A 230,686-nucleotide genomic window follows, 5' to 3' on the forward strand; every position below is an offset into this window, starting at 1 on the left:
GACCCGCCCTCCGCCTTGCAGGCCAGCCATCTGGCCCGCAACTGCGCCCGCCATCAGATCGCGCTGTTTGACACCCAGGACCGGCTCCAGGGCATCGAACATGTGGTGGCGCCCGAGCACGGCATGATCCGCCCCGGCATGGTGGTGATCTGCGGCGACAGCCACACCACCACCTACGGCGCGCTTGGTGCGCTGGGATTTGGCATCGGCACGTCGGAGGTGGAGCATGTGCTGGCCACCCAGACGCTGGTCTACCGGCTGGCGCGGGACATGCGGGTGCGGGTTGATGGCGTGCTGCCGCCGGGCATCTCCGCCAAGGACCTGATCCTGCACATCATCGGGCGCATCGGTGCCCAGGGAGCGCGGGGTTTTGTGGTGGAGTTCTGTGGCAGCGCCATCGATGCGCTGTCGATTGAAGCGCGCTTCACCCTGTGCAACATGGCGGTGGAAGCCGGCGCCCGCGGCGCCCTGATTGCCCCGGATGACAAGGCCATCCGCTATGTGCTGGCCCGCGCCACCGATATCGATGCCGATCAACAGGTGCAGGCGCTGGCGCAGTGGGCCGGCCTCCACTCGGATGCCGCCGCCGCCTTCGACGTCGAGCATGGTTTTGATGCGTCGAACGTGGCCCCCCAGGTCACCTGGGGCACCAGCCCGGACCAGGTCATGGCCATCCACGAGCGCATTCCGGTGCCGGAGCTGCAACCGGAAGGGCCGGAGCGCCGCAGCACCGAGCAGGCCCTGCGCTATACCGCCTTGCCGGCCGGCGCGACGCTGGAGGGCACGCCGGTGCAGCATGTGTTCATCGGCTCCTGCACCAATGGGCGTATCGAAGACCTGCGTGCGGTGGCCGCCGTGGTGAAGGGTCGGCGTGTGGCGGCGGGTGTCCGGGCGATGGTGGTGCCCGGTTCAGGCGCGGTGAAGCGCCAGGCGGAAGCCGAAGGCATTGCTGCGCTGCTGCAGGACGCCGGTTTTGAGTGGCGCCAGCCCGGCTGCTCGATGTGCCTGGCCATGAATGACGATGTGCTGGCCGCCGGCCAGCGCTGCGCCTCCACCACCAACCGCAACTTCGAGGGTCGACAGGGGCGGGGCGCCATCACTCACCTGATGAGTCCGGCGATGGCCGCTGCTGCAGCGGTCACCGGCACCCTCACCGATGTCCGACGCCTGGAGATGCTGAATGGCTGAACAGACCCACCAGACCCACCTGACCCAGCGGACCGCCATTCAGGGCCGCGCGGCGGCGCTGCGCATCGAAAACCTGGACACCGATCAGATCATGCCCAAGCAGTTCCTGCGCGGCATCAACAAGGCCGGCCTGGCGCAGGGCCTGCTGTATGACCTGCGCTTTGACGCGCAAGGCCTGCCCCGGCCCGGGTTCGTGCTCAATCAACCGGCCGCTCAGGGCGTCAGCCTGCTGTTGGGCGGCGCCAATTTCGGCTGCGGCTCCAGCCGGGAGCATGCGGTCTGGGGGCTCCAGCAATATGGCATTCGTGCGGTGATTGCGCCCAGCTTTGGCGAGATCTTCTATTCCAACGCGATGAACAACGGACTGCTGGCGCTGATGCTGCCCGCCGACGTGGTGGCCACGTTGATGGCGGCGGTGGACACCGATCCCACCCTGGACATCTCCATCGCGCTGGACACCTGTGAGCTGCGTGCGGGTGCGCAGGTGTGGCCGTTTGAGCTGTCGGCCCGCCATCGCCGCATGCTGATGGAGGGCCTGGACGTGATCGGCTTGTCGCTGACCTATGCGGCCGACATCCAGGCCTTTGCGGCGCGGCAGGCGCAGCAGTCGCCCTGGCTGGTGGATGTGGCCGCACGGACCCGTGCCCGCGTGGCTTGACCCTCAGTGCCCGCACGCGGCTCTTTCCTGGTTCTCACCCCGCCGACCACCCCGCTGCTCACCCCGCCGTTCACCCGGACGTCCACTCCGCCGTTCGCTCGGCCGCTCACCCCGCTGTTTGCCCCGTTCATCCCGCCTGCCGCAGGGTCTGCACCAGCATCCGGTGCAGATGGTCCACCGCCTTGGACTGTTTGGACGTCGCGCTCCGATAGACCGCCACCTCCATCGGCGCCAGTGGCCCCAGCCCATGCTCGGCGCCGAGCACCTGCAGATGGGCGGGTGCGCTGCATTGCGTCAGCACCGCGACCGCCAGGCCGCTTTCCACCGCAGCAATCTGCCCGGCCAGGCTGGAGCTGTTGTAGACCACCTTGTACGGGCGACCCTGCACCGCCAGCGACTGCAGCGCGCTGCGTCGCCCCAGGCTTTCGGCTTCGTAGACCGCAATCGGCAGCGGCGTGCGCTTCCATACGTCGAACTGTGGCGAGCCCACCCACACCATCGGCTCATGGAACAGCAGCGTGCCGCGCCGCGCGTGGTCCCGGGAGATCAACGCCAGGTCCAGGTCCCCGCTGGCCACGCGAGGGATGAGTGAGGTGGACTGTTCGCAGTCCAGCTGGATTTCCACACCGCCATGGCGTGGCGCAAAACGCTTGAGCACCGGGGTCATGTAGCGGCTGGCATAGTCGTCCGGCACACCCAGGCGCACCAGGCCGGAAAGCGGCTCCCCTTGCAAGGCGGCCTGGGCCTCCGCCTGCAGGTCCAGCAGGCGGCGGGCGTATCCGAGCAGGGTCCGGCCCTCGTCAGTCAGCTGCAGCTGGCGGGCGTCGCGCTCCAGCAGCCGGCAGCCCACGGCCGCCTCCAGCTTCTTGAGCTGCATGCTCACCGCAGATTGGGACCGATGGACCTCAGCGCCGGCGGCGGTCAGGGAGCCGGCGTCCACCACCGCCACAAAGCATTTGAGCCAATCGGTCTGCAGGTCTTTCATGCATTCGAGGATCGAATGGGAACGCGATGAATTATGCGCTTGTCACAGCGATGGGACTGCCGCACAGTCCGCCTCACCATGAGTTCTCAGATGCCCACTCCGGCCGTTCCATCCGCACTGGCGGCGGCTCCGCCTGTGTCGACCGCACCTGCTGCATCCTGTGGGCACACCCCCAACACCCCCAACACCACAAACACCACGAACACGTCGCAAGAGCTGCATTCGACGCAGTGGCAGACAAGTGCCCTGCCCGGCGCCCTGGATGTGCGGGCCATCGTGGTGATGACCCTGTTGTGCTTCACCTGGGCCCTGCAACAGATCTCGCTCAAGGCTGTGTCAGACCAGATCAGCCCGATGCTGATGGTGGCGCTGCGCTCCCTGGTTGCCGCGGTGCTGCTGGGTGGGCTGATGGCGTGGCGACGGGAGCGGCTGGATCGGAGCCGGTGGGGTGCAGGGGCGGCCGTTGGCAGCCTGTTTGCATTGGAATTCCTGCTGGTGGCGGAAGCGCTGCGGCTGACGGCAGCGGCCCATGTGGTGGTGTTTCTCTATACGGCGCCCTTGTTTGCGGTGCTGGGGCTGCATCTGCTGCGGCCGGAGGAGCGGCTGGCCCGAAGGCAGTGGATCGGAGTGGCGCTTGCCTTCGGTGGTACGGCACTGGCCTTTCTGGGTGGGCACGAGGGGCAGATGGTCCACGAGGGCCAGGGGGCGCCTGCAGGGCAGACCCCCGCAAGCGCGGCCTGGCTGGGAGATGCCCTGGCCCTGTTGGCCGGTATGGCATGGGGCGCCACCACCATCACCATTCGCACCACGCGGCTGACGCAAGCGCCTGCGACCGAAACCCTTCTCTATCAATTGGTGGGCGCGGTCGTCTGGCTGCTGCCGGTGGTCGGGCTCACCGGCCAATGGCAGTTTGAACCGACGCCGCGGGTGTGGGTGCATCTGGGCTTCCACAGCGTGGTGGTGTCCTTTGTCAGCTTTCTGACCTGGTTCTGGCTGATGCGCCGCTATCTGGCGTCGCGCCTGGGCGTGTTCTCATTCCTCACACCGCTGCTGGGCGTGGTGCTGGGCATCTGGCTGCTGGGGGAATCCTTGGCGCCGACCTTCGTGATGGGCAGCGTGCTGGTGCTGGCAGGCATTGTTCTGGCGTCACGGCCGGGCGGGAGGAGCCGTAGCTGAGCCTGCCTCCAGACGCACCTGCCTGGCTGGCGGGCGGGCGCTGACTGCCATGTTCCACCCTGGCGCGTTCCGCCCGAAGCGCCCAGCCGGATGCACCCTGCGGATGTGCCCAGGTGGATGTGCCCTACCTCACGCAGACTCCCTGACGCACCCTCCCTGGCGCGCTCCCCCTGACGCGCTCTCCTTAACGCGCTCTCCTTAACGCGCCCGATCCAGGAACGCCGCCAGCGCGTCGATCCGGTGCCACCAGAACAGATACACGCCCTGCTCCTGGGCTTCCCGCACCTTGCCCGGCTTGAACACCCCGCGCAGGGCGGCGGCCACCAGGTTGGACCGCCCGAACTGGGCATACCAGTCACCGGCATCGGCCACCACTTCCTTGTTCAGCCGCTTCTCGCCGTTGACCGTGCTGTTGGACGCCTTGCATTCAATCGCCAGCAGGCGGCCATCCCACAGCATCACCACCAGGTCGGCGTTGTGCTTGCCAAGCTTGCACTGGCGCATGAACACGCCGCGCGGCGGCAGCATGCCCACGTCGGCAATGCCACCACGAGGCGCGGGCGCCCGGCTGTAGCCCTTGTTGATCAGCAATTGCTCCAGCCGGCCCTCCAACTGGTCCCGCTCATCACTGCGGCGCCGGGTGTAGACCGTGTTCATGCTGATCAGCACGGCGGTGGACGTGATGGCGGTATGCCGCTCGAAATCGGTTGGTGCTCGGCCGTCCAGCACCCAGGGGAATCGATGCGGGTCCAGCGCGGCCAGCAGCAGCCGGCCGATGTCGTCCGCCAGGAGCGGCTGCTTGCGAACCGCCGTCTTGTTGACGCTGGCGTCCAGCAAGGTGTCCAGATCGTCTTCCGAGATGGGCGGGGCCGCCAGCGCCCGTAGCGCCTGGAACTGCAGCTTGTGGCCGACGATGCCCGACAGCAGCTCGGCATCCGCGCCCGGCCCGGCCGGTATGACGAGCAACCGGTCCAGCGCATCGATGACCAGCGTCGCCGCTTCGATGGCTTCGGGATAGACGCTGTTGTAATCCTTGAGCGGGTCCAGCAGACGGCGGCTGCGGAATTCGGCGCGGGCCTGCCGGCAGTCGTCCTGGATCTGCTCCAGTGGCGCCAGTACCGGCAGCGCGCGTGACAGGGGGGGATGCGTAGCCATCGTTGCTCAGTCCAGCAGGTCACGCGGCAGCAGAATGCGCATCGCCTCGGAGGGCTCGAACTTGGTCAGCCCACCGGCATACACCCGTCCCGCTTCAGTGCTCACATTCACATTGAGCCATTGCACCAGCCGGCGCAGCTGGGTGTCGGTCAGCGGCCGACGGGGGTAGAGCCCGTGGGCCACATTGATCAGGCGGGCGCCGCCGGCATTGAGGGCAAAAGCCGGCGGGCGGCGCCCCATGTAGGTCATGACGATGGGCGCGGGGTCGCGCAGGTGCACGTGCCACCACGGCTTGCGATGCCGGGCGATATAGCCCTCATGCGCGCCTTGCTGGCGCGCCCATTCGAGGAAGGTGTCGATGGCCCGGCGCTGTGCGGCCGGCAGGCCGGAGAGGTCTCGAGGCAGGCTGACCACGCGGCGCAAGCGCTCCAGCGTCCGAATCTCCTGGCCGGGCGCGGAGGAAATGTCGGCGGCGTCGGTGATGGCCGGGATGAGGCAGAACTCCGGGAGAGGGGGCGCCTTGTCCGAATGCACCCACACCCGGTTCAGCCCGGTGACCTGCCCGCGCGACACCTGGAACAGGTCCCCCAGCTCGATCTGATCGGCCCGACGTGGCGGGCGCCCCCCACGGACCAGAATGGACCATTTGCTTTCGTGCCGTGCCGTGTCGCGCGCAACGTCGCGGCCGGCCGGCAGGGCCCTCAACTGGTCGGGGTTCTGGATGGAGCGAAAGCGCAGGTGCGCCTGGGCATGGCCGGGTTCAAAGCAGGTGATCGCCGCCGACACCATGGCGTCTTCAAACACTTGCAACTCGGGCGCCACCACAAACACATCGGTGCCGCCCAGGCCATCGGCCAGCATGTCCCGCAGCGCCTGGCCGTAGTTCACATCCATCCATTCGGCGGCGGTGACAAACACGCCGAAGTCGCCGGGCACCGCCAACTGGCGGGTCTTGAGGAAGAAGTGCAGGTGCAGACCGGCCAGTTGGCTGCCCTTGAGGCCGGCATGGGCCAGACAGTAGGAGTACCAGGTCTTCCAGCCGGGGCTGATGTCGTGATGCCGCACATACGGCGGGTTGCCGATGAAGAGCGTCGGCCCGTCCACCGGCGCGAGTGACAGTTCCCGGTAGTCGCCCACCAGCACGGTGGCCCGATGGGTGAGCCCGGCGGCGGCCAGGTTGGCGCGCAGCAGCAGGGCCACCAGCGGGTCTTTCTCGACGGCCACGGCTTCGGCGTCCGGGAATGCACGCAGCCCCGCCAGGGTGTAGCGGCCGGAGCCCGCCCCCGGGTCCACCAGCCGGGCAACGGGCCGGCCCTGGCGGTGCGCCCAGCCCACCATGCCCTGCACCACCGGCTCCGGCGTGAAGGTCTGGCCTTCCGGACGACGGGTCGTGGCATGGAACAGCGTGCAGAACAGCGCGCCCAGCGGATCTTCGCCGGCGCGGATGTCGGTGAGGGTGGCCTGGACGAGGGCCGCGTCAGCGCAGGCAGGGACGGTCTGCAGGAGTTGCTGTTCCGCTTCGCTGACCGGGGCTTCGCCGATCAGCGCCTTGGCCAGGCCGAGCAGCGTCTGGGTGGTGGCCACCGGCTGGCGCTCCGGCGCCTCCGGAGGTGTCCAGGCGGTCTGATCTTTCACTGCGCTTTCACTGCGGCCCATCCAGGCAATCCATGTTGGGGGAAGGTCCACACTGCGGTGGACGCGGAGCGCCCGGCGGCCCTGTGTGCGGCGACCGATTGTAGCTGGCACCTACTGGTGATTCAGCCAGTAGACCGCACCGCCGCACCCCCTGCGGTCCCCCAGACCCGCCCGTGGTGTCCGCCCCGATCTCCTCCATGCCCACGCGGGTCATGATGGACACATCGGTGGCTGGCTCGCGATGGCTGGTGCGGCCATGGCTCTTTGGCCGGATTGGCGATGAGCGATGCCCTGCTGCGACAAGGTGGGGTGAAACAATCGTGCTCTACCGCTGAGCTACGGTCCCCCTGATTTGGAACCGACGGGATTCGAACCCGCGACCACGAGCGTGGAAGGCTGTAGTTTCACCTGCATTCGCAGCAGGGCATCTCAACTCAAAAAAAGTGCACGACAAGATCGGCAGGACATTTGCCTGACTGGTTTCCCAGCGGAGGGTTCGAACCTCCCGGCCCACCGATGTAGTCCTGCCTGCATTCGTGCAACAAAAAAAACGACCCTCCCCGCGTGGCGACCAACAGTCGGTGAGACACATTGACATGGAGTCCCACCTGCATTCGCCACGCGACGATATGCAATGAAAAAAGGCGGCGCCTGTGGCGCAGCATCGGGCCGCCGTTATTGCGCCACCAGTGCCACCTTGTCGATCTCACCCATCCAGTGATCGGCGTTCATCTCCCCGGCGGCGAAGTTGGCCACCATGGTGAAGACCGCATCCGAGAAGCCGCCGACATTCAGGATGTCTTGCCGCTCCGCCGCCTGTGTGGTGGCACCGGGCTGCAGGTCGATACACACCAGGCGCGCCTGGGGGTTGCGCTGCTTCAGCGCTTCCCATTCACGCAGGGTCTGCGTCGCCCCCTGACGACGGGCGTCCATCCAGGACTCGTTGTCCGAGACCATGATCACCACATCCACCTGGGCCCCCTCGCGATTCAACAAGGCCAACGGCGCACTGCAATTGGTGCCACCGCCGCCGATGGCGGCCAATGCCTGCGCATTGGTCATCACCGAATCCCGTGGATTCAAGCGCAGCGGCACCACGCATTGCTCGAAGGGCATCACGCGAGCCTGCGGGTTCTGGCGCAGCACGGCGGCTGCCACCAGCGCTGCCACGTCGATGCAGCGGACACTCGTTGTGGCCGAACCCTTGTAGCCGGTCACCGGAGAACGCATCGAACCCGACACGTCCGGACACACCACCACCCGACCCGCCAGCGTGGGCACCTGAGCCAGTGACACTTCCATGGCGTCCTGCAGCGCCTCCCGCACTTCGTGGGGAATGGCGCCGCTGGCGGCCTTGAAAGCGGCCATCAGCTGAAACGGCATCACTCGGGCACGGGCCACGGCCTGCGGATCGCGCAGCTGATCGGCAATCGCCTGCGTCATGCCGGGTTGTTCAAACACGCCGTGCCGGGCAAAGGTGTTCAGGTTCTGACGCACCATCTGCCACGAACCCTGGCGGGCCACCTGCGCCCACTGGGCGGCGGTCAAGGGCAAGGCCGTCAGCATCTGGAAGGGCACATCCGGCACTTCGGCTTCCGCACCCTCCGCCGCCGCACGCTTGAAGCGCTCAAAGGCCTGGGTGATGGGTGGCAGCGCGGCCTCGTCAAACGGGCGACCGATCAACCAGGCCAACCACGCGGCACGCCAGGCTTCGGCAGGCTTGGGGTGCACCATCTTGACCACATCGGCCAGTGACGGCGCCGTGCCCACGGCCGCATTCAGCAACTGCTTCTCCGAGGCATTCAGCAGCCATTGCTGCACCAGCTTCTTGGGACGAGTACCCAGCGACTTCCGGCCGACCGCACCGCTACGCAGGATCTGCACAAAGTTGCGCAGCATCTTGCCGTTGTCCACCACGCGGGAGAACACCTGGCTCAGCAGGGCCACGTCGCTCACCGCCAGGCTGGCGGCCAGCAATGCCGGCATGTCCTTCATGTAGCCCTTCTGGCGAGCATACACGGCCGTCTTGGCCACTTCGGCGGGTGCCAGGCCTTGCGCCAGGCTCAGCACACGGTCGAGCTGATCTTGCGGATTCGCGTGGAAGGTCTGGCTCAGGCAACCGGTTGCGGCCAACTGGGCCAGCTGATGGCGAGGGCTCAGCGCATAGGCCGGCGCCTGGGAGGCATTGCGGGCCGTCGCGGCGGGCAGCAAGGCGCCCTTGCTGGTGTGGAAGAGTTGCGTGTTGACCATGAGGTGGCTCCCTGTTTCATTCAACGTCTTGTTTGTGCCCTTCTTATCGCAACAGGTGTGCCAGGTCTTGCCAGCTTGGCAGGTGTTTGTTGTTAAGTCATTGAATTGATTGGGATATTTCCGGTTTAAATTCGATTGGTGGCATTCAGGAGCCCGGCCGTGGCTGGGAAAAGCTAGACTTCTGGCTAGCTCAATCGCCAAAGTGCTATGTCCAAGAAAACGGTCGTGATTGGATTTCTCGGCTCCCAGCTCGATTCCGGGATGGGCGCCGGCCGCTGGTCCAAGTGGCGCCCCACGGTGTCACTGGGTCAATATGAAGACACGGTGGTCGACCGCATTGAGCTGCTGCACGACAAAAAGCATGTGGAACTGGCGCGGCAACTGGTGAACGACCTGGCCAATGTGTCTCCCGACACCGTGGTGAACCTGGTGCCCATGACGGTCTCCAACCCCTGGGACTTCGGGGAGATGTATGCGGCGCTGTATGACTGGGCCCGCGCCTATCGCTTTGATCCGGCGCATGAGCAGTACTGGGCGCACATCACCACCGGCACCCATGTCGCCCAGATCTGCATGTTTCTGATGGTGGAGTCGCGGTTCATTCCGGGCGTGCTGCTGCAAACCTCGCCCCCGCGCAAACAGCGTCCTGGCGACCCCGGCAGCTATACGCTGATCGACCTGGACCTTTCCCGTTATGACGTGCTGGCGCAGCGCTTCAGCCAGGCCCATGACGAGGCGCTGGACTTCCTGAAAAGCGGCGTGGCCACCCGCAACAAGCGCTTCAATGCGCTGATTGAAGAGATCGAGCGGGTGGCCGTTCGCTCCCAGGCCCCCGTGTTGCTCACTGGCCCCACCGGCGCGGGCAAGTCGCACCTGGCAAGACGGATGTTCGAGCTGAAGCGCTCCCGGCACCAGGTGGAAGGGGACTTTGTGGAGGTGAACTGCGCCACGCTGCGTGGCGACAGTGCGGCGTCCACGCTGTTTGGTCACAAGAAGGGCGCCTTTACCGGCGCGGCAGCGGACCGGGCCGGGCTGTTGCGCACGGCGCATCAAGGCGTGCTTTTCCTCGACGAGATCGGTGAACTGGGTCTGGACGAGCAGGCCATGCTGCTGAAGGCGGTGGAAGAAAAGCGCTTCTTCCCGATGGGCAGTGACCGCGAGGTCAGCAGCGACTTCCAGCTGATTGCGGGCACCAACCGGGACCTGCGGCTGGACGTGGCCCAGGGGCGCTTCCGCGAGGACCTGTTTGCCCGGATCAACCTCTGGGCCTACACCCTGCCCGGGCTCGCGCAGCGCACCGAAGACATCGAACCCAACATGGACCAGTTGCTGGCCCGATTCGGGGCCGAAGCTGGACGGGCGGTGCGGTTCAGCGCGGAAGCCAAGACGAAATACCTGCAATTTGCCCGTTCCGCCGAAGCCCTGTGGAGCGGCAATTTCCGTGATTTGCTCTCCAGCGTGACCCGCATGGCGACGCTGGCCGACGGCGGGCGCATCTCCACCGCGCTGGTGGATGCAGAGATCCAGCGTCTGCGTTGGTTGTGGCAGCCGGCTGGCGAGGCCACGGCCGACACACTGGCGCTGAGCACCCTGCTCGCGCCCGATGTGTGGGACGGCCTGGATCTGTTCGACCGGGTGCAGCTCGAGGCGGTGGTGCGGGTGTGCCGAGAGTCCGGCACCTTGTCGGAGGCGGGGCGCCGGCTGTTCGACCGCTCCCGCACGCAGCGCACGGTCGTGAATGACGCGGATCGCTTGCGCAAGTACCTGATGAAGTTTGGCCTGTCCTGGGCGGCGATTCGCGAGTAGTCAGGCGGCGCTGCGTGCTGAGCGGGCAGTGGCACCCGCACTCGCAGTCGCAGTCGCAGTCGCAGTCGCCGCTGAGGTGCGGTCACGGTATTTCAGCCCCGGGCGTTCCACCAGATAGTGAAGGGCCGCACCGCCCGCCAGGATGGCCACCCCATGGGCCACGAAGCGCCAGCCACCGTTCACGGACGTTGGCAGCGCCTGGTCCACCGCATGCATCACCAGCTTGTGGCTGAGGTAGAGGCTGTACGAGAGGGTGGCCACCCAGCCCACGCTAGGCAACGACCAGCGTCCGATCCCGCTGCGAGGGCTGGCAGCCGCCACCAGCAGACCGGCCATGCCGGCCGACAACAGCGGCCACCCGACGGCATTGGCGGGCAAGCCGGTGCGGTCCCGGAAAAGCCAGAGTGCAGCGGTAATCAAGGTCACGCCCAGCAGCAACGCCGCAGCGGGCCTGGCCATCAGACGTGCCCAGTGCTGGGGCCGATAGACCTTGATCAGCGCCAGAACCACCCCGGCCAGCAGTCCGTCCAGTCGGGTCCAGGTGGGGTAATACAAATCCTCCACATACCAGGCGCGGTCGGGTGAGGTGGCATCGTCATGCAGCCAGATGCCGGTGCGCAAGGCCACACCGGCCATGGCCAGCCCCGCACAGAGGCTGACCGTCAGCACCACGGAGCGCCGCCGGGCGAGCCCCCATGCCAGCAGCGGGAACAGCAGATAGAAATGTTCCTCGACGCACAGCGACCAGGCGTGCGAGAAGGCGGGATGCCTGGCGTAGTCGATGAGCAGGTTCACGGTGAAGGTGGCGAACTGCCACCAGGGCTGCAGGCCGGGCGCCTCGCGCCAGGCGGGAAACGCGACATACACCGCCAGCACCACCAGAAACGCCGGCAGCACCCGCCATGCCCGGCGAGCGTAGAAGGCGCGGAAACGGGGCGCTTCGCCCGCAGCCAAAGGCTTGAGCCATTGCGTGCCGATCAGAAAACCGCTGAGCACAAAGAACATGTCCACCCCGGCCCAGCCGAAGCGCGACAACCACGCGAAATCATCGCCCAGCCCGCCGACGAGGAAGGAATGAAACAGCATCACCCAGGTGACGGCCAGGGCGCGCAGCAGGTCAAGACCAGGGAGGCGATTCATCAGAGGTCCGAGGCTCAAAGGCGTCGGATTGTGCCGGGCGCCTGCGCCGGGCTGGGGTGATCCGTCGTTACGGGCGTGACGCTGGTCGGCGTTCTGACCATGCCGAACTCGCATATCAGCTAGCGCCATTCTGAGCTTGGTGGGGCGAACCACGCTGCGCAGAATCGCCGCGAGCGCGGGCTGACCTTGGGGTCAGCCGCTGTTGCTTGCCGGAAGCCGATCCTGGCTTTCGCCTTCCCTGACGGATTCAACGACCGAAAGCTTCAATGCACAAGCGATTCTTCCTGCTCGCCGGCGCGGCACTGACCCTCGGCGCCACTCTGGCGCATGCGCAAAGTTTCCCGACCGGACCGGTCAAGGTGGTGGTGGGGTACTCGGCCGGTGGCGCCGTGGATGTGGTGGCACGGGCCGTGAGCCAGAAGCTGCAGGCCGAGCTGGGCCAACCGGTCATCGTCGACAACAGGCCGGGCGGTGGCAGCAACATCGCTGCCAAGTCGGTCATCACCTCGCCGGCCGACGGCTACACGCTGCTGATGGCCGCCAATGCGGTGGCCGCCAACATGGCGCTGTATCAACCAGCGCCCTATGACGTCGAGAAGGATCTGGTCCCACTGGTGCTGATCGGGCGGGTGCCGGTGGTCATCGGCGTCAGCGCGGATTCCCCTTACAAGACACTCGCGCAGCTGATCGCCGCCGCCAAGGCCAAGCCGGATGACGTGCCCTACGCCACACCGGGCAATGGCTCCACCCCTCACCTTGCTGTGGAGCTGTTTGCCAGCAAGGCCGGCATCAACCTCATGCATGTGCCCTACAAGGGCGGCTCCCAGGCGCTGACGGACGTGATTGGCGGCCAGGTGCCGGTGGTGGCCCTGAATGCGCTGGAGGTGCTGCCGCATGTGAAGAGCGGCAAGCTGCGCCCGCTGGCCGTGCTGAGCGCCAAGCGCTCGAACCTGCTGCCGGACGTGCCGACGATTGCGGAGTCCGGCTACCCCGGCTTCGAGGCTTCCGTCTGGTATGGGTTGATGGCCCCCGCCGGCACGCCCAAGCCGGTGCTGGACAAGCTGGGGGCGGCAGCGCTCAAGGCCGCCGGATCGCCGGAGGTGAAGGAGCGGCTGGCGGCTGCGGGCGGCGAGGCCACGCCCGGCAATGCGGCTGCATTTGCAAGCTTCCTGCATGCCGAGCGTGAGCGCTACGCCAAGCTGATCACTGCGGCGAAGATCAAGCCGGATTGAATCTCGAGCCTTCGGCTCTGGGGCAGGGAACACTGCTTCTGAGCGGTATCTCGGTCACTCTTGCCGGACGGCCCGCGCCCGTCCGGCGTTGTTCCGGCGCCCGCTGCGCTGGCACCACTACGGACGGGCCAGGCGGTAGATCTCTCAGCTCAATGCCTTGGCCAGAATCGGCAGGCTGATGTCCATGCGGTAGTCGACGGCGGTGTGGTCGTCGTCGAACTCTTCGTAGGTGTGACGAATGCCCAATGCGTTCAAACGCTGGTGCATGCGGCGCGCACCATAGACCAGGTTGTACTGATCCACATCCCCGCAGTCGATGTACAGCGCCTTGAGCGCTTTGAGCCCTGGTCCGTGCGATTCGACCAGCGTCAGCGGGTCCCAGGCCAGCCAGTGAGCCCAGCGGTCCGGAATGAGCTCGCAGGTGTCCAGGGTGACTGGCAGGCGGACGCCGTAGGGGGCGGAAGGGTCGGGGTCGAAGCTCGCGGCCTGGGCCAGCATCATGATGATGTGGATATCGCTGTCCTTGGGCTTGCGGGCCGCCCAGAAGGCGTCCACCCATTGGCCGATGTCGGGCTGCTTGGCCAGCGCCCGCAGCACGGGGACAAACTCGTGGCGGTAGAGCAGTTCAAAGCCCATGTCGCCGGAATGCACGGCGGCCGCGCTCCAGAAGTCCGGATGCAGCAGGGCGTGGACCATGGCGCCGTAGCCGCCGCTGGACTTCCCGAACAGGCCGCGCCGGCCGCTGCCGCCGCAGCTGAAGCGGTCTTCCACGAAGGGCACCACCTCATCACGAAGGAAATCGTCCCAGCGCCCCATGGCTACCGAGTTGACGTATTGGTTGCCGCCGAGTTTGGTGAAGCAGTCCGGGAAGGCGACCACCACCGGAGGCATGGCGCCGGAGGCAATCAGGCGGTCCAGCCGCTCGGGCAGGTTCTCGCCAAAGCTCTTCCAGTTGGTGTGTGCCGGGCCACCGGCGGTGAAGCCCACGATGTCCACCAGCAGCGGCAGGTCCCGGCCGTCGTGGCCGTGAGGGATGTAGACATCAATGATGCGCCGGGTGGGGGCCTGCACGAGGTTGCCAGCCAGGACCTGGCTGTCGAGGGTCAGGCGATGGACGGTACCGGCGAGGGTGGCGGGGTCTTTGTGCATGGGGACCGATCTCAGGTGGAAGTGGATATCTCCAAGAGTGGGACCATCATCGCGCAAGCGGCGAGCAAGCGCACGCCATCATGAAAAACGCCCGAACCTTGCGGTCGGGCGTTGGAGGGGGCAAGTGATGGGCAGCGGCGGCCCCGCCGCAGGCTGGCGGCGGCTCACAGGGCGGCCACCTGGAGGGTGTTGGCCTCGCTGTTGTTGCGGCGGCCGGTCACGTAGACGGTCGGCAGCGTCTGCACGTCCTGCTGGGCGACGACGCGCTTGCCGGTGACATAGACGGTCTCCAGGGTGATGACCGACGCGGCACGATCGCGCTGAACTTCTGCATGCACGACGCCGGCAGCCAGAGCGGCGGTGGCCAGGAAGCCGAAAACAAGGGCCTTGATGCTGGTGGTGTTCATGGTGATTTCTCCTTGGGTGGGGGTGTTGGTGTGTCGATGGAATGCAGTGTCTGCGTCTGCGGCGGGTGCCGCCACGCCGTCGCGACCAATCCGCTGCGCGGTGGCGCGAAATGCATCCAGGCGCGACAAACGGACAGTGGTGGGTGACCCTGGAGCCGCCCTCCCCGTCCCTGAAGGGGCTCAGGCGCCAATGACGCTCACCATGGGCCGGATTGGGCTGCGCTGGCTTGCTGGTGTGCCGGGGGGGCGGTGAAATGGGCCATCCTCTGCATCCTCGCTGCGGCTTCTGGCAGCGGTCTCTGACAGCGGTCTCAGGCAGCGAAGGGCCCAACATTCTCAATGGGATGCAACCCAGACCTGCCTGCCTGGTGGACGAGGCATCGTGAAGCTCGATTTGAGGTGAGCCACCTCCTCCCCGGGGCTGCGCCCAAAGAGGCGCTTGAACTCCCGGCTGAACTGCGACGCGCTTTCGTATCCCACCTCGAGGCATGCCGCAGCTGCGGTTGTGCCTTCGCGCAGCATGATCAGGCGTGCCTGGTGAAGGCGAACCGACTTCAGGTATTGAATCGGCGACGAGTGCGTCACCAGGCGGAAGTGGGCATGGAAGGTCGGGACGCTCATGCCTGCTTCCGCCGCGAGACGCTCCACGGTCAGCCGATCGCGGAAGTTCTTGTGGATACGCTGGATTGCCTTGGTGATCTTGGCGAATTGCCCCTGTCTGGAGAGCGTGCTGCGCATCGATGCGCCCTGTGCGCCACTCAAGACGCGGTAGTAAATCTCGCGCACGATGGCCGGTGCAAGAAGCCGAGCCTCCACGGGGTGGGCCATGGCCTGAAGCAAGCGCAGCACCGTCTCGGACATCGCTTCATCCATCGGTGTCGAGATCATGCCGGCCGGCTCGGCCTGCGCTGGGGAGGTCAACGCGTCGAGGTCGAGCGCGAGCTTTGCCAGGACAGCCAGGTCGATGGTCAGGTAGATGGCCAGCAAGGGCTCGTCCGCGCTGGCGTCCGTCTCCATCGTGAACGGGACGGGGACTGACACGGCCAAATAGTGCTGCGCGTCGTAGAGGTACACCTTGTCGGCCCAATAACCGCGCTTGCGGCCCTGGCACACGATCACGATCCCTGGCTCATAAAGCACAGGGGTGGAGGGAAGGGGGCGATCCGAGCGTAAGAAGCGCACAGCCGCCAAAGGCTCACCTTGGGGCCTCCGGGAGCAGGCGCTCGATATGGGGCCTCGTCAGGGCGTTTCGAGCGGAGGGCGAGACCTGCAATAGCTGCCGGAGGTCCGCGGGGAAGCGTGCCTCGTCGCCATCGACCTGCACCCAGGCACCGCGGCAGTCCACAGGACGACCGGCGTCGATGGCACCGTCACTGTCGAAGAGCAGCTCATCCTTGAATCTGACGGATGCGGCCGCGTCCTTCGACGGACGCGTGCGACCAGCACGGGCGCCGCGCTCGAAGGGGCCGCACGCACATTGAGCCCCGCCGGATCGGTCTCTTCGACGAAGGCGGAAAGGCGACAGCTCGTCGGCGCGGGCGGGCCGCCAGACGCGTGGGCAGCGTCGGCGAAGACGGCGCAGCCTGCCACCACCGTCAGGAGCGCGGCGGCGGTGCGGCGCAGTCCGACAAGGAGCAGCCGCCCCTGCCGCAGCGCGTTGGCCGCCTGGCGGGAACCGCGCTGCTGAACCAGACCGCCGCAGTACTGAAGAGCAAGAGCAAGAGCAAGAGCACGCGCCGCCCTCGCTCTGCGGGCGAGGACTGGTGGGGCCAGATCCCGGAGATGGTTAGCATCCATGTGCGCCCCCCTGAGGTGGACGACCGGGTCATGCCTGGGCACTGGGAGGGCGACCTGATCAAGGGAGCCAACAACCGCTCAGCCGTGGGCGTGTTGGTCGAGCGCAGCACGCGCTTGGTGCTGCTGGCCAAGATGCCCGATGCCACGGCCGAATCTGCGCTCGCAGCCTTTACCGCCACGCTCAGCCGTTGCGCCAGACGCTGACCTACGACCAAGGCCGGGAGATGGCTCGGCACCGCGAACTGGCCCGCGCCACCAACATCCGCATGTACTTCTGCGACCCCCACAGTCCTTGGCAGCGAGGGTCCTGTGAGAACACCAACGGACTGTTGCGCCAAATGCTGCCCAAGGGCACCGACTTGTCCGTGCACGACCAAAATGCGCTCGATGCCATGGCTGATTTACTCAACAACCGGCCTCGTCAAACCTTGAACTGGCGGAGCCCCATTCAGGTCTTTGCAGAACTTATGCGGGGTATCGCCGAATCGCATCAGGCTACCGTCCACTGATCAGGCAATAACTCGCGGGTGTTGCACTTCAGACTTGAGACTGCCGTGGCTCAAGTCTGCTATAAACAAATAGTTGATCGCAACTATAAGTCAGGGAGGCTGCATTGAATAGCAAGAAGGCGCGAAAAGCAAAAGTACGGAATGCCATATTGAATACACTGACTCTTCCATTTGAAGGGATCAAGATGGCGAGTCATCCAATGGAGCGGTGGCACCGCGTTTTCATGGCAATCGATACGGCGTGGGAAGGTCCTGACCCTACCGCCAAGGGGTTCGCGGAATTCGAGCTAGATTTCGAGCACGCCTTGATGAGGCAGCTCGGGCCGTATTTTGATTTGCTTGCCCCGCTGGAGTTGACGCCCGAGAATATCGAATCGGCGGTCGAAGCAAAGGCGAGGGGAGCCTATTATCTTCTGCTGGGCGATCGTATTGTCTATATTGGTAAATCGGATGCCAAGGCTGGATTGCAGCAGCGACTGTTACGTCACTACAAGACACTTAAGCGAAGGAAGGGTATTGACTGGTCAGAAATGAAATTCAAGGCCGTCAAAGTTGCGTCATTGGCTGCCCTTGATACCGAGTCACTATTGCTTCAGCTTTTCCAGAAGATGGGCGAGATCGAAGGATCCAGCACCCGGCCTGAATGGAATCAATCAGGGTTCGGTTCGAACGATCCCGGTGTTGAACGCGATACTCAGCGCGTTTCAATTTTTGATCAAAAGTATCCCTTGGATCTTGATGCGATCATAGACCTGCCGGATATAGATCTCGAAGATACCCTATCGCTAGCAAAATATCTGGATTGGTTAAAGAAGCAGCTGAAGTTCACTTTCCGGATCCAGAAACGCAACATTCCGGGCGCTTCGAAGCTGGAGAAAGTCCAAGTGTCTTTTCCTCAGATGACCCAATCTGCGAGATTGAAAGACCTGCTACTTAAAATTCATCAGGCCCTTCCAGAGGGGTGGATTTTGACAGTTCTGCGAGGTAAAGTCGTTTTGTATGTGAACGATGAGCGTCCTTACAAAAGCCCTTTATGGCGACTGATAGCGTGTTCCCCAGTGAGCGGGGGGCCTAATTACGATCTGGGTGATGTCGGAAATCCAGAGGCCACGAAGGAAGATGTAGACGAGGAGAACGACGACTAAGCGACACCGGCTCATGGTGTCGGGATCATCGACGCAGGTTTGTGACGGTTTAAAGGTTTTTTAAACCAGAACTTCGACCAAACGTGAGGCAACTGCCCGGCCCAGATCAACGGGGACTGCATTCCCGAGTTGCCGCATTACCTCTCCCCATGAGCCCGAAAAATGGTAATCATCCGGAAAGGTCTGGATGCGGGCACTCTCGCGTACAGTGAAATAGCGCACAGTCCCATCTAACTGCCGCATCATATTTTCCCCGCCAGGCACGCCATGGTCGCCCGCTTTTAGCGCCTTGGAAGGTTCATCTAAGGGGCTGCCTGTGTGGCCCGGGTAAGAACGTGCACCGGGCTGAAAACGATGCGCCTGAATTTTGTTGTTCGGATACTTTTCCGGATCGGGAAGATCGCAGATGGCGTCACGGACAGTCTGCCATGGTTGGCCCATCGTCGGTCTCAACGCATCTCGTAGGTGAAGAATTCGTTTCTGCAGACTCGGAGGCGGGTTGGGTCTGGCCTTCTTGGCCACTTTATGTCTCTCCCAGTAGTCTCCTGAAACGTACTGATCAAACAACAACGCCTCTTGAGTATGGGTGGGCCACGGGAAGGAGAACTCTTTCTTGAGATCCTCGCGAATACCGACGAAAACGACCCTATGGCGTCTCTGAGGTACACCAAAATCGGCCGCATCGAGAACCCGGAAGATGACCCGATACTCTGGCTTTGCACCCCTTGTTTTATGTCGCTCAAGCCGCGAAAGATGTTCTGACCATTGTTCAGACGGCTTTGCAATCAAGTTAGGGTATTCAAGCTGAAGAAGGATGTACGCAAAATAGTTCGCGAAGGATGGACGTGTTAATCCCCTGACGTTCTCAAACATGAAGGCGCGGGGACGGATGTCCCTGACAGCTCGAATCGCCTGCGGGAACATATCGCGCGTATCCAGGAAGGCTTGATGCTTGCCACCTGCCGAGAATGGTTGGCATGGTGGGCCACCACTGAGGATGTCGATGCCCTGAAACGGCGAAAAATCAACACCGCGCACGTCAGCCTCGGTTGGCTCCGGCCAATGTTGTACGAGGCTGTGCCCTGCAGTCCGATTTTGACGAATCGTTTCGCAAGCGTCGGTGTTCCACTCGATAACGCCGTGATGCTGAATGCCGGCCTTGGTCATGCCAAGAGCCAATCCTCCTGCGCCCGCGAATAGCTCGAGTGATTGCAAGGACCCTTGGTGCGGGGAAACGGAGTTCGTCATAAACACGTGGGGCGACTAAGCTTTTGTGGATCAGGTTAGGGATGTCAGAAGAACTTACGAACCCGCACGATTAAATGACTGTACGAATGGACAGTATCTTAAGGCCGGAGCCAAGGTCGTGTCATCGCAGAATTTAGTCAGTGTGCACAGGTCTCTTGCAATCCAACTGGCGGCAAAGAGTGTCATCGTCGGTTGCCCTAACGACAACGCAAGACGTTGTCCGGGTTGTCAAGGAGGCCACCGCAGGTCAGGAGCAAGGGGGGGCGGAGAAAGCTATACCCCCTTGTTGACCCGGGAATAAGGTGCGACATCGCCCTCTTGCAGTCTCTCTGTGCGCGCCGATTTTATGCCTCTCAACATGCTCCGCTTGGAGGCAAGCGTGGAGGTGTTGTTGTCATCACCGCGCGCCCAACGAGCCGTACACCGCATCGCGCAGCTCCGTGACGAAGCGGCCGGACATGCCTTCGTACAGCGTGTTGGTGAGGGCAACGACGCTGAGCCCTTGCGCCCGATCCACGAACCAGGCGTGCCCGTAGGCACCGCCCCAACGCCAGGTGCCTTCCGACTCAGGCGTCGCGGCAAGTCCTGGGTCACGCAAGACCGAGAACCCCAGCCCGAAGCCGAAGCCCGGCGCATTGGGGAGTTCGTCGCCGCCCGTCTGGTCCCGCCCCATCTCTGCGATCAGGTCACTGGGAAGCAGCGCGCTGCCCCCTCTGCGCAAGGATTCCAGCAGGCGCAGGAAGTCCTCGGCCGTGCCCGCCATGCCCGCGCCACCCGATGGAAAAGCCTCTGGATCGAAGATGCGGGCCGGGCTGTAGGCGATGCCGATCGCGCCCTCGAAGGCCGAGACGGTTTCGCCTTCGGCTAAGCGGTGCGGCAGCGGCATGTCGTTCACATAGGCGGTGGCGACGCGCTGCGGATTGCGGGCGAAGAAATCGGTGTCTGCCATGCCCAGCGGGCCGGTCACCAATTGGCGCACCACGTCGCTCAACGGCGCGCCCTGCACTCGCTGGATCAGGGCGCCCAGCACGTCTGTCGCCAGCGAGTACCCCCAGGCCGTGCCCGGCTCGTACAACAGCGGAACGCTGGCGATGCGCCGAAGGTTCTCCTCCAGGCTGATGCCGGACGCATCCATACCGTCCGACACGCCGGCCCGTGCATAGGCGCCATCCGTGTCCGCTTCGAAGAAGCGGTAGCCCAACCCAGCGGTATGGCTGAGCAGTTGCCGCGCCGTGATCCGCGCAGGCCGTCCATCGGGCAAGCGCGGCTGGAACTCGGGCAACCAGCGCTCGATGTCCTCGTCCAGGTCGAGCCGTCCCTGCGCCACCAGCACCAGGGCCGCGCTGGAGACGATGGGTTTGCTGACTGACGCCAGACGGAAGACCGTGTCGAGTTTCATCGGCCTCGCGATTTCCCGGTCCGCCAGACCGGCGGCCTGGCTGTGGATCAGTTCGCCGTCGCGGGCCACCAGTACCACCGCGCCCACCAAGCGCTGCGCGTCCAGAGCCGCTTGAACAGCAGCCTGGACGCGGGTGAGCACGCGATCGGGAAGAGGGGCAGGCGCGAGCGTGGCACACGCCGGAGAGATGGTGAGGGCCATGAGGAATTTCCTTCGGTCAATGGGCATGGCCATCACGATAGAAATCCTGCGATTAAAGATAAAGTGGGGTGCAGTTCCTTGTTGTGTGGAACTGAATGTCCGCAATGAAGTTTCAAGATATGGACAGCCTGAACGGTTTTGTGGTGTTCGTGCAGGTCGCTGAAACCCGCAGCTTCGTGGCCGCTGGTCGGCTGCTGGGTGTGTCGGCCTCCGCGGTCGGCAAGAGCGTGGTGCGGCTGGAAGAGAAATTGGGCGTGCGCCTGTTCCACCGCAGCACGCGCAGCGTCACGCTGACGGCCGAAGGCACGCTGTTCCTGGAGCGCAGCCGGCGCATCCTGGCCGAGATCGAGGCGGCAGAGCTGGAACTGTCGGAGGCGAGCGCTTCGCCGCGTGGCCGCCTTCGGGTGAGCCTGCCGCTGGTCAGTTCGCTGGTGCTGCCGGTGCTCGGAGACTTCATGCGGCAATACCCGGAGATCGAACTGGACCTGGACTTCACCGACCGGATGGTCGATGTGATCGAGGAAGGCTTCGATGCCGTGGTGCGGACCGGAGAGCCGAGCGATTCGCGCCTCTCGGCCAGGCGTCTCGGCACCTTTCGTTCGATGCTGGTCGCGTCGCCGGACTACCTCGCGAAAAGAGGGACGCCGAAAGCGCCGACCGATCTGCTGAGCCACACCTGCTTGCACTACCGGTTTCCCAACAGCGGCAAGTTGGAGACGTGGGCCTTGCGCCGACCTGCGGGCGAAACCGAACTTCAGTTGCCCCCGTCGATGATCTGCAACAACATCGAGACGCGCGTGTGCTTTGCCTTGCAGGGCTTGGGCATCGCCTATTTGCCTGATTTCTCGATCAGGCAGCCGCTGGCCGATGGGCGACTGCTCCAAGTGTTGGCCGACCACGTGGAGCGGACGGGTGTATTTCACGTACTTTGGCCCGCAAGCAAGCACCCCTCTCCGAAGGTCCGGGCCTTGGTCGATTTTCTGTGCGCCCAGGTGTTCCCGGTGCCTGACGGCCAGCGGCGCCGAGGCAACCGATAAGTGCTTGACGCGCATAAGACCAGACGGCACCTGCACATCAACCGACTTGATTTGCGACCAACCTCAACCCCACGAATGATGTGCGCCGGTGCCGGAGTTGAAAGGAAAGCAGCGGGTAGCAGGCGAGGCAAGATGGAGCGCCGATGGAAGCGGCGGTTGAATCGACACTGGGCCTCAGCGAGGTTGGTCCGGAGCAGATCGTCGATCACCTGAGCGAGCGGCTGCGGTCAAACAAACCACTCTTGGACCTGGTTGCCCCTATGGGTCAGCTGTCTCGGTAATCCGCTTCGCCAGCCTTCCAATAGCCCGTGGCGCTCACGCGATGCTGCTCCAGCTCGCGCTCCTGCAAGCCATGCGAGGGCAGTGTGCGGACGGCGCCTGACTCACCTGCAATCCACAGATAGCCCGGGCCTGGCGGCAGCGGCCTGTGCATCAGGCTCTTACGCAACGCGACGCCCGGTGCGTCCTGCACATCCAGCTACACCACGCCACGCGCAGTGCCGTCGCGCTGACGATCGGCTGCCCGCTGCATTGAGCACGCGGGCACGCATCGTTCTGAGCAGCGTAGACGGCGAACTCAAGGTGTCGGTCCGGTCTACCCCGTCTCTTGACCAGCCGTGCCGGAACGCTCACAGGTCCAGCACATGCCGGAGTTGGCCATAGGGCACGCTCCAGGCCGCCTCGCCGGTGTCGACGCTGGCGGTTTTGGGGTTGCAGCGTGTGATGACCCCGATGTGGGTCCGCAGGTGGCGGTCGGTAAAGGAGACTTTCTCGCCGCGCGCGAAGTCGTCACGTGTGGGCTTGGGGGGAGCCGCAGGTGGCGGTGACGCGTGGGTTTGAGGCTGAGGGGGCGCTCCGGGTATGGGCGGTTCAATGGCGGCGTAGGGCAGTTTCCATTGCACCAGCTGCTGGGTGTCATGCAGCGTCAGTTGCGCATCGCGCATTTCAACGATGCGCCCCTCGCGCATGATGTCTCGCCGTTGGTCGTAGAACTTCACCACCTGACCCAGGTGCAGGTCCTTGCGGATGGCGACGATGCGACGCGGGTCGCTCATCAGCCGTTCAAGCAGCGCGCTGAGCTGGTAGAGATCCAGCGTCGTCGCTTGGTTCAGGGCGTCAATCAGCGCCGTATCTTGCATTGGCGGCGTTCGGGTATTCATGCCGGCTTCCAGTTCATGGGGAGCAGTTCTTCCAGGCGATCCTGGCGATCCTGGCGATGGTAATTGATGCGCTGCAGAACGTCGCGAAGGCAGGCCGCCATCACGTGGGAGAGCTGGACGGGGCCGGCGTTGCTTCGTGCCAGGGGGGATGGTTGGGCCCAGGCGTTGCGGATGGTGGAGCGTCCGGCTTCGTCCTTGCAGCGGTACTTCAGGCGTGCATGCTGCAGCACCTCCAGCCGGGCCGGGGTGTACTCCAGCATCTCGCTGAGTTCCTCGCTGATGCGAACGACCCTTGTAAAGCTGGCCTTGTCCTCGTCGCTGAGGTCGTGCTCGATACGTCGGCGCGGCAAGCTGGGGTCAATGGCCGGGCGGCCCGGCGGCGGTGGTGGCTCTTGACCTCGTGGCGTTGTTCGGGCGGCACCGGGATCTGGACACGGTCTTGCCAGAGCTCGAGTTGCAGCACCGTGAGGACTTCGCTGCGCCCGCCAAAGACCCGGCGCTTGAACTCCGCCAGTCGCGCGGACCGCGAGGCCATCTGCTGGTGGACCTGTGCCTGCTGGGCGTGGAAGGACTGCACCAGCAGATCCCTGAGGACCTCGGGGGCGTTGGGAAGACTTGCGCGATCGACGGAAGCGGCCAGCAGTTGCATGGCCTGCATGATTGCAGCGCGGGCCGGGAGGGGGGGCGGAGAATTGCGAATTGCGAATGGCGAACGGTGGTTCGCGAATGCCCGACGCCCCCAGCCCAGCTCACGCAGAGGTCAAATGACGGCGCTGGCCTGCGGCGGCGACCGATGAAGACGAACACCTGGCCCGATAGCAGACTCCCCTCGCCAGCAAAAACGCCCGGGCGAACCGGGCGTTTCCATGTCCCGAACATGTCGGAGCCTTTCACTATCTGTGCGGACCCCCAAGCAGCGCTGGTCCAACACCTGTGCGGTACGCATGAGCTACCTCCTCAGCGAGTCAGGCGTCCACATCCCGCGCATGCCGGGCAAGACTGTGACCGGTGGCGACAAGCGGCAGTATTTTTTCCGGGTTAGGGATCTCATTGCCTTCCTGCAGCAGCATTGGGGCAGACCTGAAATTGTCACTTTCCCGCCGTCTGGTGGTGGCCCTCTCAGGGGGAAAAAGGGCGTGATCCTCTTCGAGGTCACTGGTTGGTCGGACGCGGCAGGCCATGCGACTGTGTTCAACGGGACCCACTGCTACGACCACTGCTACTTCAATGAACCCGGCGGCACGTATCGTACGGACCGGGCAAAAAATAGCCCGGCAATGCCGGGCTCTTGAAGCGACATGTTTGTCGATGGCTGAACGCTCGGCACGAGCCTCAGATCGCCACGACTATCGGCAGAGCGTTGCGTTCACAACAGCAAAACTTTGCTCGCGCCTACCCCCCCATCACACATCAATATTCGCCGCCCTCAACGCATTCGCCTCAATGAACTCCCGACGCGGCTCCACCTCGTCGCCCATCAGCATGGTGAACACGCGGTCGGCTTCAATCGCGTCCTCGATCTGCACGCGCAGCAGGCGGCGCACCGTCGGGTCCATCGTGGTCTCCCACAGCTGCTCGGGGTTCATCTCCCCCAGACCCTTATAGCGCTGGCGCCCGACGCTGGATTCCGCCTGCGTCATCAGCCAGGCCATGGCAGCACGGAAGTCACCCACCTTGGATTCCTTGGCCTTCTCGCCCTCACCCTTCTTGATCACCGCATCCTCGCTCACCAGGCCCTTGAAGGTCTTGCCGGCTTCGGCCAGCACTTCATAGTCAGCCCCATGCACGAAGTCCGCGCTGATGATGCTGGAGCGCACATTGCCGTGATGGCGACGGCTGATGCGCAGCAGCAGCTTGTCGGTGCGCGGGTCGGTTTCCGCCGTCACCACCGCATCATGCAGTTGGGTTTGCAGCGCCGTCGCAGCGATGTCTGCGGCTTCCTTGGTGTCCAGGTTCACCGCCAGGCCGGAGGCCAGCAGATGCAGCGCCTCGCCGTCCATCCAGGCCGACAGACGCTGGATCACGTTCTGCGCAGCAATGTATTGCCGCGCCTTCTGCTCCAGCTCTTCACCCTTGATCGACGGCCCACCCACACCCTGCAGGTGCAACTCCGCATCCTGCAGCGCCACGCGCAGCAGGAAGCCGTCCAGCTCGTGGCCGTCCTTCAGATACTGCTCGTGCTTGCCCACCTTCACCTTGTACAGCGGCGGCTGCGCAATGTAGATGTGGCCACGCTCCACCAGCTCCGGCATCTGACGGTAGAAGAAGGTCAGCAGCAGCGTACGGATGTGCGCACCGTCCACGTCCGCGTCGGTCATGATGATGATGCGGTGGTAGCGCAGCTTGTCCGGATTGAAGTCATCACCGCCCGCACCCCGCCCGATGCCGGTACCCAGCGCCGTGATCAGCGTCAGGATTTCGTTGCTGGTCAGCAGCTTCTCGTAGCGCGCCTTCTCCACGTTCAGGATCTTGCCGCGCAGCGGCAGAATCGCCTGGAACTTGCGGTCACGGCCCTGCTTGGCGGAGCCACCGGCGGAGTCACCCTCCACGATGTAGATCTCGCACAGGGCAGGATCCTTTTCCTGGCAGTCGGCCAGCTTGCCCGGCAGGCCCAGACCGTCCAGCACGCCCTTGCGCCGCGTCATTTCACGGGCCTTGCGGGCCGCTTCACGCGCACGTGCGGCATCCACGATCTTGCCGCAGATGATCTTGGCGTCGATCGGGTTCTCCAGCAGCCAGTCGTTCAGCTTGGCCGCCACGATTTCTTCCACCGGGCCGCGCACTTCGCTGGACACCAACTTGTCCTTGGTCTGCGAGCTGAACTTGGGCTCCGGCACCTTCACGCTCACCACGCAGGCCAGACCTTCACGCATGTCGTCACCGCTGACGTCAACCTTGGCCTTCTTGGCCAGTTCGTTGTCTTCGATGTACTTGTTGATCACGCGCGTCATCGCTGCACGCAGACCCGTCAAGTGGGTGCCGCCGTCACGCTGCGGAATGTTGTTGGTGAAGCAGAGGACGTTTTCATTAAAGCCGTCGTTCCACTGCATCGACACTTCCACGCCGATGTTGGTGCCCTGGTCCGACAGCTTGTCACCCTGGGCATGGAAGATGTTGGGGTGCAGGGTCGTCTTGCCCTTGTTGATGAACTCAACAAAGCCCCGCACGCCGCCCGAGTAGGCGAAGTTGTCTTCCTTGTTGTTGCGCTCATCCGCCAGGCGGATCTTCACGCCGTTGTTCAGGAACGAGAGCTCACGCAGCCGCTTGGCCAGGATGTCGTAATGGAACTCGTGGTTCTGCGTGAAGATCTCGGTGTCCGGCAGGAAGTGCACTTCGGTGCCGCGCTTGTCGGTCTCGCCGACGATCTTCATCGGGCTGGTCTCAAAACCATCCCGCACTTCAATCACGCGGTCCTGCGGCACACCTTTGCGGAACTCCAGCTGGTGCACCTTGCCTTCACGGCGCACCGTCAGGCGCAGCCACTTGGACAGCGCGTTCACGCACGACACCCCCACCCCGTGCAGACCGCCCGAGACCTTGTAGCTGTTCTGGTTGAACTTGCCACCCGCATGCAGCTCGGTCAGGGCGATTTCGGCCGCACTGCGCTTGGGCTCATGCTTGTCATCCATCTTCACGCCGGTGGGGATGCCGCGGCCGTTGTCGATGACCGACATGGAGTTGTCGGTGTGGATGGTGACGACGATGTCGTCGCAATAACCCGCCAGGGCTTCGTCGATGGAGTTGTCCACCACTTCAAAGACCAGGTGATGCAGGCCGGTGCCGTCGGAGGTGTCCCCGATGTACATGCCGGGGCGCTTGCGAACCGCCTCCAGGCCTTCCAGGATCTGGATCGAATCCGCGCCGTAGCCGCCGTTGTTGCTGGCAGAGTCCGGAGTGTTCTCAGGGGAGGTGTTATCGCTCATCAGAGAGTGTTCCAGGCCGCCGTGGCGGCCGTTTGTCTATCTAGCTAGAGCCCCCGCCGCGCGGGAGCTGAGGGCGCGCAACCTCCGCTCAAGATCAAAGCGGAGGCCGCGCAGCGGTGTTTAGATCCTCATCGGCATCACGACATACTTGAAGCCGGTCTGGTCAGGAATGCTGATCAGCGCGCTCGACGAGCTGTCGTTCAGGTCCACCCGCACCATGTCCTGGCTCATGTTGGCCAGCACATCCATGAGGTAGGTGACGTTGAAGCCGGTTTCGATCTGGTCGCCGCCGTAGTCGATCTCGATTTCTTCCTTCGCCTCTTCCTGCTCGGCATTGCTGGACGCGATGGAGAGCAGGCCCGGATCGAAGGCCAGGCGCACCGCCTTGAACTTCTCGCTGGTCAGGATGGCCGCACGCTGCAGCGCCGCCAGCAGCTGCTGACGGCCCAGGATCACGTGGAAGCGGTGGTTCTTGGGGATGACGCGGTTGTAGTCCGGGAACTTGCCTTCCACCAGCTTGGTCACGAACTCCATGCCGCTGAAGCTGAACTTGGCCTGGTTGCCGGCAAAGCGCATTTCAATCGGCTGCTCTTCTTCCTCGCCCTTGCCGCCGTCCTTCAGCAGACGCATCAGTTCCAGCACCGTCTTGCGGGGCAAGATCACCTCCTGCTTGGGCATTTCGGTGTCCAGCTCAGCCTGCGCCAGCGCCAGGCGGTGACCGTCGGTGGCCACCAGCGTCAGGGTCTTGCCTTCGGCCACGAACAGGATGCCGTTGAGGTAGTAGCGGATGTCATGCACCGCCATGGCGAAGTGCACCTGATTGATCAGGCCCTTCAAGGTCTTCTGGGGAACGCTGAACGCCGGGCCAAAGTCCGCCGCTTCCTGCACCAGCGGGAAATCTTCCGCCGGCAGGGTCTGCAGCGTGAAGCGGCTCTTGCCGCCCTGCAGCGTCATCTTGTTCTGGTTGGAGGTCAGGCTGACCGTCTGCTCCGACGGCATCGACCGCAGGATGTCGATCAGCTTGCGAGCCCCGATGGTGGAGGTGAAATCACCTTCGTCCCCATCGAATTCAACCGTGGTGCGCACCTGGATTTCCAGGTCGCTAGTGGTCAGCTCCACCTGTGAGCCCTGCTTGCGAAGCAGCACATTGGCCAGGATGGGCAAGGTATGGCGCCGCTCCACGATGCCGGACACCGCCTGCAACGCGGCAAGCACTTTGTCCTGGCTGGCTTTCAACACGATCATGTCAACCTCTCTCCACTGTTGGCTGTTCGCTTTTCAGGCGTTCCCGACATTCCAGGGGGTCCAACTCTGGCCCGCCGCCACTCTGGCAAACGCGCTATTTTCGCTGATGACGGAGTGTTTTTTCGTCATCCCTTGAGCGTCTGCTCCAGCACATGCAACTGCTGGTTCAACTCGGTGTTCTTCTGCCGCTCGCCGCCGATCTTGCGAACGGCGTGCAGGACAGTGGTGTGGTCCCGCCCGCCAAAGAGCTCACCGATCTCCGGCAGGCTCTTCTGGGTGAGTTCCTTGGCCAGATACATCGCGATCTGCCGGGGGCGGGCGATGCTGGCCGGCCGTTTCTTGGAATACATGTCCGCGACCTTGATCTTGTAGAAGTCGGCCACGGTTTTCTGGATGTTTTCCACCGAAATCTGGCGGTTCTGGATGGAGAGCAGGTCTTTCAGTGCCTCGCGGGCCAGCTGAATGTTGATCTCCTTGTGCGAAAAGCGGCTGTAAGCCAGCACTTTCCGCAGCGCCCCTTCGAGCTCCCGCACGTTGGCGCGCACATTCTTGGCGATGAAGAAGGCCACATCCTCCGGCATGGGGGCACTTTCAGCCTCCGCCTTCTTGATCAGGATGGCCACCCGCATTTCCAGCTCCGGCGGCTCGATGGCCACCGTCAGGCCGGCGTCAAAGCGGCTGGTGAGGCGCTCATCGATGTCCACCAGACCCTTGGGATAGGTGTCGCTGGTCATGATGATGTGGGCGCGCTTGGCCAGCAGGGCCTCGAAGGCGTTGAAGAACTCTTCCTGCGTGCGGTCCTTGCCGGCAAAGAACTGCACATCGTCGATGAGCAGCAGGTCCAGCGAGTGGTACTTGGCTTTCAGCTCGTCGAAGGTCTTGCGCTGGTAGTTCTTCACCACGTCCGAGATGAACTGCTCGGCATGCAGGTACAGCACGCGGGCATCCGGACGGTCCTTGAGCAGGGCATTGCCCACGGCATGGATCAGGTGAGTTTTGCCCAGGCCCACGCCGCCGTAGATGAACAGCGGGTTGTACATCTGGCCCGGCGCGCCGGCCACATGCAGGGCGGCAGTGCGGGCCATCTGGTTCGCACGGCCTGGCACCAGCGTGTCAAACGTGAGGCTGGTGTTGATGCGGTGGCGGGTGGCGCTGGGCGGCAGCGTCTGGGCCGCTCCGGGCGGCGGCGCATTGGCGATCAGGCTGGCGGCGGTGACCGGTTGGGCCGCCTTGGAGGCTGCGGCAGAAGCAGCGGCCGCACGGGCGGCGGGTGTGGCGGAAGCGCCCGATGCGGCCGGCGTGTCGCCCGTAGCACCAGATGCACCCCGAAGGCCGTGCTGCTGCAGCACCTGGCCCATGGATGCCACCGGCGCACTGTTGCGCGGCAGCGGGGCGATGGTCTCGCGCGGTGCCAGCGACAGCTCCAGCCGGGCCGGCTTGCCGGCCAGCTCGCCCAGGATGATCTCGATGCGGTTGGCGTACTGGCTGCGAATCCAGTCCAGCTTGAAGCGGTTGGGCACGCGCAGAGACACCAGAACGGCGTCCTCGCCATTCCCTTCCTGGAGGTGGATCACTTCGGCGGCGGGCAGCGGCCGGATCCAGGTATTGAATTGCTGTTCAGGCAACTCGGTGGCAAGGCGTTCACAGACGCGCTGCCACAAAGTCACCTCAGACACGTCTGCGCTCATTGTGGAAAACTTATTCTTCGAGCGGCCAGATTGTACCGATGAGGGGCCGCGAAGTCTGGGTTATCCACAGAATTTTTGGCAGGGTCAAGATCAGGTAATCCCCCGCACGCGCATACCCGCAGATTGACCGTGCTCCGATTCTTTGCTGTAATCGCGGGTTTTCCGGACGCCTGGACGTATGTCCGTGGGCCTCCAGAATGAGCTTTCAGGCATGCATTCTTGCGGCCAGGTTGTGGCTAGATTGTGGTCAGGTGCTGGTCAGGGGTCGCTCGAAGCACGGCGGCGGGTCCCCCTGACACACTGGGCACACTGGGCACAGTGATCACATCGGTCGTTGTGTCTGGCCAATGTGGCTGGCCAATAGTTCTGACCCATGGGTCTGACCTGCATGAAGTGTTCTACATGAACTGCGCTGCCTGAAGTGCCTGATACCACTGTCGGTGTCCGACAGTACCCACCGTCTAGTCCGACATTTCCGACATTTCGTTAGAGGTTCACCATGAAACGCACCTACCAAGGCTCCAAGACCCGTCGCGCCCGTACCCACGGCTTCCTGGTTCGCATGAAGACCCGCGGTGGCCGCGCCGTCATCGCCGCACGTCGCGCCAAGGGCCGTAAGCGCCTGGCCGTCTGAGGCTGGTCGGGCACCGCCTGATCGTCTCGACACGTCGCGTCTTCTTCAGTCCGACCAAGCCGTGACCGGCCGCATCGTTCGATCGGCCGATTTCGAGCGCGTGCTGGGGACCCCCAGCCGCGCCCGCAGCCCTCACTTCGCCGTTCATCACCTGGCCGCCAGCCCATCGCTGCCGGCACGCCGCCTTCCCAAAGATCCTTCCACAGGTTCATCCACAGGAATGGCGGACTTGTCCACAGGTGATGCGCAGATTCATCCACAGCTTGTGGATGACGCGGTTCCCGACCGACCCGCAGCCGCCTGGCTGGGGTATGTCGTGCCCAAACGCCATGCGCGCAGGGCCGTGACCCGCACCCTGCTGAAGCGGCAAATCCGTCAGGTCTTCGGCACCCTTCCCACCCTGCCTCCGGGCCTTTGGGTGGTGCGCTTGCGCCTGCCGTTTGACCGCAAGCAGTTTCCCAGCGCCTCTTCCGACGCCCTGCGCAGCGCAGCGCGGGCCGAATTGCTGGAGCTGATCCGCAAAATCTCGGCGGCCCAGGCGCGTGCCGGCTGATGCACGGACCCACCCATGACAACACGACCCAGTCTGCCGACCCGTGTGCTCATGGGGCTGGTGCGTGCTTACCAGCTGCTGTTCAGCCCCTGGCTGCGTGCCGGATGCCGGTATTCGCCCAGCTGTTCCAACTACGGTATGCAGGCACTGCGCCAGCATGGGGCTGCCGCCGGCACCTATCTCGCCGCAGCGCGTATCCTGCGCTGCAATCCGTTCTGTCCGGGCGGGCATGATCCCGTGCCTGACAATCCGCCCCGTCTCTTCACCTACCTTGCTCGGCGCAAGGCGGGTCGAGCCTCTTCAACCGCCAATTCAAAAGCTTCCCCATGACTGATATACGCCGCACCATCTTGTGGGTGGTGTTCACCATGTCGCTGGTCCTTCTGTGGGACGGCTGGCAACGGCACAACGGCCATCCTTCGATGTTCGGTCCCGCGCCGGCCAAGACGGCCAGCGCCCCGGGCACCCCCGCGTCCGCCGTTCCTGGCGCGACCCTGCCGGCTTCCGGCGCTTCGGCCCCGGCCGCTGTGGCCGCGGCAGATGCCGCTTCAGCACCGGCACCGGTGAAGAGTGAGCTCGTGACCGTCACCACCGATGTGGTCAAGGCCACGCTGGACACCCGTGGCGGTGCGCTGGTGCGGGTGGAACTGCTCAAGCATGCCGACGACAAGGACCCGAGCGGCCACGTGGTGGTGCTGGACCCGTTGCGGAGTTACAGCGCCCAGACGGCCCTGCGCAATGTGCCGGGGGCGCCCACCCATCAGACGGTCCTGACCCTGGTGGACGGGCCGCGTGAACTCAAGGACGGTGCCGACACCCTGACGGTGCGCCTGGAGTCGCCGCCCATGGGGGGCGTGAAGCTGGCAAAGGTCTACACCTTCAAGCGGGGCGACTACGCCATCGACGTGAAGCATGAGGTGACCAACGTCGGCACGGCCCCGCTGGTGCCGGAGCTGTCGGTGTGGCTGGTGCGTGACGACCATGTGGATCACACCGGCCCGTCGATGGCCCCCAGCTCCTTCACCGGCCCAACGGTCTACACCGATCAGGGCAAGATGCAGAAGGTGCCCTTCGACAAACTCAAGGACAACAAGGCCGACTACGAGCGTCGTGCGGATGATGGCTGGATCGCCATGGTCCAGCACTATTTCGTGAGTGCGTGGCTGCGCAATGAACCGGGTGCCCGGGCCTTTGACGTGAGCGAGTCCCCCAGCAAGCTGGTGACACTGTCCATGGTCACCGCCTTCCCGACCATCGCCCCGGGCGCGACAGGCAAGCTCGAGAACCTGCTCTACGTCGGTCCGCAGGAAGAAAAGCGCCTGGAGCAACTGGCCCCCGGCCTTGAACGCGTCAAGGACTACGGGATGTTCACCATCCTGGCCAAGCCGCTGTTCTGGCTGATGGATCTGCTGCACAAAATCCTGGGCAACTGGGGCTGGGCGATTGTGGGCGTGGTGGTCCTGCTGAAGATTGCCTTCTACGGCCTGAACGCCAAGGCCTACCGCAGCATGGCCAAGATGAAGGCCATCAACCCCCGCATCCAGGAACTGCGCGAGCGTTACAAGGACAAGCCGCAACAGCAGCAGCAGGAAATGATGCGGCTGTATCGCGAAGAGAAGATCAACCCGCTGGGCTCCTGCCTGCCCATCCTGCTGCAGATGCCGGTCTTCCTGGCGCTGTACTGGGTGCTGCTGTCCAGCGTGGAAATGCGCGGTGCGCCGTGGGTCCTTTGGGTGCACGACCTGTCCCGCCCGGATGCCTTTTTCACGGAGCTTTGGCCGACCTGGCTGGGCTGGATGCACGTGCCGCTGGGCCCGCTGCCGCTGCTGATGACGGCCACCAGCCTGCTGCAGGTGTGGCTGAACCCACAGCCCACCGACCCGGTGCAGGCCAAGATGATGTGGATCATGCCGCTGGCCTTCAGCGTGATGTTCTTCTTCTTCCCGGCCGGTCTGACGCTCTACTACTTCGTCAACAACCTGCTGTCCATCGCCCAGCAGTGGATGATCAACAAGCAGCACGGCGTGACGAATTAACGCCAATCGCGACCCACAACGAAGCCTCCGCATGACGGGGGCTTTTTTTCGTCCGCGCGCGGGTGCTTAATTGTTCTGCGGGGTTCGCTTCCCTCGGTCGGGTATCCAGGGAACCGGAGGTGCGTGGTGATGGGGCACGAGCGCCATCACCCGCCCTACCCCGCGCCACTGACGCTGCAGTGGGGTCGGGTCATGCGCCTCGGTGCGCCGCAAAAGCCACCCGTGCGAGACAATCCGCGCATGCTGTCCCGTCACCAGGATCCCATCGCCGCCATCGCCACCGCACCCGGACGCGGCGCTGTGGGCATCGTTCGTGTGTCCTCGCCGCAGGACCTCACCGGCCTGGTCACCGCGATCTGCGGCCGTGCGCTCAAGCCGCGCGAGGCCACCTATCTCCCGTTTCGCAGTGCCCAGGGCGAGGCCATCGACCATGGCCTGGCGCTGCTGTTCCCGGCGCCGCACAGCTACACCGGCGAACATGTGCTGGAGTTGCAGGCGCACGGCGGCCCGGTGGTGTTGCAACTGCTGCTCGCGCGTTGCCTGGAGGCCGATCCGAGCCTGCGCATCCGCCTGGCCGAACCAGGTGAATTCACACGGCGCGCCTTCCTGAACGGCAAGCTGGACCTGGCCCAGGCCGAAGCGGTGGCCGACCTCATCGATGCCAGCACGGAGGCCGCTGCTCGCAGTGCCGGACGTGCCCTGGCCGGTGCCCTCAGTGGCGAGGTGGGCCAGTTGCGGGACGCGCTAATCCAGTTACGCATGCTGGTGGAAGCCACGCTGGACTTCCCGGAAGAGGAGATCGATTTCCTGCAGCAGGCGGATGCCCTGGGCAAACTCGAACGCCTGCTGGCGAGGCTGGATGCGCTGCTGGAGCGCAGCCGCCAGGGCGCCATCCTTCGCGAGGGCATCAAGGTGGTGCTGGCGGGTCAGCCGAATGTGGGCAAGAGTTCGCTGCTGAATGCGCTGGCAGGCGCGGAACTGGCCATCGTCACGCCGATCTCGGGGACGACACGCGACAAGCTCAGCCAGACCATCCAGATCGAAGGGGTGCCGCTGCACATCAGTGACACCGCCGGCCTGCGCGATACCGACGATGAGGTGGAACGCATCGGCGTGGCCCGCAGCTGGGACGCCATCCATGATGCGGATGTGGTGCTGTTCCTGCATGACCTGACCCGTGTCGGTCAGCCGGGCTATGAAAGCGAGGATGCCGAGATCCGCAGCCGTCTGTCGGCCGTGGACCCCGCGCGGATTCTGCAGATCTACAACAAGGCCGATGCCCCTGAGGGTGAAGGCACCGTGGCGGCGGAAGGCGCGTTGCGCCTGTCCGCCAAGACTGGCGCGGGCCTGGATGCGCTGCGGCAGCGACTGTTGCAGCAGGTGGGCTGGCATGCGGTGCCGGAGGGCCTGTTCATTGCCCGCGAGCGTCATGTGCAGGCCCTGCGCCGCACGCGTGAGCATGTGGACCTGGCCCTGCAGCAGGCCGCCCAGGTGCCGGCGGCCGCCCTGGACCTGATGGCCGAAGAGCTCCGGCTGGCGCATGATGCGCTGGGCGAGATCACGGGCGCCTTCACGGCCGACGATCTGCTGGGGGAGATCTTCAGCCGGTTCTGTATCGGGAAGTAGGCCGGGTCCAAGGCGTCCGGGCCATCATCCCCACTTCATCTCCCCCTTCACCACTTTGGCGCCGATCTGCAGCGCGGCCCCCAACCCGGCCGTCGGATAGCGGCGCGTCATGGCGGCAATGAGTGCAGCGCTGTTGGCAGCCTTGGCCTGTTCTTCCTCGAAGGCCAGCAGGTAGTTGCGGGTCTCGTTCACCGCAGCCACATCCAGGCTGCCCGTGGCGGCCATGTGCCCCGGCACCACGACCTTCGGCTTGCGCGCCGCGATGGCTTCCAGCGTCTTGACCCACGCCGCGCGAGCCGCCGCCGTCGGCGTGTCTGCGGTCCAGACGTGCAGGCCCGAGAACACCAGCACGCCACCAAACACCGCTTGCAGTGTGGGCACCCACAGATACCGGCGGTTCTCCAGCCCCTGCGCGCTGACGATCTCGATCGTGTGTCCCTCCAGAGTCAACGATGGCCCGTCGAACGCCTCTGGCAGCACCACATCCGCCAGGGTCTGAGGGCCGTTCTCCTTGAGCTGCGGCCCCCAGACCGCCAGCTTCTTCTCGACATTGCCCTTGATCGCCGCGATCGTGGCCGACGCGGCGATGACCTTGGCCGAGGGGAATGCCGCTTTGATCGGACCCAGACTGAAGTAGTAGTCCGGGTCGCTCTGGCTCACATAGATCGTGGTCAGCGTCTTGCCCGAGGCCTTGATCGCCTCGGCCACCGCGCGTCCATCCGGCAGCGAGAAACCGCCGTCGATGAGGATGGCGTCCTTCGCGCCTGAGAGCAGCACCGGAGCCCGGAAGAAGCCGTTGTCACCGGCCGGGAAGTGCCGCCATTGCAACGGGGCGGCGGCGACAGCCGTGGTGCTGAGCGCCGGAAGAGTCACGGCGGAAGCTGCAGCAGTGACCGCTGCAGTTTGAAGGAAGTCGCGTCGCTTGATCATGACGAGGTGTTGCCTGTTGGGTAGGGAACGCTCATCGTAGGAAGATGTGATTGACAGATAAATGACGATGAAATAGACACGCTGTATGCAAAAAGCAAACAGTCTCGATGACGCCAGCCTGCACAACCTGGCCAATCTGAAGCGCTTGGCCTACTTTGCGGCGGTGGTGGAAACCGGCACGTTCACGGCGGCTGCAGAGCGCCTGGGCATCACCAAAGCGGTGGTGAGCCAGCAGGTCGCACGGCTGGAGAAAGACTTCCACACCACCCTGCTGACGCGGACCACCCGCCGGGTCGTGCCTACGGACGCGGGCAAAGCCTTCTACCAGCGCTGCGCGCTGATCCTGAAGGAGGCCGGTGAAGCCTTTGATGAGTTGGGAGAGGTCGCGGCCGAGCCAGCGGGCACGCTTCGCCTGACGGCGCCGCTGGATTACGGGCTGAGCGCGGTGGTTCCGGCCGTGGTCGAGTTCAGCAAGCGATTCCCCCAGTGCAAGGTGGACGCCGCGCTGAGTGATCAATCCATGGACTTGCTCTCAGGTCAGGTGGAGCTGGCCATCCGCGTTGGATGGTTGACGGAGCAACATCTTCAGGCTCGCCAGATCGGAACGTTCAGGCAGCTGTTGGTGGCCGCACCGGGCTGGGCACGGCAGGTCCGCGCATTGAAGCGTCCGGCGGAGATCGGCGCCTTGCCCTTCGTCGCCAATGCAGCCTTGCGTGACCCCTTGCACTGGCGCTTCTCCCGCAGTGGCAGCGGGCGGGACCTTCAACCAGACGAAGTGACGGTCCACCCGTCCATCTTCCTGAACGCGACCCTGGCTGTGCGCGAGGCCGTCTGCATGGGCGCAGGCTTGTCGGTCCTGCCGGATTACGCGGTCCGGTCTGATCTCGCCGAGGGGCGGCTGATCCCGGTGTTGCCCGAATGGCATCTGCCTTCCGGTGGCATTCACGCCGTGTTCCCGACCGCGCGCTTTCGCCCTGCCAAGGTCAGGACCTTCGTCGAAGTATTGACGGAATTTCACGGCGGACTGGCACCGCCGCAGACGACTCAGTGACCCTGAAAATCGACCAGCGCAAACACCGGCAGGCCCTGCTCGCGGATCTTTGCCGAGCCCCCCAGCTCCGGCAGGTCCACAATCACCGCCCCTTCGATCACCGTGGCGCCGAGCCGCTCCAGCAAGCGCTTGCCGGCGAGCATCGTGCCGCCGGTGGCGATCAGGTCGTCAATGAGCAGCACCCGGTCCCCGGGCTTCACCGCATCGGTGTGCATCTCCACCGTCGCGCTGCCATATTCCAGCTCGTAGGTTTCCTGCACGGTGGTGAACGGCAGCTTGCCTTTTTTGCGGATTGGCACAAAACCGATGTTGAGTTCATAGGCCAGCACCGAGCCAATGATGAACCCGCGCGCATCCAGGCCGGCGACGACGTCGGGACGACTGTCGAAGTAGCGGTGTACGAACTGGTCGATCAACACGCGGAACGCACGTGGGTTGGCGAGCAGCGGGGTGATGTCCCGAAACTGCACCCCTGGTTCCGGCCAGTCAGGCACGGTTCGGATCTGCTGCTTGAGGAAGGCGATGGCGTCTTGCATGGCGGGATTGTCGCGCCTAGGCCAACTGCTGGCAGATCAACCGCGCACGACCGCCCTGCTTGGCGTCATACAGCGCACGGTCTGCGGCTTCGATCAGCCGCTGCGGCGGCGTGCCGGTGTCGGGCACACAGGCGGCCACGCCGATCGACAGGCTGACCGAGCGCCGCACCGGTGAGCCCTCATGCTCGATGGCGGCAAGCCGCACGCTGTCCAGGCACCGCTGGGCCACCACCTGCGCGCCCGCCAGGTCGGTGTCCACCAGCAGCATCGCAAATTCTTCCCCGCCATAGCGGCACACCGCCTCGCTGCCCCGCCCGACACAGCTGCGCAGCAGCGTGGCCACCCGGCGCAGGCAGTCATCCCCGGTCACGTGACCATAGCGGTCGTTGTATTGCTTGAAGTGGTCAATGTCCACCATCACCAGAGCGAGCGGCCGGCCGGACCGGGTGCCCCGCTGCCATTCCTGCTGCAGCAACTGGTCAAAGAGCCGGCGATTGCCCACGCCGGTCAGGCCATCGGTGGTGGATTGCCTCGCCAGCAACTCATTGGCGCGTTTGAGGCGCTCCTCCTGGCGATGGCGCTCAGTGAAGTCGGTGACGATGCAGACATAGAGGTGGATGGTGTCGGTACGCACTTCCGCCACGGTGAGCTGCAGCGCCAGCCGTTCACCGCTGCGGTGACGCGCGCTGAATTCCCGCGGCGTGCCCAGCAGATCCTGCGGATGCATCAGATCTCCCGTGCTGCCAAACAGCATGCCGATGTGCACCCCCTGCAGCTCGGAAGCGCTGAAGCCGAACAGCTGCTCGGTGCTGGGGTTGACCTCCAGCACATGGCCGCCAGAGTCCAGTGTGAGGATGCCGTTGCCGGCCGCCTCGATGGTGGCCTTGAGCTGGGCACGGCTGGCCGCCAGGCTTTGCTGTTCATGGATCAGGTCGGTGACTTCCATGCGCACACCGACGATCCCGCCCGACGGAGTGCGGCATTCGAAGATGCGCAGCCACATGTCGTCATGCACCCTTTGCAGCAACGGTGCGGTCTGGCGGCCGCGTGCGTCCTTGCGCTCTTGCAGCCACTCGTCTTCCCGGCCCCGGGCCTCCGGGATGCCCCCGCGCTCCAGCGATTCCCGCACCAGGTCTTCGAAGCTCGCCTTGCGCTGGAAGGCCCGCAGCATGTGCGGGTAGATTTCCACCAGACGGCGGTTGTAGGCGACCAGCCGGTCGTCCTGATCAAAGATCTCCACGCTGGCGGGCAGGGCGTCGATGGCCTCTTCCAGCGTGCGCTGGGCCTTGCGCGCCCGCGCCTGCGCCCGGGACAGCCCCCCCATCACGCTCACCGCCAGCAGCACAGTGAAGGCCAGCGCGGCAAAGCCCAGCCACGGCACCACAGGAGCCCAGCCCGGCGAGTCCGGCAGCCCGCCCAGTGACACCATGAGAATCGCCGCCTGCAGCCCCACCAGCAGCGCAAATGCGAGCAGGGGCCAGAGGCGGGCTTCAGCGAGTCGGGTCATCACGAGCTGGGGGCGGCGGAAGGGTGCGGGCATCCTATCCACCCCGCGAACAGGCCGATACGCCCCCGACGGGGGACTTCTGCAACGGGGTGTTGCATCACCCCCACCAGCGTCCCCGATTCAGCGGACGTCTCGTTCAGCTACCTCGTGTGATCGGCATGTCCACGCCGCTGCTGGGCAGCTTCATGTGGCGCGCCAGTTCCAGTTTGGCCAGCGAATTGCGGTGCACCTCATCCGGGCCATCGGCGAAGCGCAGCGTCCGTTGGCCGGCCCACATGTAGGCCAGCGGCGTGTCCTGGCTGACACCCATGCCGCCGTAGACCTGCATGGCCCAGTCGATGACCTTCAGCGCCATGCTGGGGGCGACGATCTTGATCATCGCAATCTCGGCCTTGGCCACCTTGTTGCCCACCGTGTCCATCATGTAGGCCGCCTTGAGCGTCAGCAGGCGGGCCTGCTCGATGCTGCAGCGGGCCTCGGCGATGCGCTCCTGGGTGACCGTCTGCTGGGCGATGGTCTTGCCGAAGGCGGTGCGCGCAATCGCCCGCTGGCACATCAGCTCCAGCGCCCGCTCGGCTGCGCCAATGGACCGCATGCAGTGGTGGATGCGGCCCGGCCCCAGGCGGCCCTGCGCGATCTCGAAACCTCGGCCTTCGCCCAACAGGATGTTGTCCACCGGGACACGCACATTCCGAAGTTCGATCTCCATGTGCCCATGCGGCGCATCGTCATAACCGAACACGCTCAGATGGCGCTTCACCGTGATCCCCGGGGTGTCTGCCGGCACCAGCACCATCGACTGCTGTTCATGCCGACCCGCTTCCGGGTTGGTCTTGCCCATGACGATGTAGAGCGCACAGCGCGGATCACCCGCTCCGGACGACCACCACTTGGTGCCATTGATGACGTAGTGGTCCCCATCGCGGTCGATGCGGCACTGGATGTTGGTGGCGTCGGACGAGGCCACGTCCGGCTCCGTCATCAGGAAGGCGGAACGGATCTCGCCCCGCAGCAGCGGTTCCAGCCAGCGGTCCTTCAGCCCTTCGGTCGCGTAACGCTCCAGGGTTTCCATGTTGCCGGTGTCCGGCGCCGAGCAGTTGAACACCTCCGGCGCCCAATACACCCGCCCCATGATCTCGCACAGCGGCGCATATTCCAGGTTGGACAGGCCCTCCGGGGCCCGGGCCGACCGGGGCAGGAACAGGTTCCACAAGCCGGCCGCGCGGGCCTTGGGTTTGAGTTCCTCGATCACGCGGGTGGGCACCCAGGCATTGCCGGCCCGGCGGTTGGTGTCCACTTCCTCGTGATAACGCTTTTCGCTCGGGTAGATGTGCTGGTCAAAAAACGCCAGCAGGCGTTCCCGCAACTGCTCAACTTTGGGGCTGTAGTCGAAATTCATGGATCCTCCCGAAGGCAGGGCGCTCAGGCGCGCTGTTGACGGTAGCGCAGGTACTGGGCAAACAGCGCTTCCATGGTGGTGGACCGCTCATCCGCATGCAGCGGATGCAACGGAGCGAAATTGCTGACACGCAGCAGCCAGTCCGCCGGGCCTTCGCCCATGTCCAGGACATTGATGCAGGCGGGTGACTGCACCCAACTGCCCAGCATCAACCGCTGGCCGCCGCTGACGGCATGAGAGAGCAGCGCGGCATTCACCACGCCATGCAGCACCAGCAGCGCACAGTCCCAATCCGGATCGGCGCGCAGGCGGGCGACCCCACCCAGCACCCGGTCCAGCAGTTCGCCGACGCTTTCGCCGTTGAGAAAACGCTGCTGCTCGGCCACCGGGCTGCGTTGCAGGCCGGTGAAGGCCGCGATCAGGTCGGCATCGGCAATCTCACCCAGGCGCCCGCCGCGGATCTCCTGCCATTCCGGCCAGACCTGGGCTTGAAGTTGGGAAAGACCGGCGTGCTTCAGCACCAGGTCCGCCGTCTGGACCGTGCGGGGCAGGCCGGACACGATGACGCGATCAAAACGGACATTGGCCGAAGCAAAGGCCTGCCCGGCCGCACACGCCTGCGCCACACCTTCGGCATTGAGCTGCACCTGTTCCGGCAGGACCGGGCGTCCGGTGGCGCCATCGAAATACGTGACCGCCCCGTGGCGCATCAGGTAGATGCGGCGGCGGTTCGGGCTGCGGGGCAACATGTCCAACATAGTTGGGGCAGTGTGGCGCATTGCCGGGCCCGTTTCTGTCGCGCAGGCGGCAACCCGGAGCGCTGAACGGGGATTCCGCCGTGGGACACGTCACGGACGCACGGTGCTGCCGCGCCGCGCCACCGTGGGCAGTGACGCCTGCGTGACAGACGCCCAAGTGCCGAACGCCGCTCAGCCCACCAGCAGCCCGTGTTCCGCGCGGGCGAGGGCTTCGGGCGTCCCGGAGATCACCAGAGTGTCCCCGCTGCGCAGCACCAGGTTGTTGTCGGCATTGAGCACCGAGCCATTGCTGCGTTTCACTGAAATGACGGTCACGCCCCAGCCCGCCGTGGCAATCTCGCCCAGCGGACGCCCATGCAGCGCACTGGCGGAGGGCAGCGAGATGGACTGCAGCCGGGCCTGGTCCCGGTCTTCGCCCGTGTCGTCGTCCAGCCCGTGGAAGTAGCCGCGCAGCAGGCCATAGCGTCGGTCCCGTGCGTCGCGGGCAATGCGCAGCACCCGCCGCATCGGCACGCCCACCAGCGCCAGCGCATGGCTGGCCAGCATCAGCGAGCCTTCAATCGCCTCCGGCACCACCTCGGTGGCTCCGGCGGCGCGCAGCTTTTCCAGGTCGGTGTCGTCGATGGTGCGTACCACCACCGGTACCTGCGGCGCATGGCTGCGCACTTCATGCAGCACCTTCAAGGCGGACGGGGTGTCGTGATAGCTGATGACCAACGCGCTGGCCCGCGAGAGGCCGGCCGCGATGAGGCTGGGCAAGCGCGCCGCATCGCCGAACACCACGCTCTGACCCGCGGCGGCGGCCTGCCGCACCCGGTCCGGGTCCAGGTCCAGCGCCATGTAGGGAATGTTTTCAGCTTCCAGCAATCGGGCCAGGTTCTGGCCGCTGCGCCCGTAGCCGCAGATGATGACGTGGGCGTCGGTCTTGATGGCTTTTTTGGCAATGCTGGTCAGTTGCACCGACTGCAGCAGCCAGTCGCTGGCCGACAGCTTCATGACGATACGGTCGCTGTATTCGATCAGCAGCGGCGTCATCAGCATGGACATCACCATGGCCGCCAGCACCGGGCTGACCCACTGCGCGGCAATCAGGTTGTGCTGGGCGCCCAGCGTCAGCAGCACAAAGCCGAATTCACCCGCCTGCGCCAGATACAAGCCGGTGCGCAGCGCGGCGCCGGTGGGGGCGCGGAACAGCTTGGCCAGGCCGGCCACCAGCACGAATTTGGCCAAGGTGGGCACCAGCGTCAGCACGATCACCAGCGGCCATTGATAGACCAGCGTCTGCCAGTCCAGCCGCATGCCGATGGTGATGAAGAACAGGCCCAGCAGCACATCGTGGAAGGGGCGTATGTCGGTTTCCACCTGATGGCGGTATTCGGTTTCCGCGATCAGCATGCCCGCCACAAACGCGCCCAGCGCCAGCGACAGGCCGGCACGCTCGGTCAGCCAGGCCAGGCCCAGCGTGACGAGCAGCAGGTTGAGCATGAAGAGCTCCTGGCTCTTGCGCCGCGCCACCAGGGTGAGCCAGCGCCGCATCACATGCTGCCCGCCCGTGAGCAACAGGGCCAGCAGGGCCACCGCCTTGAGGCCCGCCCAGCCGAGTGACTGGGCCATGGCGGTGCCGCTGCCGCCCAGGGCCGGGATCAGCACCAGCAGCGGCACGACCGCCAGGTCCTGGAAGAGCAGCACGCCGATCACGCGTCGCCCATGTTCACTTTCCAGTTCCAGCCGTTCCGCCATCAGCTTCACCACAATGGCGGTGGAACTCATGGCCATGGCGGCCCCCAGCACCAGCGCGCCCTGCCAGCTCAGGTCCCAGTGGTGGCCCGCCACAGCGAAGGCCCAGACCAGGAACCAGTGACCCAGCATGGTGCCGCCCACGGTGATGACCACCTGCAGCAAGCCCAGCCCGAACACCAGCGAGCGCATGCTGTGCAGCTTGGGCAGGTTGAATTCCAGCCCGATGGCAAACATCAGGAAGACCACGCCGAACTCGGCCAGGTGCTGCACGCCAGTCACATCACTGGCCAGCGACAGCGCATTGGGGCCGATCACCACCCCCACCACGAGATAACCGAGGATGGGGGGCAGCTTGAGCGAACGGCAGACCACCACGCCCAGGACAGCGGCGATGAGGTAGACGAGGGTCAGATCCAGGGCGGTGAACATGCACCCGATGGTACTGGGCGCCTTGGCAAGCTCGTCCGCAAATCGGCAAGGTTTCACGCTGGATCGCCCTCTGTGGGCGCGCGGGTGTGGCGCACGTCGCCTCCAGCCGACACCATGACGGAGGTTCTGCCTGCGCGTCCCCCCTTCCGGATGCCTGGTTCACCCCCCGCTGGAGACTGGCGTTCGTCACGTCGCAGCGGCAAACTTGTGGGCTTATGCATCGGGCGCATGCCCGCATGTGCAAGCGGCTTTGCCGGACGTGGCGAACCGGTGAGGCTTCAGGGTACCGTTCGCGCCACCGAAAAGTTACGGAGCATTTCATGCCCAATCTGTCTTTCGTTTCTCCCACGCGCAACAGTCCCTGGGGTACGTATCTGTCCCAGATCGACGCCGTCGAGCCCTACCTGGGCAAGCTGGCCCGCTGGGTGGAAACGCTGCGTCGCCCCAAGCGCGCGCTGATCGTGGACATCCCCATCGAACTGGACAACGGCACCATCACCCACTTCGAGGGCTACCGTGTGCAGCACAGCCTCACCCGCGGTCCCGGCAAGGGCGGCGTGCGTTACCACCCGGATGTCACGCTGGAAGAAGTGATGGCCCTGTCGGCCTGGATGACGGTCAAGAACGCTGCGGTGAACCTGCCCTATGGCGGCGCCAAGGGCGGTATTCGCCTGGATCCCAAGCTGCTGTCGCTCAAGGAACTGGAGAAGGTGACCCGCCGCTACACCAGCGAGATCGGCATCATCATCGGCCCGACGCAGGACATCCCGGCCCCTGACGTGAACACCAACGGCCAGATCATGGCCTGGATGATGGACACGTATTCGATGAACGTCGGCGCCACCGCGACCGGCGTGGTCACCGGCAAGCCGATCCCGCTGGGCGGTTCGTTGGGCCGCGTGGCCGCGACCGGCCGCGGCGTGTTCGTGGTGGGGCGTGAAGCCATGCGCCGCCTGGGCGTGGAGATGGACGGCGCCCGCGTGGCCGTGCAGGGCTTCGGCAATGTGGGCTCGGTGGCCGCCAAGATGTTTGCCGCCAATGGCGCCAAGGTCGTGGCCGTGCAAGACCACACGGGCACCATCCTGAACGAGCAGGGCCTGGACATGACCAGCCTGCTGGACCACGTGGCCCAGACCGGCGGCGTGGGCGGCTTCAAGGGCGCGGACCGTATCGAGAACGAGCAGTTCTGGGATGTGAAGTCCGACGTGCTGATTCCGGCTGCGCTGGAAGGTCAGATCACCGCCGAGCGCGCCAAGCGCGTCCAGACCCGTGTGGTGCTGGAAGGCGCCAACGGCCCGACGACGCCGGATGGCGACGCCGTGCTGGCGGACCGCGGCATCATCGTGGTGCCGGACGTGATTGCCAATGCCGGTGGCGTGACGGTGTCCTACTTCGAATGGGTGCAGGACTTCTCGTCCTTCTTCTGGACGGAAGACGAGATCAATGTGCGTCTGGACAAGATCCTGATCGGTGCCTTCAAGGGCATCTGGGAGACGTCCGAACAGCACAAGATCCCGCTGCGGACGGCCGCCTTCACGGTGGCCTGCACACGCGTGCTGCAAGCCCGCGAAGAGCGGGGACTGTATCCTTGACTCTCCCCCCTACCGCCTGACGGCGGCCCCCCCACCGGGGGGCGAGCCCGATGGACCGGCGGAGCCGGATCCATGGGCTCCGCTGGAGGGGCCCGGCCCGTGGGGCGGGCTGGCTGGGGCCTGGGTGGATGAGAAAGAAGGGCTTCCTTGGGGAGCCCTTTTTGATTTATGAGAGGTGGATGGGGTGGGGGGGACGGGTCCAGGTGGCGGGCAGGCCGTCGAGGACCTTGGCAGGGTCGAGGCTGCGCAGGGGAACGGTTGGGTCGGCAGGGATGCGGTTTTGCGCCATCAGGGCCATGTAGCGAAGGGCGGAGACACGCAAAAATGATGAGAAGTTGCCGACCGCGCCCCGCGCTTGCACCAGTTCGTCGTACAGCCGCGTGATGAGCTGCGTGACCGACAGACCATCACGGGCCGCAATCTCTTCCAGCACCTCCCAATGAAGGTTCTCAAGACGGATGCTGGTGACCACACCATGCAGACGAACAGAACGGGTGCGGGATTCGTAACTCTGCGGATCCGCGCTGATGAAGACCTGACACATGGGAACCCCCGTGGCTGCATGGCGGCCCAGCTGCCGCTGCAGCCATTGTGCGCGCCACCCGGAATCAGGTCGAGATGCGGGTGCCCAGCACCACCAGGAACTGGGCGATCCAGGCCGGGTGCGCCGGCCAGGCGGGTGCCGTCACCAGCGTGCCGTCCGTGACCGCCTGGTCCACCGGAATGTCGGCGTAACTGGCACCGGCCAGTTCCACCTCCGCCGCACAGGCCGGATAGGCCGACACCCGCTTGCCGCGGATCACACCCGCCGCCGCCAGCAGCTGGGCACCGTGGCAGATGGCTGCGATCGGCTTGCCCGCCTGCGAGAAGTGCTGCACCAGGGGCAGCACGCCCGGCAGCGTCCGCAGGTATTCCGGCGCACGGCCCCCGGGAATCACCAGACCGTCGTAGCTCTTGGCATCGACGTCGTCAAAGGTGGCATTCAGAGTGAATCGGTGCCCCGGCTTTTCCGAGTAGGTCTGCGCACCCTCGAAGTCGTGGATCGCCGTCAGGACATGGTCCCCAGCCTTTTTGCCAGGGCACACCGCATGCACCTGGTGGCCGACCGCCAGCAAGGCCTGGAACGGCACCATGATCTCGTAGTCCTCGACATAGTCGCCAGCCAGCAATAGAAGCTTCTTGCCCATGGGATGTCTCCAGAATCGAAAGGGAAGTCCGATTCTGGGAAGCAAGCGACCACGGTGGGTAGTAGCGGGTTACGTCGGGTCCGGCGATGTCGGGGCCGTGAAGGTCCGATCCGCTTGCTGCCGCTGCACGCTTATCGACCAGGCCCGGCGGCCCAGGCCGACCCATCCACCGTTCGCCAACCCCACCGTCACCGCCCAGCAGATCCAGGCCGTCCACAGGGTGTGGCTGGGGTAGTGCGCGCCGCGCGCCATCTGGGCCATCCCATAGCAGAAGCCCAGGATCAGCACCCCCATCAGCGCCATGCCCGCCTGGCGCGGATAGGCCCGGCGCAGCATGAAGAACAGGCTGAAGAAGGCAAAGGCCGAGCTGGCATGGCCCGACGGGAAGCAGTGCCCCGGGCCGCCGTCCGCAACGCCCAGCCGCCAGTGGGAGATGTAGCGGGCCGTGCCGCCGAATTCGGCCAGGTCCCAGGGGCAACTGGTGGTGCTGCCCTGCTTGATCAAGGGAATGAGGATGAGGCAGACCGCCGTGGTGGCAACCGCGAGCCACCGCTCCCGGCGGCTCAGCCCCGGCCACAGCGGACGCACCGCATTGACCAGCAGCATCACCACCAGCCCGGTGGCCAGCCACCGGCCGCCCTGGTGCATCACGCCGGACGTCAACCAATGGTTGCGCCAGGTAAAGCCCTGGGCATCTCCAAACCATCGCACCACCGCCAGGTCCAGCCCCAGCCCGTCCCAGGCCAGCACCGCCAGCAGCCCCAGCAGCACCGTCCAGGTGCCGCCCGAGAGTCGCGGGAGCCACCGGGGGCCCGCCAGCGTGGTGGTGGCCGCATGCAGGGAGGGGGAGGTCGCGGTTGGGTCCGACAATTCGGTCAGGAGGATCGGCTTCATGGCGACATGAGTGGGCGCGTCCCCGCTGAAGCGTTCCTGAAGTGAACCTGAAGTCTTGCTGAAGCTGGCCCCCGTTCCGGGGGAAGCGGCCATTGCCGTGACATCCGCATGGGGCCGATTCGCCGGTCGGACAGGACGGTGGCGCCAGCCTGTTATCGTTTCACCCGAACCGACCGAATCCGATCCGCCCGCGCCCATACCTGCCACGATGCGACTGCTCCTGCTCGAAGATGACGAACTGCTGGGCAGTGGCCTGCGTGATTTCCTGGTCTCCGAAGGCCATGAGGTCACCTGGGCCACCCGGCTCTCGGACCTGCTGCCCCGTCAGTACGAGGATGCGGAGGCGCTCTTGGTGGACTGGCAACTGCCGGACGGCTCGGGCCTGGACTGGTTGCGGTCGCTTCGCCAGCGCGGCGTCGCCACCCCGGCCCTGATGCTCACGGCCCGGGACCTGCTCGCCGACCGGCTGCAGGGCCTGGACAGCGGCGCCGATGACTATCTGGTCAAGCCCTTTGCGCCGGAGGAACTGGCGGCCCGCTTGCGGGCGGTCAGCCGCCGCCACATGGGGGCCAGCAGTTCCCAGCGCCAATATGGTGACGTCTGGCTGGACCTGGCCGCCAAGCGGGCACGGCGCGACGGCCTGCCGGTGGAACTCACCGCCCGCGAATGGGCCGTACTGGAAGCCCTGGCCCAGCGGGCCGGGCGGCTCTACCCCAAACATGAGCTGGAACTGCGCGTGCTCGGCAACGACGCGGAAGTGCAGAGCAATGCCCTGGAAGTGCATGTGTCCAGCCTGCGTCGCAAGCTGGGCCGCAACCTGATCGAAACGGTACGCGGCATGGGCTACCGGTTGGGCGCATGAGCACCGCGCCGGCCCGCAAACCGTCGATCGCCGGCCGTCTGGCGCGCCAGCTGCTGCTGATTTCCGTCTTCTGGGCGCTGGTGGCCGGGGTGTCGGTCTGGGTGGTGGTGCAGGAGGAGGTGGACGAGCTGCTGGACGAAACGCTGCAGGCCTCGTCCCAGGTGCTGGGCCAGTTGCTGCGCCAGAGCAATGCGCTGCTGACTTCGGAGGTGGCCGACTCTGATGACCTGAGTACCCACTTCGCCTGGCAGCTTGTGTCCGCCGAGGGTGAACTGCTGCATCGCTCGCCACTGGCCCCCACCAAGGCCTGGCAGTTGCCCCCCGGTTTCAGCGACTGGAAGGACGACGGCAGTGATGGGGATGACTGGCGTGTGCATGTCCGCCCCCTCAAATCCGCCGCTGGCTCGGCCTGGCTGATGGTGGCCCAGACCACGGCGGAGCGGCGCGAGGTGCGCTCCCGCGTCGGCATGGCCAGCGCCTTGTCTGCCCTGCTGGTGGGCAGCCTGTGCATGATCTGGCTGAACCGGCGCGCCCGTCAGGAGCTGGAGCCGTTGGCCCGCCTGAGCGAGGCCCTGGGGCAGTACGACCCGCTGGACAGCCGCCAGAGCCTGCCGGAGCAGTCCCGGCGGGAGCTGGGCGACATCCGCTCCGCCGTGCTGGACCTGGGCCAGCGCCTGGCCCAGCGGGTGGCCAATGAACGGGCCTTCAGCGCGCATGCGGCGCATGCCTTGCGCACGCCGCTGGCCGGCATGGACACCCAGCTGGCCATGGCCCTGCGGGAAGCGCCGGAAGCCCAGCGTGAGCGCCTGCAGCGCACCCGCGAGGCGGCCGACCGTCTGCGCCGGGTGGTGACGGCGCTGCTGACCTTGTTCCGCAGCGGCATGAGCCTGCAGTGGCAGGCGCTGGATCTGGCCGCGCTGATGGACCACCTGCCGCTGCCCCAGCAACTGGAACTGGATCTGCCGGCCGAACCCTGGGTGCAGGGAGACCCGGATCTGCTGGCGGCCGCCCTGATCAATCTGCTGGACAACGCCTGGCGCCACCGCGCCACCCGTCTGCAGTTGCGGTTGCGGGAGGTGCCCGGTGGCGGCACGGTGATCGAGCTGGAGGACAACGGCAGTGGCGTGCCCGAGTGGCGCCGCGAAGATCTCAATGACGCGCTGGAGCGCCAGCAATACGAAGGCCGCATGGGCCTGGGCCTGATGATGGCGGATCTGGTCGCCCGCGCCCATGGCGGTGATCTGCGCCTGCTGCCGGTGGCCCAGGGATTTGCCGTGGCCCTGCGCCTGGGGCCCCCGCCCCCGTAGCCCGTAGCCCGGGGCCCCTGGCCGCCGTCGCCCCGATCCCTCCCCATCCCGCCGCAGCTACACTGCCGCCTGTATGACGACGCAAGCTGTTCTCACCCATTCCCGCGCCCTTGAAGTGGCGCGCCAGGCTCTCAAGGTCGAATCCGATGCGCTGCTGGCGCTGGGCCCTCGCCTGGGAGAATCGTTTGAACAGGTGGTGCAGCTCATCCTGTCCAGCAGCGGCCGGGTGGCGGTGATGGGCATGGGCAAGAGCGGCCATGTGGGGCGCAAGATCGCCGCCACCCTGTCGTCCACCGGCACCCCTTCCCTTTTTGTGCATCCGGCCGAAGCCAGTCATGGCGACCTCGGCATGGTCACGCCGGCGGACATCGTGCTGGCCCTGTCCAATTCCGGCGAGAGCGATGAGCTCAACGCCATCATCCCGACGCTCAAGCGCCAGGGCGTCAAGCTGATTGCCATGACGGGCCGCCCGGAGTCCTCCCTGGCCCGGCATGCGGACCATGTGCTGGATTCCCGGGTGGACCAGGAAGCCTGCCCGCTGAACCTGGCCCCCACGGCCAGCACCACCGCGCAGATCGCCCTGGGTGATGCGCTGGCAGTGGCCCTGCTGGACGCTCGCGGCTTCCGCGCAGAAGACTTTGCCCGTTCCCATCCCGGCGGCGCCCTGGGCCGCAAGCTGCTGACCCATGTCCGCGACCTGATGCGCAGTGGCGACGCCCTGCCCCGGGTCAAGGCCGACCTGAGCCTGCTGGAGATGATGCGGGTGATGTCGGCCAAGGGCCTGGGCTGCGCCATCCTGGTGGACGACCAGGACCGGGCGGCCGGCATCTTCACCGACGGCGACCTGCGCCGCCTGATCGAACGCGGCGCGGACCTGCGGGGCCTGACGGCCCGTGAAGTGATGCACAACAGCCCCCGCACCGTGTCGGCCGATGCGCTGGCGGTGGAAGCGGCCGACCTGATGGAGTCCGCCCGCATCACCCTGGTGCTGGCGGTCGACGACGACCAGCGCCTGCTGGGCGCCATCAGCATCAATGATCTGATGCGCGCGAAGGTGATCTGATGACGGTGGTGCGAGAACTCCGGCCCGCGCTCCAGTTTGCGCCCGAGCTGCTGCTGCAGGCGCAGGGCCCGGCCACCGGCCTCAAGGCCGCCATTTTTGATGTGGACGGGGTGCTTACCGATGGCCGCATCTACATCAGTGAACGCGGCGAGGATTTCAAGGCCTTCTCCACGCTGGACGGCCACGGCCTGAAGCTGCTGGCGCAGGGCGGCATTCTGCCGATCGTGGTGACCGGCCGGGATTCCCCGGCGGTGCGGCGCCGGGTGGCGGATCTGGGGCTGACACATGCGGTCTACGGTGCCAAGGACAAGCTGGCCGCCGCCCAACCCGTGCTGGACTCGCTGGGCGTGCGCTGGGACGAAGTGGCGGTCATCGGTGATGACTGGCCCGACCTGCCGCTGATGGTGCGGGCCGGCTTTGCCTGCGCACCCGCCCAGGCCCACGCCGAAACCAAGGCGGCAGCCCATTACGTGACCCAGGCGCAAGGCGGCCATGGCGCCGCCCGCGAGTTCTGTGACCTGCTGCTGATGGCGGCTGGCCAGTACGCCCGGTTGCTGCACGGCCATCTGGACACCCTGGACGGGGGCGCACACTGATGGCGGCTCTGGCTCCGCCGCCCGTGGGACCCCGTCGCCGGGTGCAACCCCTGCTGTGGCGTCTGCAATCCTTCCTGGCCAGCTATGTGCCACTGCTGCTGATGGCCGCCCTGGCGGGCTTCACCTGGTGGCTGATCAAGAGCACGCCGCAGCTGGAAGCCCCGCGCGAGAAGGCCGCACCCCGGCATGTGCCGGACTACCGCATGCAGGGCTTTGAGCTGGAGCGCTTCAGCAGCGATGGCCGGCTGCTGGCCCGCATCCTCGGGCATGAGTTGCGCCACTATCCGGACAACGACACCATCGAAATCGACCAGCCCGAACTGCGCGCCTATGGTGACAAGGGTGAGCTGCTGATTGCCCAGGCCAAGCGGGGCCTGTCCAACGGCGACGGCAGTGAAGTGCAGTTGCTGGGCGATGTGAAACTGCACCGATATCCCTCCGGCGACCCCGCTGCGGTGACCGATCTGGAGCTGTATGGGGAGTTCCTGCATGTCTTCGTGCCGGAGCAGAAGATGCGTTCCCACCTGCCCGCGCGGGTGGTGGGCCTGGGCGGTGAGATGCAGGTGCGCAGCTTTGAATACAGCAATCTCAGCGGCTTGCTGACCTTCAGTGGCGGAGGCAAGGCGCAGTTCAGCGCACAACCGGCCGGTGCCCCTGCCGCGCCCGCAGCCCCCCCCGCCTCGACTCCAGCTTCCAGTGGCGCAGCGGCTTCCAGCCCCTCGGCTGCCGTCAAAACCCGTCGCTGACCTTCCGGCCCTGAGCTCAGGGATTCACATGCCACGTCTTGTCTACATCACCGGTGCTTCCAGCGGCATCGGCCAGGCGCTTGCGCTGCAGTACTACCAACAGGGATGGTCACTGGCCCTGGTGGCGCGCCGCGTGGAGGAACTGACCGCCTGGGCGCAGGCCCAGCAGCTGGATCCTGCCCGTTGGCGGGTGTACCGCGCGGATGTGAGCGACATCGCCGACATCACCGCCACCGGCCACCGTTGCATCGCCGAGCAGGGCCTGCCCGACGTCGTGATTGCCAACGCCGGCATCAGCATCGGTGTGGACACCGCCATCGAAGCGGATCTGGCGGTGATGCAGCGCATCTATGCCACCAACAACATCGGCATGGCGGCCACCTTCCAGCCCTTCCTCACGCCGATGCGTCAGCGGCGTAGCGGGACCCTGGTGGGCATTGCCAGCGTCGCGGGGGTGCGGGGCCTGCCCGGGCATGGCGCCTATTGCTCCAGCAAGGCGGCGGTGTTTGCCTACTGCGAAAGCCTGCGGGGGGAGTGCCGGCCGGACGGGGTGCAGGTCGTCACCATCGCGCCGGGTTATATCGACACGCCGCTGACCCGCAAGAACCGCTACCGCATGCCTTTCCTGATGCAGCCCGAAGCCTTTGCACAGCGGGCTTTTGATGCCATCCAGCGCGGTGCGCGGGTGCGCTTCATTCCCTGGCAGATGGGCGTGGTCGCCCGTGTGATGCATGTGCTGCCGGGGGCCGTGTTGGACCGCCTGCTCGCCGGCCGTCCGCGCAAGCACCGAGAGAGCGAATAAGGCCTGGACACCCGTCCCGGCGAGACAGTAAAAAAGGCACTCCGAGGAGTGCCTTTTTGCTGGAGGGCCGAAGCCCTTCCGGATCCTGTGGATCAGTAGCCGCCGCTGCCGCCACCGTAGCCGCCACGGCTACCGCCGCCGCCGCCACCGCCGTAGCCGCCGCCACCGCCGTAGCTGCCACGGCCACCGCTGCCGCCGCCACCACCGTAGCCGCCGCGGCCACCGCCGCCACCACCACCGTAGCCGCCGCCACCGCCGCCGCCGCCGAAGCCGCCACGGCTACCGCCGCCGCCGCCACCGAAGCCGCCACGGCTGCCGCCGCCGCCGCCGCCGAAGCCGCCCGGACGCTCTTCGCGCGGACGAGCCACATTCACCACCACGGCGCGGCCGTCGATGGCTTGACCGTTCATGCCGTTGATGGCGGTTTGCGCCTCGGCATCAGAGGCCATTTCCACAAAGCCGAAGCCCTTGGAACGACCGGTCTCGCGGTCCATCATGACCTTCGCAGACGTGACGGTACCAAATTGCGAGAATGCCTCCTGGAGCGTCTCATCTCGCACGCTGTAAGCGAGGTTGCCCACGTATAGCTTGTTTCCCATGGGGAAGCCCTTTCAAAAACCAAATAACCCAATGTGCTGCTTCAACCCATCGTGAACCACTCATACGAAGGCGCTGCATTCAGGCCGTCTGATTATGTGTGACAGGATTGGCGATTCGCAACGCGTCAACCGTGATGTTGTTTTTCGGCTTCTGCGAACAAACCCCGAGCAGGCGCCAAGAACACCCAACCTTCTCTTTGACGAAGTTTTAACACGGCAAGCGGGGTTCCCGATTGGCCGGTTTTTGCAACCAAGTTTCCACAGTACGTCGGTTTCAACACGATTTGTCACCGTTTGGAGGGGCAGCAGCCGTGATTCGCATCATTTCTTTGGTCCCATCGGTCACCGAACTGCTGTTTTCACTGGGGCTGGGACCGTGGGTGGTGGGGCGCACCGGCTTTTGTATTCATCCCCCTAAAGGGGTGGATGGAATTCCAAAGGTGGGGGGCACCAAAGACCTGAATCTGCAGAAGATCCGGCAGTTGGGCCCCAGCCATGTTGTCGTCAATGTTGATGAAAATCGTCTGGAGGACGTCGCCGCGCTGCGACAGATGGGGGCCGAGGTGATCGTCACCCATCCGTGCGCACCGGAGGACAACCTGCAGTTGCTGCAGCAAATGATGGAGCATTTTGCGCAGGAGGTGCCTGCGGTGCGAACACAGGCCGCCCACCTGTTGCGGCGGCTGCATGAGGCACTGGGCGAATGTCGTTCCAGGGCATGGCCAACGCGGCGGGTGCTCTACCTCATCTGGCGCGACCCCTGGATGACGGTGGCGCGGGACACCTACATTTCACGCATGCTGGCAGAGGTCGGCTGGTGGACCTGGCCGCCGGTGGACGGGGGTGAGGCCGGCGCCGCCCGATACCCGGCATTGGCGGGAGATGAGCCCTGGCTGAAAGACATGGATGAATTGCTCTTGAGTTCCGAACCCTATCGTTTTGGCCCGCAGCATCTGGATCTGGCCCAGGCCTTGAGCCCGCACGCGCGGGTGCGCCTGGTCGACGGCGAATTGCTCAGCTGGTACGGGCCGCGTGCGGCGGATGGCCTGGACTACCTGCGAGGCTTGGCCCTGTCATGAGCGCGAATGCCGCACGCCTGTTGCTGCTGGAAGATGATCCGGCGATCGCCCAGACCGTGGAATTTGCGCTCGGCCGCGAGGGTTTCCAGATCTGCTACTGCGGCTGGCTGCATGAAGCACGCACGGCCCTGGCCCGTGGTGACCTGGACCTCGCCATCCTGGATGTGGGCCTGCCGGACGGCAATGGGTTGGACCTGTGCCGGGAGATCCGCCTTGGCCCCTTGGCCCGCCTGCCGATCCTGATGCTGAGCGCCCGCAGTGAAGAAGCCGACAAGGTGCTCGGCCTGGAACTGGGCGCAGACGACTACCTGGCCAAACCCTTCAGCCCGCGGGAGCTGGTGGCGCGGGTGCGGGCGCTGCTACGGCGCGCGTCATCGCCAGTGGAGGCGGCGGGGCCCTCGCAGGGCGGCTTTGTGGTGGAGGCGGAAGGCTCACGGGTGCGCTTCCATGGGGAGCTGCTGCCCTTGACGCGCCGCGAACTGGGCCTGCTGCTGCGCCTGCTCAAGGCGCCGCAACGCATCCATTCCCGGGAGGTGCTGCTGGATGCGTTGCGGCGCCTTGAGCAGGCGCAGCAGCGCATCCATTCCCGGGAGGTGCTGCTGGATGCGGTCTGGGGCCTGGAGGCTGACAGCGGGGACCGCACGGTGGACACCCACATCAAGACCCTGCGCGCCAAGCTGCGTCAGGTCCGGCCGGACCTGGACCCCATCCGCACCCATCGCGGCATGGGCTACTCGCTGGAGTGACGCGCGATGCGCCTGGGCCTGCGGGTGTTCTTTGGCTTCTTCCTGATTGCCGGGCTGAGTTCCGTCATTTTGTTGCGGGTGGTGCTGGGGGAGGTCAAGCCCAGCGTGCGCGAGGTGATGGAGGACATCATGGTTGACACCGCCAACCTGCTGGCGGAACTGGCAACCGATGACCTGGCGGCCCTGCCACCCGGGGCGCCGCTGGACGACACGGCCTTTGCCCGACGCGTGCGTGACTATGCCAACCGGCCGGTGGATGTCCACATCTGGGGCCTGCGCAAGCAGACGCTGGACTTCCGCATCTATGTGACCGATCCCCGGGGCCGGGTGATCTTCGATACCGTCCAGGGGCCCGGCTCGGCGGTGGGCCAGGACTATTCCCGCTGGAATGATGTGGCCCGCACGCTGCGCGGCACGTATGGCGCCCGCTCCACCCAGGACGGCTACGGCGGCGACGTCAGTCCGGTGATGTATGTGGCCGCTCCGGTGCGTTCGGCCCAGGGCGAGCTGCTGGGTGTGGTGACGGTGGCCAAGCCGGTGGCCACGGTGCAGCGCTTCATCGACCGGGCCGAACGACGCATCTGGGCAGCGGGCCTGGGCCTGCTGGCGGTGTCTCTGGGCATCGGGGTGGCCGTCACCTGGTGGGTGGTGGGCCATGTGCGGCGGCTGCGGCGGTATGCCCAGGAGGTGCAGATGGGCCAGCGCCAGGCGCCCCCCAAGGTGCCTGGTGAGTTGGGGGAATTGGCGCTGGCCATGGACGCCATGCGGGAGCGGCTGGACGGGCGCGAGCGCATGGAGCATCTGGCCCGGGCGCTCACCCATGAACTGAAAAGCCCGCTGGCCGCCCTGCGTGGGGCCGGTGAGCTGCTGCAGGACGATCTGGCGCCTCAAGACCGCCAGCGATTTGCCGCCCAGGTGGTGGCGCAGAGCGAACGCATGACCGAACTGGTGGAGCGGCTGCTGGCGCTGTCCGCGCTGGAGTTGCGTCGCGGGCCTGAACATCCCCGCGCCGTGCGGCTGGACCAGGCGGTGGAGCAGGCGCTGGCCGCATTGAACGATCGGCTCCAGCAGCGCGGCATGCAGGTGCACTGGGGGCGCCGCGAGGCGCTGACGCTGCAGGCCGATCCGGAATTGCTGGCGCTGGCGCTGAGCAACCTGTTGAGCAATGCGGTGGACTTCAGCCCACCTGGCGGCGTGCTGGAAGTCAGCGTGAGCCGCGACACCGGCTTTGAACTCCGCGACCATGGGCCCGGCGTCCCCGCCGCCGCCTTTGATCAGCTCGGCCAGCGCTTTTTCTCCACCGCCCGCCCGGGCAGCCTGCGCAAGGGCTCGGGCCTGGGGCTGGCCATCGTCCGTCAGATCGCCGGCCTGCATGGATGGGCGCTGCGCTTTGCGCCCGCACAACCGGGCCTGCGGGTGCAACTGGATGTGCAGGGGCACTTCACACAGAGCTCACAAACTTCGCCCTGAGCTCACACGCGGTTTTCACACTGCCGTCTTCCCTTGAATGGAGCAAGACGAATGAAAACAAAGGCGGTGTGGCTGAAGCTGGCCATCCTGATGGCGGTGACCCTGGTGTTGCTGATGGTGCTGTCCCGCATCGGCTGGCTGGTGGATGACCGCCAGGAGCGCCAGCGTGAAGCCACCCAGGGTGTGGCGGCTTCCCAGGCGGGCGAGCAGATGCTGCTGGGCCCGATGGTGACGCGCTGGTGTGTGGAAAGCTGGGTAGACACCACCGGCACCGGCAAGGACCTCCGGGTGGAGCGTCAGCGGCGCGAATTCACCCTGATGCAGTTGCCCACCCACCTGTCCGTGGACGGGCAGCTCAATCAGGAGACCCGCTACCGCGGCCTGTTCAAGGTGCGGGGGTATGCCGGGCGGACCACGCTGAAGGCGCACTTTGCCGATCTGGCCGCGCTGGTGCCGGTGGCCGAGCACAAGGACGGGCAACTCACCTGTGCCGACCCGCAGATGGCGGTGTCGATGTCCGACCCGCGCGGACTGCAGGCGGTGGAGGTCCGGCGCGGGGCCGATGCCCTGCCGGTGGTCTCCGGCACGGGCCACAGCACGTTCCCGCGCGGGTTCCATACCGCGCTGCGCAATCTGGCCACGGACCAGCCGCTGGATCTGTTGGTCACGCTCCAACTTACTGGCACCACCCGTTTCTCGGTCGTTCCGGCGGCTTCCGCCACCGAGGTGCACCTGCGTTCGGACTGGCCGCATCCCAGCTTCGGCGGTCGCTTCCTGCCCTCGCCGGCCACCCGCAAGGTGGATGCCAACGGCTTCTCGGCGCAATGGACCATTTCCGAGCTGGCCACCGATGCCGTGTCGGATGTGCTCAAGGGCCAGAAAGATGTCGACACGCTGGACTTCTCCATGGTGGACCCGATCAACCCCTACGTCATGAGCGACCGGGCCATCAAATATGGCGTGCTGTTCATCGTGCTGACGTTTGTCTGCGTTGGCATGCTGGAACTGATGGCGGGCCGACGCGTACACCCGGTGCAGTACCTGCTGGTCGGCATGGCCATCAGCATGTTCTTCCTGCTGCTGTTGAGCCTGTCGGAGCATCTCAGCTTTGCGGCTTCCTATGGCGCAGCGGCGGCGGCCGTGGTGGGCTTGCTGGGGTTTTATGGCGCGGCCATGTTGGGCCGGGTGGGGCGCGGCATCGGCTTTGGTGCGCTGATCGCCCTCTTGTATGGGGCGTTGTATGTGGTGCTCATCCAGGAGCAGGCGGCCCTGCTGATTGGGGCGCTGCTGCTGTTTGGCGTGCTGGTGGTGGTGATGGTGGTCACGCGGCGCATCGACTGGTACGCCTTGCAGGGCGGTCAGGACGCGGCGCGCGACCCGGGCCCGCCCACGGCCCGGCCGGGGGAGCAGGACCGCGCCTGAGAGTTCCGGGTCTGAGGCTGGTGGACACCTTTCGGAGGAACGCCCTCCGGAAGAACGCCATTGCCGCCCGGCACCGCATGCGCCAGCATGGGGTCCATAAGAAACGGGCCCCGGCCGACAGCACCATGCGAGACAACCTTGGAGACCAGCGGTTTGACTACATCATCATTGGCGCCGGCACGGCTGGCTGTTTGCTGGCCAACCGGCTGAGCGCGGAGGCCTCCAAGCGGGTGCTGCTGCTGGAAGCCGGTGGGCGGGACGACTATCACTGGATCCACATCCCCGTCGGTTATCTCTACTGCATCGGCAACCCTCGCACCGACTGGCTGTTCAAGACGGAGCCGGACCCGGGCCTGAACGGGCGCAGCCTGCGCTATCCCCGGGGCAAGGTCCTGGGGGGCTGCTCCAGCATCAACGGCATGATCTACATGCGGGGCCAATCGCGGGACTACGACGGCTGGGCCGCGCTCACCGGCGACGATGCCTGGCGCTGGCAGGAGGTGCTGCCCTTCTTCAAGCAGCATGAAGATCACTGGCGGCTGGATGACGGGGCCGAACGCCCCGCCGGTTTTGATGCCAGCCGGCACGGTCATGGCGGGGAATGGCGGGTGGAAAAGCAGCGCCTGCGTTGGGCCGTGCTGGATGCATTTGCGGCGGCGGCGCAGGAGGCTGGCATTCCATCCACTTGCGACTTCAACACCGGCAACAACGAAGGGGTGGGCTACTTTGAGGTCAACCAGCGTGGCGGCTGGCGCTGGAACACGGCCAAGGCCTTCCTGCGACCCACTTGCCTGGCGCGGCCCAATTTCGAGATGTGGACCGGGGCGCAGGCGCAGCGCCTGTTGTTGTCCGACGGTGGTGCCGACGGCCAGACCCGCTGTGAGGGCGTGGAGGTCCGGACTCCCCAGGGACTGGAGCAAGCGGGGCTCATGCCCGGGGGCCAGGTGTTGCTGGCGGCCGGTGCCATCGGGTCGCCGCAACTGCTGCAGTTGTCCGGGCTGGGGCCCGGTGAACTGCTGCAGCGCCACGGCATTGCGGTGCAACGCGACCTGCCGGGCGTGGGGGCCAACCTGCAGGACCATCTGCAGATTCGTGCGGTCTTCCGCGTGAATGGGGTGAGCACGCTCAACACGCTGGCCAGCAGCTGGCTTGGCAAGGCCCGCATCGGCCTGGAATATGCCTTGCGCAGGACCGGGCCGATGAGCATGGCGCCATCCCAACTGGGCGCCTTTGCCCGCAGCTCAGCCGCCAGGGATTGGCCAGACCTTCAATATCACGTGCAGCCGCTGTCGCTGGAGGCCTTCGGGGAGCCGCTGCATGGCTTCAATGCGTTCACCGCCAGCGTCTGCAATCTCAACCCCACCAGCCGTGGCACCGTGCAGCTGCGCAGCCCGCAGGCATCCGATGCTCCGCTGATTGCGCCCAACTACCTGAGCACCGAGACCGATCGCCAGGTGGCGGCCGACAGCCTGCGGTTGACCCGCCGCATCGTGGCGCAGCCGGCACTGGCCCGCTATCAGCCGGAGGAATACAAGCCGGGCCTGCAATATCAGACGGATGAGGAACTGGCCCGGCTCGCCGGGGACATTGCCACCACCATCTTCCATCCCGTGGGCACCTGCCGCATGGGCCGGGCGGACGACCCCGAGGCGGTGGTCGACAGCCGGTTGCGGGTGCGCGGCGTCTCGGGCTTGCGGGTGATTGACGCCAGCGTGATGCCCACCATCACCAGCGGGAACACCAATTCGCCCACGCTGATGATTGCCGAGCGCGCCGCAGCCTGGCTGCGGCTCGGGGACTGAGCCCTCCCGGGCCCAGCGTGCGGGTCAGCCGCCGAAGCGCTCTTCCAGGTAGGCCAGCAGCGTGCGGATGGTCTGGGCCTCGCCACCCACCGGGCGGCCGGGGCGGGACACGTCATTCCAGGCAAACAGGTCCAGGTGCAGCCAGTCCTGGCCGTCCGGTACAAAGGCGTCGAGGAACAGCGCGGCGTTGATGGCACCCGCCAGCGCACTGCGGCCGGTGTTGACGATGTCGCCAATGCTGGAGGCAATGCCTTCCTTGTAGGGCGCCCACAGCGGCATGTGCCACATCGGGTCGTCCATCTTGAAGCCCAGGTCCATCAGATCGCGGGCGGTATCGGTGTGGCGCGCGAACAGGGCCGGCAGCTGGGCGCCGAGAGCGATGCGGGCAGCGCCGGTCAGCGTGGCCATGTCGATGATCAGCTCGGGCTTGAACTCGGCGGCATACGCCAGCGCGTCGCACAGGATCACGCGGCCTTCGGCGTCGGTGTTGCCGATTTCGATGTGCAGGCCGGCGCGGGTCTTGATCACGTCGCCCGGACGGTAGGCATTGCCGGCGATCGCGTTCTCCACGGCCGGAATCAGCACCTGCAGGCGCACCGGCAGCTTCAGCGCCATGATCAGCGTGGCCAGGCCCAGCACGTTGGCGGCGCCCCCCATGTCCTTCTTCATCTGGCGCATGCCGTCGGCCGGCTTGATGTCCAGGCCACCGGTGTCAAAACACACCCCCTTGCCCACCAGCGTGAGACGGGGGTGCTTGTCGCTGCCCCAGTTCAGCTCGATCAGGCGCGGTGCCCGGGTGCTGGCGCGGCCGACCGCGTGGATGGCGGGGAAGTTCTTCTTGAGCAGGTCGTCACCCACCACGTCCTTGAACTTGGCACCATGCTGTTTGCCGACCACTGCCGCCGCACGGGACAGTTCTTCCGGGCCCATGTGCTCGGCCGGTGTGTTCACCAGGTCACGGACAGCGCTGATGGCGGTGGCCAGGGCCAGGCCGCGCTGGCCGTCCGGGCTGGTCTTGACCAGCAACTGGGCCGGTGCGCGCTTGCGCGGCTTGTACAGGTCGAACTGGTAGCAGCCCAGTTCCCAGGAGAGGGCGGCCGCTTCGTCCTGCAGCTTCAGGCCTTCCGGCGACAGTGTGTAGTCCCCTTCCGGCAGGGCCATCGGCAGCGCGGACAGCGCATACGGATGCGCCGCATGGGCCACACCGGCAAAGACCTGGGCCAGCTTGCCGTCCTCACCCGGCACCAGGGCGAAGGTGTCCGGGGCGGCACTGAAGCCCAGCGTGGCGAGCCATTGCTGGGTGCGCTTGGGGAGCTGCGGGGCCAGCGCCTGATAGGCGGCGCGGTCCAGCGCCAGGATGGGCGTGGCGCGAGCCACCGAACTCTTGAATTGGACGTTCATCGACTTGCCGTTGGGCTAAAAGAAGGCAGCCCGGGTCGGGCCGTGAAGAGCGGAATTCTCCCCCGGAGGGACCCCCTGGACACAAGTGACCTGCGGCTGGTGCGAGGGACAACGGTTCCGATGAGCGATTGGTGGACGGGGGCGTTGACGTCCGGGCGGCTGGCGGATCAGCAGGACTGGCGCAACCGGGCCAGCAGGGCCTGGGCCGCAGCCGTGGTGCCGGCCGGCGCGGTGGCACTGCCGGCGGCCATGGCGGGATTCTCGATCGCGGCCTGGACCAGCCGCAACGCTGCACCAGCTTGGGGCAGTACCGGACCGATGAAGCAGAGCCGCTCCTGCTGACCGATCAACAGGGTCGGAAAGGTCTCCACTTCCAGGTCGTCCACCAATTCCGCGTCGTCTTCGATATCGACCCAGACGAATCGGGCGTCCGGGAATTGTTGTCGCAGTTGGGCGAAATCTTCGCGGTAGCCGTCGCAGACCCGGCACCAGGCGGCACACAGGCAGGCCACCAGCAGAGCGCCGCTGGCGGGCGCGGCGGGCTCGGCAGCACGAGCCGCCGGAGGAAGGCGGGTAGAAGCGGCAGCAGGGGACACCAGCGGTGCGCTGTTATCAGGGGCGTCATCAAACGCAGAACGGGGAGCGGGGGCTTGCGCGGACATGGGCGGCAGCTTAGCCATAAACCGGGCGGCACGGCGTGGGGGCCGCCCAAAGTCCCGTGGCGGGGCTGCGACGGGGGTGGGTTGAATCGTCTTCGAAGTTCTTTTAATGAACTTAATCAAGCGGATGCAAGGTTTCGGTGCATGTCAGACGTCTGGAAATGTGAAGTGCCTGTCAACGGGGCATGCGACCCACGCGTTGTGTGCCCAAAGCGGTCATTGCCCGCTTGGAAGCCAGAAGGTCCAAGACCATGATGAAGTCCCATTCCCGCACTGAATCTCAAACCCGTCGCGCCCCGCTGCCCGAGTGGCAGAACGACAAGGGCCGCAAACATGAAGCCTTTGAGGTGGCGAGCCTCGGCTGCGACCGTCGCAGCGTTGCCCGCGCCCTGCGCTTCGACCGCAAGCGCTGATCCAGCGCCGCCCGGGCCTCCGGAGCCAGGGGGGCCCTTGAGCCTCCCGGCCGCTGCGGTTTCATCCCATCTCGTCCCCGTCATCCATCAAGGGCGCCAACAGGCGCTCGATGTCTGCGGGACTGAATTTCTCCAGAACTTCACCGCCATCGCGCCCCAGCAGCCCGTCTGCCAGGGCCTGCTTGCGCGCCTGAAGCTCCAGCATCCGTTCCTCGATGCTGCCCTCAATCACCAACTGATGCACAAACACCGGCCGGGTCTGACCCAGCCGGTGGGCGCGAGCCATGGCCTGGGCGTCCACGGCCGGGTTCCACCAGGGGTCCACCTGGATGACGGTGTCGGCGGCCGTGAGGGTCAGCCCCACGCCGCCGGCCTTGAGGCTCACCAGCATCACCGGCACCTCTTCGGCCTGGAAGCGCCGCACCAGCTCCCCGCGCTGGCCGGCCGGGGTGTCGCCGGTCAGGCTGAGTAAGGGGATGCCGGCCGTCGTCAGGGCATCACGGATCAAGGCCAGCATGCCGGTGAACTGGGAAAACACGAGCAAGCGCCGGCCTTCGGCCACCAAGGCCGGGATGCGTGACCGCAGCCAGTCCAGCTTGGCCGCGTCCATGGTGTCCGGGATGTCCAGGCCGGGCACCAGGCGCGGATCGCAGCAGACCTGGCGCAGCTTGAGCATGGCATCCAGCACCGACATCAGGCCGTCGCCAAAGAGCTTCTGCTGGGCCAGCACCCGGCGCACCAGATGGTCGGCACCGATGCGGACACTTTCATACAGTTGGCGCTGACCGCCCTGCAGCGGAATGCGTTGGGTGACGACGGTCAGCGGCGGCAGTTCCGGTGCGACCTCATTCTTCAACCGACGCAGAATGAACGGACGGACCAGTTGGGCCAATTGCCGGGCCCGCGCGGCACTGCCGTTCTGCTCGATGGGCTTGCGCCAATGGCGGGTGAAAGCCCGGCTGTCGCCGAGATAACCCGGCAACAGGAAATCAAACTGGGTCCACAGTTCGCCCAGATGGTTTTCCAGCGGCGTGCCGGTGAGCACGAGGCGCTGGTCGGCATGCAGGCGGCGCAGGGCCCGGGCCGCCCGGGAGCGGGGATTCTTCACCGCCTGGGCCTCGTCCACCAGCAGCAGGCTGAAACGATGGCGGGTCAGGGCCCGCAGCTCGCGCCAGACCAGACCGTAGCTGCACAGCAGCAGGTCGGTGTCGGCCAGACGGGCCAGGACATCGGATCGGTCGCTCGGTTGGGACAGGCTGGCCACTCGCAGCCCCGGCGCCACGTGTTGTGCCTCCTGGGCCCAGTTGAAGATGAGCGAGGTGGGGGCCACCACCAAGGCGGGAGCGCTCAGCCGACCAGTCTGTTTCTGTATCCAGAGATGGGCGAGCGCCTGGGCCGTCTTGCCGAGGCCCATGTCGTCCGCCAGGATGCCACCCAGCCCGTGCGCCGCCAGGTATTGCAGCCAGGTCAGGCCCTGCAGTTGATAGGGCCGCAGCGTGATGCCCAGCCCCTCCGGCGCGGCCACTGGCACCGGCGGACCGGCACGTTGCAGCCGGATCCAAAGATCCCGCAAGTCCTGGACGCCGTGCAACTGCCACCGGCTGTCCTCACCCTCCAGCAGCGAGAGACGGGCGGCTTCCCAGGAGGTCAGCTTCAGCGGTGCCCGTCGTGAGCGCTGGGCCAGCAGCACCTCCAGCAGCGTCAGCATCAGGCGCTTGAGCGGGCCGGCGGTGCTGTGCAGGCGACGTCCGCCCGGCGCTCGCAGGCTGACCACGGCGTCGTCGTCCATCAGGCTGAGCGACTCGGCGGAGATCCATCGTTTGTCCCGGCGGATCAGGTCCCAGATCAGCGGCGCCAGATCCATCCGCTCGCCCTGCACCACCACCCCCAGGCTGATCAGCCAGGCGCCTTTGCGGCGCGAGAGACCCAGCCCGGGAATGCGGTCCGCGCCCTGGGTCCCGTCGGACCGATGGCTGCCCTCGGCCCCCAGCGCCTCAGCCTCCGCGACCGCCTCCAGTTCCCAGCCATCAATGGCCTGGCTGTGGTGTGCAAAGCCGGGCGCCAGCGCCACCTCCCAACCCGCCTCGCGCAGCGCGGGAAGCTGTTCCACGACGAAGTCGGCAAACAGGTCCTCCCGCTCCAGCGTCCAGCAGGGCGACAAGGCCAGGCCGACACCGGTCTCCCGCCATTGCAGCAGCTCCGGGTCCACCGGCTGGAGCGGCAGCTGCGACCACTGCAGCAAGTGCTCCGGCCGCTCAGGGGCGCACAGCAGCTGGATCAGGGTCACCCGATCACCACGGGGTCCGAGCTTGCCGTGCGGACGCATGCCCAGCAGGCCATCGCCTCGGGAGAAGGTGCGCAGGAGGAGGTGGGGACGGGGACCGGACATCGCCTGGGATTGTCAGGGTTCTGGCAAGGCCGGCCGAGGCGCGTGGATCGGCCTTCCGCGCCATTGGCGCGCCGAGCTCACCCGGGAGGCCCCGTTTACCAACTGCCGCCGCCCACCTGGCGGCGCTCTTACATTTTCTCCAGACGCCATCTGTGGCAGCTTTCGGACGGAAAGGCCGCAACGACCCTTCATTTCAGGGGTATGACGACACGATGTAACGCCGTTCGCAAATCGCCCAAGATCCGAAAGCGTGCAGTGGGCGATGTGCGCAGAACCATGTATGAAGGGGATATTCATGCAAGTGAGCGCGGGCACACCATCCCATTCTGGTGCATTCCCCAAGTGAAAACCCCAAGTGCGTGCATGGATACACAGTCCTACGATCCCCATCACTCGACGCAACTGCTGTGCGAATGGTGGTTGCCTACGGGGGCTGAGGAGACAAACAAATCAGAACCAAGACCAACGAATCGCGGTGACACTGTCACAATTCGCGGGCACCTGAATCAGGTGCCCGCTTTGTTTTTGTGGCCCGACTTTTCCTGGTTTGCGGCCCGCTCCTGCGAGTCCGCTTCTCATGTACGAGCTTTTGACCGTGGCGCTGGCCTCTTTGCTGGCCGGCTTTGTGGATGCTGTGGTGGGTGGCGGGGGGCTGGTGCTTGTGCCCGCCCTGTTCAGCACCTATCCCACCGCAGCCCCCGCCACCCTGTTCGGCACCAACAAGGGCGCCTCCGTCTGGGGGACCGCCTGGGCCACCCACCAATACGCCAAACGCGTCTCGCTGCCGTGGCTCGCGCTGATCCCAGCGGCCCTGGCGGCGCTGGGCGGCAGCTTCTGCGGCGCCTGGGCGGTGACGCAGGTCGATCCGTCGGGCCTGCGCAAGGCTCTGCCAGTGATTCTGCTGGCCGTCCTGCTCTACACGCTGGCGAAAAAAGACCTGGGTCGCCACCATGCGCCGCGCCACACCGTGGGCGTTCAGACGCTGATCGCCGCCGTGATCGGCGTGGTCATCGGGTTTTATGACGGATTCTTCGGTCCGGGCACCGGCAGCTTCTTTGTTTTCCTGTTCGTCCGCCTGCTGGGGTTTGACTTCCTCCACGCCTCGGCCACCGCCAAGCTGCTCAACACGGCCACCAATGCCGCCGCGCTGGTGCTGTTTGCCAGCAAGGGCCATGTCTGGTGGCACATCGCCGCCGTCATGGCGGTGGCCAATGTGGCGGGCAGCCTGGTGGGCACGCGCATGGCGCTGGCCCGTGGCGCAGGATTCGTGCGAGGCATGTTCGTGGCCGTCGTGTCTGTGCTGATTCTCAAGACCGGCTACGACGCGTTCTTGCGCTGAACTGCTCCGGTCACTTTCCGCCAAAGGCGGGATGACGGGACAGGCGTCTCTCGCTATACCATTGGACAAACAACCCATCCTTACCATGCCCGTCGATCCACAACTGCGTTCGTTGGACATCGAGATTCCCACCCAGCCGGAAGTGCTGGTGAAGCTCTCTTTGCTCATGGCAGAGGAGGACATCGACCTCCAAGCCGTTTCCTCCCTGGTGGAGACCGACATGGCCCTGGCCGCCGCCGTGATGAAGGCGGTCAACTCCTCGCTGTACGGCCTGCGGGGCCGGGTGCAGACCGTGCATCAGGCGCTCACCTATCTGGGCATGCGCGAAGTCGCGGCCATCACTTTTGAGATGGGCCTGCGTGCCGCCTTCCCGCCGGCTGCTGAACTCGAACCGATCTGGTCACGCGCTGCCAAGCGCGGCCTGCTGATGGGCCGCATGGGCCAGATGCTGGGGGTGGACCCCTGGGCGGCGCACTCGGCCGGCCTGTTTGAAGAATGCGGCAAGGCGGTGCTGTACCGTCATGCGCCGGGCCACTATCCGGCCATGTTGCGGGCTGCGGGCACCGATGTGGAACTGGCACAGCTGGAAAGCACCGCCTTCGGCGTGAGCCATGACAAGCTGGGGGCAGCCCTGTGTGAGAGCTGGGGCCTGGCGCCCGCAGCGGTGAGCAGCGTCAGCCACCATGTGGAAATTCAACGGGACCTGCGCATGCCCGACACCATGCAGCGCCGCGGTGTCGGCGCCATCTCGCTGGTGGCCTGGACCTTGATGAACGACCCGACGCAGCTCGACGAGAACATCATGTTCATCGCGCCGCAGGCCCAACTGGACGAAACCTTGGTGCTGCGTGCAGCGCGCAAGGTGGAAGAGCAGTTGCAGCAGGCGGAAGCCCAGGGCCGCTGAAGGCCGCTGAAGGCCAGCGACACCACGGGCCTCACGGCGCCAGGCAGATCCGATCCCTGCCGGTGTGCTTGGCCAGATACAGCGCCTCATCCGCCGCCTGCAGCAGCGCCTGGCTGCTCAGGTAGGGGCGGCCGGGCTGGTACGCGGCCAGCCCGATGCTCACCGTCACCCAGTCCTCGTGTGTCCCGTTGCGCTGGGCGGCAGGACGCGCTCCATGCGGGAGGGCCAGCGCACGCAAGGCGTCCCGCACCGTCTCCAGGCGGTCCTGGGCCGAGCGCACATCCAGCCCCGGCATCAGCACCACAAACTCTTCACCGCCCAGGCGGGCCACCACGTCGGTGTCGCGCTGGAACTGCTCCGCCAGCAGATGAGCAAGGCGCCGTAGCAGCTCGTCGCCAGCGTCCCGGCCGTGGCGCTCGTTGTAGGGCTTCAGGTTGTCCACATCCAGCACCGCCAGTGCCAGCCGTCCCTGCTCCCGCTGCACACGCTTGAATTCACGCCGCAGGGCCAACTCAAATTCCCGGCGGTTCGAAGCCCCGGTCAAGGGGTCGTGTCGCTCCAGGGCCGCCAGTTCACGGCGTTTGGCCTCCAGCGATCGTTCCACCTCCGCCAGCCGGTGATGCTGGCGCAGGATCTCGTCCCGCAATTGCCGCCCGCGTGTCTGCTCCCGCTGCAGTTCGCCCCCCAGGGTGCTGTGCACATGCGCAAACGCGCGCTCCAGTTGCAGGACCTCATGCGGCCCGTGGTCGTCGGGCTCCAGCCACGAGAGCGACTGCGGCGGCATCGTTGCCTCGAAGCGATTCGCTTCCTCGGACAGCCTGCGCAACTGGCGCAGCAGCCAGCGGTCCAGCAGCACGGCGGCCGCGAGCCCCAGCAGCAGCACCAGCAACAGATGGATCAAGGCGCTGCGCAACAGCGCATCGTGTTGCAAGGTCTGCAGCAAGGACACGCCCTGGGCCTGGACCTTCACCGCACCGCCACTCGCGCCCAGCGGGAATTCAGCGCTCGGGCCGGGGTCCCCACCGTCATCAGCCTCTGCGCGGATCTGCTCGCCAGTGCGGGTCATCAGCTCGATGCTGCGCAAGCCATGCTGCCGGACGATGTGCTCCAGCAGGGCGCGAATCGCTTCCGGCGGTTGCCCCAGGCTTTGCACCAGCGGCGCGGTGTAGAGCAGTGGGATGGCATGGAGATCACGATCCAGCTGCTGCGCGCGGCGGCGCAGGTCTTCGCGCAGATCCCAGCCTGTGGAAGCGGCTGCAAACAGCAAGCCCACCACGAACAACGCCAGCAGCGTGCGTGCACCGACCGAGACGCGAATGGCCTTTGGGGTCATGGGGTTCTGCAGCAACGATCTAGAAACATTGTGCATTTCCAGACCCTGCATCCTCTCCGGGGAAACGCGCACGCTAGCCCCCTTCGAGGGGGGCACGACGCATACTCTCTTCTGAGGATGCCCACACGCGGCTGACTTATGCCTGCAAGGTCAGCGTGCTGGTGAACTGCCGCAGGCGCCCCGTGAGCGGGTCCGTGAAGCCAATTTGACGCGCAAGCAGTTGCAGGGGATGAGAGAAGTCGGGCACCTCTTCCACGGGCTGCAGCACCGGATAGATGCGGTCGCCCATCAAGGGCAGGCCCAGCGCGCACATCTGCGCTCGCAGTTGATGCTTGGCGCCGGTGCTGGGCCGCAGCTCATAACGGGCCCGACCGCCGGGCAGGTGCTCCATCAGGCGCACCTGGGTGAAGGCATTGGGTTCGCCTTCCACCGTCTGCATCTGCATGAAATCCGCCGGATGCTCCTGGAGCCGGGTGGCCAGATCCATCGGAAACGCCAGCGTGTCGGACGCGGGCGCGATGGCCTCATAGACCTTGTCCACCTGACGGTCCCGGAACAGCCGCTGATACGCATCGCGATGGCTGGCCTGCACCGAGAACAGCACCAGCCCGGCGGTCTCGCGGTCCAGGCGATGCAGCGGGCTGAGGTCGGCAATGCCGGTCATGCGCCGCAGGCGGGTGAGCAGCGTTTGCTGGACATACCGACCTTTGGGCGTCACGGGGAGGAAATGCGGTTTGTCCGCCACCAGCAGGTCATCGTCCTGATGAAGGATGCGGACCTCGCCGGGCACCTGCGGCTCGTTGGCCAGCCAGCGCCAGTAATACAGGCGCTGGCCCTGGCAGCGGGTGAAGGCGGTGTCAGGGGCCAGCGGCTGGCCGTGATCGTCCAGCACCTCGCCGCGCGCCATCCGCTCCGACCAATCGTCCCGCGTCACCAGCGGCAGCCGATGCGCGAGGAAGTCCAGCACCAGCGGCCAGGGGCCTGGCGTGCAGGCCAGCGCGGAGGCGGCGACACCATCACGCAGCGGGAGCGTCAGCTTGGGGGGACGTGCCATGGCATCGATTGCTGATGTTGTGCCGACGAATGTGCCGACTACTGCGCTGACTACTGCGCTGACTACTGCGCCGGTGCTACGCCGCTACTGAGCCGCGACCAGACTGTGGTCCAGCCGCAGCCCTGCACAGCCGGTTCGCAAGGATGACCGACAAGCCGTCCGTTGGCGGCCTGGTCTCAATCGCCCTCGACCCACTCGACCTTGGCGCCCAGGCGGGTGATGTTCTCCGCAAATTGCGGATGCGCCCGGCGCACCGGGGTGGCGTTGTGGATGACCGACTTGCCGGGGATGCTGGCAGCCACCATCAGCAGGGCGATGGCCACGCGGATGATGTAGGGGCTTTCGACTTCCGCCGGCGTGAGCGGCTTGCCGCCGAAGGTCACCATGCGGTGCGGGTCCGACAGGAAGGCGTGTGCGCCGAACTTGGACAACTCGGTGGTCCAGCCCATGGCGCCGTCATAGACCTTGTTCCAGAACATCACGCTGCCTTCGGCCTTCACGCCCAGGGCCACGAAGATGGGCAGCAGGTCCACCGGGAGGTAGGGCCAGGGCGCGGCTTCCACCTTCTGCAGGATGTTGCGGGTGAAGGGTTCCTTGACCTTGAGCTTGCCGTTCACCACCGCGCGGGACCAGCCGTCCTCATGGAGGATCTGCACGCCGAACTTGGCAAACGTGCGGTCGATCAGCGGGAACTGCTCGGGGTGGGAATTCTTGACACGCACGTCGCCGCCGGTGATGGCGCCCAGGGCCAGGAAGGTGACGATCTCGTGGAAGTCTTCGGCAAAGGTGAATTCGCCGCCGCCCAGGGTGGTCACGCCGTGGATGGTCAGGCGCGAGGTGCCCAGGCCTTCCAGCTTGGCGCCGAGCATCTGCATGAACTGGCAGAACTCCTGCACATGCGGTTCGCTGGCGGCGTTCATCAGCGTGGACGTACCGTCGGCCAGAGCGGCGCACAGCACGAAGTTTTCGGTGGTGGTGACCGAGGCGTAGTCGGTCCAGTGGTCGTTGTGGCGCAGCTTGCCGTCCACTTTCAGCAGCAGGCCGTCGGAGGCGCGGTCCACCGAGGCGCCGAAGCGCTCGAACACTTCCACATGAGGGTCGATCTCGCGGGCGCCCAGGGTGCAGCCCTTGACATCGTCCTCAATGCGGGCGGCGCCGAAGCGGGCCATCAGGCCGGGCACCAGCATGATGGAGCTGCGCATTTCTTCCGGCAGGTGGTCCTTGGCGGGGTCGAAATGGGTGTCCTTGTGATGCAGGTCCAGAATGCCGGAGGTGAAGTCCACCGACACGCTGCTGCCGAGTTGGCGGAAGACTTCCAGGATCTTCTTGACGTCGGTGATCTCGGGCACGCCATGCAGCCGCACGGGTTCCCGCGTCAGCAGCGTCGCGCACAGGATGGGCAACACGGCATTCTTGTTGGCCGAGGGAACGATGCGGCCCTTCAGGGGGGAGCCGCCGTGGACGATGAGGTTGGACATGGGCCGCGCGAACCGTTAGGAGCAATCAGGCCACGATTATCGACGCAGCGCCGAAGACCGCCCAGGCTTGGCGGTCATCCATTCACCGAAATTCACGAACTGCTGCCGGGATCAAGCCGACGCGCGCGTGCCAGGCGCCAGGCCTCGGCCGGATCGTCGCCATAGACGTCTTCGGCGGTGGTGGCCGTTTCGCGGCGCTGGGTATCGATGGCGATGCGCTTGTCAAACACAAAGCACTCGCCGAGCCAGTCGGCCTCGGCGTCTGGCATCTGCTCGAAGTAGTTCACGATGCCGCCCTCAAGCTGGCGGACCTGCAGGCCCTGGTCCAGCATCCAGCCGGAGAGCTTCTCACAGCGGATGCCGCCGGTGCAGTACATGGCGACCGTTTTTCCTTCGCGTTTCCAGGTGTCGGCGTGGGCCTGGACATAGGCGGGGAAATCGCGGAAATGGCGCACCTGGGGGTCGATGGCGCCGGCGAAATGGCCCAGTTCAAACTCGAAGTGATTGCGGTTGTCCAGCACCACCACGTCCTCGCGCCGGATCAGTTCCCGCCAGTCCTGCGGGGACACATGGGTATCGGGCCGGTCGGACAGCCCGGACACGTTGGGCAACCCGAACGCCACCAGTTCCGGCTTTTCATGGACCTTGAGCAGCGTAAATGGACGGGTGGTGCAGAAGCTGCGCTTGAAATGCAGCGAGGCCAACGGCGGATGACGTCGCAACGCCGCCTCGAACAGGGTCAGCGCGACCACCGGCCCGGCGATGGCGCCGGTGATGCCTTCCGGTGCGAGCAGGATGTTGCCCCCGACCGACCGCCCCAACTGCACATGGACATCGCGCAGCTGCTGGGCCAGCGCGGCGGTCTCGTCCATGGGCACGAACTTATAGAACGAGCTGTGCTGATACTCGACCGAACCGGCCGCCATTCCGCCCGCAGCGTCGCTGCTCCCACCTCCCTGCTGCGGAGCTTCAGAGTCGGAGATCGGAGAATGGGTGGAGCCGGGATGGGGGGTGTCGGACATGGACATCACAAAGAAAAACGAAGTGCCGCGCCCTGCGGATCCGGATGCGGGTGCCCCAGCCCAAGCCAAGGACCTGGTAGATCTCGCAATTGCGCTCCTAAGGCCGGCCACGCACCCTTTGGCGCTGCAGCCCAAGCAGATCGAATCGTACCGGCTCCCCGAGCCCTGCCCGCCCCCGATCCCAAATCCCCGCCCCGCGCCCCGGGGCCCAGGAGCGAAGCGACCGGGGGCCCCTCCTCCAGCCACGCCCGCGGAACTGGCTCCGCCAGGCCGCTGGGCGGCGCCCCTTGGGGGCAGGAGCGAAGCGACTGGGGGGCCTAGAATCTTGCGTTTTGGATAAACGAGAACCCATGGTGTCCGACCGCCTTGCCGTCCTGCCGCAGTACCTGATGCCCAAACTGCTGCTCACTCGCATGGCCGGACGGCTCGCCAGTGCCGAGCTGGGGGGCTTCACCACCTGGACCATCCGTCGCTTCATCGACCGCTACGGCGTCAACATGAGCGAAGCGGCCGAGTCCGATCCGGCCGCTTATCCCAGCTTCAATGAATTCTTCACCCGGGCCCTGAAGCCCGGCGCCCGCCCCCTGGCGCAAGCCCCGCTGATCTGTCCCGTGGATGGCGCCATCAGCCAGTTCGGTCCGGTGCAGGCCGAGCAGATCGTCCAGGCCAAAGGCCACAGCTACACGGTGACGGCGCTGGTCGGTGGTGACCAGCCACTGGCGGCGCGATTCCGCGACGGCCATTTCGCCACCATTTACCTCAGCCCGCGGGACTATCACCGCATCCACATGCCCTGTGATGGCCGGCTGGTGCGGATGATCCATGTGCCGGGGGACCTGTTCTCGGTGAACCCGACCACTGCGCGAGGGGTGCCGGGGCTGTTTGCCCGCAATGAGCGGGTGGTGTGTCTGTTCGAGGGTCCGCATGGGCCCTGGATCATGGTGCTGGTGGGCGCCACCATCGTGGGTTCGATGGCGACGGTGTGGCACGGGGTGGTGAATCCGCCGCGGCCGGGGCGGATCCGGACCTGGCACTACGATGACGAACGCTTCAGCTATGCCCAGGGGGACGAGATGGGTCGCTTCCTGCTGGGCTCGACGGTGGTGATGCTGTTTCCCAAGGAGCAGGCGGTGACGTTCAACCCGGAATGGGCTCCGGGCGGTGCTGTCAGGCTTGGGGAATCGATGGGCCCCCCAGTCGCTGCGCTCCTGCCCCCAAGGGGCGCCGCCCAGCGGCCTGGCGGAGCCAGTTCCGCGGGCGTGGCTGGATGATGGGCCCCCCAGTCGCTGCGCTCCTGCCCCCGAGGGGCGCCGCCCAGCGGCCTGGCGGAGCCAGTTCCGCGGGCGTGGCTGGATGGCCCCCCAGTCGCTGCGCTGCTGGCCCCATGAGGGGCAGTGGCTGGTGGGGCTGCACCTCTGTCGTTGGGTGCTGGGGCGCTGGGATTGGGGGAGAATCAGGGTTTGTTGAGCGATTCTGCGAGCGAAGGCCTCCATGACTGTGCGTGTCCTGACCGGCATCACCACCACCGGTACCCTGCATCTCGGCAACTACGTCGGCGCCGTGCGCCGGGCCATCGCGGCCAGCCGGGAACCCGGTGCCGAAAGCTTCTTTTTCATGGCGGACTACCATGCACTGATCAAGTGCGATGAGCCCGACCGCATCGAGGCCTCCCGGCTTCAGATCGCCGCCACCTGGCTGGCCGCCGGCCTGGATACCAGCCGCGTCACCTTCTATCGCCAAAGCGATATCCCAGAAATCCCGGAACTGACCTGGCTGTTGACCTGCGTTACGTCCAAGGGCCAGATGAACCGCGCCCACGCCTACAAGGCCTCCGTCGATGCCAATGTGGCCGCCGGTGAAGACCCGGACGCCGGCATCACCATGGGCCTCTACAGCTATCCCATCCTGATGGCCGCCGACATCCTGATGTTCAACGCGCACCGCGTGCCCGTCGGCAAGGATCAGGCACAACACATCGAGATGGCCCGCGACGTGGCCCAACGCTTCAATCACACTTTCGGCAAGGGCGAGGAATTCTTCGTGCTGCCCGAGGCCAGCATCGACCAGGAGATGGAACTGCTGCCCGGCCTGGACGGTCGAAAGATGTCCAAGAGCTACGACAACGTCATTCCGCTCTTCGAAGGCGGCGCCAAGGCGCTGCGCGAGGCCATCGCCCGCGTCGTCACCGACTCCCGCCTGCCCGGTGAACCCAAGGAGACCGAAGGCTCCCACCTCGTGCAGATCTACGACGCCTTCGCCACCCCCGCTCAGCGCCAGACCTTCCGCTCAGCCCTTCACGGCGGCCTGTCCTGGGGTGAGGCCAAGCAGCAACTGTTCGATGTGATCGACGCCGAAATCGGCCCGATGCGCGCCCGGTACGACGAATTGATGGCGCACCCCGAACGCATCGAAGACATCCTGATGGAAGGCGCCGCCAAAGCCCGCGCCATCGCCGGCCCGCTGCTGCAGCGCTGCCGCGAAGCGGTGGGCCTGCGTCGCTTCCAGGTGCGTGCCGCCCCGGTGACCACCGCCGTGAAGGCCAAGGCGCAGGTGCCCAGCTTCAAGCAATACCGCGAAGCCGATGGCCAGTTCTACTTCAAGCTGCTGGCCGCCGACGGCACCCTGCTGCTCCAGAGCCTCGGCCTGGCCCAGGGCAAGGACGCTGGCCAGTGGGTCGCCCGCCTCAAGCGTGAAGGCCAGGCCGCCCTGGCGGACGCACCAGTGGTGCGCGAGGCCGATGAGGCGACGCTGGCCGCCGCGCTGGAAGCGCTGGTCACCGCAGAACAGCAGGCCGCTGCCCACAAAGCCTGATCAGCGTCAGGTCGCAAGCTCGAACCACACGACCGACACCCCGCCCGCGCTGCTTTCAGGGTCTGCCCCACCCGCCGCTGGGGTGTCGCAGTTGTGCGATCGGCGTTCTCGGTCCACTTCTTCACACTCAAGGCGTTCTCGGTCTGGTCGGAAGACCGCAGGCCACGTAGTCTTGTATGCAAGACGCCGCTGGCGTTGGAGAACCTCTGCCATCTTCCTCCACAGTCATCGGAGTGTGATGCGGTGGATGTGGGCGGCGCCCACCCCTCGCAGCGCCCGGTAGTTGCAAGTAAAGCTCGATCCCGCGATGGGTCCGGCTGTGGCGGACGTGTTGCAGAGGGTCTCGCCGGTTTTCCTTTTTCAACCCGCTTTTCAGTCGTCGTATTGCTCCGATGCCCAGAGCGTTCCCCGCTCTGAGCGCCCCTGGAGGCTGCCTCACGACCGACCTGCCGCCGGTTCGGGCCGTCGCATCAGCGACCCGCCCGCTCCCAAGCCGGTCCCGGTTGGAGGGCCGCTTCGAGACCCGGGGACGCGCCCTTGGCGGGCCGGAGCGCAACGACTGAGGGGCCAACAGAAACTTTGATGTCCGTTCCTCGCTTGTCGTCCGATGCCCTGGCCCTTCAGCGCCTCTATCACTGGGAGGATGAAGCGCCGGACCGTCTCACGCTGCGCCAACCCATGGGCGACGGCGAAATCAAGGACTTCACCTGGCGGGAAGTGGCCGACCAGACGCGCCGCATGGCTGCCTATCTCAAGACGCTGGGTCTGGAGCAGGGCTGGGCCCCGGGCAGCCGCATCGCCATCCTCTCCAAGAACTGCGCCTGGTGGCTGATGAGCGATCTGGCCATCTGGATGGCGGGTTATGTCTCGGTGCCGCTGTATCCCACCCTGTCGCCGGACACGGTCCACCATGTCCTGACGCACAGCGAGGCGCGCCTGCTGTTTGTGGGCAAGCTCGACGGTTGGGAGTCGATGAAAGCGGGTGTACCGGCCGGCGTGCGCTGTGTCAGCTATCCGGTTTCGCCGGAGCAGGCCCAGGATGACTACGACACCTGGGACGCCATCTGCTGGGACACCGACCCGCTGCGCGGCCGCCCCACCCGCAGCCCGGACGAGCTCTGCACCATCATCTACACCTCCGGCACCACAGGCGCGCCCAAGGGCGTGATGCACAGCTTCGCCGGTTTTGCCTGGGCCATTCATTCCGGCCTGCGCCGGGTGAATCTGAATGCCGAGGACCGCATGTTGTCCTACCTGCCGCTGGCCCACGTGGTGGAGCGGGTGCTGGTGGAACACGGCTGGCTGCGCACGGGCCTTACGCTTTATTTCGCCGAGAGCCTGGACACCTTTGCGGCCGATCTCCGGCGCGCCCGGCCCACCGTGTTTTTCTCCGTCCCCCGTCTGTGGACCAAGTTCCAGCAGGGTGTATGGGCGCGCTTGCCGCAGGGCAAGCTGGAACTGCTGCTGAAGCTGCCGTTCATCGGCAATCTGGTGCGTCGCAAGGTGCTGACCGCCCTGGGCCTGGACCAGTGCCGCCTGGCGGCTGGTGGCGCGGCGCCCATGCCGGTGGCGCTGCTGCGCTGGTATCGCGCGCTCGGCCTGCCGATCAACGAGGGCTACGGCATGACGGAGAACCTGGCGGTCTCCCATATCACCACGCCCGGCGAGGACCAGACCGGCACGGTCGGCCCCGCGTATGACGGCGTGCAGACCCGCCTGGACCCGATCACCGGCGAGCTGCAGATGAAGAGCCCCGCGCTGATGCTGGGCTACTACAGGCAGCCTGAGCTGACTGCCGAAACCATCACGCCGGACGGCTGGCTGCACACCGGTGACAAGGCCGACATCCTGACCAAGGGTTCGGTGTCGGGCTGCGTGCGTATCACCGGCCGGGTGAAGGATCTGTTCAAGACCAGCAAGGGCAAATACGTGTCGCCCGCACCGATTGAAGATCGCCTGGGCGCGCATCCGCTGCTGGAGGCGGTGGTGGTGGCGGGTGCGGGGCTGTCCCAGCCGGTGGGCATTGCCATGCTGTCGGCAGAGGCGGTCAACCAGGTGGCCACGGCGGGCGGACGCGAAGCGCTGCTGGCCGGCCTGGCCACGCATCTGGCGGCCGTGAATGCCAAGCTCGATCCGCATGAGCAGCTGGATCTGCTGGCGGTGATGACCACACCCTGGACGGTGGACAACGGATTGGTAACGCCCACCTTCAAGGTGCGCCGCCCTCGGGTGGAAGAGGTGTTTGGGCCGAAGCTGGAGGGGTGGGTCGCACAGCGCCGCAAGGTCTTGCTGGCCGATTGAGCCCGTCTGCCGCATGATGGGCGGCATGAAACGAGGTTCTCTCAAGCGCTGGGCGGCCCTGCTCAAGGGCGAGCTGCTCACCGTGTTCTATGCCGCCCGGGACCGTGAGGCACCCTGGCCGGCCCGATTGCTGGCGCTGGCTGTGGCGGCCTATGCGCTCAGCCCCATCGACCTGATCCCGGACTTCATTCCAGTCATCGGCTGGCTGGATGACCTGCTACTGGTGCCGCTGGGCTTCTGGCTGGTGCTGCGCATGATGCCGGCGCCGGTGATTGCCCGGGCGAGGGAGCGCGCGGCGTTGCAGCGGGCGCGTCTGCCGCGCCATCTCCGGATGGCGGCGGCCGTTGTGGTGCTGTGGGTGTTGCTGGTGGTGCTGCTGATGGTCTGGTGGTTCCGGTCCGGCTGACGCGGTCACAGGGCTGCATCCACGTGCTGACTGCCGCATGGGCCCGGTCATGCTGCCGTCATGGCACGCCCAGACCTCGCTGCTGGAGGGTGTCGGCGACCCAGGCAACAGACACCCGCATCCGGGCAGAGACGTAGCGGTGGGGCGAATACACCACATCGACCGGGACGGCGGGCCCCAGTCGTGTCGCGCCTGCCCGAGCCGCTGGAGATCCAGGGTTGCGGGTGTGGCTTGGTGGGCTGCGGCGTTGGAGCCTGGCGCGTGAAACTGGTTATGTGTCCGTCTGAATGACAGAACGCAGTTTGGGCGATTCTCGTATCAATAGTGGGTGCACGGGTATTCTTGTGGTGCCCCAAAAACATAACCCTTTGGCAGATCCGAAAATCTCCCAAAGGGTATGGAGGGGGCCGGCGGCGGTGCGAGGAGGAGTGCGGAGATTCACCGCCGCCGACCAAAACATATTCATTCAACGCCCACCAGGGCGTTACCCAGCCCCCCGCAGACCTGGCCCCGCCACCCCATAGCCCGACAGGAGCGTCAGCGACGGAAGGGCCTTATCCAGCCACGCCCGCGGAACTGGCTCTGCCAGGCCGCTGGGCAGCGCCCCCTGGGGGCAGGAGCGGTAGTGACTGGGGGGCGAATCACCTCCGCGCCACGGTCGTCGCGGGGGCTTGGCCGCCGAAACGCTTCACCAGGGTGGCGTAGTAGGGCGACTGGCGCAGTTGCGTGTACTTGGCTTGCGCCTGCTCACGGCGGGCCACGTCGTAGCCGTAAGACTCCGATTGCTCCACAGCCGCCAGGCCGGATTCACGATAAATCTGCAGGTCGGCCAGCACCTCCGCACGGCTCACCTGGCTCGGCGTATTCACCGGCTGGAGATGCGGGTTGTCATTGGCCATTGCATTTCCGGCCACAGCGGCCACAGAAGCAAAAACGACAGCAGCGATGATGTTCTTGGTGCTCATGATGATTCCTTTCAAATTCAGCCTCAGGGCATTTTGCGAAGGGGCTTGAGCGGTTTCGACAGCTCGAAATTGATGTGTCGATGGCGTAACGATAGAGGATTAGGGTTCACCCTTAAATCCATCTCGCCGCAACACACCGTTGAATGATTTGGAACAATCCAATCGGCCTTCGCCCAAGCTCCCCCACCCTGTCCGGCATCCGACCGATCCGTCGGAACCGCACAGATGTGCTTTCCCCGGGGCGCCCGGTTTTGACTTTCAGTGTGCGATTGGCGTGGGCCGAGGCCCGCTGAGCGCCAGTCAGTGCGCCCAGCGTTCATGACCCTCTGGCGAGCGTCTGCAGCCTTCAGATCGTGAGAGTAGGCTTGCCGCCATGAACAGTCCTCAACCCTCAGCCGCCGTGGCGTCCGGCAGAATCCCCGGCCATTACACGCCGCACGAGAAACGCGACCGCATCATGGCGATCGTCGGTGCGTCGTCCGGCAACCTCGTGGAATGGTTCGACTTCTACGTCTACGCCTTCACCTCCATCTATTTCGCACACGCCTTCTTCCCCAAGGGCGATCCGGTGGTGCAGCAGCTCAGCAGTGCCGGCGTGTTCGCGCTGGGCTTCCTGATGCGCCCCATCGGCGGCTGGCTGTTCGGCCGCATCGCCGACAAGAAGGGCCGCAAGACGGCCATGATGATTTCGGTGCTGATGATGTGTGGCGGCTCGCTCGCCATCGCAGTGATGCCCACCTACGAGACACTCGGGGTGATGGCCCCCGCCCTGCTGCTCCTGGCGCGCCTGTTCCAAGGCCTGTCGGTGGGCGGTGAATACGGCACCAGCGCCACCTACATGAGCGAAGTGGCCCTGCGTGGCCAGCGCGGCTTTTATGCCTCGTTCCAGTACGTCACCCTGATTGGCGGGCAGTTGCTGGCCGTGCTGGTCGTGGCCATTCTGGAGCAGACCCTCACCGATGCGCAGTTGCACGACTGGGGCTGGCGCATCCCCTTTGCGGCCGGCGCCGTGACGGCCGTGGTGGCCTTCTACCTGCGCCGCTCGCTCAACGAGACCGCCAAGGCCGAGCAGTTGCAAAGCAAGACGGCCGGCACCATGGGTGAGCTGTTCAAGCATCACTGGAAGGCTTTCCTGATCGTGCTGGGCTTCACCGCAGGGGGCTCCTTGGCCTTCTACACCTACACCACCTACATGCAGAAATACCTGGTGCTGAGCGCCGGCATGGACAAGAAGGTGGCCAGTACGGTGATGCTGACGGCACTGTTCGTCTACATGTGCATGCAGCCGCTGTTCGGTGCGCTGTCGGATCGCATCGGACGCCGCACCTCGATGCTGCTGTTCGGGCTGCTGGGCATGTTGGGCACCTGGCCCATCCTCTCCGCGCTCAAGACCATCACCAGCCCCTATGCCGCTTTTGGCCTGATCATCCTGGCCATGGCCATCGTGAGCCTCTACACCTCCATCGGCGGCTTGATCAAGGCAGAGATGTTCCCGCCGCAGATCCGCGCCCTGGGCGTCGGCCTCTCCTACGCCATCGGCAATGCGGCCTTTGGCGGATCGGCGGAGTACACCGCGCTCTACCTCAAGAGCATCAATCACGAGAGCCTGTTCTACATCTACGTCTCGGTGATGTGCGGCTTTGCCTTCCTGGTGTGCTGGCTCATGCCGGACCTGCGCAAGACCGGTTATTTGAACGAAGAGCACTGAGCGGAGCCGTTCGGCGGGGAGCCGTGACCCTTCGCGGCTGCGGCTGCGGCTGCGGCTGCGGCTGCGGCTCTGGCTCCAGCCCCAGACCGCACATCCGTCCCCGCGCCGGTGCTCAGTGCTCGTCGCGCATGCCCTGGTGGTGGCTCATGAACAGCCGTCCGCAGAACCAGTCATCCCAGCCGCCGGCCTTGAGCCGGTCCAGCACCGGCCCCTTGACCTCGCTGAGGTCCAGCCGGCGTCCCTGGCGGGCCAGGGCCTCATGCAGGTCCTTCAGCGCGCTCAGCCCGCTGAAGTCGATGCTGTTGACCGGGGACATCTGCAGCAGCACGCGCCGCGTCCCGGGGCGGGTGTCCAGATGGGCCTGGACCACGTCCGCCAGGCTGCGTCCGTTGAGGAACAGCAGGCTTTCATCAATCCGCAGGCCCATCACCTCTGGGTCCAACTCCACCTGATAACGCTCCACGTTGCGGTAGTGCTCGGTGCCCGGAATGCGTCCGATCAGGGCCACATGGGGCCGGGCGCTGCGCTTGAGCAGCAGGGCAATCGCGCCCAGCACGCCCAGCCCCAGGGCCGCCGTGATGCTCACGCCCAGCACCAGCAAGGTCACGACCGTCATCAGCAGCGCTTCCGCCCGGTCGTAGCGCCAGGCGTCGCGATAGGGCTGCAGCGACACCCCCGCCAGCACCGCCGCCATGATGCTGGCCGCCAGTACCGGTTTGGGACACCAGGCCAGCAGGGGGGACAGCGTCACCAGGGCCAAGCCCATCAGACCCGCGACAAACACCCCGGTCATGCGGGTGCGGCTGCCGGCGTCGCTCATCAGCACGCTGCGCGAGAAGCTGGCGGCGGCCGGCATCCCACCGGTCAGCGCGGCAGCAAGGTTGGCCCCTGCCAGGCCCATCAGCTCCCGGCGCGGAAACACCCGCTGGCCCACCCGTCGGGCCAGCGACTCCGCCACGGCCAGGCTGGAGACATATCCCAGCAGCGCGATCAGGGCGGCGCCCGGCAGCATCGTCATCCACAGGTGCGTGTTCAGGCGCGGAACGGTCAGGTGCAGGGCCAGGGGCGGCAAGGTACCGACGCGCGCCAGCCCCTGCGGGTCCAGGGCCCAGGCGGCCAGTATCCCGATCAGCAGCACCCCCAGCGGCGCCATGCGCGCTGGCAGGCCCTTGGGCAGGCGCCGCACAGCCAGGAGCGCCAGCAGGGCGACGATGCCGAACAGGCTGGCAATGCCTTGTGCCTCGAAGCCATGGCTGCGGGCGGATGACCACAGCTCCGGCAAGTTGGCCCCGGAAGCCTGCGCGCCCAGCAGCACCGGCAACTGGCTGGCGGCAATGGCGATGGTGGCACCGGTCTCGAATCCATGCAGCACCGGGACCGACAGCAAGGCCGCCAGCGCATCCAGCCGCAGCAACGCCGCCGCACCCAGCAGCAGGCCGACCTCGGCCGCCAGCACCAGCGCCGCTTCGCTCGGGCTCACACCAGCGGGCGCCAGTTGCAGCGTCTGCAGAATCATCAGCGCCAGCACTGCCACCGGCCCCACGTTCAGGAAGGGGCTGGAACCCAGCAGCGCATACATCAGCGGCGGCAGCAGGCTGGCATATAGCCCCACCTGCGGCGGCAAGCCGGCCAGCATGGCATAGGCCAGGCTCTGCGGGATCAGCAGCACGCTGACCACCAGCGCCGCCGCCAGGTCGTCTTTCAGGCAGGCCTGGAGGTAGTCGCGTACCTGGACGCGCAGGGGGTGCCAAAAGGCAGTCAGAGGCATGGCAGCGGCACAACAGGCATCAGAAGGGGGCGCGCGGCAGTATAGGGGGCGGGGGCGGCGCTCTCGGTCAGCCCGCCGAGGCCTCCGGCCCCAGCAGGGTCTGCAGCCGCACCTGCCCCGCGCGGCAGGCGGCTTCGAAATCCGCTTCCATGCGCATCAGGGCCTGCACGTCCGCCGCCTGCACCGTCGCAATGCCGTGGGCCCGATTGCGCCCCTGCGACTTGGCGGTGTAGAGGGCCATGTCCGCCCAGTTGACCGCCTGTTCCCAGTGCTGGGGCAACTGCGTCGGGGCCAGCGGGAAATGGGCATATCCGATGGACGCGGTCACTCGCAGTGGGCCATTGGCGGTCGACACCGGCTGTTCGGCCACGCCCATCAGGATGCGTTCGGCCAGATGCTGAAGGGCTTCCAGTGCCACGGTGCGCGCGTAGACGAGGAATTCCTCGCCGCCCCAACGCACCACCACGTCCTCCGCGCGCACGGCCTGGCCGATGCGGTGGCCGATCTCGCGGATCACCGCATCGCCGGCGGCATGGCCATGGCGGTCGTTGACCTGTTTGAAGTGGTCGATGTCGATCATCAAGAGGCCGCCGTGAAATGCCTGGCCGGCTTCCCGCTCCATCACCGACAGCAGATACCGGCGGTTGGCCAGGTTGGTCAGTGGATCGCGTTCGCTTTGAGCGCGCAGCAGGCTTTGCTTGGCCTTGAGCCGCTTGTTGGTGTCCCGCACCCGGGCCAGCATCACGCCCATCAGCACCACGGACAGGCCCAGCAGCAGCGCCAATCCCACTCCCACATATTGGGCCAGCCGGCGGTTGGTGAGTTCCTGGCTTTGCAGCGCCTGCTGACGCCGGGCCAGTTCCAGATCGCGCTGGCGGGCTTCGCTGTCGTATTTGTAGCTGAGCTGCCGCAGCGCGGATTCGCGTTTGCGTTGCGCCGTCTCCGCACTGAGGCTGCGTTCCTCGTGATAGAGCCGCAAGGCTTCGCGGGGTTGATTGACGGCGGCATAGGCCTCGCCGAGTTCGCGCAGTTGCAGGATGCGGCGCACCGCATCGTTGTCCCCGCGCGCCAGTTCGATGACGCGGTTCACCTCGCGCCGTGCGGCGTCGAACTGGCGCAGCAGCACCAGCGACACCGACAGGTTGTGCCGCAAGGTCCGCTCCAGCCGCTGATCGCCGAACTCCTGCACCACCGGCAGGGCCTGGCGGGCCAGCTGGGCGGCGCGTGCCGGCTGGTGGGTATGCATGTACGCATCGGCCAGGCTGGCCTGGAGCGTGGCCACCTCACGCCGGGCGTTCGTGTGCTTGGCCAGTTGAAGCCCTTCTTCCAGCACCGCGAGTTGGGTCCGGGTGTCGTTGCGATGCGCCGCCATGCCGGACTCCACGATGCGCATCCGCACCATCGCCAGCACATCGCCCTGCGCGAGTTGCAGGGCCTGCGTCAGCCATTGCTGCGCGATGGCCGGCTGATCCATGTCCTGAGCATTGGTGGCCAGTTGGCCCATGACGCTGACCGTGGCAAAGGTGTCGCCAGCGGCCTGGGCCAATGCCAGGGCATGATGCAGCCGCGTTTGTGCGGAGGCCGGTTCCCCGCGGGCCGACTGGGCGCGGGCGACGAGGCGCAACGCGGCGTAGGTGCCGCGCCAGTCGCAGGCGGGGGAGATCTGGACGGGGGGCTCTTCCGGGCATCCCGGCAGCAGCTCGGTCAGCGCCTGCTGGGCCAGTTCACCCGCCTTTACCGGCTGGCCGATGCGGTCCTGCACGTCCGCGCGCAGCAGCAGCGCCATCGGGAGGCCCCCCGGTCGGTGGTCCAGTTCGTCCGCGATCCGATGGGCTTCGTTCATATCGCCCGCCAGGGCCTGGACCCAGCCGATGGTGTAGTCGATCCGCAGGGCATGGGCGGGTCGGGCCGCTTCGTGGCGGCTCGCGCGCAGGGTTTGCAGTGCCTTGAGCGCCTCCTTCGGCTCGTTGTAGCCGATGCGGACCCACTGCGCCAATTCAGCGTCGAGCTGGCGGTCGGAGGGGTCGGCCGCAAAGGCACCGGTCACGCAGAGGAGACTCAGCCCTGTCACCATCCGCATGACCGTCGGGCAGGCGTGCAGGGCATGACGGATCATGCACGCTCCTCCATCTGCAGCCCCAGCAGGCTGATCAGGTCCACCTGCCCCTGGTGCCAGGCCGACTCCATCCGTCCTGCCAGCGCCAGCAGTTCCTCGCGGGTCTGGGCCTTCACGGCGGCCACGCCATAGGCCTTGTTGCGGCCGTGGGCCTTGCTCATGTACATGACGGTATCGACGATGTCCACCGCACGCTCCCACGCCAGCGTGAGGCCGGCGGGCGCCATGGGGAAGCTGGCGAAGCCAATGGAGGCGCTGATCGGAATGGACAGCGGCCCATGGTCCACCGGAACGCCGCCGATCTGGTCCAGCAGGCGCTGCGCCAGCAACCGTGCGTCGTCGGTGTTTTCGGAGCGGACCAGGATCAAAAATTCCTCGCCGCCCCAACGCACCACCATGTCCTGTTCGCGCAGCACGCTGCGCAGACGCCGGGCCACTTCGATCAGCACCGAATCACCCGCCGCGTGGCCCCACTGGTCGTTGATCCGCTTGAAGTGGTCGATATCAACCAGGAACATGCTGCCGCGCAGACCCTGGTGATCATCACAACGGGCGCCCACATCCTTCTGGAAATGGCGCCGGTTGGCCAAGCCGGTGAGCGGGTCCCGCTCGCTCTGCACGCGCAGCGATTCATTGGTCTGGGCCAGGGCCGCATTGGTGCGCCGCACCCGGCGATAGGCCACCGCCAGCAAGGCGCCCGACAGCAGCACGCCCACGCCGACTTCGGCCCATAGCTTGAGCTGCAGGTCGCGGCTGCGGATCTGTTCGGCCTTGAGGCTGTTGTCCTGGTTCAGCAGCTGGATCTCGCGCTCGCGCTGCTGGTCTTCGAAGCGCGCCTGCGCTTCCAGCATGGCCTTGCGGGTTTCGTCCCGCAGCACCGCATCAAACAACTGGCGGGAGCGGTGGTAGGCATCAACCGCACCGGCAATGTCGTCAGCCTTCTCCAGATAGCTGCCGAGTTCCAGCCAGGCGTCGGCGGTGTAGCTGCTCGCCTCGCGCTGCGCATCCATGGTGATGGCCTGCAGCACATCGCGTTTGCCTTCTTCCAGCCGCCGCATGCCGATCTTGGCAATGCCCATGTTGTGCCGGGCCAGGATCTCGGTCTGGATGGCCCGGATCTCCTGGGACAGCACATTGGCGCGCTGCGACAAGTCCAGTGCCCGCGAGAAATTCTCCTGGCGCAATTCGAAGTCGGCCAGATTGCCCAGCGCCAGCGCCTGCAGGTAGCGGGACTGGGCCTCCCGCGCATACCGGAGCGCCTGTTCGCGGGCCTGCTGGGTGATGGTGGGGTCGGCGTCCTGCGAATGCACGATGCCGGTCATGGTGGAGACGTTGTACATCAGCACCGGGTCCGGATCGAGCTTCGCTGCGGCCTGGGCCTCGACCATGATCTGCCGCGCGTGGTCGCCCTGCTGAGCCCGGAAATACGAGAAGGCCAGCGTGATCTGCGCACTCGCGGCCCGCCAGCCCGAGCCCATGCTGCGCGCCAGCTCGATGGCCTTGAGCACGCTCTCCACCGAGGCATCCACCTCGCCGTAGTCGCTCTGCAGATAGCCCAGCAGCAGCAGCGTCCTGAACAGCATGCGGGGTTCCGCGTGGGCCTGATCGACGTCCGCCAGACCGCCCAGCACGCGGATGCCGGCCCCCAACTGCCCGTTGCTCTTGAGCCATTGGGCCTTGGCCAGCATCAGCGCCAGCGGCACCTGGGCCCGGGCCGGGGAGTTGGCGGGCCAGGTCTTGAGCGCTTCGACGGCCGCCTCATGCCCGCTGCGGTCCCGGACCTGCGCCAGCAAGGCCGCGCGCTGGCTGATCGCTTCCATCCGCTGCGGGCTGTCGGCGGGCATGCGGGCTTCCAGGTCCAGCAGTTGCCGCACATGCTCCTGCGGCTGGGCCAGACCGATCCGCTCCTGCTGCTCCAGCTCCGACACCGTGGCCCGGTCCTGCACCGACGTGTCGCCCGCCCGGGGCGCCGCCTGCTGCGCCGGGCATCCCGTCAGCAGCATGGCCATGCCGAGCCAAGTGCTCAGCAAGGCGGCCGACCGCCAACGGCGGCCGTGCGCACCCCGCCGTGAGGCGGTTGCGCCCGGCTCGGTGGCCTCTGCGTCTGTGGCTCTTGGACTCCCAACCATGTCTGTCGTACTGTCTAAGGCGGCGTTTGTACGTGTTGTTACGGGTGGTCCCGGCCAGCCTCGCCGGGCAATCGTGCACGACTGCGCGTCGGTGCAGGATAAGACGCCTGGGCGCTTACCGCCCGCGTGGCCGCAGCATCGCATGAAGCAGGATGGCGCCGAAGGTGGCGGTGCCGATGCCGCCCAGGGAGAGGCCGCCCAGGTGCAGCGTGTAATCCCCGGTGCCGATCACCAGCGTGATTGCGGCCACCATCAGGTTGCGTGGGTCCTTGAAATCCACCTGCTGTTCCACCCAGATGCGGGCGCCGGCGACGGCGATCAGCCCGAAGACCACGATGCTCACGCCGCCCATCACCGCCAGCGGAATGGCCTGGATCAAGGCGCCGAACTTGGGCGAAAAGCCCAGCAGCAGGGCCATCAAGGCTGCAATCACGAACACGGCAGTGGAATAGATGCGCGTGGCGGCCATCACGCCGATGTTTTCGGCATAGGTGGTCACGCCGGTGCCACCGGAGGCGCCGCTGACGATGGTGGCCACGCCGTCGCCGATGAAGGCGCGGCCGAGGTGGGGGGACATGTCCTTGCCGGTCATGGCGCTCACCGCCTTCAGGTGGCCCAGGTTTTCCGCCACCAGGATCAGCGCCACCGGCACGATCATCAGCAGCGCCTGCGATTCAAAGCGCGGGGCGGTGAAGGTGGGCAGGCCCAGCCAGGCGGCTGCCTGGACTCCGCTCAGGTCGATCGGCTTGCCCAGGCCCAGGCCATTGGTCAGCAGTGCGTACAGCAGGCTGGCGGCGATCAGGCCGGCCAGGATCAGCAACCGTCGCACCATGCCGCGCCCATGCACCGCCACCAGCGCCACGCAGACGAAGGTCAGGCCCTGCATCCAGGCATCGAAGGGTGTGGGTGCCATGTTCTTGATGGGCACGGCGGCCAGATTCAGGCCGATGACGGCCACCACGGCCCCGGTCACCACCGGCGGCATCAGCTTTTCCACCCAGCCGCCGCCGATGGCGGCCACCACCAGGCCGATGACGCTGTACACCACGCCGCACACCACGATGCCGCCCAGGGCCGCCGGCAGGTTGGCATTGGGGCCGCTGCCGCCGTAACCGGTGGCGGCAATCACCACACCGATGAAGGCAAAGCTGGAGCCCAGATAGCTCGGCACCTTGCCGCCCGTGATGACAAAGAAGATCAAGGTGCCGACACCACTCATCAGCACCGCCACATTGGGATCAAAGCCCATCAGCAACGGGGCCAGCACGGTGGCGCCGAACATCGCGATCACATGCTGGAGACCCAGCGCTGCCGTTTGTGGCCAGGACAGTCGCTCGTCAGGAGCGACCGCCGTCTCGGGGCCGGCCGCCACAGGGCGCCAGCGCATCAACCAACCCATGGTATCTACCTCAGTGAATGAGTCACCGAGTGTAGTGATGCCGGGCGATGGCAGGCCCCTGGGCCTTTCCCCTGCCTTGGTCACGATGACCGGGGCGGGGGGCAGGGCTCAAGCCGCCGCTGCTGCCGCCGCCGCCTGGCCGGTATAGCCGCGGGGCACGGCGCCCAGCAGGTCTTGGGTGTACTTCTTCTTCGGGGCGGCCAGCAGCTCGCGGGCATCCGCCTGCTCCACCACCTCGCCATGCTGCATCACCAGCACTTCATCCGAAATGAACTTCACCACCGCCAGGTCGTGGCTGATGAAGATGTAACTCAGCCCGAATTCGTCTTGCAGGTCCTTGAGCAGGTTGAGCACCTGCGCCTGCACCGACACGTCCAGCGCCGACACCGCCTCGTCCAGCACCAGCACCTCCGGCTTGAGCGTCAGGCAGCGGGCAATCGCAATGCGCTGCCGCTGGCCGCCGGAGAACTCGTGCGGGTACTTGTAGAGGGCGCTGTCATCCAGCCCCACCCGCTTGAGCAAGGCACTGGCCGTTGCCAGCCGCTCTTCATGGGAGCCGCCGATGTGGTGGATTTCCATCGGCTCCACCAGCGTCTGCGCAATGGTGAAGCGGGGATTCAGCGAGGCATAGGGATTCTGGAACACCACCTGGATGCGGCGACGCATCTTCTGCCAGTCGCTGCCCGACATTTTGAGCAGGTCCTTGCCTTCGAACAGCACCTCGCCGCCCGTGGGTTCATGCAGGCGCAGCAGCGTCAGCCCCATGGTGGTCTTGCCCGAGCCGGATTCGCCCACCACGCCCAGGGTATGGCCCTTGCGCAGCTGGAAATCCACGCCCTTCACCGCCTTGAACTCCTGCTTGCCGAACAGGCCGGACTTGAAGAAGAAGCTCTTGCGCAGGCCGCGGGCCTCCAGGATGACCGGGGCGTTGGGGTCCTTGAGCTTGCCACCGCCCTGGGCCTCACGGCCGGCAATGTGGTCGTCGATCACCATCAGCCGGGCCGGGTTCTCGGTCAGCGACGGGCGGCAGGCCAGCAGGGCCTTGGTATAGGCATCCTGCGGCGCATGGAAGATCTCGGCCACGGGCGCCTGCTCGCGGATTTCGCCATGGCGCATCACCACCACCCGGTCCGCAATCTCGCCCACCACGCCCAGGTCATGGGAGATGAACAGCATGCTCATGCGGTGCTTCTCCTTCAGCCGGGCCAGCAGTTCCATCACCTGGCGCTGGATGGTCACATCCAGGGCGGTGGTGGGTTCGTCGGCAATCAGCAGCTTCGGATTGCAGGTGAGGGCCACAGCAATCATCACGCGCTGCTGCTGGCCACCGGACATCTCGTGCGGATAGCTCTTCAGGCGCCGCTTGGGGTCGGGGATGCCCACCTCATTCAGCAGCTCCTCGGCCCGCACCAGCGCCTGGCGGCGCGACATGCCCAGATGTTTGATCAGCGGCTCCATGATCTGGTCCGCGACGGTGAACACCGGGTTGAGCGAACTCATCGGGTCCTGGAACACGCAGGCAATCTCACGACCGCGCACCGCCTGCAACTGGCTCAGGCTGGTCTTGAGCAGGTCGCGACCCTGGAACAGGATCTGTCCGCTGCGCTCGGCGTTCTCCGGCAGCAGATTGAGGATGGACATGGCGGTGACGCTCTTGCCCGAGCCGGATTCGCCCACCAGGGCCACCGTGCTGTTTTCGGGGATGTCAAAGCTCACGCCCTTCACCGCCAGTGCGCGCTGCACCTCGCCATGGACCTTGCCGACGCGGAAGGCCACCTTCAGGTCCTGAATACTCAGCAACATTGTTTTCTCCTGGGGGCTTCAGCGCAGCTTGGGGTCGAGCGCATCACGCAAGGCATCGGTGAACAACGAGAAGGCCGTGACAAACACCGCCATGAAGAGCGTCACCACCGCCAATTGCCACCAATAGCCCAGGATCAGCTCGTTCTGGGCCTCCGACAGCATCGTGCCCCAGGACACCTGGTCCACGCTCACGCCCAGCCCCAGGTAGGAGAGGATCACTTCGCTCTTGATGAACGACACCACATGCAGCGACAGCTGCACCAGCGCCACATGCGACACGTTGGGCAGGATGTGCTTGAACATGCGCGAGGTGCGGCTGGCGCCGATGGCTTCGGCGGAACGCACATATTCGCGGCCCGAGTGCTTCATGAACTCGGCCCGCACCAACCGGTAGATGCCCGTCCAGCCGGCCAGCCCCAGGATCATCACCACCGGCAGCACACCCCGGCCGAACACCACTGCAAAGGCGAAGATCAGCAGGATGTTGGGCATGGCGGTGAAGACGTTGTAGACCCACTCCAGGAAGTCGCCCACCTTGCCGCCATAAAAGCCGGAGAGGGCGCCCAGCACCGTACCGATCAGTGTGGCCACCACGGCCGCGAGCACGCCCACCATGATGGAGATCTCGGCGCCCTTGATGGCCTTGGCCAGCACGTCGCGGCCGAGCCGGTCCGCGCCGAAGGGCAAGGTCTGCGCACGCGGTGTTTCATCCGTTTTGTAGTGCTTGGCGCGTTCCGCCCATTCACCGTATTTGGGCGCCAGTGGGTCGATGTCGCTCAGGTCCACCTTGGTCCGCTTGTCCACCTCGACGGCGGCGGCTGTCTCGACCGCACCCGGCCCCATGAAGGTGGGCGGCGCGTTCGGCACGCCGGTCTCCTTCTGCCAGTCGCCGGCCACCAGGCCCAGGCCGGCGAGCACCACCAGCAGCAGCGACAACGCCACCACCGTCAGGGCCGCCATGCCCACCTTGTCCGCCCGCAGGCGCCGCCAGGAGGCGGCCCACACACCTTGGGACTTCTGCGCCTTCGGGCGGGTCGCGCCGGAGGCTGTCATCACGCTGCTCATGCTGGAATCTCCGTCCGTCCCGCCGTCACTTCAACACCACCCGTGGGTCGACCAGCCTGTAGAGCAGGTCGGTCACCAGGTTCACCACCATCGTGATGGCGGCGATGTAGATGGCAAAGGCCTGGATCACCGGATAGTCGCTGCGGTTCACCGCCAGCAGAATCTCGCGGCCCAGCCCCGGAATCGAGAAGAACACCTCCAGCAGGAACGAGCCCACGAAGAGGCTGGGCAGTGCCACCGAAATGTTGGTGAGGATGGGGATCATCGCGTTGCGCAGCACATGCTTGAGCAGGATGGTCTTCTCGGTCAGGCCCTTGGCCCGCGCGGTGCGCACGTATTCATGGCCGATCTCGTCCAGGAAGAAGGTGCGGTAGAGCCGGGTGTAGGGTGACAAGGCCACCGCAACCGCCACAAACACCGGCAGCGGCGCGTAGGTGGTGAGATTGGTCCAGACGCTGTCGCTCCAGCCCTGCACCGGGAACCAGCCCAGTTGGAAGGCGAACACGTACTGGAACACGATGACATAGACCAGCAACGAGATCGACACGGCGATGGTGGTGCCCATCATCACCGCACGGTCCACCGCACGGCCACGCAGGTAGGCCACGATCAGTGCAAACGGCACCGGCAGCAGCACTTCCAGCAGCAGGATGGGGATCATCACCGTCAGCGTGGCGGGCAGCCGTGTGGCAAAGAGGTGGGCCACCGATTCATTGGTCGCCCAGCTCTTGCCCCAATCGAAGGTCACGATCTGCTGAAGGAAGATCAGCAGCTGTTCCCACAGCGGCTTGTTCAAGCCGAGCTGATCGCGGATGGCCTGGATCTGATCGGCGCTGGCGTTGAGGCCGCCCAGCACTTCAGCGGGATCCCCGCCAAACCATTTGAAGAGGAAGAACACCAGCAGCACGACCCCCAGCAGGGTGGGGATCATTTGCCACAGGCGCCTGATCAGGTAAGCCGCCATTGCTGGGGGACTCCATTCAAGCGACGCCACGCGGGCGACAGAAAAAGCAAAACCCCGGACGCTTGGGACGGCCAGGGCCCTTCGGGAACCATGCAAATCACGCGGGAGTCTATGACAGCGCATGCAAGGGCCGTACCGGCATTTGCCCTGAAAGCATCGGAGAAAACTGATATCGCACTTCGGTTGTTCCTGTGCGAGGTGGTCGCCATGCGCCCAATCCTGACAAGGGCTTGGGCAGGCCTGCGGTCGTTGAGGGTTGTTGGCATGGTCAAGGCCGGTAGCCGCCCCTAGACTGCGCGTTTTCCCGCGCACGGTCATTTGTGCCTGTTTTTGAGGATGGTTTTTCGATGCAACGCATGACGGCCTCGACCCGAGGCCTGGCCACGGCCCTGATCTTCGGTTTTTCGTCCACCTTCGCGCAGGTGCCGCCAGTGGTGCCAGTGGCGCAAGTGGAGCCTATGGGGGCCGCTTCGTCCGTGAGCGGCGCGCCGGTTGCGGTGGCGGGTCCGGAGAAGGTGCTGCGCGTGGCCATGCGGGTGGCCGAGACAGGGTTCGACCCGGCCTATGTCACCGACCTGTATTCGCGCAACCTGGTGGCCAACATGTTTGATGCCCCGCTGCGCTACAGCTATCTCCAGCGACCCTATCAACTGGAGCCGTCCGTCACCGACGGCATGCCCGAGGTGCTGGACAACGCCACGCGGTTCATCTTCCGCATCAAGCCGGGCATCTACTTTTCAGACGACCCCGCCTTCAAGGGCAAGAAACGCGAGCTGACCGGCGCCGACCTCATCTATACGCTCAAGCGGCACTATGACCCGGTCGTCAAGAGCGGGCATCTGTATCGGCTGCAGGGCGCCGGCATTCTGGGTCTGGATGAGGTGCGCAATGCTGCCTTGAAGGGCGGCAAGCCGTTCAACTACGACCAGGCGGTGGAGGGCCTGCGCCTGGTGGATCGCTACACCGTCGACATCCGTGTGCGCAACAGCGACCCGCGGTTCATCTACCACTTTGCCGACCCGATGCTGAGCCTGATGGCCCGCGAGGTGGTGGAGACCTACGGGGACCGGGTGGGCGAGCATCCGGTGGGCACCAACGCCTGGGTGTTGTCGCAGTGGCGGCGGTCGTCGCAGATCGTCTTCACGCGCAATCCCAACTTCCGCGAGGTGTACTACCACGAGCCTGTGCCGACGGAGCGGCCGGTACTGGCCGAGCAGGTCAAGCGTCTGCAGGGGCGGCGTCTGCCGATGGTCGACCGTGTGGAGATCTCGGTGATCGAAGAAAGCCAGCCGCGCTGGCTCTCCTACCTGCGCAAGGAGTTCGACCTGCTGGACGACCTGCCCAATGAATTCGCACCGGTCGCCATCCCGCAGAACAAGCTCGCGCCCAACCTGGCCAAGCAGGGCCAGCGCGCCATCCGCTACGAGCGGGCGGACGTGACCATGAGCTACTTCAACATGGAAGACCCGGTGGTGGGCGGCTACACCCCGGACAAGATCGCGCTGCGCCGTGCCATTGCACTGGCGGTGAATCAGGATGAGCAGATCCGTCTGCCGCGTCGCGGACAGGCCGTGCCGGCGCAGGGCATCATCTCTCCGGGCGTGTTCGGCTATGACAAGCAGCTGAAGTCCGAGATGGGCGAGTTTGACCGTGCCCGCGCCAAGGCCCTGCTCGATCTCTATGGCTATGTGGACAAGGACGGCGACGGCTGGCGCGACCTGCCGGACGGCAGCCCGCTCACGCTGGAATACACGACCGAGCCCGACGCGAGAAAGCGCCAGCTGGCCGAGTTGTGGCAGAAGAACATGACCGCCATCGGCGTGCGCATGCGGTTCAAGATCGGCAAGTGGCCGGAAAACCTGAAGGCGGCCAATGCGGGCCGCTTGCAGATGTGGGGCCTGAGCTGGGGCGCGGACATTCCGGACGGTGAGAACTTCCTGGGCCTGGCGTATGGCCCCAGCAAAGGCCAGTCCAACAAGTCGCGCTTTGATCTGCCGGAATACAACCGCCTGTTTGAGCAGCAGCATTCCATGCCGGATGGTCCGGAACGGCTGGCGCTGATGCAGAAGATGCAGCGCATGGCGGTGGCCTACATGCCGTTCAAGGCAGAGACCCATCAGGTGTTCACCGACCTCGCCCACCCCTGGGTGATCGGCTACGACAAGAACCTCTATCAACGCGACTACTGGGCCTATGTCGATATCGATACCGATGTATTGCAGAAGTCCCAGCGGCATTGATGCAGCCGCTGCCGGTGGGCCGGGCCGCACCCCACCCGCGTCCCATGCCTCATGCGCCTCACACCCCCCGAGGGCTAGGTGGTGGGCCACCGCGCTGATGTGGGCGGTGTGGACGGGGGCCGCCCTGGCGGGCCTCGCCCCGGCACAGGCCCCGGCACAGGCACAGGCACAGGCACAGGCACAGGCACAGGCCGGCTCGCCAGACGGGTCCCGCCCCAAGGTGCTGCGCTTTGCCTTGCGGGTGGCCGAGACGGGCTTTGATCCGGCCAAGATCAGCGACCTCTATTCCCGCATGATCACGCCCCACATCTTCGAGGGGCTCTACACCTACGACCATCTGGCTCGCCCGGCCCGCATGAAGCCGCTGACGGCCGCTGCCTTGCCGGAGGTCAGCGACGACTACCGCACCTGGACCGTGCGCCTGCGGCCCGGCATCTACTTTGCCGATGACCCGGCCTTCAAGGGCCGTCGCCGTGAGCTGGTGGCCGAGGACTACGTCTACGCCATCAAGCGCTTTGCCGACCCGGCGGTGCTCTCGCCCAGCTGGAGCGAGGTGGAGGAAATGGGCCTGCTGGGCCTGGCGGAGTACCGCAATGAAGTCCGCAAGCGCGGCATCCCCTTCGACTACGACAAACCGATTGCAGGCCTGCGGGCGCTGGACCGCTACACCTTGCAGTTCAAGGTGGCCGAGACCCGGCCGCGCCTGATGGAGAACTTTGCGCAGAGCGATCTGTATGGGGCCGTGGCGCGCGAAGTGATGGAGGCCTATCCCGGCCAGTCGGCCGCGCATCCGGTGGGCACCGGGCCGTTTGTGCTGACCCAGTGGCGGCGCAGCTCGCTGATGGTGCTGGAGCGCAATCCCGACTACAGGCCTCGCTTCTACGACCAGGAAGTTCAACCGGCCGCCGATGATGCCGAAGGGAAGGCGCTAGTGGCGCGCTTCAAGGGCCGCCGGCTGCCGATGGTGGATCGGGTGGAGCTCAGCGTGATTGAGGAGAACCAGCCGCGCTGGTTGTCCTTCCTGGCCGGGGAGTTCAACTTCATCGAGCGGGTGCCGGAGGACTTCATCAACCAGGCCCTGCCCAACGGCAAGCTGGCCCCCAACCTGGCCAAGCAGGGCATGAAGGCCTACCGCGTGACGGCCACCGATGTGCTGTTCACCGCCTTCAACATGGAAGACCCGGTGGTCGGCGGCTACACGCCGGAGAAGGTGGCGCTGCGGCGGGCCATTGGCCTGGCCATGGATGTGGGCCGGGAACTGCGGGTGGCTCGGCGCGGGCAGGCGTATGTGGCGCAGTCCCTCTATCTGCCCAACACCACCGGCTTTGAAGCGTCCTTCAAGAGTGAGAACGGGGAGTTTGATCCGGCCCGGGCCAAGGCGCTGCTGGACCTGTTCGGCTATGTCGACAAGGATGGCGACGGCTGGCGCGACCTGCCTGACGGTCGGCCGCTGGTGCTGGAGAGCCTCACCACACCGGAAGCCTTCCAGCGCCAGATCGACGAGATCTACCAGAAGAACCTGGCGGCGGTGGGCCTGCGGCTGGTGTTCAAGACCGGCAAGTGGCCGGAAAACCTCAAGGCCATGCGGGCCGGGCGTTATGCCATCTGGTCGCTGGCCAGCTCCGGTTCCAAGCCCGATGGGCAGGACTCCCTGGCGCGCCTGTACTCGGGCCAGATCAACGGGCAGAACTTTGCCCGCTTCGCTCTGCCCGCCATGGACAAGCTCTACGACCAGGCCAGCCATCTGCCCGATGGACCCGAGCGTGACGCGGTGTTCCTGGAAACCAAGCGGCTGGCAGCGGCCTACATGCCCTACAAATATCGCGCCCATCGCTACATCACAGACATTACCCGGCCGGAGGTCATCGGTTACCGTCGGGCGCCGTTCTGGCAGAACTGGTGGGAGTATGTCGACATCGACACCCCCCAAGTTGCAGGCGCAGCGCCCAATGCCGGAGCCGCCCCGACGATGTCCCCCACGGCCCAGACCCATTAGCCCCGCACTTGCATGATGCCTCGCCCGAAGCTGCTGCCATCGATCGTCCGCCCCACCGCGCGCCTTGGCGGTCTTTGCTTGGGGGCCGTTGCACTGGTGATGCTGGGCTTGATGCTGATGGCGCCATCGCCGGCCGCGCGGGCCAGTGCAAGCGAGGCCACGAGTGTCCCAGGCCCTGCGACCGCCGGGGCCACGACCTCCGCCACCATGACGCCCGGGACCATGGCGCCCGGGACCACGGCACCCGGCAACACCACGCCCCACCACCCCCGCGAGAAGGTGCTGCGTTATGCCTTCCTGGTGGCGGAAAGCACCCTGGACCCGGCTCAGATCAGCGACCTCTATTCGCGCGCCGTCACGGCCCATATCTTCGAGTCGCTCTACAACTACGACTACCTGGCCCGCCCCTACAAGATCAAGCCCAACACGGCGATGGCCATGCCGGAGGTGACGGACAACTTCCGCACCTGGACCATCCGGCTGCGGCCGGGCCTCTATTTCGCGGACGATCCGGCCTTCAAGGGCAAACGCCGGGAATTGACGGCCGAGGACTATGTCTACAGCCTCAAGCGCTTCTTTGACCCGGCGGTGAAGTCACCGATGTATTCGAGTTTCCGGCAGGAGGGCATCAAGGGCCTGCAGGCCATGCGCGACGAGGCCCTGAAAAGTAAGAAGCCTTTCAACTATGACCGGCCGGTGGAGGGCGTGAAGGCGCTGGACCGCTACACGCTGCAGTTCAACCTGGAAGCGCCGCGGCCGCGCTTTCTCTACAACCTGGCCGGGGGCGACACCTACGGCGCCGTGGCGCGCGAGGTGGTGGAACACTACGGGGCCAGCATCGGTGAGCATCCGGTGGGGACGGGGCCTTTCCAGCTGGAGAAATGGCGGCGCAGTTCCTTCCTCCGGCTGGTGCGCAACCCGGGCTTTCGGGATGTGCGTTATGACGCCGAACCCAATGCGGATGATGCCGAGGGCCAGGCGCTGCTGGCGCGTTTGAAGGGACGCCGCCTGCCGATGGTGGATGCGGTGGAGATCAGCATCATCGAGGAACTCCAGCCGCGCTGGCTGTCTTTCCTGAACCGGGAATTCGACCTCATCTACACGCTGCCGGAGGAATATGCGGACATTGCGCTGCCGCACGGCAAGCTGGCGCCCAACCTCGCCAAACGCGGCATGCATCTGCATCGGGTGCTGGCCAGCGACCGGCACTTGTACTACTTCAACATGGAAGATCCGGTGGTGGGCGGGTACACCCCTGAGAAGGTGGCCCTGCGCCGGGCGATTGGTCTGGCTACGGATGTCGAGACGGAGATCAACCTGGTGCGGCGGCATCAGGCGATCCGCGCGCAGTCGATCGTCAGCCCGATGACCTGGGGTTACGACGAGCAGTACCGGTCGGAAAACGGTGAGACGGACCTGGCGCGTGCCAAGTCCTTGCTGGACACCTATGGCTATGTGGACAAGGACCGTGACGGCTGGCGCGACATGCCGGACGGCAGCCCGCTGGTGCTGGAGCTGGCCTCGACGCCGGATTCCAAGACCAAGCCTTACGACGAGCTGTGGAAGCGCAACATGGACCGGCTGGGCATCCGTCTGAAGATCCAGATGGCGCGCTGGCCGGAGAACCTCAAGGCGGCGCGTGCGGGGCAATTGCAGATCTGGCAACTGGGCTTCAACAACTCCACGCCGGATGCGCAGTTGAGTCTGGAGCTGGTGTACGGGCCAGCTTCCGGCGGTCAGAACCTGGGGCGTTTCAAGCTCGAGCGTTTTGATGAGATCTATCGCCAGATGCTGGTGCTGCCGGATGGGCCGGAGCGGCTGGCGCTGCTGCGTGAAGCCCAGCGGCTGCTCACGGCCTACATGCCGCAGAAGTACCGCGTGCATCGCATGGTGATCGACATCAGCCAGTCCTGGCTGATCGGCTACCGGCGGCCCTTCTTCAATCAGATGTTCTGGCAATACGTCGACATCGATACGGAGCAGCAGCCGAGGTTCTGACCGGCTCTGCGCAGGCAGGGGAAACGGTCCGCCCTGAGCGCACGGCGCGGCATCGCGCCCGTCCCCGAACCATCCCCACGCTCCCACTTCTGCTCCCCGCCAGGGCTACACTGCCCGCCATGTCCACCTCCTTCGCAACGCCGCTGCTCCTCGCGGGGCTGCAGACGTCGCCATGCCGACGCTTGTGCCCGCGCCTCAGGCCTTTGCGTGTGCGCTGCCGCGCTGTGGCCTGATGTTTGGCTTCTTTCGCATTTCCTTCCGCCAGGTCCTGCTGATCGGCTTTCTGCTGATTGCCGGGCTGTTGTCGGCCGCATCGCTTGGTGCGCTGCTCACGCTGGAACGGCTGACGGTGCAGGGCCGCGAGGCCGTGCTGCGCGCCGCGCGCATGGGCAACGAGGTGCAACAACTGGCCGAGCGCAGCGTGAGCCTGGAGCGTGCGGCTCGCCAATACCTGGTGCTGGAAGACCGCAGCCTGCGGCAACGCTTTGAAGACGATGCCGAAGACGCCGAGCGGCTGCTGCAGCAACTGCGCGCCCAGGCCCTCCATCCCGAATCCCTCGACGCCTGGGCCGCCAAGCTCGCCGAGATCCGCAACCTGCTGGATATCGCCGTCAAACCCGGCCCCGCCCGCCGCAAGGAAGCCGACCTCACCGCCAAGTTCCGCGAGCTCAGCGCCCTCACCGCCCAGTTGGGTGACATGGTGCGGCAGCACACACAACAGAGCAACGGCTCGCTGCAGGACCAATTGGAGAGCGGGCGGGTGAAGCTTGGCCAGCAGGTGCTGGGTGCCATCGGGCTGTCGGTGTTGCTGGCCCTGGCCTTCGGCTTCTGGCTCACCCGTCCGCTGCGTCGCCTGGAGCAGGCCATCGTCCGATTGGGCGAAAACCGGCTGGAAGAGCCGATCGACTTCCGCGGCCCGGCCGACTTGCAGTCGCTCGGTCAGCGTCTGGACTGGCTGCGCCTGCGCCTGGGCGAGCTGGATGCTGACAAGGCGCGCTTCCTGCGACACATCTCGCATGAGCTGAAAACGCCGCTGGCGGCCCTGCGGGAAGGCGTGTCACTGCTGGAAGACGAAGTGGCCGGCGCCCTCAACGACAAGCAGCGCGAGGTGGCCCGCATCCTGCGGGACAACACCGCCGTGCTGCAGCGGCAGATCGAAGACCTGCTGCGCTTCAACGCCGCCGCCTTCGAAGCCCGCCGCCTGCAACGCCAGCCCACCGAGCTGGCCTCGCTGATCCAGGGCACCATCCAGGCACAGCGCCTGCAATGGCAGGCCCGCGACCTGCGCATTACCGTCGAGGGCGGTCCGCAGGAGATCGAGGTCGATCCGGACAAGCTGGGCGCCGCATTCGGCAATCTGCTCTCGAACGCGATACGCTTCGCCCCGCCGGGGGGTGGAATCCGCTTTGAACTGTCGCGGCGGGACGGCCATTTGCTGATCGACCTGAGCGACGACGGTCCCGGTGTCGCGCCGGCCGATCACGCCCGGATCTTCGAACCCTTCTACCGAGGCGAACGCCAGCCGGAGGACGCCCTGCGCGGCACCGGCATCGGCTTGTCCATCGTCAAGGAGTACATCGCCGCGCACGGCGGGCAGATCGAACTGCTGCCTTCCGAGCGGGGTGCCCATTTCAGAATCAGCCTGCCATGCAGCCACACGCATCTTCCTCCCGCCCACGCCTGACCCTGACCCCGGTCGCGGCCAGCCTGTTCCTGCTGATGGCGGGCTGCGCGCCCCTGCCGCCCAAGACCGTGGTCCGGGAAGTGCGCGTGGAGGTGCCGGTGCAGGTGCCCACGGTGAGCCCGGCGGACGCCGCCGCTCGCCATTTGCTGGCCTATCACGATCGCATCCGCCAGATGGGCACGGCCGAGCTGGCGCAGGAACTGCTGCCGCGTGACGATGCCAATCTGCCAGCCGCCACCGCCGTACCGCTCGCGCTGGCGTTGATGACCAACCACGCCCCGGGTGAGCTGGCGCGCGCGCAAAACCTGCTGGAGCAGGTGCTGCGCCAACCCGACACCGGCGACTGGAAGCCGCTGGCGCAACTGCTGCTGGACCGGCTGGTGGAACAACGCCGCCTGGAAGATCAGGCCGACAAGCTCAACCAGCAGCGGGCCAGCCTGCAGCAGCGCCTGGACCAGGCCAATCAGAAGCTGGAGGCCCTGAAGGCGATTGAACGCAGCCTGGTGGCCCCACGCCCTGGGGCGCCGTCACCGGCCGCCAGCGCGCCGGCCAGCGGGGCTTCGAAATGACCGGTGCACGCCTGCTGCTGGTCGATGACGATGCCGACCTGCTCAAGCTGCTGTCGATGCGGCTGGACGCGGCCGGGTATGACGTCACCGCCGTGACCTCCGCCGAGGCGGCGCTGACCCATCTGGCGGTGCAGCGGCCAGCCTTGGTGCTGAGCGACGTGCAATTGCCCGGCATGGACGGGCTGGCCCTGTTCGACGCCATCCGCGAACGGCATCCCGCCCTGCCGGTGATCCTGCTCACCGCCCACGGCACCATTCCGGATGCGGTCCAGGCCACCGCCCGCGGGGTCTACACCTACCTCACCAAACCCTTCGACGGACGGGCCCTGCTGGACACCATCGCCCAGGCGCTGGCGCTGACGGCGCCACAAGGTGATGCGCAGGACCATGGCGACACGGCCTGGCGCGAAGGCATCGTCAGCCGCTCCAACATCATGGCCGAGGTGCTCGCCGAAGCGAAGCTGGTGGCGGCCTCACAGGCCAGCGTGCTGATTCGTGGTGAAAGCGGCACGGGCAAGGAACTGCTGGCCCGCGCCATCCACGCCGCCAGCCCCCGGGCCGGTAAACCCTTTGTGGCGGTGAACTGCGGCGCCATTCCGGAGGCGCTGCTGGAGTCCGAGCTGTTTGGCCATGTGAAGGGCGCCTTCACCGGGGCGGTGAGCCACCACCGAGGCCTGTTCCAGGCCGCAGACGGCGGCACGCTGCTGCTGGACGAAATCGGCGACATGCCGCTGCCGTTGCAGGTGAAATTGCTGCGGGTGCTGCAGGAGCAGCAGGTGCGGCCAGTGGGGTCCAGCGAGTCGGTACCGATCGACGTCCGAATCCTGTCCGCCACGCATCGGGATCTGGATGTGGCCATGGCCGAAGGCCTGTTCCGTGAAGATCTCTATTACCGGCTCAATGTGGTCAGCCTCACAGTGCCCAGCCTGAGCGAGCGCCGCGAAGACATTCCGCTGCTGGCCCAGCACCTGCTCACGCGCCTGGCCACCAAATACAACAAGCGCCTCAACGGCTTTGCGCCGGAAGCGCTGAAGGCGTTGAGCATGGCCACCTGGCCGGGCAACGTCCGCCAGTTGCACAACGTGGTGGAGCAGGTGTCGGCGCTGGCCACCTCACCGCTGATTCCGCTGTCGCTGGTGCAGCGGGCGCTGCGGGTGCCCAGCATGGAGGTGCTGAGTTATGCGCAGGCGCGGGAGCGCTTTGAACGCGAGTACCTGGTGGGGCTGCTGAAGCTCACGGACGGCAATGTGGCGGATGCGGCACGCCTGGCGGAGCGCAACCGCACAGAGTTCTACCGTTTGCTGCAGCGCAATGGCCTGAACCCGGGGCTTTTCCGGGCCGATCCGCCTGTCGCCGAATAGCGACACGGAAAAATTCAATGAAATCAACGGCTTGGAACAATCGGCCGCAGATCCGTCGCTGAGCGGCGACACATGAACCGGCAAAATTGCCTACATCTTTTGTAAGTCGTTGATTTATAAGCGTTAAGTTGCGTGGCACGGGGGTTGCTTTAACCCCGGTACATGCGTACATCTGCCCCCACCCTCACCTCCCGATACGCCGGCCTGCTCATGGGCGCGGCGCTGCTGCTTCGCTGCGCTGCAGCACAGGCATTCGGCTTCGATGATGTGGCCGAGCGTGCACAGGCGTTGGCCGCCAAGCCTTATCAGCCGTCCACCCAAAGCCTGCCTGCAGAGCTGAAGAACCTGGACTATGACGGCGCGCGTGACATCCGCTTTAAGCCGGCCCGCGCGCTCTGGCGTGAAGACAAGCTGCCCTTCGAGGTGATGTTCTTCCACCTGGGTCACTATCAGACCGAGGCGGTCCGCATCAATGAGATCAACAACACGGTTGCCCGTCCGCTGCCATTCCGCAAGGACGACTTCGACTACGGCAAGAACAAGCTGTCTCCCCAGAAGTGGGGCGACCTGGGTTATGCCGGCTTCCGTGTCCACTACCCGCTGAACAACAACGGCTACAAGGACGAGCTGGTCGTTTTCCAGGGCGCCTCTTATTTCCGTGTGCTGGGTGCCGGCCAGCACTATGGGCTGTCGGCCCGTGGCCTGGCCATCGACACCGTCGGCGGCAAGGGCGAGGAATTCCCCCGTTTCACCGAGTTCTGGATCGAGCGCCCTGCGGCCGATGCCAAGGCCCTCACCATCTATGCGCTGCTGGACAGCAAGAGCGTGAGCGGGGCCTACCGCTTTCTGGTGCAGCCGGGCGCCGAGACGGTGGTGGACGTGAAGGCCCGCATCTTCCTGCGCTCGCCGGTGGCCACGCTGGGCCTGGCCCCGCTCACCAGCATGTTTCTCTTCGGCGAGAACCAACCCCAGGTCGGCGACTTCCGTCCGGAAGTGCATGACTCCGACGGCCTGATGGTCCACAGCAGCACCGGTGAATGGATCTGGCGCCCGCTGATGAATCCGAAGGGCATCTTCACCACGTCCTTTGGCCTGCCGGGCGTCCGTGGTTTTGGCCTGATGCAGCGGGACCGCCGGTTCGCCAGCTACGAAGACGTGGAAGCCCGTTATGAGAAGCGGCCTTCCACCTGGATCGAACCGGTGGGGGACTGGGGTCCGGGCCGTGTGGAGCTGATGCAACTGCACACACCGGATGAAACCCACGACAACATCGTTGCCTACTGGGTGCCTGCCCAGCAGCCGGCGCCGGGCCAGCCGCTGGACTTTGCCTACAAGCTGCACCAGCAGGGCGATGACCCGCAGCAGCGTCCGCCGGGGGCCTGGGCGGTGCAGACCCGTACCGGCTACAGCTACGCCAAGCTGGCCGCCAACGAGGTTCAGTACATCGTTGATTTCGAGGGCCCGTCCCTCAAGGCCCTGCCGGCCAACGCCGAGGTCAAGGCCCAGCTGAGCACCAACGCCAACGGCCAGATCAGCGAAGCCAACGCCTATCCGAACCCGGCCACCGGTGGCTGGCGGATGACGGTTCGCGCCAAGCAACTCCGCCCCGGGCAGCCTCTTGAGCTGCGCGGCTTCCTGCAACACGACCACAACGTTCTGACTGAAACATGGAGCCTCGTATTACCTCCCCAATGAGCGCCGGCCACGCCGGCCCGGCGGGCGCAAGCGCTCCGCCGGTCAACCGTGGTGCCATGGTGCCGCGTCCGTGGTTCAGCCCTGCTCCTGTTGAAGGGGCACTGCCTGCGGCGCCGCAACTGGCCCCCTGGGAACGCGCCGCCCACCGTCGGCGCCAGGCCTTGATGTTGTCCATCGGTGCCGCCACGACGCTGGCCACCGGGGTGCTGCTGCACACGCAAGGCGGATGGGCCACCCCAGGTCTTCCGCTGCTGCTGCAGTGTCTGCATCTGAGTCTGTTTGTGTTGCTGTTTGCCTGGGTCAGTGCCGGCTGCGTGACCGCCGTCATGGGCTTCTGGGTCCAGTTGCGCGGTGATCGTCATGCCCTGTCAGCCGATCAGGCCGGCCACGGGCCGATCAGCGCGGACGCCCGTACCGCCCTGGTGATGCCGATCTGCAATGAAGATGTCACCACCGTCTTCGCCGGCCTGCGGGCCAGCTGCGAGTCGCTGGCGTCGGCAGGGGCCCTGCGTCTGTTCGACGTCTACATCCTCTCCGACAGCAGTGACCCGGAATGCCGCACGGCCGAGCTGGCCGCCTGGGCTGAGCTGCGCGAGCAGTTTGCCGGCCAAGGGCGCATTCACTATCGCTGGCGTCAGCGCCGGGTGAAGAAGAAGGCCGGCAACGTGGCCGACTTCTGCCGCCGCTGGGGCCGCAACTACCGCTACATGGTGGTGCTGGATGCCGACAGCGTGATGAGCGGCGACTGCCTGCTGACCCTGGTGCGCCTGATGGAAGGCAACCCGCGCGCCGGCATTCTGCAAGCGGCCAATCAGGTCTGCGGTCACGAGACGCTGCATGCCCGTGCGCAGCAGTTCGCCAGCCGTGTCACCGGCCGTCTGTTTGCCGCCGGCATGCAGTACTGGCAGCTGGGTGAGGCCCACTATTGGGGCCACAACGCCATCATCCGCGTCGAGCCGTTCATGAAGCATTGCGCCCTGGCGCCGCTGCATGGCAAGGACATCATGTCCCACGACTTTGTCGAGGCGGCCCTGATGCGCCGTGCCGGTTATCAGGTGTGGCTGGTACACGACCTGGTGGGCAGCTACGAGCAGCAGCCGCCGCATCTGCTGGCCGAGCTGCAACGTGACCGCCGCTGGTGCCAGGGCAACCTGCAGAACCTGCGTCTGGTGGCCGAACCCGGCCTGCATTCGGTGCACCGTGCCATGTTGGTGACCGGCGCCCTGTCCTACTTCGCCGCGCCCCTGTGGCTGCTGTATGTGTGCCTGGGGGCGCTGCTGTGGAACGTGGGTGGCAATGACGCTTTCCATCCGTTCACACCGGAAGGCAAGCTGGCACCAGGTGTGCTGGCCCTGTGGCTGGGCACCATCGGCATGTTGACGCTGCCGCGTCTGCTGTCGGTGGGTGCGGTGCTGCTACGCCGTGAGCATGGACAGTATGGCGGTGTGCTCAAGCTGCTGGGCAGCAGCGCGGTGGAAGCGCTGATGGCGCTGCTGCAGGCGCCCCTGCGCATGGTCGCGCACAGCATCTTCTGTCTGGTGGCCGTCACCGGCATCTCGCTGGAGTGGAAGTCGCCCCCGCGGGCAGCGCAGGACGTGTCCTGGAAGGAAGCTCTGGCGGCCTTCGGTCGTCCTGGCCTGATGGCCCTGGCGGTGGCTGCGGTCCTGGCGGTGCTTCGTCCTTCCACTGTGCTGTGGATCGCGCCGATCGCGCTGCCGCTGATGTTGGCCGCACCGATCATCGTGTGGACCAGCCGTGCTCGCCTCGGGGCTCGTGTGCGCCAACTGGGCCTGCTGCTGATCCCCGAGGAGAGCCGCACGCCCACGGTGCTGCGTCATGCCTGGGCCTATGGTCAGCAGAGCCGTCATTTGCCGGGCTGGACCGACATGCTGAAGAACCGTCATCTGCTGGCCCTGGCCTGCCAGGCGATGGGCCGGCGTGACACCGGCCGTGGGCTGCGGGCGCATGTGCGGGACCTGCATCTGTCGCGCATTGCGATGCTGCCGGGTGCCCTGCACACCCTGGCCGCCAATGAGCGGATGCGCTTCCTGAGTGAACCCAGCCACTTGCTGCGCCTGAGCCAGCTCAAGGCGGCTTGATCGGCGACCGATGTTGAACTGACAGAACAACAAGCCCTTGCTCCGGCGCGGGCCGTGGTGTCCACCTGATGTGTGGCCCCGGCCCGCGTTTCTTTTGGGAGGTCAGGGCCGAACGGCGGGGGTTTCCAAGGGCAGGCCGCGGGCGCGCTGCATCAGGTAGAGCTCCAGTTGGGTCAGCTCCTGTTCCGTCAACGGTGCAGCACGAACCCCTGTGGTGCAGTTGAGCAGCCGACGCGGCAACGACCCCATGCCCTGCCATTCCAGCCGATAGATCGGATAACCGGTTGCCAGGCCTGACGGGATGACGGCACCCGCCAGCCGCGAGCCGGCCCGTTCTTCATGGCATTGCGCGCAGGACAGGTTCAACTGGCCGATGCGGGCGCGGTAGAGCGTCTCTCCCGCCTGTTGCCATGGGGTGAGGCGGTTGTCCTTGGGGGGCTGGATGGCAAGCCCGCGGGACTGCTGCCCGATATAGGCGGCCAGGGACAGCAGTGCTTCGCTGCTGGTGGTCCAAGCGGGTTGTGCCTGACGAGTGCTGCGGCAGTGATTGATCTGCTGCAACAAGGTGACGGGCCGCTTCAAGGTTTCAGAAAATGCGGGGTAGCGGCGGGCGACCCCCGCCAGGCCGGCGTTATGGCAGCTGGCACAGGCGGGTTGGCCCTGGGCAGGTGTGGCCTTCCAGAGATCGGCGCCCTGCGCCACCCACAACATGGCCGGGTTCTGCGCGTCACTGCGCTGCATGGCCTGCAGGGCCGGCGACATGAAGTCGAAGCCGGAGCGCTCGGCCGATGACGCGTTGGCCGATGCGGCGGCCGAGGCCCCGAGCAGTGCGGGCACCCATGGCCAGGCGAACCATCGCGCCAGCGCCCGCAGAAGGCTCACGTCTGCACCTCCAGGCGCCGCAGCTCGCGTTGCTCGAACCCGTGGTCCCCGGTCCAGACAAATTCCAGATCGCCGCTGCGCTCCGCCACCATCGTGAAAGCGAAGTAGGGATTGGCCGCAATTGCCGGGAACAGCTCCAGGCTGATCACGGTCTGGCCCAGATAGCGGCATTCAAACCGGCTGATGATGTCCCGAGGCACCACTTGGCCCTGGTCATTGCTGCGGTGGCCCGTTTCCATAGGATGGGCGATGAGCCATTGCACCTCGAGGATCTGACCGGGTTGAACCTTGTCCGGCACGGTGATGCGGGTGACGGCCATGGGCTCAACCTCCCTCGATGCAGGCGGCCAGCGTCACGATGACGTCCACGCGGTGGGACCACCACTGCCCGTCCGGGGTCTGGGCCAGTGCCACCAGTTGCTGGCTGGTGGCGAGCCGGATGCGAGTGGCCAGGCGGGCGCCGCCGGGCACGGGCGGCAGCCGGGCCTTGAGCACTTCCCGCTGCGGGTTGAGTTCATTCAAGAGCGCCAGCCCCTGAACAGGCCGGGCGATGGAAAGCGTGATGGGCACCGCATTGCCGTTCTCGATCAGCGGGGCCATCTCCAGCCGCACCTCACCCACACGCGGCGTCTGGCCCTGGGTGACGCCGAGGATGGCCAGCTCCAGCTCGGCGCGGCTGGCCCAGGCCGGCTTCGGCAGCAAGGCCGCGAGGGACAAAGCCTGAAGCACGATTCTCCGGGAGCACATCACTGCAAGGTCCGCAGATAGGCGACGATGTCTTCGATCTGCTGCGCGTCCAGCACGGGCTTGCCATCGAACTCCTTGGCCACGCGCTGGAGGCCGGCGTCGGGACCGGCGCGGTAGTAGGCGGGCATCACGGTCTGCGGGTTCAGCACCTGCGGTGCCACGAGCCGCAGGCGCAACTGTCCGGCGCTCAGCCGCTGGCCCACGCCCGCCAGGTCCGGCCCCAGGTTGCCCTGCTGCCGCTCCTCCGGGATGGGCGCTGCATGGCACAACAGGCACAGGCCCTGTGGCCGGCTGGCCACCAGCGCCCGGCCGCGAGTGGCATCACCGGTCAGGCCGCCCAGAGCTTGCGTAATGGCGTCGCCCTGCACCTGGAACGGCAACACCGCACTGGTGGCGAGCAGCAGGTCAAACAGCACCATGGCACAGGCACCTCACCCCGGCAGGTATCGGCGCTCAGGCCACTTTTGGCTTGAGCGTGTGCTTGGACAAGGGCAATTCGCGGATCCGCTGGCCGGTGGCCGCGAAGATGGCGTTGAGCACTGCCGGCGCCGCCACGGCAATCGTCGGTTCACCGACCCCGCCCCAGAAACCACCGGACGGCATCACGATGGCCTCCACCTGCGGCATGTGCTCCATCTTCACCACCGGATAGGTGTGGAAGTTGTCCTGCTGCACCCGTCCGTCCTTGAGTGTGATCTCACCAAACAGCGCTGCTGAGAGGCCATACACGAAGCTGCCCTCCACCTGTGCCTGGATCTGCTGCGGGTTCACCGCATGGCCGGGGTCGGTGGCGGCGATGATCTTGTGGATCTTCAGCGTGCCGCCCTTGGCGACGGACACTTCCGCACAAGCGGCGACATAGCTGCCAAAGCCCATGATCTGCGCCAGCCCGCGGTAATGCCCCTTCGGCGCGGGCTTGCCCCACCCGGCCTTGTCGGCCACCGCATTCAGCACCGCCAGATGCTTGGGCGACTGTGCCAGCAGTTCCCGACGCAGGGCCAGGGGGTCCTTGCCAGTGGCGTGGGCCACCTCGTCGATGAAGCTCTCCACGTAGATGGCGTTCTGGTTGAGGTTCACACCGCGCCAGAAACCCGGTGGCACCGGGGGATTGCGCATGGCGTGGTCGATGAGCAGGTGCGGGACCGCATACCCGAAGGCGCCCTCGGTGCCGCCCTGATTCAGACCCTGGAACACGACCGGGTCCACCCCGTTCTTGATGTTCTGCGGGAACAGAGCGGCCACGATGGACTGACCGGAGATCCGCATGTGCAGCGCCTGCAACTGGCCCTTGGCGTCCAGGCCGGCGGTGAGCTTGCACTGCGTGATCGGGTGATAGCGGCCATGCATCATGTCCTCTTCACGGCTCCAGATCAGCTTCACCGGCGTGCCGGGCAGGGCCCGTGCGATGGCGACGGCCTGGCGCACCCAGTCATGCACCGCGCCGCGCCGACCAAAGCCGCCGCCGAGATGGATCTTGTAGACCTCGCACTGGGCCGGCGGCAGACCCGCCGCTTCGGAAGCCGCAGCCAGCGCGGCTTCCCCGTTCTGGGTGGGCGTCCAGACCTCGCAACGCTCCGGCGTCCAGCGCGCAGTGGCGTTCATCGTCTCCATGGTGGCGTGGTTCTGATGCGGATAGCTGTAGACCGCTTCAATCTTGCGCGCGGCGCCCGCCAGCGCTGCCCCCACATCGCCCTGGCGCTGGCCGAGCGCCGCTTCCGGAGCGTCCAGCCCGGCCTTGAGCATGGCGGCCATCTGTTCGCTGTCCAGCTTGGCATTGGGGCCTTCGTCCCACACCACTGGGAGCACATCAAGCGCTGTCTTGGCCTGCCACCAGGTGTCGGCCACCACCGCAACGGCGGAATCGCCCACCGGCACCACCTTGCGAACGCCGGGCCGGGCTGCAATGGCTGCCGCATCAAAGCGCTTGAGCTTGCCGCCAAACACCGGGCAGTCCTTGATGGCCGCATTGAGCATGCCGGGCAGCTTCAGGTCCATGCCGTAGATCTGGCTGCCATCCAGCTTGCTGCGGGTGTCCAGGCGCTTGAAGGGCTTGCCGGCGATCTTCCAATCCTTGGGGTCCTTCAGCGTGATCTCGGCCGGCGGCTTTTGCGACACGGCCTTGGCGGCCAACTGGCCATAGCTGCTGACCCGGCCAGTGGCGGCATGGCGCACCTGGCCTTGGTTGCTCGTCAGTTCGCCCACCGGCACCTTCCAGTCCTCGGCGGCCGCCTGCAGCAGCATCCAGCGTGCGCTGGCGCCGCCTTTGCGCATGTAGTCGTGGGACTCGCGCACGCCGCGGCTGCCCCCGGTGGAGAAACTGCCCCAGGCCCGGTTGCGGGCCAGGTTCTGGCCGGGGGTGGGGTATTCGGTCTTGACCCGGGTCCAGTCGCAATCCAGTTCCTCGGCAACCAATTGCGCCAGGCCGGTCAGGGTGCCCTGGCCCATTTCGGAGCGGGCAATGCGGACGATCACCGTCTCATCCGGTTGAATGACCACCCAGGCATTGAGCTCTGGCGTGGCGCCGGAAGCGGAGCCCCCTGGTGCGGTAGTTGTGGCGGCATCAGCGGCCAGACCGGGCACGTGAAAGCCCAGCATGAAGCCACCGGCCACGGCCGACGATTGCAGAAAGAGCCGGCGGCCGGTGTCCAAGGGGGCGCTCATGCTTCGCTCCCGTTGGGGTCCAGCAGGCGGATGGCAATGGACTTGCGATTCACCTGGCCGGCCGCCAGGTGAATGGCCGCACGCACCCGGTTGTAGGTGCCACATCGACAGATGTTGGTGATGGCGCTGTCGATGTCGGCGTCGGAGGGTTTGGGCTTGTCCTTGAGCAGGGCCGCAGCGGCCATGATCATGCCGCTCTGGCAGAAGCCGCACTGCGGGACATCCAACGCGGCCCAGGCTTTCTGGACCGGATGGCTGGCATTGCTGGACAGGCCTTCAATGGTGGTGATGCGGTCGGTCGGCGCCACGCTGGAGAGCGGGCGCACACAACTGCGCACGGCCTCGCCATTGAGATGGACGGTGCACGCTCCGCATTGGGCCAGGCCGCAGCCGTATTTGGTGCCGGTCAGGCCCAGCTGCTCACGCAGCGCCCACAGCAGGGGGGTGTCGCCGTCGGCGTCCACCTGCACCGTTTTTCCGTTCACTTGCAACTGAGCCATGACGTCTCCAGGAATGCGGCGGGATGCCCGCAGGCGCCCGCCGAGCAGCGGGACAACACTGACTGTAGCGAGCCGACCCCGGGTTGGCGTGCGGGATTGTGCTGAGCCCCGACGGACCCCCGACTGCCCCCCGACGGACCCGCGCAGGCTTCCTGGAGACTGGGTGGGTCAGTGGCGCAGGCCCTTGTCTGCCATCTCTGCCATCTTTTCGGCCAACAGCGCTTCCTTGCGCTGCTGCAGACGTTCACCCATCTCCACCAGGTCCAGGCGGGACTTCTTCACCTTGGGGAACATCTCGTTCTGTTCTTCCTTGACGTGGTGCTTCACCCATTCACCCATCACGGTGATCTTGGCCTCGTAATCCTCGCCATCCGGCTCCACGCCTTCCACGGCGGTGATCAGGTCCTTCACGCTCTGGTGTTCCACACGGGCCTCGGGCACCATTTCCTTGTCCTTGAGGGCGGCCTGCACTTCGGGGTAGAGGATCTCTTCCTCGATCTGGGCGTGTACTGTCAGCTCCAGGCAGATCTGCGACACGATCTGCTTCTTCTTGGCCGCAGAGCGGGTCTTCTTGAATTGCTCGAACAGCTCGTTCACCTTCTTGTGATCGGCGCGCAGCAGAGTGATGGCATCCGGGGCCTTCTTCACGGCGGTGGCACGGCGTGGGGTGGCAGCCGTGCGGCGCGTGGAGGTTTTGCGGCTGGCTGTTGTGGCTTGCGTGGGCATGAGGGAACTCCTTGCGGATGTGCAGGGTTGCGATGCAAGCAACGGGCAAGCCCGATGCCCACGGAGAGAGCGCCGGTTCTGTCATTGTTGCCGCTTGCCTGACCGAATGCCTGGCGCCCTGCGGCAACGACCACGCCGCTACCACCATGCCGGCACCACCACGCCACCACCACCGCGCCCGGCTCCACCGTCCAGGAAGCGAATCCGGCGCAGTGTGGGTGACTGCAGGGGCAACCGCAGCCACAGCAGGGGACCAAGCGCCAGCACCAGGACCTGAAACACACGATGGCTTTCGTAGGCCGCCACGACGATGGTGGTGCGCAGCAGACCCAACAGAACGGAGGCGGCAAGTGGCCGCAGGCGGTGGGTGGCCACCGAGGCAGGATTCAGCATGGCGACGACAGGCGAGGCGCGGGGCAGTCCAGGTCAGACCGGCTCAGACCGGCTCAAGCAGGGCAAGCGTCACTTACCGGTGCCGATGGCCGGCCAGCAAGCGCGCTGATCCTAGACGGTGGTGGGGCGCCAACACGCAGTGATGTCGGAGCCCGGTCGACTCAACAACCTGTGGGTCGGACGCCTGTCTCAGCATTCCGGAGGCCCCAGCCAGGGCAGCGCACCGATGGGCTCCTGCGCCCAGGCTGGCGATAGTCGAGGCCTTCAACACGGGCCGTCGGTTTTTGGGGGGGAGCATCATGCGCAGGGACGACACCGAGGACTCCATCAGTTTCCGTGCCGGCAGCGCCATGGTGGCCTACTGGCAGAAGGTGGTGGGCATTGCCACCGGCCTGAGCGTGATTGCAGGTGTGGCCATGTCGGTGAGTCATCTCGCCGCACTGGCGGAAGACAGCAAGCGCGCCAGCACCAGCAATCGGCTGCAGGCGCTGCAGCAGATCCAGAGCATCCTTCGGGAGGATGAAGAGGTGCGCTCCAACGCACGTCACTTCATGCATGAGAGTGCTGCGCAGATCAAACCCCGCATGATGGACCTGATCCGCGATGCTGGCTCAGGGGAAGACTTCTACCTCAGCGCCGCGATGAAGGAATACGCCACGGTCCACCATCATTACGAGCAACTCGGCGCGCTGGTGAAGCTGGGCTATATCGACTTCCCGCTGGTGTTTGAGGTCATTCCCTTTCCTGACGAATACATGAAGACGGTGCGGCCCATCCGTGACGCCATTGCCACCCACTGGCGCGGCGTCGGCCAACGTCCGCTGCTGGGGTTTGGCTCCAACATTGATTTCCTGCAAGCCTGCTTTGAATACAGCCGCACGCACAGGGACCATGCAGCGGAATGTCCGGCTGAATCCATGTAACGAGAAGGGATCAGTCGTTGGTGTCCGGGACGTCCCAACCCGGGCCGTGCTCGCCCAGACGCCAGCCGGCTTCGGATCAGTCGCCCGGGCGCTGAACGTCCGGCAGCTCATTCAAAGGGAGCGGGCTCCACCTGCTACAGCTACGATCTGCCCCCACGTCTGGACGCAAGGCCGGGAGTGGGCGGTGGGAGCCTGGCTGCTATGGGTGGGACTGGGCGCGGTGAGATGGATCCAAAGAGGGAGGCGCAAGGTATGCGCGGGATGATTCGATGGTGGGTGGGGGCGGCGGTGCTGGCGCTGCAGGTCTCAGTGCAGGCGTCTCCCCTGCTGCAATGTGAGCTGGTGCAGGGGAGCAGTCAGCTTCAGCTGCAGGTGCGGCCGGTGACCGACCCCTATGGGGTGCCCCGTGTGCCAATGGGCCGATTCTTCTTCAAGCCTCTATGGGTGGACGACGGCACACAGCCGCCGTACGTCCGTCTCAGCACCTATGTGGGAGCCGATCTGATCCGACAGGACGCTCTGGCAGTGCCGGATTCCGCGACGGCGGAACCCACCACCGGGTGGCAGCGGGTGTATGCACCGGGCCTGGGCCAGGAACTGAGCTATCGCTGCTCATTCCAGCAAGCGTCAGCACCACGGTCGGCACCGGCAGGAGCTGGCCCGGTGCGTTTTGCCTTCGTCGGCGACATGCAACTGGATGACGGACCCGGTCGCGTCATCCGCCGTGGGAAGGATCCGTTTGCGCCGTTTGCCCCCTGGCTTGCGCAGGCTGACGTGCGGGTGGGGAATCTGGAGTGCGTGGTGGCGCGCGGCGGTCAGAAGGAGCCGTTCAAACCCTTCACCTTCCGGGCTCACCCCCGGGTGCTGCCGGTGCTGGCCCGGCATATGGACGTCGTGGCCCTGGCCAACAATCACTCCGGGGACTTCGGGCCTGCGGCCTTCAGTGAAATGCTGGGCCTGCTGCAGCGGCAAGGTGTGGCTTATTTCGGCGGCGGCAACAACCTGGCGCAGGCCCACACGCCGCTCATCATCGAGCGCAACGGGCTGCGCATTGCCCTGCTGGGCTATAACGAGTTCATGCCTCGCCGCTTCGAGGCAGATGTGGATCGCCCCGGAATTGCCTGGAGCGAGGACGAGCAGGTGTGGCTGGATATCCAGCGTGCCCGCCAGCAGGCCGATCTGGTGATTCCAATGATGCATTGGGGCCAGGAGCATGAACACCTGGCCAATGCCCGCCAGCGGGCGCTGGCGCATCTGATGATCGACGCAGGGGCGGATGCTGTCGTTGGCGGACACCCGCATGTGACCCAGGACCTGGAGATCTACCGAGGCCGCCCGATTGTCTACAGCCTCGGCAATTTCCTGTTCGACGGCTTCAGTGATGACGACAACAACACCGCCTGGCTGCTCGACCTTCAGCTGGACCACGAAGGGGTGACGCGCCTGCAGGTGGTCAGCGGCCATATCGACCGCGATGGTGTGCCGCATCCGCGGCCGCTCGTGGCGTCCCCCTGCTGGCGCAGAGGCGAGGCCAAGGTGTCGAGTTGCCGGCCGGAACGTGAAGAAGGGGGAAAGCAGTTGACCGAGAACCAGCAGGGCCCGCGACCCTGAGCAGCACCCGCCGGGCCGGCGAGGGGCGGCGCTTGTCCACGCCCTCGCCGGTGCGCGTCTCCGTCTTGTCAGTCGCGGCCGAAACCGGCGCGGAAAGGTGCTGCGGCGTCTTCGCGGGTGTTGATCTCCACCATCACGCCACCGGGTGCGCGGCAGAAGAAGCGGGAGCCTCGCTCATGCGAGATGAGGCCGGTGACCAGCTCAACGCCTGCCGCCTTGAAGCGGTGGTAGAGGGACTCCAGGGCGCTCAGTGACGGAAGCTCGAAGCCGATGTGGAAGTTGCCCGGCCATTGCACCGGCCGATCCGTGGCGTCTTCGATGACCACGTCGAAACCGTGGCCCTTCAGCACGCGGCTGCGGCCCATGGGCGTCGATTGCCATTCGAGATGACGTTCGAAGAAGCCAGCCGTGGCGGCAACGTCCCGGGAGGGAAAGCTGACGTGATTGAACTTCAGGGTATGCGAAAGCGTCTGCATGGTGATTCCAGTGGAGTCATGGAGCCACGCGCCGCCTGCATCAGGGAAGTGGGGGTGCGGAGAATCCAACAACGCACCTCGACCTCTCGCCGCAAAACGGGCGTGGTTCGAAAGTGCGTTGGTTGACGTAAACGCTTACGGCTGCTGGGAAGCAGCGTGCGGAGTATATGCAGAACGGGCGATGGGGGCGGAGCGCGGCCGCTTTACTCCTCGTGGTCGCCAAAGATCGGCATGAACGCCTCGACGAATTCCGGGGAGGCGCTGAGGGTTAGCGTGACGGTGATCCATCCCTCGCCCTCGCGCTGGATCAGCAATTCATCGTCCCAGGCATAGCCGTCCTCGACAGGCCCCTGCCGGCCCGCGAACTCCCGCCGGGCCCAGGCCAGGATCTGGTCCACCTCGGCCATCACGGCAGTATGCTGAGACTCGCGCGTGGAGGCCATGGCTTCGACGGTGAGAACGTCGTCCGAGCTGTCGGTGACGTCGATGGTGAGATAGCGGAGGGGGGAGGTCATACTGCGCCAATGCCCCAGAGCCGGTATGTCCAGAATGATGGCTCGGCCTTCACGCGTTTGAATAGCGCCGCTGGCGTGAAACCTGTGATCCTGCGCGCATGGCGAATCATGTGAGACTGGTCGGCGTAGCCGGCTGCTGCGGCGACGTCGGGCCAATCGATGTCTTCTTGGCCACCGTCCTGGGCCAAGGCTTCGAAGAAGGCACGCTCGGCGCGTCCCATTGCGAAGAGCTCTCGGTGGGGCAGTCCCAGCCACTGCTTGAAGCGACGCTCAAACTGGCGGGCGCTGCGCCCTTTGCCGCTCAACGCTGCACGGCGGGCGAGGTCCTCGCACCAGTCGTGGATGCGTTCTAGCCGAGTCACTGACTGGGTTTGCTCTACGCGCCACAGGGGACTGATGAATTGCTCGATGAGCGTCATCCGGGTGGGGTCATCTGGCGCCTGCAGCACCCGCTGCAGAAAGTCGTGCCACGAAGGTGGCAGCACCTCATGAGCATCCACCCACTGATCCAGCCACTGGCCGGCGTCCACGCCAGTCAGGCGCCGTAATGCCTCAGGCCTGAAGTTCAGCATCAGGCCGTGAGACGGCGGTGAGCACCAGGTGGTCACCGGGCGTCGTTGGGGGCCGTTAAAAGTGATGCGGGGAAGCGCGCGCCTGCGATGTGCGGAGGCCCGTTCGCCGCCGACATCGCACCACTCGCCTCGTCCTTGCATCCACCATGAAACCGTGCAGTAGGGCGATGCCGGGTAGTGGTTGTAGAAATCGGCCTCAGCCGCCAGTTGCGTCGCATCGCTGCGCCTGGACATCGCCGCCACCACGCAGCCAGAGAGTTCATAGGTGGGCAGCCACAGCTGGCCATCGCTGAGAGGAAGAGTGGTGGGGCTGATCTGCATATTGGCGGATGTTATGCCGAGCCTGGGCCCTATCGGGGGTGTCGGTTGCGTTCTATCCCGGATCAGTGCGGGCGGGCAGCATCCCGGTCATGACTTCCTCGATTCTGATCCCCGTTTGTGAAGACATCTGGCAGGTGCGGCAGGCGCTTGTGGTCAATGGTGTGCCGGCGCGCACGCGGATGACCGTGGTCCGGTTGGCGAGCGGCCAGCTCTGGGTGCACTCACCGGTGGCCCTTTGCGCCGATCTGATTGCACAGTTGCGGCAACTGGGTCCGGTGGTGGCGGTGGTGGCACCCAATTGTGCCCACCATCTGTTTGCAGGCTCTTTCATGGAGGCCTTTCCGCAAGCCAGCTTGTACCTGGCACCTGGACTGGCGCGCAAGCGGCCCGACTTGCTGGGTCATTCCCTGCCCGACGAGCCCGGCATCTGGCAGCCTGATCTGACCTACCACTTGTGGCGCGGCATGCCGCTGATCAACGAGACGGTCTGGTTCCACGCCCGCAGCGGAACACTCATCCTCACGGATGTGTGCCAGTGGTGGAGGGGCGATGCATTGCCCTGGCAGGCAGCACTTTGGGCGCGGCTGACGCGTGTGCGGAGCCGCATGGGAGTGCCACTGCATGTCCGTGCCATGGTGCGTGACGCCGAGGCGGCGGCCGCCAGCGCGCGGGACATCCTGAACTGGCCCATCCGGCGCATCAGCTTGGCGCACGACGCGGTTGTCGAAGTGCAGGCCCACGAGCAGCTGACTCTGGCACTCGCCCCACTGCTTCGGTGAAGGCGATGAGTGATGAGCTTTTGCCGGCCACCACCCGCTTCATCCGGTCCGGTTCTGCCCCTCTCTCGTCCGAACGGCCGCTACCGGGCGGGAAGTGGCTCTGTGACCACAGGACTCCGACAGGCAGCAGTGGCTGCAAAGAGGCCTCCCGCGCGTAGGAGTTCTGCAGGGGCCTCACCCATCCGGCTGTGCTGGGCCCAGGATTCAAGGCTTGTGGCAATGCCCACGAGTTCTTCGGCTTGGCGGATGGGTTGTCGTCGAGGGCCATTGTTCTCGGCAGTTCGTACGGCAGGACCATCAGTCAAAGCGTCTGACCCAGCTGAGGGTCTCTTCTCGTTTGTTGAGGTCCTTCGGGACGCGGAACAGTCCTTCGTCGTAATCCTCGAATCGGACAGGTCGGGTGAAACGTGCCGCGAGTCGGTATTCCGCGGGAATGTCGTTGGCATGCGTATCCCCCAGGCGCGGCGTCGGCCCGGCCTGGATCACGACGCCGCCGTCGTATGAGTGCAGCGTGCATGCAGGCTCCAGGGCCTGTCGCATCGTTGCTAGACCACCCAACTGCGCCACGAGGTCGTCGCCCAATGCGGTCAGCCAACTGACCGACTTGATTCGGTCATGCACGTCCCCGACTTCCCGCGTAAAACCGACTGTGCTCGGAAAATCGAAGCCCGGAAATCGGGTCATGAGCTGTAAGGCATAGACACTGTTCTGCTCCATGCCAGGGCAGACAATCAGCGAGAAACCCGCGGAGCCATGGAGTGGCCTAAAGCGCTGGCACCAGACCAAGAATCGCTCACGAAGTACCGAAATATGCAAGTCTTCTATAGGCGAAGCCAATGGCATGTACGCCTGGACAAACGAAGGCCGTGCATCCCCACTCCGACTGACCAGCAGTTTTGCCTGATAAGGAGGCACGTCGTCGTTCTGAAGCCCGATATCTACATCACCAAAAAGTCCGCCTGAGTACCCAGTCTCCGGTGCTTGACGGGCGATGTCCTCTTCGATCGCAGTACGTGGGTCGCCTTTGAATCGCTTCGCTCGCTTGGTGTCGCGCCGCAGGAACTCATTGACCTGCTGGGGAAACGTTGACCAGAAGTCATGCAGGAACTCCGCTGCTTGCTCCCGCAACAGCTTCCGATCGATGTCCGGCAGATAGAGTTCCGCGCCTAGTCCGAACTTGGCCGCCGGACCGCCGTTGGGATTTGCGTAGGGCAGATGAATGCGGTCTAGAACAGCCGCGCCGCCGTTCGCCGCCACCAATTCGGCAATGGTGTCTGTGGTCGCCATGTAGAGGATCAAGTCGGCTGCGTGTGCTCAGGGAACCGGGATGAGACCCGTGTGATCACGGTTGTCGGCGCTACCGAGGCGCTGCGAAATCGCGAGCTCAGGCGCTGCGAAATCGCGAGCTCATCTTGGGAAGGGTTCATCTCTACCGCCCACACAGACGGCAACTTCATCAGTCAAAGCGCCTGATCCATTTGAGGGTCTCTTCTCGTTTGTTGAGGTCCTTCGGGACGCGGAACAGTCCTTCGTCGTAATCCTCGAATCGGACAGGTCGGGTGAAACGTGCCGCGAGTCGGTATTCCGCGGGAATGTCGTTGGCATGCGTATCCCCCAGGCGCGGCGTCGGCCCGGCCTGGATCACGACGCCGCCGTCGTATGAGTGCAGCGTGCATGCAGGCTCCAGGGCCTGTCGCATCGTTGCTAGACCACCCAGTTGTGCCACGAGGTCGTCGCCCAATGCCGTCAGCCAGTTGACGGACTTGATCCGGTTGTGTACCTCTCTTACTTCCGCCGTGAATTCGATCGTGCTCGGAAAATCGAAGCCCGGGAATCGTGTCATGAGTTGCAGGGCGTAGACGCTGTTCTGCTCCATGCCTGGGCAGACGATGATGGCAAAACCCGCAGAGCCGTGAAGCGGTTGGAAGCGTTGGCACCAGTTCAGGAAATGCTCGCGCAGGATTGAGGTGTGGAGCTCTCCCGTTCTCGAGGCCAGCGGCATGCTTGCATCAAAGGCAGACGGGCGCTGATCTCCGACGCGGCTCATCAACAGATTCGCTTGGTAATGAGGGACGTCGTCGTTCGGCAGCCCGATGTCGACGCGACCGAACAATGCGCCTGAGCAGCCCGACTCCGGTGGATGGCGCTCCATGTCTGATTCAATCATGGAACGCGGATCACCTTTGAATCGCTTTGTTCGCTTCGTATCGCGTGGCAGGAACTCGTTGACCTGATCGGGAAACATCGACCAGAAGTCCTGCAGGAAATCTGCGGCGTACCCTCGTAACACCGATCGATCTACGTTAGGCAGATAAAGCTCCGCGCCTAGCCCGAACTTGGCTGCAGGCCCGGCCTTTGGATCTGCGTAGGGCAGATGAATGCGGTCCAGAACAGTCGCGCCGCCGTTCGCCTCAACCAATTGGGCAATGGTGTCTTGGGTTGTCATGTCGGTAGTTAAAGGTGTGCGGGTAATCAGGGAACAGGAACGAGGTTACGGGGAGGGAAGAGTCGTGATACTTCAGAAACGAAGAAGAACGCTACAAGTGCTCCCCCAGCGAGCTTGATACCGGTGGACTGCTCCAGCGCCTGGCCGAACTTATCCAGCATGCCCTCTTTTTTCTCGACCGGAGCCATCACAGGGGACGGTTGTTTTGGCGGATTGTTGTCATCGTCGCAGTCGCACTTGTCCTCCACGCGAAACTCCTCAAAGCCATCGCGTGACCCGGTATGCCTGTCTGCAATATCGCGGTAGTCCCGACCCGCATCTCGTGAAAGTGGGTCATCCCCAAACTTCATATCGATGATCTTGGTCGGTTTCCCATCCTGACCAAGCTGCACCACGTCCAGCCGTCGCGAGTCGGGCCGAATGAAGTTAGACGTCGGCAACCCCGGATTTGACTTGCTTCCAATCATGTCCCACCCGGAACCCCGGTCATAGGGCACTTCCCGCCACATCTTGGCGTCTGGCTTCGGATAGCGTCCGTTGTAATGCGCCTCGTCGATCTTCTTGCGCACACAGTCCTGGAACGTCTGCCCCTGGGTCATCGACCCCTTCTGCGACAGACACTGGCACGCCATGCGGCAGAGCTCGTCATAGAAGTCCTGATCCGACTGCGGCAGATCGCGCTGTTTGAGCCCGGCCATGTTCACCGTGTTGCGGTGATTCATGAACATCTTGTCGGTCAGGCGACAGGCCGCCTTCCCTTCGAAGAAGACGTCGAAGCTGTGGGTGATCCACTCGGCCTCGGCCTTGTGGGTGCCGGAGGCAACGCCACCCATGCTGCCGGCCTCGTCGTAGACGCTTTTGTGAAACTGACTGCCGTACTTCGCGATGCTCATGTGGCCATCGGCGAAAACACTGGTCGTGCCTTTGACCAGATCGCGGGAGTAAGCCTCGTTGCGATACGGCAGCGGCAGGCCCTTGTCGGGCGTCTTGCAAACGTCCGGCAAGGTGTTGAGGGTCACGCCACCGCTGCCCTTGTGGCAGAGCGTCAGCCCGTTGATGTTGATGCTTACCGCCATGCCTGCACCTCCAAAGGCAGATTGTTTCCGGTCCCAGCGCTGGCGAGCAGGGCCGCCCCTCGAAGGGGATCGTCCGAGCTCGACAGCACCAGGCATCCCTGCTCGGTCGCTAGTTTCGAGAGCTGATACGCCGCCATCGCGAGGTTCGCCACGCCGCTGGCGCCATGCAGGTCGCCGCTCACAAGCGCAGGCGTTTGCCGCTGCCACCCGTCACGCAGATCGGGGCCGAGACGCAGCGCCGTGAAGCCGAACTCGTCGGCCCGATAGGGTTCGCCGTTCAGGTCGGAGAAGAGCAGCCCGATCGGCGGACGGCTGCTACCGGCCTGAGCCATCGCATTCCGCGCAGCACCTGAAAGCCCTGCGCCGACACAGGGACGCTCCCCGTGGCGATCCGTGGGCTCAAGCTCCGTCGCACAGCCCAGTAGCCGAGCCCAGGGCGGTGCACTAAAGCTGGATGGCTCAGGCGCTGTCACCAAGGCCAGGGCGGCAGCGCCTTCTCCCGGGACGCGCCCATGCGCGAGCGCACGAGGGCCCGCGGGACGATGCACGTGGGCGCCATGCAGCAGATTCTGGGCGTCCAGCCATGCAAGGGATTCAGCGTCGGTCGCCGCATCCGTGGCCAGCACGACGGCAAGGGGTTGGACCTCCCCCGACCTCGTCGACGCCTCTCGGAGCGCGTTCCGCGCCTGTTCGAGCGCAAGCAGCCCGGCAGCATGGCCGCCGCGGACCACATGCACCTTCGACCATGGCCAAAGGTCCTGTGTCATTGCCTGCCGCATGGCGGCGGGGAGGTCCGCCGGCACGCCCGGACGGTGCTCGTCGGGCAGCACCAGCCACAGCCAGCGCGGGCGATCCAACAGAGACTCCCAATGCGGCGCAAGCGCCGTTGTCAGCTGTGCGAGCGCGTGGCGCGCCAGCCAGCCCCAGCGGTGGGCATCCGGACTGCCTTCGATCCCATCTTCCGGATCTGGGAAGCTACTCACGCGGACGGGGACGCCCGCACGGTCCCGGTAACTTGGATGACGGCGCATCAGGCTCAACTGGGCACGCAACGCGGCGTCCGCCAGCGCCATGGTGGGCCCCGACGGAAAGCAGCAGGAGGCCGCCAGCAACCACAGAGGCACATCGGTGCTCATGTCGGTTCCTCGTGAGCGGCCACCCAAGCATCGCGGTCGAGCGGCCGAGCCAGCTCCTCGACGACGGTCTTGCGCAGCTCGTTCACCCGTGCGTGGCAAGGCAGTGCCATGTGATGGACGACGATCAGCCGGGGTGCATCGGTATCGAGGATCACCGTGTGGAGGACCGATCGGCTGCGCTCCTTGGGCCCCTGAGTGAACTGCGTCGTGAAAGCGAGGCTCAGCCGGAGCAGCCGGAAGTCGATATGGCCGTCCCGTGCGAAGCCTGGCGGGGTGAGGTTGAACAAGGAGACAGGCTCGCCGCCCCTCAGATATCCCGGCACCTGTTGTGCGGGCGGAGAGATCTGGAAGAACCTGGGGTCTTGGTCGACCGGAGGTAAGGGATAGCGATCACGCATCCACGCGTCATCGTGCGTGCCCGCATGACGGCTTCGCATGGGCCAATGGCTGGCAACCACGCCGACACCAGCGGTTTCAGGCTGATCGCCGGGACCAAGGATCGGATGACCTTCGACCTCCAGGTTGGGCAGCGACCTCCGGCCAGATCCGATCGAGCCCGGCCATCCCTGGCCGACAGGGTTCGCAGCCATCTGGCTGTTCATGTCGCCGGGACCACCAAACGCGCGCTCGAAAACCAGCGGCATGCGTAGGAACGGCGTGGGTGTTGATGCTGAGGCGTTTGTTGTGTTGGACTGCCAGTGGCGGTCTCCCCAGACGCGCAGGCGCCGATGCACGGGTCCGACGCTGAAACCGGCCACAAGCTGATCCACCGGACGTGGCTGCCCGTCCGCGCCAGCAGGGGCGTGGGCATGTCCGGTCAGCACAACGTCGGTCGCTGCCTTTCGCGGCCCAAAGTCGGTCTCCCAGCGAGGACTCTCCAGCCCAGGGAAGGGCTCCGGCCCCGAACGAAGCGGCTCTTGAACAGGCGCGAGGCGAAGGGTTCCGGAAGAGAGCACGTCATAGGTCGCCTTGACGGCAACCACCCAGACCTCGCTCCCTTCTGAATCTCGATGCCAGGCGCCATCGGCGACATAGCGCGTGCGGTTGTCGACCTGCCACATGGCGAACGCTCAGTTCAATTCGATTTGTCCACCGACGATGCGGTTGACCCCCTCGGCATCGCTCACGATGTACTCGCCGCGCAGGGCGATCTTGCCGTTCGGATACAAGGTGATGCTGGATTTGCCGCAGCGGATGGTGACTTGCTGACTCGCCTCGAAGATCAGTTCCTGCGGCATCAGCGCGGGCTCGGTGGTGTCGGGCGTGTGGGTGGGCGTGTGGGCGAGCGTGGCGGTGCCGGCTGGCGTCTCAGGCTTGGCAGTCGAAAGGTCAACGGAAACGGTCACAGTGCGATCCTTCTGCGGTGGACAGGTCAAGCGGGTCCGCCAGCCATCCAGGTGAATTGGCGAAAAGCGGGTGCGTCGGTTGGAAATGCGGGCCCTTGATGGTGGTGTTGGAGCCTCTCGGCTGCCATCGGTCGCCATCGCAAGGGGCCACGGCGCAACACCTCGCGCCACCCGGGTGGCTCCGCCGGCAGGCCGGCGAATCGCTGATGTGTGCCGAAGGCGTCGACGTGAACCTGCCACCAGGCCGAGAAAGCATCAGCATCTGGCCAAGGCAGATCGTCATCAGCCTCGATGGCGGGAATCGCATCGGGGGTTGAATCACGTGGGCGCCGGTCCGGCCGCTGCCCCGCCCAGCCGTCACGACCGGGATGGGATCCTGTGATCAGGCTGGCAGACGCACCTGCGACGCGTGCCAATTCTTGGTGGCGCATGGCGTGGATCAGCGTCGGAACGCCCGCAGGTTCGCCCAACCAACCCAACAACTGAACGGCCAGTCGAGGCGCTCTTGTGAACAGATCGGACAGGAGTTCGTGTGCCGCTTCTGGCTGGTGAAGAACGAGGGCCTGGGCCGCACGACTCGAGTGCTGGATTCCATTTGCGCTGGATGCAAAGGTCAGTGCTTGCAGCGTCGCGCTGACTTGTGCGGCGAGAGCTTTGTTGTCCCGAGGCGCGAGCATGACTAGGTAGTGCGCTGTCTCCATGCGTACTGCGGGGTTCGAATGCTCAAGCAGCGGTGCTAAACGGCCAGAGAGATCGCGGCGTCCGATAGCGCAGGCAAAAGCGATTGCTGCAGGAAGCAGTTGCTCATCCCACGGAGCTGCGGCCAACTCAAGCAGTGTGGCGTTCACCAACTCGGGCATGTCGAGGCGTCGACGGGCTTCGAGTGCAAGCCGACGCTGCGGCGGCAAGGCTTTGATCGCATGGGCCAAGGCGTCCGATGCGGGAGCCCAGGCAAGCGCCGCATCAAAGGCTTCCGCATGTTCTGGGAGTCCAACACTGAGGTCGTGGCAGGTATTCAGCAGCCACGTCTCATTGGAGACCACCGCATGCACGGTCAGGGCAAATAACTCAGCCAGCCGCAACGGCTGCTTCAGCAGGCGATGCGCATGGTCGGTGACGTCATTCCCCGCTTGGTGCAATGCGCCGAGCGCCTCCTGCGACGCCAGCATTCTGTCGTCGTAAGCGACGAGGTCGGCGACGTCGAAGTCTGGATGACTGAATCGATCGCAGCGGCGGCGCCACCCGTACCCCAACCCGTCGAGGTGATGGTCGACGAGCTTGGAAGCAGTGCTTGTGAGCGGGTGAAACGACGGCATGCGGGCGCCCGTGAACTGAATTCAGCCGACTCCAGAGACGGGTCAAAGGCCTCTTCCTGAAGATCACTTCTTGGTGTTGCGGTGAGATTACGCTGGCGCCCAAGCCTTCGCGGCTGACCAAAGTCACTTCCTGGCGACCGCGTCAGAGCAAGGCACGAACCACAGCGATGCCCGTCGGCATCGCGAGGAGTCGCAACGCAGCACGGGCGCGAAAGACGCGGTTTCGTTGCCATGAACGTGCGGGGCAGCACACGAGGCCGAGGTGAACGTGACGGAGTCGAACCGGTAACGTGCCCGTCCGGAGAACGTGGGGCCTTCCCGACCAAGGCGATCGCCGATGCCCGATGCGCTCCAGCGCTCAGTTTCCAGGGCGCGGCCGTTGGCGGCTGCAGAGCTGCGGTAGAGCTCGAGCCCCGGTCACCATCAGAATCATTGCGCCAAGGAAGATCTCCTGACGGAGCTCCTTGGACTACGAGTGCAGGCCAAGCCTGATCTTGGTCCATGCCTGCCACCTCCCCTCAACTACGCACTTCGCCTCCGCCCTGAGTGGAGGCATGGCAGGGTGTTGCAGGGTGTTGCGAAGCGATGAGGGTGACAAACAGTACCAGGTCTTACCAACAAATTTCCATCAATCAAGCGACCAGAACTGCCTTCCGAAGTGGTTGCGGGCCGAGCCACGATAAGATTTGCCGCCAAAGGCAGGGCACCCCGAGGCGTTTGAAAACAGGGTCGACAAATGCTGTCTGCCAAGGTCTGCAGCACCGACTGTCCAGGATTTGAAGAGGTGCTGTTTTCCACGCTGGCGGTTTCCCAGAGGCTGGGTACTGCTGTTCGGGGTTGCCGACGTTCAGCATTCAGAGGGCACCCTCAACACCGACCCGCCGACCGCTCATACCCGTCGCTGCGAAAGTCAAACATGACGCAACTTCTTCACAAAGCAAACCGACTTCTTGGCAACGCACTGCTGGCTTGGATGGTTGTCACACCATGCGGTGTAGCGGCAGCGGCGGCGGCACAGGACCACCCATTGCTGTCGGGAATGCCCGGTTACACCATTGAGAGCCGCAAGCACATCGACTTCGGCACCCTGCCCGACGCCGGTCTCATGTATTGCGCGCCATCGAAAAAGTGCGACGCTACCAATCCCGGCTTTAGTGCAGAGGGGAAGCTGATTGCCGAAGGTGAAGTCACGGTCATTCGGTATGAAACCCAAGGCGCGGGAGGGACCTTGCCTGTTGCCAGAAGTTATGAAGCCGCTATCCGGTCCATCGGCGGACGCAAGGTGACCTGGAGTGAGGGGCACGAGGGCACACAGATATTTCTGATAGAAAAAGACGCACGGCGCACTTGGGTGGTTCTTGAGAACTACTTCAAGTCCAACTATCGTCTGACCTACATAGAAGAAAAGCCAATGCAGCAGGTGGTCACCGCCAACCAAATGGCCAACGCCATTCGGCAACAAGGGTACGCGACGCTGTATATCGTTTTTCCCAACAACAGTGCGGCCATTCAGCCGGATGCCAAGCCTGCCATCAACGAAATTGTCGCCCTGTTGGCAACGGACAAGTCCTTGCGCCTGTCCGTCGAAGGGCATACTGACAATGTGGGCAGCGCTTCCGCCAACAAGAAGCTCTCCCAGGATCGCGCGGCGAGTGTCGTCAAAGCGCTGATCGAGGCGAAGGTGGACAGCAGCCGGCTGCAAGCCAAAGGGTGGGGCGGTGAGGCACCTATTGCAGATAACCGAAACGAAGAAGGCAGGGCAAAGAACCGCCGAGTTGAGCTCGTCAAGCTGAAGTAGGCAGCACCGCAATCAGCCGCTGCGGCACCCACACCCATTGGGCGCAGCGTCACAACGGCGCATCGAGCCCACGCAGACCGATGACATCACCCTCCAGAACTACACGCCACGTAGCACATGCTTTGCGCATCGGTGGCGCCGTTGCAGCCACCGCCGTGGTGCTGTGCATGGCGGCATGCGCGCCCGAGGCGGAGTCGTCACCCATCGGAGCTCAGGCCGGCGGGGACGGGATCATTATCGTGCGCGAGAAACGGCACGAGCACCCAGACCAATTTCTGGCTGCTGTCAAAGAGATTCAGTCTCGTTGCTTTGAGGCCAAGGCCGTTGTGGCCCAAGCGCAGGGGTGGACCTATGACCCAGCTTCCGAGCGGCTCAGCGACACCGAAATTTTCCAGCTGGACACTGAACGAACCGCCGAGTATTTCGAGGGGAAGCGATATGCCAAAGTCGTGAGCGGTGCCCGGATGGATGTGTCCAGGATGGAGCCCATCCGCGGTGGTAGTTGCAAGCCGGTGGCGGTGCGTTTTAAGTCGGTCGAGGTTGACGACGGCAACTGCAACGTATTCCGTGTGCAATATGACGTGGCCGCCAAGACGGGCCAGCGGGAAATCTTGAAAAACGTATGTGCTGCCCCTGGAGCGCCGCCAACACAAGGAGGCGAGCCGGTCTCCGTGCCAGGGACCAGTTCGCAATGCAAGTGGACACCCAAAGTGAAGTTGGGTGCCGTGGTACTGCCGACGCCGAACGAATGCACCTTGCTGCCATCGCCGGTACATAAGGGAACGGGACGGCCGCTGGTGGCCATTCGCATGATGCCGGACCACCTCCGCTCAGCATCCACCCCACTACCCGGCATGCAAGCCACGAGCATGTTAGGCCTGGTGACGATAGAACAGGCCGTGCAGATCAGCGTGGGCACCCGTATGCCGGACGGCACGTTCGACATGCCAGCGGACGCTGCCTCGTTTCCCTTGGCGCATTAGTCGGGCGTGAAGGACTCAAGGCCCCAAGGCCCCAAGGCCCCAAGGCCCCAAGGCCCCAAGGCCCTCAGGTCCCATTGCGCCGAAGCCCGGCCTTGAGCACGATCACACCTCGACGGGGCGACTCAAACGCCTTTGCAGCGGGAGCGGCCAACTGCGATCAGAGCCTCCAATGGCGGCACACGAGTAACGGTCAGCCACGAGGGGCTGCTTTGCGCCGATTCACTGGCCGCTCGTCACGAGGCTTCGGTGGGGCACTTGCCATCGATGGCGGCGCTGTTGCGCTGTTCTCAGCGGCGATACCGTTGCGCGCCAGTTCGATGAAGGCCTTCAGGTAGTCGATGTGCAATTCGCTGTCGCGGGCGCCCAGGTGGATCTGCTTGGCAACACCCTTCTTGCCCAGCTGCACCGGCACGACGTCCAGTCGTTCGGCATATTCCTCGACGAGCCAGCGCGGCAGGGCCGCCACGCCACGGCCGCTGGCGACCATCTGCAGCATGATGTCCGTGGTCTCGATGCACTTGTGGCGGCGCGGTGAGATGCCGGCGGGCATCAGAAACTCGGTGTAGATGTCGAGCCGCTCGATGTCCACCGGGTAGGTGATCAGCGTTTCGGTGGTCAGATGCTGTGGCTGGGCATAGGCGGCGTCGGCCAGGGCATGCTGGCTGTTCACCACCAGCACCTGCTCGTAATCGAACACCGGCTCGAAGTGCAGGCCTGGCTTGAACAGCGGGTCCGGCGTCACCAGCAGGTCGATCTCGTAGCCGAACAGCGCGCCAATGCCGCCGAACTGGAACTTCTGCTTCACGTCCACATCGACGTCGGGCCAGCCGGCGAGGTAGGGGGAGACGATCTTCAGCAGCCACTGGTAGCAAGGATGGCACTCCATGCCGATCCGCAGTGTTCCGCGCTCGCCCGCCGCGAACTGGCGCACACGCGCCTCGGCCAGCTCCAGCTGCGGCAGGATCCTGTTGGCCACCGCCAGCAGGTATTCGCCGGCCTGCGACAGCCGCAAGGTCCGCCCTTCGCGCAGCCAGATCTGCGTGCCCAGGTTGTCTTCGAGCTTCTTCATCGCATGGCTCAGCGCGGACTGGGTGACGCAGAGCACATCGGCAGCGGCGGTCAGCGTGCCGTGGCGCTCCACCGCCTGGATCACGGCGAGGTGCGAGCGTTCAATCATGAATGATATCGATGGAATACTGAGAAAAAGCCATTTTACGTCATGGATTGGGCTGCTTAGGATGCCGTCATTGACCGGTCCTCGGAAGCCATCACGCCATGTCCGCCACGAACCCACCGCTTGCATTCGCCATCAAGCGCATTTGCTTCGACGAGCACTACCGCCCGTCGGCAACCAGCCGCATCACCACCAATTTCGCCAACCTGGCCCGCGGGCAGAGGCGCCAGGAGAATCTCCGCCATGCCCTGCAGATGATCAACAACCGGTTCAATGCCTTGGCGTACTGGGACAACCCTCAAGGCGATCGCTACGCCGTTGATCTCGAAATCATTTCCGTTGAAATGAAGATCGGTGCCAACAACGAGGGTGACTCGGTCCCCGCGATTGAAATTCTGAAGACCCACATCATCGACAAGCGGACCGGCAAGCGCACCGAGGGCATCGTCGGAAACAACTTCTCCTCCTATGTGCGGGACTACGACTTCAGTGTCCTGCTGCTGCAACACAACAAGAACCAGGCGGCGTTCAGCATTCCCGACGACTTTGGCGACCTGCACGGAAAGCTCTTCCAGCACTTCGTCCGTTCGGAGGCCTACAAGCAGAGTTTCACCAAGCCGCCGGTCATCTGCCTAAGCGTGTCTGACTCCAAGACCTACCACCGCGCGGGCAACGAGCATCCCGTGCTGGGCCTTGAATACCTGGCCAACGAGTCATCCCTGACCGAGCGCTACTTCGAGAAGATGGGCTTGCAGGTCCGCTTCTTCATGCCACCCAACAGCGTGGCACCCCTGGCGTTCTACTTTGTCGGCGATCTGCTCAACGACTACACCAACCTTGAGCTCATCAGCACCATTAGCACGATGGAGACGTTCCAGAAGATCTATCGGCCCGAGATCTACAACGCCAATTCCGTCGCGGGCGCCTGCTACCGGCCCAACCTGAGGAACCCCGACCATTCGGTAACCCAGATCGTTTACGACCGTGAGGAGCGCAGCCGCCTGGCGCTGGAGCAGGCCAAGTTTGCCGAGGAGCAATTTATCAAGCCCTACCGGACGGTGCTGGAGCAGCTGGCAGCTGACCAGGTGCACTGACTGACTCATCCGTCCATCAGAAACACAAACGCGTTGAAGACGATGAAAAAACTCTTGCCAACCTCGACCGCCGGCAGCCTGCCCAAGCCCTCCTGGCTCGCTGAGCCCGAGAAGCTCTGGTCCCCCTGGAAATTGCAAGGCGATGAACTGGCCGAAGGCCAGCGTGATGCGTTGCGCCTGTCGCTGCAGGAGCAGCAATCGGCGGGCATCGACATCGTCAGCGACGGCGAGCAGTCGCGCCAGCACTTTGTCACGACCTTCATCGAGCACCTCGACGGCGTCGACTTCGAGAAGCGCGAGACCGTCAGGATCCGTGATCGCTACGACGCGAGTGTGCCGACGGTGGTGGGCGCGGTGTCTCGATCGAAGCCCGTCTTCGTCGAGGATGCCAAGTTCTTGCGCAAGCAGACCCGGCAGCCGATCAAATGGGCACTGCCCGGCCCCATGACGATGGTCGACACGCTCTACGACGCGCACTACAAAAGCCGCGAGAAGCTGGCCTGGGAATTCGCCAAGATCCTCAACCAGGAAGCCCGAGAACTCGAGGCGGCTGGCGTTGACGTCATCCAATTCGACGAACCGGCCTTCAACGTGTTCTTCGACGAGGTCAACGATTGGGGCATCGCCACGCTGGAGCGCGCCATTGAAGGGCTGCGGTGCGAAACCGCCGTGCACATCTGCTACGGCTACGGCATCAAGGCCAACACGGACTGGAAGAAGACGCTTGGATCGGAGTGGCGGCAGTACGAGCGCATCTTCCCGAGGCTGCAGGCCTCCCGCATTGGCATGGTGTCGCTGGAATGCCAGAACTCGCGCGTGCCCATGGACCTGATCGAACTGCTGCGCGGCAAACGGGTCATGGTCGGCGCCATCGACGTGGCGAGCGAAACGGTCGAGACGCCGGAGGAAGTGGCCGCCACGCTGCGCAAGGCGCTGAAGTTCGTCGATGCCGACAAGCTGTGCCCTTGCACCAACTGCGGCATGGCACCGCTCTCGCGCACGCTGGCTCGGGCGAAGCTGGAAGCCTTGAGCGCCGGGGCGGCCATCGTCCGCAACGAACTCTCGAACTGAACGGATGACTCGGGCGCCTTGGGGCGCGCTCGCTCATCCCAAAACCCTGCGGGTCTCCGTCGTCCTTGCAGGAGGACGGAAAAGTGTGGCCGCCCCCGCAACTGTGATCGGCGAATATCGTGTCCATCCGCTTGCCCCACACGCTCGAATCCACGGCCGCCATGACCGTTGTGGACATGGTCTGGCCAGATCAATCCAATCACCACGGCATTTGGGGGTCAGTTCATGTTGTCGTGGAGACCAGCATCCAAGCCTGGCTGCAGCACTTCAAGGTGACTTGGGCGGACGCGTACGGCTGAATCGCAATGTCGATGCCTTGACACGCGCGGCGCGCCAGCGGCTCCTTCACAGCGCCCCGGGTCTCCGGTGGCCGGGTTTACGACGAGATATTTGATTCGTCGATCCGACCCCTGCCCCACCACGCAGAAGTTGGCGGAGTACCCCATCGTCGGGTCGGACGGATCCGACGCTCGGACATTCAAATAGACGTTATAGGCCTTCCCGTCCACCAGAGGAGGAACACGTCCCGACATCGCATCCTCCGGCACATGGCCATACGGGAAGCATCTCACCGAGGAGATCGCTCGCCCTTTGACCCGATCAAAGTTCATTGACCAATCCATCCCCTGACTACTCTTAGACGCATCCGACACGACAATGACTTGCAAGCGTGCGGCCGGGTCACGCCTGGCATCCTTCGGGGGAACGTTGAAGCAGGCCTGACCGTCCTGCAGCAACACCTCTGCCGTCCCCATGCGAGAGCTGGCCCAGGATGCGCCCAGCGACAAGCACAACCCCAGGCCGGCGACGGCCTCAAGGCAGTTTCGCGCGGTCCGAGGGATTCTTGAGGAATTCACTGAGCACCTCTTCATAAAGAGCCAGGTCTTGGACGTGCTGACGTTGAATCACCCGATTTGGCGAGTTCAAATGCTTCAGCACAAAATGGTCCGCCAGCAAATTGCCCTGGGCTTCCATGTTGTAGTCGCCGAGCTTGCGTCCCTTTTGGAGCTCGTACTCGTAGGGAATCCCGATACGGATCGCCCCACGCAACATGACCCAATATCCAAGCTGGTACTGCCACACATGCACCATTTCGTGCATGAACCACCATCGCTGGTCATCCGGCTTGTCCACCGAAAAGTCTTCCAGGAAGGCTTCGGGTTGTATGCGTCCGCCGAAGTCACCTTGAAGTCCGGTGACCGGAGTTGGATGCTTGTGTCCACGACCAAATTCGTGGACATATGGGCACTTCAGACTTGAGCACAGAGGAACCGAGGACACCGACTGGGCGTAGCTGGCGCCGGCATTCGGAAGAGTTCAAGACGCGAGTCATCGAGCTGGCGCGCCAGCCCGGCGTCTCGACGGCGGCGGTGGCTCTGGCCAACGGCCTCAACGCCAACATGCTGCGCCGCTGGGTTCGAGAGGCCGATGAGTGCGCCCCGAGCAGTGGACACAACGACACTGTGGCGGTGGTGCCGGCGTTTGTGCAGCTACCCATGCCGCAGGAGACGCCGCCCACCTTGCCACTAGCGTCGACGCAAGCGCCGAGCACCGTTGCGGTGGAGATCCGCCGTGGCGACACCACTGTTCAGGCCGAGCTGCAGATGGACGCGCGCAGCGCTGCCTGGCTGCGCGAGGTCCTGGGTTGATCCGCGTCGATGCCGTCTGGTTGGCGGTGCAGCCCTTGGACATGCGGCTGGGCACCGAGGCCGCACTGGCCCGCGTGGTCGGCATCTTCGGTGCCGCGCATCCTCACCACGCCTACCTGTTTGCCAACCGTCGCGCCAACCGCATGAAGGTCCTCGTGCACGACGGTATCGGCGTGTGGCTCGCGGCCAGGCGGCTCAACGCCGGCAGGTTCGTGTGGCCACTGGACGGTGCGAGCACGCTGAGCCTGACGCGCGTGCAGCTCGACGCGCTGGTGCTGGGCCTGCCCTGGCAACGCCTGGGCGAGGCCGGCATCATCCGCACGATATGAGCGTAGCTGCCCGAGGTCGGGCAATTGCGGGATATGCCGATGCGCTGAGTCGCTGCCTTCGGCACCATGACTCTCCATGATCAGCGCGCAGCAACTGGAAGCCTTGGACCCGCAGACGCGGCAGGCCGTGCAGTCGCTGCTCGCCCAGGTCCAGCAGCGTGACCACGAGCTCGCCTTCAAGCAGGCGCTCATCGACAAGCTCACGCACGAGATGGCGATCCTCAAGCGGATGAAGTTCGCCGCCACGAGCGAGCGCTTCGCCAGCACCCTCTCGCCCGAGCAGAGAAGCCTGCTGGAGGAGACGCTGGACACCGACATCCATGAGCTCGACGTCGAGCTGCAGCGTCATCGTAAGAAGGCCGACAAGAAGGACGAGGACGAGAAGAAGGCGCCCAAGCGCGCCCAGCTTCCCGCCCACCTGCCGCGCCGCGACGTGCCGCACGAGCCGGCGGATACGGCCTGTGGTTGCGGCCAGGCCATGCAGCGCATCGGCGAGGACGTGGCCGAGAAGCTGGACTACCAGCCCGGCGTGTTCACCGTTGAGCGCCACGTGCGTGGCAAGTGGGTCTGCAAGTGCTGCGAGCGCATCGTGCAGGCACCGGTGCCGGCCCACGTGATCGACAAGGGCATCCCGACCACCGGCCTGCTGGCCCACGTGCTGGTGGCCAAGTTCATGGACCACTTGCCCCTGTACCGGCAGGAAGCTGTGTTCGCGCGGGCCGGCCACGTGATCGCCCGCTCGACGCTGGCGGAGTGGGTGGGCGCCTGTGGCGCGCAGCTGCAGCCGCTGGTGCAGGCCCTGGCCGACGAACTGCGGCGCCACCTGGTGCTGCATGCGGACGAGACGCCGGTGGCCATGCTCAAGCCGGGCAACGGCAAGACTCACAAGGCCTACATCTGGTCGTACTGCACGCCGAGCACTAACCCCGTCAAGGCGGTGGTGTTCGAGTTCAGCGAGACCCGCAGCGGCGAGAACGTGCGCGACTTTCTGCAGCTTGAGACGCCCAACGCCTGGAAGGGCACGCTGGTCACCGATGGGTTCAGCGGCTACTCGGCCTGCGTCGACAAGGGCGTGACGTCGGCACAGTGCATGGCGCACAGCCGGCGCAAGTTCCATGAGCTGTGGGCCAACCATGGCAGCAAGGTCGGCGAGCAAGCGCTGCGCTTCTACCAAGCCCTGTTCCGCATCGAGCGCCAGGCCGAGAGCCTCACCAGCGAGGAGCGGCAGAGGATCCGGCAGCGCAAGTCACGACGGATCCTCGCCGTGTTCCACCGATGGTTGCTCGCACAGCGGCAGCTGGTGCCGCCCGGCTCCGCGACCATCAAGGCCATCGACTACAGCCTGAAGCGCTGGAAGGAACTCACGCACTTCGTGGGCGACGGCGACGTGCCGATCTCCAACAATTGGGTCGAGAACCAGATCCGCCCGATCGCGATCGGCAGATCGAATTGGCTCTTCGCCGGCAGCCTGCGAGCGGGCAAGCGCGCGGCGGCCATCATGAGCCTGCTGCACTCGGCCCGCATCAACGGGCACGACCCGTACGCCTATTTCAAGGACGTGCTGGATCGCTTGCCGACGCACCCGGCAAGCCGGATCGACGAGCTGCTGCCGCACCGCTGGTCACCGAGCTGAAGCCTCTTCGCCGCTGGACGCTGATTCCCACCCACGGTTTCAGGGGCGGGGCATGCGCGCCATATTCCGAACCGCAGCCGTCAAGGTGTGTTCGGCGGACGCATACTTCGGGTTGAAGTACATCTCCCCATTAGGCGTCATCGCGCCATCGTCGGGTTGGAGCCCGAATGGCAGAAACTCTTCGTTGTGAATCCACACTTTGGAGTAATCCACCGAGTTCTTGAACATCAGCTCGCACATGGCGATTTCGCCTGCCGTGATGCGGCGCTTGCCGCCCGGCTCAGTCCTGGTGGGCAAGACCAGCCGTGGCACTGCTGGCAGCACATCGGGCAATCCGCCCAAAGCGATAGGCTCCACGCGCTGATGCAGATACATGGACTGATCCCATTCATCTGGCGCGGCCAGCACCGCAATGCCAGGTTGCATCCCGGACGGCGCAAAAAGTTGTCTGACGGGTGTCTGTCCCGAGTGGGCCAGGAATGACGGAGCGCCCCATATTGCCCGTGGTCGCTGTGGTGATGGCTTATGGCGGTGCCAGTGTAGCCACCACCGAACGCCCGGTCGTTTGACCTTGGTCACATCGCATGGGTGAGCGGCTTAGGCAGCCGCTGAAGCACATCGCGCCGGTAGGCCCATGGCTCATGACCGCACATGCGCGCCGACTGCACCATGCTCATCACCACTGCCGCCCGGCCTCCCGGCCGTGCTGGCCCATGCACGTCATCCCCACCTACAGCTCCTGGCTGAACCAGGCCGAGCGCTTCTTCGCGTTGATCACCGACAAGGCCATCCGCTGCGGCTCATTCACCAGCGTCAAGCAACTCGTGCAGCGCATCGACCACTTTGTCGCCGCACACAACACGAACTGTCAGCCGTTCAAGTGGAGCGCTACGGCAGACTCCATCCTCGACAAGCTCCATCGACTTTGCTCACGTATCAGTGGGACAAGACACTAGTTCTAGTCATCCCCCGCCTTGCCGGCAAGGTTCTGGGCAGGCCAGCCCGAGGCGTCAGGCGCCTCAGATCGGCAGCTCGGTGTAATAACGCCCGCCGTGGAAGATCAGCGGCTGCGCCTGTTCCATGCGTGTGCAGGCTTCCACCTCGCCCACAAAGATGACGTGGTCGCCCTCTTCATACTGGCTGCGGTTGGCACATTCAAACACCGCCGCGCAGCCCTCCAGCACGGGCGCACCGCCGCAACCCTCGCGCCAGCGCACGCCGGCAAAGCGGTCGATGTCGCGCGTGGCGAAACGTTGGGCCAGGTCCTTCTGGTCGGCGGCGAGGATGTTGATGGCGTAATGCGAGCCGCGGCTGAACACCGGCATCGAGCCCGCGCGTTTGGCCAAACTCCACAGCACCAGCGGCGGGCTGAGAGACACGGAGTTGAACGAATTGGCGGTCAGCCCGACCAAGGTTCCGTCTTCGCCCCGGGCGGTCACGATGGTGACGCCAGTGGCAAACATGCCAAGCGCCGCCCGAAACTGCTGGGCATCCAGCGGGGACGAGGGGGCCACAACAGGGCCATTGGCGACCAGGATGGGGGAGGGAGCGGGCGGCAAGGACATGAGCGGTATTGTCGCCTCCCGATAAAGCCCCTGCACATGTGGGCCAGGCGGTGGCAGCCAACCCGTCATTTTTGTCTTCAGATCAGCTGGGAGAAGGGCTTGCGGCCAGCGTCCTCCTGCTTCGGGTGGCCAGCTGCGCTGCAACGCCGTGCCAAGGTGGCCTCGATGGCGAAGGTTTGCGGGTCCCTTCGGCTCAGCGGAGCGATGCATAGCTTCCCTAGAATGTCGTCATGGATGATGTTGATTTCGGCCCGGACGGCCACCCGTCCCTCGCTTGCGCACCGTCCCACGGTTTTGGTCACTGCGCCTGCGGTGACCGGCGCGTTTCCGGGGCTTCCACTGTTGGCGCGGCTCCAACGTCCCGCCGCCTGTTCACCCGGCTGCTGGGTGCCGCTGGCGGCCTGGCGCTGGCGCCGGCCTGGGCCCGTGAGGGTGTGGACGTGGGCAAGGAGAGCTGGGCCACGCGTTTCGTGTCGGCCGAGCAGGTGGAAGCCGCTGGCCAGCAGCAGTACGCCACCATGATGAAGGAGGCGCAGCAAAAGCGCGTGCTGGCCCCTGCCAATGACCCGCAAGTGCAGCGCTTGCGTTTCATCGGCCAACGCATCATTCCGCTCACCGGCAACTGGAACCGCCGTGCCGAGCAGTGGCGCTGGGAAGTGAACCTGTTGATCTCGGCCGACATCAATGCGTTCTGCATGCCCGGCGGGAAGATCGCCTTTTATGACGGCATCCTGCGCAAGCTGCAGCTCACCGATGACGAAGTGGCGATGGTGATGGGCCACGAAATCGCCCATGCCCTGCGGGAGCATGCGCGTGAGCGGATGGGTAAATCCGCCGCCACCAATCTGGGCGCGGATCTGGTGTCGTCCTTCTTCGGCCTGGGGGATCTGGGCCGCACCGTGGTGGGCATCGGCGGGCAGTTGCTGAAACTGCGGTTCAGCCGGGAAGATGAATCCGAGGCCGACTTGGTCGGCATGGAGCTGGCGGCCCGTGCGGGCTATAACCCGGCGGCTGGCATTTCGCTGTGGGAAAAGATGGCGCAGGCGTCCAAGGGCGCGCCACCCCAGTTCATGTCCACCCACCCCTCAGGCCCGACGCGGATTGAAGACATGCGCCGCACGCTCCCCAAGGTGGAAGGCCTGTATGCGCGGGCGGAGAAGCCGGCGCAGCGTTTCTCGCCACCGGCGCAGACACCGCCCAACAAGTAGCGGGGCGCTGCGCGGTCAGCTCACCCGTATCGGCCGCCGACAAATGGGTTGGTGCGCTTTTCTTCGCCGAAAGTACTTTCTGGTCCGTGGCCAGGGATGAACACGGTGTCATCGCCCATCGGCCACAGCCGCTCGGTGATGGAGCGGATGAGCGTCTCATGATGGCCGCCCGGGAAGTCGGTGCGGCCGATGCTGCCGGCGAACAGGACGTCGCCGACAAAGCACCGCTGGGCGGCCGCTGAATGGAATACCACATGGCCGGGGGTATGGCCCGGGCAGTGCCGCACGGTGAGGGTCTGCTGGCCGACCGTCACTTCGTCGCCATCCTCCAGCCATCGGGTGGGCGTGAAGGTCTCGGCAGGCGGGAAACCGAACATGGCGGATTGCTGCGGCAAGCCGGTGATCCAGAACTGATCGCCCTGATGCGGGCCGATGATGGGAAGGCCGTCTTCCCGCGCCCATTGGCCGGCACCACCGGCGTGGTCGATGTGCGCGTGGGTCAGCCAGATGGCCTTGACCGTCACACCCAGCGCTTGCGCAGCCGCCTTGAGCCGTTCGACCTCACCGCCCGGGTCAATCACCGCAGCGTCCATGGTGGCGTCGCACCAGACGATGGAACAGTTCTGCTGGAAGGGGGTGACGGGGACGGCTTGGTAGTGGAGGGGCATGGGACTGGACTTCGTGATGAAAGACTCCACCACAAGCATAAAGACTAAAACTTCGCGCCCAGGCGATTTCGCTCCGAGGTCTCTGAAAGACCGTGCTGTTCTTCGCGGCTGCACGTCCACCTCGCCTTGCTGACAGCCTTAACGATTGATGCTCAGCCCAACCCGACTATCAAGCCTCTTGATGTATGGACGGCGATGACTCAACCCTTCCCGCCAGAGACCCCTCTGAGCATCTCGTCGGTCGGCTTGACGAGCTTTGATCCTGCTTTGAGAACGTTCATGTCCCCGTTCACGAACGCGGAAGGGTTTTGCTTCACAACAGCGCGCATTACCTGATTCAGCAGCTTCGGCTCAACTTTCCACACATCTCGAACGATCTTCGTGAGCGTGTCGCCTTGCTTGACCTCGTAGAGCTCTTTGGTCACCTGCGTGAAAGTGACCCGCAAAATCTCACAGTGCGTCTCGCTTTTATCTATGAAGCAGTGATATGCGTTTCCGGCGTCCATGAAGATATACGGCAGCGCTTGACGCAACTCTGGCCATACGGACGCAAGCGAAACGAGTCCCGCAATGGCTCCGCCGATAGTGGTAACCACGGTAATGAACACCTTGAGGCGAACCGAGACGCAACCGGCCCGCGTGGAGACCACCTCGAAATCAAGTCCGAGTGGAAGGTTGCGCTTTTGGGTGTACTCGGCAGCCTTCTGACGAACCACCTCGACAAATTCGCTAGCAATGCGCATCTCTTCCGACGCGCTCAACCGGTGAAGTGCGGGTCCATCCAGGACGACGGTCATTGTCCCCGCGTAGATGCGCTGTTCTTTCAAGTTTCCCTCCCCTTGAATCTTCTTCTTGAGTTAAGCCTCAGGAGTGTGAGGCAAAGTGGGATAGCGAGCTACCCCACGAACCAACGTCTCGCCTGGCGCGACCGCAGCGCAAAGAACAGAGCACCGGCCACCAGCGACTCCGAAATGGCCAATATGCTGGTGACGTTGAGGATCACGGAATGGATCGTGAGCAGTTGAGCGCTCACAAACGCGATCCCAAGCAGAGCGGCTACTGCGCAGTACGCGCCCAGCGCAACGTCTGCCAACGGGGCTCGCATCCAGAACGCGGCGCACAAGGCAACGGGGATGAGAGCCGCCAAGGGAGACAAGACCTGCCACATCCCAGAGTCCACAAACGGCAGAAGGGCAGCCAGTGCCAAGCCGATGAACAGTTCCGCACTGAGCAGCCGTCTCAGGAATGTGGGCATGGGTAGCACCTCTCACCAGGTTACGGAGGACACACCGAACTTCAGAGGGATCTGTGGATCAGAGTCCACCGGAACAAGCCGCACTGCAAGCTCATCCAGATTCAACACGATTGCCGCGTCGGGTATTTGGCCTAATGCGTCGAAGCGTACGAGCGCAGGCCCGTCGACAGAAAAAACGATGTATTGGCCGCGCCATTCAAGTGAAGAACATCCTCGAAGCATGGCATGCATCTTCTGGAATTGACCCGCGAATCGGGTCAGGGGCACACCCAGCTCCCTGAAGTGACAAGCCACGCCTACCGCGATGAGGTTGGCATCGTCGTAGACCGCATGGTTTCCCGAGCCTTGAGGGCCGCTCACCGGAACAACCACGCCGCAGCGCACCCATTCCTTGAGTACCGCAGCCAAGCAGCCGGTCCGTCGACAAACGACATGTGCCTGCATGAAAGGGGGCCCTCCCGCTTTCCAGGGAGGTTACGCCCTTTGTGTTACGTGTCAACCTTCGTATTTGCTGGCCTCAGCAAGCATCAACGACATGGAAACCGCTATGACGGCGGAATAACGCTACGAACGAGTGTGAATAGTCACAAACCTATCGCTGTTGAAGTCATCGATATTGATGAGGAGCATCAGCCAAAGGTGGTAGTGATTCGCCAGTGTCACAAAGGGAGCCTCGGCAACCGCAGATTCCGGCTGTTCGACCGAAGTCCGTTCTTACTGGCGAGGGAGCCTTCCACGAGCGCCGGCTAAACGACGAGGCAGCCGCGTTCGGTCGCCAGTGGCTCAGCCATCCAGTTGCCCATGTCACCCGCTGACCGTCATGCCCCCCGGTTGCCCCCATCAAAAATCGCCCGAAATGCTGACCCTTGTGTAGCAAGCGCATCCTCGCCGCCTTCAATGCTCCAGCGTCCGCAAGGCGGCGACATAGCGTCGGGGGGACTGCCCCAGACTACGGCGGAACATCGAGATGAAGTTGCTGGGGGTGGCGTAGCCCAGCGCATCCGAGACGCTGGCGACCGCCTCACCTTCGGCCAGCCGCTCCAGTGCATGGACCAGCCGGGCCTGTTGGCACCACTGCGCAAAGCTCACCTGCAGATCCGCCATGAAGAGACGGCTCAGCGTGCGAGAAGACATGCCGGCCCATTCGGCCCACTGCACCAGGGTGCGCCGGTCGCCAGGTTCGCTGATGAACGCACGCGCAATGCGCAACAAGCGTCGATCCCTGGGCATCGGCAAGTGCAGCGGTTCTTGCGGTGATCGGCACAGTTCATCCAGCAGCACCGCCGCGATCCGGCGATGCTGCGGCTGTTGAGACCTCTGTTCCGTCCCCATCGCCACCCGCTGGACCAGCTGCGACGTCAGCGCATTCACGCTGATGACACAGGGCCTGTCCGGGAGCTGGTGGCTGGCCTTCGGGGCGACGAAGACCATCCAGCCACTCATCGCTCCGGCGATGCTGGCCGAATGCGGTTCCCCCGGTGGTATCCAGCCTGCCCGATTCGGCGGCAGCATCCATGAACCGTGGCGCGTGCGCACGTGAATCAAGCCGCTGACGACGCAAAACAACTGCCCGCGCAGATGGCTGTGCCAGTCGGTTTCACGTGGGCCGAGCGGAAAGCGGGCGCCCGGCCGAGTCTCTCGCCAGACAGCAACGACCGAGGGCCCCTTGGAGTTGCTCAGCGCCTGAAGCTCCGCATTCGGCAGCTCCGGTGCCGCAGCAGTGAACGAGAACGCTGATGGTTTTCCCATGGCTCAAATTCAACATTTGTTGGCGTAACGACATTACCGCAGTTTTTGGGTGTGCTTCAAGAATGAAGCGTCTCAAGACCTTTGGAAGGTTCACCATGAAAGCTGCCGTCGTCACCCAGTTCGGCCCCCTCCCTCCCGTTTACGCGGAATTCCCTGACCCCACTCCGGCGGAGGGCCAGCACCTCATCCGGGTGAGCGCTGCGTCCATCAGCCAAATCACAAGAAGTCGGGCTTCAGGCACGCACTACAGCGCGAAGGCGCCCCTTCCTTTGGTGGCTGGCGTTGACGGCGTGGGTGTGCGTGAGGATGGGCGGCGCGTGTATTTCCTGATGCCCGCCCCACCCTATGGCGCCATGGCGGAGTATTGCGTTGTCAGGGCGGAGCAATGCATTGAGCTGCCGGATGAGCTGGAGGACGGCGCCGCCGCCGCCATGGCAATCCCGGGCATGTCTTCCTGGGCCGCCCTGAGGGAGCGCGCCCAGTTGCGTGCAGGAGAAACGGTGCTCATCAATGGAGCCACCGGCATCTCCGGCCAACTGGCGGTTCAGATTGCCAAACACCTGGGTGCTGGCAAGGTCATCGCCACTGGGCGCCACCCAGCCACTTTGAACACATTGAAGTCTCTGGGCGCTGACGTGGTGGTGTCACTGGCGCAGGAGGAAGCGCCCCTGCAAGCGGCGCTCAGGCAGGCATTTGAACAAGGGGTGGACGTGGTGCTGGACTACCTCTGGGGCCCGAGTGTGCAGGCGCTGATCTCGGCCGCAGTTCAGTCGGGCCCGGCCGGCGTCCCGGTCCGGTTGGTACAGATCGGCGCAGCAAGCGGTGCCAGCATCGAGCTTCCAGGCGCCGCACTGCGTTCATCTCCCCTGCAACTGATGGGAAGTGGCATTGGGAGCGTGCCGATGCCGCGGCTGCTCGCAGCCATCAAGAACGTGCTGGCCTCTGCCCCCACGGCGCGGCTTCAGATCGCCACGCGGAACGTGCCATTGGCGGAGGTCACGCAGGCATGGGCCATGAACGATTCGCGTGAGCGCATCGTCTTGCGTCCCTGATTGCGTGCGGCCAGGGGGCACGCACCGCCGATTTCACTGATTCGCTGGGCGAGCGCTCAAGACAGAAGCGTGGGCGGAGCATTGAACAGACCCATCTCCGGGCTCTGCATCAAGGCCTGAATGTCCGTCAGGATCAACAGGCGTTGCTCATCGCCGTTGCGCAGGCAGCCCATGCCCATGATGTGACTGGCATCCACGGCGCTGGCCATCGCGGGGGCCGGCTTGATGTCCTTGGGCTGGATCTCCAGCACGTCGGACACGGAATCGACCACCACGCCGATGACGCGGTCCAGCACCGACAACACAATCACGACGGTGAAGTCATTGAATTCAGCGCTGCTGCAGCCCAGTTTGAGGCGCAGGTCGATGATCGGCACGATCACGCCCCGCAGATTCACCACACCCAACACAAACGCCGGCGCGTTGGCGATGCGGGTGGGCGCTTCATAGCTGCGAATCTCCTGAACCGTCAGGATGTTGATGCCGTATTCCTCGGCACCCAGACGGAAGCTGAGGAATTCACGCGGCATTGCGACCGGCGCCCGTTCCGCCGCACGCGAGGGCACGGTGGAATGGGCGACCAGCGCGTCCGACGCGTGAGAGGCCGGGAGCTGTTGAAGAGCGGTTTGCATGGCTGTGGTGCTCGTGAAGTTGCGGTGGAATGACTGCTGAAGGTCGTTGGCTTCCTTCGCCGCCGGCATACCCGAACTGTGCAACGCATTCACGCCCAAAAGGCGAAAGTAATAAAAATGGGATTAAAAGATCGTGAAAAATGAAGCCACAAACGCTTGAATACGCCGGTGGATGTGTTCCACAGCTTTACGCCTGCGGCTGGCCGGAACCCGCGTCAGCGTCGCTTGCCTGGCTGTGCCGCGGTTTCGAAGAGAAGCACCGCGTACCCCACTGCAGCAGGTCATCCACATAGGTGAACACCACCGGCACCACCAGCAGGCTCAGGACGGTGGAGGTCAGCAGGCCACCGATCACCACAATCGCCATGGGCTGGCGGAAGCTGGGCTCCGCGCCCAGCCCCAACGCGTTGGGCATCATGCCGGCGCCCATGGCGATGGTCGTCATGACGATCGGGCGGGCCCGCTTGTGGCAGGCATCGATGATGGCCTCCAGCCGGTGCATGCCTTCTCGCCGGGCGACGATCGCGTATTCGACCAGCAAGATCGAGTTCTTTGTGACGATGCCCATCAGCATCAACACGCCGATCACCACCGGCATTGAAAACGCCTGATGGGTCATCCACAGCGCAAACAGCGCGCCGCCCATGGCCAAGGGCAATGCACAAAGGATGGTGGCGGGTTGCATGAAGTCATGGAACAGCAGCACCAGCACCGCATAGATGCAGAACACACCAATCGCCATTGCTGTGCCGAAGCTTGTGAACAGCTCGGACATCCGTTGCAGTTCACCCTGATCCACAAAATGCACACCCGCGGGCAAGGCACTCAGTGCGGGCAATACCATGGCCTCGCGCTGGACCTCACCGAGTGTGCGCCCATTCAGTTCCACCGTCAGCGTCACATTGCGTGATCGATCGATCCGGTCGATCTGGGACGGGCCGCTGCCCATGGCGACGTCTGCCACCGAGCCGAGCGTGACCGTGCCCTTGGCGCCAGACACACGCAGTTGGGCAATGGCGTCCAGGTCCTGGCGCACATCCGGATCCAGCCGCACCCGCAGCGCGATCTGGCGCTGGGGCAGGTTGAGCTTTGGCAGGGCGGTGGAATAGTCCCCATAGGTGGCGAGCCGCACCGCATCGGCCAAGGCCTCCGACGTCACGCCGAGCGCAGCCGCCTTGGCGAAGTCCGGCCGAAGCTGGATTTCCGGCCGCTGCAGCGCCGCGCTGGAGGTCACGTTGCCAATGCCCTTGAGCGTGCGCAATTGCGCCTCTGCCGCCTCGGCAGCGCGTTGCAGCGCCGTCGGGTCGTCACTGGCCAGGGTCAACTCCAGCGACTCCCCGCTGTTGCCACCGCTCACCGAAATACGCGCGCCCGGCAGTTCCCGAAGCAACGCGCGGATCTTCGCTTCCACCTGGGACTGCTTGAGCTGCCGATCCCCACGCGGCACCAGGTCCACGGTGAGCGTGGCGCTGGTGAGGTCGGTGGAGGAGGTGGCGCCCATGCCGCCCCCGGTTGTGGCCGTTCCGGAAGAGACAAACACGCTCTGCACTTCAGGCAACTGCTGGATCAGCGTGGCGGCGCGTTGCGCCGTGTGGGTGGTGGTTTCGAGCGTGGCACCGGGCTGCATCTTGATCGAGATGCTGCTTTGCGCCCGGTCCTGCGCTGGCATGAACCCCGTGGGGATATGCGGAATCACAGCGACTGCCAGGCCAAAGAACACCATCACTGCAGCGACCATCGACTTGCGATGTGTCAGCCCGCCCCGCACCCAGCCCAGGTAGTGACGCATCGTCGGGCCGTCGGTGGACGCCTCGTGATGTGCGGCCGTCTTGGGCTTGAGCAGGTAGGCCGCCATCATCGGCGTCAGCAGGCGCGCCACCAGCAGAGAGGCCAGCACCGCCACAGAAGCCGTGATGCCGAACTGGCGGAAGAACTTGCCCGGAATGCCGCCCATGAAGGCGGTGGGCAGGAACACGGCCACCAGCGTGAAGGTGGTGGCAATCACCGCCATGCCGATTTCATCCGCCGCTTCCATCGCCGCCTGATAGGGCGTCTTGCCCATCAGCAGGTGGCGCTCGATGTTCTCGATCTCGACGATGGCGTCGTCCACCAGCACCCCCACCACCAGGGACAGCGCCAGCAGGGTGATGGTGTTGAGCGAATAGTCCAGCAGCCACATGGCCAGGAAGGCCGGCAGGATGGACAGCGGCAAGGCAGCGGCGGACACCAACGTGGCCCGCCAGTCGCGCAGGAACAACCACACCACCACCACCGCCAGCGCCGCGCCTTCCAGCAGCAGATGCATCGAGCCTTCGTAGTTCTCCTCGATGGGTGTCACCGTGTTGGACACCTCCTGGATCTTCACGTCCGGATGCTGGCCGGAGAACTTCTGGATGGCCTGGCGGATGCCCTTGGCCACATCCACGTCGGAGAAACCCCGCGAGCGCGTGACCTGGAAGGCCACCACCCGCTGACCGTCACGCAGCGCAATGGAGGAGCGGTCCGCATAACTGTCACTGATGCGCGCGACCTGATCCAGCCGCACATAACGTCCATCGGACAGCGGCAGGGTGATGGCGGCAATGTCTGCCGGCGTGGCCACGGTGCCGATGGTGCGCACCGACTGACGCATGCCCCCCAGCTCCCCTTGCCCGCCGGAACTGTCCTTCTGCACGGCCTTGAGCTGGTTGGAGACGTCGGACGGTGTTACGCCCAGGCCGGCCATCAGCGTGGGTTGCAGGTCCACATGCACCTCGCGGTCCACACCGCCCACACGTGACACCGAGGCCACGCCCTTCACCCCCAGCATCGCCTTGGTGATGTCGTTGTCGACGAACCAGGAGAGGTCCTGTTCGTCCATTCGGTCGGAGTCCAGCGTGTAGGTGAGCAGCGCGGACGAGGCCGTGGTGACCTTGGAGACGGTTGGCGAGGCCATGCTGGCGGGCAGGTCCGCCTTGGCACTGTCCACCGCATTGCGGACCTCGTTAAGGGCCTCCTCGGTGTTCTTGTCGATGTCAAAGCTGACGCTGATGCTCACCGAGCCATCGGTGATGGTGGTGGTGATGTGGTCGAGCTTGGTGAGGGAAGCGAGCTTGTCCTCGATCTTGCGGGCGACTTCGGTCTCCAGCTGCGACGGCGCGGCGCCTTCCAGCGAGGCGGAGACCTGGATGGTCGGCAGATCCATGTCCGGGAAATCCTGGACCTTGAGCTTGCCGAAGCCGATCAGGCCGATGACGGACAGGAGGATGAACAGCAGAACCGAGGGAACCGGATTCCGGATGGACCAGGCGGAGACATTCATGAATGGGTCCTCAGCGAGCGGTAGCGGTTGAGGCCGCGGGTGCCGAGGCGCCCGAGCGGGCCGGGGCCGCCGACACCACCGTCACGGTAGCGCCATCCGACAGGAAGGCACCGCCACTGGCCACCAGGCGCGCCTCCGGTGCCACCCCGTCCAGCACTTCCACCCGGTCCTTGAGACGGCGGCCGATGGTCACCGGCAGGCTCTTCACCTTGTTGTCCTGGCCAATCTGGTAGACGTAGTTGCGGCCATCGCGCTGGACCAGCGCGGTCTGCGGAAGCGTCCGTGCGGGCCGATCCGGCAGCTCCAGCGCGCCCTTGCCGAACATGCCCACCTTGGCGGGGCTGTCCGTGGGCAGGCTCACATACACGAGCCCGCGTCCGGTGCTCGTGCTCAGCACCGGCCCCACCAGCCTCACCTTGCCCTGCACGGCGCGCCCGTCCGGCAAGGTCACCGAGGCCCGTTGGCCCTCGTGCAACTGCGCGAGCTGCTGGGCATCCACCTCGGCCTGCCATTCCACGCGGCTCTGGCGCACCAGGCGGAACATCTCCGTGCCGGCGCTGACCACATTGCCAAGAATGCCGGTGCGGGTCGAGACCATGCCGTCGTCCGGCGCCACGATGCGGGTCTGGCGCAGCTTGAGTTCGGTCGACGCCAGGTCAGCCTTGGCGGAAGCCAGGCTGGCGCGGGCGGTCGCTTCGGTGATGCGGTAATCGTCGATGCTCTGAGCCGACAGACCGCCGGTGCCTTCCACCATCTTCGCGCGGCGGACGTTGGACACGGCCTGTTCCAGCGTCGCCTGGGCTTGCGCCACGGTGGCCTGCTGCTTGTGCAGGTCGTTCATCAGGCTGTCGTCGGCCAGTCGGGCCATCAGTTGGCCGCGCTTCACGCGGGCGCCGACATCCACCAGCAGTTCGGCCACACGCAGTCCGCCGGTTTCAGGGGCGACGATCACCTCCTGCCAGGCGGCCAAGGCACCGTTGGCCTGCACGGTCTGAGGCCATTGCTGGGACGTGAGCGAGACCGCTTCCACCGACAGCACGCTCGGTGGCTGGGTGGTGCCTCCCTTGGCAGCGTCGCCGCCCGGCTTGCCGCAAGCGGTCAGCGCCAGCAAGAGGGCCGCAGAGATCGATGCGGCGGCGAGTGGATGGAAGGAGCGGGGGGAGCGGAGAGCACGGGTCATTGGGAGGTCTTGTCTTGGCGCGTCGTTGCGGCGCTGGGCATCAGCGCGGAGGCGGTGTTGTCGGTGGCGGGCAGGTCGGGCGTCCAACCGCCCCCCAGGGCCTTGTACAGGGCGATCCAGTAACTCACCCGGTTCTGCTGCAGCGTGACATCGTTGATCTCGGCGGTGAGGGCGGATCGCCGCGCTTCTTCCAGGCTCAGCAGGCTGACGGTGCCGGCACGCCAGTTGGCTTCGGTCGCGTTGAAGTACTCGCGATAGGCCTCGGCGGCCTGATGCGTCTCGTCGGCGCGCTGCACGGCGCTGTCCAGGTTGACCAGCGCCTGCTCCACTTCCTTCACGGCTGTGCGCACGCCGGCCTGGTAGCCAGCCCAGGCGCTGTTGTAGCTGGCCTGTGCGCTGGTGACGGCGGCGCGGCGCTTGCCGGCATCAAAGATCGGCAGCGACAGCGACGGGCCGAAGGACCAGGTCGAATAGCTGCTGGCGCCGGAGGTGTGGGCACGGCCGATGGACCCGGACAAGGAGATGCTGGGATACAGATCTGCCTGCGCCGCGCCGATCTCCGCGCTGCTGGCGGCCAGTTCGCGCTCCAGGGAAGCCAGGTCCGGGCGCTGGCGCAAAGCATCCGCCGGCACCTCGGTCACCCGCAGGCCGGTCGGGGCGGGAATGCCACGGTGGGCGGCCGACAGCACCGTCATCACTTCCGGTTCGTCATGCCCCGTGAGGGAGACCAGGGACTTCACCAGCAGCGCACAGGAGGCCCGCTGGTTGATGGCAGAGGCTCGGGCGCTGGCCAGGCTGGCGCGAGCCAGCGCACCGTCGGCCGACGCGCTGAGCCCGGCACGCACCATGTCGGCCGTGGCCTTCTCGGTCGCGGTCTGTGAGACGAGTTCCCGCTCATAGGCTTCGGCCAGCAGCACACAGGACCGGTATTGGACGTAGGTGTCCGCCACTTCAGCGGCCAGCGACACGCGGGCGTCATGCCAGTCGGCAATGCGGGCATCGATGCGGGCGGCGGCCGCTTCATTGTTGCGGCGCAGCTTGCCAAAAAGATCCAGCTCCCAGGAGGCATCCAGCCCCACGCTGCTGGTGGTGGAGAGGGACGTGGCGCTGCCGCCCAACTGGCTGCGGCTGCGGGTGCTGCTGGCAGAACCGGTCAGGGACGGCAGGCCTGCCGCCTGATCCGTGGTGAGCGTGGCACGCGCCTTCTCGATGCTGGCCCAGGCCTGCACCAGCGATGTGCTGCGCGCCTCGGCCCAGCCGATGAGCCGTGTCATGGACGGGTCGTCGAACTGGCTCCACCAGTCGCGCAATGCATCGCTGCTGCCACGATGCGGCAGCGGGGCCTGCCACTGCACCGCCGTCTGCGGGGCCGGCGCCTGATATGTGGGGCCAACAGCGCAGCCGGTGACCGCCAGGGCCAGCAGGCTCGACAGGCACGCAAGGGCGACGGGCACCAGCCGTTGTCTCCGACCGATTGATTGAATACTGAACATGGATTCCACCTATTGGCGTGATGCTAGGGAAGCCTGTCGTTAAGCGGTAGCCCGAAGCGTTAAGCTGGGTAAAACATTTCAAAAGAGCTGCAGGTGGTGTGCAGAAGTTCCGCAGCGGCGGTATTCCGGCTGATACTCGCGCCTCTCAGCGGTGAGACATTCAGGGATGAGCCAGGTATTACTGATCGACGATGACATCGACCTGACGGCCATGCTCTCGCAGTTCCTGATTCGTGAAGGGTTTCAGGTCAGCGCGGTGCACGATGGCGAGGCCGGTGTGGCCCAAGCCTTGGCCAGCGACTACAGCATCATCGTGATGGACATCATGATGCCCAAGCTGTCGGGCATCGAGGCGCTGCGGCGCATTCGCGCCAGCTCCAACGTGCCGGTGATGATGCTCACCGCGCGCGGTGACAACATCGACCGGATCGTCGGCCTGGACATGGGGGCGGACGACTATGTGTCCAAACCGTTCACGCCCGGCGAGCTGGTGGCCCGCATTCGCGCCATCCTGCGCCGGGTGGAGAGCCGCGACCCTGCTGCGGCGGCGCCGGCGTCCACCCACGGTGCCCGGTCCAGTGCCTCCAAGGCCCTGCAGGCCGGTGGGCTGACGCTGATGCCGGGCAGCCGCAAAGCCCTCTGGCGCGGTGAGGCGCTGGAGTTGACCGGCACTGAGTTTTCTCTGCTGGAGGTGCTGGCGCGCCATGCCGGTCAGCTCATCAGCAAACAGGACATCTCGCTGCAGGCCTTTGGCAAGCCATTGGGTCGCTTTGATCGGCGGATCGATGTCCACATCAGCAGCATTCGCCAGAAGCTGGGTGCGCGTGAGGACGGCCAGTCCTGGATTGAAAGTGTCCGGGGGCGGGGCTACCAGTTGCTGGAGGACTGACCATGGCGACGGCGCGAGGACTTGGCCGGCTCTTCTGGAAATTCTTCCTGGCCCAATGGCTGGCCACCGGGCTCACGGTCGTCTGCATCTCCACCTACTTCCGCCTGGCCGGGGTCAGTCCGCATCATCCCGAAGATCCGCTGCTGTTCGGGGTGATTCCCATCGTGCCGCTGGGCAGCGCATTGCTCACCATGTTTGTCAGCAGTGCCGGGCTGGCCTGGTATTTGTCGCGGCCGCTGCGGGAGCTGAGTTGGGCCCTGCGCCGGGTGGCCGATGGCCATCTGGAGACCCGTGTGGTGGAACGCATGGGGTCACGGCGCGATGAGGTGGTGGATGTGGCGGCGGAGTTCGACCGCATGGCACTGCGTCTGCAGGAACTGACGAAGTCCCGCGTCATGCTGATTCACGACGTTTCCCATGAACTGCGTTCGCCGCTGGCCCGGCTGCAGGTGGCCGTGGGCTTGCTGCGTCAGGAGCCCTCGCAGCGGGAGTCGATGCTGGGCCGCATTGAGCGCGAAGTGGGGCGCCTGGACGGACTGATCGACGAGTTGATGACCTGGCACCGCCTGGAAGCTGGCGCGTCCATGCCGCCGACCACGCGGGTGGACATGGTGGAACTGCTGCACGCGATTGCCGAAGACGCCCAGTTTGAGGCTGCGGCGATTGGCAAGTCGGTGGTGATCGAGGCCCCCGGCGCCTTCGTGACCGACGTGCATGCGGAGCTGCTGTACCGGGCGCTGGAAAACGTGGTGCGCAATGCAGTGAAGTTCACCGCTGCCGGGACCGAGGTCGGCATTTCCGCCCACCTGAACGCGGATGCATGGGTGTGCATCGTGGAGGACCGCGGCCCGGGTGTCCCGGCCTCCATGCTGGAGACGATCTTCGAGCCGTTTGCGCGCGTGGCCGGGTCGGAAGGCGTGCATGGGGTGGGGCTGGGCCTGGCCATTGCGCGGCGTGCCATCAGCCTGCATGGCGGAACCATCAGCGCCGAGCTTCGCGAAGGCGGGGGGCTTTGTTTCCGGTTGGCCTTGCCGCAGCGTTGATTTACCCAGCCTAACATTGATGAACAGTGGTGAACCGACTGCGAACGTAGCATCGGGAGGTTCCCCACTGATCCTGTGCCAGCAGCGTGTGCCATGCAAGAGAAACTTCGCCGTTCGCTGGCCTTCTGGCGGGACTGGATGGTGGTGACGCTGGAGATCTTTCTACGGGCGGCACTGCTGCTCTTCTGGCTGTGGCAACTGTTTTATCTGGTCGGACTGGTGTGCAGCGATTGAGCCGGTCTCCGGCGTCCTTGCCGACTCCGGTGTGCGATCACGGATCCCTGACCAGGAAGACCATGAAGTCAGTGTCGGGCAGAGCGTCGAAGTCGAAATGGTCCTTCGTCTGCGGGTCCTCGATCAGGATGCCGTCATGGACCACCGTGGCCAGCACAAAGTGGGCCGGGAACCGGACCACAAACGTCATGTGTTGATGGTCCGGTGTCTTCAAGATGCCCTCTTTCAGCGCTTGCTTGCTGAGGTTGACAAAAAGGTCACCGACGACCCGGTTGGCTTTGTGCAAGGCAAGGCGCAGTTGCTCTGGTGTCGTGCCGGCGTTGTCCATCCCGCTGCCCAGGTTGGCCTGGGCCATGGCCTTGCACACCTGATCCGCACTCTCCGCGCCCAGCAGTCGGGCCAGTACACAGTAACCGCAATTGCCCGCATAGGCGGATGGATTGACATCGCCGGTGTCGTCCCCCCGGTACAGCGCGTCCGTGGCGGCCTCTTTGCGGGCGTTAGGGCTGAGGGATTGCACCATGCTCTGCATGATCTCGATGTCTTCGTTGCTGACCTCGATCCACTTGGAGGTTTTTGTGGCGCTGTAAGGAATCGACAGCCACAGCTTGGCGGTGTCCGTGCCATGAATGGTGATGGGATGCTCCGCGAGATGGCTAAGCACGGCCTGCGCATAGTGCACCGGGAAGTTGGTGGGGTCCCGAGGTTCGCCTTCGAAGGTGCTGGTGTCCGAGACGCGCATGCGCTGGACGGGGGCGGTGTCCTGCGTAGCGTGCGCGACCGGCGGCCGAGCCTGGTCCGCCAGTGATTGCAGGCGCTGGATCAGCCGCGTTTGCCCACTGTGATCGGCCATCGATTGCACCACCTGCTGTGCGGTTGAGCCTGGCATGCCGCGCGATGCGCCCCGCTCGGTGCTGGTCGGATGGTCCTGGTGATGCTGGCGGCGTTGAAGTGCCTTGCGAAGCGGGGAACGTGACATGCACACCAATCTACGGAGTGCTGCTGTCCGTTGCCATCCGACGGGAACTGATTTCTGGCTTCCGAATTGCGGAGTCGGCACTGGTGAGACCCGACCCTGGTGCCGCCTTCAATGCAGCGGAGGTGCCCTTCATCAGTGCGGCGTCCCGGGCGCCTGCTGCCATCACCTCGGCCATCACCTGCGTCTGCAGCTCGAAATACGGGTTGAACGTCAGCCGCGCATGCACCTTGCCGGGCTCGGTGTAGCCCCAGTCGGAATACCAGACTTCGGCCCCTTGCAGGCAGGCCTGGATGGCCGCACCGTCGCGGCTGTTGCGACACAGCTTGAGCGAACCCTCGCGCCCATACAGCGGGTTGTCCGGGGAAAACAGCACGCCCATGTGGGAGAACTGGCTGATACGCCATTGCGGCAAGGCATCCGGCCGGGTGATCACCCGGGTGTCGCCCTGCGTGGGCGGCGGCTGCCGACCGTACCAGATCAGCCGGCTGGCAGGATGGGTGAAGCGCTGGTGGAAGGCCTGCGCTGCATGCGAGACATCCACCACCGAATCACTGGCCGCCAGCACCATCAACACCGGCCGGTCAAAGCGGCGTGTGTCCAGATGCTCTTGCGCCAACTGGCTGGTGCGGTAGAACTGGGCAAATCCATTGGTCGGCACCATGGAATAACGCACCGGCAGCGCATCGGCCGCTGGCGATGGATCAATCAGCCAGGGTCGGACATGGCTCAGCACCGGGGCCAGCCAGGCCAGCGGGACGGACGAGCGGAAGGCCGGTGAAAAGAGCAGCAAGCCGGCGACGTCGGGCTGGCGATAGGCGTAATCCAGCACCAGGTTCGCGCCGGTCGAAAAGCCCCCCAGATAGAGAACGCCCGCATCCCGGCGCAGCAGCGCGGCCTGCTCCTCCACCACATCGCGCCAGGCTTGCATGCTCACATGGAGCATGTCGCCGGGCTGGGTGCCGTGGCCGGGCAGCAGCACCGTGCGGGCCAGAAAGCCCTGGCGCGCCAGGGCCTCGCCGACATCGTGGAAGGACCATGGCGAGTCACCCAGGCCGTGAACCAGCAGCACGCCGCCCCGGATCGTTCCTTCAGGGCGCCATTCCTGCGGCGCATTCAGGCGGGCTTCTTCCTCGGCGCGGTCGCCCCGGTAGGCGCGCCCGGCCCGAAGCGTCTGCAGCGCCTCCTGCCGATACTCGTCAAAGCTGGCATGGGCTGGCGGTTTGACGGGCACCACCGATGTGGCGCAGCCACCCATCACCACGGCCAGCGTCAGGGCCAGCGCCAGCAGCGAAGCGAACCGGACCCTGTAGCTCATGTGGCCCCCCTGCGGCGGTCAGGCGGAGGGACAGTACACAGCGGTGGGATCGGGGTCCTGGTCATCGTCGGTTTCGAAGGAGAGGTGGGTGTCAGAGAGACCGCTGATTCACCCGCTGGGACAAGGTCTCAGCGCTTTCCTTGCGTTCACTGTAGCGGTCTACCAGGTAGTCGCCCAGGTCGCGGGTGAGCAGCGTGAACTTCATCAGTTCTTCCATCACGTCCACCACACGGTCGTAGTAGGACGACGGCTTCATTCGCCCCTCTTCGGTGAACTCCGCAAACGCCTTGGCGACGGACGACTGGTTCGGGATGGTCAGCATCCGCATCCAGCGCCCCAGCACCCGCATCTGGTTCACCGCATTGAAGCTTTGCGACCCCCCGGACACCTGCATGACCGCCAGTGTCTTGCCCTGGGTCGGGCGCACCGCACCGGCATTGAGCGGAATCCAGTCTATCTGCGCCTTCATCACTCCCGTCATCGCACCGTGCCGCTCCGGGGAGCACCACACCATGCCCTCGGACCAGGCGGCGAGCTGGCGAAGCTCCTGCACCTTGGCATGGGAGTCCTCCGCATCGTCGGGCAGCGGCAGGCCGGAGGGATGGAAGATCTTCACCTCCGCGCCCATGGCCTGCAGCAGACGCGCCGCTTCGAAGGTCAGCAGCCGGCTGTAGGACCGGGCGCGCAGCGACCCATACAGCATCAGGATGCGCGGACGGTGCCGCGCGGGCGCGGGCACCACGAGGCGCGCCGGATCCGGCACATGAAAGAGGTCCGGCTGCAGCGCCGGAAAGGTCATGTCAAGCTCCTGCACGCCGCGCTCCTTGTTCGTACCAGGCCTGGGACCGGTTCACCACCGCCACCACGGCCAGCATCACCGGCACCTCGATCAGCACCCCCACCACCGTGGCCAGCGCAGCGCCGGACTGAAAGCCGAAGAGGCTGATGGCCGTGGCCACCGCCAGTTCAAAGAAGTTGCTGGCGCCAATCAGTGCCGACGGCCCGGCCACGCAGTGCTGCACGCCCATGCGGCGGTTGAGCACATAGGCCAGCCCTGAATTCAGCACCACCTGAAGCAGGATGGGCACGGCCAGCAGCGCGATGACGATGGGCTGCTCCACAATGCGCTCCCCCTGGAAGGCAAACAGCAGCACCAGCGTGAGCAGCAGCGCCAGAATGGAGAACGGGCCCAGCCGTGCCACCACCGCCTGAAAGTGATCCGTACCGCGCCGCAGCAGACGGCGACGCCACAGCTGCGACAAGATCACCGGCACCACGATATAGAGCCCCACCGAGCTCAGCAGCGTCTCCCATGGCACGTGGATGGAGGAAAGCCCCAGCAGCAACGCCACGATGGGCGCAAACGCCACCACCATGATCGCGTCATTGAGCGCCACCTGCGACAAGGTGAAATACGGGTCACCCTTGCACAGTTGGCTCCAGACAAACACCATCGCGGTACAGGGGGCTGCGGCCAGCAGGATCAGCCCGGCCACATAGCTGTCCAACTGGTCCGCCGGCAGCCAGCCCGCAAAGACATGGCGAATGAACAACCAGCCCAGCAGCGCCATCGAGAAGGGTTTCACCGCCCAGTTGATGAACAGCGTGACGCCAATGCCCCGGGCATGGGCCTTGACCTGCCCGAGTGCCGCGAAGTCGATCTTCAGCAGCATCGGGATGATCATCACCCAGATCAGCAGGCCCACCGGCAGGTTGACCTGGGCCACTTCCCAACGGGCAATCGCCTGGAAAGCGCCCGGGAACGCCTGGCCCAGGGCCACGCCCACGGCAATGCACAGCGCGACCCAGAGGGAGAGATAGCGTTCGAAGAAGCCGATGCCAGGGGGGGCGGATGGGCCGGACATCCCGGACCTGGCGGGATCGGCGGCGCGGGTGGAGCGGGCTTGGGCGGTCGTGCGGGTCGTTTTCATGAGCTCAGCAATCGCAACGGGAGGTATCAGAAGCCACCGAACACGCAGTTCCCTGACAACAGTTCTCGGTGAGATATCCAATCAGCGCGTTCATCCGCCCGTAGGCCGCGCGGTAAATGAGATGGCGGCTGGCCCGCTCCTGCGTCACCAGGCCGGAGGCCAGCAGTTCCTTCAGGTGAAAGGACAGCGTGGCCGGCGCCACGCCCAGCGCCTCCTGGATAGCCCCCGGGGTCAGGCCCGCTTCTCCCACCACCACCAGGGCCCGAAATACCTGCAGGCGCAGCGGTTGGGCCAGGGCGCCCAGCGCCCGGACAGCATCGTTTTCTTCCATATTTAAAGAATAGTGGAAATGTCAGCGTCCGGCCATCCGTGCTCAATAAAATTTCGAAGCCGACACCGGCGTGACACGCACGCCATGCCCGGCACGAAAGCGGGAAACACCGCCGCTCTCCAATCTTCCAGTCCTTTCATGGAGTTGGAACATGCGATTGAAGAGTTTGGCGATGGGCCTGAGCCTGGTGGCCACCCTGGCGCTGGTGGCCGGTTGTGGTGGCAGTGACGACAAGGCGAAGGTGCGCCTGCTCAATGCGAGCATTGGCAGCACCTCATTGGATCTGGCCGTGGGTGACGATGAGACCGTCGTCACCAGCGGGTTGGCTTACGCCACGGTGGGCGACTATGAAAATGTCGACCCGAGTGATTCCCTGCTGGAGATCCAGAATTCGACCAGCGGTGCAACCCTGGTCTCCACCACGCCCACGCTCTCGACCAGCGACAAATACACACTGATCGCCTACGGCGTCAGCGGCTCGGTGAAGAGCGCGCTCATCACCGAGACGGAAGACACCCCCGACAGCGGCAAGTCCAAGCTCCAGATCCTGAACCTGGCTCCGGACGCCGGCTCGCTGGACGTGTATGAGACGGCCACCACCGACACCACCCTGGCGGATGCCGCCACCCTGGCCAGCAGCATTTCCAGCGGTTCGGGCTCCGGCTATTTGTCGATCAAGTCAGGCACCTACCGTCTGGTGATCACCGCTGCCGGTGAAACCTCCGACGTGCGCCTGGAGATCGCCTCCATCACGCTGCCGGACAAGGGCGTCTCCACCCTGATCCTCACCGGCTCCAACGGCGGCCTGCTGGTGAATGGCATGCAATTGGTCCAGAAGGGTTCGCTGACCAATCTGCCCAACAGCTATGCACGGGTGCGTGTGGTGTCCGGCCTGTCCAGTGGCTCGATCAGCACGTCGCTGGGCAGCACCCAGCTGCTGTCCTCGTCCACCTCGCCGGCCATCGGCGCCTACACCAAGGTGACGGCCGGCACGACCGCAGTCAGCATGACAGTCAACGGCGCCTCCGTCACGGTGAGCGCCCCCACGCTGGTGGCGGGGTATGACTACACACTGCTGGTGTATGGGGACGCTGCTGCCCCGACCGCCACCCTGTTGACCGATGACAACAAGCTGCCCACCAGCTCCACCTACGCCAAGATCCGGCTGCTCAATGGCCTGAGCACCAACACGGCGGAGATGACGCTGTATGTGGACTACTCGGCCAAGGCCAGCGGTGTGGCGCAAGGGTATGCCTCCACGCCGGTGCAGATGACGGCCACCACCGATTCGCTGGTGACGGTCAACTCCACGGCCTCGTCCACCCCGCTGTTCAGCCAGACGGATACCGACATCCTGGCGCAGGGCGTCTACACCGTCTTCCTGCTGGGGGATGGCACCAGTGCCTCCACCGTGTCGGCCTCGCTGGTCAAGGAGCGGTAAGCGCAGCGGTTTTCACTGACCGAATCTGAAAGGGGCCTTCGGCCCCTTTTTTAATGCCCTCCGGATCAAGCTTGAAGGCTTGGTGGCGTGGAATTCAGTGCGGGGCTCCAATCTCCTGGCCTATCTCCTGGCATATCTCCCGCCAATCAGGGTGCAGAATATGTATCAATATCTCACGAAGCCACCAAGAGATATCGTGTCCATCCAGAATAAATCGGGCGATTGACAGGCCAGATAAACATTCAGCAAAGTCATCCGACGAGCCAGCAAACCCTGCGCAGCCTGTAGGACGCAATAGCATCGCGACGGACATCTTCACACCCGGAACGGGTCAGCAACACTCAGGCGCCATCGCGTCTGGATCGACACACGAATTCACCCGCTCGCAACGAAATACCAGGCAGCAATATTTCTCCCATCTTGTTTACCAATATCCGTCCCCAAATCCTTGTGATGAATCTCACATCCGACGGATGACCTGGATGAACGGACAACACCTCATGAATACTCGCTCCAGAATTTTGGTGACTGGAGTTATTCATGCAACGACGCCCACATCCCCTTCCTGACAGCGCCCATTTCTATCCGATCAGAAACAAAACAAATGGTTTCACCCTGATCGAGCTGATGGTGGTCGTGGCCATCATCGGCGTCCTGCTGGCCGTGGCCCTGCCCGCCTACAAGGACTATGTCGTGCGCGGCGCCCTGACCGATGCCATCACCGGCCTGACCAACACCCGGGCCGACATGGAGCGCTACTTCCAGGACTTCCGCACCTATCAGGCGGTGGGCACCACGGCCTCGCCGCCGTGCTCGTCCAGCGGCACCACCGTGGGCAAGTTCTCCATCACCTGCACCACGGCAGCCACCACCTATGTGCTGACCGCCACAGGAACCTCGGGGTCGCCGGTCACCAATGTCATCTACACGGTGACCCAGGCAGACGCCAAGTCCACCACCTTTCCCACCAGCCTGACGAGCACCGGCTGGACCAGCTGTTCCACCAAGTGGATCACGCGCAAGGGGGACACATGCTGACCCTGCGCCGATCCGCGCATGGCCTCACGCTGTTGGAACTGATGGTCGTGGTGGCCATCATCGCGATGGCCATGGCACTGGCCATGCCGGGACTGCGGGCGTGGTCCGCCAATGCGCAGTTGCGCAGTACCGCCACCAGCCTGCAAGTGGCCATTCGTCAGGCCCAGGGCGAGGCGGTGCGTACCTTCCGGCAGGTGGTGTTCTTCCGCACCACCGCCACCACCTGCACCGGCAGCGAAGCGGCATCGGCCAGCGGTACCCGTTGGGTCATCAAGCTGCTGCCACGCGTGTCCACCGACACCGCTTCCGCCCCCTACTGCGGCAGCTTGACCGACAACGCGCCCACCATTGCCGTCGCGGGCCCCACCGCCCTGTGCTTCAACGGTCAGGGGCGTCCCACGGCGCTGGATGCCACCACCACCGGCGTCGGGGTGGCCTGCACCACCGGCAACGGCTCCCAGGTCATCTATGCCTTCTCCTCCACCACCAACACGGCCGACCTGAAGAAGCTGCAGGTCTGGGTGACGCTCGGTGGCTCGGTGAGGACCTGTGAATCCACCCGCGCCCTGTCCGACACCGTGCCGGACGGGTGCCCCACCGCCAATCTGGCCTCCACGCAATGAGTCGCCGCATCGCCCCCTCCGCCTCGTGCCGCCAGGGCCGCGGCATGACCCTGATCGAGGTGCTCTGCGCCATCCTGGTGATGACCTCCGGCCTGCTCGGCCTGATGACGCTGATGGCCCGGGCCTCACAGGCCACGCTCGCCACCGACGACGCCCAGCGCGCCGCCTCGCTGGCCAATGAGCTGGCCACCGAGATGTGGCTGCAGGGCACGGTTTCATTGCCCAGTGCCACCGTGGCCGCCTGGAACACCCGTGTGGGCGACGCCACCGGCATGGGGCTGCCCAAGGGCGCAGGCACGGTGACCGTGGATGCCAACCAGGTGGCCCGCATCACCATCACCTGGACACCGCCAGGCCCGACGCCCGCCAACTCCCTCACCTCGCGCCAGTACTTCACCGACGTGCGCCTCAACAACTGACCATGATGCTGCCTCGCTGCTGTACGCACCGCCCGCGCCTCGCTCTGCATGAGCAGCGCGGCTTCTCGCTCATCGAGCTGATGGTCTCCATCGTGATCGCGTTGGGGATGATCGTCACCATGGGCGTGGTGATGGGCAAGTTCGAATCGGCCAAACGCGAAGGCGCGTCGTCCTCGGACCTGTCCTCCACCGCCGCCTATCTCAGCTATGACCTGGATCGCCAGATCCGCAATGCCGGCTCCGGCTTCAGCACTGCGTATTCGGAGGTGTTTGGCTGCGAGTTGACGGTGTCCAGGGACGGCGCGCAGATCCTGCCGTCGCTCCAGGCCTTCCAGGCGCCGTTTGCCAGTGTGCCCACCACCTTGCGCATGGTGCCGTTGATGGTGTTTCCCGGCATCGGCCCCAACACCGCCAAGTCGGATGTGCTGCAGTTGATGGCGGGCACCGCCGGGATCGGCGAGGTGGCCACCCAGGTGCGGGTGAACAGTGTGCAGACCAACACGCTGCGTGTGACCGCCGCCACCGGCCTGCAGGCCAATGACCTGCTGCTGATCAGCGAGTCGTCTCGCCCCTGCATGCTGGAGCAGGTGAGCTCTGCCTATGTGGCCAACAACCAGCAGGTGGATCTGGCCGGCAGCTTCTATGCGTCGGTCATCAATGGTCAGGCACTGAATGACCGCTCCACCGGCGCCTATGCGCATGCCATGAGCATGGGCAATGCCAGCAATGGCAATCGCCCCCGCTTCTTCCTGCTGGGGCTGAACGCCAGCAACCAGCTGGTGCGGTATGACCTGCTGCGCGTCGGCAACCTCGGCAGCAGCCTCGACCAGGGCGTGCCCATCGCCGAAGGCGTGATGGACATGAAGGTGCGTTATGGGGTGGACACCAGTGCCACGCCGGACGGCACGGTGGACACCTGGGTCACGCCCAGCGACACCAACTACAACGTCAGCACGCTCAACACCGCCACCTCCCAGGCGCAGCTGATTCGCGTGCTGGCCGTGAAGATCGACCTGGTGCTGCGCGCCGACACCATCGAGAAGGACACCGTGGCGCCGCCCACGCTCACGCTGTTTGCGGGGCTGTCCTCCAGCCTGCAGGCCACCTACACCGTCACCGATCGCTACCGCCGCCATGTGGTGGTGGAGATCACCGTGCCCATCCGCAATGCGCTCGCCAACAGCGGCCGCTCCACCCCGATCTGACCCCCTTCCTCCCATGCCTTCCCAGCTGCCCCAACGCGAACGCGGCGTGATCATGGTGATTGCGCTGATCACGCTGGCCATCATGATGATCGGTGCCGTGGCCGCCCTGCGGTCGATGTCGGCCTCGCTCAGCATGGCCGGCAACATCGGCTTCAAACGCGACATGGCCAATCAGGCCGAACGCGCCATCCGTGCCGCCATGACGGCGCTGAATTCGTCGTCGGCCGATCTCACCGCCAGCCAGACGTCCCTCAACTACAGCGCGGCCATGCTGTCCACCTCGGTGGAGTCCATCCCGACCGTGCTGCTGGGCAGCTCACCGTCCACCGTGGGCGGTTATGGCGTGGCCGGCAATGTCATCGACCTCACGTCTGCGAGCAGCAGCAGCACCACCGTGCCGCTCAACATGAAGCTCTATTACGTGGTGGACCGGCTCTGCCAGAGCGCCGGGGCCATGTCGTCGGACACCTGCCTCACGTCGTCGTCCCTGACCCAGGGCGGGAAGAAAGTCGGTGGGCTGACCGAAGAACCGAAGCCGGTCTATCGGGTCACCGTGCGGGTGGATGGCCCGCGGGATTCCCAGTCGTTCTACCAGGCCACTTTCAGCAATTGAGGCGCCTTCCCATGCACAGCAATCTTCACCTCGTGTCCCGACCGCTGATGATGGTGGCCGGCGCCCTGCTGCTGGCCGGTGCCGCCGCAGCCCAGACCACGCTGGGCAACCAGCCGGTGTTCTCATCGGTGGCGGTACCCGGCAATGTGGCGCTGACGCTGTCGGTGGAATATCCCACCGCCGTGAGCAATGCCCATATCGACACGACCTACACACCGTCGTCCACCTACATCGGCTACTTCGATCCGGCCAAGTGCTACACCTACACCTACAGCAGCACGGAGACGAGCCGCTACTTCCAGCCGGCGGGCAATGCCAGCAGCCATGTCTGCAGCGGCAAATGGAGCGGCAACTTCCTGAACTGGGCGACGATGCAGACCATCGACCCCTACCGCTGGGCCCTGACCGGCGGCTATCGGACGACCGACACCAGCACCACCACCATCATCGAGAAGGCCTACGCCACCGGCCAGGGCACCACCAGCGAGTTTCCGGACCGCACGCTGTCGGTCGCCTCCACCATCAGCGGAGCCACGCCGTTCTCCTGGAGCGCGCTGAAGCTGCGCATCCAGGGATTGGGCAACCGCCTGCGCTTCACGAGCACCGGGGACAACAACAGCAGCAGCACGACCGCCACCGCCTACGGCTCCACGACCACGGTGAGTGCCAAGACGGTTTATGAGGTCAGCGTGCGGGTGAAGGTGTGTGACACCACCTCCGGCGCGGGTGATCTGGAAAGCAACTGCGTCAAGTACGACTCCGGCTACTACAAGCCGGAAGGCCTGATCCAGAAGTACTCGCAGAAGATCCGCTTTGCCGCCTTCGGTTATCTCAATGACGCGACGCTCACCCGGGACGGCGGCGTGTTGCGCGCCCGCATGAAATATGTGGGGCCGCAGCAGCCGGTGCCCGGCTCCGATGCCATCACCAACACGGCCGCCGAATGGAGCGGCACCACCGGTGTGATGGTGACCAACCCGGACAGTACCGATGCCAGCACCACCGCATCGGCCTACGGCATCACCATCAGCAACAGCGGGGTGATAAACTACGTCAACAAGTTTGGCGAGATCACCCCGGGCAGCTACAAGAGCTACGACCCGGTGGGCGAGCTGTACTACGCGGCGCTGCGCTACTACCGCAACCTGGGCAATGTGACGGAATGGTCCAGTGCCGGTTCGGCGAGCACCGCCAGCAAGACCACCTATGCCGACGGCTTCCCGGTGATCACCAGCTGGGGTGACCCCATCCTCTACTCCTGCCAGAAGAACTTCATTCTGGGCATCGGCGACGTCAACACCCATGCGGACCGCAATGTGCCTGGCGCCACTGGCAGTGCCGAACCGAGCCAGCCCTCGGCAGTGAAGGCCGACACCGCCCTGGATGCGGTGAAGTGGACCAACAAGGTCGGTGTGCTGCATGGTCTCGGGTCGTCCCTGGGCACCACCTCACCCTACAACAGCTGCTGCAACTACAACGGCGCGCTGATGGCGGGCATGGCTTACTACGCCAACACCCAGGACCTGCGCAGCGATCTGGACGGTACCCAGACCATCAAGACCTACTGGCTGGATGTGATGGAGTACCAGACCTACAAGAGCAACAACCAGTTCTACCTGGCCACCAAGTACGGCGGCTTCACCGTGCCGAGCGGCTGGGACGCCCTGGGCACCACCACCGACATTCCCCAGAGCTCCTGGCATTCCGGGGCCAGCACCGACGTGGTGGGCACCCAGCTGCGGCCGGACACCTACTACATCGCCTCCAAGGCGGACACGATGGTGAGCAGCCTCTCCAGCGCCTTTGCCAGCATTGCCACCGACATCGCCGCCTACACCTCGTCGTTTGACACGGCGTCCGACACGGTGGATAGCGGCAGTGCGTCCTACGCCAGCTCCTACGACTCCAGTGGCTGGACCGGCGATGTGACCGCCTACACCATCAACAGTGTGGCCACGCCCGTGACCTACACCCAGGCGTGGAAGTTCAGCGCCCAGTTGGCGGCGCAGATGGGCAGCGCCGGGACCGGCTGGGATACGGCGCGCTACATCGTCACCTGGAACCCCAGCAGCGGGGCGGGTGTGCCCTTCCGCACCGGCAGCCTGACCAGCACGCAGCTGAGCAACCTGGACCCCACCTGGACCACCAGCAGCGATGCCAGTGCCTATCTCAATTGGCTGCGGGGGGATCAAAGCCAGGAGCAGAACGCCACCGCTTCCAACAGCACCCGGGCCTACCGCACCCGCACCAGCACGGCGCTGGTGGGCGATATCGTCAACAGCGGCGTGGCGGTGCTGGGGCCGCCGGGGGCGCCTGGCAGCTATCTGACGGAAGCAGCCAACCCGGGCTACACCGCCCACTACAACACCTACAAGAGCCGCCCCAACCTCCTGGTGACCGGGGACAACAACGGTCTGGTGCATGTCATCAACGGCGCGCTGAGCGGCACCAGCGCAGGTCGTGAGCTGTTTGCCTTCATCCCCAACGCGCTGTTTGCCGGCCCCAACAACACACCCAGCGTGGATGGCCTCGCCTCCGTCGGCAATCCGGACTACACCCATCACTACATGGTGGATGCCAAACCGGCCGTGGGGGAGGTGGACTTCAAGAAGACCGCCGGCTCCTCGCTCACCAGCAACGACTGGCACAGCATCGCCGTGGGCGGGCTGGGCAAGGGCGGGCGCAGCATCTATGCGCTGGACCTCACCACTGCCAACGGCGTGGCGTCCGAGGCCAGTGCAGCCACGCGAGTGCTGTGGGAGTACACCGATTCGGACATGGGCTTCAGCTTCGGCACGCCGGTCATCACCAAGACCAACCAGTACGGCTGGGTGGTGATCGTTGGGTCCGGCATGAACAACAGCTCCGGCAAGGGCGCGTTCTACATCCTGAACGCGCGCACGGGGGCGCTGCTGCAGAAGGTGGCCCTGCCCACCACCGGTGGCACCGACGCGATCGACAACGGCACCACCGCCAGCCCGGCCAATCTGGCCTATTTGTCCACGTACTACCGCGACACGACCGACGGCACCATTGAATCGGTCTATGCGGGCGACATGAACGGCAACCTCTGGCGTCTGGACCTGACCGCCGCCAGCGGCACTTATCCGTCCCCGGTGAAGATTGCCAAGCTGACGAATTCCTCGGGCGTGGCGCTGCCCATCACCTCGGAGCCGACGCCCAATATCGATGCCAGCGGCCGCCGCTGGATCGGCGTGGGGACCGGCCAGTTGCTCAGCACGTCGGACCTCACCACCACCACGCTCAATCGCATCGTGGTGGTGCGGGATGGTTATGAAACCCGTTATGCCACCACGGCGGACCTGCCGTCCGGCGTGAGCTGGCCCTTCCTGCAAAACGGCACACGGTCGGATCTGCAGGACATCAGCACCACCACCGGCGCCTTGGCCACCGGCAAGGTGGGCTATGTGATCGACCTCTACACAGCCACCGGCACGGCCGGTTATCGGGTGGTGTATCCGGGGGACGGCTACTCCAACTACATGAGCTATTCCGCCATCCGTCCGAGCTCGACCAACGCCTGCAGTTCGTCCGGCGTCTCCACCACCTTCGACATCGACCTGTCCACCGGGACGGCCACACAGACGCAATACAACTTCGTCGTGACGTCCACCCGTTATGTGGAGACCGATGGGGTGGTGAAGCGGGTGGTGTCCGGCAAGCCGGCCACCACCACCAGCGCCAGCACCACCCAGGACGGCGACACCGCCAGCACGGTGGGCAGCTCGTCCAGCGGGAACAAGAAGGTGATCAACTGGCGGGAGATTCCGCTGCATGAGTAAGCAGCGGCCTGCCCGTCGGCTGTGTGACTGGCGCGGAGCGAGGCGCTTGGCCGGTGCCCCTTCGGTGGCGTCTCCACCAAACGCCGCGCCCATGCCGTCCCTGGTCGGGCCGGGGCGTCAGAAGCCCTTCATGTCGTAACGCAGGCCCACCCAGAACTGCCGGCCCAGGCCCTGATAGTCACGCACCGGCTGGACATCCCGGTCGGTGGCATTCAGCAGCTTGGTTTCCAGGCGCCACTGGGGCAGGAAGCGCCAGCTGGCCCGCAGGTCCAGCAGCGCATAGGCGCCCAGCGGTTCGACGAGGTCCGGACGGGCGCCGACCTCGGTCAGCGTGGCCCCCACGCTCCACACGCCGGGCGTGTAGTCCGCCGACAGGCTTTCCTGATGGGCGGCCCGGCGTGGCAGCCGGTCCCCGGTGAGGCGATCGCGGGCATCCAGGAAGTCCACCGTGGCCTGCAGGCTCAGGTCGCCGATGCGGTGCCCGCCCAGCAGGCTCACGCCCTTGATCAACGCCCGCGAAACATTGTTGGCGCAGCCGAAGTAGCCATCCGGGCAGGAGGTGCCGGTGCTGTCGCTGTCGTAGCCGATCAGGTTGCGCACCTTGTTGCGATAGACCGTGGCCGAGGCCGTGCTGCTGCCAGACACCCAATTCAGCCCCAGTTCCACGCTGCGGCCCTGCTCCGGCTTGAGGGTGCTGACGCCGTAACCGGGGTAGTAGAGGTCGTTGAAGGTGGGCGCGCGGAAGCTGGTGCCGGCCAGGGCCCGCAACTTCAGCGTCGAGCTCAGCGCATAACTGGCGCCCAGGCCGCCCGTGGTGTGGGTACCGTAGGCCGAGTTGTCGTCGCTGCGCAGGCTGGCTTCCACCGACGCGGGGCCGAAACCGCCGGTATAGCCGGCGAAGTAGCCGTTGTTGGTGCGCTCCGGGGCATCGGCATACACGTCCCCCATCACCTTTTCTGCCACCCGCTCATAACCGAGCACCACCTGCTGGCCGGGGGCCAGTTGCAGTGCGTTTTGCCAGGTGAACTGATTGCGGTCGGTTTCGTAGCGGGCCAGCACCGTGCCGCCGCTGCGCGAGTCGTCGGTGTTGCGGGCCAGTTGCAGCGAGGTGGTCCACATCGGGTTGATCACACCACGATAGTCGGCCGCCACCTGGCGCGTTTCCAGGTGATTGCGGAAATCCGGCGTGTTGTCCGGCAGGTAGTCCGGGGCCAGGTATTCGCTGCTGTCGTACTGGTTGTTCAGCCGGCTCTGGGTGGCACTGATGCCGATGCGATGGCCCTCCAGCGGCGTGAAGCCCAGGCGGGCGCTGGCCACGGTGCGGCGGAACCCGTCGTCGTCGGGGTTGTAGTTGCCGTAGGCGTCGTTGGGGCGCACGGCAGACACCCCGCGGGAACTGTCATGGGCCAGGCTGGCGGCATAGTCGAAACCGCCCTGGGCGCCGCTGATGGCGATGTCGCTCTCGCGCGAGCGGTAGTCCCCCACGGCCACGTGGGCGGTGAGGTTCAGGGGGCCGCGTCCCTTTTTGGTGAAGATCTGGATCACGCCGCCGACGGCGTCCGCCCCATACAGGCCGGAGGCGGGACCTCGCAGCACCTCGATGTGGTCGATCTCGCTCAGGCTCATCGATTCAAAGGCGGCCTGGCCCAGGGTGGCGGAACCGACCCGCACGCCGTCAATCATCACCACGGTGCTGCTGGTGGTGGTGCCGCGCAGCAGGTAGCCGGAACTCTGGCCGGGGCCGCCGGTACGGGTGATCTGCAGGCCGGCGTAACGGCGCAGGGCGTCTTCCACCGAAGCGGCGCCGCTGTCGCGCAGCGTGTCGGCGCCAATCAGCACCACATCGGCCACGCTGTCCTTCAGCGGCTGGGCCTCGCGGGTGCCCACCACGATGACGGGTTGCAGGGGGGATGTGCCGGATGCGGCGGGCGCGGAGGTCTGTGCGAACAGCGGTGCCGAAGCGGCCGGGACGAGCAGGGACAGGGCCATGACGCGAGGCAGCGCCAGGGACAGGGCGCGAGGGAGCGCGCGCAGGGAGGGATGTGTCATGCAGCGAAGGAGTACAGCAGGGCGCACGGTGGCCGCTTCCCCGCGGCCGGATGCGAACATGGCCCCGCGCACCGGATGCACCGGATGCGTCAGGGCCTCCTGTTGGCCGGTATCCGGGCTGGCAGACGCCTCACCATCGCGGCCTTCCCAGAGCATGACTCCAGTGGCCAGGGACGACGGCGGCGCGACCACCAGGGGCGCGCGGTCTGCTTACCGTTGCGGGGGCAGCTCAGGTTGGGGCTGGCGCGGGTGCGGCCTGGAGCCCTTCCTGATTCCCGTTGAACTGCGCCGGCCGGACAGCCGGGCGCGAGCACCAACGGGCGCGATGATAGCGAGGCCGTGGCCGGACCGATGTGGCGCGGGCGCCACCGCAGCCCCCCAAGGCGAGGCTTACGCCGGCCTCATTCCAGCCTCATTCCAGGTAATGGCCCATGCGCTTGCGCTTGGTTTCCAGGTAGCGCTCGTTGTGGGGATTGGGCGCAATGCGGATGGGCACCAGCGCCTCGACCTCGATGCCGCCCTTCACCAGGGCATCCACTTTCTGTGGATTGTTGGTGATCAGGCGCACGCTGCTGATGCCCAACATGCAGAGGATGTCGATGGCATCGGCATAGTCGCGGGCATCTTCGGCGTGGCCCAGCTGCAGGTTGGCATCGATGGTGTCCACACCGGCTTCCTGCAGGGCGTAGGCGCGCAGCTTTTCCACCAGGCCGATGCCCCGGCCCTCATGGCCGCGCATGTAGATGACCACGCCGCCTTCTTCCTTGGAGATGAGCTCCAGCGCGGCATGCAGTTGCGGGCCGCAGTCGCAGCGCAGGGACTGGAAGACATCACCGGTGAGGCATTCACTGTGCAGGCGAAGCAGACCGCCACGGGCCTTGAGCGGGCCGGCCGACAACACCAGGTGCTCCGACCCGGTGGTGGGGCTGCGGAAGGCACGGGCCTGGAAATCGCCCATCGGGGACGGCAACTGCACCACTTCCCACTCCTGCGCTCCCTGGGAGCCCAAGGGGATTTTTTCACAGTGATTCACAACAGCCATCGTCCTAACCCAATTCCATCGTCACAGCGGCCCGGCAGATCAATGCCGGAAAACCCAGCAATTTAACTCTTATCAGCGTACACCTGCCGTCAAGGGGGTACTTGTGTCCGGCGCGGGCCGGTGGTTTTTGAAGGCACTGGCGACCCAGCACCGGAGAAGCAGTCCTGCCTCCTTGCCCCGCATTGTCGCGGCTTGGTGAGTCTGGTTGAGGATGCCGTCCGGCCAGGCCTGTGGTAGCTTGGGCACTCCAACTCCGGGGAGTGCTGACATGCGTCTGCTGTCCGATCTGCGCGTAGGGGTTCGATTGGGGCTGGGGTTTACCTTGCTTCTCTTGCTCATGCTGGGCATGGGCATCTTTTCGGTGACTCGTGTTGGAGATGTCCATGAGAAGGTCGAAGACCTGGCGACCAACTGGTTGCCGAGCACCCAGCAGCTGGGCGCCATCAACGAGGCGCTGAACCAGGTGCGCCGCGCGGAACTGCAGATGCTGCTGGGCGGCGATGCCAAGGCTTTGAAGGACGAGTCCGCGCGGATGGACACCCAGTGGGGCAAGATGCCCGATCTGATTAAGCGTTATGACGCCCGGGTCAGCAGCCCGGAAGAGCGTGCCGTGTTCGACGGCTTGCAGAAGCAGATCGCGCAGTATCGCGAGGTGCAGAACCGGCTGGTTAGCCTGTTGACGGCGGGCGAACGGGAGCAGGCCATGGTGTTGCAGCGCAGCGACTCCCGGACTGCCTTTCGCAGCACCACGGAATCGCTCAACAAGCTGGTGAAGATCAATGGTGATGGCGCCGAAGACGCCCATCAGCTGGCCCTGAGCAGCTATCGATCGGTGCTGTGGGCCATCTGGATCATGGTGGCGGTGGCGATCGGGCTGGGGGCCGCGATTGGCTGGGTGCTGACCCGGTCCCTGACGCATCCTTTGCGGGAGGCTTCCCAGACCGCCGACCGGATTGCCAATGGGGACCTCACCCGTGTGGCGCTGGCCACTCGCCACGACGAACTGGGCGATCTGCTGCGGGCCCTGGGCCGTATGCGGGAGGCCTTGCATCAGTCGGTGTCGGCCGTGCGGGACAGTGCCGACCAGATCGCCGAGGCCAGCCGGGAGGTGGCGGTGGGCAGCACTGACCTGTCCGCGCGCACCGAGCAGACAGCCTCCAACCTGGAGGAAACCTCGGCGGCCATGCATCAGCTCACCGATTCGGCCCGGCAGAGCGCCTCCTCCGCCCAGGAGGCCCGCAGCCTGGCCCATGAAGCGGCCAGCGTGGCCCAGCAGGGCGGGCAGATGGTGGGCCAGGTGGTGCAGACGATGGATGGCATCCAGCAGTCCTCCCGCCGCATTGCCGACATCATCGGCGTGATCGACGGGATTGCCTTCCAGACCAACATCCTGGCGCTGAATGCGGCGGTGGAAGCCGCGCGGGCCGGCGAGCAGGGGCGGGGCTTTGCGGTGGTGGCCGGCGAAGTCCGCACCTTGGCCCAGCGCAGCGCGCAGGCGGCCCGGGAAATCAAATCGCTGATCACCACCTCGGTGGAGCAGGTGGAAAGTGGCAGCCGCATCGTGGGCCATACCGGCCAGACCATGTCTCAGCTGGTGCAGGCGGTGGACCGGGTGAGCCAGCTGATCAGCGAGATCGCCGGCACGGTGGGCAACCAGACGCAAAGTCTGTCTGAAGTGAACGCTGCGGTCACCCAGCTCGATGGCATGACGCAGCAGAACGCCGCATTGGTGGAGCAATCCGCTGCGGCCGCCGAATCGCTCAAGGATCAGGCGGCACGCCTGGCCGAAGTGGTCGGGCGCTTTCGGCTCGCGGGCTGACGAAAAAAAAACCCGGCCGGGGCCGGGTTTGGACGGTGCAGAGGTCGGGCGCTGATCAGCGCACGCCGTGCATCAGCTTCTTCATCCACGGATTCAGCAACATCAGCAGCACGCCGGCGCAGATCGGAATCAGGGTGAAGATCAGGAAGAAGATCGACATCGAGTAGGTCTCGGAGATCTTGTCGATGTAGGCGCCGCTGAAGCCGGCCAGCCAGTTGGCAATGGCGGCATTCACGAACCACACGCCGAACATCAGGCCCAGCAGGCGCGCCGGCGCCAGCTTGGAGATGTAGGACAAACCCACCGGCGACAGGCACAGCTCGCCCATGGTGTGCAGCAGGTAGGCCAGCGTCAGGTAGAACATGCTGATCTGCGCGGTCTTGGCGCCTTGCGGAATGCCCGACGCGCCATACGACAGCGCGGCGAAGCCCAGGCCCAGCAGCACCAGGCCGAGGCCGAACTTCACCGGACCGCTGGGGTTCCAGTAGCGCGCCCACATCTTGGAGAACAGCGGCGCCAGGATCACCAGGAAGAAGGAGTTCAGCACGCCAAACCAGGTGGCCGGAATTTCCGACTGGTCGAAGCCGAATTCGCGGCCCAGCATCCACAGCGCCAGCGCCCAGATCAGGCCGAGGGCCAGCACCAAGAGCAGGTTGGAGCTGAGGTAGCGCTTGCCGGTACCTCGCATCAACTGGATCAGCAGCGCGCTCAGGATGGCCACCGGGATCAGCGTCATCAGCGAGTTCGCGATCTTGAAGATCGTGCCGCTGGTGCCCACCAGCGTGCGGTCGGTGTAGTCCGCTGCAAAGATGGTCATCGAACCGCCGGCCTGCTCGAAGGCGAACCAGAAGAAGATGGTGAAGAACGAGAACACGCAGATGGCGATCAGGCGGTCACGCACCACATGCGAGGGCGTGTCGTCGGCAGCGCCCGTCGTGGCGACGGCTTCCGCAGCCTTGGCTTTGCGGTCCGGCACGCCACCAATGTCACCAAAGATGCCCTGGCCCAGGTAGAACTGCAGCGCGCCCAGGATCATGAAGACCGCAGCGAGGCCGAAGCCGAAGTGCCAGGAGATCTTCTCGCCGATGTAGCCGCACAGCGAGATGCCGAAGAAGGCGCCGGCATTCACACCCATGTAGAACAGCGTGTAGCCGCCGTCCCGTGCGCCTTCGTTGTCCTTGCCGTAGAGCTGGCCGACGATGGCCGAGATGTTGGGCTTGAACAGGCCGGTGCCCAGAATCACCAGGCCCAGGCCCAGGAAGAAGCTGAAGCGGGTGTCAAAGAACAGCGCGATATGGCCAGCCGCAATGATGAAACCGCCCAGCACCACCGAGCGGCGGGTGCCCAGCACCCGGTCCGCCAGATAGCCGCCCAGGATGGGCGTCAGGTAAACGGCCATGGTGTACCAGCCGTAGAGGCTGGTCGCCTCTTCGCGGGTCCAGCCCCAGCCGCCTTTGGTGGCCTCGGAAATGAGGTACAGCACCAGCAGCGCGCGCATGCCGTAGTAAGAGAACCGTTCCCACATTTCTGTGAAGAACAAGACGAACAGGCTGTCGGGTTGGCCGAGGATGGTGTGCGGCACTCCGGGGGTTTGAATTTTGTTCAAACGTCGCTCCGTGAAGGATCAGAAGAACGGTGCCGCTGGGACCTCGGGACAATGGATCGGGCGACCGATTGGATCGTCTGGGGGTCGCCAGCGGCAGGCCCGCTATTCTCCGCGAAAGGCCGCCGGGAACCGGTCCACCCATATTAGGAGTGGCCCTAGGTGCAAAAGGTCAGGGTGCGACTGCCGACACGACCCGATCGTCCGACCTTCAGATGTTACTCAGCCAGCGCTCGCACCGTTTGGGCGCTGATCGCGCAGCAGCCGCAAGCCGTTGAGCACCACCAGCAGGCTGGCACCAGCATCCGCCAGCACGGCCAGCCAGAGTGAACCCAGTCCGGCCAGGGTCAGGCCGGCCACCACCACTTTCAGCCCCAGGGCCAGGACGATGTTCTGGGTGAGCACCTGTGCGGTACGGCGCGACAAGGTGATCAGCGCCGGCAACTGGGTGAGGTCGTCTCCCATCAGGGCGATGTCAGCGGTCTCCAGCGAGGTGGCACTGCCGGCGGCCCCCATCGCAATGGCAATGTCGGCACGTGCCATGGCGGGCGCGTCATTCACGCCGTCACCCACCATGCCCACCGGGCCCGTCGCAGCCAGAGCGGCCACGGCGTCCAGTTTGTCCTGGGGCAGCAAGGGCGCCTGCACCGACTCGGCCGGCAGGCCCAGCCGGGCGGCCATGGCCTGGGCGCTGGCGCGGTGGTCGCCGCTGAGCATTACCAGCGCCAGCCCCTGCTGGCGCAAGGCGGCCAGTGTGGCCGCCGCAGCCGGGCGAGGGGTGTCCGCCAATGCCAGCAGCGCCAGCACCGCGCCGTCACGCAGCAGCCAGGCCAGGGTGTGGCCCTGGGCTTGCAGCGCGGCGGCGGCAGCTTCGGTGGCTGGGGTGACCGTGCCTTGCTGACGGGCCAGGCGTTCGTTGCCCAGCGCATAGCGGTGGCCCTCCATCTCGCCGGTGATGCCCAGGCCCGGCTGGTTCTGGAGCTCGGCCACGGGAGCCAGCGGAAGGCCCTGGCGTCGGGCGTGGGCCGCCACGATGGCCTGGGCCAGCGGATGGGCGCTGCCGGCATCCAGACGGGCGGCCAGGTGCAGGGCGTTGTCCTCGCTGAGCGATGGGTCGACACACTGCACCGCCACCAGCGCCGGTCGCCCCTCGGTCAGGGTGCCGGTCTTGTCCAGCGCCAGGGTGCGCAACTGCCGCACCCGCTCCAGATACAGGCCGCCCTTGATCAGGATGCCGCGACGCGCCGCAGCGGCCAGGCCGCTGACGATGGTGACCGGCGTGGAGATCACCAGTGCGCAGGGGCAGGCGATGACGAGCAGCACCAGGCCCTTGTAGAGCCAGTCGTGCCAGCCGCCGAAGCCCAGCAGGGGCGGCAGCACCGCCAGCGCCGCGGCCAGCAGCACCACGGCGGGGGTGTAGACGCGGGCGAAGCGGTCGATGAACGCCTGGCTGGGGGCGCGTTGGGACTGCGCCTGCTGCACAGCCTGGGCCATGCGGTCCAGCAAGGTGTGGCCCTTGGTGGAGGTGACCTGCATCAGCAGCAGGCCGTCGCCATTGACGCTGCCGGCCAGAAGCGCATCTCCGGGTGCCTTGTCCACGGGCATCGCCTCCCCGGTGAGGGCGGCTTCGTTGAGGCTGGAGCGGCCCTGGAGCACACGGCCATCCAGCGGCACGCGCTCGCCGGGCGGCACCCGCAGCACGGCGTCGGGGTGGACCTGTTCCACCGGCAGCCGCGTGAACTGGCCATCGCTGCCTTGCAGCCAGGCGGTCTCCGGCGCCAGCTGGGACAGGGCGCGGATGGCATCCCGGGCGCGGGCGAGGCTCAGGCTTTCGATCATCTCCGAGAGGCCGAACAGCCACACCACCATGGCCGCCTCCGGCCATTGGCCCAGGGCGACGGCACCGAGGACCGCCAGGCTCATCAGCAGGTGGATATTGAGGGTGACGCTGCGCAATGCAATCCAGCCTTTGCGCAGGGTGGGCAGACCGCCCAGCAGCATGGCGGCCAGGGCCAGCGCCACGACCGGCAGGCCGGCTTCGTGCCAACCGGCAAAGGCCAGTACTTCGGCGGTGATGGCGGCCAAACCGGACAGGGCCATGCGCCAGCGCAGGGAGCGGCTGACGGCCGGCATCGGTGCGGGCGGAGGCGCGGTGGCAGCCAGCGGCTGGGCGCTCATGCCGGTGTCGGCAATCGCGGCGCGCAGGGCGGTGTCGTCCGGAAGCCGGTGGTGGACATCCAGGATGCGGTTGATCAGGTCGAATTGCAGGGCCACGACACCGGTCTGCTGATGCAGACGGCGGCGCAGCAGCGCTTCCTCCGTCGGGCAGTCCATGCCGGCGATGTAGTAGCGGTGACGCGTGGTGCCGGCCAGATCCTGGTCGGTGACTTCAGGTGCGGGCGGGGGAGACAGGTCGGACACGACCGGGGCGGGGCAACAGGCCGCTCCGCCGCAGGAGGCGGTGTTGGTGTTGGCGGTGGTCGGCGAAGGTGGGTGGCGATGCGCATGTTCATGTTCTTGACCGTGCCCGTGCCCGTGCGCATGCTCGTGCTCGTGCTCGTGCTCGTGCTCGTGCTCGTGCTCCCGCCCATGCCCGTGCGCGTGACTGCAACCGTCCGAACACGCAGCGGATTCCGTCTCCCGGCCGTTCGCCCCCGCAGGATTCCGCAGCCCGCTCAGGGCCTGATCGTGGTCATGTGATGCCATGAGGGCTATTGCACACTCTGGAGCCACTCCAGGGTCAAGCGGCTATGCTTGCGGCATGCGCATCGGGGAACTCAGCCGCGCCACGGGCGTGGACATCGACACCATCCGCTTTTACGAAAAAAGCGGCCTGCTGCCGCCGCCGGCCCGCAGCGACAACGGCTATCGCGACTACAGCCACAACCATCTGGAGCGGCTCGCCTTCATCCGTCACTGCCGTGCGCTGGACATGTCGCTGGCCGATGTGTCGGTGCTGCTGAGCAGCCTGCAAAGCCGGGATCCGGCCGAACTGGCCCAGGTGGACGGCCTGGTGGCGGCCCAGCTGGGGAAGGTGCGGGCGCGCCTCAAGAGCATGCAGGCGCTGGAGGCCCAGCTGGTCGCCCTGCAGAACCGCTGCGACGCCGACCACAACACCCATCCCTGCCGGGTGCTGGAAGAGCTGGTGGCCGCCGCCCACGGTGAGGCCTGCGCCTGCCATGCCGCCTCGCAGGAGCCGCATCATGAGCACCCGCAGCGATCGGCCGCCGGCCCGGCCCACCCGCTGCGCACCGCCGATGTCACTGATTCGCTGGACTAGGGGTCTGCGCGGCAGAACCGGGTAGTTCCAGATGCCACAAGCCACAAGGCTCGGCGTATGCATTGATAGGGCATGGCTGGAAGCTATAGACCCTACGAACGCGACCAGGTGATGCTGCTGCCTGCGGCGCCGCAAGACTGGTTGCCGGCAGGACATCTGGCCTACTTCATTCACGACACGGTCGACGCGCTGGACCTCAAGGCGTTCTACGCCAGGCACGAGGGCGGCGGCTCGCGCAACCAGCCGTTTCATCCGGCCATGATGGTCAAGGTGCTGCTGTACGCATACGCTACCGGAGTGTTCAGCTCGCGCAAGATTGAGCGTCGGCTGCATAAGGATCTGGCGTTTCGGATGCTGGCGCGGGGAATTCCCCTCGCCGCCGCACGATCTGCGACTTCAGGGCCTTTCACCTCAAAGAGCTGTCGGAGCTATTCGTGCAGGTGGTCAAGCTCGCCCGCGAGATGGGTCTGGTCCAGCTGGGCACGGTAGCCATCGACGGCACCAGGGTGAAGGCCAACGCCAGCCGCAACAAGGCTATGAGCTACGAACGCATGAAGCAGGCCGAGGCCGACCTCAAGGCGCAGATCGACGCATTGCTGGCGCGCGCCAAGGCCACCGAAGAGGCTGAGGCGAACGAGCCAGAGCTGGACTTGCCAGCCTAGATCGAGCGACGCGAGGCGCGGCTGGCAGCTATTCGCCAGGCCTGCGAGCGCCTGGAGCAGCGCCAGCGTGAAGCGGACCTCGACCGTGGCCGCAGCAACGACGACGACCGCCTCCCCCGCGGACCGGATGGCAAGCCCAGGGGGGCGGCCCCACAAGTGCGAGTTCGCCGTGCCTGAGGACAAGGCGCACGCCGAAGTCGACGCCCAGCGGTATCCGTACACCGCAGCAATGGCGGCCAAGCTGCAGACCGACGAAGGCAAAGCAGCGTATCGCAAGCGCAAATGGATTGCCGAGCCACACAACGGCTGAATCAAGAACGTCCTGGGATTCCGTCAGTTCAGTCTGTGAGGGCTGCATCGGGTGCGCGCCGAGTGGAAGCTCGTGTGCATGGCGCTGAACCTGCGGCGATTGGCAGCAATGGCAGGGTAAAGGCCCCGTCCAAGTCGTGACACAGGCTGCGTTGCCGACTCACACAGGCCGTACCGGCCGCTACAGACGACCTTGTTGAACGGGCAACCACCCGTGTTTGTGCTCCTGGTGAGCCAACACGGCTTGGCATGCCCAGCAAGGTGATGCGCAAGATTCTGCCGCGCAGACTCGCTTGTGGTGGGCGCGATGCAGATGACGTCTGGATGTGACTGTGAGGTGAGGGGTGTCGGCCAATTTGGACAAGGGTAGGTTGTGCTTCACAAAGCCAAACGCGGTGACACATGGTGGGCGAATATCGCTCGGCGTATGCAAGCTGGAGAGGCGAGCCGTAGCCACTTCTGCAACACTCGCAGCAAAGGGAGGTCGCCAGATCGCACGCGAAATGACGTGTGACGGTGACGAGAGTTCGTGCGGCGCCGTGAGGCGTTTGGCGCGGGATATCGTGTGCTGTCTGGAGCACATCTCCCCTAATGAAAGATATGGCGTTAGCCGTGTCTCCACTTCGGCTTCGCGAAGGAATCTGGGGAGTGATAGATGCGTTGGCTTGTAAAATTGATGCTCATCTTGGGGTTGATGGCTGGGCTTTCATCGAACGCCTCGGCAGAGACCTACATGGACCGCTGGTGCATCAATAACACCAGCTTCAATCAGTCTCTTCCAACCTGCTATCCCACGTCTGGTGAGGTTATTCAAGCGTATTGGGCGGTGCTTTCTCCGGTCCTCAATGCCAACGAATACTTCAATACGACGTACTGGGGGGAAAATCGCGCCACGCTGGATGGCTGCGAGTTGAAGTGGCCGGGTCCCCCGCCGATCCTCCGCTGCACCGTCACGCGATATTTCACGCAACATTCCTACGGCGCGGACGATCACCCATTGGTATTTGCGCCGACGCAGGGCTGGTTCGGAGTTGCGATGACCTGTGGAGAGGCCGAAGGTTCGACCTACATTGCCTCTCTCAACAAATGCGCGTATGTCAAGAATCTGGAGAAAGCGGACTGCGGATGCAATGGGAAGATGGGTAATCCATCTGTAGGCAACCCGGTGACGCCGCTCGATGGTCTTAAGCATCAGACGGAAGAGCTCCTGCGATGGGGCCGTGGTCAGGCTGTTACGGTGAGCTACAACTATCTGAGGGAGAGCGTCGGCCAGCCCCTGAACCGACAGGCCCAGTCGGGCTTTGGCCCGATTTGGTCCAGCAACCATCACAAGTCGAGTGTCCAGTCCCAGGATCAAAACGGTGGGGCGTACGTCTACCGTCGGCCTTCTGGGACTTGGAAGACCTTCTACACCTCCCCCGGCTGGACCTACAGCGCGGTCGAGGCAGATCCCCAGCCGAAATTCAACGGAGCCTCGGGCTACTGGTATTACGACGCCAGCGAAGAGGCCATAGAGAACTATCAGTCCGTTATGTCCCAGCGCAACTATGGGACGTCGGTGTCCTATATCGACGGGCGCAAGTTGACCTATGGCTTCGGAAACGTGCCTCTAGGTAGCGGCGCGGTCTATGTGCTTCAGACCATCACGGATGAGTCCGGGCGCCAGGTGAGTCTGTCGTATGAGAGGGACCCGGCGATTAATGGGGCAATGCGTGTGCTTTCCATGACCGATCCTGCTGGCTCTGTCTACGGCTTCACTTATGGCTCGAAAGGCCAACTGGCCTCCATCCATTACCCCGATCAGACCAGCCGACAATACAAGTACGAAGTGGACGGCAAGCCCTGGCTGATGACGGCCCTGATCGATGAGGCGGGCTCCGCGTACGGGCGATATGGCTACGACAGTGAGGGGCGAGCGATTTCTACGCGGACGGGGGAAACGGGCCCGCAATGGTCAATTGAGTGGTCGCAGGCGCCCGCGGTCAGAGCGGCGAGCACCTATGACGGGACATTTGTGTATCGCACCTTGTCCTTCCCTCAGCCGTCGGTGGCACAGCTTCATGGGCCGGATGGCTATGAAGAGACGCTGTCGAGCACGCAGGTCGATGGCGTCACGTTGGTGGGGAGCCGTGTCCAGCCTGCGGGCGCAGGATCGCCGGCCGCCACTGTTCAGTACGAGCGCGACGCTGAAGGAAACATCGTTCGTAATGTGGAGGCCAACGGCCTTCAGTCCTGCCATTCATTCGTGAGTGGACGAAAAGCTGAGTCTTCCCGCGTGGAGGGGCTGCCCAGTGGTGCGACTTGCAGCACGGTGCTGGTCGCCAATGCGGCATTGCCTGCTGGTGCTCGCAAGGTCAGTTCTTTGTGGCACCCGGTCTGGCGCAAACAGGTCCGCATTGCCGAGCCTAATCGAGTCACCACGCTCGTATACAACGGCCAGCCGGATCCAACCAATGGAAACGCAGTCGCTAGCTGTGCTCCTTCGACAGCGAAGTTGCCCGACAACAGCCTGATCGTTGTACTGTGCAAGCGCGTGGAGCAGGTTACTACGGATGCCACGGGAGCCCTGGGCTTCAGCGCAGTGGCCCAAACCGGCGTCCCTGCCCGCGTCTGGACCTGGACCTACGATGCCACCGGCCATGTCCTGAGCGAGACCGACCCGCTGGGCAAGACCACCACCAACGAGTACTACGCCGACACCACGGCTGACCACTGGATCGGTGACCTCAAGAGCAGCACCAACGCTGCCGGCCACGTCACCAACTACCTGCGCTACAACGCCCTGGGCAAGCTGCTGGAGATGGTCGATGCCAACGGCATCAGCACGGTCTACACCTACGACGTCCGCTCCCGCCTCACCTCGGTGACCCAGGCGGACCAGACCACGAGTTATGCCTACTGGCCTACCGGCTTGCTCAAGCAAGTCACGCAGCCCGACGGCAGCACGGTGAGCTATGACTACGACGACGCTCACCGTCTGGTGGCCGTGGCCGACAACCTGGGCAACCGCATCCAGTACACGCTGGACCAGCGGGGCAACCGGGTCAATGAGGCGGTGCAAGACCCCAGCGGGGCCCTTCAGCGCAACCTGGGCCGTGTGTTTGACGCGCTCAGCCGCACACAGCAAACCACAGGCGCGGAGTGAGGATGATGAGGGAGAAGAACAGGGGCCAAGTTCCCCAAGGACACGCGCGCCCGGCGCAGTACGCGCACCCAGGGCACCCGATGCACGCGGTGCACCCGACACATCAACCAGCCCTGGCCTGGACCGCGCGGACCGCACGGGTCGCCCACGCCACAGTGGCGGTGATGGCGGCCATCACTGCCACCCTGGCGGGCACAGCGGGCATGGCCCATGCCGCCACGCTGCCACCCCCACCCGTCTCGCCCGCCCCGGTGACGGACTATGAATACGACGCCAAGGGCAACCTGACCAAGGTGGTCAAGGCCAAGGGCGCATCCGGCTTCGGCTTCACCACCCAGAACGCCTACGACGCCCTGGACCGGCTCAAGACCAGCACCGATGCCAGGAACGGCGTCACGGCGCTCAGCCACGATGGTCAGGACCAGGTGAGTCAGGTGACCGACCCTCGCAGCCTGGTCACCCAATACCAGCGCAACGGCCTGGGGGACCTGACCCAGCTCAGCAGCCCGGACACGGGCGTGGCCAACAGCACCTACGACGCGGCCGGCAACCTGCTCACCCGCACCGACAGCCGCGGCGTGCTGGCCACCTACACCTATGACGCCCTGAACCGCCCCACCTCGGTGAGCTTCACCAAGGCCGGGCAAGCCTCGGTGACCTACGGCTGGACCTACGACCAGTCGGGTGGGGTGTATGGCTACGGCGTCGGCCGCCTGACCACTACCACCTTCCCCACGGGCAGCACGCAATACGGCTATGACGCCCATGGCCGGGTGATCACCCGCATCCAGACGGTGGGCACGGTGGCTCTCACCACCCGCTATGCCTACGATGCAGCCAACCACGTCACCCGCCTCACCTATCCCTCGGGGCGGGTGGTGACTTTCAGCTACGAGGCGGGGCAGCTCAAGGGCATCAGCCTTGCCAGCGACACCGTCTCCCCGGGCCAACCGCTGATCAGCCAGATCCAGTGGCAAGCCTTCGGGCCGGCGCGCAGCTGGCTGATGCACATGGTCAGTGGCACGCAGGCCTATGAGCGGGTGTTTGACACCTACGGCCGCCTGGTGCGCTACCCCTTGAACGGCGTGGTGCGGGACCTGCGGTATGACGCCGCCAACCGGATCATCAGCTACACCCATCTGGATGCGAGCACGGGGCAGGCCACGGCCGCCACGCAGGCGCTGGAGCAGAACTTCGGGTATGACGAGCTGGGCCGGCTGACCACCATCAGCACACCCGCCCAGAGCTGGACCATTGGGTATGACGCCAACGGCAACCGCACGCAGGTGACCCTGAACGGGAGCAGCCGCGCCTACACGACCTCAGCCACCAGCAACCGGCTGGAGCAGATCAGCAACCCGGTGCGCAGCATGAGCCACGACGCGGCGGGCAACACCATTGCCGACACCGCGATGTACAACAGCGCGGTGTACAGCCTGGACAACCGGCTGACAGCGATCACCAAGGCGGGGCAGACCACGTCCTACAGCTATGACGCAGGCGGGCAGCGGGTGAGCAAGTCCAATGCGGCTGCGCCGGATCAAGCACGGGTGTTTGTGTACGACTCCAGTCCGGAGCTGCTGGGGGAATACGCAGCCGACGGCACAGCGGTGCAGGAAGTGGTGTGGTTCGATGGGCAGCCTCTGATCGTGCTGGGCCCGGTCAACAGCAACGATGTGTTCTTCAGCTACGCGGATCACCTCGGGGCGCCCAGAATCCTGGTGGACAGAACAGGGGCGGAGCGGTGGCGGTGGATCGCGGAGCCGTTTGGGTCCACGGCGGCGGACCCGGCGCCGTCAGGGCTGGCTGCAGTGGCATTCCCCTTGCGCTTCCCGGGGCAGTACCTTGATGGGGAGACGGGGCTCAACTACAACTACTTCCGGGATTACGATGGGACGAGTGGGAGGTACACCCAGTCCGATCCCATCGGGCTCCAAGGCGGTATCAACACCTACACCTATGTGGGCGGGAATCCGCTGAGCTTTACCGACCCGCTTGGGCTCAAGACTTTCATGTGCACCAAGCCGCTGCACGGACTCGGAGAAACATGGGGGCCTCGCATGTACCCCGAAAGCCGTTGGAATCCTTCACCCGCCTATCACCAATTCCTCTGCGTGAAGGATGCGTCAGGGAAGGTTACTTGCGGGGGGCAAGATCGGGCTGGTAGCGCCTTCGTCCCTGGGAGTCCGGGCAAGCCCAGCGAAGATTCATGGCCAACGGACGGCAACGGATCGTGCAAGCCGGAAGATGATCGCGATTGCGTTGATCAGTGCGTGATCAAGGCTGTCGGTGATCCGAAGCGCCCCTGGTACGCAATAGGCCCGCTTGGAACGGATTGCCAGGAGTGGTCTGACGAAGTCCTGAAGCAATGCCAGAAGCAGTGTTCTGCCAAGAAGGGGAAGTGATGGGACGCTGGTTGAAGTCAATCTGGGTCTTGGCTGCGGTAGCCGTCTTGGTTTCCTGCCTGCTGCTTTACGACGGCAAACCGAACAGCGACGCGGAACTCCTACTTGGCTACGGGATGATGGTCTTGGCATTCCCGCTGGGCATGGGCATAACGACCGTTCTAGGTGTCCTCGCTCGAGTTCTCTTTGAATCCACGGGCTATGTGTTCACTACCAGCTACGTGTCGATGTTGGTTACGTGGTTGATGCTCTTCGCGGTTGGCTATCTGCAATGGTTCGTTCTCGTTCCCTGCTTGTGGCGACGGTGGACGGCACGTCGTCAACGGCCAGCAGGAGCATGAGTGCCTCAAGCCGCTTCGGAGGTAGTTCTTGGTTGACCACGGCCGTGGTCACCCTGCCGACGTAAAGCCGTCCCGCAACGCTGCCCGGCCACTTGCGTGGCCGATCGAGCTGCGGCGAGAATCATCCCCGCAAAGACATTGCAGCCGGTTTGTCCGACTGCCTACCGCCCACCGTGGCCCTTCGGGGCGCGTTGGATGCCTTGAGGTCATGTCTTGCCTTTTGCCCCCGAGGCCCTGGACCGGCTCAAGACCAGCACCGATGCCAGGAACGGCGTCACGGCGCTCAGCCACGATGGTCAGGACCAGGTGAGCCAGGTGACCGACCCTCGCAGCCTGGTCACCCAATACCAGCGCAATGGCCTGGGGGACCTGACCCTGCTCAGCAGCCCGGACACGGGCGTGGCCAACAGCACCTACGACGCGGCCGGCAACCTGCTCACCCGCACCGACAGCCGCGGCGTGCTGGCCACCTACACCTATGACGCCCTGAACCGCCCCACCTCGGTGAGCTTCACCAAGGCCGGGCAAGCCCCGGTGACGTAAGCGGTCAATAAACGACGTCCTTGAGCCGACCCGGCCGAGCTGACAGTCTTCGTCCCCACTTAACAAGTCGGCCCTGAAAAACTTCGCCAACCCGCATGAATGCTGGGGTTTCGGGGTGAATGCCGATGGTGTGATTTGCAGGATTCAGGTCGAATCGATATCAATTCCTTGCAAACTGCATTGAGGTGTTGATGGGTCCCAAGCCTGCCGACGAACGCGCCGATCACGATTTGTTCCGCACTGAGCTGTTGAACCTGATCAATCAGCGTCACGAGCTGGTTCGCTTGGCCGTCCTGATCGACTGGCAGGCCTTCGAAGCCGAGTGGAGCCCCCAATTCGCTTCAACCACGGGGCGGCCTGCTCTTCCCACGCGGCTGATGGCAGCGCTGCTGTACCTCAAGCACGTGTATGCGCTCAGCGACGAGGACGTGTGTGAGGGCTGGCGCGAGAACCCGTATTGGCAGCACTTCAGCGGCGAGCGGTACTTCCAGCATGAGTTGCCGTGCGATCCGTCCAGCTTGGTGCGCTGGCGCCAGCGCATCGGGGAAGCCGGCTGCGAGTGGTTGCTGGCGCATTCCATCGAAGCTGCGCGCAAGGGCGGTTTGATCAAGCGCCAAAGCCTGGATCATGTGGTGCTGGACACCACGGTACAGCCCAAGGCCATTGCGCATCCAACCGACAGCCGGCTGCTCAACCGGGCGCGGGAACAGCTTGTGGATGCTGCGCAACGCGAGGGGATCGAATTGCGCCAGAGCTACGCCCGAGTCGGCCAGGCTGCCGAGCATCAGGCGGGTCGATACGCCCATGCCAAGCAATACCGGCGAATGCATCGCGAGATCAGGAAGCTCAGAACCTGGCTGGGCCGGGTCATCCGAGACGTGCAGCGCAAGGCCAACGGGGTCGGGCCCGAACTCAAAGCCAAGTTGGACATCGCCACTCGGCTTCACGCGCAAAAGCGTGGCGACAAAAACAAGCTGTATGCGCTGCATGCGCCCGAGGCGGAGTGCATTGCCAAAGGCAAGGCCAGAACGCCCTACGAGTTCGGTGTGAAGGTGTCCATCGCTGTGACGGCCCAAGAAGGGCTCGTCGTGGGCATGCGATCCATGCCGGGCAATCCGTATGACGGGCACACCGTGGGCAGTCAGTTGGAACAGGTGGCAATCCTCACGGGGCAGGTGCCCAAGATCGTGCTGGCGGACCGGGGCTATCGCGGCGCACAAACCCCAGAAGGCACGCAGCTGCTGATCAGCCACACGCGGCGGCTGCCCAATCGGCTCAAGAAGCTGCTCAAGCGCAGACAGGTCGTGGAACCCATGATCGGGCACATGAAATCAGACGGGTTGCTGGCCAAGAACTGGCTCAAGGGCGCGACCGGAGATGCGTTGCACGCGATTCTGTGCGGCGCAGGACACAACCTGAGGATGATCCTGGCGCACCTGAGGGTGCTTTATTGCGCCGTGTGGGGACTGATGGCCCTGGCCGCCTCGCTGGAATGGCCAATGAAGGCGCAAACGTCAGCGCTCCCATCCTTGATGGCGCGCCGCGTCCTGCTCGCTCGGGACTGAAAACGAGTTGTTCAGGGGCGACTAACAAGTGAAGTGGGGACGTATGTCGGTGGATCTGGAAGCCCTGAAGCGGCGCCTTGTGTTGCGTCACAAGCCGGGTGGGCGTTGTGTGTACGACAAGGCGGCCAAGGCCGAGTTTGTGCAGGTGTGCCTGCAGCCGGGCGTGTCGGTGGCCCGTCTGGCACGCGAGTTCGGCATCAATGCCAACCAGGTCGCACGGTGGATTCGTGATCACGGCCAGCTGCGCAAGCGCGCACCTGTCGAACGCTCTGCGGCGCGGGCCTCGCCCTTCGTCGCGGTGCCGGTGGTCCCAGTCGCTGCCGAGCGCTTCGTGCATGACCTTGACGATCGTTGCGATGTGAGTTTGCAGGCGACGCTGCCTAACGGCGTGGCGGTCGAACTTCGAGGCGTCGGACAGCGCCAACTCGCCGATGTGCTGCAGATGCTGGGGAGGTTGACGTGTTCCGTCTCGACGAGCATCTGAAGGTCTACCTGCACCGCGCGCCCGTGGACTTTCGCCTCAACATCAACGGCCTGGCCACGCTGGTACAGCAGGCCCTCGGCCTGGATCCGTTCGCCGCCTGCGTGTACGTGTTCAGCAACCGGCGTCGCGACCGCGTGAAGATCCTCGGCTGGGACCGCAACGGCTTCTGGCTGCTGCTCAAGCGGTTGGAGGAAGACCGCTTCATCTGGCCCAGCGAGACGGCGGCACCGACACTGACGGTGGAGCAACTGCATTGGCTGCTGGAGGGCATCGACATCGGCGTCGTGCATCGCCATCCCCACCGCATGTACCAGCACGTCGGCTGAGAACAGCAGCGCCGGCGTGCGCCATTGCGGCATATCCGCATGGTGTCCTGGGGCTGTGGCGAGGACACTGGCTGCAGATGGTCCATATGCCCACACCCGACGAAGTCATCACATTGCAGCAGGCGCTGGCCGAAGCGCTCAAGCGCAACGAGTCGCTGGCCGGCGAGCTCCGAGTGACGCGCGCCGAGCGCGACCTCCTCAAGGAGAAGCTCAGCAAGTTCACGCGCCAGCTCTTCGCCGCCAGCAGCGAGGTTGCCGCCCTGCAGAAGGACATGTTCTTCAACGAGGCCGAAGACCTCGGCGCGCAGGCCGAGCCGGCGATTGAAGAGAGCAGCGACAACGACAAGATCGACGTGCCCGGCCACAAGCGGACCAAGCGTGGGCGCAAACCGCTGGACCCGGCGCTGCCGCGCGAGGTGATCCGCCATGAGCTGCCCGAGGACCAGCGCGTGTGCCCGCACGACGGCACGCGCTTGAGCGAGATCGGTGTCGAGGCCAGCGAGCAGCTGGACATCATTCCGCAGCAGGTGCGCGTCATCCGGCACGAGCGCGTCAAGTACGCCTGCCCGTGCTGCGACGGCGGCATGCGGCTGGCGCCGCGCCCCGCGCAGATCATCCCGCGGGGCATCTTCACCGAGAGTGCACTGGCCTGGATCGCCACCTCCAAGTACCTGGACGGCCTGCCGCTGTACCGCCAGGCGGCACTACTGGGGCGCTTCGGCGGCACCGACATCGCGCGCAACACCGTGGCCGGCAGCATGGTGCGCGCCGGCATCGGCGTACAGCCGGTGATCAACCTGCTGCGCGACCAGCTGTTGGACGCCCCGCTGGTGTTCGGCGACGAGACTGAGCTGCAGGTGCTCAAGGAACCTGGCCGCAGTGCGCAGGCCAAGAGCTATATCTGGGCGCAGATGACCAATGGCAGCGGCCGGGACGGCACTGGGCCACCGATCCGGCTGTTCGCTTACTCCCCGAGTCGCTCGACGAAGACGGCGATGGAGCTGTATGCAGGCATTGGCCCGGGCGCCGTGCTGATGACGGACGGCTACGAGGTCTACGACACCGTGGCCCAGACGCACCGGCTCGTGCACCTGGCGTGCTGGACGCACTGCCGAAGGTACTTCATCGAAGCGCTGCAGGCCTTGCCAAAGGCCCAGCGAGGGCCCGATCAGCTCGCGGCACGCTTCATCGCGCTCATCGGCGAGCTGTACCACGTCGAGGCACAGGCCAAGCGCGACGGCGCCGACACGGATGAGCTCAAGCGCCGGCGTCAGCGGGACAGCGTCCCCGTGTTGGACAAGATCGAGACGCTGCTGCTGGCCAACCTGCACGGTGTGCTGCCCAAGAGCCTGTTGGGGCAGGCGCTGCACTACCTCGCTTCGCAGTGGAGCAAGCTCAAGCGCTACGTCGAGGACGGCCGCTACAGCATCGATAACAACGCGCAGGAGAACGCCATCCGGCCCTTCTGTGTGGGCCGCCGCAACTGGCTGTTCGCCGACACCGTGCATGGCGCCAACGCCAGCGCCAACCTGTACTCGCTGCTGCAAACCTGCCAGGTCAACGGCATCGACGGCTACCGCTACCTGCGAGCCTTGTTCGCAGCGCTACCCGTCGCCCAGACCGTTGACGACTATGCCGCGCTGCTGCCGTGGTCCATCGACCTCAGCAAGCCCTGAACCACGCTTATCTGTTGGCTTCGCGTGAGGCAAGGGCGTGGGTAATTGACCGCATACCCGGTGACCTACGGCTGGACCTAGTCGGCCCTGAACAACTCGTTTTCAGCCCTGAGCCAGCACGGCGCGCCGTGCGATGAAGGCTTTGGGTGCTGATATTGGGGCGGCCTTACGCAGGGCCAGCGTGGCCACCGTCGCGATCAGCCCCAACAGGGCGCAATAAAGCACCCGCAGGTGCGCCAGGATCATCCTCAGGTTGTGCCCAGCGCCACACAGGATCGCGTGCAGCGCATCGCCACTCGCGCCCTTGAGCCAGTTCTTGGCCAGCAGCCCGTCGGACTTCATGTGCCCGATCATGGGCTCCACGACTTGTCTGCGCTTGAGCAACTTCTTCAAACGCTTGGGCAGTCTGCGCGTGTGGCTGATCAGCAGCCGCGTGCCCTCGGGCGGCTCCACGCCGCGGTAGCCCCGATCCGCCAACACGATCTTGGGTGCTTGCCCCGTGAGGATGCCCACCTGCTCCAACTGGCTGCCCACCGTGTGTCCGTCATACGGATTGCCCGGCATCGATCGCATGCCCACGACGAGCCCTTCTTGGGCCGTCACTGCGATGGACACTTTCACGCCGAACTCGTAGGGCGTTCTGGCCTTGCCCTTGGCGATGCACTCCGCCTCGGGCGCGTGCAGCGCATACAGCTTGTTCTTGTCGCCACGCTTTTGGGCGTGCAGTCGGGTCGCAATGTCGAGTTTGGCCTTCAGCTCGGGCCCGATCTCACCAGCCTTGCGTTGCACGTCGCGGATGACCCGGCCCAGCCACGTTCTCAGCTTCCTGATCTCGCGCTGCATGCGCCGGTATTGCTTGGCATGGGCGTAACGGCCGGCTTGGTGCTCGGCAGCCTGGCCGACTCGGGCGTAGCTCTGGCGCAATTCGATCCCCGCGCCTTGCGCAGCGGCCACGAGCTGTTCCCGCGCCCGGTTGAGCAGTCGGCTGTCGGTGGGATGCGCAATCGCCTTGGGTTGCACCGTGGTGTCCAGCACCACGTGGTCCAGGCTCTGGCGCTTGATCACGCCGCCCTTGCGTGCAGCTTCAATGGAGTGGGCCAGTAGCCATTCGCAGCCGGCCTCGCCGATGCGCTGGCGCCAGCGCACCAAGCTGGAAGGATCGCAGGGCAGCTCATGCTGGAAGTACCGCTCGCCGCTGAAGTGCTGCCAGTACGGGTTCTCGCGCCAGCCCTCACACACGTCATCGTCGCTGAGCGCGTACACGTGCTTGAGGTACAGCAAGGCGGCCATCAGCCGCGTGGGCAACGCAGGGCGGCCGGTGGTGGAGACAAATTGCGGGCTCCACTCAGCTTCAAACGCCTGCCAGTCAATCAGCGCCGCCAAGCGAACCAGTTCGTGACGCTGGTTGATCAGGTTCAGCAGCTCTGTGCGGAACAAATCGTGATCGGCGCGTTCGTCGGCAGGCTTGGGACCCATCAACACCTCAATGCAGTTTGCAAGGAATTGATATCGATTCGACCTGAATCCTGCAAATCACACCATCGGCATTCACCCCGAAACCCCAGCATTCATGCGGGTTGGCGGAGTTTTTCAGGGTCGACGACCTACGACCAGTCCGGTGGGGTGTATGGCTACGGCGTCGGCCGCCTGACCACCGCCACCTTCCCCACGGGCAGCACGCAATACGGCTATGACGCCCATGGCCGGGTGATCACCCGCATCCAGACGGTGGGCACGGTGGCTCTCACCACCCGCTATGCCTACGATGCAGCCAACCACGTCACCCGCCTCACCTATCCCTCGGGGCGGGTGGTGACTTTCAGCTACGAGGCGGGGCAGCTCAAGGGCATCAACCTTGCCACTGACACCGTCTCCCCGGGCCAACCGCTGATCAGCCAGATCCAGTGGCAAGCCTTCGGGCCGGCGCGCAGTTGGCTGATGCACATGGCCAGTGGCACGCAAGCCTATGAGCGGGTGTTTGACACCTATGGCCGCCTGGTGCGCTACCCCTTGAACGGCGTGGTGCGGGACCTGCGGTATGACGCCGCCAACCGGATCATCAGCTACACCCATCTGGATGCGACCACGGGGCAGGCCACGGCCGCCACGCAGGCGCTGGAGCAGAACTTCGGGTATGACGAACTGGGCCGCCTGACCACCATCAGCACACCGGCCCAGAGCTGGACCATCGGGTATGACGCCAACGGCAACCGCACGCAGGTGACCCTGAAGGGGAGCAGCCGCGCCTACACGACGTCAGCCACCAGCAACCGGCTCGAGCAGATCAGCAACCCGGTGCGCAGCATGAGCTACGACGCGGCGGGCAACACCATTGCCGACACCGCGATGTACAACAGCGCGGTGTACAGCCTGGACAACCGGCTGACAGCGATCACCAAGGCGGGTCAGACCACGTCCTACAGCTATGACGCAGGCGGGCAGCGGGTGAGCAAGTCCAATGCGGCCGCGCCGGATCAAGCACAGGTGTTTGTGTACGACTCCAGCCCGGAGCTGCTGGGGGAATACGCAGCAGACGGCACAGCGGTGCAGGAGGTGGTGTGGTTCGATGGGCAGCCGCTGATTGTGCTGGGCCCGGTCACCAGCAACGATGTGTTCTTCAGCTATGCGGATCACCTCGGGGCGCCCAGAATCCTGGTGGACAGAACAGGGGCGGAGCGGTGGCGGTGGATCGCGGAGCCGTTTGGGTCCACGGCGGCGGACCCGGCGCCGTCAGGGCTGGCTGCAGTGGCATTCCCCTTGCGCTTCCCGGGGCAGTACCTTGATGGGGAGACGGGGCTCAACTACAACTACTTCCGGGATTACGATGGGACGAGTGGGAGGTATGTTCAAAGTGACCCCATCGGATTGAAAGGCGGCATCAACACCTACGCATATGTGGGTGGAAATCCGCTGAGTCGCGTAGACCCCGATGGGCGCTTCTTCTTCCTGGTGCCTCTCCTCGGACACAGCGCGGCGACGGCCCTTGGCGATTTGGCCATCGCTGGCGGCATCACTTGGTGGGCTACTCACAAGATTGGCCCGAGTTGGCCAACACAGCCCGAGCCAGGGGAGTCGCCTCGGGACAAATACGAAAAGGATGCGGACGCTTGCTACGAGCAGTGCAAGGGCCATCTCGAGGCATGCGGACCAGGCAAGGACTTGCAAGCGTCTGATTACCGCCGTTGCTTCCGCCGTTGCATGTTCGATAAGGGGCACGGTGGCCTTCCTCCACCCTGAGAAACTACGTAATGGAAAAGAACACAGCCGAGCAAATCATGGCCAAAGCGCTTGCCGCAGTCGAGGAACTGACTGCTGCCTTAGCGATTGCAAGAGAGCAAACGTCCACCGATGAACTGGCGAAGCTCTCGAAGGGAATTGGCCTTGCAATCGGAGCGATTGAGATGCACGTCAACGTGCCGCTGTATCACCGCTTCCCGGAGCTGGAGAAATAGGCTCCGCCGGGGCCGTCGCGTCCGACGGGTAAGGCTCCGAGTCCAGGCCACCCGAAGGGCTCGGACTTGACGCGTAGGCTTGCTGTTCGACGCTTGCCATGTGCGGTGTCTGCCGGGGTCCCTGGCGGGCACCGCTGACGGCAGAGGGCGACTCGCTCCCTTCCCTGGGAAGGGGCGGGGGGATGGGCAAGGAGCCGCCGCCGCAGGACGGCGGGCAGCACCGGCAGGCGCCGGTGCTGCCGCGAAGGAGCGCCCGCCCCAGCGGGCCGACGCAGCGCCGTGGGAGCCGGAGCCATCGAAGCGCGGCGCAGCGGCGCCCATGACGGGTGACGAAGGGCGTCCAGCCCGTAGAAGGTGCGTGCGGCCCTAGTCGCCGGATAGCACCAGTTCGCCCGAGTTCGACACCAACCGCGGTAAGTGCTTGATCCGTATAGGTCGGCCCTTCGGAATTGCCACTACAGCAACGTCAGTTGGGTGTCGATAGTCGGTTTCTTGATGCGCAGTGCGGCCAGCGCTTGGGCTTGGCGGGGTTGAACGGTGGACACGCCGTGGATGGGCGCTTCGTTGTCAATGCTGACGGTGTGGCGCTGGATGCGCCGCAGCTCGGCCAGCGCGGCTTCGGGCGACAGCTCGCTGCCGGCCAGCTTCAGGCGCTGGCGCATCACGCGGTACAGGATCAGCGCCATGAAGCAAATGCTGGCGTGGGCCATGATGCGCTCGGGCAGGCGGTGGAAGACCGGGGCGATCTCGATCTCGGACTTCAGCACCTTGAAGCCGCGCTCGATGTCGGCCAGCCGCTGATCGTGCTTGGGCAAACCAGCAGCAACGATGTGTTCTTCAGCTATGCGGATCACCTCGGGGCGCCCAGAATCCTGGTGGACAGAACAGGGGCGGAGCGCTGGCGGTGGGGCGCCGAGCCGTTTGGGGCCACGGCAGCGGACCCTGCGCCGTCAGGGCTGGCTGCAGTGGCATTCCCCTTGCGCTTCCCGGGGCAGTACTTTGACGCCGAAACCGGGCTCAACTACAACTACTTCCGGGATTACGATGGGACGAGTGGGAGGTACGTCCAAAGTGACCCGATAGGCCTTGTGGGAGGCATCAACACCTATGCCTACGTCGAGGGCAACCCGCTGAGCTATGCCGACCCCAATGGGTTGCAGGCCATCACGGGGAACGACGTGGGGGTGGCATTGCCGGCTGTCGGGAGTGTCTGCGCGGCAACAGGCGGCACTGCCTGTGCTGCCGCAGTGGTTGGCGCGGTTGGTGTCGCTAGCTATTGGCTGACTGACCGATACGTCAATCCTTGGGCGCAGCCGATGATTGCCAGCGCCATCGAGTGGTGCACGGCCTCTGATACGCCGACGCAGCAGGAATGCGATGCCGAGTGGTTGAGAGCCAGGAACGTGTGCTTCGAGTGGATGAACGAACTGGGGCGGCCTGGCATCTCTGCTCGCCGCAGACGCATCCTGCTCGAACTCACTGGCGGAAACATGGCCATTTGCATGAGCGGCCAGGTGTCGCAAGCGTGCGGAGGGACGAAGGTGGAGCAGCCTCCGAAGCCGCGCCGCAAGAGGTATCTATGAGCAATACGAAGTCATCCCCTGAAACGAAGGCATTGCGGTCTGCGCTCAAGCTGGCGAAGAACGGCTCGTTCGACGAAGCGCAGGCGATGGTCGCCCAGGTTGAACGGGAGTTGCTCTCGACAGACGACTTGAGGACGTTGGCCCTGGTCCACTCGTACTGTGGCCGCGAGAGCGAAGCCGAGCAGACGTGGGAGAGCATCTGTGCCCGCGCTGATGTGGGCATCGGGGACTGCTACATGCTTGCCTCAACGCAGATAAGCCTTGGGCACTCTGCGCCGGCAATCGACAACTTGCAGCGAGAGATTGCAACCTCCGACAGCCGAGGGGATGTGTCTTACTTGAGCGTGTCGGCCATCAACCTGGCCTTCCTGCTTGTTGGAAAGGGCCGTAAGGCAGAGGCGCTGGACGTGCTCAAGCGCCTTGGTGACTCGGAAGGCACATACATCCACGGTGTCGGCCAAGTGACGAAGCGCGACTTGCTTGCCAAGCTCGGGTAATGAGCTGAGTTGGCAAGCCGCCGAGTCCAGGCTGGCCAACGGCCACCCGAAGGGCTTGGCCTTGACGCGAAGTCATGTGGTGGGAACTGCTTCCAAGGCACGGCGTACCAGCAGTGCCCCACCTCGCTCAGACCGATCGCATGATTGTTGAGATCATGGGCGGCGTGCTGGAACTGGACCATGTTGCATGCAAAGAAGCGGCCTTGCACGGTCTGGCGCATTGGCAGGTTGGTCTACCCGACGAAGTTCGGAGTGTTATCGAACGACACTCCGAATCCATGCCGCCACTTCTGCGGGATTACGCCTCGGCAGCAAAGGTAGGCAACCTGCAGTGATCGCCTGCTGCTACCAAGCGAGGCGCCGAGGTCAGGTATTGAGTCTTGACGCCGGCGTATTCTTTCCCTTGTCCTCGGGGTTGATGAACCCGATGGGCCTCTTGGACGGATCGGGCGGCGTCATGAGTTCGCGCAGCGCGTCGAAGACCTTCTTGAGCTCTGGTCGGTCCCGGGTGCAAGGTCAGCGGTTCGACGCTCCCGATGTTCCTGGGGCGCATTGGGGTTCTCCATAGGGGCGCGCCTCTATCCGTGACGTCCTCCTCGGACGCTCGTTGTGCGCGGTGTGCGAACGTTGGAGGTACAGATGGACCGTGATCCTGCCGATGTAGAGTCCTGGGCCGCACCCTGTTCGCGGGCCGTGCGCCATTCCATCCTCAACGCTCCCCATGCGTTTCTGCTCTCTCTCCTCGGTCAAAAACCGCATTGTTCTGGGCCAGCCGCTGCCATTCAGCGTGCGGGATGCGGAGCGCATGCTGTTGCTGGCCCGCGGGCAGATCATTGCGGACGCGGCCCAGCTCCATGCGCTGTTCCAGCGCGGCGCCCTGGTGGATGTGAGCGAGCTGACGGAAGCCATGAAACCGGCCCGGCACGAGAGCCAGGCGGAGCGGCTGGCCCGGCTGCCGGCGGAATGGGACCGGGGCATGCAGGATGTCCGCAAGGCGCTGTCGGCGCCGCCGGAACGCCTGGTGGAGGCCCTGGACGGCGCCACCGAGCTGATGCTCTCCCTGATCCATTGCTCGCCGGACATGGCCCTGGCCCACATCGTGCGCCAGCCCGACACTGGCCATGGCCACTACGGCATCAACCATTCCATGCATGCGGCTACCGCTTGCCAGGCCGCAGCCCGTTACCTGGGCTGGTCGCCGGACGAGCAGAAACGAGCCTTCCAGGCCGCGCTGACGATGAACCTGGGCATGCTGGACCTGCAGGCCCGGCTCTCCAGCCAGGTGTCTCCGCTCACGCCGATGCAGCGTGATGCCATTCACGAACATCCCATCCGCAGCGTGGAAATGCTGGAAGCGGCCGGGGTGATGGACGGCGACTGGCTGGATGCCGTGCTGCATCACCATGAAGTGCCGGACGGCTCGGGATATCCGCATGGGCTGGCGGAGGTGGGCGAGCTGGCCACCATGCTGCGCTATGCCGACATCTACACCGCCCGACTCAGCAGCCGCGCCAGCCGCCCGGCCATGAGCGCCCAGCAGGCCGGCCGTGAGCTGCATCAGATGGGCGCGCAAAGCCCTTTGGCCGCCGCGCTGATCAAGGCCTTTGGCATCTTCCCGCCCGGCAGCCTGGTGCGGCTGGCCAGCGGGGAAGTGGGCCTGGTGATCCGCAATGGCGACAAGGCCCACCGACCGATGGTGTCGGCCCTCACCAATGCGGCGGGTGAGCCCCGCCAGTCCCCCGTGATGCGCGACAGCAGCCGCGACGAGCATGCCGTGGTGGCCTTGCTACCGGCCCATGCGGCACCCATTCGGTTGTCGGATGAGCGTGTGGCGTCGCTGATCACCGGCGTCTGAACCCGGCGATTGTCTCGGGTCTACCGTTGATGCAGCGCTGACAGATCGCCGATCTGCCGCTGATTGCCGCTGATCCGCCGCGCCAGGCGCCCGTGGCCTCCACGCGTCGCCGCCCCGTTTTTTGCTGGTTTTCGACCTCTTTCCCCCGTTCTCGTCAAAGGCCGATTTAATAAAAGCGCAAATACTTCCGGTCCTGGAACGGAAGGGCGTGCGAGTTGGAACGCGACATTGAATTGCAGGTGGATGGCTGGCGTGCGCTGGTAGCGCCCGAGGAGGGCGGCCGGCTGCGTTCTCTGACTTCGCTGGAGGCGGGGCGCCGCTTCAACTGGGTCAAACATGCGGAACGGCATGCCGACGTGCTGGTGGGTGGTGCCGGGCTTTGGTTGGTGGCGCCGGCCACCAACGACGGCGGCCGCGATGACCCGCGTCTGGCTGCGCTGGATGCCCCATGGCAACTGACCGAGTTGTCTCCGCGTTGCCTCACCCTGATTCACGGCTACCGGGACCCCAGCGGTCTGCGCGCCGGTTATCAGGCGCATCAGGTGTTCCGCCTCGGCGCGGGTCGCCTGGAAATCGCGGTGGCCGTGCGCAACCTCGGGCGCCAGCCGCTGCATTTACGCATGGGCCTGCGGCTGCAGGTGCCCGACGGTTTCAGCAGCCATGTCACGCTGGACCCGTCGATGGTGGGTATGCCGCGTCCCGCCCGGGGCACCGGCATCCACCTGGATGACTGGCGCGGCACCGCCACGCTGGCCATGGCGGATGGCCATCAGATCCGGCTGCGGCTGGCTGGCGCCCTGCCCGACTTCACGCTGCAGCGGCATCCCGAGCGGCCCTGGATGACGCTCACCGCGCTGACAGCCCAGGGCCCGGACAGTGCGCTGCTGCCCGGGGAGGAATGGGCGGTGTCCATGGGTCTGGAGCTGTTGGCACCAAAGGACTGAGCGCCCCCCGCACCTGGATCGCCGTCAGATCGTCAGATCGTAATCAATGGTCAGCGGCGCATGGTCGCTGAAGCGCTGGTCCAGGTAGATAGCTTCCCGCTTGGCCAGCTGGGCCAGGCCGGGCGTGGCCAGGTGATAGTCCAGACGCCAGCCCACGTTCTTGGCCCAGGCCTGTCCGCGGTTGCTCCACCAGGTGTACTGATCGGGCTTGTTGTTGAGCAGCCGGAAGACGTCCACCAGCCCGGTGTCCACTTCCAGCAGGCGGGTCATCCAGGCACGCTCTTCCGGCAGGAAGCCGCTGTTTTTCTGGTTGCTCTTCCAGTTACGCAGGTCGATTTCCTTGTGCGCGATGTTCACATCCGCCACCAGAATGAACTCGCGCTCGGCCCGCAAGGCCATCAGATAGGGGTACATCGCCTCCAGGAAGCGGAACTTCGCCGCCTGCCGGTCTTCGCCGCTGGAACCGCTGGGGAAGTAGCAACTGATCAGGCTGAGCTTGCGCCCGGGTTTGTCGAACCGCTTTTCGATCCAGCGGCCTTCGTTGTCGAACTCTTCACTGCCAAAGCCCACGATCACGTCGCTGGGCGTCTCCCGCGTGTAAAGCCCCACACCGGAATACCCCTTCTTCTGCGCGTAGTGGAAGTGGCCGGTGAGCTTGTCGTAGCCGGCGTATTGGGTTTCGACGATGTCGGCCTGGGCCTTGAGCTCCTGCACCCCCACCACATCCGCTTCTTGAGGGGGAAGCCAGTCAAACAGGCCCTTGGTGGCGGCTGATCGGATGCCGTTGAGATTAAGGGTGATGAAGCGCATGGGTCGATGAGAAAGGTCGGGAAGGGCCTGGAACGGACCTGGAAAGGGCCTGACATAGGGGCCCCCTGAGGTCTGAAGTATCGCAAACGCTGGCGTCGCGACTTGTCAGCAGCACCGGCAGCAGGCCCCGGGGCGCCTATCGCCGCATCGCCCCAGATGCGTACGCCCACCGCGCCGACCTGGGGATAAACACCCGTGCCGTCGCCCGAGTGCAGTGTTTCGGCAACAGTCCATGCACTGGTGTGGTGCTAGTGGTGTCGGTTTGATGACGAACTTGCTAGATTCGCCGCATCTGAGCCGCCGGTCGCCCTTGTGTGTGCCGTCTGCCAAGCAAGTTTTCGCCATTCTTTCCCAATTTTTTGTTTCCCCGGAGTTCACCGATGAGTCGAATCGCCCCCCAGCGCCGCCTGGCCCGCCCCGTTCTGCGGGAAGCCGCCGCCGCCGTGTCGCTGGCCGTGCTGGCATGGCCCGCCTTCGCCCAGGAGGCCGCTCCCAAGGCTGAAAAGAGCCAGCTCGAAACGGTGACCATCACCGCCGAACGTCGCGTCGAAAACATCAAGGACGTGCCAAATTCGGTGAGCTCCATCTCCGGCGAAAAGCTGGACGTGCTGAACTCCGGCGGTCAGGACATCCGCTTCCTGTCGGGCCGCGTGCCCAGCCTGAACATCGAATCGTCCTTCGGCCGCGCCTTCCCGCGTTTCTATATCCGCGGCTACGGCAATACCGATTTCCGCCTGAATGCCTCCCAGCCCGTGTCGCTGATCTATGACGACGTGGTGCAGGAGAACCCGATCCTGAAGGGCTTCCCGGCCTTCGACCTGCGTGCCGTGGAAGTGGCCGCTGGCCCGCAGGGCTCACTGTATGGCCGCAATACCCCGGCCGGCGTGGTGAAGTTCGAGTCGGTCAAGCCCTCGCAGAAGCAGGAAGGCTACCTGAACCTGTCGTACGGCCGTTTCAACACGGTGAATGCCGAAGGCGCCGTCAATCTGCCGCTGACCGGTGATTGGGCGGCCCGCATTTCGGCGCAGGTGCAGCACCGTGGTGACTGGGTGGACAACACCAGTGGCGAAGGCCCCACCGAGAAGACCGAAGGCTACAACGACCGCGCCGTGCGCGCCCAGGTGCTGTTCCAGCCGCACAAGCAGTTCTCGGCCCTGTTCAACATCCACAACCGCGAGCTGGATGGCAGCCCGCGCCTGTTCCGTGGCGACATCATCAAGAAGGGCAGCAACGATCTGGTGGATGGTTTCGACCCGAAGAAGGTGTCGATCAACGGCCGCAATGAGCAGACGCTGCACGCCACCGGTGCCAATGCCCGCCTGCAATGGTCGTTCGACGACATCGTGCTGCACTCGATCACCGCCATCGAAACCGTGCAGCCGTTCTCGCGCGGCGATGTGGACGGCAGCACCACGTCCAACCCCAACATCCCCTACCAGAGCGAAACCTCGGACGCGCTGCATGGCCACCGCCAGGTGACCCAGGAGTTCCGCGCCGAATACAACCCGGCGGGCCCGCTGCGTTATCAGGCCGGCCTGTTCTACTTCAATGAGAAGTACGAAATCGAGAGCGTCAACTACGACACGCTCAACGACGGCGCCTATCAGAACTCGGCCCGCAGCCATCAGAAGAACCATGCGTATGCCATCTTCGGCTCGGTCAATTACGACGTTACGCAGGACTTCAAGCTGCGCGGCGGCCTGCGCCTGACACGCGACAGCAAGTCGCTCCGTACCGAATCCGCAGACCAGACCCTGGACACCACGTTCGGCCTGGGCGCCAGCACCAAGGACACCAAGTGGACCTGGGACCTGGCCGGCACCTACTCGCTGACCAAGGACACCAACGTCTACGCCCGTCTGGCCACCGGCTTCCGTGCTTCGGCCATGCTGCCGCCCTCGGAGTTCGCGCCGCTCAGCCGGACCAATCCGGAAGACACCACCTCCTTCGAAGTGGGTGTGAAGAGCGACTTTTGGGAGCGCCGTGCCCGCCTGTCCGCCGACGTGTTCCGTTATGAAACCAAGAACCTGCAGCTGACCGAAGTGGGGGGCGCGGGTGGCAACAGCAACTCGGTGAAGACCGCCCGCAAGGTGATCGGCGAGGGTGTTGAATTCAACCTGGAACTGCTGCCGATCGACAGCCTGTTCATCACCATGGGCGGCAGCTACAACAAGGCCACCATCCGTGACAACAAGCTGGAAGTGGCGGGTTGCAGCAGCGCCGTCTGCACGGTGCTGGACCCGGTCGGCCCCAATGGCGGCTATCTGATCAACGGCAATCAGCTGCCGCAGGCGCCGAAGTGGGTGTACAACCTGACCGCACGTTATTCCATCCCGACCGCAGCCGGCAACGAGTTCTACATCTACACCGACTGGGCCTACCGTTCGAAGGTCAACTTCCTCCTGTATGAGTCGGCCGAATTCACCGGCAAGGCCCTCACGGAAGGCGGCCTGCGGGGCGGGTATGTGTGGAACAACGGCAAGTATGAAGCGGCCCTGTTTGTCCGCAACATCACCAACCAGATCCGTGTGACCGGCGTGATCGACTTCAACAACCGCACCGGCTTCATCAACGATCCGCGCACTTACGGCGTCCAGTTCAAGGCCATCTTCTGATGACCGATGCCGGGGCGGGCGCGCAGCTCGCCCTGTGAACTCCCATCGCCCGTCCCCCCCTGGGGGGGCGGGCTTTTTTATGCCGGTGGCACCTACAATCGCGCGCCAGCAAGACTCCCCTGAATCCGCCATGACCGCCACCTCCGGTACCGCCTCGGCCCCCGCACTTGATGCGCTCGCCCAGGACTTTGTTGCTTTTGCCGTGGAGGCAGGGGTGCTGCGCTTCGGGGAATTCAAGACCAAGGCGGGTCGCCTGAGCCCCTACTTCTTTAATGCGGGCCTGTTTGACGACGGACTGAAGATGGGACGCCTGGCCCAGTTCTACGCCCAGCGCCTGGTGGCGTCGGGTCTGGACTTCGACATGATCTTCGGCCCCGCCTACAAGGGCATCACCCTGGCGGCGGCGGTCTCCATCGAGCTGGCCCGGCTGGGCCACAACAAGCCGTTTGCCTATAACCGCAAGGAAGCCAAGGACCACGGCGAAGGCGGCACCCTGGTGGGCGCGCCGGTGAAGGGCCGGGTCCTGATCATTGACGACGTGATTTCCGCTGGCACGTCGGTACGCGAATCCATTGCCATGATCCAGGCAGCCGGTGCAACGCCCTGTGGGGTGTCGATCGCCCTGGACCGCCAGGAAAAGGCGGCCGAGAACGGCCAGGAGCTGCCCTGGTCGGCCGTACAGTATGTCCGCGAACAATTGAAACTGCCGGTGATCGCGATTGCCGGCCTCGCTGACTTGCTTCAGTATCTCGGATCGACCAGCAGCGCGGCCGTGTCTGCCCATGCCGCCGCCGTCCACGCTTATAGAGATCGCTACGGAGTCTGATGCGCCCGCCCCTGTCCTTGCCGCTGTTCTGGCTGCTTCCCCCGGTGCTGTCCCGCCGCTTCGCAATGACCGCCCGTCGGCGTCCTGCCGGCCTGGCTTTCTGGCGCACGGGTGCTGCGGTTCTGACGTGCAGCGTCTGGATGGCGGGGCCGGCCGGGGCGCAATCCAATGCCCCGAGCGCCAGTGGCATCTACAGCTGTGTCACCTCGGATGGTCGCAAGCTCACCTCCGACCGCCCCATTCCGGAATGCGCCACCCGTGAGCAGCGCCTGCTGAATTCGGATGGCTCCACCCGCCGGATGGTGCCTCCGTCCATGTCACCGGAAGAGCAGGCGGCCGCCGAGGCACGCAAGCGCCAGCTCGACAATGAAAAGGCGGCCCAGCAGGACGCCGTGCGGCGTGACCGCAATCTGTTGCAGCGCTACAAGGACGAGGCCTCGCATCAGCGGGCGCGTGAAGCGGCGCTGGATGACATCCGCAAGGCCATGCAGCTCTCCGAGCAGCGGCTCAAGGACCTGGCCAGTGAGCGCAAGCCGCTGCTGGACGAGACCGAGTTCTACAAGGGCAAGCGCCTGCCGTTGAAGCTCCAGCACCAGCTGGACACCAATGAAGCTGCGGCCGACGCCCAGCGCCAGTCCATTGAAAACCAGCGTGCGGAGATGGTCCGTCTGAACCGGATCTTCGATGACGAGCTGAATCGCCTGCGGCGCATGTGGGCGGGGGCGGCGCCGGGTCTGCCGGACAAACCGCCGGCAGGCACCACGACCAACCCCGCATCCGGGGCCACCAGCCGCTGAGGCCAAGCCGGGAATCTCCGCCTGCGCCTGTGCGCGCTCGGGGAGCTTTGGGGTGGACCGCGCATCTGTCCTCCCGCGACGGTGCTGAGCCCCGCTGAGTCGCATCCATCGAGCCCCGGGCCCAGCAGGCTGGCTCGGCCAGGGTCAAGCCTGTGGCGGTGCTGGCGCCAGCACCCGTGCCACAGTGCCAGCGACAGCGACAGTACCGCCGTCCGCGAAGGACGGCGGGAACCGTCGCCAGATCAGGCGCCCAGTTTCTTCTTCAACAGCTCATTCACCGCCGCCGGGTTGGCCTTGCCCTTGGTGGCCTTCATGGCCTGACCGACCAGCGCGTTGAAGGCCTTGTCCTTGCCGGCACGGAACTCTTCCACCGACTTGGCATTGGCCGCCAGCACCTCGTCCAGAATGCGTTCCAGCTCTCCGGTGTCGTTGGACTGCTTCAGGTCCTTGGCCGCAATGATGGCATCCACGTCCGACCCCTCGCCGGTCCACAGGGCTTCAAACACCTGCTTGGCCGAGTTGTTGGAGATGGTGCCGTCCTGGATGCGCTGGATCAACTGACCCAGCAGGGTCGGTGTGATCGGAGCGGCTTCCACGCCGCGTTCCTCGGCATTGAGCCGCCGCGACACTTCACCCATCAGCCAGTTCGCCACCAGCTTGGGCGCGCCGCAGACATCCCGCGCCGCCTCATAGAACCGGGCGGTGGCCAGGCTCTGGGTCATCATCAGCGCGTCGTAGGCGGGCAGGCCGTCGGTGTCCTGGAAGCGGCTGGCCATGACCGAGGGCAGCTCGGGCATGTCGTGGCGCACCCGCTCAACCCAGTCCGGCGCAATCATCAGCGGCGGCAGGTCGGGGTCGGGGAAGTAGCGGTAGTCGGCCGCATCTTCCTTGGTGCGCATCGCGCGGGTCTCGCCGGTGTCCGGGTTGTAGAGCACGGTGGCCTGCTGGATGCTCAGGCCGTCCTCGATCCGGTCGATCTGCCAGTTCACCTCGTAGTTCACCGCATCCACCAGATAACGGAAGCTGTTGAGGTTCTTGATTTCACGGCGGGTGCCGAAGGGCTCGCCCGGCTTGCGCACCGAGACGTTGACGTCGCAGCGGAAGGAGCCTTCCTGCATGTTGCCGTCGCAGATGCCCAGCCACATCACCAGCGCATGCAGCGTCTTGGCATATTCCGCAGCCTCGACAGCGGAGCGGATCTCCGGCTCCGAGACGATTTCCAGCAGCGGTGTACCGGCGCGGTTCAGGTCGATGCCCGACTGACCGTGATAGTCCTCATGCAGGCTCTTGCCAGCGTCCTCTTCCAGGTGGGCCCGGGTGAGGTTGATGAGCTTGCGCTCGCCTTCCACCATGAACTCGATCTTGCCGCCCTGCACCACCGGGATCTCGTACTGGCTGATCTGGTAGCCCTTGGGCAGGTCGGGGTAGAAGTAGTTCTTGCGCGCGAAGATGGACAAGGGCGCGACCTTGGCGCCCACGGCCAGGCCGAAGCGGATGGCCCGCTCCACCGCACCGCGGTTGAGCACCGGCAGCGTGCCGGGCAGCGCCAGGTCCACCGCGCTGGCCTGGGTGTTGGGCGCCGCGCCAAAGGCGGTGGAAGAGCCGCTGAAGATCTTGGAGGCGGTGGAGAGTTGCACGTGGTTTTCCAGGCCGATCACGACCTCATACCCACGCACCAGTTTGCTGTTCTTGCTCATGACGTTCACACCCCCACCGGCGCCTGACGGTGCCAGTCGGTGGCCTGCTGCAGCGCATGGGCCGCATGCAGCAGCAGACCTTCCTTGAAATAGTTGCCCAGCAGTTGCAGGCCGACCGGCAGACCGCCTTCACCAAAGCCCACCGGTACGCTCATGCCGGGCAGGCCGGCCAGGGAGCCCGGCAGGGTGAAGATGTCGGCCAGGTAGGCCTTGACCGGGTCGTCCGAACCTTCGCCGCGCTTCCAGGCCACGGTGGGGGCCACCGGGCCGGCGATCACGTCGCAGTGCTGGAAGGCCTGCTGGAAGTCGTCCGCAATCATGCGGCGCAGCTTCTGGGCCTGCAGGTAGTAGGCGTCGTAGTAGCCGTGGGACAGCACATAGCTGCCGATCATGATCCGGCGCTTGACCTCGGCACCAAAGCCTTCGGCGCGGGTCTTCTTGTACATGTCCAACAGGTTGTCGAACTTCGCGGCACGGTGACCGAACTTCACGCCGTCAAAGCGGGAGAGGTTGGAACTGGCTTCGGCCGGGGCAATGATGTAGTACACCGGGATGGCCAGTTCGGTGCGCGGCAGGCTGACGTCCACCAGGGTGGCGCCCAGCTTTTCCAGCTCGGCCAGACCCGCCCGGACCGCCTGATTGACATCGGCGCTCAGGGCGGCAGGGAAGAACTCGCGCGGCAGGCCGATGCGCAGACCCTTGAGCGGCTGGCTGGTGGTGGCGTCTGGGCGCTGGTCGTGCAGACGGGCGGTGAAGTCCTGCGGCGGTTGCTGGACGCTGGTGGCATCGCGTTCGTCAAAGCCGCTCATGGCCGACAGCAGCAGCGCGCAATCTTCAGCCGAGCGGGCCATCACGCCGGCCTGGTCCAGGCTGGACGCGAAGGCGATCATGCCGTAGCGGGAGCAGACGCCGTAGGTCGGCTTGATGCCGGTGATGCCGGTGAAGCTGGCCGGCTGGCGGATCGATCCGCCAGTGTCGGTGCCGGTGGTGGCGGGCACCAGCCGGGCGGCCACGGCAGCGGCCGAACCACCGGACGAACCACCCGGTACCCGTTGGGGGTCCCAGGGATTCAGCGATGGGCCATAGGCGCTGTTTTCGTTGGCCGAGCCCATGGCGAATTCATCGCAGTTCAGCTTGCCCAGCGACACGGTGCCGGCGGCATTGAGCCGGTCCACCACCGTGGCGTCGAACGGGCTCATGTAGCCCTTGAGCATCAGCGAACCCGCCGTGGTGGGCATGTCCTGCGTGACAAAGATGTCCTTGTGCGCCAGCGGAACGCCAATCAGCGCGCCGCCGGGCTGTTCACCGTCGCCCTGCGCCAGGCGGGCGTCGGCCGCGCGGGCACGGGCCAGTGCGCCCTCTTCGGCCACATGAAGGAAGGCGCCCAATTCGTTTGCGGAGGCAACACGCGCAAGCAGATGTTGCGTGACTTCCAGGCTGCTGACCTGTTTCTGACGGAGTGCGCGGCTCAGTTCGGCCACGCCCATGAGGTGAAGCGGCGTCGTCATTCGATGACCTTGGGAACCAGGAACAGGCCGTCTTCCACGGCGGGAGCGCTGCGCTGGTTCAGCGCGCGCTGGTCGGTTTCGGTGACACGGTCTTCCCGCAGGCGCAGGGCCACTTCCTGCACCGCCGACAGGGGGGTGTAGAGGGGGGCGACACCGCTGGTGTCAACCGCACGCATCTGCTCCACGATGGAGAAGAAACCGTTGAGCTGGGGCAGCAGGGCGGCCTGCTCGTCGCTGGAGAGTTCCAGCCGTGCCAGGTTTGCGATCCGGCTGACGTCGTCTTGGGTCAGGGCCATGGAAATGGGTGGGCTCGTGGGAAGGGAGTCCGGTCGGGCCAGCAAAACATTCACCAAACAAACGCCAATCGCTTGTTTGGGGCTTGCCGGCAGGCCAAACCAGGGGTCGATCAGTTATTATCCCCGCTTATCTCCATAAGTCGGGGCTGCCATGGCAGCCTCGCTGCTTATGGTCAGGAATACCCCGTTCGCGTGGCCTTCCAGGGCCACGTGGTGACCGACGAACCGCCCCGAATCGTCCTCCCCGACATTGCAGCCGCACGGACCGAACACAGACGAAACCGCCTGATGTCCCCAATGGCCTTCAATGGCCCTTGAAGACCTCCGATGCCGCCAGTACCTCCGAAAAGGTCCTTTCGGAGCTCCGGTGGTGTTCGGTGGCACTTCGGTCAGTGGGTGCAGGCAGATGAGCCAGAACGGTCCGGCAAGTGCCATCCAATATGTTCGCCTCACTGCGCCGCTATATCTCCACCGATCTCGCCATTGACCTGGGTACCGCCAATACGCTGATTTATGTCCGCGGCAAAGGTGTGGTGCTGGATGAACCCTCTGTGGTTGCCATCCGCCACGAAGGCGGTCCCAACGGTAAGAAGACCATCCAGGCCGTGGGCCACGAAGCCAAGGCCATGCTGGGCAAGGTGCCCGGCAATATCGAGGCGATCCGCCCGATGAAGGACGGCGTGATTGCCGACTTCGTGGTCACCGAGCAGATGATCAAGCAGTTCATCAAGATGGTGCACGACACCAAACTGCTGCGTCCGTCCCCCCGCATCATCATCTGTGTGCCCTGCGGCTCCACCCAGGTGGAAAAGCGCGCCATCCGTGACGCCGCCCTTGGCGCGGGCGCCTCCGAGGTCTACCTGATCGAGGAACCCATGGCCGCCGCCATCGGCGCGGGCCTGCCCGTCTCCGAAGCCTCCGGCTCGATGGTCATCGACATCGGCGGCGGTACCACCGAAGTCGGCGTGATCTCGCTGGGCGGCATGGTGTACAAGGGCAGCGTCCGGGTGGGCGGCGACAAGTTCGACGAAGCCATCATCAACTACATCCGCCGCAACTACGGCATGCTGATTGGTGAACCCACGGCGGAATCCATCAAGAAGAACATCGGCTCGGCCTTCCCCGGCTCCGAAGTGAAGGAGATGGAAGTCAAGGGCCGCAACCTCAGCGAGGGCGTGCCGCGCAGCTTCACCATCTCGTCCAACGAAATCCTGGAAGCGCTGACCGATCCGCTGAACCAGATCGTGTCGGCGGTGAAGAACGCCCTGGAGCAGACGCCGCCCGAACTGGGCGCCGACATTGCCGAACGCGGCATGATGCTGACCGGCGGTGGCGCCCTGCTGCGCGACCTGGACCGTCTGCTGGCCGAGGAAACCGGCCTGCCGGTGCTGGTGGCCGAAGACCCGCTGACCTGCGTGGTCCGTGGCTGCGGCATGGCCCTGGAGCGCATGGAGCGCCTGGGCTCGATCTTCACTTCGGAGTGAGCCTGATGCGCGGACGCCGGCCCGGGCCGCTGTGGCGTGCCGGCCCGGCTTCCGCTGGTGGCGCCCGCAAGGGCAACACCGTTTGTTTGTTGGCTCTCATTCGTTGAGATCGTCATGCCACTCGGCACTCTGGATCGCAATCCACCGCCACTGTTCCGCGAAGGGCCGTCCGCGCTGACGAAGCTGGCCTTTTGTGCGGCACTGGCGGTGTTTCTCATGGTGGCGGATTCCCGCTTCAACGTCACGGCTCCGGCGCGTGCCGGCTTGGCCCTGGCCCTGCATCCGCTGCAGCGGGTGCTGCTGGTGCCGGTGGATGCCTGGGAGCAGGCCGGCGACTATTCCCGTGGCATGGAGCGGGCCACCGAGGCCGAGAACCAGGCCCGTCGGCAACTGGCCGAGCAGGCAGTGATCCTCAGCCGTGCCAATCAGCTGCAGGCCGAGAACCAGCGCCTGCGGTCCCTGCTGGCGCTGCGCGAGGCGTTGCCGGTGAAGGGGCTGGCCGCAGAGGTGCTGTATGAGGCGGCGGACCCGTTCTCCCGGCGCATCGTCATCGACCGGGGCGGCCATCGCGGCGTGCGTCTGGGCGCGCCGGTGGTTAATGATGCCGGCGTGCTGGGGCAGGTGACACGGGTCTATCCGCTGTCGGCCGAGGTCACGTTGCTGACCGACCGCGAAGCGACCATTCCGGTGCTGAATGCCCGCACGCAGCAGCGTGGCGTGGCCTATGGCGGCGAACGGGGCGTGATGGAGCTGCGCTTCATGGCGGCCAATGCGGACATCAAGGCCGGGGACGATCTGGTCACCTCGGGCCTGGACGGGGTGTATCCGCCCGGACTCCCCGTCGCCAAGGTGGGCGAGGTGGAGCGACGCGGCGACACCAGTTTTGCGCGCGTCGGCCTGGCGCCTGTGGCGCAGCCGGACAGCGCCCGCCATGTGCTGGTGCTGGAACCGCTGGCCGGGCATGAAGAGGCCCGCGCTGAGGCGGAAGCCGAGGCTGCCAGTGCGGCGGCCGCGACCGACGGCACCAAGGGCAAAGGCAAGGGCGGCCGTGGCAGCCGCAGCGCACCACCGCCTGCGGACGCCGGAGCCACGACTGCGGCCGGCAGTACTGCGGCCGGGGCCGAAGGCGCTGCCGCCGCCAGCCGAGGAGCATCGCGATGATCATGCCGCGTGGCACCAGCCAGCTTTTGCTGCCGGCCAACCCTCTTTTTATTGCTTTCAGCCTGGTCGTGGCCTTGCTGGTCGACATGGTGCCGCTGGGCCGCCAGCCCTGGATGCCGGATGTGCTGGCGCTGACGCTGGTCTTCTGGAACGTGCACCAGCCGCGCCGTGTGGGTGTGGGCTGGGCCTTCTTCTTCGGGCTGATGATCGACGTGCATCACGGCGCGCTACTGGGTCAGCATGCGCTGGCCTACAGCCTGCTGGCCTTCGGTGCGGTGGCGCTGCATCGTCGCCTGCTGTGGTTCACGCTCGGCGCTCAAGCCCTGCATGTGCTGCCCTTGTTCCTGCTGGCGCAGATGATTGCGGTGTCGGTGCGCCTGATGGTGGGCGGCATGTGGCCCGGCTGGAGCCTGTTCCTGGCGCCGGTGCTGGAGTCCATGTTGTGGCCTCTGGCCACCCTGCTGCTGCTGGCGCCGCAACGTCGTGCGCCGGACCCCGATGCGCACCGCCCGCTGTGAGTTGAGGGGTCGGTCGGCATGACGGTTCTGAAGAACCTGCATCAGGAGTTGGCACGCTTCCGGCTGCGGCTGGTGGCGGCCGCCCTGTTTGTGCTGTTCTGCTTCAGCCTGCTGGTGGCCCGCCTGCTGTTCCTGCAGGTGGCCCAGCACGACACCCTGCTGGAGCGGGCTGAATCCAACCGCATCTCGGTGGTGCCCATCGTGCCCAACCGGGGCCTGATCGTGGACCGCAACGGCGTGGTGCTGGCCAGCAACTATTCGGCCTACACGCTGGAAATCACCCCGTCCAAGGTGACCGACCTGGACGAGACCATCGACCAGCTGGCCACGGTCATCGACATCCAGCCGCGCGACCGTCGCCGCTTCAAACGGCTGATGGAAGAAAGCAAGAACTTCGAGTCGCTGCCGATCCGCACCAAGCTGACCGACACCGAAGTCGCCAAGTTCGCGGCCCAGCGCTTCCGCTTCCCCGGTGTGGACATTAAGGCGCGGCTGTTCCGCAGCTATCCCATGGGCGAGGTCGGCAGCCACATGCTGGGCTACATCGGCCGCATCAACCAGGCAGAAAAGAAGGCCATGGATGACTGGCCGGAAGAGGATGTCTCCAACTATCGCGGCACCGAATACATCGGCAAGCTGGGGCTGGAGCAGGCCTATGAACGCGAGCTGCACGGGCAGACCGGCTTCGAGGAAATGGAAACCAGCGCCGGGGGACGCGCCATCCGCCGCCTGCGTAACCGACCGCCCACCCCGGGCAACACCCTGCACCTCTCCATCGACATCAAGCTGCAGGCGCTGGTGGAGAAGCTGTATGGCGACCGCCGAGGCGCCCTCGTGGCCATCGATCCGCGCAATGGCGAGGTGCTGGCGTTTGTGTCCAAACCGTCCTTCGATCCCAATCTGTTCGTGGATGGCATTGATGCGGACAGTTGGCGGGAGCTGAACGAGAACATCGACAAGCCGCTGCTGAACCGCGCCCTGCGCGGCACCTATCCGCCGGGCTCCACCTTCAAGCCCTACATGGCCATGGCGGCCTTGAACACCGGCAAGCGTTCGCCCAGCGTGGTGATCCAGGACAACCTCACCTACAGCTTCGGCGGCCGCACGTTCGGCAGCGCGGAAGGCGACCGGGCGGGTCCGAAGGACATGCGGCTGGCCATCGTCACCTCCTCCAACGTCTATTTCTATTCCCTGGCCAATGAAATGGGCGTGGACCTGATCCACGACCAGCTTGAGCCGTTTGGTTTCGGCCGCAAGACGGAAATCGACCTGCTGGGCGAGGTCACCGGAGATCTTCCCTCCACCGAATGGAAGAAGAAGAAATTCCGCCGTCCGGAGCAGCAGAAGTGGTTTGCCGGCGAGACCATCTCGCTGGGCATCGGCCAGGGCTACAACAACTTCACCATGCTGCAATTGGCCACGGCCGTGTCCACGCTGTCCACCGGCGGGCAGCGGTATCGGCCGCGGCTGGTGCGGGACATCGAGGATGTGGTCAAGCACACCGAGCACCGGACCGCCAGTGATGCGCTGGAGCCGCTGGCCTTGCGCCGGGCGGATGTGGATGTGATCCGCAACGCCATGCACGATGTGACGCTGGAGGGCACATCGCGTGCGGTGTTTGCCGGGGCGGCCTACCCGAGCGCCGGAAAGACCGGGACGGCCCAGGCCATCGGCTTGCGTGCCGGCCAGACCTACAGCAGCATCAAGGCGGATGAACGCAAGCGCGACCATTCGCTCTACATCGCCTTCGCCCCGTATGAGGCCCCCCGGATCGCGCTGGCGCTGATTGTGGAGAACGCCGGCTTTGGGTCCACCTCGGCGGCCCCGATTGCGCGCCGGGTGTTCGACTATGTGCTGGAGGGGGTCTATCCCAGCGAGGAAGACATCGCCAAGACGCAACTCGGCCAGACCACCGCCCCCATCGGTAGCCCACGCCGAGTGGTGGATGTGCCGTTGCCGGGGCAACTGCCGGTGCCGGTCTCGGCGGCCTCTGCTGCTTCTGCTGCTTCTGCGGCATCGGCCGCGTCGGCTGCCTCGGCTGCACCCGCGCCGGTTCGGACGGCAGGCACACCCGCCAGCGCTGCCTCCGCCGGTGCCGCCGCAGCGCCCCGTCCCGCACAAGCCCGCCCGACGCCCACGCCAGGGGCACCACCGGCCGCCCTCTCTGTCCCACCGGCCGCGCCGCCGCCCGCCCAGCGCGGGGCGTCTCGACCCAGTCCGGGAGCTTCACGATGAGCGCTGTCTTCAGCAAACCCAGTTGGCTGCAACGGCTCAAGCCCTGGTTCGCCGGATTCGACGTGCCGCTGCTGCTGGCCCTGTTCTGGATCATGGGCCTGGGCCTGATGTGCATGTACTCCGCCGGTTACGACCACGGCACCCGCTTCGTGGACCATCTGCGCAACGGCGTGCTGGCCCTGATCGTCATGTTTGTGGTGTCCCAGGTGCCGCCGCAGCGGCTGATGCAGGCGGCCGTGCCGCTCTACACACTGGGGGTGATGCTGCTGATCGCCGTGGCGCTCTTCGGTATCACCAAGAAGGGCTCCACCCGATGGATACGCCTGGGTGTGGAATTCCAGCCGTCGGAGATGCTCAAGATCGCCATGCCGCTGATGCTGGCCTGGTGGTTCCAGAAGCGGGAAGGGCAGTTGCGATTGCCGGACTTCATTGCCGCCTTTGTGCTGCTGACGGTACCGGTGGGTCTGATTGCGAAGCAGCCGGACCTGGGCACCGCCATCCTGGTGCTGGCGGCCGGGCTCTATGTGATCTTCTTTGCCGGTTTGTCCTGGAAGCTCATCCTGCCCGCCCTGGTGCTGGCGGGTGCGGGCATCACCACGCTGGTGTTGAGTGAGGACCAGATCTGCCAGCCGGATGTGAAATGGCCGGTGCTCAAGGACTATCAGAAGGACCGGGTCTGCACCCTGCTGGACCCGACCAAGGACCCGCTGGGCAAAGGCTTCCACATCATCCAGGGCGAGATCGCCATCGGCTCCGGGGGCGTGACCGGCAAGGGGTTCATGAAGGGCACGCAGACCCATCTGGAATTCATTCCCGAACGCACCACGGACTTCATCTTTGCCGCCTATGGCGAGGAATTCGGGCTGGTGGGCGCGCTGGGGCTGCTGCTGGGTTTCACCGCGCTGATCCTGCGGGGGCTGGCGATTGCGCATGAGGCGCCGACGCTGTTCTCGCGGCTGCTGGCGGGCGCCATCACGCTGAGCTTCTTCACCTACGTGTTTGTGAACATGGGCATGGTGACCGGCATCCTGCCGGTGGTGGGGGTGCCCTTGCCCTTCATTTCCTATGGCGGCACGGCCATGGTGACGCTGGGGTTGGCGCTGGGCATGCTGATGTCGATTGCCCGCAGCCGAGGGGCGATGCAGCGCTGAGGCGCTCCGCGCTGCGGGTCTGATCCCCCACACGTCGCACCGGATGCACCGCGGCTCACGCTGGATGGGGATGGGCCGCAAAGCGGATGGTGAATCGCGCGCCCGGCCCCTGGCCATCGGCCTCCGCCTGGCGGCGCGGGCGGGTGTCGTCCACGCTGATGTCCGCATCATGCTGCTGGACGATCTCCCGGACGATGGCCAGGCCCAGGCCTGATCCGTCCACATTCGTCCCCAGCGCGCGGTAGAAGGGTTGGAACACTTTTTCCCGCTCCAATTCCGCAATCCCCGGGCCCGAGTCCTCCACCTGCAGCACGCAGACCTGACCAAAGGGGTCCTCCACCACCCGTACGGTGATGGTGCCGCCGGCGGGTGTGTAGAGCAAGGCGTTGTCCACCAGGTTGCGGATCAACTCGCGGATGAGCAGCGGATGGCCGTGCAGACGCAGGCCGGCGCGGTCCGGTTCCGGGCCTTCGTAGCCCAGGTCCAGGCGCTTTTCCATGGCGCGGGGCACGAAGTCCCGCACCGTTTCCATGGCCAGCACCGGCAGATTGACCTCGCTGCGGCGGGAGGCGTGTTCCTGGTCCTCCGCCCGCGCCATCGCCAGCAGCTGGTTCACCATGTGCGCCGCTCGCTGGCTGGACAGCGCAATCTGCTGCAGCGAGCGCCGCAGCTCGGCCGGTGAGCTGCGCCCTTCGTCGATCTCGCGCTGCGCCAGTTCGGCCTGGGTGCGCAGCCCGGCCAGGGGCGTCTTGAGCTGATGGGCCGCGTCGGCCAGGAAGTGCTTTTGCGCGCGGATGGATTGGTCCAGCCGCTCCAGCAGGTCGTTGATGGCCTGCACCAGCGGCGCCACTTCATCCGGAATGCGCTGTTCGTCGATGGGGCTGAGGTCGGAGCTGTCGCGCGACCGGATGCGCCGTTGCAACTCGTTGAGCGGCGCAATACCGCGGGCCAGGGCCAGCCACACCAGCAGCACTGCCAGCGGCAGGATCACGAACTGCGGAAGGATCACGCCTTTGATGATCTCGTTGGTCAGACGTGAACGCTTGCCCAGCGTCTCGGCCACCTGCACCAGCATCATGCGGTCGCTGCCGGCGGTGCCTTCGGGCGCCACCCAGAGGAAGGCCACCCGCACCGATTCGTTGTTCACCTCGTCATCACGGTAGTGCAGCTCCCAGGGCACCACCGGGGGCTCGGCCTCCGGTACGGCGAGATGGCGGTCCCCGCTGAGCAGTTCCCCCCGCAGTCCCAGCACCTGGTAGAAGATGGTGTCGGATTCATCCGCTCGCAGCAGGGCGGCGGCTTCCGGCGCGAGCGCATAGCGGGAGCGGCCCTTGGGCAGTTCGCCCGGCGCGGGTTCGGTGGCCACCTGCAGACCCAGGGTGCGGGCCATTTCGCCCAGTTCCCGGTCGTAGGGCTTGTTGGCAATGCCCTGGGCCACCAGCCAGGTCAGCGCCACGCTGATCGGCCAGATCACCAGCAGAGGCGCGAGCATCCAGTCCAGGATCTCGCCGAACAGCGAGCGGTGTCCACTGGCGCTGCTCATTCATGCCCTCCCTGGGCGCGGCCTTGAGGCTGGTGCGTCGCCCACGGCCAGCAGCGCCACTCAGCCGGGGATCTTTTCAAGGCAATAACCCAGCCCTCGGACGGTGGCGATGCGGATCGGTCCTTGCTCGATCTTCTTGCGCAGGCGGTGGATGTAGACCTCGATGGCGTTGTTGCTCACCTCTTCGCCCCATTCGCACAGGCGCTCCACCAATTGATCCTTGCTGACCAGCCGGCCGGCGCGCTGCAGCAGCACTTCCAGCAGCGACAGCTCACGGGCCGACAGCTCCACCATCTGCTCATTGATGTAGGCCACCCGGCCGGTGGCATCAAAGCTCAGCGGGCCATGCTTGATCACACTGGAGGCCGTGCCCAGGCCGCGCCGGGTGAGCGCTCGCACACGGGCTTCCAGTTCCTGCAACGAAAAGGGTTTCGCCATGTAGTCGTCGGCGCCCAGATCCAGCCCCTTGACCCGCTCCTCGATGCTGTCCGCCGCTGTCAGGATCAGCACCGGCACGGCCGAGCCACGCGCCCGCAGCCGGCGAAGCACTTCCAGCCCATGCATCTTGGGCAGGCCCAAGTCCAGGATCAGCAGGTCGAATTCATGGGAGGCAAGGGCCGCATCCGCTTCGGTGCCGCTGCCCACCTGGTCCACGGCACAGCCCGAAGCCCGCAGCGAGCGCAGCAGGCCGTCGGCCAACACCTGGTCGTCTTCTGCAATCAGGATGCGCATGTCTGTCCCCCGTTCTTCTTGAATGACCCATTCTAGGGATGGGCCCCCTCGGTGGCAGTAGGCGTTTGCGAGGCCAGCGCGGTAAGGGGCGCATCCTGCACGGTCGGTGGGGGAGGCGCCCCTCCACGGATGGAGGCGGGCCCGCTTTCGGACGATCGTGGCGGGGTGGCTCACGCCATGAGCCACTGAGCGCCTAGGATGGCTTCATTGCAACCGCTGCGGCGTGGCCACAGAACCACTGTACAGATATACAGATTGGGCCATAATCCGGCGCAGCCACTTGGAGATGCTTTCATGGACGCCCCCGTCAAAAACGCCAACCCCGAAAAAGCCAAGGCCCTGCAGGCCGCTCTTGCCCAGATCGAAAAGCAGTTCGGCAAGGGCTCCATCATGCGCCTGGGTGAAGGCGAGAAGATTGAAGACATCCAGGTGGTCTCCACCGGTTCGCTGGGCCTGGACATCGCCCTGGGCGTTGGCGGCCTGCCGCGCGGCCGTGTGATTGAAATCTACGGCCCGGAATCCTCGGGCAAGACCACGCTCACACTGCAGGTCATCGCCCAGATGCAGAAGCTGCAGGGCGTGTGTGCCTTCATCGACGCCGAGCATGCGCTGGACGCTCAATATGCCCAGAAGCTCGGGGTGAACCTGCAAGAGCTGCTGATCAGCCAGCCCGACACCGGCGAACAAGCCCTGGAAATTGTGGACGCACTGGTGCGTTCCGGTTCGGTGGACCTGATCATCGTGGACTCGGTGGCCGCCCTGACACCCAAGGCCGAGCTGGAAGGCGAAATGGGTGATGCCCTGCCCGGCCTGCAGGCCCGTCTGATGAGCCAGGCCCTGCGCAAGCTCACCGCCACCATCAAGAAAACCAACTGCACCGTTATCTTCATCAACCAGATCCGCATGAAGATCGGTGTGATGTTCGGCTCGCCTGAAACCACCACCGGTGGCAATGCGCTGAAGTTCTACGCTTCGGTGCGCCTGGACATCCGCCGTATTGGTTCCATCAAGAAGGGTGAAGAAGTCATCGGTTCCGAAACCAAGGTCAAGGTGGTGAAGAACAAGGTGGCGCCCCCGTTCAAGACGGCGGAATTCGACATCCTGTATGGCGAAGGGATCAGCCGCGAGGGTGAAATCATCGACATGGGTGTGGCCGCCAAGATCGTGGACAAGGCCGGTGCCTGGTACGCCTACAGTGGCGAGAAAATCGGCCAAGGCAAGGACAACGCCCGCGAATTCCTGCGTGAAAACGCGGACCTGGCTGTCGAGATTGAAAACAAGATCCGCGAATCGCTGGGCATCCCCCTGCTGGGTGCGGTGCCGGATTCGGCTGAGTAAGGTCGTCCGATGGCACGTCAGCCGCTCTCCCTGAGGGCGCGGGCGGTCACCCTGCTGGCCCAGCGAGACCACAGCGAACTGGAGCTGCGGCGCAAGCTGGGCCGCATTGCCAGAGAGGCTCGGCAGGCGGAACAGGCGCGCGAAGCCGCTCGCCATGCGGATGCTGACTGGGACGCAGGCGCGGACGCTTCTCGCGCCAGGCGCATGCAGGCCTTCGTCGTCGGCGAGGGTGGTGGTGATGACCACCGCGACGCCGAGGCGGATGCGGCCGACATCGAGCAGCAGGTGGAAGAGGTGCTGGTCTGGCTGCGCCAACAGTCCTATCTGGATGAATCCCGCTTTGTGGAATCCAGGCTGCATGCGCGGTCTTCGCGTTGGGGGCAGCGGCGCATCGAGCAGGAACTCGCCCAGCATGGGCTCAGCCTGGACGCTGATCAACGTGCCGCCCTGGCGGACACCGAACTGGGCCGTGCCTGCGAGCTGCTGCGTCGTAAATTTGCTGCGAGCCCGGCACGGTGGGTGTCTGGTTTGGTGGGGCGCGCCAGTGGTGCCACCACTGAGGCCGCCACTGACGCCATCACTGGCGCCAAGCTCGATACTGCTGATGGATCCGCCAGCGTAGACCGCAGGCATAGAGGCGGCCCGGATAGCGGGGGCTCGGAGAGCGACGACCGGCACAACGACAACCGGCACAACGACAACCGACACAGCGACGACCGGCACAGAGACGACTCGAACAGCGACGACCTTGCGGACTCTCCGAACTCCGCCAATGCTGCCAAAAAAGCTCATGCCGCCAAAGCTGCCCTGGAAGCCCGCCAAATGCGCTTCCTGCTGGGGCGGGGCTTTCAGTCTGACCTGGCTCGCCGCGCGATCCGGGTCCACCGCGACCTCGGCGCTGCGGATTCTGCTGACGCCGCTGATTCCGCTGATTCCGCTGATTCCGCTGATGACCTTGGCGCCCTGGGCAAGCCCGGCGCCCATCCGGGCCGCCGCCGCTGATTCGTGGCGCCCCTTCAGGTCAAACGATCCGCTAGGCGCCCACATGGACCGAAATGGGGCAGGAAACAAGTCCCTAAATCCAGCATCCCTGGGCGCGTGTCATCCCCGTGAAAGCCTTGATGCTATGCAGCATGCTACATTGGCGGCTTCGCAAGCTGCCCGCTCGCCTTTGGCCGCGGGCCTGTTTTTGCGTGTTTGCATCGGGTCTATGTCTTCCATCGCCTCCTCCGCACGCCACTGGCTGGGTCGTCGCATTGCCGACGGTTTTGTCTATTGGCCAGCCGGCTCCACTGGATCCGCTGGGTCCGCCTGCGCGGCGGACCATCGTCAGGAACAGGACCCCGCGCCTATGGCCATGAACATCGCCGTGTCCATGCAAACTCAACACCCGAGCCAGTGTCACGGTGGCGCCGTGGCCTCGGCTTTCTCATCCTGATCATTCATCAAGCGAGACGTCCCTATGAAGATTCACGAGTACCAGGGCAAGGAAATCCTGCGCCAGTTTGGCGTGCCGGTGCCGCGCGGTATTCCCGCGTTCACGGTGCAAGAGGCGGTTGAAGCCGCGCAAAAGCTGGGCGGCCCGGTGTGGGTGGTCAAGGCACAGATCCACGCCGGTGGCCGCGGCAAGGGCGGCGGCGTGAAGCTGGGCAAGAGCCTGGACGACGTGAAGGCGCTCTCCGAGCAGATCCTCGGCATGCAGCTGGTCACGCACCAGACCGGCCCGGCCGGCCAGAAGGTCCGCCGCCTGTACATCGAAGAAGGCGCGGACATCAAGAATGAGCTGTACGTGTCCCTGGTGACCGACCGTGGCACCCAGAAGGTGGCCTTCATCGCTTCCAGCGAAGGCGGCATGGACATCGAAGAGGTGGCGCACTCCACCCCTGAGAAGATCATCACCGAGTACATCGACCCGCTGACCGGCATCACGACCGAACAGTCCAAGAAGATCGCTGCGGCCATCGGCCTGACCGGCGCTTCGGTGGACCAGGCCGTGGACCTGTTCGCCAAGCTGTACAAGTGCTACATGGACACCGACGCGTCGCTGGTGGAAATCAACCCGCTGAACTGCGACTCCAAGGGCAACCTGATCGCCCTGGACGCGAAGTTCAACTTCGACGCCAACGCCCTGTTCCGCCATCCGGAAATCGTCGCCTACCGCGACCTGGACGAAGAAGATCCGGCTGAAATCGAAGCTTCGAAGTTCGACCTGGCCTACATCTCGCTGGACGGCAACATCGGCTGCCTGGTGAACGGTGCTGGTCTGGCCATGGCCACCATGGACACCATCAAGCTGTTCGGCGGCGAGCCGGCCAACTTCCTGGACGTGGGCGGCGGCGCCACTGCCGAGAAGGTTACCGAAGCCTTCAAGATCATGCTGAAGAACCCCGACGTGAAGGGCATTCTCGTCAACATCTTCGGCGGCATCATGAAGTGCGACACCATCGCTGAAGGCGTGATCACGGCTTGCAAGGCCGTCAACCTGTCTGTGCCGCTGGTCGTGCGCATGAAGGGCACCAACGAAGAGCTGGGCAAGAAGATGCTGGCCGAGTCGGGCCTGCCCATCATCTCCGCCGACACCATGGCCGAAGCCGCGACCAAGATCGTCGCCGCCGTCAAGTAAGCCGCAGACCCAGCCAAGGAATACGACATGAGCATCTACATCAACAAGGACACCAAGGTCATCACCCAGGGCATCACGGGCAAGACCGGTCAGTTCCATACTCTGGGCTGCCAGGCCTATGCCAACGGCAAGAACGCATTTGTTGCCGGCGTGAACCCGAAGAAGGCCGGTGAAAAGTTCTCCGAGATCCCCATTTACGGGACCGTCAAGGAAGCTGCCGCCCAGACCGGCGCCACCGTGTCCGTGATCTACGTGCCGCCCGCCGGCGCCGCTGCTGCCATCTGGGAAGCCGTGGAAGCCGACCTGGACCTGGCGATCTGCATCACTGAAGGCATTCCTGTCCGTGACATGCTGGAAGTGCGCAACAAGATGAAGGCCAAGGAAGCGGCCGGCGGCAAGAAGACGCTGCTGCTGGGCCCGAACTGCCCCGGCCTGATCACCCCGGAAGAGATCAAGATCGGCATCATGCCCGGTCACATCCACCGCAAGGGCCGTATCGGCGTGGTGTCGCGTTCCGGCACCCTGACCTATGAAGCGGTGGCTCAGCTGACCGATCTGGGCCTGGGCCAGTCCTCGGCCGTCGGTATCGGTGGTGACCCGATCAACGGTCTGAAGCACATCGACGTGATGAAGGCCTTCAACGACGATCCGGACACCGATGCGGTGATCATGATCGGCGAAATCGGTGGTCCGGACGAAGCCGAAGCCGCCCGTTGGTGCAAGGCCAACATGAAGAAGCCGGTGGTCGGCTTCATCGCGGGTGTCACCGCCCCTCCCGGAAAGCGCATGGGCCACGCCGGCGCGCTGATCTCCGGTGGCGCTGACACTGCCGATGCCAAGCTCGCCATCATGGAAGAGTGCGGCTTCAAGGTGACCCGCAACCCGTCGGAAATGGGCAAGCTGCTCAAGGGTCTGCTGTAAGCAACAGGAAAAACCTGTCGACGTCTCTGATGCGTAATTCCACGCATCGGAGGCCCGGGGGGGTGGCGCGGACAATGCGCTAGCTTCCGCCGACAAACCAGGAGGGGCCGCGAGGCCCCTCTTGCCGTTTGATCCCCCAACCGCTTTACACTGGGTGCCCGCCTTGCGACGCGCCCAGCAGGTCTTTGCACATGGACATGCTTCTCCACGCCCCGTTCTGGCTGGCGGTTCTCCAGATCATCGCGATCGACATCCTGCTGGGTGGCGACAATGCCGTGGTCATCGCCCTTGCCTGCCGCAAGCTGCCGCCCAAGCTCCGCACCCAGGGCATCCTGTGGGGCACCGCAGGCGCCATCATCTTGCGTGTGGTGCTGATCTTCTTTGCGCTGCAACTGCTGCAATTGCCCTTCCTGAAATTGGTGGGCGGCCTGCTGCTGTTCTGGATCGGCGTCAAGCTGCTCCTGCCGGAAGAAGACGACGACCACGCCAACATCCAGGCCAGCGACAAGCTCTGGGCGGCCGTCAAGACCGTCATCGTGGCTGACTTCGTCATGTCGCTGGACAACGTCATCGCCATCGCCGGTGCCGCCGAGGGTGCGGGCCACGGCCATCAACTGACCCTGGTGATCTTCGGCCTGGTGGTGTCCATTCCCATCATCGTCTGGGGCAGCCAACTGGTCATCAAACTGATGGATCGATACCCCGCCGTGATCACCCTGGGCGCCATGTTGCTGGGATGGATTGCGGGTACCATGCTGGTGACCGACCCGGCCCTGGGGGGCTGGGTCCCCAATCAGCCTGGCAGCAAGCCGGGCACGACGGTGGTGGTGCCCTGGCTGCAGTATGGGTCCGGGGTTGCGGGCGCCCTGCTGGTGCTGGGCCTTGGCAAGTTGCTGGCCAATCGCCGCCCGTACGAAGCCTGACGAAAGTACCGCCATGCCATGACCGCCGCCAGCTTCTTCAAGCGACTGCTGGGGCGGTCCCTCCCGCCTCCCGGGCCGGAGGACCTTCCCAGCGTGCTGCAGAGCACCCAACCCATGCCCCGATGGGCGGGTTCGCGGCTGGACAACTATGAGCTGGGCCAGGAAATCGGCCGCGGCGCCATGGCCAAGGTGCATCAGGCGGTGGACCGCCGTAGCGGCGGGCCGGTGGCCATCAAGCGCCTGTCCCTCCAGCGCGAATTCGCGCCGGAAGACCTGCTGGATGTGCGTGAGCGCTTCATCCGCGAAGCCAGCGCCGCCTTGCATCTCGAACATCCCGACATCCTGCGGGTGCTGGACGCTGGCGAAAGCGACGGCGACACCTGGATTGCCATGGAGTTGGTGGTCGGCCACGACCTGAGCCACCATACGCGTGCATCACAGCGGCTTCCGCTCCGGGAGGTGCTTCTGCTGGTGGCCCGCCTGGCGCGGGCCCTGCACTATGCCCACAGCCACGGCGTGGTGCACCGCGACATCAAACCCGCCAACGTCATGCTGGACCGGCCCACCGGCAGCGTGAAGATCATGGACTTTGGCATTGCCCGGGTCGCGGACGGCAGCCGCACCCGCACCGGGCTGGTTTTGGGTACTCCTTCCTATATGTCCCCGGAACAGTTGGCTGGCCTGAAGGTGGATGGGCGCAGTGACCTGTATTCTTTAGGCGTCATGTTGTTTCAGCTTTTGACCGGGCATTTGCCCCATCAGTCGGAGTCCATGGCCGCTTTGATGCATCAGATCGCGAACCAGCCACCGCCGGACGTGCGGCAGTTCCGCCCGGAGTTGCCGGAATCGCTCGCGATGGTGCAGGCCCTGGCGCTCGAAAAGCGCCCGGAATTGCGCTATCAGACCGGCGAGCAACTGGCGCAGGACCTGGAGGCCGTCCTGGCTGAACTCCCGGTGGCGCTGGCCAATAGCACCGGCAATGCAGCCGCATCGCCCGGAAGTGGGAACGCCAAACGCACCACTGAAGGCACTCCCACCACAACCCCCCCGACAGCGGGGCGGGCTTTCGAGGAAACTTTACGCCTCCGCAGTGGCGCGGCGGTGCACAATCATCCTCCCCCAGACGATCCCGCCAGCAAGACATGACCCTGGAGTTCTTCAGCGCCACCGACACCGGCCGCGTGCGCGACAACAATGAAGACTCGATCGCCCTGGACCCCGGCGTCGGCTTGGCAGTGTTGGCGGACGGCATGGGCGGCTACAACGCCGGGGAGGTGGCCAGCCAGATGCTGACGTCCTTCATCAAGGCCGAACTGGGCCGCTGGCTGGCGGAAGCCGGCCAGCTCGCGTCGGACGCGGATGTGCGCCGCGCGATGGACATTTGCGTGGACAACGCCAACCGGGCCATTTTCAACGCGGCGAACACCAACCCGCGCTATGCCGGCATGGGGACCACACTGGTGGTGGCGGTATTCCGGGAGCAAAGTGTGCTGCTGGGCCATGTGGGTGACTCCCGGGCTTACCGGCTTCGGGACGGCCAACTGGTCCAGATGACCAGAGACCATTCGTTACTGCAAGAGCAGATCGATGCTGGTCTGCTTACGCCTGAGGAAGCGGTGTTTTCCAGCAACAAGAATCTGGTGACACGGGCTGTGGGGGTGGAAGACACCGTCATGCTGGAAATCCACCAACATGAACTGCAACCCGGCGACGAGATTCTGCTGTGCAGTGACGGCCTGTCTGATATGGTGGATGACGCCTCCGTGGCGCAAATTCTGCAAAGTCACTCGGACCTTCCTGAAGCAGCGCAGGCGCTGGTAGACGCCGCCAATGACATGGGCGGCAAGGATAATATTGCGATCGTTCTGGTTCGCGCGGAAAGTCGTACCAAGCCGTGGGCGTGGTGGCCCTTCAGTCGTAACCACGGGCGTCGCTGAGCGCGCCATCACAACTATAGACAGGACACGAGGTCAAAGATGGGCAAACTGGTGGTTTCGCTCGACGGTGTGGTGATCAAAGAGGTGCAGGTCACCAAAGACAAGACCACACTGGGTCGGCGCCCCTACAACGACATCGTGATCGACAATCTTGCCGTCAGTGGCGAGCATGCCGTGATGCAGATGGTGGGTTCGGACGTCTTCATTGAAGACCTGAACTCCACCAACGGCACCTACATCAATGGCAAAGCCGTCAAGAAACAGCTGCTGTCGCACGGTGACGTCATCGAAGTGGGCAAGTACAAGATCAAGTATCTGGTCGAAGACAACGCCGACTACGAAAAGACCATGATCCTGCGGCCTGGCCAGACGGCGCCCAGCAGCGGTTTTGGCCTGCCTTCGTCATTCGGTGGCCTCAGTGGTGCCCCAGCCGCCACGGCGGCGCCGGCGGCCATCAAAGTGCTGAACGGCCCGGCCGCTGGCCGTGAGGTGGCGCTGTCCAAGGTGGTGACCACCGTGGGCAAACCGGGCGTGCAAGTGGCGTCCATCACCAAACGTCCCAGCGGCTATGTGTTCGCGCACGTGGAAGGTGCTTCCCGTCCGGTGGTGAATGGCTCGCCGCTGGCGGCCGAGTCGGTCCCGCTCAAGAACGGTGACGTCATCGAGCTGGCTGGCACCCAAATGCAGTTCATGCAGGGTTGATGCAGGTCCGCTGCGGCGGGCTGTGGTTCATTTGACCAGCTCTCCGTGGGCCGCTTGAAGCCGTAGATAACGCTGTCGGTGGCATGCCGGACGCTGTAGGGCAATTGCCTACACGTGGAGGTTTTCACGGCATTGCCTTGGGCAGTCGTAACCTGAGGCAAAAAGACGGGGATTGCCCAAATCAGCGCTTAGCAAGCGGGATGGGTGGCCCTACAGTGGCCGCATGAAGATTCGCGTGCTCGGGTGCGCCGGTGCCATGGCGGCCGGCCACAAAACCACTTCTTTCCTGCTGGACGACGATGTGCTCATCGACGCCGGCAGTGGCGTGGGCGAGCTGTCCGCGGAGGCCATGGCGAAGGTCAACCACATCTTCGTCAGCCATTCCCACCTGGACCATGTGCTGTCCATTGGGTTGCTGGCCGACACCGTGCAGCGGCGCCGCGCGCAGCTAGGCCTGCCGGCGGTGCAGGTGCATGCCCTGGCGGCCACGCTGGAGGCGCTGAAGGCGCACATCTTCAACGGCGTCATCTGGCCGGATTTCACCCGGTTGCCCAGCCCGGAACGTCCGGCCTTGAGTTTCCACCCGTTTGCCGTTGGCGACCGTCTGGACATCGGTGGCGGGCGTGAGATCGAAGTCCTGACGGCTGCCCATACGGTACCGGCGGTGGGGTTTGCGGTGAATCCTGGGTCCGGCGCCCATTGGGTGTTCACCGGGGATACAGGGCCGAACCCGGCGCTCTGGGAACGCCTGGCGGAGTTGAAGCTGTCGGACCTGGTGATCGAATGCGCATTTGCCAACGATGAATGTGAGCTGGCCGAAATCAGTCAGCACCATTGCCCGTGCACGCTGGGGGAGGAGCTGAAAAAGCTGACGACCCCGATGCGGGTGCACATCACCCACATCAAGCCCGGCGAGCGGGCGGCCGTGATGGCCGCCGTGGGAGCCTTGCAGACTGACCATCGCGTGACGGCGTTGGAGCATTTTCAGGAATTTGAGTTGAAGTAACGCCTGCTGCGTAACGGCCCGGCGGTGGCGGGGTTGGCGACGCTTTACGCCAGGTCTTGAGGAAAATGACCAACTGCGGCAGCACGTTGTAGCGCAATTTGTCACATTCTTGTCTGTGCCTGCGTGCGCGCCCTGGGAAAGGCATCGGGAGAGGCTCCGCGTCAAGGCTGGCATGACCCCTGCAACTGTCGGGATATTGCCACGCTCAGCCTGCATCATGTCCCGTTCCCAACATGGCTTCACCCTTCTCGAATTGATGATCGTGGTGGCCGTTGTCGGCATCCTCGCCGCCATCGCACTTCCTTCCTATTCCGACTACGCCAAGAAGGCCAGGGTCACGGAGGTCATGTTGGCCTTGACCCCACCGAAGGCTCAGGTGCTCGAGTACGTCAATACGGCGGCGCGCTTTCCCACCCCGGAGCAACTCAACCTCAGCTCGCAGTCGAGCGCGTATGTGGAGCGGGTGGTCTACAGCAAGACCAGCGATACCGAGGTCACGATCACGGCGTCGATCCGGTCCGGATCCATCGGTCCGGAACTGGACGGCACGCAACTGGTGCTCACGGGCCAACCCGGTGAGGCGGGCCTGAGCAATGCGTCCGTGGTCTGGAAATGCGCCGGGTCCGTTCCTGACAAATTCCTCACAGTGGCCTGCCGTTCCACAAGTTGAGTGGGGCCACCCGCTCAAGGGCTGCGGAGACAGGTCCACAAGGAGCTAAATTGTTCGAAATGAGATCGCTAGCTTTGACACTTTCTGTCAAATAAAGGTCGTCGAACGAACATTGTTATCAGCGTGACAGGAATCGTCACTTGGAATTGGGCGGAAATCGCCATTCTGTGCGCTATCGCACGCAGGGCCATGCAAGTCCTGCTGGCACGAGCTCTGCGGATAAGGAAGGGTCATTCGACCCCTCCCTTCCTCTCCTGGAGTTCATATGAAGCGCACTGTCCAAAAAGGTTTCACCCTCATCGAACTGATGATCGTTGTGGCGATCATCGGCATCCTGGCTGCTGTGGCCCTGCCGGCTTATTCTGACTACATGAAGAAGTCGAAGGTCAGCGAACTGGTGCTGGCCCTGTCGGCCTACAAACAGCCGATCCAAGAATTCACCACGACGCAAAACCGCCTTCCGAGCACCACCGAACTGGACGTCAAGGCACCGACGGGCGGCTACGTCAAGTCTCTGGCTTACACCCCCTCCAGCACCAGCGCAATCACGGCTGCTGGCACCACCGCCACGATGACTGCCACTGCGCAAAACATCGGAACCGGTGTGGATGACAAGACGCTGACCCTTGTCGGCGCAGTGAACTACGAAACCATGGCCCTGGTGTGGACCTGCGGAACCAGCGCAACCATCGAGAACAAGTACCTGAGCGCCGCCTGCAAGCATAGCTAAACCCTTCGACATTCGGATACAAGTGGGCCCTTTTTGGGCCCACTTTTCATTTTTGGTCCACCTGCAGCTGACGTGAAACGTCACATCAGGGAGCCTGGGGGGCTTATTTTCGTGATTCAGTTCACGTTTTTGAGCCCAAGAGGTGTGGCACGAGCTCTGCAATGAGAAAAGCGTCTCACCTCTCACCTTGCTTAAGGAACTTTTATGAAGCGCACTATGCAAAAGGGTTTCACCCTGATCGAACTGATGATCGTCGTGGCGATCATCGGCATCCTGGCCGCAGTGGCCCTGCCGGCCTACTCCGACTACATGAAGAAGTCGAAGGTCAGCGAGTTGGTGCTGGCCCTGTCGGCCTACAAGCAGCCGATCCAGGAATTCACGACCACACAGAACCGCCTGCCGACTACTGATGAACTGGATGTCAAGGCTCCGACCGGTGGTTACGTCAAGGACCTCTCCTACACCCCGTCCAGCACCAGCGCAATCACGGCCGCAGGCACCACCGCAAAGATGACTGCCACTGCGCAAAACGTCGGAACTGGTGTGGATGACAAGACGCTGACCCTGGTCGGCGCGGTGAACTACGAAACCATGGCCCTGGTGTGGACCTGTGGCACCGACGCTACCATCGAGAATAAGTACCTCAGCGCTGCCTGCAAGCACAGCTGATCACTGATCGTCTGAAGAAAGGGGAGCGTTATGCTCCCCTTTTTCATTGGAGTAGACACTTTGGACGGCCACCAGCCATCAAGGCTCCCGCTGATCATCAGCGTATGCGGAGTCATATGGTTCATTCCTTTGAGCTGCTCCTTACTCGCCCCCGCGCTCACCGCGCACGACTTTGCTCGCCTGTGTCAGCTCGGCCTGCTCGCGGTAATAGCTTTGGTTCTCAGTCTGTGCAAGCAACAGCGGCATGGATCTATGTCGCCTGCTCCAAGTGCGTTCGGGATTGCACTTGCAGGGCTTCTGACCGCGTCCGCTCTCCACGCGACTTATCCATCGATCGCACTGCGTGAACTTCTGGTGTTTGGTGGGTTATTGAGCCTCTCAGTGGCCCTGAGCCGCTGCATCACCACGTCCTCAGACTTCACGCCAGTTCTCCGCACCGTCGTTGCAGGAACCTTTGCGCATGCGCTGATCATGCAGGCGTTCCTGCTGGGCTCCATTCCGATCACCGAGGTGGTTTACCCTTGGGAAGCATTCATCGGATTCGACAACCCGCGCTTTCTTAATCATGCTCAGACGGCGCTACTTCCGCTTGTAGCAGTCGTCTCAGTACAAGACCCCAAAACTTTCTGGCGCAGATTGGCAGCTGCCACGCTGCTTCTGAGCGGAATGGTGCTGTTCATCTCCCTAGGCCGGGCCACCATGTTGGCGCTGTTGGTGGGCCTTCTGGTAGGTCTTTCGCTGTTTCGTCAGGCTGCTGGGCCCTACGCATGCCGCGCCGCAGGCTACACCCTCCTGGGCATGTTGCTGATGTGGTTGGTATACCTCCTTTGGTTGCAACCCGCCGGCCATCGGATCGATGTGCAGCAACTCACGCAGAGCCACTTCCGCGGCTATTTGTTTGCCAAGGCGTTTGACCTCTGGAAAACATCACCCTGGATCGGGGTCGGGCCCATGCACTTCGCTCATTGGTATAACGGTGAAGCCGCGCACCCTCACAACATTTACAGTCAGATCCTGTGTGAATACGGCCTGATTGGCGCCGCGCTGATCATTGGGGGCGCGCTGCGCTGGACAGCGACCATCTTTCACGCCATCCGTGTAGCGGCGCCCTCGCAGACGAATCTGGCGATCGGATTGGCAGGATCGCTTGTCGGCGTCCTGGTGGATGGCGGCCTTTCAGGAAACTTTGTCATGCCCATCTCGCAGCTCTGGATTGCAGTGCTGGTTGCTCTGTGCATCGCTTTTCACCGTTTGTCGGTTGGACCGACGCCCGTCCTGGCCGTGGCCCCGCCAAACAGGCCGCGATATCTGCGGGGTGTGGCGAGTGCCGCCCGGGTCGTTTTTTCGCTCGCCCTCATATTTCTTGCATTGCAATCGGCCTATGTCGCCAGGCACACACCCACTCCTCGCCTAGACACGCCGGGCGCTGTTGGCATGCGAGCCGACATGGACAATGCAAACCCAAGATTCTGGACAGTTGGCTGGTTTTAATCCTATGAATTGGCGTCTCAGGCTCCGTGCATCGGGGCTTCATCTTTTGGGCTCATTGCTGGTCGCACTTGCTGCTGCATCCGTAGTGCTGCTGGTCTGGTACCCGTGGCCTTATCGCGTTGTGGCGGGGGGGCAGGAACTGCTTTTTATTCTCCTCACCGTTGACATCATCATCGGCCCGCTACTGACCCTGGCAGTCTTCAATCTCAAGAAGCCGAAAAAGGAACTGCGCCGGGACTTGGCCATCATCGTGGTGCTGCAATTGCTGGCCTTGGGGTATGGCATGCACACGGTGTACCTCGCTCGTCCCGCCGTCATCGCCCTGGAAGTGGATCGCTTCCGCGTGACGACGGCCAACGACGTGGTGACGACAGAGCTGCCGGAGGCCCTGCCGGAATACCGGAGCCTCTCGATGACGGGGCCGGTATTGGTGAACACGGCCATGCCATCTGAGGCCCAGAGGTTTGACGCCATCATCCTTGGACTGAATGGGGTAGACCTGGGCGCACGCCCCAGCTTTTGGCGCCCTTGGGATGAGCACGCACGTTCTCTAACGCTGAAAAACGGCCGCCCGTTGGTCGACTGGTTGAAGCAGCATCCTGACCAGGAGGCCAAGGTCCGCGAAGCAGCAGCTCGGTCCGGCCGCCCGGTGGAACAACTGCTGTTCCTTCCCATGCTTGCTCACCGCATCGATTGGTCAGTGCTAGTAGACAAGTCAACCGGTGATCTGGTGGGTTTTGCTCCCATTGATACGTAGCCTCGCTGCTTGCTGAGCAACATCCTTCAACACCTCAGAACGGTTTAGAGTTGCGGCCTGTCTTGTCCGCCCCGGACCCTTTATGCCGATCGCTGCGACGACGCCTGTCTCTGTCACTCCTACCGCTGCCGACACTCCGCCCGATCTCGAATTCCGCATCAATCGCCCGTCAGCGGGCCCCGGGATTCTTCCGACGCTGGGCCTACTCATCGGCGTCACCCTCGCCCCTCTCTTCGCATTCAACCAGACGCCCTCTGCCACCCTCTACAACCAGCTGCTGGCCTTCTTCGGCTTCGGCCTGACCCTCATCGGTCTCGGCGCTGGTGGTTTGCTGCAGCGCGGCTGGCGGCTGGATCTGGTCAGTGGCGCGATTCTGGTGATGCTCGCAGCGGCCTTCACTGCGCCGCTGCTCAACGGCTTGCCCTGGTCCATCGCCCTCTCCGGCGGCGCCATGCTGCTGGGTGCTCTGGTGCTGATCCAGGGCGCACAGGCCGTGCGCGCTGATCAGCGTGACGCCCTCCTCACCCTGTTCTGCCTGACGCTGGTGGGTGCAGGCCTGCTCAGCGTCGTGGTCAGCTTTGTCCAGTTCCTCGTTCCTTCCTGGGCGGACGGCACCTTCATTGCCCGCACGGGTCTGGCTGGCCGCGCCGTGGGCAACATGCGTCAGCCCAACCACCTGGCCAGCCTTCTGCTGTGGAGCTGCGTGGCGGCTGTCTGGCTCGGGCAAGGCGGCTGGCTGGAGCGTCGTCTGGGCACGGCGCTGCGCGCCGCCGCGGCGCTTGGGGTGCTGCTGTTTCTGTTCGTGCTCTGCGTGCTGTTCAGCGCCTCCCGCACCGGCTTCATCGGCGTGGGCCTTCTGGCGGTTTGGGGCCTGGTGGAGCTGCTGCTGGGCCGTATCAAGCCGGCCGCCACCCGTTTGCGCATGGGCCCTCGCGTCGCTTTGTCGCTTACGCCCGTGATGTTCGCCATCAGCTGGCTGCTGGTGCGCGGCTGGACGCATGCCAGCGGCCATGCCTTTGGCGCCGAGACCCGGCTCAGCGACGAAGGCGCCGGGTCACCGTCCCGGCTGGCCATCCTCCGCAATACATGGTCGCTGCTCCAGCAGAACCCGTGGACCGGCACCGGCTGGGGCGATTTCAACTTCGCGTGGACCATGACGCCTTTCCCGGATCGCCCGGTGGCGTTTTTCGACCACTGCCACAACATCGTCCTGCAGTTGCTGGTGGAGCTGGGCTGGCCGGTGGGTCTGCTGGTGGTGCTGCTGCTGACGGTTGGCTTTGTTGTGGCCGGATGGCGCAGTCATGCCGACCGGAACGGCGCCGGATTCTGCGCATTCATGGTGGTGCTGATGATCGGGCTGCACAGCATGTCCGAATACCCCCTGTGGTACGCCTACTTCCTGTTGCCGACGGCCTTTGCCTATGGGCTGTGCCTGCGCCGTCACGGTGGTCAGCCACAGGCGGGGCTGGATCCAAGCGCCCCGGTGCCTGACGCGATGGTGACCCCTTCGAATGCGCACCACGAGGCGCAGCTCGATCAAGACGCCCGTGCCAAGACCGCCACAGCCCACGAGCGGGCTCATCCGGGCACACGCCGCTGGGATATGGTGGCCCTGGGTGCTGTTGCCGTGCTGCTGGTCCCATTGACCGTCTGGGACTATCTGCGCATCGTCCACATCTATGCCCCGCCGGCCAATGCTGCATCGCTGGAGGAGCGCATGGCCATCGGCCAGCGTTCGCCGCTGTTTGACCTGCAGGCGGACTATGCCGTTGCCACCGTCCTGCCGCCGGGCGCCGAGGCCTTGATCTCGGCGGAACGCACCGGCCATCACCTCATCGACACGCGCCTGATGGTGGCCTGGGCCCGGTCCCTGGCGGCGGTGGGTGAGACCGACAAGGCGCGGTATCTTGCACAACGGCTCAAGGAGTTCCGCAACCCGGTCGGTGATGAATTCTTCGAAGAATGCAAGGTCGCCGACACGGTTCAACTGAAGCCGCGTCCGTTCCAGTGCGACCCGCCGTCGCGGGACTACGGGTTCAGGGAGATGCGCTGAAGGGACGCGCCTTTGCGCGTTCCCGGAGATCTCTGGGTTCCACAGCACGTTTCAGCACCTCCCAGTGCCTCTGGAATCTCCGGTCGTCTCCGGTCGTCTCCGGGCCCCTCATGGCCCCTCATGGCCTCTTCCAGGACCTTGTCAGACCTGCGCCACCCAGTCCCCGGACTTCCCACCGTGCTTCTCCAGCACCCGGATCTGCTCCATCACCATGCCGCGGTCAGCCGCCTTGCACATGTCGTAGATGGTGAGCAGGCCCACCTGCACGGCGGTCAGTGCTTCCATCTCCACGCCGGTGCGTCCCAGTGTTTCGACCTGCGCGGTGCACACCACCGCAACAGCGGCCTGATCTACCTCAAACTCAATCGCCACTCGCGTGATGGGCAGCGGATGGCACAAAGGGATCAACTCCGACGTTCGCTTCGCGGCCTGGATGGCCGCGATCCGGGCGACGCCAAGAACATCGCCTTTTTTTGCCTCGCCCTTCACGATGAGGGCCAGGGTCTCTGGCAGCATACGGATACGGCCCGCCGCTCGGGCCACCCGGTGGGTGACTTCTTTGCCGCCGACGTCCACCATGTGGGCTTGGCCTTCGGCGTCAAAATGGGTAAGAGGTGAACTCATGAGTGCTGGGTGCCCGGCTTGCCCTGTCGTTCATCGACAGCAAACAGGTGAAGCAGGGCAACAATCGCGAAACCAGAATGGCACCATGATAGATCGTGGTCTTGGAGAAGCCTTGAAGCGAGTGAATTCCATCGGTTCCCCCTCCAACGGTGGCGCCGCAGTCCCTAGAACGGGCGTGGCAGGCACGCACAGCCCGGCCGCATGGGTGCGCCCGGCGCGGCGTTGTCTGGCCGCCTTGCTCAGCGTCACGCTGCTCGGCCAGACCGTCTCGGCCCAGGTCAACCTGCCCGCGCTGGGGGATTCGGTCTCGGCCGACGTCAGCATCGGCGCGGAAAAAAAGCTGGGCGATCAGGTCATGCGCCAGATCCGCCCGGACCCGGACTACCTCGACGATCCGCTGCTGCTCGAATACGTGCAGGGCACCTTCAATCCGCTGGTAGCAGCGGCAAAGAAGCTGGGCAATATCAGCGACGACACGGCCGACCGCTTCGCCTGGGAAGTCTTCCTGGTGCGCGACAAGTCGGTCAACGCCTTTGCGCTGCCAGGTGGCTACATCGGGGTGCATCTGGGCCTGATCGCCATGACCGGCGCGCGGGACGAACTGGCGTCGGTGCTGGGGCATGAGCTGTCGCACATCACGCAGCGCCACATCGCTCGCAGCATCATTGGCGATTCCCGCAATTCCATGCTGGCCACGGCCGGCATGATCCTGGGCATCCTGGCCGCCGCCCGAAGCCGCAGCACCGACGGGGTGCAGGCAGCGGTGCTGGGCAGCCAGGCCGCTGCGGCGCAGGCCTCACTGAACTTCTCCCGCGACATGGAACGTGAAGCCGACCGGGTCGGTTTTCAGGTGATGACGAAGGCCGGCTATGCACCGGCCGGCATGGCCAGCATGTTCGAACGGATGGAGCAGGCCTACCACCTGATGGATTCCGGCGCTTATCCCTACCTGCGCAGCCACCCGCTGACCAGTGAGCGTATCGGCGAGGCCCGCGCCCGCCTGGGCACCGCCGGCGAGACCCGCATGGTCGGCACGACCGAGCACGCGCTGATGGCGGCGCGCTCCAAGGTGCTGATGGATCAGCGCGCGGAGGCCTGGCGCCAGTTGCAGGGGTTGGACGCGGGGTCGCGTCAGGGCGCACCGATGGATCAGCTGGCGGCGCGTTACGCCAGCGCGCTGGCGTCGATCAAGCTGCGGGAGTTTTCACGGGCCGAGGCCACCTTGAAAACCGCCGACGCCATTGCCGGCATGCTGGGTGCCGATCCTGGGGCCAAGCGGATGATGGTGTATCTGCATGCGGAGTTCGAGCTCGCCCGCGGTAAACCGGCAGCCGGCTTCGCGGCCCTGGACGCATTGAAGGATGAACGGTCCCGCCCCCTGTTGATGTTGAAGGCCGAACTGGCCAAGGCCGACGCCCGTCCTGAGATCAAGCGGGAAGTGGCGGATTCCTTGCAGACCTACCTGAGCCTGAACAACAACGATGCGCTGGGTTGGCAGGAGATTGCGCCGCTGTGGCAGCAGCTTGACCAACCCTTGCGGTCGGTGCGTGCGCAAGGGGAGGCACGCGCGGCCATCGGGGACATCGTTGGTGCCATCGACCGGTTGCGCTCGGCCAACCGGCAGTCGCGCGGTCGGGATTCTGATCAGATCGAGGCGTCGGTGATTGACGCTCGCCTGCGCACCTTGCTGTATGAGCGCCGTCAGATACTGGCGGAGATGTATCCGCGCGGGGTGCCGGCCGGCGCTGAGCCGTGACCACCGCGCTCCACTGACTTCCCGCCGAGATATTCAGTACAAAGGGCCTGTCAGCATTGCTGCTGCAGGCCCTTGTTGCGCGTGCCATCCACCGTTTGTGAGGGGGGGCTGAAGCACTTGCCTCGGCAAGTGGCGCCGAATGTGATGCTTCTGACGCCACGGCCACGGCCACGGCCACGGCCACGGCCACGGCCACAGCCACGGCCACAGCCACGGCCACAGCACCACCACCACCACCACCACCGGCACCGGCACCGGCACCGGCACGTTCGCCTTCGCCTGCACCTGCACCTGCAGCAGCAGAACCAGCAGCAGCAGAACCAGCAGCAGCAGCAGCAGCAGAACCAGCAGCAGCGCCAGCAGTCCCGACCGGGCCCGGGACCGAACCTGATATGACCCAACCAGACGAAAACTGATCTGAGCGGACCCGACCAGACCAGACCCGACCCGACCCGACCCGACCCGACCAGACCAGACCAGACGCGATCAGACTGAACAGCTTTATTCGCTATCCGGGAACAGCCGCTCCATCAGCACATCAATGGCCATGCCGCAAAGGCTGTAGATCAGCGAGCCGATCAGCGCCGCCGGGAATCCGGTCACCGTGAACCCGTCCAGCACCGAGGCCGTGGCCCAGAACAGCAGGGCATTGATCACGAACAGGAACAGGCCTAGCGTCAGCAGGGTCACTGGCAGCGTCAGCAGCACCAGTACCGGACGCAACAGCGTGTTGAACAACCCCAACACCAGCGCTGCAATCAGCGCGGTGGTGAAACTGGTCACCTGCACACCGGGGTAGAGATGAGCCACCAGCAGCAGGGCGCCAGCCAGCAGCAACCAACGGATCAAGGTCTTCATACGCGCAGCATACCGGGAGCGGAACGTAGAAAAAACCGAATTGAAATCATTTGATCAATCCGCATAATCCGAACCTTCCGAAAGGGGAGTAGCCACGCGGCCTTGCCGCGGCAGCGATTCGTCAGTACGTTGTCTTCGGACAGCCGGACGCTGCACCTGGCAGCTGGATGCCCGCATCCGCCGACCAGCCTTGCAAGACCTTTCGGCCGTTGGCGTCTGCCCTGGAACCAGGTTCTGGGGCAGGCATGAGTCTCGGTTCAGGCGCACCATCCGTTCACCCGCGGGGCGTCTACTTGCAAGGAGTCTTTATGAGCACCCTGGTGCCAAGCTGGTTGTGGGCGGTGTTCGTTGGCATTGTTGTGCTGGCGCTCATCCTGGATTTCGTGGTGCTGCGCAAGCAGGGCGCCCATGATGTCTCCGTCAAGGAAGCGATCAACTGGTCGATCGTCTGGGTGGCGCTGAGCGTCGCCTTCATGGGCCTGCTGTGGTGGGCCGTCAAGGATGGCAGCGGCAGTACCGAGCTCGCCAACACCAAGGCGCTGGAGTTCATCACTGGGTATCTCATCGAGAAATCACTGGCGGTCGACAACATCTTTGTCTTCCTGATGATCTTCACCTACTTCTCGGTGCCAAGCGCCTATCAGAAGCGGGTGTTGATGATCGGCATCATCGGTGCCATCGTGCTGCGTACGGTGATGATCCTGGTGGGCGGATGGTTGATCGCGCAGTTCCACTGGGTGCTGTATCTGTTCGGTGCGTTCCTGCTGATCACCGGCATCAAGATGTGGTGGGCCGCCGGTCAGGAACCGGACCTGGAAAGCAACCCGGCGCTCAAACTGCTGCGCAAGCTGATGCCGGTCAGCAAGCAATTCGACGGAGAAAAGTTCTTCACCATCGAAAACGGCAAGCGCATCGCGACGCCCATGCTGCTGGTGATTGCCCTGGTGGGCATGACGGATGTGATCTTTGCGGTGGACTCCATCCCGGCGATCTTCGCCATCACCTCGGATCCGTTCATCGTGCTGAGCTCCAACATCTTCGCCATCCTGGGCCTGCGTGCCATGTACTTCCTGCTGGCGGCCATGGCGTCCAAGTTCCATCTGCTCAGCTACGGCCTGGCGGTGGTGCTGGTGTTCATCGGCGGGAAGATGATGTTGATCGACGTGATCAAGATCCCGGTACTGCTCTCCCTCGGCGTCGTGATCGGCATCCTGGCCATCACGATGATCATGAGTGTGCGTACTGCGCCCAAGCTGCCGGCGCGGGAAGAACCGAGCCAATTGAGCTGACGCTGCCGCTCTCCAGCCGCAGGGCACCTGCTCCATAGGCGGCATCCCGGTCTGTATCCAAGACGGGGTTAGGGCCGGGATGGGGATCTGGATCTGGATCTGGACTCGTATTCGGACCTGGATGCGGACCCGTACCCCGGCCTGATTTCAGCCTGGACCCCATCCCGCCTCGGCAACTCTCAACTTCCCAGAACGGGCACCCCAGTGGTGCCCGTTTTATTTTCTTGATTGTTTTCTATCGATTTCGTGGTGTCACCACCACGAACCCGACCCTTTCAACGCATGAAGCCTTTGACACACCCAAATGCGAATAATTAGCATCTGCGGCTTCGGTTCCGGAGACGGAATCGAGTTGCCGCCAGCCAGTCGTGCACAGGGAGGGGCCTTCGCTTCAGGCGCGCTGTAGAGCGCCGAGGCCGGGCCACCACACGCAGCCAGCAGAGCCGATCGACAAATTTCGACAAGATTTCGGAGCACTCTTCTCATGGCTACGTACATCAAGAGCCGCAAGCATGCGGTGGCCCCGCTGGCTGCCCTGGCGGCTTCTTTTGCCCTGCCGTTGGTGGCCCAGGCCGATCCGGCCACCGCGCCGGCGGCCGCCGACACCGCGCCGTCCAACAGCAGCAGCACCTTCCTGCCCACCGTCCGCGTGGATGGCTCTGCGACATCGGACTACAAGGTGGAGAAGAGCGCC

Annotated in this window: 198 protein-coding genes, 5 pseudogenes and 1 riboswitch (2 of these 204 running past the window's edge); of the genes and pseudogenes, 111 read left to right on the plus strand and 92 right to left on the minus strand. The window is 65.0% G+C overall.

Annotation, left to right across the window (positions count from 1 at the left end; genetic code table 11):
• Positions 1 to 1,188 carry the 3' portion of a 3-isopropylmalate dehydratase large subunit gene (gene leuC, locus OU995_RS05230; RefSeq protein ID WP_267834463.1) on the plus strand. It extends 231 nt beyond the left edge of the window, so only the last 1,188 of its 1,419 coding nucleotides appear in the window; its start codon lies off the left edge, out of view; its stop codon occupies positions 1,186 to 1,188.
• Complete coding sequence (gene leuD / locus OU995_RS05235; protein WP_267834464.1) at positions 1,181 to 1,846, plus strand: 3-isopropylmalate dehydratase small subunit; 666 nt, start codon at positions 1,181 to 1,183, stop codon at positions 1,844 to 1,846. The genes leuC and leuD overlap by 8 nt, the downstream gene beginning before the upstream one ends.
• A gap of 127 nt (positions 1,847 to 1,973) precedes the next feature.
• Here leuD and OU995_RS05240 read toward each other — a convergent pair whose 3' ends face one another.
• Positions 1,974 to 2,831: a LysR family transcriptional regulator gene (locus tag OU995_RS05240; protein WP_267834465.1), complete on the minus strand. Its 858-nt coding sequence runs from the start codon at positions 2,829 to 2,831 to the stop codon at positions 1,974 to 1,976.
• 282 nt (positions 2,832 to 3,113) lie between these two features.
• Between OU995_RS05240 and OU995_RS05245 the strand changes: the two genes are divergently transcribed.
• Positions 3,114 to 4,007, plus strand: a complete 894-nt coding sequence (locus OU995_RS05245; protein ID WP_267836184.1) for a DMT family transporter — start codon at positions 3,114 to 3,116, stop codon at positions 4,005 to 4,007.
• A 198-nt stretch (positions 4,008 to 4,205) separates the two neighbouring features.
• Here OU995_RS05245 and OU995_RS05250 read toward each other — a convergent pair whose 3' ends face one another.
• The 3 genes from OU995_RS05250 to OU995_RS05260 all read right to left on the minus strand — a co-directional run bounded on the left by OU995_RS05250 (position 4,206) and on the right by OU995_RS05260 (position 9,047).
• On the minus strand, positions 4,206 to 5,162 hold the full coding sequence (locus tag OU995_RS05250) for a XamI family restriction endonuclease (protein ID WP_267834466.1): 957 nt from the start codon (positions 5,160 to 5,162) through the stop codon (positions 4,206 to 4,208).
• Between the two features lie 6 nt (positions 5,163 to 5,168).
• On the minus strand, positions 5,169 to 6,818 hold the full coding sequence (locus tag OU995_RS05255; protein WP_267834467.1) for a class I SAM-dependent methyltransferase: 1,650 nt from the start codon (positions 6,816 to 6,818) through the stop codon (positions 5,169 to 5,171).
• A 654-nt stretch (positions 6,819 to 7,472) separates the two neighbouring features.
• Entirely contained in the window at positions 7,473 to 9,047 is a 1,575-nt protein-coding gene (locus OU995_RS05260) for a vWA domain-containing protein (protein WP_267834468.1), read from the minus strand.
• Between the two features lie 207 nt (positions 9,048 to 9,254).
• Between OU995_RS05260 and rtcR the strand changes: the two genes are divergently transcribed.
• Positions 9,255 to 10,853, plus strand: a complete 1,599-nt coding sequence (gene rtcR / locus OU995_RS05265) for an RNA repair transcriptional activator RtcR (RefSeq protein ID WP_267834469.1) — start codon at positions 9,255 to 9,257, stop codon at positions 10,851 to 10,853.
• Here rtcR and OU995_RS05270 read toward each other — a convergent pair whose 3' ends face one another.
• Positions 10,854 to 11,993, minus strand: coding sequence for an acyltransferase family protein (locus tag OU995_RS05270; protein ID WP_267834470.1), 1,140 nt, complete (start codon positions 11,991 to 11,993; stop codon positions 10,854 to 10,856). It abuts the gene before it with no gap.
• Between the two features lie 266 nt (positions 11,994 to 12,259).
• Between OU995_RS05270 and OU995_RS05275 the strand changes: the two genes are divergently transcribed.
• Positions 12,260 to 13,225 (plus strand): Bug family tripartite tricarboxylate transporter substrate binding protein, encoded by a 966-nt coding sequence (locus OU995_RS05275; RefSeq protein ID WP_267834471.1) that lies wholly within the window; start codon positions 12,260 to 12,262, stop codon positions 13,223 to 13,225.
• Between the two features lie 144 nt (positions 13,226 to 13,369).
• On the opposite strand, the gene OU995_RS05280 is transcribed toward OU995_RS05275, so the two are convergent.
• The 3 genes from OU995_RS05280 to OU995_RS05290 all read right to left on the minus strand — a co-directional run bounded on the left by OU995_RS05280 (position 13,370) and on the right by OU995_RS05290 (position 15,972).
• Positions 13,370 to 14,374, minus strand: a complete 1,005-nt coding sequence (locus tag OU995_RS05280) for an alpha/beta hydrolase (protein ID WP_267834472.1) — start codon at positions 14,372 to 14,374, stop codon at positions 13,370 to 13,372.
• A gap of 164 nt (positions 14,375 to 14,538) precedes the next feature.
• Positions 14,539 to 14,781 (minus strand): hypothetical protein, encoded by a 243-nt coding sequence (locus OU995_RS05285; protein ID WP_267834473.1) that lies wholly within the window; start codon positions 14,779 to 14,781, stop codon positions 14,539 to 14,541.
• 336 nt (positions 14,782 to 15,117) lie between these two features.
• The gene (locus OU995_RS05290; RefSeq protein ID WP_420714813.1) at positions 15,118 to 15,972 is read right to left on the minus strand and encodes an AraC family transcriptional regulator; all 855 of its coding nucleotides are present in this window, start codon (positions 15,970 to 15,972) and stop codon (positions 15,118 to 15,120) included.
• A 216-nt stretch (positions 15,973 to 16,188) separates the two neighbouring features.
• On the opposite strand from OU995_RS05290, the pseudogene OU995_RS05295 reads away from it, so the two are divergent.
• Positions 16,189 to 17,087, plus strand: a pseudogene (locus tag OU995_RS05295) (IS30 family transposase).
• A gap of 104 nt (positions 17,088 to 17,191) precedes the next feature.
• Complete coding sequence (locus OU995_RS05300; protein WP_267834474.1) at positions 17,192 to 18,232, plus strand: hypothetical protein; 1,041 nt, start codon at positions 17,192 to 17,194, stop codon at positions 18,230 to 18,232.
• 60 nt (positions 18,233 to 18,292) lie between these two features.
• Here the strand turns inward: OU995_RS05300 and OU995_RS05305 are convergent, their stop codons facing one another.
• Both OU995_RS05305 and OU995_RS05310 read right to left on the minus strand, forming a co-directional pair.
• Positions 18,293 to 19,480, minus strand: coding sequence for a DNA cytosine methyltransferase (locus OU995_RS05305; RefSeq protein ID WP_267834475.1), 1,188 nt, complete (start codon positions 19,478 to 19,480; stop codon positions 18,293 to 18,295).
• Between the two features lie 397 nt (positions 19,481 to 19,877).
• Positions 19,878 to 21,080 (minus strand): serine hydrolase domain-containing protein, encoded by a 1,203-nt coding sequence (locus tag OU995_RS05310; protein WP_267834476.1) that lies wholly within the window; start codon positions 21,078 to 21,080, stop codon positions 19,878 to 19,880.
• 119 nt (positions 21,081 to 21,199) lie between these two features.
• On the opposite strand from OU995_RS05310, the gene OU995_RS05315 reads away from it, so the two are divergent.
• Positions 21,200 to 22,117 (plus strand): LysR family transcriptional regulator, encoded by a 918-nt coding sequence (locus OU995_RS05315; RefSeq protein WP_267836187.1) that lies wholly within the window; start codon positions 21,200 to 21,202, stop codon positions 22,115 to 22,117.
• 265 nt (positions 22,118 to 22,382) lie between these two features.
• On the opposite strand, the gene OU995_RS05320 is transcribed toward OU995_RS05315, so the two are convergent.
• The 3 genes from OU995_RS05320 to OU995_RS05330 all read right to left on the minus strand — a co-directional run bounded on the left by OU995_RS05320 (position 22,383) and on the right by OU995_RS05330 (position 23,627).
• Complete coding sequence (locus OU995_RS05320) at positions 22,383 to 22,589, minus strand: SIP domain-containing protein (protein WP_267834477.1); 207 nt, start codon at positions 22,587 to 22,589, stop codon at positions 22,383 to 22,385.
• A 157-nt stretch (positions 22,590 to 22,746) separates the two neighbouring features.
• A complete protein-coding gene (locus tag OU995_RS05325; RefSeq protein WP_267834478.1) occupies positions 22,747 to 23,277 on the minus strand; it encodes a hypothetical protein in 531 nt (176 codons plus the stop codon).
• Complete coding sequence (locus OU995_RS05330) at positions 23,274 to 23,627, minus strand: IS66 family transposase zinc-finger binding domain-containing protein (RefSeq protein WP_267834479.1); 354 nt, start codon at positions 23,625 to 23,627, stop codon at positions 23,274 to 23,276. The genes OU995_RS05325 and OU995_RS05330 overlap by 4 nt, the downstream gene beginning before the upstream one ends.
• A 516-nt stretch (positions 23,628 to 24,143) precedes the next feature.
• On the opposite strand from OU995_RS05330, the gene OU995_RS05335 reads away from it, so the two are divergent.
• Complete coding sequence (locus tag OU995_RS05335) at positions 24,144 to 24,569, plus strand: type VI secretion system amidase effector protein Tae4 (protein ID WP_267834480.1); 426 nt, start codon at positions 24,144 to 24,146, stop codon at positions 24,567 to 24,569.
• Positions 24,570 to 24,680: 111 nt separating this feature from the next.
• On the opposite strand, the gene gyrB is transcribed toward OU995_RS05335, so the two are convergent.
• From gyrB to dnaA, 3 genes are all read right to left on the minus strand, one after another.
• A complete protein-coding gene (gene gyrB / locus OU995_RS05340) occupies positions 24,681 to 27,200 on the minus strand; it encodes a DNA topoisomerase (ATP-hydrolyzing) subunit B (RefSeq protein ID WP_267834481.1) in 2,520 nt (839 codons plus the stop codon).
• 120 nt (positions 27,201 to 27,320) lie between these two features.
• Positions 27,321 to 28,445, minus strand: coding sequence for a DNA polymerase III subunit beta (dnaN, locus tag OU995_RS05345; RefSeq protein WP_267834482.1), 1,125 nt, complete (start codon positions 28,443 to 28,445; stop codon positions 27,321 to 27,323).
• A 125-nt stretch (positions 28,446 to 28,570) separates the two neighbouring features.
• Entirely contained in the window at positions 28,571 to 30,121 is a 1,551-nt protein-coding gene (gene dnaA, locus OU995_RS05350; protein WP_420714814.1) for a chromosomal replication initiator protein DnaA, read from the minus strand.
• A gap of 511 nt (positions 30,122 to 30,632) precedes the next feature.
• Between dnaA and rpmH the strand changes: the two genes are divergently transcribed.
• The 5 genes from rpmH (at position 30,633) to mnmE (ending at position 34,982) form a co-directional block, all read left to right on the plus strand.
• On the plus strand, positions 30,633 to 30,767 hold the full coding sequence (gene rpmH, locus OU995_RS05355) for a 50S ribosomal protein L34 (protein ID WP_058937081.1): 135 nt from the start codon (positions 30,633 to 30,635) through the stop codon (positions 30,765 to 30,767).
• Positions 30,768 to 30,996: 229 nt separating this feature from the next.
• Entirely contained in the window at positions 30,997 to 31,320 is a 324-nt protein-coding gene (locus OU995_RS05360; protein ID WP_324288709.1) for a ribonuclease P protein component, read from the plus strand.
• A 15-nt stretch (positions 31,321 to 31,335) separates the two neighbouring features.
• Positions 31,336 to 31,650 carry a membrane protein insertion efficiency factor YidD gene (yidD, locus tag OU995_RS05365; protein ID WP_267834491.1) on the plus strand — a complete coding sequence of 105 codons (315 nt, stop codon included), beginning with the start codon at positions 31,336 to 31,338 and terminating at the stop codon, positions 31,648 to 31,650.
• Entirely contained in the window at positions 31,647 to 33,356 is a 1,710-nt protein-coding gene (yidC, locus tag OU995_RS05370) for a membrane protein insertase YidC (RefSeq protein ID WP_267834493.1), read from the plus strand. The genes yidD and yidC overlap by 4 nt, the downstream gene beginning before the upstream one ends.
• 240 nt (positions 33,357 to 33,596) lie before the next feature.
• The gene (mnmE, locus tag OU995_RS05375; RefSeq protein ID WP_267834495.1) at positions 33,597 to 34,982 is read left to right on the plus strand and encodes a tRNA uridine-5-carboxymethylaminomethyl(34) synthesis GTPase MnmE; all 1,386 of its coding nucleotides are present in this window, start codon (positions 33,597 to 33,599) and stop codon (positions 34,980 to 34,982) included.
• Positions 34,983 to 35,006: 24 nt separating this feature from the next.
• On the opposite strand, the gene OU995_RS05380 is transcribed toward mnmE, so the two are convergent.
• On the minus strand, positions 35,007 to 35,912 hold the full coding sequence (locus OU995_RS05380) for an MBL fold metallo-hydrolase (protein WP_267834496.1): 906 nt from the start codon (positions 35,910 to 35,912) through the stop codon (positions 35,007 to 35,009).
• An 85-nt stretch (positions 35,913 to 35,997) separates the two neighbouring features.
• Here OU995_RS05380 and OU995_RS05385 point away from each other — a divergent pair, with 85 nt between their 5' ends.
• Positions 35,998 to 36,963, plus strand: a complete 966-nt coding sequence (locus tag OU995_RS05385; protein ID WP_267834497.1) for a LysR family transcriptional regulator — start codon at positions 35,998 to 36,000, stop codon at positions 36,961 to 36,963.
• On the opposite strand, the gene OU995_RS05390 is transcribed toward OU995_RS05385, so the two are convergent.
• The 5 genes from OU995_RS05390 to OU995_RS05410 all read right to left on the minus strand — a co-directional run bounded on the left by OU995_RS05390 (position 36,957) and on the right by OU995_RS05410 (position 43,332).
• A complete protein-coding gene (locus OU995_RS05390; protein WP_058937076.1) occupies positions 36,957 to 37,499 on the minus strand; it encodes an adenine phosphoribosyltransferase in 543 nt (180 codons plus the stop codon). The genes OU995_RS05385 and OU995_RS05390 overlap by 7 nt on opposite strands.
• Positions 37,500 to 37,515: 16 nt before the next feature.
• On the minus strand, positions 37,516 to 39,006 hold the full coding sequence (locus OU995_RS05395) for a sensor domain-containing diguanylate cyclase (RefSeq protein ID WP_267834498.1): 1,491 nt from the start codon (positions 39,004 to 39,006) through the stop codon (positions 37,516 to 37,518).
• A gap of 136 nt (positions 39,007 to 39,142) precedes the next feature.
• Positions 39,143 to 40,405: an acyl-CoA dehydrogenase family protein gene (locus OU995_RS05400; RefSeq protein WP_267834499.1), complete on the minus strand. Its 1,263-nt coding sequence runs from the start codon at positions 40,403 to 40,405 to the stop codon at positions 39,143 to 39,145.
• A 23-nt stretch (positions 40,406 to 40,428) separates the two neighbouring features.
• Positions 40,429 to 41,154 (minus strand): histidine phosphatase family protein, encoded by a 726-nt coding sequence (locus OU995_RS05405; RefSeq protein ID WP_267834500.1) that lies wholly within the window; start codon positions 41,152 to 41,154, stop codon positions 40,429 to 40,431.
• Between the two features lie 180 nt (positions 41,155 to 41,334).
• Complete coding sequence (locus OU995_RS05410) at positions 41,335 to 43,332, minus strand: monovalent cation:proton antiporter family protein (RefSeq protein ID WP_267834501.1); 1,998 nt, start codon at positions 43,330 to 43,332, stop codon at positions 41,335 to 41,337.
• A 320-nt stretch (positions 43,333 to 43,652) separates the two neighbouring features.
• Between OU995_RS05410 and OU995_RS05415 the strand changes: the two genes are divergently transcribed.
• Complete coding sequence (locus tag OU995_RS05415; RefSeq protein WP_267834502.1) at positions 43,653 to 44,924, plus strand: Glu/Leu/Phe/Val family dehydrogenase; 1,272 nt, start codon at positions 43,653 to 43,655, stop codon at positions 44,922 to 44,924.
• Between the two features lie 166 nt (positions 44,925 to 45,090).
• On the opposite strand, the gene OU995_RS05420 is transcribed toward OU995_RS05415, so the two are convergent.
• From OU995_RS05420 to OU995_RS05430, 3 genes are all read right to left on the minus strand, one after another.
• The gene (locus OU995_RS05420; RefSeq protein ID WP_267834505.1) at positions 45,091 to 45,468 is read right to left on the minus strand and encodes a ribbon-helix-helix domain-containing protein; all 378 of its coding nucleotides are present in this window, start codon (positions 45,466 to 45,468) and stop codon (positions 45,091 to 45,093) included.
• 64 nt (positions 45,469 to 45,532) lie between these two features.
• Positions 45,533 to 46,111: a DJ-1/PfpI family protein gene (locus OU995_RS05425; protein ID WP_267834506.1), complete on the minus strand. Its 579-nt coding sequence runs from the start codon at positions 46,109 to 46,111 to the stop codon at positions 45,533 to 45,535.
• Positions 46,112 to 46,180: 69 nt separating this feature from the next.
• Complete coding sequence (locus OU995_RS05430; RefSeq protein ID WP_267834507.1) at positions 46,181 to 47,005, minus strand: phosphatase PAP2 family protein; 825 nt, start codon at positions 47,003 to 47,005, stop codon at positions 46,181 to 46,183.
• Between the two features lie 208 nt (positions 47,006 to 47,213).
• Here OU995_RS05430 and OU995_RS05435 point away from each other — a divergent pair, with 208 nt between their 5' ends.
• The 6 genes from OU995_RS05435 to OU995_RS05460 all read left to right on the plus strand — a co-directional run bounded on the left by OU995_RS05435 (position 47,214) and on the right by OU995_RS05460 (position 52,381).
• Positions 47,214 to 47,867 (plus strand): response regulator transcription factor, encoded by a 654-nt coding sequence (locus OU995_RS05435; RefSeq protein WP_267834508.1) that lies wholly within the window; start codon positions 47,214 to 47,216, stop codon positions 47,865 to 47,867.
• Positions 47,864 to 49,174, plus strand: a complete 1,311-nt coding sequence (locus OU995_RS05440) for a sensor histidine kinase (protein ID WP_267834509.1) — start codon at positions 47,864 to 47,866, stop codon at positions 49,172 to 49,174. The genes OU995_RS05435 and OU995_RS05440 overlap by 4 nt, the downstream gene beginning before the upstream one ends.
• 73 nt (positions 49,175 to 49,247) lie before the next feature.
• Positions 49,248 to 50,237 carry a KpsF/GutQ family sugar-phosphate isomerase gene (locus tag OU995_RS05445; protein ID WP_267834510.1) on the plus strand — a complete coding sequence of 330 codons (990 nt, stop codon included), beginning with the start codon at positions 49,248 to 49,250 and terminating at the stop codon, positions 50,235 to 50,237.
• On the plus strand, positions 50,237 to 50,833 hold the full coding sequence (locus tag OU995_RS05450) for a KdsC family phosphatase (protein WP_267834511.1): 597 nt from the start codon (positions 50,237 to 50,239) through the stop codon (positions 50,831 to 50,833). Before OU995_RS05445 ends, OU995_RS05450 begins: the two co-directional genes overlap by 1 nt.
• A 23-nt stretch (positions 50,834 to 50,856) precedes the next feature.
• On the plus strand, positions 50,857 to 51,579 hold the full coding sequence (lptC, locus tag OU995_RS05455; protein ID WP_267834512.1) for an LPS export ABC transporter periplasmic protein LptC: 723 nt from the start codon (positions 50,857 to 50,859) through the stop codon (positions 51,577 to 51,579).
• Between the two features lie 28 nt (positions 51,580 to 51,607).
• On the plus strand, positions 51,608 to 52,381 hold the full coding sequence (locus OU995_RS05460) for an SDR family oxidoreductase (RefSeq protein ID WP_267834513.1): 774 nt from the start codon (positions 51,608 to 51,610) through the stop codon (positions 52,379 to 52,381).
• Positions 52,382 to 52,473: 92 nt separating this feature from the next.
• Here OU995_RS05460 and OU995_RS05465 read toward each other — a convergent pair whose 3' ends face one another.
• A complete protein-coding gene (locus OU995_RS05465) occupies positions 52,474 to 52,980 on the minus strand; it encodes an RNA recognition motif domain-containing protein (RefSeq protein ID WP_267834514.1) in 507 nt (168 codons plus the stop codon).
• A 311-nt stretch (positions 52,981 to 53,291) separates the two neighbouring features.
• On the opposite strand from OU995_RS05465, the gene OU995_RS05470 reads away from it, so the two are divergent.
• From OU995_RS05470 to OU995_RS05490, 5 genes are all read left to right on the plus strand, one after another.
• The gene (locus OU995_RS05470; protein WP_267834515.1) at positions 53,292 to 54,059 is read left to right on the plus strand and encodes a helical backbone metal receptor; all 768 of its coding nucleotides are present in this window, start codon (positions 53,292 to 53,294) and stop codon (positions 54,057 to 54,059) included.
• Positions 54,056 to 54,805, plus strand: coding sequence for a response regulator (locus OU995_RS05475; protein ID WP_267834516.1), 750 nt, complete (start codon positions 54,056 to 54,058; stop codon positions 54,803 to 54,805). Before OU995_RS05470 ends, OU995_RS05475 begins: the two co-directional genes overlap by 4 nt.
• A 6-nt stretch (positions 54,806 to 54,811) precedes the next feature.
• Positions 54,812 to 56,275, plus strand: coding sequence for a two-component system sensor histidine kinase CreC (gene creC / locus OU995_RS05480; RefSeq protein WP_267834518.1), 1,464 nt, complete (start codon positions 54,812 to 54,814; stop codon positions 56,273 to 56,275).
• Between the two features lie 51 nt (positions 56,276 to 56,326).
• Positions 56,327 to 57,697, plus strand: coding sequence for a cell envelope integrity protein CreD (gene creD, locus OU995_RS05485; RefSeq protein ID WP_267834520.1), 1,371 nt, complete (start codon positions 56,327 to 56,329; stop codon positions 57,695 to 57,697).
• Between the two features lie 125 nt (positions 57,698 to 57,822).
• On the plus strand, positions 57,823 to 59,499 hold the full coding sequence (locus OU995_RS05490) for a GMC family oxidoreductase (protein ID WP_267834521.1): 1,677 nt from the start codon (positions 57,823 to 57,825) through the stop codon (positions 59,497 to 59,499).
• A gap of 24 nt (positions 59,500 to 59,523) precedes the next feature.
• On the opposite strand, the gene OU995_RS05495 is transcribed toward OU995_RS05490, so the two are convergent.
• Positions 59,524 to 60,900, minus strand: coding sequence for a leucyl aminopeptidase family protein (locus OU995_RS05495; protein WP_267834523.1), 1,377 nt, complete (start codon positions 60,898 to 60,900; stop codon positions 59,524 to 59,526).
• Between the two features lie 167 nt (positions 60,901 to 61,067).
• The gene (locus OU995_RS05500) at positions 61,068 to 61,562 is read right to left on the minus strand and encodes a thioredoxin family protein (protein WP_267834524.1); all 495 of its coding nucleotides are present in this window, start codon (positions 61,560 to 61,562) and stop codon (positions 61,068 to 61,070) included.
• Positions 61,563 to 61,810: 248 nt separating this feature from the next.
• Here OU995_RS05500 and OU995_RS05505 point away from each other — a divergent pair, with 248 nt between their 5' ends.
• Positions 61,811 to 61,972 carry a hypothetical protein gene (locus OU995_RS05505; protein ID WP_267834526.1) on the plus strand — a complete coding sequence of 54 codons (162 nt, stop codon included), beginning with the start codon at positions 61,811 to 61,813 and terminating at the stop codon, positions 61,970 to 61,972.
• Between the two features lie 61 nt (positions 61,973 to 62,033).
• On the opposite strand, the gene OU995_RS05510 is transcribed toward OU995_RS05505, so the two are convergent.
• On the minus strand, positions 62,034 to 64,361 hold the full coding sequence (locus OU995_RS05510) for a DEAD/DEAH box helicase (RefSeq protein WP_267834528.1): 2,328 nt from the start codon (positions 64,359 to 64,361) through the stop codon (positions 62,034 to 62,036).
• A gap of 577 nt (positions 64,362 to 64,938) precedes the next feature.
• On the opposite strand from OU995_RS05510, the gene OU995_RS05515 reads away from it, so the two are divergent.
• Positions 64,939 to 65,700, plus strand: a complete 762-nt coding sequence (locus tag OU995_RS05515; protein WP_267834529.1) for a TSUP family transporter — start codon at positions 64,939 to 64,941, stop codon at positions 65,698 to 65,700.
• Between the two features lie 85 nt (positions 65,701 to 65,785).
• Complete coding sequence (locus tag OU995_RS05520) at positions 65,786 to 66,604, plus strand: HDOD domain-containing protein (RefSeq protein ID WP_267834530.1); 819 nt, start codon at positions 65,786 to 65,788, stop codon at positions 66,602 to 66,604.
• 31 nt (positions 66,605 to 66,635) lie between these two features.
• Here OU995_RS05520 and OU995_RS05525 read toward each other — a convergent pair whose 3' ends face one another.
• From OU995_RS05525 to OU995_RS05540, 4 genes are all read right to left on the minus strand, one after another.
• Positions 66,636 to 67,937, minus strand: a complete 1,302-nt coding sequence (locus OU995_RS05525; protein ID WP_267834531.1) for a GGDEF domain-containing protein — start codon at positions 67,935 to 67,937, stop codon at positions 66,636 to 66,638.
• A gap of 136 nt (positions 67,938 to 68,073) precedes the next feature.
• Entirely contained in the window at positions 68,074 to 68,991 is a 918-nt protein-coding gene (locus OU995_RS05530) for a pseudouridine synthase (protein WP_267834532.1), read from the minus strand.
• Between the two features lie 176 nt (positions 68,992 to 69,167).
• Positions 69,168 to 70,469, minus strand: coding sequence for a UDP-N-acetylglucosamine 1-carboxyvinyltransferase (locus OU995_RS05535; protein WP_267834533.1), 1,302 nt, complete (start codon positions 70,467 to 70,469; stop codon positions 69,168 to 69,170).
• A gap of 92 nt (positions 70,470 to 70,561) precedes the next feature.
• A complete protein-coding gene (locus tag OU995_RS05540; protein ID WP_267834534.1) occupies positions 70,562 to 71,491 on the minus strand; it encodes a rhodanese-related sulfurtransferase in 930 nt (309 codons plus the stop codon).
• A gap of 353 nt (positions 71,492 to 71,844) precedes the next feature.
• On the opposite strand from OU995_RS05540, the gene asd reads away from it, so the two are divergent.
• From asd to OU995_RS05560, 4 genes are all read left to right on the plus strand, one after another.
• Positions 71,845 to 72,762, plus strand: a complete 918-nt coding sequence (gene asd / locus OU995_RS05545; RefSeq protein ID WP_267836188.1) for an archaetidylserine decarboxylase — start codon at positions 71,845 to 71,847, stop codon at positions 72,760 to 72,762.
• Between the two features lie 220 nt (positions 72,763 to 72,982).
• Positions 72,983 to 74,302: a tryptophan--tRNA ligase gene (locus OU995_RS05550; RefSeq protein ID WP_267834536.1), complete on the plus strand. Its 1,320-nt coding sequence runs from the start codon at positions 72,983 to 72,985 to the stop codon at positions 74,300 to 74,302.
• A gap of 582 nt (positions 74,303 to 74,884) precedes the next feature.
• Positions 74,885 to 76,603, plus strand: a complete 1,719-nt coding sequence (locus OU995_RS05555; protein ID WP_267834538.1) for an AMP-binding protein — start codon at positions 74,885 to 74,887, stop codon at positions 76,601 to 76,603.
• Positions 76,604 to 76,628: 25 nt separating this feature from the next.
• Complete coding sequence (locus OU995_RS05560) at positions 76,629 to 77,009, plus strand: YkvA family protein (protein WP_324288710.1); 381 nt, start codon at positions 76,629 to 76,631, stop codon at positions 77,007 to 77,009.
• 641 nt (positions 77,010 to 77,650) lie between these two features.
• Here OU995_RS05560 and OU995_RS05565 read toward each other — a convergent pair.
• The gene (locus tag OU995_RS05565) at positions 77,651 to 77,974 is read right to left on the minus strand and encodes a DUF4148 domain-containing protein (RefSeq protein ID WP_267834540.1); all 324 of its coding nucleotides are present in this window, start codon (positions 77,972 to 77,974) and stop codon (positions 77,651 to 77,653) included.
• A gap of 373 nt (positions 77,975 to 78,347) precedes the next feature.
• On the opposite strand from OU995_RS05565, the gene OU995_RS05570 reads away from it, so the two are divergent.
• Positions 78,348 to 79,682: an MFS family transporter gene (locus OU995_RS05570; RefSeq protein ID WP_267834541.1), complete on the plus strand. Its 1,335-nt coding sequence runs from the start codon at positions 78,348 to 78,350 to the stop codon at positions 79,680 to 79,682.
• Positions 79,683 to 79,794: 112 nt separating this feature from the next.
• Here the strand turns inward: OU995_RS05570 and OU995_RS05575 are convergent, their stop codons facing one another.
• The 7 genes from OU995_RS05575 to OU995_RS05605 all read right to left on the minus strand — a co-directional run bounded on the left by OU995_RS05575 (position 79,795) and on the right by OU995_RS05605 (position 90,926).
• Entirely contained in the window at positions 79,795 to 81,450 is a 1,656-nt protein-coding gene (locus OU995_RS05575) for a SulP family inorganic anion transporter (protein ID WP_267834542.1), read from the minus strand.
• A 67-nt stretch (positions 81,451 to 81,517) separates the two neighbouring features.
• Complete coding sequence (locus OU995_RS05580; RefSeq protein WP_267834543.1) at positions 81,518 to 83,566, minus strand: sensor domain-containing diguanylate cyclase; 2,049 nt, start codon at positions 83,564 to 83,566, stop codon at positions 81,518 to 81,520.
• Positions 83,563 to 85,575 carry a GGDEF domain-containing protein gene (locus OU995_RS05585; protein ID WP_267834544.1) on the minus strand — a complete coding sequence of 671 codons (2,013 nt, stop codon included), beginning with the start codon at positions 85,573 to 85,575 and terminating at the stop codon, positions 83,563 to 83,565. The genes OU995_RS05580 and OU995_RS05585 overlap by 4 nt, the downstream gene beginning before the upstream one ends.
• A gap of 235 nt (positions 85,576 to 85,810) precedes the next feature.
• Positions 85,811 to 87,094: a solute carrier family 23 protein gene (locus OU995_RS05590; protein WP_267834545.1), complete on the minus strand. Its 1,284-nt coding sequence runs from the start codon at positions 87,092 to 87,094 to the stop codon at positions 85,811 to 85,813.
• A 108-nt stretch (positions 87,095 to 87,202) separates the two neighbouring features.
• Complete coding sequence (locus tag OU995_RS05595) at positions 87,203 to 88,897, minus strand: ABC transporter ATP-binding protein (protein ID WP_267834546.1); 1,695 nt, start codon at positions 88,895 to 88,897, stop codon at positions 87,203 to 87,205.
• A gap of 18 nt (positions 88,898 to 88,915) precedes the next feature.
• Positions 88,916 to 89,962, minus strand: a complete 1,047-nt coding sequence (locus tag OU995_RS05600) for an ABC transporter permease (protein WP_267834547.1) — start codon at positions 89,960 to 89,962, stop codon at positions 88,916 to 88,918.
• 25 nt (positions 89,963 to 89,987) lie between these two features.
• Entirely contained in the window at positions 89,988 to 90,926 is a 939-nt protein-coding gene (locus OU995_RS05605; RefSeq protein WP_267834548.1) for an ABC transporter permease, read from the minus strand.
• A gap of 347 nt (positions 90,927 to 91,273) precedes the next feature.
• Between OU995_RS05605 and OU995_RS05610 the strand changes: the two genes are divergently transcribed.
• The 8 genes from OU995_RS05610 to mdoH all read left to right on the plus strand — a co-directional run bounded on the left by OU995_RS05610 (position 91,274) and on the right by mdoH (position 104,568).
• Positions 91,274 to 93,166 carry an ABC transporter substrate-binding protein gene (locus tag OU995_RS05610; protein WP_267834551.1) on the plus strand — a complete coding sequence of 631 codons (1,893 nt, stop codon included), beginning with the start codon at positions 91,274 to 91,276 and terminating at the stop codon, positions 93,164 to 93,166.
• Between the two features lie 97 nt (positions 93,167 to 93,263).
• Positions 93,264 to 95,162 carry an ABC transporter substrate-binding protein gene (locus OU995_RS05615; RefSeq protein ID WP_267834553.1) on the plus strand — a complete coding sequence of 633 codons (1,899 nt, stop codon included), beginning with the start codon at positions 93,264 to 93,266 and terminating at the stop codon, positions 95,160 to 95,162.
• A gap of 207 nt (positions 95,163 to 95,369) precedes the next feature.
• Positions 95,370 to 97,160 (plus strand): ABC transporter substrate-binding protein, encoded by a 1,791-nt coding sequence (locus OU995_RS05620; RefSeq protein ID WP_267834555.1) that lies wholly within the window; start codon positions 95,370 to 95,372, stop codon positions 97,158 to 97,160.
• Positions 97,161 to 97,392: 232 nt separating this feature from the next.
• A complete protein-coding gene (locus tag OU995_RS05625) occupies positions 97,393 to 98,844 on the plus strand; it encodes a sensor histidine kinase (protein WP_267836190.1) in 1,452 nt (483 codons plus the stop codon).
• Entirely contained in the window at positions 98,808 to 99,413 is a 606-nt protein-coding gene (locus OU995_RS05630; protein ID WP_267834557.1) for a hypothetical protein, read from the plus strand. Before OU995_RS05625 ends, OU995_RS05630 begins: the two co-directional genes overlap by 37 nt.
• On the plus strand, positions 99,410 to 100,774 hold the full coding sequence (locus OU995_RS05635) for a sigma 54-interacting transcriptional regulator (RefSeq protein WP_267834558.1): 1,365 nt from the start codon (positions 99,410 to 99,412) through the stop codon (positions 100,772 to 100,774). The genes OU995_RS05630 and OU995_RS05635 overlap by 4 nt, the downstream gene beginning before the upstream one ends.
• A gap of 162 nt (positions 100,775 to 100,936) precedes the next feature.
• Entirely contained in the window at positions 100,937 to 102,469 is a 1,533-nt protein-coding gene (locus OU995_RS05640; protein WP_267834559.1) for a glucan biosynthesis protein G, read from the plus strand.
• Complete coding sequence (gene mdoH, locus OU995_RS05645) at positions 102,442 to 104,568, plus strand: glucans biosynthesis glucosyltransferase MdoH (RefSeq protein WP_267834560.1); 2,127 nt, start codon at positions 102,442 to 102,444, stop codon at positions 104,566 to 104,568. The genes OU995_RS05640 and mdoH overlap by 28 nt, the downstream gene beginning before the upstream one ends.
• 102 nt (positions 104,569 to 104,670) lie before the next feature.
• On the opposite strand, the gene soxA is transcribed toward mdoH, so the two are convergent.
• The 8 genes from soxA to OU995_RS05685 form a co-directional block, all read right to left on the minus strand.
• Complete coding sequence (gene soxA, locus OU995_RS05650) at positions 104,671 to 105,450, minus strand: sulfur oxidation c-type cytochrome SoxA (protein ID WP_267834561.1); 780 nt, start codon at positions 105,448 to 105,450, stop codon at positions 104,671 to 104,673.
• The gene (gene soxZ / locus OU995_RS05655; RefSeq protein WP_267834562.1) at positions 105,447 to 105,770 is read right to left on the minus strand and encodes a thiosulfate oxidation carrier complex protein SoxZ; all 324 of its coding nucleotides are present in this window, start codon (positions 105,768 to 105,770) and stop codon (positions 105,447 to 105,449) included. Before soxZ ends, soxA begins: the two co-directional genes overlap by 4 nt.
• 4 nt (positions 105,771 to 105,774) lie before the next feature.
• Positions 105,775 to 106,179, minus strand: coding sequence for a thiosulfate oxidation carrier protein SoxY (locus OU995_RS05660; RefSeq protein WP_267834563.1), 405 nt, complete (start codon positions 106,177 to 106,179; stop codon positions 105,775 to 105,777).
• A 17-nt stretch (positions 106,180 to 106,196) separates the two neighbouring features.
• Positions 106,197 to 106,616 carry a sulfur oxidation c-type cytochrome SoxX gene (gene soxX, locus OU995_RS05665; protein ID WP_267834565.1) on the minus strand — a complete coding sequence of 140 codons (420 nt, stop codon included), beginning with the start codon at positions 106,614 to 106,616 and terminating at the stop codon, positions 106,197 to 106,199.
• Positions 106,617 to 106,650: 34 nt separating this feature from the next.
• The gene (locus OU995_RS05670; RefSeq protein ID WP_267834566.1) at positions 106,651 to 108,858 is read right to left on the minus strand and encodes a xanthine dehydrogenase family protein molybdopterin-binding subunit; all 2,208 of its coding nucleotides are present in this window, start codon (positions 108,856 to 108,858) and stop codon (positions 106,651 to 106,653) included.
• Positions 108,855 to 109,358 (minus strand): (2Fe-2S)-binding protein, encoded by a 504-nt coding sequence (locus OU995_RS05675; protein ID WP_267834567.1) that lies wholly within the window; start codon positions 109,356 to 109,358, stop codon positions 108,855 to 108,857. The genes OU995_RS05670 and OU995_RS05675 overlap by 4 nt, the downstream gene beginning before the upstream one ends.
• A gap of 168 nt (positions 109,359 to 109,526) precedes the next feature.
• Positions 109,527 to 110,084 carry a hemerythrin domain-containing protein gene (locus tag OU995_RS05680; protein WP_267834568.1) on the minus strand — a complete coding sequence of 186 codons (558 nt, stop codon included), beginning with the start codon at positions 110,082 to 110,084 and terminating at the stop codon, positions 109,527 to 109,529.
• Positions 110,085 to 110,222: 138 nt separating this feature from the next.
• Positions 110,223 to 110,477, minus strand: a complete 255-nt coding sequence (locus tag OU995_RS05685; RefSeq protein ID WP_267834569.1) for a hypothetical protein — start codon at positions 110,475 to 110,477, stop codon at positions 110,223 to 110,225.
• A 299-nt stretch (positions 110,478 to 110,776) separates the two neighbouring features.
• On the opposite strand from OU995_RS05685, the gene OU995_RS05690 reads away from it, so the two are divergent.
• Complete coding sequence (locus tag OU995_RS05690; protein WP_267834570.1) at positions 110,777 to 111,400, plus strand: hypothetical protein; 624 nt, start codon at positions 110,777 to 110,779, stop codon at positions 111,398 to 111,400.
• Between the two features lie 252 nt (positions 111,401 to 111,652).
• Positions 111,653 to 113,011 (plus strand): CapA family protein, encoded by a 1,359-nt coding sequence (locus OU995_RS05695; RefSeq protein WP_267834571.1) that lies wholly within the window; start codon positions 111,653 to 111,655, stop codon positions 113,009 to 113,011.
• 68 nt (positions 113,012 to 113,079) lie between these two features.
• Here the strand turns inward: OU995_RS05695 and OU995_RS05700 are convergent, their stop codons facing one another.
• The 3 genes from OU995_RS05700 to OU995_RS05710 all read right to left on the minus strand — a co-directional run bounded on the left by OU995_RS05700 (position 113,080) and on the right by OU995_RS05710 (position 114,895).
• On the minus strand, positions 113,080 to 113,487 hold the full coding sequence (locus OU995_RS05700; RefSeq protein WP_267834572.1) for a VOC family protein: 408 nt from the start codon (positions 113,485 to 113,487) through the stop codon (positions 113,080 to 113,082).
• A 203-nt stretch (positions 113,488 to 113,690) separates the two neighbouring features.
• Positions 113,691 to 114,002: a hypothetical protein gene (locus tag OU995_RS05705; protein WP_267834573.1), complete on the minus strand. Its 312-nt coding sequence runs from the start codon at positions 114,000 to 114,002 to the stop codon at positions 113,691 to 113,693.
• Positions 113,999 to 114,895: an AraC family transcriptional regulator gene (locus OU995_RS05710; RefSeq protein WP_267834574.1), complete on the minus strand. Its 897-nt coding sequence runs from the start codon at positions 114,893 to 114,895 to the stop codon at positions 113,999 to 114,001. Before OU995_RS05710 ends, OU995_RS05705 begins: the two co-directional genes overlap by 4 nt.
• Before the next feature lie 89 nt (positions 114,896 to 114,984).
• On the opposite strand from OU995_RS05710, the gene OU995_RS05715 reads away from it, so the two are divergent.
• A complete protein-coding gene (locus OU995_RS05715; RefSeq protein ID WP_267834575.1) occupies positions 114,985 to 115,674 on the plus strand; it encodes a DUF4336 domain-containing protein in 690 nt (229 codons plus the stop codon).
• Positions 115,675 to 115,971: 297 nt separating this feature from the next.
• Here OU995_RS05715 and OU995_RS05720 read toward each other — a convergent pair whose 3' ends face one another.
• From OU995_RS05720 to OU995_RS05750, 7 genes are all read right to left on the minus strand, one after another.
• A complete protein-coding gene (locus OU995_RS05720; RefSeq protein ID WP_267834577.1) occupies positions 115,972 to 116,961 on the minus strand; it encodes a type VI immunity family protein in 990 nt (329 codons plus the stop codon).
• A 169-nt stretch (positions 116,962 to 117,130) separates the two neighbouring features.
• The gene (locus OU995_RS05725) at positions 117,131 to 118,120 is read right to left on the minus strand and encodes a type VI immunity family protein (protein ID WP_267834579.1); all 990 of its coding nucleotides are present in this window, start codon (positions 118,118 to 118,120) and stop codon (positions 117,131 to 117,133) included.
• A 26-nt stretch (positions 118,121 to 118,146) separates the two neighbouring features.
• Positions 118,147 to 119,196: a DUF4150 domain-containing protein gene (locus OU995_RS05730; RefSeq protein ID WP_267834581.1), complete on the minus strand. Its 1,050-nt coding sequence runs from the start codon at positions 119,194 to 119,196 to the stop codon at positions 118,147 to 118,149.
• The gene (locus OU995_RS05735) at positions 119,187 to 120,332 is read right to left on the minus strand and encodes a beta-ketoacyl synthase (RefSeq protein WP_267834582.1); all 1,146 of its coding nucleotides are present in this window, start codon (positions 120,330 to 120,332) and stop codon (positions 119,187 to 119,189) included. The genes OU995_RS05730 and OU995_RS05735 overlap by 10 nt, the downstream gene beginning before the upstream one ends.
• A complete protein-coding gene (locus OU995_RS05740; RefSeq protein WP_267834583.1) occupies positions 120,329 to 121,393 on the minus strand; it encodes a DUF2169 family type VI secretion system accessory protein in 1,065 nt (354 codons plus the stop codon). Before OU995_RS05740 ends, OU995_RS05735 begins: the two co-directional genes overlap by 4 nt.
• 9 nt (positions 121,394 to 121,402) lie before the next feature.
• The gene (locus tag OU995_RS05745) at positions 121,403 to 121,678 is read right to left on the minus strand and encodes a hypothetical protein (RefSeq protein ID WP_267834584.1); all 276 of its coding nucleotides are present in this window, start codon (positions 121,676 to 121,678) and stop codon (positions 121,403 to 121,405) included.
• Positions 121,679 to 121,704: 26 nt separating this feature from the next.
• Positions 121,705 to 122,994 carry a hypothetical protein gene (locus OU995_RS05750; RefSeq protein ID WP_267834585.1) on the minus strand — a complete coding sequence of 430 codons (1,290 nt, stop codon included), beginning with the start codon at positions 122,992 to 122,994 and terminating at the stop codon, positions 121,705 to 121,707.
• Between the two features lie 916 nt (positions 122,995 to 123,910).
• On the opposite strand from OU995_RS05750, the gene OU995_RS05755 reads away from it, so the two are divergent.
• Complete coding sequence (locus OU995_RS05755) at positions 123,911 to 124,792, plus strand: OmpA family protein (RefSeq protein WP_267834586.1); 882 nt, start codon at positions 123,911 to 123,913, stop codon at positions 124,790 to 124,792.
• A 122-nt stretch (positions 124,793 to 124,914) separates the two neighbouring features.
• Positions 124,915 to 125,775: a hypothetical protein gene (locus tag OU995_RS05760; protein ID WP_267834587.1), complete on the plus strand. Its 861-nt coding sequence runs from the start codon at positions 124,915 to 124,917 to the stop codon at positions 125,773 to 125,775.
• Between the two features lie 190 nt (positions 125,776 to 125,965).
• On the opposite strand, the gene OU995_RS05765 is transcribed toward OU995_RS05760, so the two are convergent.
• Entirely contained in the window at positions 125,966 to 126,952 is a 987-nt protein-coding gene (locus OU995_RS05765) for a LysR family transcriptional regulator (protein ID WP_267834588.1), read from the minus strand.
• Positions 126,953 to 127,050: 98 nt separating this feature from the next.
• Between OU995_RS05765 and OU995_RS05770 the strand changes: the two genes are divergently transcribed.
• Positions 127,051 to 128,043: a DUF1852 domain-containing protein gene (locus tag OU995_RS05770; protein WP_267834589.1), complete on the plus strand. Its 993-nt coding sequence runs from the start codon at positions 127,051 to 127,053 to the stop codon at positions 128,041 to 128,043.
• A 42-nt stretch (positions 128,044 to 128,085) separates the two neighbouring features.
• Entirely contained in the window at positions 128,086 to 129,114 is a 1,029-nt protein-coding gene (locus tag OU995_RS05775) for a methionine synthase (protein ID WP_267834590.1), read from the plus strand.
• Positions 129,115 to 129,927: 813 nt separating this feature from the next.
• On the opposite strand, the gene OU995_RS05780 is transcribed toward OU995_RS05775, so the two are convergent.
• Complete coding sequence (locus OU995_RS05780; RefSeq protein WP_267834591.1) at positions 129,928 to 130,248, minus strand: hypothetical protein; 321 nt, start codon at positions 130,246 to 130,248, stop codon at positions 129,928 to 129,930.
• Between the two features lie 122 nt (positions 130,249 to 130,370).
• On the opposite strand from OU995_RS05780, the gene OU995_RS05785 reads away from it, so the two are divergent.
• The 3 genes from OU995_RS05785 (at position 130,371) to tnpC (OU995_RS05795) (ending at position 132,725) form a co-directional block, all read left to right on the plus strand.
• A complete protein-coding gene (locus OU995_RS05785; protein WP_267833237.1) occupies positions 130,371 to 130,763 on the plus strand; it encodes a transposase in 393 nt (130 codons plus the stop codon).
• Entirely contained in the window at positions 130,760 to 131,092 is a 333-nt protein-coding gene (gene tnpB / locus OU995_RS05790) for an IS66 family insertion sequence element accessory protein TnpB (protein ID WP_267833238.1), read from the plus strand. The genes OU995_RS05785 and tnpB (OU995_RS05790) overlap by 4 nt, the downstream gene beginning before the upstream one ends.
• A 76-nt stretch (positions 131,093 to 131,168) precedes the next feature.
• On the plus strand, positions 131,169 to 132,725 hold the full coding sequence (tnpC, locus tag OU995_RS05795; protein WP_267833239.1) for an IS66 family transposase: 1,557 nt from the start codon (positions 131,169 to 131,171) through the stop codon (positions 132,723 to 132,725).
• Positions 132,726 to 132,764: 39 nt separating this feature from the next.
• Here the strand turns inward: tnpC (OU995_RS05795) and OU995_RS05800 are convergent, their stop codons facing one another.
• Positions 132,765 to 133,100, minus strand: a complete 336-nt coding sequence (locus OU995_RS05800) for a hypothetical protein (protein ID WP_267834592.1) — start codon at positions 133,098 to 133,100, stop codon at positions 132,765 to 132,767.
• 200 nt (positions 133,101 to 133,300) lie between these two features.
• Positions 133,301 to 133,432 (minus strand): annotated as a pseudogene (locus OU995_RS05805) (transposase domain-containing protein); the annotation flags it as partial.
• Between OU995_RS05805 and OU995_RS05810 the strand changes: the two are divergent.
• A pseudogene (locus OU995_RS05810) lies at positions 133,418 to 133,681 on the plus strand (IS630 family transposase); the annotation flags it as partial. The pseudogenes OU995_RS05805 and OU995_RS05810 overlap by 15 nt on opposite strands.
• Before the next feature lie 63 nt (positions 133,682 to 133,744).
• Here the strand turns inward: OU995_RS05810 and OU995_RS05815 are convergent.
• Positions 133,745 to 134,290 carry a flavin reductase family protein gene (locus OU995_RS05815; RefSeq protein ID WP_267834594.1) on the minus strand — a complete coding sequence of 182 codons (546 nt, stop codon included), beginning with the start codon at positions 134,288 to 134,290 and terminating at the stop codon, positions 133,745 to 133,747.
• A 230-nt stretch (positions 134,291 to 134,520) separates the two neighbouring features.
• Here OU995_RS05815 and OU995_RS05820 point away from each other — a divergent pair, with 230 nt between their 5' ends.
• Positions 134,521 to 135,498 (plus strand): M48 family metallopeptidase, encoded by a 978-nt coding sequence (locus OU995_RS05820; protein WP_267834595.1) that lies wholly within the window; start codon positions 134,521 to 134,523, stop codon positions 135,496 to 135,498.
• A gap of 20 nt (positions 135,499 to 135,518) precedes the next feature.
• Here OU995_RS05820 and OU995_RS05825 read toward each other — a convergent pair whose 3' ends face one another.
• From OU995_RS05825 to OU995_RS05845, 5 genes are all read right to left on the minus strand, one after another.
• Positions 135,519 to 136,166: an MBL fold metallo-hydrolase gene (locus OU995_RS05825; protein ID WP_267834596.1), complete on the minus strand. Its 648-nt coding sequence runs from the start codon at positions 136,164 to 136,166 to the stop codon at positions 135,519 to 135,521.
• Positions 136,167 to 136,366: 200 nt separating this feature from the next.
• Entirely contained in the window at positions 136,367 to 136,993 is a 627-nt protein-coding gene (locus OU995_RS05830; RefSeq protein WP_267834597.1) for a FimV family protein, read from the minus strand.
• Between the two features lie 68 nt (positions 136,994 to 137,061).
• On the minus strand, positions 137,062 to 137,421 hold the full coding sequence (locus OU995_RS05835; RefSeq protein ID WP_267834598.1) for a hypothetical protein: 360 nt from the start codon (positions 137,419 to 137,421) through the stop codon (positions 137,062 to 137,064).
• A gap of 12 nt (positions 137,422 to 137,433) precedes the next feature.
• Positions 137,434 to 137,865, minus strand: coding sequence for a MerR family transcriptional regulator (locus tag OU995_RS05840; protein WP_324288711.1), 432 nt, complete (start codon positions 137,863 to 137,865; stop codon positions 137,434 to 137,436).
• Positions 137,866 to 138,315: 450 nt separating this feature from the next.
• On the minus strand, positions 138,316 to 139,170 hold the full coding sequence (locus OU995_RS05845; protein ID WP_267834601.1) for an AraC family transcriptional regulator: 855 nt from the start codon (positions 139,168 to 139,170) through the stop codon (positions 138,316 to 138,318).
• Between the two features lie 95 nt (positions 139,171 to 139,265).
• Here OU995_RS05845 and OU995_RS05850 point away from each other — a divergent pair, with 95 nt between their 5' ends.
• Positions 139,266 to 140,222: a quinone oxidoreductase family protein gene (locus OU995_RS05850; RefSeq protein ID WP_267834602.1), complete on the plus strand. Its 957-nt coding sequence runs from the start codon at positions 139,266 to 139,268 to the stop codon at positions 140,220 to 140,222.
• A gap of 56 nt (positions 140,223 to 140,278) precedes the next feature.
• Here OU995_RS05850 and OU995_RS05855 read toward each other — a convergent pair whose 3' ends face one another.
• The 4 genes from OU995_RS05855 to OU995_RS05870 form a co-directional block, all read right to left on the minus strand.
• The gene (locus OU995_RS05855) at positions 140,279 to 140,854 is read right to left on the minus strand and encodes a chemotaxis protein CheW (RefSeq protein ID WP_420714815.1); all 576 of its coding nucleotides are present in this window, start codon (positions 140,852 to 140,854) and stop codon (positions 140,279 to 140,281) included.
• A gap of 187 nt (positions 140,855 to 141,041) precedes the next feature.
• Entirely contained in the window at positions 141,042 to 144,155 is a 3,114-nt protein-coding gene (locus OU995_RS05860) for an efflux RND transporter permease subunit (RefSeq protein ID WP_267834604.1), read from the minus strand.
• 10 nt (positions 144,156 to 144,165) lie between these two features.
• Positions 144,166 to 145,335: an efflux RND transporter periplasmic adaptor subunit gene (locus tag OU995_RS05865; protein WP_267834605.1), complete on the minus strand. Its 1,170-nt coding sequence runs from the start codon at positions 145,333 to 145,335 to the stop codon at positions 144,166 to 144,168.
• Positions 145,332 to 146,789, minus strand: coding sequence for an efflux transporter outer membrane subunit (locus OU995_RS05870; RefSeq protein WP_267834606.1), 1,458 nt, complete (start codon positions 146,787 to 146,789; stop codon positions 145,332 to 145,334). The genes OU995_RS05865 and OU995_RS05870 overlap by 4 nt, the downstream gene beginning before the upstream one ends.
• 205 nt (positions 146,790 to 146,994) lie before the next feature.
• On the opposite strand from OU995_RS05870, the gene OU995_RS05875 reads away from it, so the two are divergent.
• From OU995_RS05875 to OU995_RS05885, 3 genes are all read left to right on the plus strand, one after another.
• Positions 146,995 to 147,717 (plus strand): response regulator transcription factor, encoded by a 723-nt coding sequence (locus OU995_RS05875; protein WP_267834607.1) that lies wholly within the window; start codon positions 146,995 to 146,997, stop codon positions 147,715 to 147,717.
• A gap of 2 nt (positions 147,718 to 147,719) precedes the next feature.
• Complete coding sequence (locus OU995_RS05880; protein ID WP_267834608.1) at positions 147,720 to 148,760, plus strand: HAMP domain-containing sensor histidine kinase; 1,041 nt, start codon at positions 147,720 to 147,722, stop codon at positions 148,758 to 148,760.
• Positions 148,761 to 148,853: 93 nt separating this feature from the next.
• A complete protein-coding gene (locus OU995_RS05885; RefSeq protein WP_267834609.1) occupies positions 148,854 to 148,994 on the plus strand; it encodes a hypothetical protein in 141 nt (46 codons plus the stop codon).
• A 37-nt stretch (positions 148,995 to 149,031) separates the two neighbouring features.
• Here the strand turns inward: OU995_RS05885 and OU995_RS05890 are convergent, their stop codons facing one another.
• The 5 genes from OU995_RS05890 to OU995_RS05910 form a co-directional block, all read right to left on the minus strand.
• Positions 149,032 to 149,973 (minus strand): hypothetical protein, encoded by a 942-nt coding sequence (locus OU995_RS05890; protein ID WP_267834610.1) that lies wholly within the window; start codon positions 149,971 to 149,973, stop codon positions 149,032 to 149,034.
• Positions 149,974 to 149,983: 10 nt separating this feature from the next.
• Positions 149,984 to 151,288 (minus strand): alpha/beta hydrolase, encoded by a 1,305-nt coding sequence (locus OU995_RS05895; protein ID WP_267834612.1) that lies wholly within the window; start codon positions 151,286 to 151,288, stop codon positions 149,984 to 149,986.
• A gap of 91 nt (positions 151,289 to 151,379) precedes the next feature.
• Complete coding sequence (arsH, locus tag OU995_RS05900) at positions 151,380 to 152,087, minus strand: arsenical resistance protein ArsH (RefSeq protein WP_267834613.1); 708 nt, start codon at positions 152,085 to 152,087, stop codon at positions 151,380 to 151,382.
• Between the two features lies 1 nt (position 152,088).
• Positions 152,089 to 153,153: an ACR3 family arsenite efflux transporter gene (gene arsB, locus OU995_RS05905; protein ID WP_267836192.1), complete on the minus strand. Its 1,065-nt coding sequence runs from the start codon at positions 153,151 to 153,153 to the stop codon at positions 152,089 to 152,091.
• A gap of 70 nt (positions 153,154 to 153,223) precedes the next feature.
• On the minus strand, positions 153,224 to 153,550 hold the full coding sequence (locus tag OU995_RS05910) for an ArsR/SmtB family transcription factor (RefSeq protein ID WP_267834614.1): 327 nt from the start codon (positions 153,548 to 153,550) through the stop codon (positions 153,224 to 153,226).
• Between the two features lie 151 nt (positions 153,551 to 153,701).
• On the opposite strand from OU995_RS05910, the gene OU995_RS05915 reads away from it, so the two are divergent.
• The 7 genes from OU995_RS05915 to OU995_RS05950 all read left to right on the plus strand — a co-directional run bounded on the left by OU995_RS05915 (position 153,702) and on the right by OU995_RS05950 (position 162,692).
• A complete protein-coding gene (locus OU995_RS05915; protein WP_267834615.1) occupies positions 153,702 to 154,991 on the plus strand; it encodes a DUF4397 domain-containing protein in 1,290 nt (429 codons plus the stop codon).
• Between the two features lie 540 nt (positions 154,992 to 155,531).
• Positions 155,532 to 156,029, plus strand: a complete 498-nt coding sequence (locus OU995_RS05925; protein ID WP_324288712.1) for a type IV pilin protein — start codon at positions 155,532 to 155,534, stop codon at positions 156,027 to 156,029.
• On the plus strand, positions 156,023 to 156,652 hold the full coding sequence (locus tag OU995_RS05930) for a pilus assembly FimT family protein (protein ID WP_267834617.1): 630 nt from the start codon (positions 156,023 to 156,025) through the stop codon (positions 156,650 to 156,652). Before OU995_RS05925 ends, OU995_RS05930 begins: the two co-directional genes overlap by 7 nt.
• Positions 156,649 to 157,071, plus strand: a complete 423-nt coding sequence (locus tag OU995_RS05935; protein WP_267834619.1) for a type IV pilus modification PilV family protein — start codon at positions 156,649 to 156,651, stop codon at positions 157,069 to 157,071. The genes OU995_RS05930 and OU995_RS05935 overlap by 4 nt, the downstream gene beginning before the upstream one ends.
• Positions 157,072 to 157,073: 2 nt before the next feature.
• Positions 157,074 to 158,276 (plus strand): PilW family protein, encoded by a 1,203-nt coding sequence (locus tag OU995_RS05940; RefSeq protein ID WP_267834621.1) that lies wholly within the window; start codon positions 157,074 to 157,076, stop codon positions 158,274 to 158,276.
• A gap of 13 nt (positions 158,277 to 158,289) precedes the next feature.
• Positions 158,290 to 158,889: a pilus assembly PilX family protein gene (locus OU995_RS05945; RefSeq protein WP_267834622.1), complete on the plus strand. Its 600-nt coding sequence runs from the start codon at positions 158,290 to 158,292 to the stop codon at positions 158,887 to 158,889.
• 11 nt (positions 158,890 to 158,900) lie between these two features.
• Positions 158,901 to 162,692, plus strand: a complete 3,792-nt coding sequence (locus OU995_RS05950; protein ID WP_267834623.1) for a pilus assembly protein — start codon at positions 158,901 to 158,903, stop codon at positions 162,690 to 162,692.
• Positions 162,693 to 162,809: 117 nt separating this feature from the next.
• On the opposite strand, the gene OU995_RS05955 is transcribed toward OU995_RS05950, so the two are convergent.
• Together OU995_RS05955 and ribA are read right to left on the minus strand one after the other, a co-directional pair.
• Positions 162,810 to 164,741 carry a TonB-dependent receptor domain-containing protein gene (locus OU995_RS05955; RefSeq protein WP_267834624.1) on the minus strand — a complete coding sequence of 644 codons (1,932 nt, stop codon included), beginning with the start codon at positions 164,739 to 164,741 and terminating at the stop codon, positions 162,810 to 162,812.
• Between the two features lie 86 nt (positions 164,742 to 164,827).
• A riboswitch (cobalamin riboswitch) is annotated at positions 164,828 to 165,074 on the minus strand.
• 79 nt (positions 165,075 to 165,153) lie between these two features.
• Positions 165,154 to 165,717 carry a GTP cyclohydrolase II gene (gene ribA, locus OU995_RS05960; protein ID WP_420714816.1) on the minus strand — a complete coding sequence of 188 codons (564 nt, stop codon included), beginning with the start codon at positions 165,715 to 165,717 and terminating at the stop codon, positions 165,154 to 165,156.
• A 334-nt stretch (positions 165,718 to 166,051) separates the two neighbouring features.
• On the opposite strand from ribA, the gene OU995_RS05965 reads away from it, so the two are divergent.
• Complete coding sequence (locus OU995_RS05965; protein WP_267834626.1) at positions 166,052 to 167,602, plus strand: methyl-accepting chemotaxis protein; 1,551 nt, start codon at positions 166,052 to 166,054, stop codon at positions 167,600 to 167,602.
• 55 nt (positions 167,603 to 167,657) lie between these two features.
• Here OU995_RS05965 and OU995_RS05970 read toward each other — a convergent pair whose 3' ends face one another.
• Positions 167,658 to 169,208: a peptide MFS transporter gene (locus OU995_RS05970; RefSeq protein WP_267834627.1), complete on the minus strand. Its 1,551-nt coding sequence runs from the start codon at positions 169,206 to 169,208 to the stop codon at positions 167,658 to 167,660.
• A 219-nt stretch (positions 169,209 to 169,427) separates the two neighbouring features.
• Positions 169,428 to 171,626 carry a heavy metal translocating P-type ATPase gene (locus tag OU995_RS05975; RefSeq protein ID WP_267834628.1) on the minus strand — a complete coding sequence of 733 codons (2,199 nt, stop codon included), beginning with the start codon at positions 171,624 to 171,626 and terminating at the stop codon, positions 169,428 to 169,430.
• A gap of 84 nt (positions 171,627 to 171,710) precedes the next feature.
• On the opposite strand from OU995_RS05975, the gene OU995_RS05980 reads away from it, so the two are divergent.
• The 11 genes and pseudogenes from OU995_RS05980 to tnpC (OU995_RS06030) all read left to right on the plus strand — a co-directional run bounded on the left by OU995_RS05980 (position 171,711) and on the right by tnpC (OU995_RS06030) (position 183,941).
• Positions 171,711 to 171,905 carry a hypothetical protein gene (locus OU995_RS05980; protein ID WP_267834629.1) on the plus strand — a complete coding sequence of 65 codons (195 nt, stop codon included), beginning with the start codon at positions 171,711 to 171,713 and terminating at the stop codon, positions 171,903 to 171,905.
• Positions 171,906 to 171,966: 61 nt separating this feature from the next.
• Complete coding sequence (locus OU995_RS05985) at positions 171,967 to 172,485, plus strand: Cd(II)/Pb(II)-responsive transcriptional regulator (protein WP_267834630.1); 519 nt, start codon at positions 171,967 to 171,969, stop codon at positions 172,483 to 172,485.
• A gap of 72 nt (positions 172,486 to 172,557) precedes the next feature.
• Positions 172,558 to 173,577 (plus strand): annotated as a pseudogene (locus tag OU995_RS05990) (transposase).
• Between the two features lie 534 nt (positions 173,578 to 174,111).
• Positions 174,112 to 176,601, plus strand: coding sequence for an RHS repeat domain-containing protein (locus OU995_RS05995; RefSeq protein ID WP_267834631.1), 2,490 nt, complete (start codon positions 174,112 to 174,114; stop codon positions 176,599 to 176,601).
• Positions 176,602 to 176,681: 80 nt separating this feature from the next.
• A complete protein-coding gene (locus OU995_RS06000; RefSeq protein ID WP_267834633.1) occupies positions 176,682 to 179,006 on the plus strand; it encodes an RHS repeat domain-containing protein in 2,325 nt (774 codons plus the stop codon).
• A complete protein-coding gene (locus OU995_RS06005; RefSeq protein ID WP_267834634.1) occupies positions 179,006 to 179,347 on the plus strand; it encodes a hypothetical protein in 342 nt (113 codons plus the stop codon). The genes OU995_RS06000 and OU995_RS06005 overlap by 1 nt, the downstream gene beginning before the upstream one ends.
• Before the next feature lie 213 nt (positions 179,348 to 179,560).
• Positions 179,561 to 179,890: a hypothetical protein gene (locus tag OU995_RS06010; protein ID WP_324288713.1), complete on the plus strand. Its 330-nt coding sequence runs from the start codon at positions 179,561 to 179,563 to the stop codon at positions 179,888 to 179,890.
• Positions 179,891 to 180,081: 191 nt separating this feature from the next.
• Positions 180,082 to 181,455 carry an IS5 family transposase gene (locus OU995_RS06015; RefSeq protein ID WP_267834635.1) on the plus strand — a complete coding sequence of 458 codons (1,374 nt, stop codon included), beginning with the start codon at positions 180,082 to 180,084 and terminating at the stop codon, positions 181,453 to 181,455.
• Positions 181,456 to 181,498: 43 nt separating this feature from the next.
• Positions 181,499 to 181,939 (plus strand): IS66-like element accessory protein TnpA, encoded by a 441-nt coding sequence (gene tnpA, locus OU995_RS06020; RefSeq protein ID WP_267834637.1) that lies wholly within the window; start codon positions 181,499 to 181,501, stop codon positions 181,937 to 181,939.
• Entirely contained in the window at positions 181,915 to 182,265 is a 351-nt protein-coding gene (gene tnpB, locus OU995_RS06025; protein WP_267834639.1) for an IS66 family insertion sequence element accessory protein TnpB, read from the plus strand. The genes tnpA and tnpB (OU995_RS06025) overlap by 25 nt, the downstream gene beginning before the upstream one ends.
• Before the next feature lie 86 nt (positions 182,266 to 182,351).
• Positions 182,352 to 183,941: an IS66 family transposase gene (gene tnpC / locus OU995_RS06030; protein ID WP_267834641.1), complete on the plus strand. Its 1,590-nt coding sequence runs from the start codon at positions 182,352 to 182,354 to the stop codon at positions 183,939 to 183,941.
• A 102-nt stretch (positions 183,942 to 184,043) separates the two neighbouring features.
• Here tnpC (OU995_RS06030) and OU995_RS06035 read toward each other — a convergent pair whose 3' ends face one another.
• Positions 184,044 to 185,417: an IS5 family transposase gene (locus tag OU995_RS06035; protein WP_267834643.1), complete on the minus strand. Its 1,374-nt coding sequence runs from the start codon at positions 185,415 to 185,417 to the stop codon at positions 184,044 to 184,046.
• Positions 185,418 to 185,564: 147 nt separating this feature from the next.
• Here OU995_RS06035 and OU995_RS06040 point away from each other — a divergent pair, with 147 nt between their 5' ends.
• Both OU995_RS06040 and OU995_RS06045 read left to right on the plus strand, forming a co-directional pair.
• Positions 185,565 to 187,178 carry an RHS repeat domain-containing protein gene (locus tag OU995_RS06040; RefSeq protein ID WP_267834644.1) on the plus strand — a complete coding sequence of 538 codons (1,614 nt, stop codon included), beginning with the start codon at positions 185,565 to 185,567 and terminating at the stop codon, positions 187,176 to 187,178.
• An 11-nt stretch (positions 187,179 to 187,189) separates the two neighbouring features.
• The gene (locus tag OU995_RS06045) at positions 187,190 to 187,393 is read left to right on the plus strand and encodes a hypothetical protein (protein ID WP_267834645.1); all 204 of its coding nucleotides are present in this window, start codon (positions 187,190 to 187,192) and stop codon (positions 187,391 to 187,393) included.
• 455 nt (positions 187,394 to 187,848) lie between these two features.
• Here the strand turns inward: OU995_RS06045 and OU995_RS06050 are convergent.
• Positions 187,849 to 188,187, minus strand: a pseudogene (locus tag OU995_RS06050) (IS1634 family transposase); the annotation flags it as partial.
• A 36-nt stretch (positions 188,188 to 188,223) separates the two neighbouring features.
• On the opposite strand from OU995_RS06050, the gene OU995_RS06055 reads away from it, so the two are divergent.
• The 5 genes from OU995_RS06055 (at position 188,224) to OU995_RS06075 (ending at position 192,272) form a co-directional block, all read left to right on the plus strand.
• Entirely contained in the window at positions 188,224 to 188,976 is a 753-nt protein-coding gene (locus OU995_RS06055; RefSeq protein ID WP_267834646.1) for an RHS repeat-associated core domain-containing protein, read from the plus strand.
• Positions 188,973 to 189,473, plus strand: a complete 501-nt coding sequence (locus OU995_RS06060; protein ID WP_267834647.1) for a hypothetical protein — start codon at positions 188,973 to 188,975, stop codon at positions 189,471 to 189,473. Before OU995_RS06055 ends, OU995_RS06060 begins: the two co-directional genes overlap by 4 nt.
• Before the next feature lie 140 nt (positions 189,474 to 189,613).
• A complete protein-coding gene (locus tag OU995_RS06065; RefSeq protein WP_267834648.1) occupies positions 189,614 to 189,808 on the plus strand; it encodes a hypothetical protein in 195 nt (64 codons plus the stop codon).
• 386 nt (positions 189,809 to 190,194) lie between these two features.
• A complete protein-coding gene (locus OU995_RS06070; protein WP_267834649.1) occupies positions 190,195 to 191,328 on the plus strand; it encodes an HD-GYP domain-containing protein in 1,134 nt (377 codons plus the stop codon).
• A gap of 215 nt (positions 191,329 to 191,543) precedes the next feature.
• Positions 191,544 to 192,272, plus strand: a complete 729-nt coding sequence (locus OU995_RS06075; RefSeq protein WP_267834650.1) for a hypothetical protein — start codon at positions 191,544 to 191,546, stop codon at positions 192,270 to 192,272.
• A 24-nt stretch (positions 192,273 to 192,296) separates the two neighbouring features.
• Here OU995_RS06075 and OU995_RS06080 read toward each other — a convergent pair whose 3' ends face one another.
• Positions 192,297 to 193,082, minus strand: coding sequence for an exodeoxyribonuclease III (locus tag OU995_RS06080; protein WP_267834651.1), 786 nt, complete (start codon positions 193,080 to 193,082; stop codon positions 192,297 to 192,299).
• 380 nt (positions 193,083 to 193,462) lie between these two features.
• Here OU995_RS06080 and OU995_RS06085 point away from each other — a divergent pair, with 380 nt between their 5' ends.
• From OU995_RS06085 to OU995_RS06095, 3 genes are all read left to right on the plus strand, one after another.
• Positions 193,463 to 195,697 (plus strand): TonB-dependent receptor, encoded by a 2,235-nt coding sequence (locus OU995_RS06085; protein ID WP_267834652.1) that lies wholly within the window; start codon positions 193,463 to 193,465, stop codon positions 195,695 to 195,697.
• 130 nt (positions 195,698 to 195,827) lie between these two features.
• Positions 195,828 to 196,523, plus strand: a complete 696-nt coding sequence (gene pyrE / locus OU995_RS06090; RefSeq protein WP_267834653.1) for an orotate phosphoribosyltransferase — start codon at positions 195,828 to 195,830, stop codon at positions 196,521 to 196,523.
• Complete coding sequence (locus OU995_RS06095) at positions 196,523 to 197,320, plus strand: hypothetical protein (RefSeq protein WP_267834654.1); 798 nt, start codon at positions 196,523 to 196,525, stop codon at positions 197,318 to 197,320. Before pyrE ends, OU995_RS06095 begins: the two co-directional genes overlap by 1 nt.
• Before the next feature lie 242 nt (positions 197,321 to 197,562).
• On the opposite strand, the gene gatB is transcribed toward OU995_RS06095, so the two are convergent.
• Genes gatB through gatC form a run of 3 tightly spaced genes read right to left on the minus strand, consistent with a single transcriptional unit; the run spans position 197,563 to position 200,821 of the window.
• A complete protein-coding gene (gene gatB / locus OU995_RS06100; RefSeq protein WP_267834655.1) occupies positions 197,563 to 199,017 on the minus strand; it encodes an Asp-tRNA(Asn)/Glu-tRNA(Gln) amidotransferase subunit GatB in 1,455 nt (484 codons plus the stop codon).
• 5 nt (positions 199,018 to 199,022) lie between these two features.
• Entirely contained in the window at positions 199,023 to 200,525 is a 1,503-nt protein-coding gene (gene gatA, locus OU995_RS06105; protein WP_267834656.1) for an Asp-tRNA(Asn)/Glu-tRNA(Gln) amidotransferase subunit GatA, read from the minus strand.
• Complete coding sequence (gatC, locus tag OU995_RS06110) at positions 200,522 to 200,821, minus strand: Asp-tRNA(Asn)/Glu-tRNA(Gln) amidotransferase subunit GatC (protein WP_267834657.1); 300 nt, start codon at positions 200,819 to 200,821, stop codon at positions 200,522 to 200,524. The genes gatA and gatC overlap by 4 nt, the downstream gene beginning before the upstream one ends.
• Before the next feature lie 440 nt (positions 200,822 to 201,261).
• On the opposite strand from gatC, the gene OU995_RS06115 reads away from it, so the two are divergent.
• From OU995_RS06115 to rodA, 5 genes are all read left to right on the plus strand, one after another.
• Entirely contained in the window at positions 201,262 to 202,305 is a 1,044-nt protein-coding gene (locus tag OU995_RS06115; protein WP_058936976.1) for a rod shape-determining protein, read from the plus strand.
• A 114-nt stretch (positions 202,306 to 202,419) separates the two neighbouring features.
• Complete coding sequence (gene mreC, locus OU995_RS06120; RefSeq protein WP_267834658.1) at positions 202,420 to 203,466, plus strand: rod shape-determining protein MreC; 1,047 nt, start codon at positions 202,420 to 202,422, stop codon at positions 203,464 to 203,466.
• Complete coding sequence (mreD, locus tag OU995_RS06125) at positions 203,463 to 203,984, plus strand: rod shape-determining protein MreD (protein WP_267834659.1); 522 nt, start codon at positions 203,463 to 203,465, stop codon at positions 203,982 to 203,984. Before mreC ends, mreD begins: the two co-directional genes overlap by 4 nt.
• Before the next feature lie 18 nt (positions 203,985 to 204,002).
• A complete protein-coding gene (gene mrdA, locus OU995_RS06130) occupies positions 204,003 to 206,219 on the plus strand; it encodes a penicillin-binding protein 2 (RefSeq protein ID WP_267834660.1) in 2,217 nt (738 codons plus the stop codon).
• Positions 206,216 to 207,370, plus strand: a complete 1,155-nt coding sequence (gene rodA / locus OU995_RS06135) for a rod shape-determining protein RodA (RefSeq protein ID WP_267834661.1) — start codon at positions 206,216 to 206,218, stop codon at positions 207,368 to 207,370. The genes mrdA and rodA overlap by 4 nt, the downstream gene beginning before the upstream one ends.
• A 55-nt stretch (positions 207,371 to 207,425) precedes the next feature.
• Here the strand turns inward: rodA and OU995_RS06140 are convergent, their stop codons facing one another.
• Both OU995_RS06140 and OU995_RS06145 read right to left on the minus strand, forming a co-directional pair.
• Positions 207,426 to 208,913, minus strand: a complete 1,488-nt coding sequence (locus OU995_RS06140; protein WP_267834662.1) for a sensor histidine kinase — start codon at positions 208,911 to 208,913, stop codon at positions 207,426 to 207,428.
• A gap of 60 nt (positions 208,914 to 208,973) precedes the next feature.
• Positions 208,974 to 209,645, minus strand: a complete 672-nt coding sequence (locus OU995_RS06145; RefSeq protein ID WP_267834663.1) for a response regulator transcription factor — start codon at positions 209,643 to 209,645, stop codon at positions 208,974 to 208,976.
• A gap of 294 nt (positions 209,646 to 209,939) precedes the next feature.
• On the opposite strand from OU995_RS06145, the gene recA reads away from it, so the two are divergent.
• The 15 genes from recA to OU995_RS06235 all read left to right on the plus strand — a co-directional run bounded on the left by recA (position 209,940) and on the right by OU995_RS06235 (position 225,465).
• The gene (gene recA / locus OU995_RS06150; RefSeq protein WP_267834664.1) at positions 209,940 to 210,983 is read left to right on the plus strand and encodes a recombinase RecA; all 1,044 of its coding nucleotides are present in this window, start codon (positions 209,940 to 209,942) and stop codon (positions 210,981 to 210,983) included.
• Positions 210,984 to 210,992: 9 nt separating this feature from the next.
• The gene (locus OU995_RS06155) at positions 210,993 to 211,985 is read left to right on the plus strand and encodes a regulatory protein RecX (RefSeq protein WP_267834665.1); all 993 of its coding nucleotides are present in this window, start codon (positions 210,993 to 210,995) and stop codon (positions 211,983 to 211,985) included.
• Positions 211,986 to 212,445: 460 nt separating this feature from the next.
• On the plus strand, positions 212,446 to 213,606 hold the full coding sequence (gene sucC / locus OU995_RS06160) for an ADP-forming succinate--CoA ligase subunit beta (RefSeq protein WP_267834666.1): 1,161 nt from the start codon (positions 212,446 to 212,448) through the stop codon (positions 213,604 to 213,606).
• A 27-nt stretch (positions 213,607 to 213,633) separates the two neighbouring features.
• Positions 213,634 to 214,527, plus strand: a complete 894-nt coding sequence (gene sucD, locus OU995_RS06165; RefSeq protein ID WP_267834667.1) for a succinate--CoA ligase subunit alpha — start codon at positions 213,634 to 213,636, stop codon at positions 214,525 to 214,527.
• 191 nt (positions 214,528 to 214,718) lie between these two features.
• On the plus strand, positions 214,719 to 215,450 hold the full coding sequence (locus OU995_RS06170) for a TerC family protein (protein ID WP_267834668.1): 732 nt from the start codon (positions 214,719 to 214,721) through the stop codon (positions 215,448 to 215,450).
• Between the two features lie 18 nt (positions 215,451 to 215,468).
• Positions 215,469 to 216,596 carry a serine/threonine-protein kinase gene (locus OU995_RS06175; protein WP_267834669.1) on the plus strand — a complete coding sequence of 376 codons (1,128 nt, stop codon included), beginning with the start codon at positions 215,469 to 215,471 and terminating at the stop codon, positions 216,594 to 216,596.
• The gene (locus OU995_RS06180; protein WP_267834670.1) at positions 216,593 to 217,387 is read left to right on the plus strand and encodes a Stp1/IreP family PP2C-type Ser/Thr phosphatase; all 795 of its coding nucleotides are present in this window, start codon (positions 216,593 to 216,595) and stop codon (positions 217,385 to 217,387) included. The genes OU995_RS06175 and OU995_RS06180 overlap by 4 nt, the downstream gene beginning before the upstream one ends.
• A 39-nt stretch (positions 217,388 to 217,426) precedes the next feature.
• A complete protein-coding gene (locus OU995_RS06185) occupies positions 217,427 to 218,089 on the plus strand; it encodes an FHA domain-containing protein (protein ID WP_267834671.1) in 663 nt (220 codons plus the stop codon).
• Positions 218,090 to 218,312: 223 nt separating this feature from the next.
• Positions 218,313 to 219,095, plus strand: coding sequence for an MBL fold metallo-hydrolase (locus tag OU995_RS06190; protein WP_267834672.1), 783 nt, complete (start codon positions 218,313 to 218,315; stop codon positions 219,093 to 219,095).
• A gap of 217 nt (positions 219,096 to 219,312) precedes the next feature.
• Entirely contained in the window at positions 219,313 to 219,765 is a 453-nt protein-coding gene (locus OU995_RS06200) for a pilin (protein ID WP_324288714.1), read from the plus strand.
• 265 nt (positions 219,766 to 220,030) lie between these two features.
• On the plus strand, positions 220,031 to 220,495 hold the full coding sequence (locus OU995_RS06210) for a pilin (RefSeq protein ID WP_324288715.1): 465 nt from the start codon (positions 220,031 to 220,033) through the stop codon (positions 220,493 to 220,495).
• A gap of 204 nt (positions 220,496 to 220,699) precedes the next feature.
• Entirely contained in the window at positions 220,700 to 221,164 is a 465-nt protein-coding gene (locus tag OU995_RS06220) for a pilin (RefSeq protein WP_420714817.1), read from the plus strand.
• A gap of 30 nt (positions 221,165 to 221,194) precedes the next feature.
• Positions 221,195 to 222,655 (plus strand): O-antigen ligase family protein, encoded by a 1,461-nt coding sequence (locus OU995_RS06225; RefSeq protein WP_267834673.1) that lies wholly within the window; start codon positions 221,195 to 221,197, stop codon positions 222,653 to 222,655.
• 4 nt (positions 222,656 to 222,659) lie between these two features.
• Entirely contained in the window at positions 222,660 to 223,412 is a 753-nt protein-coding gene (gene tfpZ / locus OU995_RS06230; RefSeq protein WP_267834674.1) for a TfpX/TfpZ family type IV pilin accessory protein, read from the plus strand.
• 82 nt (positions 223,413 to 223,494) lie between these two features.
• Entirely contained in the window at positions 223,495 to 225,465 is a 1,971-nt protein-coding gene (locus OU995_RS06235; RefSeq protein ID WP_267834675.1) for a PglL family O-oligosaccharyltransferase, read from the plus strand.
• Positions 225,466 to 225,606: 141 nt separating this feature from the next.
• On the opposite strand, the gene moaC is transcribed toward OU995_RS06235, so the two are convergent.
• Entirely contained in the window at positions 225,607 to 226,089 is a 483-nt protein-coding gene (gene moaC / locus OU995_RS06240; protein ID WP_267834676.1) for a cyclic pyranopterin monophosphate synthase MoaC, read from the minus strand.
• 175 nt (positions 226,090 to 226,264) lie between these two features.
• Between moaC and OU995_RS06245 the strand changes: the two genes are divergently transcribed.
• A complete protein-coding gene (locus tag OU995_RS06245) occupies positions 226,265 to 227,845 on the plus strand; it encodes a M48 family metalloprotease (RefSeq protein WP_267834677.1) in 1,581 nt (526 codons plus the stop codon).
• A 501-nt stretch (positions 227,846 to 228,346) separates the two neighbouring features.
• Here OU995_RS06245 and OU995_RS06250 read toward each other — a convergent pair.
• Positions 228,347 to 228,703 carry a phage holin family protein gene (locus OU995_RS06250; protein ID WP_267834678.1) on the minus strand — a complete coding sequence of 119 codons (357 nt, stop codon included), beginning with the start codon at positions 228,701 to 228,703 and terminating at the stop codon, positions 228,347 to 228,349.
• 308 nt (positions 228,704 to 229,011) lie between these two features.
• Here OU995_RS06250 and OU995_RS06255 point away from each other — a divergent pair, with 308 nt between their 5' ends.
• Positions 229,012 to 229,992, plus strand: a complete 981-nt coding sequence (locus tag OU995_RS06255; RefSeq protein ID WP_267834679.1) for a TerC family protein — start codon at positions 229,012 to 229,014, stop codon at positions 229,990 to 229,992.
• 484 nt (positions 229,993 to 230,476) lie between these two features.
• Positions 230,477 to 230,686, plus strand: partial view of a TonB-dependent siderophore receptor gene (locus tag OU995_RS06260; RefSeq protein ID WP_267834680.1) — the start only. The gene runs 2,046 nt beyond the window's last position; 210 of the gene's 2,256 nt are visible here — the first part of the coding sequence; its start codon is at positions 230,477 to 230,479; the stop codon falls past the right edge of the window.

The organism is Roseateles sp. SL47, assembly GCF_026625885.1.
Classification (GTDB): domain Bacteria; phylum Pseudomonadota; class Gammaproteobacteria; order Burkholderiales; family Burkholderiaceae_C; genus Roseateles.

Bases quoted from the DNA above. Each gene is read 5' to 3' on its own strand.
- rodA (WP_267834661.1), top strand. From the start codon at position 206,216: ATGAGCGCTGTCTTCAGCAAACCCAGTTGGCTGCAACGGCTCAAGCCC.
- OU995_RS06170 (WP_267834668.1), top strand. From the start codon at position 214,719: ATGGACATGCTTCTCCACGCCCCGTTCTGGCTGGCGGTTCTCCAGATC.
- OU995_RS06065 (WP_267834648.1), top strand. From the start codon at position 189,614: ATGATTGTTGAGATCATGGGCGGCGTGCTGGAACTGGACCATGTTGCA.
- OU995_RS05985 (WP_267834630.1), top strand. From the start codon at position 171,967: ATGCGCATCGGGGAACTCAGCCGCGCCACGGGCGTGGACATCGACACC.
- OU995_RS05910 (WP_267834614.1), bottom strand. From the start codon at position 153,550: ATGGAAGAAAACGATGCTGTCCGGGCGCTGGGCGCCCTGGCCCAACCG.
- rtcR (WP_267834469.1), top strand. From the start codon at position 9,255: ATGTCCAAGAAAACGGTCGTGATTGGATTTCTCGGCTCCCAGCTCGAT.
- OU995_RS06180 (WP_267834670.1), top strand. From the start codon at position 216,593: ATGACCCTGGAGTTCTTCAGCGCCACCGACACCGGCCGCGTGCGCGAC.
- OU995_RS05730 (WP_267834581.1), bottom strand. From the start codon at position 119,196: ATGGCGGTAAGCATCAACATCAACGGGCTGACGCTCTGCCACAAGGGC.
- OU995_RS05525 (WP_267834531.1), bottom strand. From the start codon at position 67,937: ATGACCCCAAAGGCCATTCGCGTCTCGGTCGGTGCACGCACGCTGCTG.
- OU995_RS05965 (WP_267834626.1), top strand. From the start codon at position 166,052: ATGCGTCTGCTGTCCGATCTGCGCGTAGGGGTTCGATTGGGGCTGGGG.
- OU995_RS05565 (WP_267834540.1), bottom strand. From the start codon at position 77,974: ATGAGCACCAAGAACATCATCGCTGCTGTCGTTTTTGCTTCTGTGGCC.
- OU995_RS05885 (WP_267834609.1), top strand. From the start codon at position 148,854: ATGCAAGAGAAACTTCGCCGTTCGCTGGCCTTCTGGCGGGACTGGATG.
- sucC (WP_267834666.1), top strand. From the start codon at position 212,446: ATGAAGATTCACGAGTACCAGGGCAAGGAAATCCTGCGCCAGTTTGGC.
- OU995_RS05725 (WP_267834579.1), bottom strand. From the start codon at position 118,120: ATGACAACCCAAGACACCATTGCCCAATTGGTTGAGGCGAACGGCGGC.
- tnpC (WP_267834641.1), top strand. From the start codon at position 182,352: ATGCCCACACCCGACGAAGTCATCACATTGCAGCAGGCGCTGGCCGAA.
- OU995_RS05950 (WP_267834623.1), top strand. From the start codon at position 158,901: ATGCACAGCAATCTTCACCTCGTGTCCCGACCGCTGATGATGGTGGCC.
- OU995_RS05550 (WP_267834536.1), top strand. From the start codon at position 72,983: ATGACTGTGCGTGTCCTGACCGGCATCACCACCACCGGTACCCTGCAT.
- gyrB (WP_267834481.1), bottom strand. From the start codon at position 27,200: ATGAGCGATAACACCTCCCCTGAGAACACTCCGGACTCTGCCAGCAAC.
- OU995_RS05460 (WP_267834513.1), top strand. From the start codon at position 51,608: ATGCCACGTCTTGTCTACATCACCGGTGCTTCCAGCGGCATCGGCCAG.
- OU995_RS05305 (WP_267834475.1), bottom strand. From the start codon at position 19,480: ATGACGAACTCCGTTTCCCCGCACCAAGGGTCCTTGCAATCACTCGAG.
- OU995_RS05270 (WP_267834470.1), bottom strand. From the start codon at position 11,993: ATGAATCGCCTCCCTGGTCTTGACCTGCTGCGCGCCCTGGCCGTCACC.
- OU995_RS05615 (WP_267834553.1), top strand. From the start codon at position 93,264: ATGTGGGCGGTGTGGACGGGGGCCGCCCTGGCGGGCCTCGCCCCGGCA.
- OU995_RS06140 (WP_267834662.1), bottom strand. From the start codon at position 208,913: ATGAGCAGCGCCAGTGGACACCGCTCGCTGTTCGGCGAGATCCTGGAC.
- OU995_RS05310 (WP_267834476.1), bottom strand. From the start codon at position 21,080: ATGGCCCTCACCATCTCTCCGGCGTGTGCCACGCTCGCGCCTGCCCCT.
- leuD (WP_267834464.1), top strand. From the start codon at position 1,181: ATGGCTGAACAGACCCACCAGACCCACCTGACCCAGCGGACCGCCATT.
- mrdA (WP_267834660.1), top strand. From the start codon at position 204,003: ATGACGGTTCTGAAGAACCTGCATCAGGAGTTGGCACGCTTCCGGCTG.
- OU995_RS06220 (WP_420714817.1), top strand. From the start codon at position 220,700: ATGAAGCGCACTATGCAAAAGGGTTTCACCCTGATCGAACTGATGATC.
- OU995_RS05675 (WP_267834567.1), bottom strand. From the start codon at position 109,358: ATGGCTCAGTTGCAAGTGAACGGAAAAACGGTGCAGGTGGACGCCGAC.
- OU995_RS06000 (WP_267834633.1), top strand. From the start codon at position 176,682: ATGCACGCGGTGCACCCGACACATCAACCAGCCCTGGCCTGGACCGCG.
- OU995_RS05850 (WP_267834602.1), top strand. From the start codon at position 139,266: ATGAAAGCTGCCGTCGTCACCCAGTTCGGCCCCCTCCCTCCCGTTTAC.
- OU995_RS06210 (WP_324288715.1), top strand. From the start codon at position 220,031: ATGAAGCGCACTGTCCAAAAAGGTTTCACCCTCATCGAACTGATGATC.
- OU995_RS05815 (WP_267834594.1), bottom strand. From the start codon at position 134,290: ATGTCCTTGCCGCCCGCTCCCTCCCCCATCCTGGTCGCCAATGGCCCT.
- OU995_RS05250 (WP_267834466.1), bottom strand. From the start codon at position 5,162: ATGGCTACGCATCCCCCCCTGTCACGCGCGCTGCCGGTACTGGCGCCA.
- OU995_RS05430 (WP_267834507.1), bottom strand. From the start codon at position 47,005: ATGAAGCCGATCCTCCTGACCGAATTGTCGGACCCAACCGCGACCTCC.
- creC (WP_267834518.1), top strand. From the start codon at position 54,812: ATGCGCCTGGGCCTGCGGGTGTTCTTTGGCTTCTTCCTGATTGCCGGG.
- OU995_RS05500 (WP_267834524.1), bottom strand. From the start codon at position 61,562: ATGTCCGCGCAAGCCCCCGCTCCCCGTTCTGCGTTTGATGACGCCCCT.
- OU995_RS05535 (WP_267834533.1), bottom strand. From the start codon at position 70,469: ATGTCCAACCTCATCGTCCACGGCGGCTCCCCCCTGAAGGGCCGCATC.
- OU995_RS06250 (WP_267834678.1), bottom strand. From the start codon at position 228,703: ATGAAGACCTTGATCCGTTGGTTGCTGCTGGCTGGCGCCCTGCTGCTG.
- OU995_RS05980 (WP_267834629.1), top strand. From the start codon at position 171,711: ATGTTCATGTTCTTGACCGTGCCCGTGCCCGTGCGCATGCTCGTGCTC.
- OU995_RS05495 (WP_267834523.1), bottom strand. From the start codon at position 60,900: ATGAACGTCCAATTCAAGAGTTCGGTGGCTCGCGCCACGCCCATCCTG.
- OU995_RS05515 (WP_267834529.1), top strand. From the start codon at position 64,939: ATGTACGAGCTTTTGACCGTGGCGCTGGCCTCTTTGCTGGCCGGCTTT.
- OU995_RS05825 (WP_267834596.1), bottom strand. From the start codon at position 136,166: ATGCCCCTCCACTACCAAGCCGTCCCCGTCACCCCCTTCCAGCAGAAC.
- arsH (WP_267834613.1), bottom strand. From the start codon at position 152,087: ATGACCTTTCCGGCGCTGCAGCCGGACCTCTTTCATGTGCCGGATCCG.
- OU995_RS05855 (WP_420714815.1), bottom strand. From the start codon at position 140,854: ATGCAAACCGCTCTTCAACAGCTCCCGGCCTCTCACGCGTCGGACGCG.
- OU995_RS05630 (WP_267834557.1), top strand. From the start codon at position 98,808: ATGCAGCCACACGCATCTTCCTCCCGCCCACGCCTGACCCTGACCCCG.
- OU995_RS06115 (WP_058936976.1), top strand. From the start codon at position 201,262: ATGTTCGCCTCACTGCGCCGCTATATCTCCACCGATCTCGCCATTGAC.
- OU995_RS05380 (WP_267834496.1), bottom strand. From the start codon at position 35,912: ATGATCAAGCGACGCGACTTCCTTCAAACTGCAGCGGTCACTGCTGCA.
- mdoH (WP_267834560.1), top strand. From the start codon at position 102,442: ATGGAGCCTCGTATTACCTCCCCAATGAGCGCCGGCCACGCCGGCCCG.
- OU995_RS05575 (WP_267834542.1), bottom strand. From the start codon at position 81,450: ATGCCTCTGACTGCCTTTTGGCACCCCCTGCGCGTCCAGGTACGCGAC.
- OU995_RS05890 (WP_267834610.1), bottom strand. From the start codon at position 149,973: ATGTCACGTTCCCCGCTTCGCAAGGCACTTCAACGCCGCCAGCATCAC.
- OU995_RS05590 (WP_267834545.1), bottom strand. From the start codon at position 87,094: ATGGGTTGGTTGATGCGCTGGCGCCCTGTGGCGGCCGGCCCCGAGACG.
- OU995_RS05520 (WP_267834530.1), top strand. From the start codon at position 65,786: ATGCCCGTCGATCCACAACTGCGTTCGTTGGACATCGAGATTCCCACC.
- OU995_RS05690 (WP_267834570.1), top strand. From the start codon at position 110,777: ATGCGCAGGGACGACACCGAGGACTCCATCAGTTTCCGTGCCGGCAGC.
- OU995_RS06145 (WP_267834663.1), bottom strand. From the start codon at position 209,645: ATGCGCATCCTGATTGCAGAAGACGACCAGGTGTTGGCCGACGGCCTG.
- OU995_RS05325 (WP_267834478.1), bottom strand. From the start codon at position 23,277: ATGAATACCCGAACGCCGCCAATGCAAGATACGGCGCTGATTGACGCC.
- gatC (WP_267834657.1), bottom strand. From the start codon at position 200,821: ATGGCCCTGACCCAAGACGACGTCAGCCGGATCGCAAACCTGGCACGG.
- OU995_RS05395 (WP_267834498.1), bottom strand. From the start codon at position 39,006: ATGACCCGACTCGCTGAAGCCCGCCTCTGGCCCCTGCTCGCATTTGCG.
- OU995_RS05560 (WP_324288710.1), top strand. From the start codon at position 76,629: ATGAAACGAGGTTCTCTCAAGCGCTGGGCGGCCCTGCTCAAGGGCGAG.
- OU995_RS05530 (WP_267834532.1), bottom strand. From the start codon at position 68,991: ATGGCACGTCCCCCCAAGCTGACGCTCCCGCTGCGTGATGGTGTCGCC.
- OU995_RS05705 (WP_267834573.1), bottom strand. From the start codon at position 114,002: ATGACCTCCCCCCTCCGCTATCTCACCATCGACGTCACCGACAGCTCG.
- OU995_RS05450 (WP_267834511.1), top strand. From the start codon at position 50,237: ATGACGGTGGTGCGAGAACTCCGGCCCGCGCTCCAGTTTGCGCCCGAG.
- OU995_RS06035 (WP_267834643.1), bottom strand. From the start codon at position 185,417: ATGGGTCCCAAGCCTGCCGACGAACGCGCCGATCACGATTTGTTCCGC.
- OU995_RS06175 (WP_267834669.1), top strand. From the start codon at position 215,469: ATGACCGCCGCCAGCTTCTTCAAGCGACTGCTGGGGCGGTCCCTCCCG.
- OU995_RS05465 (WP_267834514.1), bottom strand. From the start codon at position 52,980: ATGGGAAACAAGCTATACGTGGGCAACCTCGCTTACAGCGTGCGAGAT.
- OU995_RS06070 (WP_267834649.1), top strand. From the start codon at position 190,195: ATGCGTTTCTGCTCTCTCTCCTCGGTCAAAAACCGCATTGTTCTGGGC.
- OU995_RS05995 (WP_267834631.1), top strand. From the start codon at position 174,112: ATGCGTTGGCTTGTAAAATTGATGCTCATCTTGGGGTTGATGGCTGGG.
- OU995_RS06190 (WP_267834672.1), top strand. From the start codon at position 218,313: ATGAAGATTCGCGTGCTCGGGTGCGCCGGTGCCATGGCGGCCGGCCAC.
- OU995_RS05415 (WP_267834502.1), top strand. From the start codon at position 43,653: ATGCCCAATCTGTCTTTCGTTTCTCCCACGCGCAACAGTCCCTGGGGT.
- pyrE (WP_267834653.1), top strand. From the start codon at position 195,828: ATGACCGCCACCTCCGGTACCGCCTCGGCCCCCGCACTTGATGCGCTC.
- OU995_RS05510 (WP_267834528.1), bottom strand. From the start codon at position 64,361: ATGTCCGGTCCCCGTCCCCACCTCCTCCTGCGCACCTTCTCCCGAGGC.
- recA (WP_267834664.1), top strand. From the start codon at position 209,940: ATGGACGCCCCCGTCAAAAACGCCAACCCCGAAAAAGCCAAGGCCCTG.
- OU995_RS05820 (WP_267834595.1), top strand. From the start codon at position 134,521: ATGGATGATGTTGATTTCGGCCCGGACGGCCACCCGTCCCTCGCTTGC.
- OU995_RS06200 (WP_324288714.1), top strand. From the start codon at position 219,313: ATGTCCCGTTCCCAACATGGCTTCACCCTTCTCGAATTGATGATCGTG.
- OU995_RS05540 (WP_267834534.1), bottom strand. From the start codon at position 71,491: ATGTCCGACACCCCCCATCCCGGCTCCACCCATTCTCCGATCTCCGAC.
- OU995_RS05670 (WP_267834566.1), bottom strand. From the start codon at position 108,858: ATGAGCGCCCCCTTGGACACCGGCCGCCGGCTCTTTCTGCAATCGTCG.
- gatA (WP_267834656.1), bottom strand. From the start codon at position 200,525: ATGACGACGCCGCTTCACCTCATGGGCGTGGCCGAACTGAGCCGCGCA.
- OU995_RS05605 (WP_267834548.1), bottom strand. From the start codon at position 90,926: ATGGCGGCTTACCTGATCAGGCGCCTGTGGCAAATGATCCCCACCCTG.
- OU995_RS05610 (WP_267834551.1), top strand. From the start codon at position 91,274: ATGCAACGCATGACGGCCTCGACCCGAGGCCTGGCCACGGCCCTGATC.
- gatB (WP_267834655.1), bottom strand. From the start codon at position 199,017: ATGAGCAAGAACAGCAAACTGGTGCGTGGGTATGAGGTCGTGATCGGC.
- OU995_RS05600 (WP_267834547.1), bottom strand. From the start codon at position 89,962: ATGAGCAGCGTGATGACAGCCTCCGGCGCGACCCGCCCGAAGGCGCAG.
- yidC (WP_267834493.1), top strand. From the start codon at position 31,647: ATGACTGATATACGCCGCACCATCTTGTGGGTGGTGTTCACCATGTCG.
- OU995_RS06255 (WP_267834679.1), top strand. From the start codon at position 229,012: ATGAGCACCCTGGTGCCAAGCTGGTTGTGGGCGGTGTTCGTTGGCATT.
- OU995_RS05930 (WP_267834617.1), top strand. From the start codon at position 156,023: ATGCTGACCCTGCGCCGATCCGCGCATGGCCTCACGCTGTTGGAACTG.
- OU995_RS05435 (WP_267834508.1), top strand. From the start codon at position 47,214: ATGCGACTGCTCCTGCTCGAAGATGACGAACTGCTGGGCAGTGGCCTG.
- moaC (WP_267834676.1), bottom strand. From the start codon at position 226,089: ATGAGTTCACCTCTTACCCATTTTGACGCCGAAGGCCAAGCCCACATG.
- OU995_RS05770 (WP_267834589.1), top strand. From the start codon at position 127,051: ATGTCCGCCACGAACCCACCGCTTGCATTCGCCATCAAGCGCATTTGC.
- OU995_RS05625 (WP_267836190.1), top strand. From the start codon at position 97,393: ATGTTTGGCTTCTTTCGCATTTCCTTCCGCCAGGTCCTGCTGATCGGC.
- OU995_RS06005 (WP_267834634.1), top strand. From the start codon at position 179,006: ATGGGACGCTGGTTGAAGTCAATCTGGGTCTTGGCTGCGGTAGCCGTC.
- OU995_RS05255 (WP_267834467.1), bottom strand. From the start codon at position 6,818: ATGGGCCGCAGTGAAAGCGCAGTGAAAGATCAGACCGCCTGGACACCT.
- OU995_RS05715 (WP_267834575.1), top strand. From the start codon at position 114,985: ATGACTTCCTCGATTCTGATCCCCGTTTGTGAAGACATCTGGCAGGTG.
- OU995_RS05735 (WP_267834582.1), bottom strand. From the start codon at position 120,332: ATGAGCACCGATGTGCCTCTGTGGTTGCTGGCGGCCTCCTGCTGCTTT.
- OU995_RS05240 (WP_267834465.1), bottom strand. From the start codon at position 2,831: ATGAAAGACCTGCAGACCGATTGGCTCAAATGCTTTGTGGCGGTGGTG.
- OU995_RS06185 (WP_267834671.1), top strand. From the start codon at position 217,427: ATGGGCAAACTGGTGGTTTCGCTCGACGGTGTGGTGATCAAAGAGGTG.
- OU995_RS05390 (WP_058937076.1), bottom strand. From the start codon at position 37,499: ATGCAAGACGCCATCGCCTTCCTCAAGCAGCAGATCCGAACCGTGCCT.
- OU995_RS05410 (WP_267834501.1), bottom strand. From the start codon at position 43,332: ATGTTCACCGCCCTGGATCTGACCCTCGTCTACCTCATCGCCGCTGTC.
- OU995_RS05420 (WP_267834505.1), bottom strand. From the start codon at position 45,468: ATGTGTCAGGTCTTCATCAGCGCGGATCCGCAGAGTTACGAATCCCGC.
- sucD (WP_267834667.1), top strand. From the start codon at position 213,634: ATGAGCATCTACATCAACAAGGACACCAAGGTCATCACCCAGGGCATC.
- OU995_RS05835 (WP_267834598.1), bottom strand. From the start codon at position 137,421: ATGCCCACATTCCTGAGACGGCTGCTCAGTGCGGAACTGTTCATCGGC.
- OU995_RS05915 (WP_267834615.1), top strand. From the start codon at position 153,702: ATGCGATTGAAGAGTTTGGCGATGGGCCTGAGCCTGGTGGCCACCCTG.
- OU995_RS05775 (WP_267834590.1), top strand. From the start codon at position 128,086: ATGAAAAAACTCTTGCCAACCTCGACCGCCGGCAGCCTGCCCAAGCCC.
- OU995_RS06225 (WP_267834673.1), top strand. From the start codon at position 221,195: ATGCTCCCCTTTTTCATTGGAGTAGACACTTTGGACGGCCACCAGCCA.
- OU995_RS05475 (WP_267834516.1), top strand. From the start codon at position 54,056: ATGAGCGCGAATGCCGCACGCCTGTTGCTGCTGGAAGATGATCCGGCG.
- OU995_RS05695 (WP_267834571.1), top strand. From the start codon at position 111,653: ATGCGCGGGATGATTCGATGGTGGGTGGGGGCGGCGGTGCTGGCGCTG.
- tfpZ (WP_267834674.1), top strand. From the start codon at position 222,660: ATGAATTGGCGTCTCAGGCTCCGTGCATCGGGGCTTCATCTTTTGGGC.
- OU995_RS06155 (WP_267834665.1), top strand. From the start codon at position 210,993: ATGGCACGTCAGCCGCTCTCCCTGAGGGCGCGGGCGGTCACCCTGCTG.
- mnmE (WP_267834495.1), top strand. From the start codon at position 33,597: ATGCTGTCCCGTCACCAGGATCCCATCGCCGCCATCGCCACCGCACCC.
- OU995_RS05335 (WP_267834480.1), top strand. From the start codon at position 24,144: ATGTCCCGAACATGTCGGAGCCTTTCACTATCTGTGCGGACCCCCAAG.
- mreC (WP_267834658.1), top strand. From the start codon at position 202,420: ATGCCACTCGGCACTCTGGATCGCAATCCACCGCCACTGTTCCGCGAA.
- OU995_RS05400 (WP_267834499.1), bottom strand. From the start codon at position 40,405: ATGAATTTCGACTACAGCCCCAAAGTTGAGCAGTTGCGGGAACGCCTG.
- OU995_RS06085 (WP_267834652.1), top strand. From the start codon at position 193,463: ATGAGTCGAATCGCCCCCCAGCGCCGCCTGGCCCGCCCCGTTCTGCGG.
- OU995_RS05755 (WP_267834586.1), top strand. From the start codon at position 123,911: ATGACGCAACTTCTTCACAAAGCAAACCGACTTCTTGGCAACGCACTG.
- OU995_RS05245 (WP_267836184.1), top strand. From the start codon at position 3,114: ATGACCCTGTTGTGCTTCACCTGGGCCCTGCAACAGATCTCGCTCAAG.
- OU995_RS05445 (WP_267834510.1), top strand. From the start codon at position 49,248: ATGACGACGCAAGCTGTTCTCACCCATTCCCGCGCCCTTGAAGTGGCG.
- OU995_RS05635 (WP_267834558.1), top strand. From the start codon at position 99,410: ATGACCGGTGCACGCCTGCTGCTGGTCGATGACGATGCCGACCTGCTC.
- OU995_RS05440 (WP_267834509.1), top strand. From the start codon at position 47,864: ATGAGCACCGCGCCGGCCCGCAAACCGTCGATCGCCGGCCGTCTGGCG.
- dnaN (WP_267834482.1), bottom strand. From the start codon at position 28,445: ATGATCGTGTTGAAAGCCAGCCAGGACAAAGTGCTTGCCGCGTTGCAG.
- OU995_RS05700 (WP_267834572.1), bottom strand. From the start codon at position 113,487: ATGCAGACGCTTTCGCATACCCTGAAGTTCAATCACGTCAGCTTTCCC.
- OU995_RS05845 (WP_267834601.1), bottom strand. From the start codon at position 139,170: ATGGGAAAACCATCAGCGTTCTCGTTCACTGCTGCGGCACCGGAGCTG.
- OU995_RS05595 (WP_267834546.1), bottom strand. From the start codon at position 88,897: ATGTTGCTGAGTATTCAGGACCTGAAGGTGGCCTTCCGCGTCGGCAAG.
- OU995_RS06015 (WP_267834635.1), top strand. From the start codon at position 180,082: ATGGGTCCCAAGCCTGCCGACGAACGCGCCGATCACGATTTGTTCCGC.
- OU995_RS06095 (WP_267834654.1), top strand. From the start codon at position 196,523: ATGCGCCCGCCCCTGTCCTTGCCGCTGTTCTGGCTGCTTCCCCCGGTG.
- rpmH (WP_058937081.1), top strand. From the start codon at position 30,633: ATGAAACGCACCTACCAAGGCTCCAAGACCCGTCGCGCCCGTACCCAC.
- OU995_RS05880 (WP_267834608.1), top strand. From the start codon at position 147,720: ATGGCGACGGCGCGAGGACTTGGCCGGCTCTTCTGGAAATTCTTCCTG.
- OU995_RS05405 (WP_267834500.1), bottom strand. From the start codon at position 41,154: ATGTTGCCCCGCAGCCCGAACCGCCGCCGCATCTACCTGATGCGCCAC.
- OU995_RS05385 (WP_267834497.1), top strand. From the start codon at position 35,998: ATGCAAAAAGCAAACAGTCTCGATGACGCCAGCCTGCACAACCTGGCC.
- OU995_RS05260 (WP_267834468.1), bottom strand. From the start codon at position 9,047: ATGGTCAACACGCAACTCTTCCACACCAGCAAGGGCGCCTTGCTGCCC.
- OU995_RS05945 (WP_267834622.1), top strand. From the start codon at position 158,290: ATGCCTTCCCAGCTGCCCCAACGCGAACGCGGCGTGATCATGGTGATT.
- tnpC (WP_267833239.1), top strand. From the start codon at position 131,169: ATGATCAGCGCGCAGCAACTGGAAGCCTTGGACCCGCAGACGCGGCAG.
- tnpA (WP_267834637.1), top strand. From the start codon at position 181,499: ATGTCGGTGGATCTGGAAGCCCTGAAGCGGCGCCTTGTGTTGCGTCAC.
- OU995_RS05840 (WP_324288711.1), bottom strand. From the start codon at position 137,865: ATGCAGGCACATGTCGTTTGTCGACGGACCGGCTGCTTGGCTGCGGTA.
- OU995_RS05800 (WP_267834592.1), bottom strand. From the start codon at position 133,100: ATGTATCTGCATCAGCGCGTGGAGCCTATCGCTTTGGGCGGATTGCCC.
- creD (WP_267834520.1), top strand. From the start codon at position 56,327: ATGAAAACAAAGGCGGTGTGGCTGAAGCTGGCCATCCTGATGGCGGTG.
- OU995_RS05580 (WP_267834543.1), bottom strand. From the start codon at position 83,566: ATGATCCGTCATGCCCTGCACGCCTGCCCGACGGTCATGCGGATGGTG.
- OU995_RS05765 (WP_267834588.1), bottom strand. From the start codon at position 126,952: ATGATTGAACGCTCGCACCTCGCCGTGATCCAGGCGGTGGAGCGCCAC.
- OU995_RS05285 (WP_267834473.1), bottom strand. From the start codon at position 14,781: ATGAACACCACCAGCATCAAGGCCCTTGTTTTCGGCTTCCTGGCCACC.
- OU995_RS05315 (WP_267836187.1), top strand. From the start codon at position 21,200: ATGGACAGCCTGAACGGTTTTGTGGTGTTCGTGCAGGTCGCTGAAACC.
- soxZ (WP_267834562.1), bottom strand. From the start codon at position 105,770: ATGGCCGTCACCCGCATCACCGTGCCGGACAAGGTTCAACCCGGTCAG.
- OU995_RS05875 (WP_267834607.1), top strand. From the start codon at position 146,995: ATGAGCCAGGTATTACTGATCGACGATGACATCGACCTGACGGCCATG.
- OU995_RS05860 (WP_267834604.1), bottom strand. From the start codon at position 144,155: ATGAATGTCTCCGCCTGGTCCATCCGGAATCCGGTTCCCTCGGTTCTG.
- OU995_RS05570 (WP_267834541.1), top strand. From the start codon at position 78,348: ATGAACAGTCCTCAACCCTCAGCCGCCGTGGCGTCCGGCAGAATCCCC.
- OU995_RS05720 (WP_267834577.1), bottom strand. From the start codon at position 116,961: ATGGCGACCACAGACACCATTGCCGAATTGGTGGCGGCGAACGGCGGC.
- OU995_RS05750 (WP_267834585.1), bottom strand. From the start codon at position 122,994: ATGCCGTCGTTTCACCCGCTCACAAGCACTGCTTCCAAGCTCGTCGAC.
- OU995_RS05865 (WP_267834605.1), bottom strand. From the start codon at position 145,335: ATGACCCGTGCTCTCCGCTCCCCCCGCTCCTTCCATCCACTCGCCGCC.
- OU995_RS05940 (WP_267834621.1), top strand. From the start codon at position 157,074: ATGATGCTGCCTCGCTGCTGTACGCACCGCCCGCGCCTCGCTCTGCAT.
- OU995_RS05425 (WP_267834506.1), bottom strand. From the start codon at position 46,111: ATGGGCAAGAAGCTTCTATTGCTGGCTGGCGACTATGTCGAGGACTAC.
- OU995_RS05935 (WP_267834619.1), top strand. From the start codon at position 156,649: ATGAGTCGCCGCATCGCCCCCTCCGCCTCGTGCCGCCAGGGCCGCGGC.
- OU995_RS05640 (WP_267834559.1), top strand. From the start codon at position 100,937: ATGCGTACATCTGCCCCCACCCTCACCTCCCGATACGCCGGCCTGCTC.
- OU995_RS05710 (WP_267834574.1), bottom strand. From the start codon at position 114,895: ATGCAGATCAGCCCCACCACTCTTCCTCTCAGCGATGGCCAGCTGTGG.
- OU995_RS05925 (WP_324288712.1), top strand. From the start codon at position 155,532: ATGCAACGACGCCCACATCCCCTTCCTGACAGCGCCCATTTCTATCCG.
- OU995_RS05740 (WP_267834583.1), bottom strand. From the start codon at position 121,393: ATGTGGCAGGTCGACAACCGCACGCGCTATGTCGCCGATGGCGCCTGG.
- OU995_RS05685 (WP_267834569.1), bottom strand. From the start codon at position 110,477: ATGCTGAATCCTGCCTCGGTGGCCACCCACCGCCTGCGGCCACTTGCC.
- OU995_RS05505 (WP_267834526.1), top strand. From the start codon at position 61,811: ATGATGAAGTCCCATTCCCGCACTGAATCTCAAACCCGTCGCGCCCCG.
- OU995_RS05620 (WP_267834555.1), top strand. From the start codon at position 95,370: ATGACGCCCGGGACCATGGCGCCCGGGACCACGGCACCCGGCAACACC.
- OU995_RS05680 (WP_267834568.1), bottom strand. From the start codon at position 110,084: ATGCCCACGCAAGCCACAACAGCCAGCCGCAAAACCTCCACGCGCCGC.
- OU995_RS05895 (WP_267834612.1), bottom strand. From the start codon at position 151,288: ATGAGCTACAGGGTCCGGTTCGCTTCGCTGCTGGCGCTGGCCCTGACG.
- mreD (WP_267834659.1), top strand. From the start codon at position 203,463: ATGATCATGCCGCGTGGCACCAGCCAGCTTTTGCTGCCGGCCAACCCT.
- OU995_RS05280 (WP_267834472.1), bottom strand. From the start codon at position 14,374: ATGCACAAAGACCCCGCCACCCTCGCCGGTACCGTCCATCGCCTGACC.
- yidD (WP_267834491.1), top strand. From the start codon at position 31,336: ATGACAACACGACCCAGTCTGCCGACCCGTGTGCTCATGGGGCTGGTG.
- OU995_RS05555 (WP_267834538.1), top strand. From the start codon at position 74,885: ATGTCCGTTCCTCGCTTGTCGTCCGATGCCCTGGCCCTTCAGCGCCTC.
- OU995_RS06080 (WP_267834651.1), bottom strand. From the start codon at position 193,082: ATGCGCTTCATCACCCTTAATCTCAACGGCATCCGATCAGCCGCCACC.
- OU995_RS06060 (WP_267834647.1), top strand. From the start codon at position 188,973: ATGAGCAATACGAAGTCATCCCCTGAAACGAAGGCATTGCGGTCTGCG.
- OU995_RS06045 (WP_267834645.1), top strand. From the start codon at position 187,190: ATGGAAAAGAACACAGCCGAGCAAATCATGGCCAAAGCGCTTGCCGCA.
- OU995_RS05275 (WP_267834471.1), top strand. From the start codon at position 12,260: ATGCACAAGCGATTCTTCCTGCTCGCCGGCGCGGCACTGACCCTCGGC.
- OU995_RS05585 (WP_267834544.1), bottom strand. From the start codon at position 85,575: ATGGCCATGCTGCTGACGGGATGCCCGGCGCAGCAGGCGGCGCCCCGG.
- OU995_RS05955 (WP_267834624.1), bottom strand. From the start codon at position 164,741: ATGACACATCCCTCCCTGCGCGCGCTCCCTCGCGCCCTGTCCCTGGCG.
- OU995_RS05490 (WP_267834521.1), top strand. From the start codon at position 57,823: ATGCGAGACAACCTTGGAGACCAGCGGTTTGACTACATCATCATTGGC.
- soxX (WP_267834565.1), bottom strand. From the start codon at position 106,616: ATGGTGCTGTTTGACCTGCTGCTCGCCACCAGTGCGGTGTTGCCGTTC.
- arsB (WP_267836192.1), bottom strand. From the start codon at position 153,153: ATGTCCGGCCCATCCGCCCCCCCTGGCATCGGCTTCTTCGAACGCTAT.
- OU995_RS06235 (WP_267834675.1), top strand. From the start codon at position 223,495: ATGCCGATCGCTGCGACGACGCCTGTCTCTGTCACTCCTACCGCTGCC.